The organism is Undibacterium sp. Jales W-56 (genome assembly GCF_025548535.1).
GTDB lineage: Bacteria > Pseudomonadota > Gammaproteobacteria > Burkholderiales > Burkholderiaceae_D > Undibacterium.
This window is the reverse complement of record NZ_JAJLQW010000005.1, coordinates 1-230,686: the sequence shown is the minus strand read 5'-3', so window position 1 is coordinate 230,686 and position 230,686 is coordinate 1. Positions and strand designations below refer to the sequence as shown.

Here is a 230,686-nt window from a genome sequence, read left to right as displayed (position 1 = left end):
ATAGTAATTCCGGATCCAGTGCCAGGGCACGAGCGAGCGAGGCCCGCTTCATCATGCCGCCGCTGAGTTCCGACGGATACTGGGCGCCGACTTCCGGCTGCAAACCAGTCATCGCAATTTTCCATTCCGTGATTTCGTTGATCATCCGGTCGCTGAGCTGGGTATGCTCACGCAAAGGCAAGCCGACATTTTCTGCTATCGTCAGCGAGCCGAACAAGCCGCCATGCTGGAACATCACACCCCAGCGCCGACGCAGCTCTGTCGCCGCCGCTTCGTCAATATTCTCTAAATCAGTCCCCAGTACACGGATCGATCCGGCGTCCGGCACCTGCAATAAAATCATTTCACGCAATAGCGTCGATTTACCGGAGCCGCTGCCGCCGATCAAGGCGAATATCTCAGCCTGCCTGACTTCCAGATTCAGCCCGGCGTGCACAATATGGCTACCGAAATGCGTCGCTACCTGACGGATCTCAATCACTGGCTTATTTGCCTGTGGCGCCGTATTCATGTCATAGATCCAATGCGCTAAACGCGATGGAGAACATGGCGTCCGCGACAATCACAAGAAAAATTGACTGCACCACGCTGCGGGTGGTTTGACGCCCTACACTGTCGGCACCGCCTTTAGTGCGAAAACCCTGAAAACATCCAATGACCGCGATGATCGCAGCGAACACCGGCGCTTTGCCGATACCCACCAGATAAGATGTCAGGCTGATGTTCCTGCCGAAGCGGTCGATAAATTCACCAAAGCCCACCCCGAGTTGCGCGCGCGCCATCACCATTCCACCGAGCACACCGAGCAGGTCCGAAAATACCGTGAGCAGCGGCAGCGCGACGACTAATGCCACAATTTTCGGCAACACCAGCACGTCCAGCGGCGCGATCCCTATCGTGCGCATTGCATCGATTTCCTCTGTCACCGCCATCGCACCGATCTGCGCCGCGTAGGCCGAACCTGAACGTCCGGCAATGATAATGGCGGTGATCAGGGGCGCAAATTCACGCAGCATGGATAAGCCGACCAGGTCCACCACAAAGATATTGGCACCGTATTGCTTAAGCTGATCCGCTCCCTGATAGGCAATCACAATACCCAGCAAGAACGACAACAGCCCGACGATCGGAAGCGCATCGAATCCTGCGCTACGGATGTTGCTCAAGACCGGCCGCCCGCGAATTCGTTCAGGATGGGCGATCCATCCGCCAGCAGCGACTGCTGTCTCGCCGATAAAACTAAGCAAAGCCAGGCTTTGTTTCCAGGCGGTTTGGGAAGTTATCCCCAGCCCCTCGAGGAACGAACTCGATACCTTAGACGACCAGATGGTGTCCTTTGCCTTGTCCTCCAGCCGCTGACCCGCGGTATCGAGAATTTTAGAAAATTCAGGTCGTACATTGCGTAACTCGACAGACCTCGCCGCTTTGCGCAAGCGCTCTAACAGCTTTTGCAGCACCCAGGCACCGGCGGTATCAAGAGCATGAATACGCGCGCCGTCAACTACAACGGAAGATTGAGAAGGCGCAGGAAATGCATCGAGCTTAGATTCCAGCGATCCTATCCCGCGCGCCGTCCACAATCCCGACAGCGCAATGGCTTGCGGACTCAGTTGTTCGATTGCGGCGTGGTCTGTCGAAGATGGCTTCATGATTAACTGGAAGACTAGAGCAATATCAGGCGTTAGTTTGTGCGGTAACAAACACAGCATGCGTTGAACCGGGCCAGTTTCAGTCTAATTTTGCCGTCACGCAATCAAACGTCAAAAACACCGCTGGCCTTAATCAGATAAACTCACGGTATTGCGGAAAATAATGGGCCAATCCGCTAAACCACCAAAGGAGATCCGATGTTCAAGTTATCTTCAAAATCGACACGACAATTTCTCGTTTTTATGTCATTGGTAGCAGCTGGGTCGCAGGTGTTGGCTGTGGCAGCGGCGGATAAAGAAGTCAAGGCGAGCCAGGCTCAGGTCGATACCGAGGCGGCAATCAGTACGATCAACGCTTCCGAACGCACCCGGCCGTTCCTGGTTGGGGATAAACAGGCGTACTTCACGAATATCAAGGATGGCGACAAAGTGAAATCCCCATTTCGGGTCGCGTTCTCTATTTCCGGCATGGGCGTGGCGCCGGTCAGCGCGGGCAAGATCGAGGGCACGGGACACCATCATATTTTGATCGACCGGCCTTTTCCAACCGATATCAAAGCGCCTATTCCATTTGATAAACCGGATGAACTTGAACACCAGCATTACAAGCATTTCGGCAAGGGCGAAACAGAAACGGTATTGAGCCTGCCGCCCGGAAAACATACGCTGCAATTACTTTTCGCAGATCATCAGCATGTTCCGTATTACATCAAAAGCAAGCTGATCAACATTGAAGTAGTCAAATAACCGGGCAAGCCAGCCAGGCGGACGGCTTCGAGGACACTTTCAGCGAGGATATTTTGCGTACAATTTTTTAGCTCAAAGTGTCCGCCAGTCAGATTTGACGTCATGTGCCTGTGCTGCGGAATGACCGAATTCGCTACTTTTCACTCTGACTAGCCGTCTGCCCGTCAACCACCTGGCGTTGCGCCTCAGCGGCCTTTTGCAATGTCTGCTCTACTTCTTTTGCCTTTTGCAATTGTTCGCGTTGCGGCTCTGCAATCTTGAACGGCGGCGGTTCCGACGATACTTTGGGATCGGTTTTTTTGTTGCAGGCACTGCACAAAACCAGGGTGCATAAAACGATCACAGCGCGCATGAGATATTCCCTTCTGTGGTCCAGGTTGGTCAAAAAATCCCGGTCATTCGACGCCGGTATCGCGATACGCCGCCCATGCCAGCATCGCCCATGCCAGCAACAATGCCAGGCCGCCAATTGGTGTGATCGCACCCAGCCAGCGCAGGCCCGTGACGGCCAATAAATACAAACTGCCGCTGAAAATCACGATACCGCTCAACATCGCTGCCGCTGCGCGTAGCAGCCAGACCGACGGCCAGCGCGGCAGCAGTAAGGCGATGCCAAACAAGCCGAGGGCATGGCTGGTCTGGTAGCTCGCGGCGGTTTGCCAGACCGCCAGCATTTCCGGGCTTAGGACGGTTTTTAATCCGTGCGCGCCGAACGCGCCTGCGGCTACCGCGATCAGCATATTGAGGGCGGCGATGATGATCAGTAATCGTTGAGTCATTGTTGAATTCAGTTTTCTCTTAAAAATACATCGGGTCTTGAATGCTGCCGCCATCATACGCGTTCACATCCATATTAATCAGGACTTAGGCAAAACCCAGAACCCCTCACCACAGAGAAAAGCTAAGAGAGAAAAGACTCCATGGTGTTTTGATATTCAAATGAACCCGCAAGCTGGGTGCGCCTGCTGACACGAAATGCCTCTGAAAGCCGCATCCAGCCTGCGGGTTCAATTTGAATTATGGTAAGCGGTTGCCATTTGGCGTCCGTCCTGTTAATGCTGCGTCAGCGCGTTCAGGCGATCGAGCTTGGCCGCGTACAGGGCTTGATCATTGCGGGTAGTACTGTTCTCCATCGCAATCGCCATATGCTTGCGCGCGTGCCGGACGTCGTCCAGGCGGAAATACGCCACCGCCAGCCAGAAATGGAATTCATGATAATACGGTGCCCGATCGACCTCTTTGGCGAACCAGTCGCGGGCCTGGCTGTAGTCGTTATTTTTCATCGCAGCGATGCCGCGATCGAAATAATAAAACGGCGGATAGGGTTGCATGCGATCTAGTTTGACGCGCAGCTTGTTCGCCTCATCGACCCGCCCCATCGTCTGCAACACCTGCACCAGGTTCGCCATGGCGAGCAGATTATCCGGCTCGCGTTCCAGCGCAAAATTGAATGCCTGCTCTGCTTCAGCCCAATTGTGATGCCGCCAGTAAATCACGCCCAGCATATTGTAGGACGGCAGATAGGCGGGATTCTGCACCAGCGCCTCACGCGCCCACCAGTAGGCGTCGTCCAGGCGGCCGCTGCTGAGTAATTCCGCGGCCCGGTTATTCATGTACATCGCGACTATCGTGTTCTCTTCTATCGGCCTGACATGCTGACCGCGGACTTCTTCGGGCGGCAGAAAATCGATCGTCAGGGTTTGATAATAATCATACGATTTACCGGTATCGAAACGCTTTTTGCCAAGCACTAGATTCACATGGCCGGCAGAAAAATACAGGTTGGCGCGACGACTCCAGGTCTCGTCCACCGCGACGCTCTGGTATTGCAGCGACAAGCCCATCTCCTTGGCAAACGCGGCGGTCATGATGACCAGCGACAGGCAATTGCCGGATCGCACCTTGAAGGTGTCGGCCGCATTGCGCGTTATCTCGGCATCGTATTCAAGCTTGAGCTGGTGCTTGCTATACAGGGCGTCGAATAAGCCTCTTTGCGCGCCTTTGGTACGCAGCTCGCTGGCGATATTGAAGTTCAGGTAATGGCGCATTTCGTCGCTGACCGCAAAGATCCGGGTCGCGTCAATAGGCTCGCTTGCAGGTGTAAAGCCGGCGTCATGGAAAAACCGCATGGGTTGCGGTATCGCTTGCGGTACCGTGGCCTGGCTGGCGCAGCCGGCAAATACAGCAGAAAATAACAGAATGAGCCAAGTTCTCATGATAGCGCTCCTTACCGGATTGAGCACCCTGCCATTCCAATGCGAACAATACGTTTCAGGAGAATGGTCATAGGATTCGCAGTAATGCGATAACCAGTATCCTCGGCTCTGATGCAGCTGTCAAATGGGGGCCTAAAACCCTTTCCCATAAGCGGGAGAGGGCTTTAGGCAGCAAGCAGAACTACTCCTTGGCAGGCCCGTTCGTAATCAATCGCCGCAACACAGGTATCAGCAAAATCAGCACGACGCCAACAGCAACGCTACCCCATCCAAGCATAGAAAAAATATGGTGATAGGTGGGATTGGTCGACGCTGCCATACCCTCTTTTGCCTCCGGTATCAAGGCAGAAAAATAACTCGCAAAAATCGATCCTGTCCCGGTCACCAGCATCCAGGTGCCCATCATCACGCCTTGATACTGCGTCGGCGCCAGGCGACCGATCATGGCGTAGCCTATCGGTGAAATCAGGAGTTCAGCGATACTTTGAAATATAAAACAGATGAAGATCCATTTGAACGCAACCATGCCGTCGGCCGCCGCAAACGAGATGCCAACTGGCAGTACCAGGAAGCCCAATCCTATGATGATCAGCGATGCAGAAAACTGCCGCGGGATATCGATGTTCCAGCCTTTCTTGCGCAAATGATCGAACAGCATGGCCATCAGCGGGCCGCCGAACATAATCACAAAGGTATTAATGTTTTGTATCCATTGCGGTGCGATCTCATAACCCCAGACGATCCTGTCCACATTCTTGTCGGCAAATAATTGCAAGCCGCTCGGCGCCATTTGGTACAAGGTCCAGAACACCAGAGAACCGAGTGCCAGAATTAAATACGCGGCCATATTGCGGCGCTCCCTGAGGTCTTTATGCACAAAGGTCAGATAGCTCAAAATGACCGCGATGGCGACACTGATCGCCAGCACCAGATAGCCGCTGATCTCGGCGTGATGCAGCATCACTTGAACCAGAGGTACCAGCCCGACCAGGATCAGCAAACCCGCCAGCAAGCGCCATTTGAATTCATTCGGCCCGGCTTGCAATAAAGGCGTGTTCAGGTCGGATATCCTTTTCCAGTTCCACCCGGCCAGCACAATCGCCATGAAATTACCGACCGTGGCAAAAATGAACAGGCTTTCATAATCCTGCTTCAACTGATATACGCCCGCCACGGTAAAACCGATAAAAAATCCCAGATTCATCCCGGCGTAATTCCACAAGAACGCACTTTCGCGCCGGTCGTCTTCCGGCTTGAATCGCTGGGTCAGCATCAGATTCAGGCAAGTCACGTTCAGGCCGCTACCGGTCAAAAACAGCGCCAGGCCCCAATACAATTGGGCCGAAGTACCGCCGGAAATACAAGCGCAACCCAACACTTGCAACACCATGCCGCCAACGAATAAATTGCGGTTGCTGATAAAGCGTCCGCCGAGATAACCGCCGAACAGATGCAAGCCGTAATTGAACGCGCCAAACACGCCCATGATCGCGGTTGCATCTTTGACGCTGAATCCTAGTTTTTTGGTCGAGTACAACACCAGTGTCGAATACAACACCGCAAAGCCCAGAGTCGCAAAAATCTGGATAAAGAACAAAGCGCCAGCACCTTCTGGAATCGCAGCTATTTTTTGTTTTAGTGGTGACAAAATGGTCTCCTGTTGAAATGACTTATTTTATTGTGGACGACTTTAATCAATGACGACATCGCTAAACGGCACGAACACACAACCTGTACAACTTGCAATCATTGAGATTGCCTGATATGTGTTCTCTGTCAAAGAATTGCCATTGCTTTTTCTCAGAACAAAGTTTCAATATAAAAACAACATATACTCATTACCAGTATTTATTGAAAATTCAATAAAACAAAGCGGATAAGATGCGTTTTTTAAAAATAATTGGGGAGTATATCAATAATCAATTGAATGCCAGGCGCCAGAAAATCCTCATCATCATTCAATTGCTGGCGCTTGATCTGGGAAGTTAGCAAACACAAAAAGTAAAAATGGCCGACTCTCGCCGACCATCTTGTTTGCTACTTTGCAGATGTCTTCATGTTGACCGGCTTACGCCGCCTTCTGCGCTTGCGGTCTGGCATTGAACTCCGCTAATAATTGCGCTTCTTTGGCCTTCGCCGCCGCGAGGTGGCGTTCCTTGACGTGACCGTAACCACGGATGTCTTCCGGAATGCTTGCGATCGCGACTGCTTTCGGCAAATTATCGGCGTTCAGTTGCGCTAGCAATTTGCTGAGCGTAGCCTTGTACTCGACCGGCAGAGCACGCTCCATCTTGCGTTCTGCGGTGTAGCCGAATATGTCGAGCGCACTGCCGCGCAGGGATTTGAACTTGGCGAGCAGGCCGAAGGCTTTCATCATCCATGGGCCGTATTGCTGCTTGATCAGATGGCCCTGGCTATCGGTCTTGGCGAGTAATGGCGGTGCGAGATGGAAGTTGATCTTGTAATCGCCTTCAAACATGCCAGCGATTTTTTGCTGGAACTTGCCATCGGTGTACAGGCGTGCGACTTCGTATTCGTCTTTATAGGCCATCAGCTTGAACAGATATTTGGCGACTGCTTCGGTCAGGCGCAAAGGCTTGCCGTCAGCGATGACCGCCTCTGCGGCTTTGACTTTGTTGACGAATTCGCTGTACTGCAAGGCATATGACGCATCCTGATAATCAGTCAGGAAAGCAATGCGTCTGCTGATGGTGTCGTCCAGCGTCGGCGCACGTTTGAGTTCGATGACCTGGGCCGGTGTGACCAATTTTTTCACGGCAGCCAGATCATGTGCGGCCACGCGACCCCAGTTAAACGCTTGCTTGTTGAAGTCAATTGCGACGCCGTTCAGTTCAATCGCCCGCATCAATGCGGCTTCGCTCAAAGGCACGCTGCCTTTTTGCCAGGCATAACCGAGCATGAACATATTCGATGCGATGTTATCGCCCATCAAGGCGGTCGCCATGCGTGTGGCATCGACTATATCGACCCGGCCTTCGCCGCAAGAGCGGCGGATCTCGGCTTCGGCGCTCTCGCCCGCAAACGACCAGTCGGGATTTTTGATGAAGGCAGAGGTCGGCGATATGGAGGAATTGACCATTGCGCGGGTCCGCCCTTCGCCCATCCGCGACAGTGCATCGCGGCTGGCGGTCACGACTTCGTCGCAGCCGATGACCAGATCGGCCATGCCGGTACCGACACGTGTCGAATGCAGATCGCCGGCTTTATCGGCGAGGCGCACATGCGACATGACCGCGCCGCCTTTTTGCGCCAGGCCGGTGATGTCGAGCACGGAACAGGCCTTGCCCTCCAGATGCGCGGCCATCGCCATGATCTGGCCGATCGTGATCACGCCGGTGCCGCCGATACCGGTGACCAGTACGTTCAATGGCTCCAGCGTGGTCGGCAATACCGGTGCCGGCAGGCTGGCGACGTCGAGTGCAGTGCCTTGTTCTACTTTGGCCTTGGCCGGTTTTTTCAGCTTGCCGCCTTCTACCGTGACGAAGCTCGGGCAAAAGCCGTTCACGCAAGAATAATCCTTGTTGCACGAGGATTGATTGATCTGGCGCTTGCGACCGAATTCGGTTTCCAGCGGTTCGACCGACAGGCAGTTCGATTGCACCGAGCAATCGCCGCAGCCTTCGCAGACGGCTTCATTAATCACAGCGCGTTTGGCTGGATCAGGGAAACCCGGTTTGCCATCCTTGTCAAATTTTTTCCTGCGGCGACGCTTTTCGGAGGCGCAGGTCTGGTCGTAAATCATGGCGGACACGCCCTCGATTTCACGCAGCTCGCGCTGCACCGCATCGAGTTCGCTGCGATGACGCACGGTCACGCCGGCAGCCCACGGGTAATCGGCTGCATATTTTTCCGGCTCGTCGGTCACCACGATAATCGGGGTGACGCCTTCGGCGGCGATCTGGCGCGAAATCATGCCGGGATCGAGTGGGCCGTCGAATTCCTGGCCGCCGGTCATCGCGACCGCATCGTTGAACAGAATCTTGTAGGTGATATTCACATGACCCGCCACCGCAGCGCGGATCGCCAGCAAGCCGGAATGGTAGTAGGTGCCGTCGCCGAGATTGCTGAAGACATGCTTCTCGGTCGTGAACGGTGCCTGGCCGACCCAGGTCACGCCTTCACCGCCCATGTGACTGAAGATCGTCGATTCACGATCCATCCAGGTGACCATGTAGTGGCAACCGATACCCGCCAGCGCACGGCTGCCGTCCGGTAATTTGGTCGAGGTATTGTGCGGACAGCCGGAACAGAAATGCGGGATGCGGTCTTTGTTCGGATCGGGCTTGGCGGCGATATTCAGTGCGGCTTCTTTGGCTTCGAGATATGCGACGCGTTCTTTGACGCGCTGCTCTACCGGGTGGCCGGAGAAGTATTTGGTAATACGTGAGGCAATCGCACGGGCAATCTGCGCCGGGCTTAATTCATAGGTCGCCGGCAATAGCCAGTCGCCATGACCGGCGTGATCGAGATTGCTCCATTCGCCGGTATCGTCAAACTTACCGACCACGCGCGGCCGGACATCGTCCTGCCAGTTGTAGAGTTCTTCTTTGAGTGCGTATTCGAGAATCTGGCGTTTTTCTTCGACGACCAGAATTTCATCGAGACCTTTAGCAAATTCGCGCACGCCTTGCGATTCCAGCGGCCAGGTCATACCGATTTTGTACAGGCGAATACCGATCTCGGCAGCCGCTTGTTCGTCAATGCCCAGGTCCGCCAGGGCCTGACGCGTATCGAGATATGACTTGCCGGCCGTGATGATCCCGACCTTGGCGCGCGGGCTATCCCAGATAATCTGGTTCAGTTTATTGGCGCGGACATAGGCCAGCGCGCCGTACCATTTGTAATTGATCATGCGCGCTTCTTGCGCCAGTACCGGATCCGGCGTGCGAATGCTGATGCCGTCCGCCGGCATCTCGAAATCGGTCGGGATGACGGGCTTGATACGTTCAGGATCGATATCCACCGAGGCACCGGATTCAACCACTTCGGTCACGCATTTCATCGAGACCCACAAGCCGGTGTAACGCGACAAGGCGATGCCGTGCAAGCCGTAATCGAGATATTCCTGGACCGACGATGGATACAGCACCGGAATGCCGCAGGCTTTCAGAATATGTTCGGACTGATGCGCAGCGGTAGAGGATTTTGCCGCATGATCGTCGCCGGCGATCACCAATACCCCGCCGTGCTTGGAGGTGCCTGCCAGATTCGCATGTTTGAATACGTCGCCGCAGCGATCCACGCCCGGGCCTTTGCCGTACCACATCGCGAATACGCCGTCGTATTTTGCACCCGGGAACAGATTCACTTGCTGCGTGCCCCACACCGAGGTCGCGGCCAGATCTTCGTTCACACCGGGGTGGAATTTGACGTGGGCTTTTTCCAGATGTTTTTTGGCTTTGACGGCAGTCAGATCGACATTGCCCAAAGGGGAACCGCGGTATCCTGAGATAAAGCCTGCGGTGTTGAGTCCGGCTTTTTCATCGGCCTGACGTTGCAGCATCATCAAGCGCAGCAAGGCCTGTGTGCCGGTCATGAAAGCGCGTCCGCGCTCCAGGGTAAATTTGTCGTCCAGCGTGATGTCATTGTCGATCAGCGTCTGTGACTTGATGGGTGCATTCATGGGGTCTCCGTGCTTTTTAGTGTTGGCGGGGTAACGCCTCTAACAACATAGTTCACCTTGTGAGTGAATCATATACCTCTTGCGAGCCTGCCACAGTAGCACGGTGTATTGCCGGTCTCAATGGACAGTATGCAACAAATAGACCAGTACAGTATGACTGACAGATGCGTAAAGTGTACTGGCTTTCATATGTAATCATGCTTTCCGAAACACAATTTATTTAATCTACCTGATACGCAGCAACAACGAAAAACCATACAAAATCTGCGAAAATGGGGCAGAAACCGAATTGTCTACGAAAAAATAGAGGACAGCATGACCCCCTTCCAACTATTCGTCAGTCGCATCATGTATCCATGCACGCTTGTCATGGGCAGACTGGGCTTGCGCACCAAATTACTCTGCATGGCGGCGACTTTTACGCTCCCCCTACTTTTGCTGAGTATTCATCTCGCATTCAAATACCAGCAAGATCTGGATATCGCCGCGGAAGAAGCGAATGGCGTTGTCATTTCCCGACAAATCATGGATTTGATCACCGGCATACAAAAACACCGCGGACTCGCGAATCTCAAATTCGCCGGCCAGGATGTCGATCAAGCCTTAAGCAGCGTGCGTAATAAGCTGGTAGAACAAAGCAGGCAGATCCATCAGGCCGTGACCGCATCCCCGCAACTCGGGCTTGCAACCGCCTGGCAAGCCTTATCAGCTCAGGTGCAGCAATTAGCCGACGGCAAACTCGCCGCCAGTGCGGCAGAAAGCCTGGCGCAGCATCACCAGTTAGTCGCCGAAAGCCTGCGTTTCCTGTTGCTCGAGGCGGAAAAAAGCGGACTGGTTCTGGATCCTGAAGCATCTACCTATTTCCTGATGGATGTGTCGATACAGAAAATTCCCGCATGGATAGAAAATCTGGCGCAATTACGCGGTCTAGGTGCCGGTTTTGCCAAAAAAGCAGAACTGGAATTCAATGACAAAGCCGTGTTAATTGCAAAAATAGATTCCGTCAAAGTCGCACTCGCTACGGTGATCAATACCAATCCCTCGCTTCAGCGCGCCAAAGAAGCCATTCCTGCGTCGCAAAAAATTGCCGTCGATAGCAGCGAAGCTTTTATCGCCTCTGCCACAAAAAATTTACTGGGAGACAAACCGGGCATAGATGCCAATCTGTTTTTTGAGGAAGGCACGAACGCCATCGGCAAACTCCTCAGCTTTCAGACCGAGGTATTGAATCGCCTAGATATTTTGCTGCAAGAGCGTGTCAGGGAGCACCTGTTTAAACGCAACCTGACGTTCTCGCTGATGCTCATCGGCTTCCTGTTTATCAGCTACGTGATTGTTGGCTTCTATCATGCGTTTTTGCAAGGCTTGAATGCCGTATCGCAATCGTCCAGAGCGGTGGCATCCGGCGATCTGACCGCCCATGTACAAATTGACGGTAAAGATGAACTGGCGCAAACCGGGCTGATTCTGGAGCACATGAATTTCAATTTATCGGCGCTGGTCGCGAATGTACGCACCAATGCCAGCATGGTCTCGCAACTAGGCCATCAATTAGCAACCGGCATCAGTGACCTGTCTATCCGTACCGAGCAGCAGGCATCGAGCCTGGAGCAAACCTCGGCCAGCGTGGAAGATCTCGCCGACACTGTGAAAAAAAATGCCGAGAGCGCCAGATCGGTCGACACCCTCGCCGCCAAAGTCCGGCTGATTGCCGAATCCAGCGGCACTACCATGCATGCAGCAGTCGACTCCATGCACGGCATACAAACCAGTGCGCTTAAAGTTCAGGAAATCGTCAGCCTGATCGACACGATCGCGTTTCAAACCAATATCCTGGCGCTGAATGCCGCCGTAGAAGCCGCCCGCGCCGGTGAACAGGGACGCGGCTTTGCGGTAGTCGCGGCAGAGGTACGCAATCTCGCCCAGCGCAGCGCAGGCTCGGCCAAAGAGATTAAATTATTGATCGATGATTCGGTCAGCCGCGTCAAAACCGGCGTCTCGCAAATTAATGAGGTGAGTACCACCTTGACCGATATCGTCGATGGCATCCGCAATCTGGCGGGCAATATTAATTCGATTTCCACCGCCTCAGAAGAACAAAGCAATGGCCTCGCGCAGATTTCAGAAGCGATCCGTCATCTCGATGAGATCACGCAAAGCAATGGGCAGATGGCGGAACAGGCCAAGAATTCAGCCGTCCTGCTGGAGGAGCGTGCGCTGGGCTTATCCAAGGCGGTGTCCTCATTCAAACTCAGGCAAGGCACCGCAGACGAAGCGCTGGTTTTTGTGAATAAGGCGGTCAGCCTGTATCAGAGCGCCGGCCGCAATGCGCTGTCCATCATTACAGCGGACAAAGACCGGCAATTTGCCGATCGCGACATGTACGTTTTCGCCTTTGATCGCAGCGGACAATACCGCGCATTCGCTGGCAACGCATCAAAACTGCAAGTCAACCTGCTCCATGTCAACGGGCTCGATGGCCGCAAATTAGTCGCGGATGCATTTGCGATTCCATTCAGCGGCGGCTGGGTCGATTACACCATCCTGAATCCGTCCACCCAGAAAATCGACGCAAAGATGTCGTATATCGTGCCGGTATCCGACGATCTGGTGTTGGGATGCGGGGTGTATAAAATTGTTTAGCGCCATGCAGTCACTGATGAGTATCTAAAAGATGGACGCTGAGGCAATCTGAAAAAATTCTTCCCGTGCCTTTGCGCCTGTGCGCTTCTGTATCGAGAGCTTTTCAAGCTTTTTATCAATAGACAGATCGTGAATCGACTCGGCTCGATCCCATGGTTTGCCGCCGGACCGATAAGCGCAATCCGCTGTGGTGCGCTGCGCTGGGCGCGCTATAATGTATCGATGAAACTCAAATTCACCAAAATGCACGGCGCCGGCAACGACTTCGTTGTGATCGACGCCATCAATCAAGCCGTCGCGTTCACGCCTGCGCAATGGAAACTATTGGCGGATCGCCGCTTCGGTGTCGGCGCCGACCAGATCCTGGTGGTCGAAAAGTCGCCGAGCGAAGGTATCGATTTCCGCTATCGCATCTACAACGCCGATGGCGGCGAAGTCGAACAATGCGGCAACGGTTCACGCGCTTTTGTACGTTTTGTAGTCGATAAAAAACTCAGCGACAAAACGGCGATTCGCGTCGAAACCATGTCCGGCGTCATTGAACCGCGCCTGGAAGCCGATGGCAGCATCACCGTGAATATGGGCGCGCCGGTCTTGACGCCTGCCGATGTGCCGTTTGATGCAAGCGGCCTGAACGCCACAACGCAAGGTCGCGATGCGCTCTGGCCTTTGGAGATCAATGGCAGGACGGTACTGTTCTCTACCGTATCGATGGGCAATCCGCATGCGGTGCAAGTGGTCGACGATACAAGCACAGCACCGGTCGCCATCGACGGTCCGGCGATTGAACATCATCCGCGCTTTCCGCGCCGGGTCAACGCGGGCTTCATGCAGGTCGTCACACCGCAGCACATACGCCTGCGCGTCTTTGAGCGCGGTACCGGCGAAACGCTGGCCTGCGGCACCGGTGCCTGCGCTGCCGTGGTGGCCGGCATCCGTCGCGGCTTGCTGAACTCGCCTGTGCGCGTCAGCATGCAGGGCGGCGACTTATCGATTGCCTGGCAGGGCGAAGCGCAACCCGTGTATTTAAGCGGTCCGGCTGTCAGCGTGTTTGACGGCGAAATCGACATCATCTAATTTACCGACACTGACCAAGAATGAACTCTTCTGATATCGCCGACTACCTTGCCAATCATCCGCATTTTTTTGAAGAACATGCCGAACTGTTGTCCAGCGTCAAACTGACCAGCCCCTTGATGGGACGTGCAATTTCGCTGCAAGAACGCCAGATGGAAGTGGTGCGCGAAAAGTACAAAGTGCTGGAATTGCGCATGTCCGATCTGATGCGCCTGGCGCAAGAGAATGACGGCATTACGAATAAATTCCAGAGCTGGACCCGCTCGCTGCTATTGGCGCGCAACGACGTCGATCTGCCGCATATCCTGACTCAGGGGCTGCAGGATATTTTTTCGGTGCCGCATGCGACGCTACGCCTGTGGCAGGTGGCTGCCGATTTTTCGCATACCTGGTTTGCCGAAACAGTCAGCGACGATGTGCAATTGTTCGCCAAAGGCCTGGTCACGCCTTACTGCGGCAGCAATCATGATTTTGAAGCAGCGGGCTGGATCGAATCCGATCACAGCATGCAGTCGCTGGCGATGCTGCCTTTGCGCCTGGCAGCTGGCTCCGGCACCTTTGGTTTGCTGGTGTTGGGCTCGCCCGATCCGGCCCGTTTCACCAAAGAAATGGCAACCGATTTCCTGGTAAAAATCGCCGATACCAGCAGCGCCGCCCTCAGTTGCCTGATCGACTGACGACTCACAACACGCCATGACCGCTGATGCGCCACAGACAGAAATCCATGATTATCTGGAAGTGCTGCGTACTCAGCGGCAGCTCTCGCCGCATACGATTGCAAACTATCGCCTCGATTTAATCGAATTAAAAAAATTCGCCGATCAGCACGCAGGCGGGCAAAGTCTCGCCACCTTGAGCTACCACCAGATCCGCCGCTTCGCCTCGCAACTGCATGCGCAACAGATGAACCCGCGCTCGATTGCGCGCAAGCTCTCATGCTGGCGCAGCTTTTATCGCTGGCTGGCAGAGCACGTCACGCTGCCGGCGAATCCGGTCGACGGCATCAAGCCGCCGAAAAAAAACAAGACCCTGCCGAAGGCATTGGGGACCGACGATGCGGTGCGGCTGGTCTCGCAACATCGCTCCGATACGGCCAGCCAATGTGCGAACCGGGCGATGTTTGAATTGCTGTACTCCAGCGGCTTGCGGGTATCTGAACTGGCGGCGCTCGACGTCCGGCAAGCCGCTGAAAAAGACCACACGACTTTAGGCTGGGTCGATCTCGAACAGGCCGAAGTCCATGTTACCGGTAAAGGCAATAAGCAAAGGATCGTACCGGTCGGTCGCCCGGCCCTGGAAGCACTGCTTGCCTGGCTGACAGTGCGCCCGACATTGCTCAAGGCCGATCCGCATCCCTTGTTTCTGAGCGAACGCGGGACCCGCATTTCGCAACGCCTGGTGCAATTGCGGATCAAGGCGCATGCGCAGTCGCTGGGTATCCCGGCCGACGTCACGCCGCACGTATTGCGCCACTCGTTTGCCAGCCATGTACTGCAATCCTCGGGCGACCTGCGCGCGGTGCAAGAGATGCTCGGCCACAGCTCGATTGCGGCTACCCAGATCTATACCGCACTCGACTTCCAGCATCTGTCCAAGGTCTATGACCAGGCGCATCCGAGAGCGAAAAAATAAGATACTCCCCATCGGTCTATACCAAATAGGTTGCATCCGCGCTACCATCATGCGGCATTAAAATATACCGGGTACCAGTATATTAAATTCAATGCGATTCAGGTCCAATGTGCCCGCCAGTTGTCAAGACGTTGATATAACCAATCCTGCACGATGCGGTAACGCCGGGTATCCGGCTCAAGTCCATCGTTGTTTGTCTTGGATAACCGGGGCAAAGGCGATTCTGCACCAAAATACGCATTTAATTCAGCCACTGACTGGGCATTCCATTCAGGGTGAAATTGCAGCGCAATGCGCTTTTCGCCATGCGTCACATATTGATGAGGACAAGCCCGACTGCCCGCATGCAGCACTGCGCCCGACGGCAAACTGAAATTATCTTCATGCCATTGCAGCACCTCCATCGTCGCACCACCGGCAAATTGCACCGGCGTCCAGCCGCCCTCTTTTTCAGCTGCCGGCGCCACCGCCGCCCCGAGACAAGTTGCCAGCAACTGCGCGCCCATACAAATCGCCAGCACCGGTGCATCCTGAGTTAACACGCTGTCGAGCCAGGCCTGTTCGCGTTGCAGCCAAGGCGGCGGCTGATGCACAGCATAAGGGCCACCCAGCAAAATCATGGGATCGGCACTGGCAAGCGGCAATGCGCCGAGATCGGCACGGTAGATTTGCAAGGCCACACCGCGCGCCGCAGCCCAGAGCGCGATCTCACCCGGCCCTTCGGCGGGATGATGCTGGATCAGGTGCAAGAGTGGCGAAACTGACATGGAGAGCTCTTCATCTGCGGCGGGTATTGTGATCGGAAATTAAGTGTTTAGCGCCGCTTACCAAGTATATCTTGTCGCGAGGAAGCGCCGTCTTGATAGATGAGTCCGCGGATTAACAGGAATTTGCTAGGCGTGTTTTGCGCCCCTGCGGCGAACGGTGTTCCTGATTCGGTCCTGGTCCGAATATCGTTGCCAGGGATAACAGTGATTTTGCAACTGAATTGCATTTTCAGGCATAATATGTTAACCAACAACGCAAACAGATACCGGATTTGTTTCCCCATGTCGCCATGATCACCGCCATCCACAAAAAATCAGCCCCAGCCAGACAGGCCGCCGACCAGGTCCGGTCGCTGGCGGAGCGCATGCTGTCGCAAGCGGCGATTCGGGTCACGGAAGCGCGCACCAGCGTCTTGACCACCCTGCTCAATACCAGCCGCGCCCTGTCGCATCAGGAAGTCCAGGATACGCTGCCCGGAATGGACAGAGTGACCCTGTACCGCGCGCTGGATTGCCTGACCGATGCCGGCCTGGCACATAAAATTGCGGGCGATGACAGGATTTTTCGCTACAACACCGGTAGCGACCACCAGGCGCATAGCGCGATGACGGGGATTCAGCATCAGCATGGCCATTTCAAATGTACCCGCTGCGCCAAGGTGTTTTGCCTCGACGAAGAACAGCATTGCACCGACCGCTCACATCATCATCCATCCCTCAAAGACCAGTTGCAGGCAACCTTGCAAGCCACGCTGGGCAAGGGTTTCCAGAGTCACGACATAGAGCTGACCATCAAAGGCTGGTGCGCTGAATGCGCTAAATAAATACGGAAGATAACACGGAAGATATATGGCACTAATCCCCACCACGATCCTGACGGGCTTCTTAGGCTCAGGTAAAACCACTTTGCTGAACCGGATCCTGCAAGAAAATCACGGTCATAAAATCGCGATCATCGAAAATGAATTCGGCGAAGAAAATATCGACAATGAGATTCTGGTACAGGATCGCAATGAGCAAATCATCGAGATGAACAACGGCTGTATTTGCTGCACAGTACGCGGCGATCTGATCGTGGCCCTGAGCAATCTGATACAGCAAAAAAACGAAGGCAAGATCGATTTTGACCGGGTCGTGATTGAGACTACCGGCCTCGCCAATCCCGGTCCGGTGGCGCAAACCTTTTTTGTCGATGAAGAAGTCGGCAGCTACTATATGCTGGATGCGGTCGTCACCATGGTCGATGCGCGCCACGCAATGCAACAGCTCGACGAGCATGAAGAAGCGCAACGGCAAGTCGGTTTCGCCGACAAAATTCTGCTCTCTAAAACCGACCTGGTCGATGCTGAGCACATCCGCAGCCTGCGTCAGCGCCTGAGCCGCATGAATCCGCGCACTACCGTCAGCGTTGCCGATTTTGGCAAAGTCGCGATCAGCGAAGTGCTGGACTTAAAAGGCTTCAACCTGAACGCCAAGCTGGAACTGGATCCGGAATTTTTACAAGCCGAAGAAGCGCATGAGCATGCTGATGAACATGTGCATGACGAGCATTGCGGCCATGCGCAGCACCAACCAGACCAGCATGACCATCACCACGCCCATCATTCCGACGATATCGCCGCATTTGTATTTAAAAGCACGCGGCCATTCGATACCGCGAAGCTCGACGAATTTTTAGGCGGACTGGTGAATGTGTTCGGACCGCGCATGTTGCGCTACAAGGGTGTATTGCTGATGGATGGCGCCGACCGCAAGGTGATTTTTCAGGGGGTGCATCAAATTATGGGCACCGATGTCGGGGTGAAATGGGGCGACGATGAGCTGCGCGAGAGTAAGATGGTGTTTATTGGCAAAAATCTCCCTAAAGAAGTATTTATTGATGGTTTAAAATTATGTTTGGTATAAACTAGCGGGCTACTGAATTGGGGCAACAGCATTTACGCCCCAGCAAGCTAAGGACAGACTTCATCAGGATGTCATTTACTTTGTCAGTAAGGGGAGGATAATGGCTAGCCGAATGTAGATTCAATGCAATTTAGCTATTACTTGTATGTTAATCCGTCGTATCGAAAGTCAGCGAAGTGGCAACTAAATCACCTAAATCGACTGCAACAGTCAATGCGCCCGCAGCTCTGCTCACCGAGGAAGAAATTCTGAAGATGGGCGAGAAGGATTATATGAATGCTGCACAACTGGCATTTTTTAAAGCCCGTTTGCAACAGCTAGAGAAGGATTTGCTTAAAAACGCCGACGAAACTACCGAACATCTGCGCGAAACCGTACTGGTTCCCGATCCTGCCGATCGCGCCACCATCGAAGAAGAACATGCTTTGGAATTGCGGACCCGCGATCGCGAACGCAAATTATTAAAGAAAGTTCAACAATCCATCGCCAGCATCGATGAAGGCGACTACGGCTGGTGCGAAGAAACCGGTGAACCTATCGGCGTTCCGCGTCTGTTAGCGCGTCCGACAGCGACTTTGTCTTTAGAAGCGCAGCAAAGACGCGAAATGAAACAAAAACTGTACGGCGATTAATCATTTCCAAGCAGCATGAAACAAGCGTGCGCTACCCATGCACGCTTTTTTCGACTTTAAATATGCAACCAAGTTGCATAAATCTACGGTTTTATGCGCACTCAGTAAAGGAATGTCGGTTTTTTACCACATAATCGGACGGCCTTGATGCAGATTATTTCATTGAAGAAATATTGCAAAAAGGTGCGCAAGGCTTGGCCTGAGAAATGCTGCGTGTCTGGTGTAATGCTTGTTGTACAGCAGATTCTGAAATTGCAAAAATCATCAATACGGTGATGGCGCCAGTTCGGGATATGATGCGAACTTCTATGAAGCTAGCCTGGTCATATGCAGACTATAGATGGACCGGCCAGAAGCAGCTGGCGAGAAACGATGCTTTCGTATTTTGCTGTATTTTGTTTTTACAAACAGCGTGACATTAAAATGCTTTTTACTAAATTCTTACCAAACAAAATAAGCTTTAAAAAATATCCGTAAAATCATCCTAAGCATGCGACTTTTTTCTCTATCCCGCCCCCATCAAACAGCCCGCCTGCTGTTGTGGTTGCTGCTGCCCGCATTATTGCTGGCGCAGTGGGTAGGTCAAAGCCACAGGATTGCGCATGCCGGCTGGATTAATGGCAAGCCCGCTTACAACCTGACTGTCAATGCCGTAGAGAATCAAGCTGCAGCAACGGCATTCGAAATTTTTAGCCCGCCTTTTGGCGACGATAAGCAATTACATTCCTGCGCGTTTCTCGATGCCCTGACGGCAGCAGACTACCTGCACACCGCAGCGCTGCCGTTGCCGGACCTGGCGGGTAACGCCGTTCTGTCCGACCTGCCTGCGCAACAAAGCTGGCTGGCACCACTACTACTGCATTTCTCCTCGCGCGCCCCACCGCTTTTACTCTCCTGATCGGGCCATTTGCCCACTGCAATGTCACGAGCCATCGATTCGATGACGCTTGTTTTTTTCCATTTTTCAGGAAGTATCATGTCTTTTCAACGTTCCCTTATCGCCGGCGCGGTGCTGTCTGCCCTGGCATCACTGAATTCTGCGGCTGTCGCCGACAGCGCTATTAATACCGTCACCGTCTCGTCCAATCCACTCGGTAATGACGAGAATATGCAAATCCTGACGCCTGCCAAAATCCTGTCCGGCCCTGAATTACGCGCCAAACTCGGCACTTCCCTGGGCGATACCCTGGGCGGTGAATTGGGGGTCGCCGCCTCCGGTTTTGGTGCCGGTGCATCGCGTCCGATTATTCGCGGACTGGAAGGGCCCCGCGTCAAAATTTTGCAAAACGGTATGGGTGTCGCCGACGTCTCCAGCCTCTCGAATGATCATGCGGTCGCCAGCGAAAGCGCGACGGCGCAGCAAATCGAAATTTTGCGCGGACCGGCGGCTTTGCTGTACGGCAGCGGCGCGATCGGCGGCCTGGTCAATGTGGTCGATGAACGTATTCCGACGGTGCTCAGCAAGCAAGTCAGCGGCGAAGCAGAAGTCCGCTACGGTAGCGTGAACCAGGAAAAAAATGCCTCATTCTCGCTGCTGGGATCGAGTGGCGATGTGGCCTATCATCTCGATGGCAATACCCGCAGCACCGCTGATTATCGTATCCCCGGCCGGACTGAGCCTGGCAATCCCAACTCGGCGAGCGGTAAATTACCGAATAGTTTCACACGTGAATCGAGCTTCGGCATCGGCGCTGCCCTGATCAAGGACTGGGGTCATGCCGGTGCCGCAGTACAGACGATGAGCGATCGTTACGGCATCCCGACTGCGGAAAAATCGTTCATCGATCTGCAGCAGAATCGCCTCGATATCGACGGCATGATCAAAGCGCCGCTGGCGGGCTTTGATTCCCTGCATTTCAAGCTGGCTGATACCGATTACAAGCATACCGAGAAGATGCAAAATGGCACGCCCATCACCGATTTCACCAACAAATCGCTGGAAACCCGCATCAGTCTTGCGCATAAAAACTGGGCTGGCTGGGAAGGTAGCTGGGGCATGCAAACAGAGCATATTCGTTTCTCTGCCCTGTCTGCCAGCACGGGCCGCTCGGATACCGTACCGACCACCAAATCCGCTTCCTTCGCCTTATTCGCGGTCGAGCAAAAAGCGTTTGGCGATGTCATGGCGAGCGCCGGTGCGCGCATAGAAAACGTCAAGCGTGATCCGGCAGCGCAATTCCAGTTACCGGGCCGCAGCTTCAATATCGGCTCGGCATCGGCCGGCGGCTTATGGCAATTCACCCCTGGCTACGGCATAGGTGCGACGCTCTCGATGGCTCAACGCGCGCCGTCCACGGAAGAATTGTATTCAAATGGCCCGCATGAATCGACGGCAACCTACGACATCGGCAGCAATGCCTTGAAAAAGGAAAGTTCGCGCAATCTGGAATTGAGCGCGCAAAAAACCACCGGCCTGGTCCGCTGGAAAATCAATGCCTTCCTGAATAAAGTCAGCAATTACGTTTACGGTCATAGCGACGGCACCAAAGTCACTGCCGAAGGCAATCCCGACATCAATGCAGAATTTACCCGTCGTTACTGGTCGCAAGCCAGTGCCACGATACGGGGCGGAGAGGCTGAACTGAGTTATAACCAGCACGGCGAAGGATGGTCGGCACGCGCTTTTGCCGATACCTCACGCGGTACCCTGGATGATGCGGGCAACCTGCCGCTGCAGCCGGCCACCCGATTCGGCGCAGATCTCAACTATAAAATGGGCCCGTGGAATGGCGGATTCAATGTATTGCGCGCCCAGAGCCAGGACAGGCTGGCGAGTTTTGAAAACTATGTGACGCCGGGTTATACCAAGCTCGATGCCAGCCTGACCTACACCCATGCCTACAACAACAGTCAGCTCACCTGGTTCTTGTTGGCGAAAAATCTGCTGAATCAGGATATTCGTCTTGCCACCTCGGTGTTAAAAGAAAGTGTGCCGCAACCAGGTCGCGGCGTCGTTGCCGGCGTCCGAGTCATGTTTTAAATACATGCCTCACCGGGTATTTAAATTACAAACTTACTAAAAATAATGGGCCAGCTGTCTGCAAATGAAAAAAAGGGGGCATTGCGCTAATGCCGTTCAGTTAAGCCGTCATCCCTGCGCAGGCAGGGATCCAGCGTCTTTCGGCGATGACGCCAAGGGATTCCGGCCTGCGCCGGAATGACGAAGCATGTGTAGAGCTGAACTGGACAGTATTAGCGCATTGCGCGCCTCTTTCTTTCCCCATGTCAGGAATCCGATGAATCGAAGGCGGATCAAATCCAGAATAAATTGAGTCTGTTACAATTTATAAGGATTTTTTTACCTTCCCAATGCGACAAAAGAGCGCGTACAGGTAACAAAAATTACGGGTTTCAGACTATACTTTAGCCTCGCCAAATTGGTCTTATACCTTTGACCAACGATATTTTTAATCAAAAGTAGCAGATAATAGTTTCAACTATTTATATTCAGGAATAACGTGGGGATTTTTTCGCTTTTCGGCAAGAAGAATAGTCAGCAGGAGAACGACTCCTCGCAGAAAACTTCTGCTAAAAAAACACGTTCAAAAAGCGGCAATACCGACATCATGGTGCCGCCTGAGGATGAGTTGGCGTCTCAATCGATCATGGCGCAACGCCATGTGGCACGCGCCACAGCCCGTAAAATCGATGCGATAGAATTTGAAATGTCGCGCGACATGGGTAAGACCAGAAGTCCGATTCCTGCCAAGACTGCACCTGATGCCGCTGGAAAAAAAGGGCCGAACCAGCCTGACGCAAGGCCAGCTGAACAGGTCGCTGATTTTCAAAGCACCCTGCCGTTGGAAATACCGGCACCTGATTCCCTGATAGGCCAGCATGTCGATGTCATGATGGCCGAACTGGCAGAGACCGAATCGGTGCCCTTGCTGGAAGAGGCAGCGATTTTATTCGCCAGCGGTCAAAACGAAGTCGCGGCGCACATGCTGCAAGCGGCGATCCATAACAATAGCCTGGGTCAGGTCGAACAGGTCGGCTGGTATATGCTGTTCGACCTGTATCAGATCACCGGCGATCAGCAACAATTTGAACATCTGTCGCTCGACTACGCCAGCAAATTTGAAACCTCCCCCCCGATCTGGCATGGTCCCGATGAAGCGGATGCAGATACAGAAATCGATGCAGATCAAACTACTGCCAGCCTGTCTTTCCCGGCAAAACTCGATGCCAATATCGTCAAGGTATTAGAGCGTTTAAAGCAGATCAGTTTAAACAGCCAAAGCCTGAAACTCGACTTCACCCGCGTAAAAGAAGTTGACCCTATCGGTTGCGGTTTGCTGCTGCGTGCGATCAAAAACCTGAAAAAAACCAAGCATGATCTGATGCTGGTCGCCGCCCAGGACCTGGCGGATAACATCCGCGCCATCTTGCAGGTTGGACGGCGTGACGAAACGGAAGCGCCCTGGCTGTTGCTGCTAGAGATACTGCAATTGCTCCACTTTGAACACGCGTTTGAAGAAGTCAGCATGGATTACTGCATTACGTTTGAAGTTTCTCCACCGTCATTTGAAGCACCGATCAATAAAGTCACGACCTCGCTCCCCGATTTGCGGATAGAAACCCTGCAGCCGTCCAATCGCTTCATGATGCCGTCGGTGATTGATGGTAAGACGGATATCCTGATCAGTCGCATTGCCGAGCATGCCAAGACTTTCCACAATCCCCTGATCCTGGATTGCTCCAAGCTGGAAAGAGTCGAATTTGGCGCTTCTGCCCAACTTTTGAATGGCCTGGTACCGATCTCTGCCGCGCGCGACACGCATATCCAGTTTGCCGAAGTGAATTACCTGGTCATGGCGCTGTTCAATGCTATGGGCCTGAAAAACGTCGCCACCATCTTTCCGCGCAAGCATTAATCCAACACCGTCTTCCGCTTCTGTTCTATCTTGTAATTTTGGGGATACGCCCCATTTCTCAGGGTAAGCTAATTCATTGCAGCGCTGATTCGCTGTTTGCCAATAGATAAACATTAAGACTTACACAAAACTGTTCACGCTTAAAAGGTAGAGTGGTGAGCGTTTTGGCGGCTATCTGTCTATAGCGAAAGCGTTTTCTGTGTTTTGGGTAAGCTCTGCAAGTAACATCATCGAGGATCACATGGAACAATTTCACGGCACGACCATCTTGTCAGTGCGACGCGGCAATCTGGTGGCACTGGGCGGCGACGGCCAGGTTACTTTAGGCAATATCGTCATGAAGGGCACCGCCCGCAAAGTGCGCAAGCTGTATCACAATAAAGTGCTGGCAGGTTTTGCCGGCGGGACTGCCGATGCGTTCACCCTGATAGAACGGTTCGAGGCGAAGCTGGAAAAACATCAAGGACATCTGATGCGCGCATCGGTAGAGCTGGCCAAAGACTGGCGCACCGACCGCATGCTGCGTCGCCTGGAGGCCATGCTGCTGGTCGCGGATAAAGAAACCACGCTGGTCATCACCGGCAATGGCGATGTATTGGAACCGACTGACGGTATCGGTGCGATCGGCTCTGGCGGAACCTTTGCGCAATCTGCGGCAAAGGCCTTGCAAGAAAATACCGATTTATCGCCAATTGAAATCGTTAAAAAATCCCTGACGATCGCCGGTGAATTGTGCATCTACACCAATTTGTCGCACACCATAGAAACCTTAGAATAAGCCCGGATTAGCCTGATGAACATGACTCCCCAAGAAATCGTTTCCGAACTCGACAAGCATGTGGTCGGCCAGGATCGCGCCAAACGTGCGGTCGCCATCGCCCTGCGCAATCGCTGGCGCAGGCAGCAGGTGCCGGAACCGCTGCGTCACGAGATCACACCGAAAAATATCCTGATGATAGGACCGACCGGTGTCGGCAAAACGGAAATCGCCCGTCGCCTGGCAAAACTGGCCGATGCGCCTTTCATCAAAATCGAAGCGACTAAATTCACCGAGGTCGGCTATGTCGGTCGTGACGTCGATACCATCATTCGCGACCTGGTCGACATCGGCATCAAGCAAACCCGCGAAGCAGCGACCCGCAAGGTACGCGCCCGCGCCGAAGACGCAGCCGAAGACCGTATCCTCGACATCCTGCTGCCGCCGTCGCGTGATTTTGGATTTACTCCCAACAGCGATGCAACGGCTGGCGATGCTGAACATAAAACCGGTGATAAGGGCGGAGACAATCCGACCCGTCAAACCTTCCGCAAGCGCCTGCGCGAAGGCGCTCTGGACGATAAAGAGATTGAGATCGATCTCGCAGAACCCGCGCCGCAGATGGAAATCATGGCACCGCCCGGCATGGAAGAAATGACCGAGCAGATCAAATCCATGTTTTCCGGCGTCGGTAGCGGCCGCAAAAAATCGCGTAAATTAAAGATCAAAGATGCGCTGAAACTGCTGATCGAAGAAGAGGCCGGCAAGCTGGTCAATGAAGACGATCTGAAACAACAGGCGATCCGGAATGTCGAACAAAACGGTATCGTGTTTCTCGATGAGATCGACAAGATCGCTTCGCGCGCGGAGACCGGCGGTGCCGAAGTGTCGCGCGCCGGTGTGCAGCGCGACCTGTTGCCTTTAGTCGAAGGCACGACCGTGAATACCAAATACGGCATGATCAAAACCGATCATATTTTATTCATCGCCTCCGGTGCTTTCCACCTGGCCAAGCCTTCGGACCTGATCCCTGAATTACAAGGCCGTTTTCCGATCCGCGTGGAACTGGAATCCTTGTCGATCGCCGATTTTGAACGTATCCTGACCGGTACCGATGCCTGCCTGACGCGCCAATACCAGGCGCTGCTGGCAACCGAAGGCGTGACAGTAGAATTCAGCAGCGAAGGGGTGCAAAGACTTGCGGGGATTGCGTTTTCCGTCAATGAAACGACCGAGAACATCGGCGCACGCCGGCTCTACACGGTGATGGAAAAGCTGCTGGAAGAAATTTCTTTCGATGCGCATCAAAACACCGGCAGTACGGTAGTCATCGACGCGGCCTATGTGGAGAACAAATTAGCCGCCTTATCGGTGAATGAAGATTTATCCCGTTATGTTTTGTAATTTGCCTGGGCCAGTAAAAGTAAACTTCTGGGATCAGGATGATAGGAAAGGAAAGCAGCGATGGCTAATAAAACGTCAGGAACGCGCCAGAAACTGACTTTCCGTCTCGATCCTTCACAGACCAAGCCGCGCAATCCGGTCGCGGTCGCCGCTAAACAAAGGAACGCCGGCAGTCATCAAAAATCGCCATCGGCAGTGCGGCAAGCACAAAAACTGATCGTTAAAAAGATACCGCTGGATGGCGAGCAAGATTGATTTCAAGGAAAAATCAGTTACAGTGAGAACCTCGGGACGAGCGGCGTCTATACGCATGCCCGTCGACTCAGCAAAGGTGCCACCATGTCAGGAAGCAGGCGCAGGAAACAGCTAGTGCAACATCATATTTTCTTACGGCGTAAGGACGTTCTGCTGCGCTTTATGGTGGATCTGGGGAGGCTGTACCTGTCGACTCTGGGTCTGAAAAAGACCCGCGAGCTATTGAGGCAACAGCATGTGCCTGAAACCGTCATCATCCGGATATTAAGTTTCCCGGGCTTCCGGAACATCAATCGCCGCAGCTGATTGTCTGGTCTTGTTATTGACCTTCCTGTTTGGCATCGCGTGCCAATAAGCGCGCAATCATTTGCTGTGCAGGTACCGCATCGAACAATACGCCCGCCACGGCATTGGTAATCGGCATCTCGATCTGCAAACTTTCGGCCAGGGTTCTGACCGCCTTGGCACAACGTACGCCTTCCGCGACGTGACCCAGTTCTTGCACAATCAGGTCCAGCGATTTACCTTGCGCCAGTGCCAGTCCAACTTGACGGTTACGCGACAGGTCGCCGGTACAAGTCAGGATCAGATCGCCGACACCGGTCAAACCCATCAAGGTTTCTACCCGTCCACCGAGTGCGGCGCCGAGCCGGCTGATTTCGGCCAGGCCGCGCGTCATCAAGGCGGCGCGCGCGTTTAAACCCAGACCCAGGCCATCGGCAATACCGGTCGCAATCGCCAGAATATTTTTCACGGCGCCACCGACTTCAACGCCGACGACATCGTCGCTGGAATACACGCGGATCGCGTTGCCATGCACCGCGCTCACGACCTGCCGGCATAGTTCGGCAGAATTCGATGCAATCGTCAATGCGCATGGCAAGCCTCGGGCGACTTCCTGCGCGAATGAGGGGCCAGACAGCGCGCCTGCCAGCACACCGTCGCCCAGCACCTGGCGTACCACCTGATGCGGCAATAATTGCGATCCATCTTCAAAACCCTTGCACAGCCACACCACCTGCCTTGGTTGGTACGGCAGGCATTTCTCCAATAAAGGCCGCAGGCCGGCAACCGAGGTCGCAATGATCAGCAAACCATCATCGTCTGCGCTGGCATGCGTCATCGCTTGCTGAAAATCGGCGGTAGCCTGCAATTGCGGCGGCAAGGTAAAGCCGGCGAGATAGGTTTTGTTGTCGCGCTCGGCCTGCATGGCGCGCATGACTTCAGCGTTGCGCCCCCAAAGGAGCACCGGATGTCTGGCAGCCAGGGAAATCGCCAGGGCGGTGCCCCAGGCACCGGCACCAAGTACGCTGATATTCATAGTCCGACCTTCACAGGAAGTTGTTTCATATTACGTCGATCATGCCGTAATCGCTCATTGTTGGCGCACCGATGTTGAACTTGCATATCGATATTAAATAGATACTCCATAGAGTATTTTTTAATGCGTTAATAAACACTTGCGGATAGAGGCGATTTATTTCAATATAATGGGGAGTATATGAAAAAAGGACAGCTTCCTGTCCTTTTTTCTGGCATACACTCTACTCTGCGCAAGGGATGCCCGGTTCGCCTTGTGAGTTTTGCGGCTTACACACCCCAGACTTCAGTCACTTTGACATAACCGATCTGGCCATCGCGATGCTTGACCTTGATCCAGCCGGCATTGACCGGCTCAGCCATCTCCAGCAACACATTTTTATCGGCGCTGAAAACCAGCGCCGACGACTCGTCGGCCGCGGCACGTATTTTGGCATTTGCCACACGCACTACGACATTCCGGCGCGCCACCAGTTCCTTGGACTCGACCCAGCTCAGATCGCCGCCCATGTCGCGCACTTTACTCCAGGTGCCATAAGTCAGAATCACTTCGACCGGCATCCCGCGCGGCGCAACATACACCTTGCCCCCCTTGGCAGACGGTGCGTCATACAAAATGACGGCCGAAGCGCCGATCGACTTGAAGTCCAGAGCCTGAGCCAGGCCGGACCAGGAGGCGATGCCAAGTACGACAGATAAAACCAGAGAACGACGCATAGTAGTTTCCACTTAAGTCCCGGCTGGCAGACAAGCCGGCCAGGACATCGTCAAGAACGACAATTAGTGCGTGGTTGCCGGCGCTTCAGTACCGGCATCCGCTGCCAATTTGGCTTGTTGTTCAGCCAAAGCCTGCAGACGTTGCTGGTAGAAGGCTTCGAAATTGATTTCTGACAAATGCACAGGCGGGAAACCGGCACGGGAAATCAGATCGGCGATATTGGAACGCAGGTAAGGGTAGATGATATTTGGGCAGCCGATACCGAGCAAAGGGTCCAATTGATCTGCGGGGATATTGCGTGCTTCGAAGATGCCGGCTTGTTTGCCTTCAACCAGGAAAGCAACTTTGTCTTTGACTTTGGCAGTCACGGTCACGGTCACTGTGGATTCGACAATACCGTCAGCCAGCGGCTCGGCGGTAACGTCCAGTGCGACTTCGATCGTCGGGGCTTCTTGTTCCAGAAAAATCGCTGGAGAGTTTGGCTGTTCAAGCGACAAATCTTTCAGATAAACGCGTTGAATTTGAAATACGGGCTGCAGATTTTCGTCAGACATGTGAGACTTTCTAAAAATTCTAAAAGATTAATAATGAACAGCGAGATGGCAAGATGTGGCTGTTTTCAGCCATTTCAAGATCACGGCGCATTATTCTATCAAGTGAAAGACAAAATCAGCAAAAATCCTCAAATTAATGGGATTTTTGCTGATTTTATTTGATTTCCGGCAAGTAAACCGGGTTTAAGGGCTGTGACTTACGCTGGATTGAGCAAGGCAGCGAGTTTGCCGGCCCGGTCCAGCGCCGACAAATCATCGAAACCGCCGACATGGGTGTCACCGATATAAATTTGCGGCACGGTACGACGACCCGTCTTTTGCATCATATTTTCACGCACCACCGGATCCAGATCGACGCGAATTTTTTCAATTTCCTCGACACCCTTGGATTTCAACAGGCGTTCTGCCATGGTGCAATACGGACAAACTGCGGTGCTATACATTACGACATGCGCTGTCATGCTGTTCTCCTGCGCTGATTATTACTGGATCTTACTGAATTACTTGACTGATTGCTTCACTGTAGGCAGGCCTTGCGACTTCCAGGCCGCAACGCCGCCTTCCAGACTGACTACCTGCTCAAAACCCGCCTTGTTCAAGATACCCGCGGCAGTAGCAGAACGGATACCACGTTCGCATACGGTGATGATGGTAGCGTTTTTCGATTTTTCCAGTTCTTTCAGGCGCGTTGGCAATTCAGCTAAAGGAATATTTTTTGCGTTTTGCAAATGGCCGGTCGCAAATTCTGCAGCGTCACGCACATCCAGCACGACGGTCTTGCCTTGATTGATCAATTGAGTGGCCTGCAATTGCGAGACCTTGGCGCCACGTCTTTGCAGCGCAGGGAACAGCAAAGCACCGCCAGAAATCAGGGCAAGGCCAATAATCCAGATGTTATCAATAAAGAATTTCACAGTGTTCCAATGGTGAGTTAATTGTTATAAACGGTAATAAGTGGCAGTAAAGTCTCTGTAACGAACGCCGCCATTATAAAATAGATGCTGCAATAGCGACTGACTCTCTCAAATTCTCAACAATTTCACGTAAATCATGTACAAAATCGTTTTGATGCGCCACGGCGAATCCACCTGGAATCTTGATAACCGCTTCACCGGCTGGACCGATGTCGACCTGACCGACAAAGGCGTCGCAGAAGCGCGCCAGGCCGGCCAGGTCCTGAAAGAAGCAGGCTTCACTTTTGATCTGGCATTCACGTCCGTATTAAAACGTGCGATCCGCACGCTGTGGGGCACGCTGGATGAAATGGATTTGATGTGGCTGCCGGTGGTTCATGATTGGCGTCTGAATGAGCGTCACTACGGCGCATTGCAAGGCTTGAATAAAGCGGAAACCGCTGCCCAGTATGGCGATGAGCAAGTGCTGGTATGGCGTCGCAGCTACGATACGCCTCCCAATGCGCTGGCAGAAAACGACCCGCGCGCGTCCTTCAATGATCCACGCTATGCGAGTCTGTCCCGCTCGCAAATTCCTTTGACCGAATGCCTGAAAGACACTGTAGAGCGCGTCATGCCAGCCTGGGAAGACACGATTGCGCCAGCGATCCGTTCCGGCAAACGCATCATCATCAGCGCTCACGGCAATAGTCTGCGGGCCCTGATTAAAATGTTGGACGGCATCAGCGACGCTGATATCGTGAGCCTGAACATACCTAACGGCCAGCCTTTAGTGTATGAACTAGACGCCGATTTGAAACCCATCAAGCATTACTACCTCGGCGATCAATCCGCCATTGAAGCGGCATTGCAGGCAGTGGCCAGCCAAGGGAAAGCCAAATAAGTATCTTGATGCACAAAGCCGTAGTGGTCACATTTCAGCCGAGCGGCCAGGGCAAGGAGTCGCGCGCAAACTCATTGCTGCGTGCGATTTTCTGCTCTGCGGCTTGCGCTGTATTGATCAGCGCGATCGCGGCGCAGGCGGCGCAGGCCGCCAATAGCGCGCGCGCCACGCAAAAAAATCAGGCCGAAGCGCAGCGCGCCGAGCTTCAGCAAAAACTGAAAGCGCTCAAGAACGACATCAATAAAACAGAGACGGCCAAAGACAAAGCCAGCGATGCGCTGGCAGTCTCCGAGCAGGCGATTTCAGAAACGAATCGCTCCTTACGCGATCTGAAAATCGAGCAAAGCGAAACCGAAGCACGCTTACAAAAACTGCTCGATGAGCAAAAGCGGCTCAGCGCTAAAGTCGAGCAGCAAAAGAAGCAGTTATCCGATTTTCTGCGCCATCAATACATGCGCGGCGACAGTGACCGCATCAAATTATTACTGTCCGGCGACAATCCGAATCGCATCAATCGCGACTTGCAGTACATGGGCTATGTCTCGCAAACCCAGGCCAAAATGATAGAAAGCTTGCGCGTCAGTCTGGCGGCAGTCGAAAAAAATGCCGGGGACGAGCAAGAAGCCAAAGACGAATTAGATGAGATTGCGCAAGAAGAACTCACGCACAAAAATGCGCTCGAATCGGAGAAGAAAAAACGCAGCGCCCTGCTCGCCCAACTGGCCGACAAACTGCATGCGCAAAGAAAAGAAGCCGACAGCCTGCAAAAAGATGAGCAGCGACTTGGCAATCTGGTGTCGCGCCTGAACAAACTCATCGAAGAGCAAATCAAGGCAGAACAGGCGCGCGCGGCTCAACTCGAAAAACAACGCCAGGAAAAACTCGCTTTAGAAAAAGAACAGCGGGACAAAGCGGCGAAGGACAAGACGCTGGCGAATCAAGCTAAAAAAGCGGGCAAAATCACCAACCCCAACGCGATTGATGCCGATGAAGCCCCGTCAAAGTCCTTGGCAAAAAATGAACAAACTCCAGTACCCAGTCATTTCGAGGGCGAATTCAGCAAGCTCAAAGGCCAGTTACGGCTGCCCGTCAAAGGCGAGTTGATCGCCAGATTCGGCAGCAAACGCGGCGATGGTCCCAGCTGGAAAGGTCTTTTTATCAAGACCACTGAAGGTGCTGAAATCAAGGCGATTGCCGCAGGCCGGGTGATTTTTGCCGAATGGCTGCGCGGCTTCGGCAATATGATCATCGTCGATCACGGCAGCCGTTACTGGAGCCTTTATGGCAATAATCAATCGGTTTTCAAGCATGTCGGCGATCTCGTCAAAGCCGGCGACACGATCGCCAGCGCCGGCAATAGCGGCGGTAATGAAGAATCGGGTTTATACTTTGAGCTCAGATACCAAGAGCGCGTATTCGACCCACTAACCTGGGTAACAATCAAGTGAGATGTGAGTTATAAAATATGGGCAGCAAAATTAAGAATTTCGGTTTAATCAGTTTGGGCATGGTCGCCGGCGTCGCTGCGTCCATACAGTTCTCTGCATTAGCACAAAAAAGCGCCGGCACGCCTTTGCCGGTTGAAGAACTGCGTCAGTTGGCCGATGTGTTCGGCCTGATCAAATCCGATTATGTCGAACCTGTCGAAGACAACAAACTGCTGACCGAAGCCATCACCGGCATGGTGGCGTCACTGGACCCGCACTCAGCCTATCTCGATAAAAAAGCCTACGCAGAATTGCGCGAAGGTACCCAGGGCAAGTTTGTCGGCCTCGGTATCGAAGTCGGTATGGAAGACGGCTATGTCAAAATCATTGCGCCGATCGAAGACTCTCCGGCGTATCGCGCCGGCGTCAAAGCCGGTGACCTGATTACCCGTCTGGATTCGCAACCGGTCAAAGGCCTGTCACTGGACGAAGCGGTTAAAAAAATGCGCGGCGAACCGAATACCAAGATCACCTTGACGCTGGCGCGTAAAACCGAAGACAAGCCTATCGTCGTCACGATCACCCGCGAATTGATCAAGCAGCAAAGCGTCAAAGCCAAGCTGATCGAACCCGGTTATGCCTGGCTGCGGATTGCCCAGTTCCAGGAACCGACGGTCGAGGATATGGCAAAAAAAATCCAGACCCTGTATGCGCAGGATCCCAACATCAAAGGCCTGGTATTAGATTTACGGAATGATCCGGGCGGTGTTTTGCCAGGTGCGATCGGCGTGTCAGCCGCCTTCTTGCCAAAAGATGTGGTGGTGGTATCGACCAATGGTCAACTGCCGGATTCCAAAGCGACTTATTACGCCAAGCGCGAGAATTATGCGAACCGTGCGGTCGGCGACCCGCTCAGTAAATTGCCGGAAGCCGTCAAGAATGTGCCCATGGTAGTCCTGATCAATACCGGCTCGGCCTCGGCATCCGAGATCGTAGCCGGTGCTCTGCAAGACTACAAACGTGCCACGATCATCGGCACCCAGAGTTTCGGTAAGGGTTCGGTCCAGACCATACGCCAGCTCTCTGCCGATACCGCCGTCAAACTGACCACGGCGCGCTATTACACGCCGAACGGCCGCTCCATCCAGGCCAAAGGCATCGTGCCCGATCTGAATGTGGAAGAAACAGCGGACGGCGACGGCTTCAATAGCCTGCGCACCCGTGAAGCCGATTTGCAAAAACACCTGACCAATGACAAAGAAACCGAGCAAGCCAACAAAGGCAAAGTCGACGAACTCGAAGAGGAACAACGTCTGCTTGCCATGGCGAAGAAAAGCAAGCCGCTGGAATACGGCAGCAAAGACGACTTCCAGTTAGCGCAGGCCTTGAATCATTTGAAAGGCTTGCCAGTCAAAGTCGCCAAAGCCGACATCAAAGAAGAAACGAAGAGCAGCGCTGATGCCAAATCAGATACTAAGTCAGATGCTAAGCCAGATAGTAAGCCAGACCCTAAGCCGGATCCCAAGGCTGACGGCAAATCGGACAGCAAGAAAAAATAAATCCGTTTCAGTTTGAAAGGTTGACAGAAAGGCCGCACCAGATGCGGTCTTTTTTTACGCCTTCATTGCGTTCTGATTACGCTTACAATACACGCAAGCACACACTCCAAGCCAGAGAGTCTCACATGGACGACCAACAGCTATTACGCTACTCGCGGCATATCCTGCTCGATCAGATCGGTATCGAAGGGCAAGAGAAAATCCAGTCGGCGCATGCGCTGATCATCGGTGCCGGCGGTCTCGGCTCGCCCGCGGCCTTGTATCTGGCGAGTGCCGGCGTCGGCACCATCACACTGGTCGATCACGACACGGTAGACCTGACTAACCTGCAACGCCAGATCGTGCATAACACGGCGCGCATCGGTCATTCCAAAGTCAGCTCTGCCAGGCAAGCCCTGCAAGAAATCAATCCCGAGATCAAGATCGTCGCGCTGCAAGAAAAAGCCGGCGATGCGCGTCTGCGCGAATTGGTCCAGGCAGCCAGCATCGTGCTCGATTGCTGCGACAACTTCGGCACCCGTCATGCCGTCAATCAAGTCTGTGTGGAATTTGCGGTGCCGCTGATTTCCGGTGCAGCAATTCGCTTTGACGGCCAGATCAGTGTGTTCGATCCGCGCGATGCCGCATCGCCTTGCTACGCATGCCTGTTCCCGCCCGATCAGGAGTTGGAAGAAGTCTTGTGCTCGACCATGGGCGTATTCGCACCGCTGGTCGGCATCATAGGCAGCATGCAAGCAGCCGAGGCGCTGAAGGTCATCATGGGGATTGGACAGCCGCTGACCGGGCGTTTGCTGCTGCTGGATGCGCAGAACATGGAATGGACCCAGATCCGCATTGCACGCAATCCTGTATGCCCAGTCTGCGCGCAACGCCATCTGGTCTGATGTAGTGATTGCTATCGCCGGAAAGCCATTGAAAACAGTAGATCAGCAGACACTGGCAGCAGTATTTGCACTCAAGGTTTGCACCTGTTATTATTTGCTTTTAGACAATTAATATTTTGCTAGTGCCTGTCATAGCTTGATGACGACCAATCACTGCCCAAACTAGCCAATTCCCCCATGCTGAATATCGTCAAAAACGAGATCCGATCCTTGCTCAATATCCGCCAGGAACGTGCACTACCCCCAGCGGGAGGCATGCCGACTTTCGGCAGCACCATCGTGCTCAATCGTTTGAAAATCCAGTTGCGCATGACCCTGGAACCGGAGCAATGGGAGTGGCTGACCTTAAAAGGCTGGCGCACTCAAGATATGCGTAAAAATCGCCGTAAATATTTTAAAGTTCCAAGCAGGGCAGTGGCCCGCCTGTTACACGCCACCCCAGAAGATCGCGAAGAAATTTATCAGCGGATAGTTACTTATGCCTACGACGATAGCCAGTTAAGCTGAACAAATTTTCGACCAGTCCCGGCGACAGCCGGCAACGCAAGCGCGAAATCGCAGCCCAATCGGCACCTGCCGGTCAGCTCACCGTATAGCCAGGATAAGCAGGAGGCAAACTCCCCCGGAATCTGGCTGCCAAAACGGCTGTCAACAAGATTGATACGGTAAAAATTTCTACTCAGCATTACCTTCATGCGGTCACCTTTGGAATCGGCTTCGCGCTGGATCTCCCTGGAAAAATCAATCGCGCTCATGCCGGCACATAAAATCATCTCAAACATAGACTGGATATATGTTTGACAACGTACGGACCGAACCGGCATTTCAAGACAACCTGCATCTGCTCGATTCAATTTGTCATCATGCGCCGTCTTTCAGCATGCTTTTATTTTTACAAGCTTGAATCCGAAGCGACATCCCCTGCGTATTACCTATACGGACTCCACTAAAAAGGTAGTGATAGCCGTTTTCCCTCAACTTTAGGAGTTGGCCATGAGACAGATAACATCGAAGTTTAGCAATAAGATCCTACTATCCCTGCTTGCGGCGGGGAGTTTGAGCGGCATCACCAGCGTGCCTGCACAAGCCTCCAGTCACAGAGAAGCACCGTTCATTACGCGTCATCCTAAAGTCGACGGTACCGACTTTTATATGTTCCGCAGCTATGAAGCCAATCGTTCAGCTTTCACTACCTTGATTGCGAACTACGCCCCTTTACAAGAAGCCTACGGCGGTCCCAACTATTATTCCATGGATCCAGATGCTCTGTATGAAATCCATATTGACAACGTCGGTGATGGCAAAGAGCATCTGACCTTCCAATTTCGTTTCAGCAATACCAATAAAGATGCGCAATTTACTGTCGGCGGCAAACAGGTATCCATTCCGCTGGTGATCAACGGAGGCGCGATTGATGGCGTCAATCCGGCCGGCCTGAATGTACGTGAAACCTATACCATCACCATGGTCACGGGCGATCGCCGTAGCGGCAAAAGCCAGGCCGTCACCAACGCCAACGGCGGCGCGACTGTGTTTGATAAGCCAGTAGATAACATCGGTAACAAATCGATTCCTGATTACGCCGGTTATGCCGCCAAGCATGTATTCAGCGTCAATATCCCAGGCTGCGCTACGCCGGGTAAAGTATTCGTTGGACAGCGTAAGGATCCGTTTGTGGTGAACCTCGGCGAAACCTTTGACTTGATCAATATCAAAGCGCCAGCCACCGCATTTGACCCTAACGCAGAAAAAGCAGGACATGATGATCTGGCGGATAAAAACGTGACTTCTATCGAAATGGAAGTGCCGACCGCCTGCCTGACCGCCGGCAGCGAAACCGTGATCGGCGGCTGGACCACAGCCAGCCTGCGTCAAGGCCGCCTCATCAACCCGACGCCGAATAGCAGCAAAACATCGAAAGAGGGCGGCGCATGGACCCAGGTATCGCGTTTAGGCATGCCGCTGGTGAATGAAGTCGTTATCGGCCTGAAGGACAAAGATCAGTTCAACCACAGCAAGCCAAGCGGCGATGGCCAGTTCCTGACCTATGTAACCAACCCGACTCTGCCTGCTCTGGTAGAAGTCCTGTTCGGCAGCGCCGGCGTAAAAGCACCGACCAATTTCCCACGTAACGATCTGGTCGCTGCCTTCCTGACCGGTATCAAAGGCGTCAACCAGCCAGCTAATGTGGTCGCATCCGAAATGCTGCGTCTGAATACGGCAACGCCGGTCAGCGCGACGCAAAATCGTCTGGGTGTGATTGGCGGCGACAGCGCCGGTTTCCCTAACGGCCGTCGCCCAGGTGACGACGTGGTCGATATCGCCCTGCGTGTGGTCATGGGTCGCCTGTGCAAACTCAGTATCGGTTGCGTACCGGCCGATGCTCCTGCCGGTAGTATCGATTTCACCGATGGCGCGTATCTCGATAGCAGCTTCTTCGATAATTCGTTTCCTTACCTGAAAACACCGATCGCTGGCTCTTTAAAGCATTAAGACTACTGAGTTAGTAACTTTCAAGGAAAAATCATGAAAGCAAGACATTATTTAATCATAGCAACTACCGCGCTAGTGCTGTCCGCCTGCGGAGGCAGCGATTCCGGTTACGGCTCCAGCACGCCACCGCCACCTGCACCGCCACCTCCTTCCTTCATGGATACGTTCACGAATTTTGTGGCTAGCCTGCTGGGGAAAACTTCGGAAGATCAGGAGCCGCAGGCAATCGATGCGGTGACTGTCACAACGCCGGAAGATAGCGAACCGGCAGCGCCGATTTAAGGCAAAACTGGCTCGATATGGCTTGAGAGCATCTCTGCTCTGATCATCTCAAGCCTTGTCAGGGTCTGTTAGCATGGTGATCGAGATTTCGATACACATGTAGGCAGACCCTGTTTCATTATGGATAGGATTGGCGAAAAAGGGTAAGCCACTTACCATTATTCGCATGCAACTCGCAGGCTGGATGCGGCTTCCAGGGATATTTCGTGCCAACAGGCGCATCCAGCTTGCGGATTCGTTTGTATACTCACACGCTATGGAGTCGGTTACTTTGCTTTTTGTCCGCGTCTCGGTGTCTCCGTGGCGAGAGTTTTTGGTTTTTTGCATAAATCCAAATGCAAATTAATGGTGCCGGGATCGTCGGGACGAAGTTGATCTGATGACCGGTGGTGACGCTGCACGCTTTGCGAAGATCGCAGCAGCAGCCCTTGAATGATGTTAACCCCTCTTTTTTTACGCCATGCGCCTGACATGCCTGCTATTTGCACTGCTTAGTTCAGTGACTTGCAATTTACATGCGACACCGTACCTCCCCGGCGACGGTAAGCAAGTATTGGAGCAACTGCCGCTACGCACCGATCCGGCCCAGCGGGAATTTGCCCGTTTGCGCAAACTGCTGGTGGCCCAACCCAACGATCTGCGCACCGCTACCGAGTTGGCGCAACGTTATATCGATGCCGCCCGCAACGACGGCGATCCGCGTTATCTGGGTTATGCGCAGGCCGTATTGAAACCGTGGTGGTCGCTACCCCAGCCACCGAGTGCCGTGCTGGTCTTGCGCGCCACATTAAAACAAAGCACGCATCAATTTCCGGCGGCATTGGAAGACCTGAATGCCGTGTTAAAACAAGACAGAGACAATGCTCAAGCCTGGCTGACACGTGCCACCGTGCTGCAAGTGCAGGGGCAGTTTGCCCAGGCCAAAGCCAGTTGCATGCACCTGTATCCGCTGGCGCCGGAACTGGTCACCCTGACCTGCATCAGCAATATCGGCAGCCTGAATGGCGAGGCCGCGGCAAGCTACGCAACACTCAGCAAAGCCTATAGCAAGAACCGCGATGCCGATGCCGGCATCCGCATCTGGGTGTTAACTTTGCTGGCTGAAATCTCGGCACGCCGCGGCGATGCCAAAGCAGCCGACGCCTGGTACCGGGACGCGCTGGCACTGGACACGCCGGACAGCTACCTGCTCGGCTCGTATGCCGACTTTTTACTCGACCAGCAAAGACCAGCCGAGGTGGTCGCCCTGCTCAAAAGCAAAATCAAGGTTGATGCGCTGCTGTTGCGTTATGCCCTCGCCCTGCAAGCACAACATGCGCCTGCAGCAGCCAAGCAAATTCAGTTGCTCGATCAACGCTTCGAGGCAGCCATGCTGCGCGGCGACACGGTACATCAACGCGAACAGGCGCGGTATGAATTGCAACTAAAAAATCGCCCCGATGCAGCATTAAAACTGGCGCAACTGAACTGGGCGATCCAGAAAGAAGCCGCCGACCTGCGCATCTATCTGGAAGCCGCAGCCGCCGGCAAGAATAAAGAGGCGGCAGCGCCCGCCATAGAATGGCTCAAGCAAAATCGGCTGGAAGATGTCGCCCTCGCCCCCGCGCTGAGCAAGCTCGGAGTGTTGCTATGAGTGACCTGCGCTGCTTAGGCTGGATGCGGAACCTGCGCCTGCTCTTGCTGACGCTAGGCTTGTTGAGTGCTGCGATGTGCAATCCGGCCTGGGCGCACAAGCCCAGCGATAGCTATCTGACGCTACGGCAGGATCAGGACGGTCTGCACGGTCAATGGGATATCGCCCTGCGCGATCTGGATTTTGCGATCGGACTGGATCAGGACGGCAACGGCGAATTGAATTGGGATGAAGTCCGCAGCAAACACCAGGACATTGCCGCCTACGCCTTATCGCGTCTGAGCCTCACGGTGGACGGCAAAGCTTGCCCCTTAAAACCAGGTCAGCAACTGATCGATCAGCATAGCGACGGCACGTACACCGTGTTGATGTTCGAGGCCGCCTGCAAGGGTGAAAAAATTGCGCTGCACTACCAACTGTTCTTCGATATCGATCCGCAGCACAAGGGTCTGCTGAATTTAATCAACAAGGAGGGCGTGACAGCCACCGCGATCTTCAGCCCGGATAACGCCGCCCAGCAATTCACACTGGCCGAAGTCAGCAAGCTGCAGCAATTCACCGATTATGTACAACATGGGGTCTGGCATATCTGGATCGGTTTTGACCATATCCTGTTCTTGCTGTCGCTGCTGCTACCAGCGGTGCTGGTGTTGCGCCAAGGCGCATGGGAAGCCGCCGGCGACTTCAGATCGGCACTACTGGAGGTGGTCAAAATCGTCACCGCTTTCACGCTGGCGCACTCGATCACCCTAAGCCTGGCGGCGCTGCAGATCATCGCCCTGCCCTCGCGCTGGGTAGAGTCGGCGATCGCCGCCTCGGTGATCCTGGCGGCCCTGAATAACCTGTTCCCGCTGTTTCAGGGTAAGCGCTGGCTAGTCGCCTTTGCCTTCGGACTGATTCACGGTTTTGGCTTTGCCAGCGTGCTGGCCGATCTCGGTTTGCCGCAAACGGCCTTGGTATTAGCACTGGTAGGCTTCAATGTCGGGGTCGAGCTGGGACAGCTGACGATCGTTGCTGCCTTCTTGCCAGTCGCGTATCTGCTGCGCCGGCAGCGGGTATACCGCCAGGGGATATTCCAGTTGGGCTCCGTGCTGATCGTATTGATCGCGGCAATCTGGCTGGTGGAACGGGTTTTCGACGTTAAACTGATTTCGGCTTGAATAATGATCAATTAATGCTAGATTACGAAGGCCTGCTCACCGCAGTCTCGATAGAAACTGTTTATTTTTAAAAATAGTTTAAACAGGTGTAAGTAATCCCGATTGGCGTACGACTGATGCTCAAGTTCAAGTAAAGAATCAGAAAAAACTCTTTGCGATGGACTTCTTAAACCGGTATTTCACTTCTATACAACTTATTTTTTCGGAGAACACATCATGAAACAAACTATCCAAACTGGCGCCCTGATCGCTGCTGCCGCTGCTGCTATGGCCTTGTCCGGCGCCGCTTTCGCTGGAACAGCAACCATCAGCGCCGGCGACAAAGTCCATTGCGCCGGCATCAATAGCTGCAAAGGTACCAGCGACTGCAAAACTGCGGAGAATGCCTGCAAAGGTCAAAATTCTTGCAAAGGCCATGGTTTCGTCGCAACGAAAGCAGGCGAATGCCTGGCGAAAAACGGCAAGATCATTGATCTGGATAAATAATCCCGTCACCGGTCTGTAATGCGCTTGTTCCAATTACTCCGGGACAAGCGCAATTTTTTTAGTGATGGAAAAATGAGCATGCCAATCGCCTCGCCAGGTTTCGGTCTCGGACTACGCACCGATCATTATCATGAGATTCTGGCTGCGCCATCGGCGCTAGACTGGTTTGAAATTCTTTCCGAGAATTACCTGGTGCCGGGCGGCAAGCCGCTCGCGATGCTGGATGCGATACGCCGCGATTATCCTATGGTGATGCATGGCGTATCGATGTCGATAGGCTCGGCGCAAGGTCCGGATATCGCCTATCTGCATGACTTAAAAAAATTGATCCGGCGCGTTCAACCTTTATGGGTTTCGGATCATATCTGCTGGACCGGCGTGCATGGAAAAAATCTGCACGATCTGCTTCCCCTACCCTACAACGAAGAGACGATCCGGCTCCTGGTACAGAATATCCGCCGCGTACAGGAGGTGCTGGAACGTCCGCTGGTATTGGAAAACGTCTCCAGTTATTTATCCTTCGCCAGCGATACCATGAGCGAGTGGGAATTCGTGGCAGCGATCGCTGAGGAATCGGATAGCCTGATCCTGCTCGATGTGAACAATATCTATGTCAGCAGCGTCAATCACGGCTTTGACCCTGTGACTTATCTGAACGCGATTCCGGTCAATCGGGTGCAGCAAATCCATCTGGCGGGACACCATGACCATGGCACGCATATCATCGATACCCACGATCATCCGGTAGCCGATCCGGTCTGGCGTTTGTACGAACATGCGCTGCGTCGTTTCGGCAATGTCGCCAGCATGATAGAACGCGACGACCATATTCCACCGCTAGCCGATCTGGTTGCCGAGCTGGATATTGCGCGCCAGATTGCGCAATGCGTCGCGGCAGAACAATGTCTGTTGTCGCACAAGGAACAAGCCTTGGAGGAATGGGCATGACGCCAGCTTCCGCACTCGCTCAGCTGCAGCACGAGTTTCAGGATTTCATGCTTGGACAAAATCCGCCGGCGAGTGTATTGCCTTACATAGGCAATCAGTCGGGACTGGCAGCGGACGCGCGGCTGGCGATTTATTTCGATGGGTATCGCTTGCGTTTATGCGAGGCCTTGTCGAGTGCGTTTGAACAAACGCATGCGTATCTCGGCGATGAATTATTTGACAGTGTTTGCCGCACATATATTCAAGAGCAGCCGTCCCGATCACGCAATTTACGCTGGTACGGCGCGCACTTCCCCGTGTTTTGCCAGACATTTTTTCCCGACTATCCGCTGGTCGCAGAACTCGCACAATTTGAATGGTGTCTGGGCCTGGCTTTTGATGCCGAGGATCAACCGGTACTAGGCGCCGGCAGCTTAGCTGCGATAGCGCCGCATCAGTGGGCAAACCTGGGATTTACCTGCCAGGCATCGCAGCATTTTTTATCCAGCCAATGGAATTGTGTCGCGACCTGGCTGGCCTTGAGCGAACAGCAAACTCCGCCAGCGCCGGAACACACGGAGGCCCCTGTCATCTGGCTGATCTGGCGCAAAGATTTGCAAGCGCATTTCCGTTCGATCTCGACCGCAGAACATCAGGCCCTCTTGGCGCTGCAAGCAGGCCAGAGCTTTGCCGAGGTGTGCGCCGCTGCGGCAGAACAAAACCCCGATAGCACTGCGCAAATTGCAGGATGGTTACATACCTGGCTGAATGAGGGATTGCTGTCGACGGTCACGCAAACCAGCTAGCGCTCAAACAAAGGGGCCAGATGCTACAATCTGGCCTCTGCTGCTTCCTCCCTGCCCCATGCCTTTCTCAGATCTGATCAAACTTGTTCTCCTCGCTGCAATTTGGGGAGGATCATTTATTTTCATGCGTGTCGCCGTACCGGAATTAGGTGTCGTGGTGACCGCGAGTTTGCGGGTGACCATCGCCGGTCTGGCCTTGTTGGGATTTGCGCGGCTGCAAGCTGTACCTATGCTGTGGCGTGCCAATGTGAGGTCGTATGCGATCGTCGGCTTTTTTTCTGCGGCATTCCCGTTTTCCTGCTTCTCGTATGCATCGCAATTTTTGCCGACGGCGTACTCGGCTGTTCTGAATGCGACCGCTCCCTTATTCGGGGCTTTGTTTTCGATTGTCTGGCTGGCGGATCGCCTGACTGTGCGTAAGCTGAGCGGCTTATTATTGGGCATTATCGGCGTGGCTATTTTAGTTGGCGCCGGCGCCCTGGATCTGAATCCGCAGACCCTGAGCGGCGCGCTGGCTTGCCTGGCCGCAGCCGCCTCGTATGCGATTTCGAGTATCTTGATGAAGAAAGTCGGTCAGAATAAACCCGTGGGAGACGCAGCACCAACCGGTATTCATCCGTATGCGATGGCATGTGGATCGATGCTGTTGGGTGGCGTCATGCTGGCGCCGGCAGTGCCGTTCTCGCTGCCGCACCACATTCCCTCGCCGACCGCCGTCGCATGCATGATCGCGCTGGCGTTGCTGGCGACCGGCGTTGCGCAAGCGATTTTTATCCCACTGATCAGTCGCATCGGTCCGACCAAGGCGATGACGGTGACCTTCCTGATTCCTATGTTCAGTATGCTGTGGGGTTACCTGTTTTTACACGAGACGGTCAGTATCTCTACGATAGTCGGCGCGGCCATTATATTAAGTGCGATGGGGCTGATCCTGAATGCTGCCGCAGCCCCAAAACCAGCGCTTAAATAACTTAGATAGGACTTACGCAAAAACCAAAACCTCTCACCACAGAGACACGGGGACACAGAGAAAAGGCCAGAGAAAAGACTCCATGGTGTGTCGGTATGAAAGTGAACCCGCAAGCTGGGTGCGCTTGTTGGCACGAAATGTCTCTGAAAGCCGCATCCAGACTGCGGGCGTGATGTCAATGGTGTTAAGAGTTTTCTGTTTTGCGTAAGTCCTATTAGATAATCCGCTCTCTCAACGCGCGACGTAAATTCTTCTCGACGAAGTCTTGGCATTGCGGCGCAGGTAAAGGCTTGCTGAATAAGAAGCCTTGGCCGTAAGTGCAATCCAGTCCATACAAAAATTCCGCCTGTTCCCTGGTCTCGATGCCTTCTGCGACAACCCGCATGTCCATGTGATCCGACAGGGAGATGATCGCCTGGGCAATCGCAGCATCATCTTTATCGCCTGGCAAATCCGAGACAAAGCTGCGGTCGATTTTTAATTTGTGGATCGGGAAGCGTTTCAGATAGGCCAGCGACGAATAACCGGTGCCAAAGTCATCGAGCGACAATTTAAATCCACGGCTCGATAAATCGGTCAGAATCGCCAGCGTTTCAGAGGTCTGCGACATCAGCATGGTCTCAGTTAATTCCAGCTCCAGCAAATGCGCAGGACATGCGTTTTCTCTGACGATACGCTCGACGCTATCGGCAAAACCGGGTTGACGGAACTGCCTGGCCGAGACGTTGACGGCAACGAATAAGGGGCCGAATTGCTGCTCCCACAATTTGATCTGGCTACAGGCTTGTTGTAGCACCCATTCACCGATCAGCACAATCAATTGACTCTCTTCGGCGATAGGGATGAATTCGGCAGGCGAGACAAACCCCAAGGTCGGGTGCTTCCAGCGCAACAAAGCCTCCATGCCTGCGACCCTGAGGGTGGCCAGCTCCATGATGGGCTGGTAGTACACTTCGAGTTCAGCGTTCTCGATGGCCTTGCGCAAGCCGGATTCAATCGTGAAGCGCTGTGCCGTGCGCCGCGACATGGCCGGCTTCCAGAGCTGGACATTATTTTTACCGAATGCCTTTGCCTCATACATTGCGGCATCCGCCGAACTCAGCAAGTCTTCAAAAGTGCCGACATGATCCGGCATCATCGCTACACCGATAGAGGCGCCGATATTGAATTCATGCGCTTCGCACGAGAACGACTGACTCAATAATGCCAATAATTTTTCTGCCAGACGCAAGGCATCGTCGGTACTCTTGGGATTATCGAGCAGCACTGCAAACTCATCGCCGCCCAAGCGGACTACCAGATCATTCGACCGCAAGGTTTTTTGCAGGCGATCGGCTACGGCAATCAGCAGCAGATCGCCGATACGATGACCAAAGGTATCGTTCACATATTTAAAATTATCGAGATCGATAAACAGCAAGCCGAATCTGGCAAAATTTTTGACACGGTATTCGAGTTCTTTGATGCGGCGATTAAAAAAATGCCGGTTCGGTAATCCTGTGACGCTGTCGTAATGGGCAATGTGGTCAAGCTGAACTTCTGCGCGTTTGCGCTCGACCAATTCTTTGCCGATCGCCATATCGCGGCGCTGGATTTGTTCAATCATGAAATTGAAACTCTCGCCCAGGGTACCGATTTCATCATCGGTCGGAATCAGGGCCCGCTGATTATAATCATCGTTGCCGGATACCTCCTGCATCAGCATGACCAATTGCTGAATAGGATTAAGGATGCGGCGCAAATAACGTTTGAGCAGCCGTCCGGCAAGCAGTACGGCTGCCAGCGTTGCCAATACGATGACGGCAATCAATCCGGCTATCCGTTGATAGGTGGACGTCAAGTCCACATGCATTTGCAGACTTCCCACTTGCTGCTCTTCCGCCATCACCGGGGTAGTCACGACCAGATAGCGCGAATAAAAATGTGACCCTGGCGTTTGTAAATAAGGGGTTTGCGATACTTCGCCGATCTGCCATGCTTGACCGGCATTCACGGGACGCTGATAGACGGCGAACAAGCTACCGTCGGGGTAACGCAGCTCTCCGGCCAGTACATTGGTGTCCTGAGCCAATGCGCGCACTGCTTCTTGTGCCGCCTTTTGGTCTTTAAACAAAAGCGCTGGCGCACTGTTTTGTGCAATGACTTGCGCGACGATCTCGGCATTGCGCAACAAATCGCTACGCGCAGTCATCCACAGATAAGAGACTATCAGCAGCACTGCAAAAGAAGACGCCAGGCTGAATGCCAGCAGGTTAACCAGCAGCAGCTTTTTTTCCAGCGTTTTTTTGACAAGCTGTTCGGTCGTCATACCATTTTATCCATGTTATTTCACGTTGCGCGCGAGGCGCAAAAGCTTGGAACTGAAGCTCAATCCAGCAGTTTTAGCGACGCTTTGATTGACATCAAACATGACATTGCTGCCCTCTTGCACAATCACGATCATGACGTTAGGGTACTTCTCCCCGACCTGCGCCGTTTCTGTCACAGTGAGGATGGCCTGCTGACTGATGGACGGGGCGATCCGGCTAAAATTCTCTTTTTCCAGGGCCGGTATAAACAGCAGATGACAGCTTTTCAGGTCGGCGCCCTGCACCGCACGACGAAGATGTATCGCTTTGCCACGGATTTTTTTTTGTGCTGCGTTTTCTAGAAAACGCCCGAAAGGGTCTTTGCCGAATACGCAGAATTCCAGAACCTCGTTCGTCTCATCCGGCCACTCGGTGAATAGCGCAAAATTATTCAGATAGACCGCTTTCAGCGCATATTCGGGTGCATCCGCAATTTCCTCTGCCAGGACAAGTGAGGCAGTCAGCGCCGGCAGCAATAGGGCAAAGAAGATTGTTGTGAAAAATTGCCTGCGCAAATTAAAACGCATAGCTCAATCCCAATTGCCATTGCCGTCCATCGCCTGGCAAAGTGCTGGTCGGCGCTTCATTCGAAGCCGGATATACGATACGGCGATCCAGTGCATTCACGACGCGCAGTTGCAGATCCAAGCCCGGCAATACTTTAACAATGTTGAGTGTCAGATTCAGCACAGCCTGGCTCCCCATAGGTGCCCGCGTACCGCGCCAATCCAGGGTTCTCGGTCCCAGCGCATTGAATTCAAGAGCGGCGATCCAGTTAGCCGTCCAGAGCGAGCGACTGCCACGTAACTTGGCGATCCAGCGCGGACTATTGCCTAAGGTCATTCCGGTCGCATCGCGGCTGCGATTGAAGGCGACACTGGAATTGACCGTGATGTCGCCTCGGGATCGCAGACGATGAAATAACTCCAGCCCCTGGGCTCTCACACTAGGATGATTTTGATACTGGAACAAACCACCGCCAAGATCGATCTGACTGATCAGATTGGACAATTGATAATCGAAGACCGACAGTCCCAGTTCCTGACGCGAGTCAATCCGGTATTCCGCAATCGCTTCTAAGGTCCGTATCGTCTCCGGTGCAAGTGTTGGATTGGCCAGATACACCTGATCACGGGCATACGCGGATTCGTAGGCATTCGCTGCGCGATATGCGCGGCCGCCCAGCAATTTTAAAGTCAGATCGGGACTGGCATTCCAGATCAATGCCAGCCTCGGGCTCATACGTAATTGGCTGTAACTATTGCGATCCGCACGAATACCGGCATTGAGACGCCACTCCGGTAAAAAATTCCATTCATCCTGCAAATACACACCATAGCGCTTGTGCGGCGTGCTGATCGACAAAGGCGGATTCACTGCAACATTCAGATCAGCATTTTTTTGGATCGCATCCAGGTCACTTTGAAAATCAAGGCCGGCAATCCATTTATGATCGGCCAATCCGGTATACATCACTCTGGCCTCGCCAGACAGCCAGCTACCTTTGGCCGTATCGCGATTCACATAACTTCCTACCGCAGGATTGGTATAAGGTGCATCGCCCTGATAGGTGATTTTTTGGTAGGCAAAGCGTGCATCGAGTTGCAGCGTGCTGGCCAGCTCTTTCTGGTAAGAAGCGGTCACGCCATAACTGCTATCGATCAGATGCAATCTGCCGTCATCGAAATTGCTGCCATACAGCGCCGAAGACGGATGGACGTCGCGCCGGGCGGCCCAGGCTGACATGGCAAAGTTATCTTGCCTGAGCCCGACAAACAAGCGTGTCACCGCAAGCACATCGAGGCCATGGGTCATGCCATCAACTGAAGGCCGACCGTTCGCAGTCAGTAATCCAACTGCGCCTGGATATTGCAAATCGCGTCCCTGCTGGTCGGCGCGGCTGACTGAAAGAATTAACTCAGGCAAATCGGTATCGGCGTTCCGGCTGGCGGTCGCATACAATTCGCGCCAGCCATGGCTTTGCCATTGCATCCCGGCGCTGTATCCCGGCATCTGTCTGGCGCTGCGGGTCAGGACATTGATCACACCGAACATCGCATTCGCACCATAGATCGATGAGCCGGGACCTGGCACGTATTCGATCCGGTCGATCAAACGCATGTCGATACGAAACTCGTGACCCAGGTTGGCCTGGTCGTATAAATTATCGTTAAGCGGCTGACCGTCCAGCAATAATAAAAACCGCATATTGTAATCACCCGGCACCATAAAGCCGCGCGCCCCGACAAAGGCATAGGCGCGGTCCGAACTGGCATACATGCCGGGCAGGCTATCCAGGGCTTCGGCCAACGTGCGCCAACCGTGGCGACGGATATCTTCTGCGCTGATGATTTGTACCGCAGAGGGTGCATGGCTCGTGCTTTGCGCATATTTGGATGCACTGCGCACTTGCACCTTCAGCAAGTCTTCCAGCGAGAGTTTATTGAGGTTGTCAATCGTGGCACCGGCTACGTCACTAGCTTGCGCCCACACCTGTGTTGAGGGAAAAACAGAGACCATTCCCGCCAGGAGGAAAAGAAGGGGTAAGCGGGAGATGCAAGAATCCGTAAGATTCATGGTGTTGTTCTCTGCCAGATAATGGAATCATATTACTCTAACAACTTGATTTTTGCCAATTGAACAACATCAATTTCATATGCGAACTGAATTTTTGTTGCAATACAGATCACAGCGAACGCTAAACCAATATACAACATTTTTGTGAATAAAATGCAAGAATCGTCATTCCCACTTATTTAGCGGCAATTTAAAACACCAGGTCTGCGTGCATTACGCCACGTAAGGAATTGCACAGAATAATCGCCTCGGCAGCACGCACATCGTCGAAGCGCAATTGCGCCTCGCTCGCCCGCCATTGCGGATCGTCGAGTAGCACGGCGCGCATGATGCCCGGCAATACGCCGTCAGTTAAGGGTGGCGTCAGCCACCGGCCTTGTTTCAGGATAAATACATTCGTGCGAGCGCCCTCGGTCAGATAACCATGCTGATTGCAAAACAGCATGTCGAATGCGCCTTGCTGTTCAGCGGCCTGCCAGGCTTGATCGTAGCGCTGACGCACGGTCGTTTTGTGGCGTAAGAACAGATCGTCGCTATGGGTGGAAATGCTTGCCAGCAAGACCTTGACCCGCGCCGCCAAGGGGTGCATCGCCGCGCTCTGGATCAGCACCTGGCCATCGACCCGAAGTGCCAGGCGCAAGCGGTGAGCGCCTTGCGGCGGCAAATCAGCCTGAAAGGCGCGTAAAGACTGCGCAATCGCTTCTTCATCGAAGACGAAGCCGAAATACCTGGCGGAGTGCCGCAGACGCTGCAAATGCCGCTGCAAGTGACGACAACCGTGCTCGCGCGTGGCATGCATGGTCTCGAACAAGTCGAATTCGGGGCCCAATCCGGTCAGGAATTGCGCTTTTAACCGGCACTCTGCAAATTCGTCTGCGGCCACGCTATCGTGCACGATACCGGCGCCGACCCCCATCACCGCAGGACGCACCGGCAATCCCTCCGATGCCGGCAAATGCAGAGTCCGGATCGGTACCGACAGGCAAAAATCGCCGATTGCCTGCGCGTCTTGCGGCGGATCAAACCAGCCGATTGCGCCGGTGTACAAGCCGCGTGGCTCAGACTCCAATTCACGCACGATTTGCATAGTGCGCCGCTTCGGCGCTCCGGTGATGGAGCCGCACGGATACAGCGCCGATAAAATCGAAGCAAGCCCAAGACCGGCGCGCAACTCGGCAGTGATGCTGGACGTCATTTGCAAGACGCTGGAAAAACGCCTGACTTCAAATAAAGCAGGCACCTTGACCGAACCCGGCACGGCAAGCCGTCCCAGATCATTGCGCAGCAAATCCACTATCATCAAATTCTCTGCGCGATTTTTTACGTCAGCCGCTAGAGAGCGCGCTAGCTCTGCATCCATGCGCTGATCGCCAGTGGCTGCCGCCGTGCCTTTCATCGGTTTGGCATGCAGATGTCCGGCCTGATGACGGACAAATAATTCGGGCGACAGCGACAGCACCGCTTCGCCATCCGGTAGGCAAATCAAGGCGCCGTAAGGTACCGGCTGGCGTTGGCGCAAGCGGCGATACAGATGCAGCGGCGAGCCATACACATCGAAATGCAGACGGTAGGTGTAATTCACCTGATAAGTATCGCCGGCAGCGATATATGCACGCACCTGAGCGATGGCCTGAGTAAATGCCGCTTCATCCACGCTGTTGCGCAGACCCGCAATACCGGCAATTCCCGCCGCATCAGCGCCCATGCTGCCTGGCGCTGATGCGGCCTGCTCCAGCGCGTTGGCCGACGTGTCCAGCCAGAGATTGACCTGTTCGCGATCCAGGACTTCGCAATGCGAGAACAACAGCACTCTGGACGGTAACTGTTGAGCGTCCCAAGACGCGATGTCTTGCAGTAAAGCGCCCGTCTCATACGATAGCAAGGCAACCGCGTATTGCCCGCCCTGTAACGCCGCCTCAAGCGCCTGCCATAGCCGGGGCCAGGCTGGCGCATCGTCACATTGCAAGACTTTGACCAGACCGGTATATAAACGCGACGCCGCCTGGCCATCCGGCGATTGCGCATCGTCGAGCAGGGCAAAACTATCCGGGAGCTTGTGGGGCAAAAAAGACACTAAAATTTCCAGACGAACAAAGATGCGCGAGAGTTTACTCGCAGACGCTATTCCCTGCATGGGAAAGCGGATTATTGAATTATAATAAACACAATAAAATGGATTCAAACATCAGCAAGAACAACACTGACGACGCTTATTGGTCGATAATGTTGTTCAAAATAACGCACAATAATAGACGCCATAATGCAAACCGCATTTCTCCGATTACCTCTCGCCAAAAAACTGCTACGCGATAACTTGACCGCTATCGTGATCGTGTTGTCATCCGTACTGGTTTTATTCCTGCTATTCTCGACTTACATGATGCAGAAAAATCTGCGGGCAGAGACGCTGTACAAAGCCAATGTACTGGCCGCCAACCTGGATGACAGCCCGGCTAGCGAGTATCAAAAACAAGCACAAAAATTAATCCTGAATGCAGGCGCGGCAAGCAATGTCTTGAACATTACGGTGTTTGACAATAAAGGCGTGCCGCAGATCAGCTGGAATCGCACGACGCATTTTGTCAAACCCGATCCTGCAGAGAAGATTGCACCAGTCAGCCAGCCTCAGACCCGTTTGCAATCGTCTTATTTATCCGCCACCGTGCCGGTCATGGCCGGCGCCGAAGTGATCGGCCTGGTCCAGATGAACGTCAGTCTGGATTCGATTTATAAAGATTTCTGGCTGCATCTGGCGGTCGGTACCTTGCTCCTGATTGTGAGTACGGTGGCGAGCGTCTACCTGCTGACAGAGCGTCAGATAGTGCGGCTGGCCCCCATCATAGAATTATCCAGAGTGGCGGAACAAGTCGCCAACTCGGAAGATTACACCCTGCGCGTGCAACACCCCGAGAGCAAGCAGCTCGGCAGCCTGAGCCAGCACTTCAATAAAATTATGGCGCAGATTGAAGTCTGGGAATCGGATATTCAGAGCGAGGCCCACCAGCGTCGCGAAGCGGAACAGCGCATGTCGATACTGGAAAATCACGACAGCCTGACCAAGCTGCCGAACCGGCATTTCTTTCATCGCTTGCTGACGAATTGCGTTGAAGATGCGATTGAGTCGAATCAGCTAGCGGCCCTGGCCTTCATCGATATCGATCATTTTAAAGCCTTGAACGACGCCTACGGCTATGATGCAGGCGACCTGATCATGACCACCATGGCGAACCGCCTGTGCCAGGTATTACGCAATACCGATACCCTGTGCCGGGTCGACGGCGATGAGTTCGCGGCGATCCTGCCGAATATCGGTAGCGTGGAAATGGCACAGACCCTGTCCGAACGCCTGGTCCAGGCCGTGCGCGAGCCGCTCATCGTGCGCGGTAAAAAACTCGTGATTACCGCCAGCGTCGGTGTCGCCTGCTGTCCTTTACATGGCAAAGAGCAGCGCTTGTTCTTGCACAACACGGATCTGGCTTTGAAAGAAGCGAAATTCTCAGGCACCAATACCTGGCGGATTTTTACAGCACCGGCGGCCAGCCTGGGAACGTTTAACCCAGCAACACGCTTAACTGCAAAGTAGCCTGGTCACCCGGCAGGTGTTTAAAGCCGGTTTTCGCATAACGGTGCCAACGTCCCATCACGAAACAGACCAGCAGGTTGGCACGCGGCGCGACTTCTGACTCCAGCGCACTACCCTGGGTGCTGGCGAGGCGCAGCGATTGTTTGAACGCGAGTTCAATGCGCTCGACAAACTGGTTCATGCGCAACTGCAGGCGCTCGTCTTCATTCACCAGTGCATCGCCGATCAGGACCCGCGTCATGCCGGGGTTGCGCTCGGCGAAATTCAGCAACATCAACGCAATCGCCTGCGCCTGCAATACGCCGTCTTCCTGCTGCTGACTGATTTGATTGATCAGGCCGAACACCGAACTCTCAATAAACTCAATCAATCCTTCGAACATCTGTGCCTTGCTGGCGAAGTGCCGGTACAAAGCCGCCTCGGATACCTCGATCCTGGCTGCCAGTGCGGCTGTCGTAATTTTTTCGCCTTTGGGATTCTCCAGCATCGCTGCCAGAGTTTGCAAGATCTGCAGCTTACGCTCGCCGGGTTTCGTAGTTGCCATATTATTGATTTTTTAGAAATGCGCTGAACATAAACGATGAACATGATCGGGTAGATCGAGCACTGATTTTACTTTGACATCGACGCAGGCATGAATTTTTTTCTGCACCGCTTGATCTGCCTGCACATATCCGGTGACCAGCACCGTGCGCATCCCGACCTGCTTGGCGGCACGGAGATTACTGAGGGTATCTTCAACCAGCACGCAGTGGCGCGGATGCACGCCCTGCCTGGCTAGCAGCTTGAGCAAATACGGCACCGACGGTTTGGGACGCAGACGGCCATGCACGCGCATCGCTTCGATCGGTATATGTTCGGCAAAATGCCGGTGCAAACCCAGATGCCGCATGACCTCGTGTGAGTAGCTGCGCGGCGCATTCGTCAACAAAATTTTTCGCCCCGGTAAACGCTCCAGCAAACGTCCCAGGCCGCGTTCGGCGCGGATCATATCGGTTAAATCTTCAAAACGGTGCGCCTCATGTAAAAAATGATCGGCTTTCACACCGTGATGACGTACCAGACCCAGCAGGGTTGCCCCATAGCGCTTCCAATAGAGCTGCCGCGCGGCATTCACCGTCCCGGCATCGGCCGGTGTAGTGCCGTCTCCCAGCAGGTCCGCCATAAACACGTTCATGTTATGGGTAATCGCAGGGAAAATCGCATGGCTGGCGTTATGCAGGGTGTTATCGAGATCAAACAACCAGAGCGGGGAGCGTTGCTTCATGTCGCTTTACAAAAGAAAGGGCGGAAGACCGCCCTGTAGGGATTTTCTAGACAAGGCAGCGCTGGCTAAATGAGCGGACGCCGTTTTAGCCTCCTTTTTTGCTGCTTTTTTGTGCTCTTAATGACTGCGTATCATCGTGCCGAAAGCCTGTTCGGTCAGCACTTCCAGCAGCAAGGAATGTTCGATCCGGCCATCGATAATATGTACGGTATTCACGCCGGATTTCGCCGCATCCAGCGCCGAAGAAATCTTCGGTAACATGCCGCCGGAGATGGTACCGTCGGCGAACATTTCATCAATTTCACGCGCCGACAGATCCGTGACCAGATTGCCTAGCTTATCTTGCACCCCGGCGATATTGGTCATCATGATCAGCTTTTCAGCCTTCAGGATTTCTGCAATTTTACCCGCCACCACGTCTGCATTGATGTTATACGCCTGACCGTCGTCGCCAAAACCGATCGGTGAAATGATAGGAATAAATGCGTCATCCTGCAAAGCTTTGACCACCGCCGGATTGATCGCATCAATCTCGCCGACAAAGCCGATATCCAGGAATTGACCCGGCTTTTCACGATCTGGCATCATCATTTTTCTGGCACGGATCAAACCGCCATCCTTGCCGGTCAGGCCAACCGCCTGGCCGCCGTAATGATTGATCAGCATGACGATATCCTGCTGGACCTCACCGCCGAGCACCCATTCCACGACTTCCATGGTTTCTTCGTCGGTGATACGCATGCCCTGTACGAAAGTACCTTGCTTGCCCATTTTTTTGAGCGCATTATCAATTTGCGGACCGCCGCCATGCACCACGACTGGATTCATCCCGACCAGTTTCAGCAGAATCACATCGCGCGCAAAGCCGTGCTTCAGGCGTTCTTCCGTCATGGCGTTGCCGCCGTATTTGACGACGATGGTTTTTCCGTGGAATTTACGGATATAAGGCAAGGCTTCGGCCAGGATTTCTGCTTTAATCTCAGGCGCAACACCCGCCAATTTATCGTCGGCAGGCGCTGCTGTGTCGGTTACACTACTCATAATAAAAGTATCCTATATGCATGGAAGTTTCTCGAATTTTACAGGGAAAACTCCTTACTCAGGCACTGAGGGGAGGATTTACTCGGTCTCTATTGTGAATACCATCGATAAATTTAAAAAATGACATCACTATCGTCTTTGCACCAGCAACTGGAGACCATGCGTCCCGTTTTGTTTCGCTTCGCGATGCTACAGCTACGCAATGATTTTCAAGCCGAAGACGCGGTACAGGAAGCCTTGCTCGCGGTACTGGAAAAGCCCGATAGTTTTGCCGGTCAATCGTCTTTGCGCACCTATGTCACCGGCATCTTGAAATATAAAATCATCGATTGTCTGCGCGCGGGTAACAAAGAAGTCGCGTTGCACATCGACGATGACGAATCGGAAGCCGATTTAATCGATAGTCTTTTCGCCAAAAATGGGCACCCGCATGAGATCCCCAGAGCCTGGGGTAATCCCGATGCGAGTCTGGAGCAAAAAGATTTTTTTCGCGTGCTCGAAGTCTGCCTTGAGAAACTACCCGCGAATACGGCCCGGGTCTTCATGATGCGTGAATGGCTGGAACTGGAAACCGAAGAAATTTGTAAGGAATTGACGCTGACCACGTCTAATCTATGGGTGTTGCTGTATCGCGCCCGTCTGCGCTTACGTGAATGTCTGGATTTGAACTGGTTTGCCAATAAGACTTAGCGTTTAATAATTAAGAACCGAGCAATCATGCGACTACTCATTAGCTGTAAACAAGCGCACCAGATGGTATCGGAAGGACTGGACCGGCACCTGAGTCTGGGAGAACGTGCGCGCCTGAAAATGCACTTATCCATGTGCCACGGCTGTACCAACTTCAATGGCCAGATGCAGTTGTTGCGTCGCGCGATGCGCAAGTTGCCGCTCAGGGATGACACTGGCGACCAGGATCACTCATCATGAGCGTTTGTCCACGTTGTCAAAGCGTCTTCACCTGTGCGATGGCGGACAATACCGGCCAGGAATGCTGGTGCGCAGCGCTAGCGCCTATCGCCTTCGCTCAATTACCGGACGGCAAGCTGGATATGGATGCGCGCTGCTTCTGTCCTAAGTGCCTGCCGGAATGGAAGGCAGAACGCGCCGCGCAACAAAACCCGACATCCGCAATTCAGTTACCATAGCGTTTTGATGACGCCCTGCAGCGCCATTTGCATCTCAGGCAATCAAGCAGTAAGGCACGACACGCCGTACGCATATTGCCTGGGCCAGACACCACCCCGGATATCCACTATGCCATCTGACCAGAATACTGAACTCAAGCCCGTTAGCATCCCCATCTCGCAGCGCATACGCGAGCGCATCATTGCGAGCAAAACCCGCTATCATGCGAACGACAATATCGCCGCCTTTATCGAGCCTGGCGAGTTGGATCAACTGCTGGACGAAGTCGAGGAAAAACTCAAAGACGTGTTGCAAAGCCTGGTGATTGACACCGACAGTGATCACAACACCCAGGATACCGGTCGCCGCGTCGCCAAGATGTATCTGCAGGAAATTTTTAAAGGCCGCTATGTGAACATGCCGTCGGTCACTGAATTCCCGAATGCCTCGCATCTGAACGAATTGATGATCATCGGCCCGGTCACCGTGCGCAGTGCCTGCTCGCATCACTTGTGCCCGATTATCGGCAAGGTCTGGATCGGTGTAATGCCGAACGAGCATTCGAATTTGATCGGCTTATCCAAATACGCCCGCATTGCCGAATGGATCATGAGCCGTCCGCAAATTCAGGAAGAAGCGGTGGTCCAGTTAGCCGATACCTTGCAAGAAAAAATGCAGCCCGATGGTCTGGCGGTAGTCATGGAAGCCGATCATTACTGCATGCACTGGCGCGGCGTCAAGGACATGGATGCCAAGATGATCAATAGCGTCATGCACGGCTCTTTCCTGAAAGATCCGAATCTGCGTCGTGAATTTTTATCCCTGATTAAGCGATGATCGGCAGCATATTACCGTCGATCTATTTTTCCCGATACGCTCATACCACCACAAAGAGAACATCATGCTAGTCCGACTTTTATATGCCAGCCGCGCTGTTGATAATCAGATGTGCGACATGATCCAGGCCATCATGCAGCAATCACGCACGCACAATCCGGCCAATGGGATTACCGGCATTTTGTGCCATAGCGACCATGTATTTATGCAGGTATTGGAAGGCGGGCGAGATGCGGTCAACACGCTGTACGCCCACATCTTGCGCGACCCGCGGCATACCGATGTGACCTTGCTGCATTATGAAGAAATCAATGAGCGCCGTTATGCAGGCTGGACGATGGGACAAGCGAATCTGGGGAAAATCAATCCTTCGATTTTATTGAAATATTCTGCGCTGCCAGAACTCAATCCTCACCGCATGTCAGGCAAAAACTCTCTGGCGTTGATTGATGATCTGATGGCGACGGCGGCGATCGTCGGGCGTACCTGAGAGCGTCGCACGTTTTTTGCAAAACTTTAAAACGCTGAATAACTGGCAGCGACTTTATCAGGCACGGGCGCATCAAGCGCAGCGCAAATACAGCGCAGTATGTCGGCTGAGTCGATGCTCAATTGCTCGCCGCCAGCGGCCAGCAGCAAGCGTATCAAGAATGGCTTGGCCAGCGGCGCCAGCTGGTTCAATTTATCCAGCGCCTGTTTGATTTCAAAATAATCAGGCGCACCCGCCACCGCAATCGCCGTCATCATCTGCATGTCGCTGGCGCCCAGACCCAACTCCGGCATGCTATTGGCCGCTCGCAAGAAAATATCTCTGGCGGCAAAATCAGATGCGTTTTTCCCGGAAGCGGTTTGTGCCACCAGCGACAGCAATAAAGCCGCCTCTTTCTTTAATTCGCCAAGCTGTGTATAGCGAATCGGTACGGCGCGCCCAGCCAGCGGACCGAGCCGGCGCTCCAGCACGGTTTGCAAAACGAATTCCGCCTGCGTCATTTTCTGGTCGGCGGCGATTAGCTTGTGCACAATCGATAAGAGCGTGCTCCTCTGTGCAGGCGACAATAATTTCAAGGCGGGCATCGCCAGATCCAGCAAAGGTAAGCGAACGCTGCGCGGCAAACCTTCTATGTGATCCAGCAACATGGTAGACAGTGCGCATTGCGCCTGCGCCGCTTGTTGCAGTATCTGTATTTGCGCTGCATAAGCTTGCGGTTCGCTACGATCCAGCAATAATGCATAGACCAGCGCACCGGCCCCCATTGGTTCACGCAAGCTGCTCAATAATTCGGCAGGCAAGGCTTTTTGCGGCTGGCTGTGACGATCAAAAGCCGTGCCTGTACCTGCGGCGTCCAGGCTGGGGCTACTGGCTTCCATCGCGCGGGCAGCTTGTGCCGATAATACATTGCGCGCGCCGAAACCGTACATACCTTCGGGCAAACCGGCATGCGCATCCGGCTCAACAATTTCACTGGCGTCTAAAAATTCAACACTCTTGCCATACACACGGCGCAGGCGCTCCTGCAAAGGCGGATGCGTCGCAAATAATCCAGCCAGTAAATTCGGCCTGGCAGCGCCGAGGAACATGTGCGAGAACTGCTCTGCACGCGGATTGTCTATGCGCGAGCCGCAGTCATTGGTGCGGGTCAGCCCGCCTATCTTGCGCAAGGCGCCGCCGATACCATCGGGGTTGCGGGTAAACTGCACGGCGCTGGCATCGGCCAAAAACTCGCGCTGGCGGGATACCGCCGATTTAATCAGCCGGCCGAAAAAAATACCTACGTAACCGACCACGAACAACACGCCGCCAACGACCAGCAACACAATTTGTGACGAGGGGCCTTTTTCATCGCGGCTGCGCAGTGAACCAAAACGGGCGCCCCAGTACATCAGCTGCTGACCGAAACCAGCGATCATCTGTATTCCGAACAGCACGCCGATCAGCTTGATATTCATCCGCATGTCGCCGTTCAGGATATGGCTGAATTCATGCCCGATCACACCTTGCAGTTCGTCACGGTTGAGACGCGCCAGAGTGCCGCGGGTCACCGCGACGACCGCCTCGTTTTGATGGTATCCGGCGGCAAATGCATTGATGGCATCTTCACGATCCATGATATACACGCGGGGGCAGGCAATACCGGAAGCCAGCGCCATCTCTTCGACGATATTGAGTAAGCGGCGCTCCTGGATATCCTGCGAGGAAGGCATCACCAGGCGACCGCCAGCCATCTCGGCTACCGCATCACCGCCATCGCGCAGGCGAAACGTTTCGACCAGCGTGCCGCCGCCGATAAACAGCAAGGTGAGGCCGGTATTTAAAAAGAAAAACCCGCGGGGATAATAATGCAGTCCGCCAAAGTGCTGACCGCTGGCCCAGATCCAGACCAGCGCCAGGCTGGTATTGACTGCCAGCACAATCGCAAGCACCGCCAGAAAAAACAAAAATAGCAGTTTTTTACTCTGGCGGTGCGCCTGGTCTTGCTGCTCGAAAAAATCCATGAGGATTCAGGCAACGGCTAAAACGAGACCTTGACCGCTTTACGCTCTTCCGGTGATTCGGTCGCCTGCAGCAATTCGCCCGGCTTAAAGCCGCACATATTGGCGATCACAGAACCCGGGAATTGCTCTATCGAGGTGTTGTATTGCATGACGCTGTCGTTATAGGCCTGGCGTGAAAAGGCAATTTTGTTTTCTGTGCCGGTCAACTCTTCCGTCAACTGCATCATGTTTTCATTCGCCTTCAGATCGGGATAAGCCTCTGACAAGGCAAACATCTTGCCTAGTGACGCAGTGAGAGTGCCTTCGGCAGCGGCCAGTTGCTGTACTGCCGCGGCATCCGACGGATCGCTGCCGGCCTTGGTATTGGCGGTCACTGCCTGGTTACGGGCAGCGATCACGGCTTCCAGAGTCTCGCGCTCATGCTTCATATAGCCTTTTGCAGTCTCGACCAGATTCGGGATCAGGTCGTAACGGCGCTTCAGTTGCACATCGATTTGCGCGAATGAATTTTTAAAGCGATTCCGCAAGCTCACCAGGCGGTTATATGCGCCGACTGCCCAGAAAGCGACCACTGCGATGATGACCAATAAGACGATAAGTGCTGACATACGTTCTCCCGATAAAAAAGAGAGGCTGAATGATCAGCCTCATGCTTAGCTACTCTGACGACCCTTTATTGCGCTGGCTCTTGCTTCTTCGGTGCAGACTGCATCTCTTTGAGTTCGGTTTCGCTGATATATTCAAATACCTTGACCACCTTGCGTACGCCGCTGACGCCGCGGGCCACCTCGCCGGCCAGATTACCTTCGCGCTGGGTGACGCGGCCCATCAGGTACACCGTACCGGCTTCTGTCACAACCTTGAATGCACTCGCATACAAATCCTTGGTATCGACGAATGAGGCCTTGACCTTGGTCGTAATCAAGGCATCGCTGGAACGCGCCGAATAATTCGATAAGCCGGCGATCTGCAATTCATTCTGAACCGCTTGCACGCCTTCGATGGCACGCATTTCACGTTCGGCATTTTCCCTGGTCTGTTCGTCGGCAACCTCACCGGTCAACAAGGCACGGCGGTTGAAACTGCTGACGTTGATGTGCGCAGCATCGCCAAAGGTACGCGACATGCGGATCTCCCCTTTGAGGGTGATCGACTTATCTTCAGTCTGGGCACCGAAAGTACGTCTGTCGGTAGCGGCAAAGGTACCGACTACCGCACTGCCGACCATCATCTCCACGCAACCCTGCAAACTGGCTGCAGCGCCGCAGCATAAACTGATCGCCAGTAACGGTCGCGCTGATTTCTGGAATAAATTTTTAATCATCTGCATCACCTCCGAATAAAGCGGCATCGATGCCGTCACACAAACAATGTATGGTTAATAAATGCACTTCTTGTATCCTGGCGGTACGGTCATGCGGTACACAGATATGCACGTCGGCATCGGTTAAAATTTTACCGATCCGTCCGCCGCCCTTACCGGTCAGCGCAATCACGCGCATATCGCGCTCTATGGCGGCGTTGACGGCATTGACGATACTCGCTGAATTCCCCGATGTGGATAAAGCCAGCAAAATATCGCCAGCCTGACCGAAAGCCTGTACCTGCTTGGAAAACACTTCCTGAAAGCTGTAATCGTTCGCCACCGCCGTCAGGATCGAAGTGTCGGTAGTCAGTGCCAGTGCGGGCAAAGGCAAGCGTTCCCGTTCAAATCGCCCGACCAGTTCCGCCGCAAAATGCTGGCAATCGGCAGCGGAGCCGCCATTGCCGCAGGCCAATATCTTGTTGCCGTTAGACAGTGCTGCGAACATGAGTTCCACTGCTTGTTCAATAGGACGAGCCAATACACTGGCCGCTTGGATTTTGAGTTCGGCACTCTCTTGGAAGTGCGCAAGGATGCGTTGATTTGTCATGGTGCGCTGATTATAAAGCAGGTTAGGCTACGATCACATTTTTCAGCCAGCGAATCTGAGCGTCGTCAATGGCAACGACGTCAAACCGGCAGGCCGGCTCTGCGGACTGTTGTTGTAAATAGACTTGTGCTGCATGCGTCATACGACGTTGCTTGGCAGGCGTGATGCTGGCGACAGCACCGCCGAATTGCCGGCTACTGCGTTTCCTGACCTCGACAAACACCAGCGTAGCGCGATCCAGCATGATGAGGTCAAGTTCCCCGCCTTTGCAGGAAAAACTCCTTTGCACCAGCGTCAATCCTGCCTTGAGTAAATACGCGAGCGCCTGCTCCTCGCCCTCATCGCCCGTCCGTTGACGGCTGGTCCTGACCGCTGCCAGGCGCTGTGACAACCAACTCTGCTCCGCCATTGTCGTACAATCCTCATTTGATCAAACTCAAGTGATATCGCATGCATCCCTCCGAACCTTATCTGCTAGCCGCCTCGCCCGTGATGGATGCGGTGGCACGTCAGACTTATCCTGTCGGCACATTATATGTAGTTGCCACACCGATAGGAAATGTTTGCGATATTTCGCTCAGGGCTTTGCATTTACTGGGATTGGCAGATGCAATCGCCTGTGAAGATACCCGGAACACCGCGCAACTGCTGAGCCGCTACGGTATCACCAAACCTTTGATCGCTGCCCATCAGCATAATGAGCGCGAAGTGGCAGAAAAAATCCTGGCACGTCTGCAAGCAGGTGAGCGCATCGCGCTGGTTTCGGACGCCGGCACGCCGGGCGTCTCGGATCCGGGCGCGAAGATTGTAGATGCGGTGCGCCTGGGCGGCATGCAAGTCATGCCTTTGCCTGGGGCGTCCGCCGCGATCAGCGCGCTGTCTGCCAGTGGTCTGATCAATGATCAGTTTTATTTCGTCGGTTTTTTACCCGCCAAAGCAGGCCAGCGCGAGAGCAGCTTGCGCACTTTACTCAATGTGCCCGCGACACTGATTTTTTATGAAGCGCCGCATCGCATTACCGATTGCGTGCAGGCCTTGCAAACGGTGTTTCAGGCGGATCGGCAAATCGTGTTCGCGCGCGAGTTGACCAAATTGTTTGAAGAAATTCATCGCTGCACTCTGGCGCAGGCAGCCGCTTGGCTCAGTGCAGATCCGCATCGCGAAAAAGGCGAATACGTTATTTTGCTGGAAGCTGCGCCGCAAGCCAGGGATGACGAACAGGCCGAAGCGCGTCACATGCTGAGTATTTTGCTGGAAGAATGCTCCGTTAAACAGGCTGCGTCGCTGGCGTCCAAAATTACCGGGCAAAAGAAGAACGCCCTATACCAGCTTGCGCTGGAGATGAAGCAGGCCGACGACAGCGCAGACGAATAATTTTGCCGGACAGGATGGGCTGCTTAAGCGACGGTTAGCACTACTTTAGCGTTGCACCACAATCGGCTTGGCAATCCCTAAATCGGCGGTCTGGATAATCGCTGCAGAAGCGTCTGAGCGGTTAGTGAACGGGCCGCTGACCAGGCGATATAAGCTCCCCTGCTGCACAATATCAAAGCCCGGCAAACGGCTCTCCGCCTGCGTCTTCAAGCGTGCCATCACAGCCTCTGCATTCGCGCGTATGGCAAAAGCGCCGAACTGAATATAAAAACCGGCAATGCCAGAATTGTCTGCCGCCCAGCTATTGTTCTTCTCTTTCGCGTCGGACAGCGTGCTATTGACTTTGGCGAATTGTTCCACGGGCTTGCTGCTTTGCTGCGCCAGCAATTGCTCTATGCTGATTTGCACAGCGGATTGCTCACCAGGACTGGCGGAAATTGGCATGGCCGATAGGGATGCAGGAAGGGTTTTGGCGATGAGCGACGGGTTCTGATTTTTTCGGTTTTCGGCCATGCGCTCAATATCTTCCGGCAGTAAACGTTCGACTTCCAGCTGACTGCTACCCTTGCTCAAATAGTCCAGTTTAAGTGCCGCGGTATAAGATAAATCGATGATGCGGTTGGCATGGAACGGACCTCTGTCATTGATCCTGACAATGATCTGCTTGCCATTCGATAAATTCGTCACCCGCGCATAAGAAGGGATAGGCAATATCGGGTGTGCCGCAGTGATCTTATACATATCGTATAACTCACCGGATGAGGTTTTGTGTCCGTGAAATTTTTTGCCGTACCAGCTACCGACGCCACGCTGAATAAACGGCGTCGCCGTATCCGTCAGCGGCGTATACGTTTTGCCGAACACGGCATACGGCTTATTCCCTGAACGCGAATAAGCCTCAACGCTTGGAATCGGTTCAACCGTATTTTCCAATCCCTCTGGCAGAGTGTCGCCTGGCCCATCGTCTTGGTAATAGGCACCCTTACCGGAATTCGCTTTAGGCAGTTGAGGAATGTTGGTCATGCCGCTGGCCGGCTTGTTGGCAGTTGATGTGGACGGCCGCTGCTCATTGACCGGCACTTGTTTAGGCGCGCTGCCACATGCCGCCAGCAGCGTCGCCATTACCAGCAGAAGACTACGACGGATTAGTGGCAAGCGGCGATACCTCATGTTTGCACCAGCTTACGGTTTCTTTGTATGCTCATCAAAATACCTGCCCCCATACCCAAGGTCATCAGCGCGGTTCCGCCATAACTCATAAACGGCAGAGGTACACCGACCACCGGCACAATACCGCTGACCATGCCCATATTGACGAAGGCATAGGTGAAAAACATCATCGTCACGGAACCGGCCATCAGACGGGCAAACAGAGTCGGTGCATTCGCCGCAATCATCAGGCCCCGAATGACCAGCAACAGATACAAAATCACTAAGATGCTGTTACCAATGAAGCCGAATTCCTCGGAGAATACCGCAAAAATAAAATCGGTCGTCCTTTCCGGAATAAATTCCAGGTGGGCTTGCGTACCCTTCAACCATCCCTTGCCGGTGGTGCCGCCAGAGCCGACCGCAATGGTCGCCTGAATGATATGAAAACCCTTACCCAGCGGATCGCGGCTCGGATCGAGCATGGTCAATACCCGATCACGCTGATAGTCATGCAGCATGTAGGGCCAAATCACGGTAGGGATGGTGACCACCGCAAACAAAGCGATAGCAATCAGAATTTTCCAGGATAAACCCGCCAAAAAAATTACCGCAAAACCGGCTGCGACAACCAGCAATGCGGTTCCGAGATCAGGCTGCTTCGCGATCAGGCCGACGGGTATCGCGAGTATCAGGGTCGCGACGATAAAATCCTGAAAACGCAGCGCCCCCTCACGTTTTTGAAAATACCAGGCCAGCATCAATGGCACGGCGATCTTCATCATTTCGGATGGTTGAACCGGAGTGCCGATATTGATCCAGCGGCGCGCCCCTTTTTTCACCATACCGAAAGCGGCAACCGCAATCAGTAAGGCGACGCCGAAGGCGTAAATCGGTATGGCAAAACGCATCAGGGTCTGAGGAGGGATATTCGCGACGATCCACATCACGACAAAACAGATCAGGATATTTCGCAACTGATCTTCTACCCGCCCCGGGAAATCGATGCCGGCAGAATACAGGGTCACGATACCGATCGACATAATCAGAAAAATGATGATCGCCAGCGCCGCATCAAACACCATGAAGCGGGATTTCAGCGATTCCCAGTTAACTCGGTAATTATTCATCGCTAGTCCTTATTCCCTTGAGTCTGTCCGCCAGGCTGCGGGCCGCCCTCCGATTCGGCATCGGCTTTCAGCTCCGATTCGGCACGGGTAGTCAGGGCATCGTCTTTGATCACCGGAGTTTTGTCTTTATCTGCCGGTCGCTTACCGAGCAGATAATAGTCAAGCGCCTTGCGCACGATCGGCGCCGCGGCGGCCGAACCGAATCCACCGTTTTCCACAATCACGGCAATCGCAATGCGCGGCTTGTCGAGCGGTGCAAATGCGATAAATAGCGAGTGATCGCGTTGACGCTCAGAAGTGCGCTTGGCGTCATATTTTTCCCCTTTTTTCAAACCGACCACCTGCGCCGTGCCGGTCTTGCCGCCGGCCTGATAGGCCGCATCATGAAATACCGCATAGCCCGTGCCGCTGGGATCGATCATGACACCGGCCATGGCCTTCTTGATGACATCGATATTTTCCTGCTTCAGCGGAATACGGGCGCTTTCCTTCGCTACCGTCAGGGTTCTGGCATGCGACTGCGGATCCTCTGTCATCTTCACCAGATGCGGCTTCATGACCACCCCATCATTTGCCAGGGTTGCTATGGCGTGCGCCAATTGCAAGGGGGTAAAGGTGTTATAGCCTTGTCCGATTCCGAGAGAAATCGTCTCGCCGGCATACCATTTCTGTTGCGCCGGTTTTTTATACACACTGCGCTTCCAGGCGGTCGATGGCAGCACGCCTTGCTTTTCATGTTCCAGATCGATACCGGTCTTTTGTCCGAAACCAAACGGCGCCATGAAGTCGTGGATAGCATCAACGCCCAGATCATTGGCCAGCATGTAGTAATAGGGATCGCAGGACGCCACAATCGAACGGTACATATCGACATAGCCGTGACCGCCAGGTTTATCGTCATTAAAACGATGCCCGCCGAACATAAAATAACCGATGTCGTTGATACCCTGGCTCGGCGTGCGTTTACCCAATTCGAGCGCCGCCAGCGCCATATACGGTTTGTAGGTCGATCCGGGCGGATAAGCGCCGGTCAGCGGGCGGTTCAGCAAGGGCCGGTCTTCCGAGGTATTCAACTCATTCCAGCTTTGCTGGTCAATCCCCTCAACAAATAAATTCGGATCGTAGGTCGGCTTGGAAACAAACGCCAGCACGTCGCCGGTCGCCGGCTCGATCGCCACCAGAGCGCCGCGACGGTCGCCAAAGGCTTCTTCAATGATTTTTTGCAGCTCGATATCCACCGATAAAATCAGATTCTTACCCGAGGTCGGTGCGGTGCGCGACAAGGTCCGGACCGCACGTCCTCCGGCGGAAACTTCGACCTCTTCAAAGCCGGTCGAGCCATGCAAGAGCTTCTCGTAGCTTTTTTCCAGCCCCTCTTTGCCGATATAGCTGGTGCCGTTGTAATTCGCGCCATCTTCGCTGTCGTCGATGATCTCGGCATCTTTTTGACTGATCCTGCCGATATAGCCAATCACATGCGAAGCCACATCGCCCAGGGGATACTGACGGAACAAGCGGGCCTGGATATCCACGCCGGGAAAGCGAAACCGCTGCGCGGTAAAACGCGCCACTTCTTCGTCCGTGAGTTTGGTGCGGATAGGCAGGCTTTCAAAGCTCTTGGACTCTTCCATCAGCTTACGGAATTGCTTGCGATGCTTGGGTTGAATATCGATCAGCATTGCCAGCTCATCGATGACGATATCCAGGTCTTTGGAAATTTTCGATGGCGTGATTTCCAAAGTATAAGCGGAGAAATTACGCGCCAGGATGGTGCCGTTCCGGTCCAGGATCAAGCCGCGATTGGGAACCACAGGAACGATCGAAATCCGGTTCTCATCGGCTTGCAGCGCATACACGTCATGCTTGACGATTTGCAGCCAGACAAAGCGCGAGATTAAAGCGATGAAGCAGATAAACGCGAAGGCACCGATAAAAAACAGGCGCATTCTGAACAGATAGAGTTCACGTTCGGTATTCTTGAGTTCGGTCATATCTGCTTCTATCCAGGACAAAAGCCTGAATCAAATGGGGCGGGTGTCGTCTTTATCAACCGCACGGCGCTGCGGCGCCAGCAATAGCCAGGTCGCAACCGGCCATAGCAGGGTAGTGACAAAGCTCTCTAAGAAATACAGGATGCCTGGAAACTGCGCATCCGGCGCCACCAGCATGCGCACCACTACCTGGGTGGCTTGCACAAATAAAAACAGGGGCAATACATGCAGAGACTGCGTCAATGGATTAAACCAGAGCACGCGCCGGTGGATGGTGATCGCAAAATACGAGAGCAAGGTGTACGCCAGGGCATTTTCCCCAAGATGGATTGCATCGTGCACATCCATCAGCAAACCCATCGCAAACGCGACGCCGATCCCGACCTTGCGTGGCTGATGGATACTCCAGAACACCAATACCAGGGCGACGAAATCCGGAACCCCGATCCAGGCCCCCCAGGGAAGAAAATTTAAGAAAAAAGCACAGGCCAGACTGAGCGCAATAAAAGCCGAACTCACCGGCAACAGAATATAGTGCGGGCTGTTCATCAGGGCGTCTCCTTACGTGTTTCTTTGCCAGCGTCCTTGGCGGCATCCTTGCTATCTTTGAGCGGCAATTTCGGTATTTCAGCCGCAGTTGATCTTGGACCGTCGACTGGTTTTTGCGCCGTAGCATCCTGCGGCTCGGCCGCCACTTCTCTGGCGGCGTCACGGGTTACCTTGCGATTGATTTTTTCTTTTTTTACGCGGATCTCTTCGGTATCCGGACGAGATAATTTATTGGTCGAAACCAGCAGTATCAATAACTGCCGGTTTTTTTCTATGCCCGCAGATGGAATACAAATAATGCTTTCAAATGGCGTTGCGGCCTTATTCTCGACCTGCGCCACTTTAGCAACGGCCAAGCCGGCCGGATATACGCCATCGATACCTGAGGTGACTAAGACATCGCCTTTCTGGATATCCGCATTGGTCGTCATGCGCATGTCGAGCTGACCGGGCTGACCGCGTCCATATACGACGCTGCGCAAGCCGTTACGGGCAATCTGTACCGGGATCGCCTGATTTTTATCGGTCAGCAAAGTCACCTCTGCCGTCATCGGAAAAACTCGTGTCACTTGCCCCACCACACCGAGATCGTCAATCACCGGCTGACTCAGGGCCACGCCGTGCTGAATACCGCGATCAACGATGATCTTGCGCGTGAACGGATCGCGTGCATCGTAAATGATTTCACTGAGTATGGATTTGACTGGCAAGCGTTCACGGGCATCCAGCATTTTGCGCAAATGTGCGTTCTCGGCGCCGAGCTGTCCGTTTTGCTGCAATGCTTCGGCATTCAGTATTTGTTGACGCTTGAGCGCCGCGTTTTCTTTCTCCAGCGTCGAGGTCGAAGTAAAAAACTCAGCGACCCTGAGCACCGCGTCGCGCGGCATCACGGCAACTGCCTGGACAGGGTACAAAACGGTAGCCAGGACCTGGCGGGCAAATACCAAGGTCTTGAGGCGGGAATCGACGATTAACAGGAAGATGGCCAAAATTGTGAAGAACACCACTTTGGCGCGGGCAGATGCGCCTTGCTTGAACAGAGGTGGTGGGCTGTATTGCATAGATTAAGCAAAACTTCGGCTAAAAACTCATCGATATAACAGCACGGCGAATACTGTCGGCACCGTCATTGCGTGCAATACGCCATGATGGACTGATGGTATTCGCCGCACCGGGAACTGTTTTTTTAAATCGGCCTGCGTTTATATTTTTATTCGTAGGAAAAAATTGAGCCCAATTTATCCATACGCTCCAATGCCATACCGGAGCCGCGCACCACGCATGTCAGCGGATCTTCTGCGACGATTACCGGCAAACCAGTTTCTTCCATCAACAGACGGTCCAGGTCGCGCAGCAGAGCGCCGCCACCGGTCAGCATCATGCCTTTTTCTGCGATATCCGCACCGAGTTCCGGTGGCGTCTGTTCCAGCGCATTCTTCACTGCAGAGACGATGTTATTCAAAGGATCGGTCAGGGCTTCGAGAATCTCGTTGCTTGAAATCGTGAAGGAACGTGGGATGCCTTCGGACAGATTGCGGCCCTTGACTTCCATTTCCTTGACTTCGGAACCGGGGAAAGCCGAGCCGATATTTTTCTTGATCGCTTCCGCCGTTTGCTCGCCGATCAGCATGCCGTAGTTGCGGCGGATGTAATTAACGATGGCTTCATCGAACTTGTCGCCGCCGACGCGTACCGAACCTTTATAGACCATGCCGCCCAAAGAAATAATGCCGACTTCGGTGGTGCCGCCGCCGATATCGACCACCATGGAACCGGTCGCTTCGGACACTGGCAAGCCGGCGCCGATCGCAGCGGCCATCGGCTCCTCGATCAGGTACACCTGGGAAGCGCCGGCACCGAGAGCGGACTCACGAATCGCACGGCGCTCTACCTGGGTGGAACCGCAAGGTACGCAAATGATGATGCGCGGCGACGGTTTGAAGAATTTGGTGTCATGCACCATGCGGATAAATTGCTTGAGCATCTGCTCAGTCACGGTAAAGTCGGCAATCACGCCGTCTTTCATCGGGCGTATCGCCTCGATGTTGCCGGGTACTTTGCCGAGCATCTGCTTGGCTTCTTTACCGACTGCCTGAATGGTTTTTTTACCGTTAGGCCCACCCTCCTGGCGGATCGCTACAACAGAAGGCTCATCCAGCACGATACCTTGGTTGCGCACATAAATCAGGGTGTTCGCGGTACCTAAGTCAATAGCCAGGTCATTAGAAAAATAACTACGAAAAAAACCAAACATGAAAAAATCCTGTGTATTGTGTTGTTGTCATGCGCAATCATGCTGCGCGAATCTGCTTTACCCGCTCTTTACCGCCTACCCAGCGCTTATACTAGCGATGCAACATCAAACATTAAGTTGCATTTAAGTCGCATATAGCACCGGACAAATCATAAGCAAAGAAGCCCTCAAAACCCTCGCAAGCGTTTCAATTCTGGCTGAGAAGCCGCAATATCCAAAATCACCAGATAGGGCAGGCCTCAGAAACGCAATATTGTGCTGCGCAGCAGGTTTTCAGAGCTTCAACAGGCATTAACCCTGCATTCTACCTTATAATCCAAGGAATAATAGGCTATCTGCAACGTCGGTAAAAAACGGTTTTTTACCGACGTTGGCGACCGGTGTTGACAACTTTTACCGGCTTTTAATCTTGTTGCTTTTAGTTTTGCTTTCATTTTGTCATTAGCAGGTTTTTACTTACTTTTCTCACACGCGATTTGCGCGTTTTTGCCATGTCATTAGACCTATCCGACGTAAAACGTATTGCCAATCTGGCACGACTTGAGCTTTCCGAATCTGAAACTGTCAGCACTTTAGACAAGCTGAACGGTATTTTCTCTCTGGTTGAGCAATTGAAAGCCGTCGACACCACCGGCATTACACCCTTGAGCCACCCGATTGCAGCGCTCATGCCTGAATTAGCGCTACGCCTGAGAGAAGACGTCGTCAGCGAAACCAATCATCGTGACGAGTACCAGAAAGTCGCACCGGCGACGCAAGACGGCTTGTATCTGGTACCGAAGGTATTAGAGTAAACGGCCTGGTTTCCGCCTAACGAACTAGCAGATAACAAGCACCCCGTCACTCGTAACACTTGACCGCTTCGTCAAATAGCATCCTCAGAGCTATTGTACGAAATGTCGTCAGACACCACGGATAGTAGAACATGCATAAGCACACTCTCAAACAACTTTCTGCCATGCTGCATAGCAAGCAGGTTTCTGCCACCGAGCTGGCACAACATTATCTGCAGCGCATTCAGGCCAGCGAACTAAATGCGTTTTTGCACGTTGATCCCGCCCTGACCTTGCAACAGGCAGCAGCGGCAGATGCGCGCCTGTCCAATGGTGACGCCACTGTATTGACCGGCATCCCGATTGCGCATAAAGATATTTTTGTGACGCGCGGCTGGCGCTCTACTGCCGGCTCCAACATGCTGGCGAACTACACCAGCCCTTTTGATGCGACGGTGGTCGAGCATTTCAAGCAAGCTGGCATGGTCACATTAGGCAAACTCAATTGCGACGAATTCGCGATGGGTTCCAGTAACGAAAATTCAGCTTTTGGCGCCGTCAAAAATCCCTGGGATCTGCGTGCGGTGCCTGGCGGTTCATCGGGCGGTTCAGCCGCCGCGATCGCGGCACGTCTGGCACCCGCAGCGACTGCAACGGATACGGGCGGATCGATACGTCAACCCGCATCCTTTTGCGGCGTCACCGGCATCAAGCCAACGTATGGCAGCGTATCGCGCTACGGCATGATCGCTTTTGCCTCATCGTTAGATCAGGGCGGCCCGATTGCACAAAGCGCAGAAGATTGCGGCCTGCTGTTAAACGCCATGACAGGGTTTGACGCCAGGGACTCGACCAGTCTGGAAAGAGCCAAAGAAGATTTCAACCGCGACCTGAACAAAGACCTGAAAGGCTTGCGCATCGGCGTGCCGCGCGAGTTTTTCAGCGACGGACTCGCTAAGGATGTCGAACAGGCGGTACGTGCTGCGCTGGCTGAATATGAAAAACTTGGCGCGGTGCTGGTCGATATTTCGCTGCCAAAAACCGAGTTGTCGATTCCCGTATACTACGTCATCGCACCGGCCGAAGCCTCATCGAATCTGAGTCGTTTTGACGGCGTCCGTTATGGTCATCGCGCAGCGAATTACAAAGACCTGAACGACATGTATAAAAAGTCGCGCGCCGAAGGCTTTGGCGACGAAGTCAAACGCCGCATCCTGGTTGGCGCCTATGTACTATCGCATGGCTATTACGATGCTTATTATTTGCAAGCGCAAAAAATCCGTCGCCTGATCGCACAAGATTTCCAGGCTGCGTTTGAAAAATGCGATGTGATCATGGGGCCTGTTGCGCCAACCGTTGCCTGGGATCTGGGTGCCAAAACCGATGATCCTGTCGCCAATTATCTGGCCGATATTTTCACCTTGTCGACCAGCCTGGCAGGCTTGCCCGGAATGTCGATTCCTTGCGGTTTTGGACAAGGCGAAAAGAATGCGCAGCGCCCGGTCGGCCTGCAATTGATCGGCAATTATTTTGCAGAAGCGAAATTGCTGAACGTCGCTCATCAATTCCAGCAGGCGACCGACTGGCATAGTAAAACGCCGGCATGAAGCGACTCTGCGCACTCTCGCTGCTATTGCTAAGTTCGCTTGGCCTGGCGCAGTCATCGACCGATGTCCTGAATGCAAAGTTCTCTTGCAACCTGGTGCGTCAGGAAGGCGGCGATGGAGAACGCCTGAATTATGCAGACCAGGGCGTGATTCAGTTGCGAGGCAATGTGATCAAAAACCTGCAATGGGAATCGAGTTTATTCCGCAGCACCAATGGTCACGAATGCAGTATCGATAGCAGCGACGAACCGCAAGCAGAGTTGACGCCGAAAGGCTGGCGCATCAGCCTCAAAAATGCAGCAGAGGCGCGCAGCAGACGTGGTTACGATTTCGAGCGCGGACTCAATTGCAGTATCCGCTTGGAACGCAGCGGCGATGAGCTGGCGATCAGGCCAAGTTGCCCTGCCCTGTGCGGCTCGCGCCTCAACTTTACAACGCTGACAGTCAACCTGAAAAACGGTCAATGTCAGTATGATGAATAAACAATAGATCTCGCATCTATTCGTACACGAAGGAAAAGGACACATCATGCAATGGGAAGTCGTCATCGGTTTTGAGACACATGCGCAACTCAAAACACAATCAAAAATTTTCAGCGGCTCCTCGATCCAATTTGGCGCGGAGCCAAATACCCAAGCCAGCCCGGTAGATCTGGCCTTGCCTGGCGTGCTGCCGGTGATGAATAAAGTTGCGGTCGAAAAAGCGATTCAATTCGGCCTGGCGGTTGGGGCAACCATCGCACCGGAATCGATTTTTGCGCGTAAAAACTATTTCTATCCCGACCTGCCAAAAGGCTATCAGATCAGCCAATTCGAAATCCCGGTCGTGCAGGGCGGCAGCGTTACCTGCGTAGTCGAAAAAGACGGCAAGTCTGAAGTCAAAGTGATTGAGCTGACGCGCGCGCACCTGGAAGAAGATGCGGGCAAATCGCTGCATGAAGACTATCAAGGCATGACAGGCATCGACCTGAATCGCGCCGGCACGCCGCTGCTGGAAATCGTGACCGAGCCTTGCATGCGCAGCGCGGCAGAAGCGGTCGCCTACGCCAAGGCCTTGCATTCACTGGTGGTCTGGCTCGATATCTGTGACGGCAATATGCAAGAAGGCTCCTTCCGTTGCGATGCCAACGTCTCGGTGCGCCCGGTCGGGCAAAAAGAATTTGGCACACGTGCTGAAATCAAAAACCTGAACTCATTTCGCTTCCTCGAAGAAGCGATCAATATCGAAGTCCGCCGCCAGATTGAATTGATTGAAGATGGCGGTACCGTCGTGCAAGAAACGCGTCTATACGATCCGGACCGCAAAGAAACGCGCTCCATGCGCAGCAAAGAAGATTCGCAAGACTACCGCTATTTCCCCGACCCGGATTTGCCGCCATTGAAGATTGATGCCGCATGGATAGAGCGCGTCAAAGCAACGATGCCGGAACTGCCGGCCGCAATGCGCGTACGCTTCATCGAGCAATACGGCATCTCCGAATACGACGCCATGATCGTGACGCAAACGAAAGCCACCGCAGCTTATTTTGAAGCCGCCATCAACGCTTCCGCTCATGGCGACAAAGCGACGCAAGCCAAACAAGTCGCCAACTGGATCATGGGCGACGTCTCTTCCACATTGAATCGCGAAGGCATGGATATCAGCGCCATACCGGTCAGCGCAGCGCAATTGGCGGTGTTGTTGCAACGTATTGCGGACGGTACGATTTCTAACAAGATTGCCAAGGAAGTTTTCGCGGCGATGTGGCAAACCCCAGGTACAGAGAGCGACCTGGCCGATCAGGTGATCGAAGCCAAAGGTCTGAAACAAATCTCCGATGTCGGCGCACTGGAAAAAATCATCGACGAAGTCATGGCAGCGAATCAGCAATCAGTGGACGAATATCGCGCCGGCAAAGAAAAAGCATTTAACTCGCTGGTCGGCCAGGCGATGAAAGCGACCAAAGGCAAAGGCAATCCGGCCCAAGTGAATGAATTGTTGAAGAAAAAATTGGCGGGCTGACTCGATTCACGGCTTAAATAAATATAGAGGTTACAGTGGCAAATCTAAGACAAGAATTCATTGCGTTCTCAGTGAATGCGGGAGTCATCAAATTCGGCAGCTTTATCACAAAAGCGGGTCGCAACTCGCCTTACTTTTTTAATGCCGGCCTGTTCAACGATGGCGCAAATCTGGGCAAGCTTGCTGCCTTCTATGCAGATACCTTGATCAACTCAGGCATAGAGTTCAATATGCTGTTTGGCCCGGCATACAAAGGCATTACCCTGGCTTCCGCCACGGCAGTCGCGCTGGCCGCAAGGGGACGCAATGTCCCCTTCGCTTACAACAGGAAAGAAGCCAAGGATCATGGCGAAGGCGGCACCATTGTCGGTGCCAAGTTAGAAGGCAAGGTAGTGATCATCGATGACGTTATTTCTGCCGGCACCTCGGTGCGCGAATCGGTTGATATGATCCGCGCTGCCGGTGCCACGCCGTGTGCCGTATTGATCGCATTGGATCGCATGGAGCACTCAGGAAAAGATGACGCTTTATCAGAGCATTCTGCCGTTCAGGAAGTGAGCCAATCATACGGTATACCTGTGGTCTCGATCGGCAACCTGAATGACTTGTTTGATTACCTGTCCTCTGCAGGCGCCGATACGCCTCTGGCTGAGCATCAAACGGCAGTTGCTGCTTATCGTTCGAAGTATGGTGCCGTATCAAACTAGACGTAATTAAATCAGCTTAAGTTGACGCAAATTTTGCAATTCACTCGGACGTAGTGCCGCACAAATATAAAATCAAGTCGTATTAAAACAAAAAAGGTTTGCTGACCAAGCAAACCTTTTTAATTATCGCTTCTCTACAGCTCGCCGTAATTCTTCCAATAAATCCGTATTTTCAACTGGCTTGGTTCCCGGTAATACCGGAGCGGTTTTCGCGCCTGCAGTATTCCCCTTAGTCTTTTTGTTGTCGCCTGCTTTACCGGTAGAGGATGGAGTTGATGTAGATTCCGTCACTGGCTTGCTCATGATCACTTCAGACGGCATTAACGACTCTTTACTGTTCAATGATTCTGCGGTGCTGGCCTTTAATGGAGTTTGACCTTCATTACGCTCACCCGGTGCAAGGTCTTCACTCATCGTCTCTTTGGAAACAGGTTCAGCAGGCGATTGACTGACGCTTTCTTTCGGATTTGCAGCGGGGGCATCTACTTTGACAGGAGCGACTACTGAAGGAGGCATGCGCTTCAAAGCTCTAAGATCGGTGCGTTCCTTCAAGTCCTTAGCCCAGTCACCAAGTGAACTCTGAAAAGCATTACTGATGGATTCAGCCTCAAAGTCGTCATTGATAATGTAAGGTGTAATCAGAATAATCAGCTCTTTTTTGTTTTTGTTGGTGGTTTCTGTTTTGAACAAACTGCCAATGCCTGGGATATCCTTCAATAGAGGAACGCCTGCATCGGATGAACTATTATCATTGGAAATTAAACCTGCCAGCATGACTGTACTACCGTCCCGCAAAGTCAATTTTGTATCAACTTTGCGTGTACCAATAGTCGGTGATGTGATTGCGCCGCTGCTCAAAGATTTGACATTGCTCACTTCCTGAGAAATATCGAGATCGATCCTGTTGCCAGAGTTGATGACGGGTCTCACCTTCAAAATCATACCGGCTGTACGATATTGAATGGTGTTAGTAGTAGTACTGCCAGAAATAAATCCTGGCGTAGTTGTCGTACTCGTCAGAATTGGTACTTCGTCAGCAACTTGGATTGTCGCAGTCTCGCCATTGCGCGCCATCAACTTAGGGCTAGACAGAATTTGCGCATCGTTTTTAGAAGCGAGGGCAGAAATATCTGCACGTAATAGACCAGCAGAATTCAAAAAACTAAATGTTAAGCCGCCGGAGCTAGATCCAGCATTCGATGAAGTAACGGTACCAGGACTGCCGCCAGCGGATGCACTTCCCGCAGTTTTAGAATTACGGAAATTCCAATCAACACCAAAAGTGTTAGCAGTCCCAACAGTGACTTCGGCGACCATCACATCGATCAAGGCTGATTTTGTTGGTTTATCCAACTCTGCAAGTAACGCCATCCAATTGCGATATTCATCAGGCCCCCCGCCTTGGATAATTAAACTATTCGTCGCATTATTAACTACTATTTTCGAACCGCCTTTAGAGGTAGCAACCGCTGGTACAGGAGAACTTTGACCTGGTACGGATGCAGGAGTCATTGAAGCATTCGTACTACCACCAATTAAATCAGAAAGCGTTTTCGCTAAAGCTTGTGCATCAGCGTATTTAACGGGATACGTAAAAAATGTGCCTCCGGCCTGACTATTCGAGGGCTTATCTAAGTCTCTAGCCCAGGTTAATGTGTGGTTCAAAACTTTTTCAGAGGATGCGAAAACAATTACGCTATTTAATGGGGCAATTGGCAAAATCAGTATTGGAGAACCAGATACCAGGGAAGTACTGGCTGCATAACCTTCGGCGGATAGGACTTCAACAAGTCGCTTACTAAATTCGTCAGCAGTCCAAAAAACCGGACTAATGCGCTTAGCGCGCTGACCACGCATAAGCGGCTGATCAAAGACCTGAATAACTTCCATTACCGCAGAAATATCCTCTGACTGACCGCTAAGGAGCACCGCATTTCTTGCTAAATCGTCTTGCATTTGGATTTTGGTGCCAAACATCGTTTTTAAGAAATTATTGAAATCCGTCACTCGAACCGATTCTAATTCAACGTAGTAAAAAATCGGGCGCAAGCTTTGCGGTGTATCAGGTTGAGCACGGCCACGTCGAATAGCCGGGGAATAACTACTGGTGGCGGTATCAGGCACCATACGTATTACGCCACCAAAATCTTGCACTGCAATACCGTAACTCTTTAAAAGCATTCGAGCCAAATTTGCCATTTGACTTGCGGATTGAGGTTTTGGTGTATGAAAAGTAATCAGGTCGGTTCGCGCAGCAACCGCACCATCCATCGAGTAATTCGTTTTCAATACGCTACCGTAAACCGCTTGAATAAACGTTGGTAACGGCATTTGATCAAATGACACCGTCAAATCGGAGCGCTCGCCAGCAGATGTGGCGACTGGCTGACCTTGATTGCTATCGGTATTGCCAGAATTAATAACTGGCAATTTAGGTGTATCTGATTCGCTATATTTGCGCTGCAATTGTTGCTCGCCCAACAAGGAGACATTACCTGTTTGTTGACTCCGTTCAAATTCAATTTTTTTAGGAACGACCAATTTTGTGTCGGCACAACCGTTCACGGCAAGCAAGACCACCACTCCAGATAATGAAACAATATGGTTAATCAAGATTTTGCCGCTTCGTTGGAATGAGGATATTTTCATTGCTTACGTAAATTCAGTTTCATAGATTGCCCATTCAAAGAGATTTTTAAATGGTCTTGTGCGATTTCAATAATTTTGGCTCCGCCCGGTAATTTGTCACCAATTTTTTTCGCTTCAGTCGCTGGCTGATTTTCGAAAAGTAGCAGTACACTCTTTTCAACTCCAACTGAGGTAACACCAACAATTCTCCAGCGAGGCGGAGTAAGTGGATCTTTTCTCGGAGGAAGAGGCTGCCTCACCGCGATCTCCCAAATTCTAAGCGCAGTTAAATCTACTATGTCTTTAGGTGCATCTTTTGGATCTTTGTTCAATCGTATTTCGGAATTCGATTTATCTGACTTAATCGATACATCTTTTTCGAGAGGAACTATAGGTAATGCAAATACCAAATCCGACTGGGGGAGTTTTTCTGCGTTCTCGCGCTGCATTTCATTTAAGGATTCAATCACGGCATATCGTCCCAAAAAGATACTTGCCCCGCAACACACTAAAACAAAAACTATTGCACCCCATTGTCGACGAGAAAGTTTATTTAAATTTAACATATTCATAGGTAATTACAGCGCCTTTGCTGTCGGCTTATTTGCTGTATTTTCTTTATCCAATCCATTACCTTTGTGCCAGTAGCAACGAATACCAATTTCAAGTTGAGTACCGCGTACCACCACACGCTCAATCACAGTAAACCGCTGCACCTCTTCCAAACTTCTCAACAGCTTGGTAAATGGAGCTGGATCAAATCGTCCAGTAACGGTCAATTTAATTACTTGCACGCCAGACGGTAACACATCAAGCTTGCTTTTATCGCTACCGGATTGATTACTTGTCTGAGCTCCATAATGACCATAGGCCGCATCGGTCTTCTCCCCACCCTCTGCATCAGTCGCAGTCACTGCTATATTTACAATCCCGGCATCTTTGGCTAAATCTCGTACATCGCTTAATAGGCGAGCTTTAGCAAATGTCGAGGATTTCTCAACAGGTAAATAAGTCATCCAAGCGCTTTGCACTTTTTGAACAGCAAGTAAATTAGCTGCCCAATGATTGTTTTTTAGCAGACTCTCTTGGCGCAGCAATAACTGCCTTTGACTTTCTAGCTGTTTTTGTTGAGCAACATTCACGTCATACAGTTCTGCCAACCCATAGGCAACCAGTATTAATAGCACCATGCCCACCAGTTGCCAAAAACGCTCGCCTGTCTTCATTTCACTCGCCCTTTTCTCTCTTGCCGCTCCGGTTAATCAAAGAAGGCTGATCAACTTTTGCAGAATCTGCAGGTTTCTGTAATTGCCCTAAGACACGCAACTCCCCCGTTGGCTTCCCAAAACGCTGTATTTTCGCGGATATTCTCATTACACGGGCGTCACTATCAGGCAACAATCGCAGATTACTCAATTTCGGAACTGCCTCCAAATCCTGGGTAAGCGATGCAATATTCAATTCCGTATTCACCGGCACAAGCATTAAGCGAATCTCACCGTCAAGATATTCAAACTCACGTAAAGCAGCCTCTTGCTGCTGCAATACTGACTGCAGACCTTTTAGCAACTCCTGAATGCTATCTTCGTTGCGCAAAGAGACTAATTTATTGACCCACTGTTGCCGTAAAAGCGCCTGGCTACGCATTTCGTTTAAAGGATCGACTCTTATCGATAACGATGCTATTTTCTTTTCTGTTTCGACTTGCAAAGATTGCAAAGTCCACCATTGAGTAGTCAGATAGGCTGCGAACCCTGCCAATAATCCTCCCGCCACCGCAAGTAACATATCCATTCGAAAATCTTTAAGCACATGCCACCACTGGACACCGAGCAGATTACGTCCCCATGGTTCACTCAATCGGGCATGCTCAACTGGAGGGATGCTTTCAACAGGTGTCACGTAAGACGGCATCATTTCAGACCAAGAGGCGACCTGAGACCGGGCTCCCGTTCCCGCAGCAGACGTCGGCCGCCATGCTTGCCACGCATCCGCATTTATGCGGTCGGGCCACCATGCGCTGTCAATCAAAAGACCGTTATGCCACAACTGGGCCTCAATACCTTGCTGGCATTGATAAAGTACAGTTCCCTCCTGGCGCTTTGGAAAACAGACACTCTCAGGGGCTAACTGAAGCGTCGCAAAGTCCAAGCCGTGCTTTGCGCATAATTCGCGAACCCTGCGGTTCTCCCAAAACCAAAGGTGAACCCAATCGCCGGAACGGCAAGCATAGACACCACAATCTGCGAAAGGGGCTAAACGATTTAAGTGCAATCGCACTAACGCCGCAGTTTTATGATGCGGAACTCCTTTTGCTTGTATTGACGTCGTAACGCACCAGGCACGAGGCAATATCCATAAAGGTTTGATCCAACCTGTACTTGCGGTCAGCCTCTCGATGCGACTATCGCCCTCGGCCCCCGCAATATCAGAAAGGTAAAATCGGTTGCGTAATTGCATTCTTGTCCGTTTCAGAAATTTGGTCGATCTTTGGCCATTCGGCACGACCAGCCGGCATAATAACCGATGCCAGAGGCAATCGGCGCGGTGAAGATATTTCCCAGGGCAATCCCTCCGCATTAGATCGCAGTTTCAATTCATAGCGAAATACCCAGGACATATCTGGCATTGAATGCGTTACTCTGAAGGTACGAGCCGGGAAACGTCCATCAGGTAGGCCTAAAAAATTATTAGCCTGATTACTTTGTTGCAAAGCATTAATAGTAGTTGACCCACCGGATGCACGCTCCCTTCCTACCATTGCAACTTGTTCGGAAGTCAGGCCATATGCAGCCAAAGCCTTTGGTGTTGCGGTACCAGGATTAAAATTACTATCCCCTGCTACTGTCACGTCTTCAGAGCAGCGCTGTGAATTCCATTTTTCCTGCAACTTTTGCCATCCATATACCCGCCAGATTTCAGGTTCAGCCACTAAAGGTGCGCCGCGTGGTGGCGACATACCTGCCATGGAATATTCAAATTCTTTAGCCCCGTTTAAACGCTTTAATTTTCCGGGCTCAGCATAATCCTCCAAAGCATCCATTAACGCATCTGCTTGAGATTCATCCGCTCCACAAACGATAAGAAAACGCGCCAGTAAAGCACGTTTTGGGTGGTTTAAGCTCAGCATTCCACGCACATCCTGTAATTGAATAGTGCTGCGATCTATGCCTGCATATCCGCGACCATCAACCCGTAAATATTGTCCAGACAACCCAAAGCCACTTTCAGTTGCTTTTGTGGTTGATAGCCAATACAACGCCTCGCTACGACTAGATAAAAATACTTGCTCGGCATCAGCACGCTGCTTCAATTTAGCCTGACGCTCCGCTAAAATCTGATTTGACTGGCTAATCATCGCCGCCAAAATTGTTAAACCAGCTAACAACCAGAGCACTGCCGCCAAGGCAAAGCCATTGGTCGCTTTATTAGGTCGGGAAGAAAACACTAGCTTCATTTCACATCTACACCAAACAACTTACCCATATCGCTTTTGGTATTAGGCTCTACTTTACGTACGCCATCATAAACGGCAATCATCTGCACCAAGCGCTCACCGGAACTCGCACGAATAACAACACCTCTTGGCATGACATCAACAACTGTACCCATAGGAGGCCATATCGACTCCGTGCTGCCATCCACCATCAAATATTCAAATTGAATTGGCATGTCCCAAGAGCCTGCTACGAACGGTTTTGCATCACCAGCGGTGACCAATAACTCCGTCTTCCCCTGATTTTTAGTTTCCAATTTAACTTTGAATTGTTGCACAGTTCCCCAATCACTTTGAGGCAATGACAACGAATACGCCTCAAAACCCATAGCGTCTCCTTGGAACGGCTTTTCTACATTTTCGAGTACGACAAGATTGCCAACCAAATCCTTTAATGAATGTAAGCGAATCCATTGAGGTTGAAATTGACCATTTACATTCTCAGCAATTCGCACTACTTGCGCGACTTGAAAAAAAGCGCCTGACATGATGGTTACCACAAATCCAAGAATGACCAAGCTGACAAGCAACTCAATCAGCGTCAATCCAGTCTGGTGCATGCCTGGAGCTTTATTTGGTGTCGATAATTTGCATTTGAATGCAATTCTCTGATTCATTCGTGACATATTAAAATGGTGTAGCTTTCGCAGGCTGTCTTACCTGTTTATAGCCAACCAATCTCACTGGAAATTCAAACCAGGATTTACCTGCCTTATCATATGCGACCACTTGAACCGTATACAAACTCATTTGATATAAACCCAAACCGCCATTAGGTGAAACGGTCTCTCTCACCTCAGAAATCGGTTTACTTTTCCACTCCATACTAAAAGAATCAAAAACCTGCTTACCATCGGGGGTCAGAAAGGGATTTTGAGTAGACAGAAAATCGATTGCCTGCAAGCGGGCTAAGGATTCCTTTTCTTGCAACTGAAAGCGGTTCAGTTGCCCCATGGTCTGCCCCAACCAACTAAATAGCACGACCGATCCTATAGTCAAAATCGTTAACGCAGCGATCATCTCCAGCAAGCTAAAACCACGCTGCCGCTGCTGCTTACCACCAGCCTGAATGCGAGCGCTACTATCCCGGATAATTTTTATCAATTGCATGCTCATGGCCTGATAACGCTCACATCACAACTCACCGAAGCGATATTCAATTTCACTTTACGCGCCTGCGGTCCGGCCAAATCGACGACGCCACCTTCGCAGATGCCGCTATGAAAAAACACAACCGGTTTTTCATTAGTAATTGACCAGCCGTCCGGCAAAGCCAAAGCCGCATTCCCGTCGCCCAATTTGTTGGCCCAACTCGCTTTATTCAATTTAACGGTTTCAGATAAAAGCGCAGCGCGCGATGCCAGACGCTGGAACTGGATCGAAATTTCAGCCAACTGCGCTCGCTCAGAAATAGAATCAAACCAGCGCTGCATCGCCGGAATCGCAACCCCTGCCATTAACGCAGCCAGAGTCAACACCGCCATCATTTCTATCAACGTAAAACCATGTGCACATCCCCGCGCAGTCAAGGGACGCCGAGCGACTAAGTCACGATAATTTTGAGAAAAGATTGGCTTCACAAAAACCATCTTATAAAAATCTGGCTACGCACTTGTATCGATTATTTGGCTGGTGCACCCAAACCGATATCGGCATTCAATCCTTCTCCACCCGGCTTGCCATCGGCGCCGAATGAGTACACCGAATAAGGTTTATTATCGACCCCAGGGACTTTGTATTGATACGGATTGCTCCACGGGTCAAGGGGGATGGCACCCTCGATGTATGGGCCTTTCCACAACGGCTGCAAGTTTGGATCTAAGGGAGGCGTCAACAGCCATTGCAAACCTTGCTCGGGGGGCGGCACTTGCCCCACATCGAGTCGCATGATATTCAGCGCACTCTCCAGCATCTTGATCTGCGTTTGCGCCGTTTGCACTTTGGAAGAATCAACCTTGCCAAAAATACGCGGCCCAACCAGGCCGGCCAGCAAACCAATAATCACCATCACCACCAACATCTCCAACAAGGTAAAACCCGCAGATCGTCTGGCTACACTTTGCTTCCACAATTGATTACGCATAACATCCTTTCAAAACTGAATTCTGTACTATCGATTTAAATTACATTCGTCAAACTGGTAATCGCCAGCATGACGGAAATCATGATGCCACCCAACACCACCGACACCAGCAAGATTGTCACTGGTTCCAACAAAATCAAAAACTGGCGCATCTGCTGCTGGCTATGCAAGCGATGCATATTCGCCAGCGATGCGGTTGTTTTGCCTAGCGCACCGGAGCGCTCGCCGACCCGGACCAGATTCACGCCGGTTGCATCGATAAACTGATGCAGCTGCAACGATTCCGCCAAGGTTTTACCGCCCCTGACATCACCTAAAATCAGTGCCGCCTTTTGCCGCCATACATCGCCTCGCAATGCGTTTTGCGCATGCGCCAGAGCCTCCAGAATAGACACATGATTTTGCAGCAGCACACTGAACATCGAGCTCCAGCGCGCCATCTCTGTATGCATAATCCAACTGCCAATAAGCGGCAAACCGGCGGCCCAGTTCCATAGATTTTGCTGGACTTTTTCCTGGCGCAGCAACAAATACCCGGTCACACCGGCACCGGCAACAACTGCGCTCAATAACAGCTTGTTTTTTGTCAGCCACATACCGGTCGCCAGCACCCATACCGACAAAAGCGGAATATCCGCTTTGGGATTGCTCAAGATATTCGCAAACTTCGGCACAACGAAGACAAATACCAGTAGCGTCGCCAAAAAGCCGCTGATCACCAGCACCATCGGATAGATCAAAGCGTTACGCGCTTCCCGTTGAAAATTCTGCTCCAATTCCAGTTGCTCCGCCGCAGAGCGCAAAGATCCCGCCAACTTACCAGTAGACTCGCCGGCCTTGCAAAGTTCAATCACATAATTCGGCAAACGCAAATCCGCCTCAATCAAGGCCTTGGAAAACGCGACGCCACCACGTAACTGCCCATAAATCTTATTGAAAGCGATGCCCAATGGCGAATCTACATAGCCGCGCGCCACATTCTCCACCGCATCTGCCAGTGTCACGCCGGCATCCAGCAAGGTTGCCAACTCCTGCAATACCACTAGCAAGGCATCGCGACCGGCGCGCTTCGGCTGCGACAGTCGAATCGACTTCGGTGCAGCAGCCTGCTGCATCTCAAATGCCATCAAACCGCGACGTTGCAATTGAGACATCGCCTCAACTTCGGTCTCTACCGTCAAAACGCCTTTGACAATACCACCTTGAGGATCAGTTGCTTGATAACGATATTCAGGCATAAGTATTTTGACAATTTTATGAGTATTAAAAAAACCGGCGGCAAGCCATCATCGATAAAAATCAGCGAAATCGGCTCGATTATGACCCGCAAAATCTGCTTCAACATATATGTATACACATACGTAAAAATTAGAGCAAATCTTAAACAATGCAGGATTGTATTTCATCAGGCAAGGACCAACTAGTAACAATGCGTAAATAACCTAAATTAGACAAGAAACCAGGCGAAAAAGTGCAATCCCAATAAATACGACCAAGGACAAGAAGAGCGCCAGCAAACCTAAAAAATGTTGCCGAGGCAGAAATGCGAAAAAAAATCTACTGCTTTCCATCAAATACCCATCAATTTAGACACAATATGTACCTGAGCAACAACAAATAACTGTACAAACCTGAAGAATGACGTGCAGAATGCGGCAACTACGCCTAATATGAGTCTGTCGATCTAACCGATATGACTTATAAGAGGAGGAATGTTGCCAAAAATTACGTTTCCTATTTATTTGCACAAGGTAACTTGCTGTAAATGTAAAAACATGATTTAATCACCTCCGGCTAGTCATATGAGTACTCGTATGACAAGTACTTGTATCAAACGTACGTTGTACATTTTAATTAAGTAACAACTAAATGTCTTTTCTAGAGAGGCTATTCAAATGAAACAAAAACAACTAAGTATCCTGGCGGCTAGCCTGGTTGCAGCTTTCGCTGCTAACGTAGCTTCAGCGGGTCAAATTCAATCTTCTTCCGTGACACTGGCACGCGAAGTTATTGAAACAAATTCCCAAATCCTTCGCGCGCCATCCAAGAGCTACAACTTTGCTGGCGATCTGGATGCACGTTTCAATGGACAACGTCTGCAAGTTCAATTGTCTTTGCCAGGCACTGCTAAATGGGGCGGCCCAGCAGCAGGCGGCGCAATCGGCGCAGGTACAGTTAAAATCACTAATGCTGACGGTTCAGCATTGTCGGCAGGTATAGCTGCTGCGATCACTGTAACAGCCTTCGTTAGTGCAGATCACAAAACGATTTATGCAAACATCGACTTCGCTCAAGGCGCAGCGAACATCGTTAGCCGTCCTATCATCACTTTCAACCCAGGCTCAGTAATTGGTACGGATAACTCCGGCTTGACTAACCTGCGTACAGTTGCTGGCGATACAGGTTGCGTTAATCCTGATACGAACATGGACGTCACGTTCAAGCATTACACAACGTACACTAGCCCAGCGCTGATGACTGGTGCTAACTCTGACTCTGAAGATCAACGCCCAGGCGCGGTCAACACAGGTCGTTTGTTGAACTTCACAGAAAACGTCAAGATCAGTATCGCTCCTACAGCAGGCTCATTGACAGTTGACAATGCAACCCTGAAGACTTTCCTGGGTACTGGCGCTGCATTCGTCAGCCCAACTCTGGCTAATCTGGGTACCGTTCAAGTATCATTGGTTGGTTCAGGCCTGGATCTGGATTACACAACAGTGTATGGCGTTCCCGCTACTACAACACCGGCTACAGCCGTAAGTAAAGCTGGTTCAATCGAAGCGAAATCTTTGAACGTCAACGTCAACCTGCCAGGCTCCTATGCTGATGGTACTGTGTTCTTGTCAGCTACACCAAACTGTGCGGCAGTATTGGGCGCAACGACTGCAACTGCAACGGCATTTGGTGACGTAACTGCGCTGATCAAAGTAACAGCAGCTGCAGATATCGATGCAGTTAAGGCAGCTAAAGCATATGTTTGCTACAGCGTTGCTAGTACATCTTTGTTGTCACAGACATCGACTTCCGGCGCGGTTGATTTGTTGAAAGCGGCTCCATCTTCCAACAGCACTACAGTTGACTCATTGACTGATGGCGTACAAGAGCAAAAGAACTCTTGCTCTGGCGCCCTGACACCAATCGGTGGCGGCGTGAAGATCGATGTACGTAACTACGCAACATCGAAAATCGCTGGCGGCTGGTTGAGTGTTATCCGTCTGATCAACCCAAGTGAAACACGTACAGCAACAGTGTACGGTCAGTTGATCCACTCTGATGGTTCATACGGTGGCTGGGGCCAGATCGCAACATTGGTACCACGCCAAGCAATGAACATGACATCTTCTCAGATCGATGCACTGCTGGTTAATGCTCCGGTAAGCAACGGTACAGGCTTTGTTGCTGGTGCTACTGCTCCAACAGCCAACGCTGCAATCGGTGAGCGTCTGCGCGTTACAGCTGATGGCGTAGGTTCATTGCGCGTACAAAACTACCTGTACAATCCAGATAGCAAGAACTTCATCGAAGCATCCTCAACACAAGGTGTAGATTTCGATGCTACTACTGGTCGTGCTCCATCTGATGCACAAACAGTTGTTCAAGATGCACAACGCGGTTTGGCTAAGTAATTTGCAAGTATAAAAACTTGTAATAGCTAACAAGCTAAGAAGGGAGGCGAAAGCCTCCCTTTTTTTATGCGCTCTTCAAATCAAAACCCGCAACAAATCAGTCTCTTAGCCGTGCGGTGTACAATATCAACTTACATGAGCTTGTGTTAATTTACCTTTTTCTGGATTACACCTCCCCTGCTATGCGTCTTCTGTCTATCTCAAATGTAATTCTTCGCTATAAACTAATGTATGTGCTCATCGTGATCGCCTTTGGTTTCAGTATGGTGTTAATCTCTGCGCCAGCCAAGGCACAAGCCGGCGCCTTTATAGGCAGTACTCCTCCGCCGACTTTAGATAGCCTGTTACCAGAATTAATGAAAGCGGAGAGTGTAGATAAAGCACTTTCACTGTTTAAGCCCGCACCGAACAAAACACAAATTGTCAAATCCGATTATCTTTTGCTTGACTCTCCACCAATCGCTCTTGCAGGCGTTATCCCTGTGCATTTAATGAGTGAAATTCCTGGAACCGAGTTTTTCCTGCTGTTAAATACCAATCCACCTCAAGGCGAGTCGTCATTCTTAGCAGCGCAAAGTATCGCAAATCTGGCCAAAGCAGATATTAAAGTCAAAATAAAATTAGCCAAGAATACGGAAATTCTTTTGTTAGTACGTGCCGGTGGTAAATGGTATAGCGTGACAAACGATGTGAAAGTTGTAACCAAATAATTCGTTCTGCTTTAATTTTTTACAAACAACTATGATCTGGTAATGAGCACCTTTCTCTCGTTTGAACAATTTCTCGAAAACAATGCCATCGTCCCAGCCGAGACCTTGGTCAACGCACGATTATTGCAGCGAGAACAATTTACACCCCTGCCCGCTTTGCTGGTGAGGATGGGTGCGCTGTCAGAGGATGTGCTGTATCAGCAAATGGCGCTGCATAGCGGCATGCCGCTCGTCAGCGACGATGAATTGCATCATGCACAGATTGCTTTTCAGCCTACGATCGCACAATGGGGCATTCTTGCGCACTGGTGCCAGGCCCAAGGCATGATTATCTGGCAGCAAGAAGATAGCGACATTACCCACTGCGCAGCGAAAGAGGCGATCAGCGCCAACGTTCAGGAAGTCTTGCGACTGAAGGCACCGCCAGCGTCCCGGATTGAATATTCGTTGATACGCCCTTCGGCATTTGAAGCATTTTATGCGGCTCTGGAGCGACGCGAACCGAAGATGGCGGCCACCGGTGATGTCATGCATCTGCGTGAGCTGGCCGAAGAAGGCCCGATCATCGAACTGGTCAATACGGTGCTCTCGCAAGCCGTAACGCGCCGCGCATCGGACATCCATGTAGAGCCCGGCGAATACGAATTTGCGATTCGCTTGCGTGTAGATGGCGTGATGCAAGAGCTCAGCCGCATGCCGCTCGATAAATTCGACGCCACAGTATGTCGCATCAAAATTCTGTCGCAATTGGATATTGCCGAGCGTCGCTTGCCGCAAGATGGACGCATGACGGCGCGTGTCAACAGCGAAGTATTCGATGTCCGCGTCTCTGTGTTGCCGGGGGCGATGGGTGAATCGGTCGTGATGCGTCTGTTGCGTCAGGATCGCAAACCCTATCATCTGGAAGACCTTGGTATGATGCCCGATCACGCCGCCTTGTTTAAGCGCTGGATACAGATGCCGAACGGCATCGTCCTGGTGACCGGGCCGACCGGTTCCGGCAAAACCACAACACTGTATACCGCACTAGATATCGGCAATGACGGACTCAACAAAATCATTACCGTTGAAGATCCTGTCGAATACCGGCTCAAAGACATTACCCAAATCCAGGTGAATGCCGATATCGGCTTCACTTTTGCTGCTGCTTTGCGCTCCATTTTGCGGCATGATCCGGATGTGGTCCTGATCGGTGAAATCCGCGACCAGGAGACGGCTGCGATCGCCGTACAGTCGGCGCTGACGGGACATCTGGTATTCTCAACTCTGCACACGAATAGCGCTGCCGGGGCAGTGACACGGTTGGTCGACATGGGCATAGAAGCATTTTTGCTTGGCTCCAGTCTCAAAGGCGTGATGGCACAACGCCTGGTGCGTTGTTTATGCGAACACTGCGCCCAGCCTGCAGAAATCGATCAAGAAACGCATCGGGTCTTGCTCGAGGGTGTGAAGCAATGGCGCGACGAACTGGTGAGCGAGCCCCAATTGCGCCGTCCGGTGGGTTGCCGTAATTGCAATCAGACCGGATTTTCCGGCCGTGTCGCGATCTATGAACTATTCGAGGTCGATGCCACTTTACAGCACCAGATTCTGACCCATGCGAGTGAGGCGGACATCGTGCGTTATTTACGCGAAAGCAAAGTACGTTCGCTGCGGGATGACGGCATGCTTAAAGTATGGCAAGGCATTACCACCGTGGATGAAGTGCTCAGCCTGGCAGGTGCGTAAGTTTTATTTATTCAGATTTTTTACCCTAATTTAGTATACGGTATGAATTATCCTGACCTGGCCCGACTCTGACCACAATGAAACAGGACGGAGAAGCAATGTTAAAACATGGTGTCGATCACGTTTTAATTCGAGAAAATCAGATTTTTGCTTATGGCTGGGGATTCGTGCCAGGACTCAGCATACGCAAAGTTATATTGATCCTTCACTTTGTCGAGACTGCGCCATGCGTTGAACTCAACGCTAATTATGGCCAGCGCAGAGACGATGTCAGTAAAAAATTCAACGCCATACCTGAAGCGAACAACGCCGGTTTTTTGCTGCTGGCCGACACTGGCGAGCAAAAAATTGCCCGCATAGAGCTACGTTGGGAATTATCTGACGGCAAGATCGTCACTACGCCTGTCCATTTTACTCGACGCGATGAGCACGAAAGCGCGCTCAGCAAGATGGCTCACTATGCCGTTCTGGCAAAAAAATCCCTGATTCTGTTAAGAAGCTCGGGCCCTAAGGCATTACTGCACAAGGTTTTGCGCTACAACACGGGGCGGCCGCAAGCGCTTGATTCAAGTATCTGGAAGAAACTGATCCAGCAACTTCAGATACGCCCATGTGCCATTGTCATCGATCAGGATATGGGCGGCGGGGCCAGCATCTATCGTCACAAACATATTGCGGAACGCATAGCGCAAGGTGAAAACGTATTGATGCTGGGCTTTCATATAGCAAGCCTGCAATACTTTGTTGAATTTTACGATGGCGTCTCGTCAGTACGTTATTCCATTGCGTCTGTTGAGGCATTTGTCTATTTGCTCGGTCATGCAAAAATCCAGCATATTTTGTACAACTGCGCGGTCTCATTCAGACAGCCGTTGAACGTGGTAAGGATGCTGGTCACATTACGCAAACATGTGCATTGCGAATTGCAAGTTGTTGTGCACGATTATTTTGCTATTTGTCCCAGCCATTTTCTTATTAATGACAAGGGTACATTTTGCGGTGTGCCGGATGAAACCGAGTGCGCTCGCTGCCTGAATGCGCATACTGACGGATTCGTTTCTGTCAGCAGTGTCAGAGATATTCGACAATGGCGTAGTACCTGGTCGGAATTACTTTGTGCAGCAGACGATGTAAGATTGTTTTCTGAAGCGTCCCAACGCTTACTTCAGCGCGCTTATCCCGATCTGGATCAAAGTAAATGGCGCGTACAACCGCACACTCTCCACACGGCCGTCAGTAAGGTTTCAGTTACGCCCACGGAGGAATTGCACATCGGTGTGGTTGGCTTGATCGGCAAACATAAAGGCGCTGAAATCATCAACGCTTTAGCACGCGAAATTCAAAAACGTCATTCCAGCATAAAAATCACCGTCATTGGCACGCTTGAGGCAAGAGTACCGGGCCATATCGTCAACGTAACCGGGCCCTATCAGCCGAAACAATTGAGTAGCATCATCCAGGGCTCTGGCGCCAATGTGTTTTTGTTGCCATCGATTTGGGCAGAAACATTTTCCTATGTATCCCATGAACTGGTGGACATGGGCGTCCCATTTGCCTGCTTTAATTTTGGAGCGCCCGCGGATCTGGCAAAAACTTACGAAAAGGGTTTGGTGCTTAGTTCGATGCAGCCGGCGGCAGTATTAGATGAGTTAGAACGATTCTGGCATCAAACAGTTTTACAAAAGAAGGAAGTTATATGGATGAGCGCGGTTGCATGAAGAAAGTACACGTCTTTACCAGCGCTGCATGTAATTACATTCCGAAAGTAAGGGTATTGATTCAATCGATTAAGCACTGGCATCCAGAATGGGCAATCCACCTCGCATTGTCCGATCAAATCCCAGCCGGAATAGATTTATCGCAAGAACCATTTGATGAAATTCATCCTGCCGACAGCTTGGGTATACCCGATTTTTCAGGATGGTCGTTTTGCCACAATATAGTTGAATTATCGACGGCAATTAAGCCGTTCATGTTGAAAAAGCTGCTGGATCGCGATGATTGCGCCAGTGTTATTTACCTCGATCCGGACACGGTTTTATTCTCGCGACTGGATGAAGTCATGACCGCTCTTGAAGAATCGAACTTAGCCCTGACTCCGCATCAGCTTCACCCCGAATCCTCTGTCGCTGCGGTGATAGACAATGAAATCTGCAGCCTTAAACATGGCATCTATAACTTAGGATTTTTTGCGGTTAATTCTACTGATATTGGCCGGGCCTTCGCGGCCTGGTGGGCAGAACGCTTGTATTATTTTTGCCGCGCCGATATTCCCAATGGATTATTCACCGATCAACGCTGGATCGATCTGGCACCGGCATTTTTTGAAGGCGTCTGCATTTTACGATCCCCAAGACTGAACGTCGCCCCCTGGAATCTGACGACCCGGGAATTGAGCGGCACGGCGCCAGACCAGGTATTGGTCAATGGTGATCCGTTGGGGTTTTACCATTTCACCGGATTTGATAGTGGCGCACATATTATTATGTCCAAGAGAAACGCTACCGGAAACAAAACCGTTGCCGAACTGGTTGATTGGTATAGCGCCGCTACAGCAAATGTGGATGCGGATCCGCTAAGTCAGGTGTCATGGCGTTTCGGCAGTTATTCAGACGGGACCAAGATTAGTCCAGAAGCACGGCTGATCTACCGCGAGCGGATAGATTTGCAAAAAAAATTTCCCGATCCGTATGCCCCCGGATTAGATAATTTTAAGACTTGGCTGGAAGTTCAGGGCAAATCAGAATACCCCAAATTGTTTGATCAAACTACCGCGAAAATGGAAACCTTCAGATTGAATCAAATCCTTACACCAGGTTTTCAAGCGGGCGTCAGTCAATCTAAATTGAGCCTGGGATTAATGACGGCACATATGCTGCAAGCCTTGCTCAACGCCGACCATCGCAGGCGGGTCGGCAAACGCGCCTGGGAAATTTTAAGCAATGAAGGCATGGCTGGCGTAATCAAACGAATATCTAAATGACGATCAGCTTTTGCCGATATTAAACGAACCCGCAAGCTGGATGCGCCTGTTGGCGCGAAATGGCCTGGAAAGCCGCATCTAGATTGCGGGTTCAATGCAGAGCATGGCAAGCAGTTTGCTGTTTTGCCCAAGTCCTATATCAAATCGAATCAATGTAATAAGTCGTCATTCGCTTGTGAATCAAAATGAAAAAAAAATCTTTCCCTTTATTTTTTGTTATCGCCCTTAGTTCTCTATTCTTGCTTGGATGTGGGGGGAAAAATGGCGCTCAAATTGAGAGAATTGATACTGCAAGTACAAAATCTGATTCGCCCATTCACGCTGACGAAATACGATCAATGCCACCGGCACCGGTATTGAGTACAGTGCCAGAAAAATCGGCATTGCTTAATACGTTGAAATTACCTCTCACCCCAGGCATCACAAAAATTTCCTTAGGTCGTCCAAGTCAGGCAGAGGCTGCCACGATGAAAACATCTGCTTTGGGAATACGCGAACGCCAGCATCAAATAGGTTTTAGCCGTGCTTTAACGAATCATCTGGATCAATCCTCCAACTCATGGCAATTGCGCTGGACACCCCTGCCAAATGGCGGGCAGGTTGCAAGTCTCAGTGTGACCTCGACCAATGCAGCCGCAGTCCGCATTGGGATGGTGGTGACACAGATGCCAAATGGAATGGAAATTCGGTTTGTCGGTTCGGACGACCCAAACAAAGTCGTTGGCCCGATTGTGGCAGGTCAAATTCAGATCAATCAAACTTATTGGTCGCCTGCTTTGGATGGTGACACTGCGACGCTGGAAATATTTTTGCCTGCTGGGGCACGCTCCGCGGATCTGGATTTTCATATCGCCAACATATCGCACCTGGTCAGCACCCCATCCAGTCAGCGCAGTGTCAGCGCTGCTGAAAAAGGCGCATCGTATTGCGAAGTAGACTTGGCCTGCGTCAGCTCGCCCTCCCCGGCATTATCGGCCGCGGGCAATAGTATCGCAAAAATGATCTACACAAAGATCGATGGCAGTTCTTACCTGTGCACTGGCACCTTGCTCAATAATACGGCAAAAGATCCACTTTTTTTCTCGGCGAATCACTGCATATCCGATCAGCAAACTGCCAGTACGCTTAATACTTATTGGTTCTACGAAGCTGCCAGTTGTGGCGGTGGATTAAAGCAGGTAGTCCAGCTTTTTAATGGGGCAACTCTGCTCTATAACAGCGTGCAAGACGATTTCTTATTATTGAAATTAAATGATGCCCCTCCCGCAAATGCGAACTACGCTGGCTGGGATGCGAACACCATTACACCGCAGAATGTGATTGGCATTCACCATCCTCGTGGAGACATAAAAAAAATAAGCACGGGAACTACTGATGCGAATTTCACCATTGTCAATGACAAAGGCCTGTATATACCGGTCAAGTGGCAAACAGGTATCACCGAGCCCGGCAGCAGCGGCTCCGGACTATTCACGTTCAGCGCAGGATATTACGTTTTGCGCGGCGCTTTATACGCAGGATCATCTGCGTGCGAAACGCCGACTAACGCGGATTATTTTTCTCGTTTGGATCTGGCCTATCCAAGTATCAAACAATACCTGACAACAAAACCCATACCGCAGACCGGCTGGTGGTGGAATCCCACTGAAGGTGGCAGAGGATTTACGATTGAAATAGCCAATAACAAGATGTTCTTTGCCGGATATCTTTATGATCAGACAGGGAGGGCTACCTGGTATGCATCTGGTCCAACGGCAATGACATCAGATTCGGTGTATATCGGAAATCTGATTGCATATCAGGGCGGCCAAACCCTGACTGGCAATTACAAAACGGCAAGTCTTATTAATGGTAGTCAAGGTAATCTGACTATCACTTTTTCTGACAACACTCACGGCACTTTAATGTGGCCAGGGGGAACTATTTCAATCGAACGATTTAACATAGTACCAGGTGGCGTTAATGCAGAAGTGCCGGCAAACACACCAGAGGCAGGGTGGTGGTGGAATCCTGATGAGGGCGGCAGAGGATTCTCCGTTGAAATCCAAAATGGAAATATGTTCTTAGCGGGCTATATGTATGACAATTTAGGAAATCCAATCTGGTATGCATCAGGTCCAATGAAAATGACGGATGCAGCGACTTATGAAGGTGTTTGGCAGCAATATGGCAATGGTCAAACACTGACCGGGAGCTATAAACCTGCTATTGTTGTTGCTGCAAATGCCGGGCGAGTCATCATCCGCTTCTCTGATAAACGTAATGCAGTGCTAACTCTGCCAAATAACAAAAATATTCCAATCACAAGATTCACGTTTTAATTGAAATATCACTCCTTGATTGAGGCGGCTCAAATGGCATTTGAGCCGGTCTTTGTCATGTCAATTCTTCATAATTTTTTCAATGAAATCAGGGAATGTGTGTGGATTGTCCACAGAGTATAAATGTCCTCTGAAAGACGGAGTGCCTTTAGGCATGGCCAATGCTAATTCAATACTATCCAACAAGTTATCTTTTACGGGATCATAAGGCACAATATTGTCAGAAATTTGCTTCAATAAATCTGCGTCACGATTATCAAAAGTATTGGTAACCGTAGGAATTCCGGAGGCCGCTGTCTGAAATGCGATCACCCCAGGATGCGCAGAATAAATCATAGAAATTGCCACATCGCAAGTCGACAAAAGTTTTGAGTATTCGTCTTTCGGTAATTTTGATATTACAAATATCGAATTCCCATTAATGGCATATGAGTAACAAGTATCAACGGAACCTAGTAAATACAATTCATAACCGGAATATTTTTTACAAAATTGCTCTGCAGCCTCCATCAATAGTTCAGGCAAGTTTCTGCTGTTAAAACTCTCTGGGCGGAAGTAAAAAAATAACCGTTTACTCTTTCCCGGTAAAACATGCACGAGTTCTATTTTTGGAGTCGTAATGTAAACATTTTGCCTCGGGTCAAGAAGATTGTATTTTTTAAAATAATTAACAAGAATATTGCTCGAAATAATAATGTTCTTAGAATGAGTAATTGCCATTTCTGCTCGAACATAGGTAGTACCTAGAGGAAAAAATCCTGCTTCAAAGTCCTGGCAATAATAAATTGTTCGATCGAGATCGTTAAAAATATTCTTTGCTTTAAAAAATAATTCACTGTTAAAACAAACGATCAAATCTGGCTTATTTTCTAGTTTCTTTAATTCGTTATCGTTAATTACCTCGATATGCTCGGCATATCGGTTCGCTAATTTTTTATTAAAATTCGGAGCAGCTACAGAAATTACAACACGTGGAAATTGATCAATAATGGGTTTGAAATCCTTGAAAAATTCTGTGTAGCCAGCAAAAAATAAGTCGTCCTGAAGATGAGAAAAGAAAATTAATAAAAAGGGTTTACTACCCATCGGCAAATACGTTAAATCAGGCTGATATGCTGGAATAGCTCGTAAATTTACCGGACTTATGAATCCCTCTGCAAGCTTTGGTGCCATAAAAAAACGACGCTCAAGCTGGCAATCACTCCATATGATATTTCTATCAAATTGTCCCGTCACACAAAAGTGTATATAACCAGATGGGATCATGCCCAGATTTACTTGTTGGGCAACTTCCTGATTGGCCTTAAGATAGAATTTTTCGTTAAAATCAATGCTACTTTTTTTGCCTTCAGTCAAATAATTAATCTCTTTGACAAATGTCGTGAAATCCATCATGCCTTTATAGGATGAGCGCTCATATGCTCTTTGATAAATCCGCTCTCTCTTATTGAGTTTTTTCGTGTTTTGTTGTGTCGCTGTTTTTGGTCTCTTATATGGATTCACTATGTTTTGAGAGTCCAATAAAAAATCTAAATCATTCTCTAAAAAATCTCGCAAATCTTGCTGGTTTTCAATCCTCGTTATCCGCTCTAATCCATTCTCATGAGTCGATGGTAGTGCTATCTTCAGCCAGCTAAATCCTGCTTTCTCGGTTACGAGAAAATACATTCTTTCAATTACATGACCCAACGTCCCATCTATTTGGCCCGATTCCTCAGGAAAGTCACGGAAATTCAACTGGAGATCTAACAATGGACGTAATGCTGCCGTTCGCGCCCAAAACATTGAGCCTGAAGGGAAATCGACAACACCATCTAGGGATATGCTGATTCCCATACGATGTGCGAAATTCTGCGCATGTTCAAAATTCCATCCCCAGCCAACGTAAGGGCGAACATCGTCCAAATGCTGAGGAGCAATCATCCCCAGCAGAGGATTCAGACTGAACGCCTCAAAAACGCTTTCGACAATTTGGGAGCTGCCAAGTAAAGTATTGAGCAGAAATTCTCTCCAACCATTGTCGTTTCCCCGATGTGGAGATTTCTTCGTATGTACGTGTAAAACAAATTCGTACTGCGAGTAGAGATCGTTACACGTTATAAGTTTAGGAGCAATATCACGCCCTCTATTTTTTGCTAACCTAACTTCCAATTTGCCTTTATTCCAGTCAGCAAATGCAGTCTCAATTTCTTGTTTTTTCTGATCAGAGTCTGTCGTAATGTATAAATCGAATTGGTAGGGTATATTTAAAAAATATTCTTTAAACTCCTGTGCCAGATCCGTGTAATACATGTGGCAGATGACCATCAGACTAGGTTGTAAATGTTTTCCTGTATCATAGAAAAATGGTACTTCAACACAAAAGTCATCGGTTGGAGGGGCAAAATGAGGGCTTGGTACGATAGGTGGGGGCGAAACGTTTTTGGAAATTGCCTTAAATACTTCTGCCCACCCTTTGATAGGGTGTGCAGCAATCAGTTTTCCCGCAATATAAAAACGATGAATCAAGAGATGTAATATTTTTTTCAATCGTGCTGGTAATAGGCCTGACAGTTTACGCACTGGTGCCATTAACTTCCAACTAGAAGAATTATAAATTTGTTGAATGACTTGCTGAGCTTGTTGGATCTCGTTTTCTCTCTGAGCTATAACATGAGATTTAAGCGCCAAACTTTCTAGCTGTAATGCTTGAACTCTTTCTAATTCGGCAATTTGTGACTCATTCGCGTGACGCTCTGATGCTTGAACTCTTTCTAATTCGGCAATTTGTAATTCATTCGCGTGACGCTGTGCCTCTAAGAACTTTACAGCACCCGTCAATTCTTCAACATGCTGACGCAAATGAGAAATATGATGCGCAGCCTCATTCTCAATCGTCTGTATTGACGACTTCACACGTTCAAGCTGACGATGTGTCTCGCGCAATTCCTGCGCACTAATACTATTATTTACTTTACTGGCCGTGACGATGAACTGGAATGCCATCGCGTCTGGGAGCCGTCGAACCAGCTCTCTGACAGAAGACGGCAGCATTGCCCATTGTTCAGAGAACTCAAGATGATCAACACCGGCTTCGACACTATCAAAATGATTGATTGCAAACCCTTCTTCTTCAAGAGCCTCACGCAAACTATTCTTTGTAAAAAAATGAATATGTGTCCGGTCTAGCAAACCTGTCTCACGGTATTGGAAATTACCTTGCATTAATCCAGCAATGACTCCTCCATGAGCGATATTCGGAGTCGAAATAATGACAATTCCATCGTCAGTCAGCAAGCGCCTTACGTTTGCAATGCAAGCGCGCGGATTACGTAAATGTTCTAAAACATCTGCAACTACTACCACATCAAATTTTTCTTGACCAGATAATACCTGGACCCAATCTCGGTCATCAAGATTCACCTCATATACTGCCAGGCAGACTTTGCGTGCTTGCTCGGCAGCGTCCGCATCCATTTCGATACCAATTACTTGGCATCCGTTGGCAGCAAATACTTGAGCCATATGGCCTGAAGCACATCCCAGTTCCAATACGCGCTTGTCATATCCAACCAGGCGCACTATCCGTGCCGCAATACTGTCGGATTTAGCATCAAATTCATATTGATATCGATTCATTTTTTATTAATTTAATTAAATTATTGAGCGCACCGTCATGCGGCAAACTGATATTGGTCGACCATTTTCATATCAGAGCAATAAATTGATAAATTCATTGCATGTAGACTGACTGAAAACAAACGCTCTATTGCATGAGCTAGAGTGCCATCCACTTGACCATGTTCTGTCTCGAAATCATCCGACTGAAGTGACAAAGTGAGAAGGGGAAGCATCGCATCAACCCTAGCCACAAACATACTACCAGCCACGAAATTCATATTATTAATATCTCGGGGAGAAACACCCATTCTGGCTCCCAACGCAACGACTCGGACAACGTTATTTCCCCAATACTGATGCATAGGGAGCAAGTGTCCATCCGGTGCAACCAAACCAGTTTCTATATGTCCCTGCATCCATGTAATTGCATTATTAATAGCGCTGGCGGACAATGTTTTTTCAAATAAATCACGACGCCATTTTATTCCGTCAAGTCTATGTAACGATTTCTTTGTATGCGTTTTCACAAAGAATCTATGGCCTGCAGCGATAACCTCTGGCATGATTTTCAAGAACGGGAGAATATCTCGCCCCCTATTTTCATATACGCGTAAAACATAAGGATATTCATTTCTTATTAATATATTTTTTATAGTTGCTTCATTCTCTGGAACAGTTGTCACATAAAGCTTTACGTCATACGACTTAATATTTTCTATATACGTCAATATTTCGAGCAGTACATCTGGATAAAACGCGTGAATAACAATGGCCAATCTTCCAGCATCACTCTGACCAATATTTAGTAACGTTGATTGTGCACGGACATTCGCCATACGTATTGTTTCTGGAAAAATCTTCGATGATATGACGTTAAAATTTTCATCATCACAATTAATTAGTTGCGGAATCTTGACGAAATTAAGATGTTTTTTTGTTTGCAATTGTTCGCGCTCAATAGAAATTGCTAACGCTGACAAATGCGCCTGCAATATAAAGGTGCTCAATAATTGTTGTTCTAGTGGCTGAAGACTGTCAGGCAATTTGATTTCAGACATGTCTATGCATAAATTTGAATCCATTGCCCCATCTAACAAAAAATCCAAAGGCAGGTCGAAGTGTCGAGCATCGTATATCGTGTCAAAAAAAGGATCTATCTCTTTTTTTAAAGGATCAATATTGCTTTCTATCTTACGTTGAGTAAGCAAAGCATTAAACCCGTGCTCTCGATCAAAAGTAAATGTCAGATTTTGATGCCCGATTAAGAATAATTCCCTCAGATTATTTTGCCCCCCCCACTTCCGCCAACTATCTATCAATTCCGATGTAAATTCTTTATTAACGTCATGACCAATTATCAGCAACGGCTTATCATCCACGCAAACATACCGTTTACTTTTTAAATGGCTAATCAAGAGAATTTGTGCTCGGGATAGACACGTATCCGACGTGTCAAGAATCTGCCGGATATTAGAAAAAGCAAAACAAAAATTAAACTCAGCGCCAGAAAATTTGCATAAATAATCGCTCAATGCATTCAAAAAATCTTCGACACCTTGGTCTGGAATACAAAAACAAAAGCTATCGATTCCATTTTGTGTAAGCGTTGAAATTTTTTCCCAGAATCTAATTAGATTACTCACATTATCATCATTATTTATATTGCCAAATGTGCAAACATCTATCCAAATAATGGTGGAATTAATTTTCGTTTTTTTTACGTCGAATACAATATTTGTAGACGAATTATTTACCCATAATTGTTGAGAACCTGTTCTCAATGCCTCAACATATTGTTCAAAGTGATTAATGGCAAGTGCAGGAACTACGCTATCTCGATAGTTATTAAAAAACTGAGGCATGCAGATTGCTAGCTCGTCGCGAATCCGGTCTTTAGTCAATCTGGCAAGTGGAAAAATTCGCCATACGAGCTGAATTCCCTCCATAATTTTTTTAACAATCAGATTATGCAATCTTTTCCTCAAACTTTTGGTGACTTCATATCATTTAAAACTTTTCCTAATGCTATAAAACTGTAGATTTATATCGATCAAATAGGAAATAGTACGAAACCTGCTATTAGGACTAATGGTTAAGACAAATGGGCCGTCTCTCTAGAAGTAAATTCACTCTTTGCACCCCATAGAATCAAGGGCTTTTCTATGTACCTAAAAGAGAGAAATGCCGCCAAAAATGTCAGACCGGATCCTGCTAAAACGACAGAAGTCTGACCATAACCCATCGTCCGTAAAAATGCGTAAACAGGGTAATGCCACAGGTATAGGCCATAAGAAATACTGCCGATCCAAACTAGTACAGGGTTGGTAAGGATTTTTCTTAGCAGTTCACTTTTCTGCAAAAAGATAGCCACGATCAATATTGCCACCGATATTTCAATAAGGAGCATGTGGTAATAATATAGCGATAAATCCATCCAACTTAATAAGATGCAAGCAGAGGTAAGATAGAGAACGCTAACTGGTAACAATATATTCATGAGTTCATATATGCGCATCTTAGTTTTTTCGAACTGTTGGCTAGAAAGATGGGCAGAAAGACAGCACCCTACTAACAAAGCATCTGCTCGCGTATCAAGCCCATTGTAGAGGCGATCAACCGTCGCACCACTTACAATGAAGTACACCCGAATCGCATAAATACACAATACAAATAACAAAATAATTTTTGCCAAGTTACGAGACGGTTTCGCAATGTTCGCAATCAATCCGAGTAAGATTGGCCAAATAAAATAAAATTGTGCCTCTACAGACAATGACCATGTATGCCCAAGATAAGATGGAGGGTGTACTCCAAATGCACGTGCCCAATTAGAAAGCCAGGCTAAACTGATTGCTGCATCTATCACATGCGATCTGCGTTCGTCTCCAGTGAAATAAAATTGATTTACAAGCACATAGATCAGCAATAACAACAAATATCCTGGAACTAATCGTAAAAATCGACGGAAATAGAATAATTGCAAATTATTTCCGGATGACTCAGAGCGTTCTTTGAGTAATAAACTAGTGATCAAAAATCCACTCAACACAAAAAATATATCCACTCCAATAAATCCCCCATTAAATATTCCGATGTCCATGTGAAATAACATTACCAACAAAATGGCAATACCACGCAAACCATCCAGCTCTGGCACGCGCGTAATACGATATGGAAGTGTTAGAGAATTAGTCATTTATCCGCTGAAACAACGGCTCCTCATCTAGAGGTAACGTTAAATTCAATTTTTTGCATAGGAACACCAACAAGACCTGTAACCACAGAGCTAGACTCTGATTTCAAAATAACAGCTTCGTTGATCCAATCTAAAGGTATGTGATCTTGATTACTCCCAGCAGCAATGGCTACGCATACCGAATAATCACCTTTCAACAAGATCGGCATAAGAAACTGAAACTCAGCAACTACTTTTTGCCCTGCAGAGACCGACAAAGGCCGATCGTGATAAGTTAAATAAGTATTGTCGCCAAATAAAACTTGTCCCAGTCGGTCTTTAACGTAAAAACCAATGATAGGCGAATAAATATCTCTGTGAAATACGGCATCAACTTTTAATCTGATATCCTCTCCCCCTATAATCCAAGTCAACGGAGTCCCTGAGGTATCGAGGAAATTGATTGTCTCGATTTGTGCTTCTTTTGATCCATAGCGATCAACGTTCTGATCAAACTCAAATGCCTTAATATCGTTCCTCAAGTTACTAAGATTGAGCCATTCAAGCCTCGCATCTTTCCTGGGTAATTTGGCTGATGGATTTAGGGCGGTGATATTTGTATTTTGAGCGACTGATTCGTATGGAGTTGCCTCATAAAAATTTTGCAAATATTTATCGGAAGCCTCTTTAGCACTGCCGTCAAATAACATTGATCCTTTGTCAAGCCAAATTACTCTCTCACAAAGACTTTTGACTGCTACCGTATCATGGCTTACGAACAGAATTGAACCTTGCTTCATGAATTTTCTGAGAAAACGCATACACTTCTGAGTAAAGAATGCATCGCCGACAGCCAGCGCCTCATCAATGACCAAAATATCCGCGTCAACGTGCGCAATGACGGCAAACGCCACTCGCACAAACATACCGCTAGAATATGTTTTGACGGGTTGCTCAATGAAATCACCGATATCGGCAAACGCAATGATGTCCTCAATACGCTCATCTACCTGATTTTTACTCAAGCCAAGTAACTGGCCATTCATATAGATATTTTCACGGCCGGTATATTCCGGATTAAAACCAGAGCCAAGCTCTAACAATGCGGCGACACGCCCGTTGACAATAACCTCACCTTTGGTTTGATTTAATGTGCCGCATAAAATCTGAAGCAAAGTACTTTTACCCGAACCGTTACGCCCGATAATGCCGAAGGTTTCTCCCTTTTTTAATTCAAAACTAATGTCATGCAATGCCCAATATTGTTTAGCACAATTTTGAGCACGCAAACGCAGATAGTCCCTTACTTTACCAAACGGACATAAGCGTGCGGCGAGGGAGAACAAACCTTGTTTTAATCTATCATTTGGTCTTTCATAGATTTGATAGCATTTACTGACGTTCCTGACGCTAATTGCAAATTCAGAGGACATCTGCAAATCCCCTGCGCGTTTTTTGAAAACAAATAAATCCTGCCCAGGCAACCAGTAATGCCGCGGCAGTATATTGGGCCAGCTCTTGCCAATCGGGTAGTTTCCCCCAGACAATCACTCGTCTAGCCATCTCTATTGGAAACACCATAGGATTCAATTTGGCAAAAACTTGCCAGCGTGCAGGAATAGCCGATAACGGAAAAAATACGGGCGATAGAAACATCAAGCCTGTCACCAAAATTCCAATTGTTTGCCCTACGTCTCTTAAAAAAACCCCGATTGCGGATAGAAACCAGCTAATACCGAGGCAAATCAGGGCGAGAGGTAGCACAATCAGGGGCAATAATAATAATGTGAGAGGTATATAACCCGTAATTACAAACTGAAAAACGAGCAGAACCAGTATGCTAATCACCATGTGAAACATAGCCGACATCAAATTGACGCAAGCCAAGACTTCAAGCGGAAATACTATTTTTTTGACAAAATTCACGTTACCAATAATCAACCCAGGAGCGCGATTGACATTTTCTGCAAATAAATTAAACATGATCATGCCCGCGAATAAAACGATTGCGAATTCCGATTTTGAACTACTGGTAGCAGTCCACCGTGCTTGGAATATTTCACTAAAGACAAAAGTGTATATCGCGAGCATAAAGATGGGCGTCAGCAATGACCACAATACCCCCAAGCTGGATCCTTTATATTTACCTAAAGCATCGCGCTTGGCCATATCAAGAATCAGGCGCCTGTGCATCCACAAAGAATGAATTGCATAAAAAGGAGAAATTGGGGTTTTCGTCATTAGCTATGATGATCATGACCGGGAGCATGAAACAGTAAATATAAAGTCTGTCATTGTAAGTCCAAATCGATTGAACATTAACAAATGCGGGATGGTGCCTGTCATAGCAGATCATTACAAGAAAAGTTACATTCAGTTAATAACAAACAGTTAACCTCGCTTTATCTCCGGCCCCAATACCGCCCAGATTACCCATTAATGAGCGCGACATCAGTCTCTCCGTTCCCCCACGGTGTTCCTGACGCTGCAAGAAGGAAGTTTGGTTAATTTGTGAACAATTCATCATGGCCATTCCCAAACGCAATCCAACAACACAGTCAACTACGATCCAATGCTGCGCAAGATGATAATGTGTTACTTAAATTGCTCACAGTTATCACTCAAGTCGCAATGTGCCCCCACCATAATGTTTGCGCCGATGCGTCTTGCCGGAACACTTTTACGTAAATCGGATACATATTGTCGTGTTGCTAGAAGTAAAAAAAACGCCACATCTGTGGCGTTTTTTGACGAACATCGCTGCAGTGCTATCTTTTGCTTACTGGATCTGGATAGCGCTGCATTTGCAGCCAGATTTATTCTGTCGCGCTGCTGGATTTTGCTTTTGGTGCTTTTGCAGTTTCAGTTTTCGGTTCTGTCGCTGTTTTAGCAATAACTGCTTGTGGCGTTGCGAACCAGGCGAACTCTTCGCCGCCGACTTGTTCGCCAGCAGCGCGTGCTTGCGCCAATTCGGCAACGACTTCAGCACGGGTTTTTGTGGATGTGGGTGCAGTGTCCGCAGCAAAAGCAGTACCAACAGTCAAAGCGATCAGGCTAGCGGCAGCGAAAAGTTGTTTAGTGTTCATGGTCATTCTCCAAAAATATCAATAAGGGTCGGTTGCCGGCGTCCATATTGTGTAAGCAATTTGCATGAGAAGTGAGATGCCATCACTTCCGATGCCTACTGCCATACGCTTTTGGATTCGGCTTCGATGAGCAGTTTATGTTGCACTGCACACCGATGAAGGCAGTGTAGGCTTTTCAGATTGAACAAAAAAGGGGGTAATCAGGAATATACTATTGCTAAATACGGAACAATAAAGGGCTTGAAATATGGACAGATTGCAATCAATGCGGATCTTTTCTAAAGTCGTCGAGCAAGGGAGCTTTGCCCGGGCGGCAATTGCGATGGAAATGTCGAATGCAGTTGTCACCCGCTATATGGCAGATCTGGAGGCGCATCTCGGTACGCGGCTCTTAAATCGGACTACTCGCAAACTATCTCTGACCGAGACCGGGCAGATTTATCTGGAGCGTGTTCGACAAATTCTGGCCGATATCGACGATGCCGATGCCGTGGCCTCCTATTCTGCCAAAAAGCCTAGTGGGACCTTGCGTATTTATTCTCATCCGAGTTTTAGCCGCACACAATTAGCGCCTTTGTTACCCAAGTTTGCAAAAGAATTTCCAGATATTGTGCTTGACGTGAGGGTAACCGACCGGAATGTGGATCTGGTAGAAGAAGGCTTTGATATCGGATTTTTCCTGGATTTACAAAAAATCGATGCAAGTATGATCGCTCGCAAATTAGCGACTTCAGAAATTTTATTGTGCGCGTCACCAGACTATATCAAGCAATATGGCGTGCCAAAAAACGCTGACGATGTATCGAATCATAAGTGCTTAAACTTTGGTTATGATTTTTTGCGCGATAACTGGATAGTCCAAGGTAAGCGCGGAGAGCCACCGTCCCCCAGGCAGATTCCGATACATAGCTGCGTGATTTCCAATAATGCCGACGTCCTCAGGGAATGCGCGCTAGCCGGCATGGGCTTGGTATTGCGCGCTTCCGTTATGCTGGGCGATGATCTGAGCAGCGGGCGCTTGGTTCGCCTTTTTCCCGAATTTCTTCTGGGCGACATTTCTATCTCTATGGTGTATCCGAGCCGTCGTCTTCTATCCGCCAAAGTCAGGAATTTTGTGAATTTTGTAGCAACGCAATTTCCGCATCCGGAAATTGATAAGTGGCTAGGTTAAACAATATGGGTTGCCGCAGCATTGGATACCTGCCGAAGAAGACAGCGATGCAACAACTTAAATACAGCTCCCGGTGCATTCTCCTTAAAAATACATAGGCTATCGATTTCTAAGGGAGCCGCAATATCGAAGTGTCGTTCTGCCGATTCACTCAGGCGGGACAGCGTATCCGCGTCGACCTGCGCAAGTGAATCCGTCAGCGTCATGTGAAAACGATAGGCGTCTTCCGTGTAAGGGTAGCCCCAGCGCCGCAACAATTCCTCTTGCCTGTGGCTTAAATTATGTTGCCGACGCCGCTGCAATTCAGCAGCGCTCATCGGTGCACGCATAGGCTCAAAGCAGGCGACGCAAGCTTGTGCCAGAGTCGCTATTTCCGTGTGCTTCTCATCAACCTGCAATGCTAAAAAATCGCCCAGCATACGCACTTGTGGCTTGGCGATTTTGATGGGAGCTCTATTTTCACAAAACTGCGCAAGCTGCGCCAACAAATCACCCTCCCCACAACCGCCGGACAGCCGGAATGGCGCTTTCATCGTGGCATGAAATCCATAGCGCCGGGCACTGGCAGTAAGTTCGCTGAATCTATCTGCGTGAATGTGCTCTACTTTAGCTTGCAAAACCGTTGCGCCAGTTTCCGAATCACGGCCAAGCCAGACATTACCTGCCGTCCGCCAAGGAGATGTAGTGGCGGGAGCAAAATATACGGCGTAGCGGGAAGCTGATTCGGGTGTCATGAGCGCATGCTATGCTTTTGATCAAATTATTTATTGATAAAATTTACGCAGGCAGTAAAAGCCCTGTCATTTTTTCACCTGGCTGTTATACCGCCTCGTAAGTCGATCACCAGAACAATATGATACACACCATACGCAATGCCAGAATCGTTACTGCCGATGCTGAATTCTTGGGCAGCATGTCCTACCAGGGCGACCACATCAAAGATGTTTCATCGAATCATCAGGGACTGGCGGGCACAGATTGGGGCGGTGATTACCTCTTGCCCGGCCTGATTGAGATTCATACTGATAATCTGGAAAAACATCTGATGCCGCGCCCCAAAGTGAGTTGGCCGATTTTGCCCGCAATCGCGGCGCATGATGCACAAATCGCCGCATCCGGCATCACCACCGTCCTCGATGCGATCGCTGTCGGCGATATTGACACTGACAGCATGCGCATGAAGTCCCTGCATGCCAGCATCGCTGGCTTGCGCACTGCGGCTGATGCCGGCATGCTGCGCGCCGATCATTTTTTACATTTGCGACTCGAACTGGCCGAACCCAATTTGATTTCTCTGTTTAGCCCGTTCTTAGACGATGAACGTTTGAAGCTGGTGTCATTGATGGACCACACGCCAGGCCAGCGGCAATGGACGGATATGCATCATTACCGTGTCTACGTCACCGGGAAACGCGGCTGGAGCAATGAAAAAGTCGATGGCATGCTCGATCACTTGCTGGAACGGCAGCAGACACATGCCACCGCGAACCGGCGCGAGGTCGTCCGTCTATGTCGTGCATCAGCACGCCCCATTCCTCTGGCAACTCATGATGACACCACCATAGAGCACGTGACCGAAGGAGTCGATGAGGGCGTCACCATGTCGGAATTCCCTACCACGATGGACGCCGCCAGTGCCGCCCGTGAACACAAGCTGAAGATCATCATGGGCGCGCCCAACGTCGTGCGCGGCGGATCGCACTCAGGCAATGTATCCGCACTCGCACTCGCAAAACGCGATTTGCTGGACGTTCTGTCATCAGATTATGTCCCCGCCAGTCTTTTACACGCCGCATTCTTGCTGCAAAGCCAAGGGTACTCGCTGCCCAAAGCAGTTGCAACGGTAACAGGCAATCCAGCGAATTTATTGGGTTTACATGATCGCGGCGCTATCGCAACTGGCTTGCGAGCGGATTTTATCCGGGTTCGCATGTTGGAGAATTTTCCGATAATTTTAGGTGTTTGGAAGGCGGGGCGGCAGATTGCGTAAATGCCTTTATCGATGAAAAAAACGTTTCATTTTTAGCCGAAAAGACACTATTTTTTAACGAATCAAAAATAAATAATTGCACCAAAACAATGCGCGAAAATATTTTTTTCGATCGCGGTGTTTTTAGATAAACAAATCAGAGAGTAAAAACAAAAACTTACATTTCTTTATAGAATTAATGTTTTGCCCTTATAAAAATATAAGGGTACTTACATTCAATTAATAAAAATTAAATGTAGTATTTTCCCCAGAAAAAGAATTAAATATTTTTTGTATCAAAAAATATAACTCTTAGATTATCTTTTTTTGCACAGCACAAGAATAATGCAGGTATTTTAATCTCCCCAATTTGTCATATTCCAACCTGTTGTTTTTGAGTATAAGAAAAGTGGGCCTTTATTGACAGTCGTATTGCAGAAATGGTTCCATGTTCCATCAAGATTTTTTTGGTACATAAATTTTCATATGTCATCAAAAACCTTGGGACCATTTGCAAATCTTTACTCAACAAAGAATATGCGTTTGATAGATCAGTCTCCATATCTAATTCGGGAGTAACACAATGATAAAAGAAAAAATTCTGTCTCGATCAGTCAGAATAATGTTTTCCAGTGGAATCGCAATGGGGTTGGGCATTATTGCTCAGCCAGTATTGGCGCAAGACGCTGTACAGCGTATTGAAATCACAGGTTCGTCGATCAAACGTGTCGAATCAGAAACTGCATTGCCAGTCACTGTGATGAAGCGCGAAGACATCGAGCGTACAGGTGCAACTACCGCACAAGACTTGGTAAATTTAATTCCGGGCAACTTCGGCGGCGGCGTGGTAGCAAATAACGTTGGTGCGACGGGTAACCCGTCCACAGCAAACCTGCGTTCTCTTGGCTCCAAATACACTTTGGTACTGTTGAATGGTCGTCGCGTCGCTAACTATGCGATCGGCAACAGCCCAGTCGATCTGAACTCCATCCCACTCTCTGCCATCGAGCGTATTGAAGTGTTGCGTGATGGTGCTTCTGCGGTGTATGGCGCTGATGCGATTGCAGGTGTAATTAATTTTATCTTGAAAAAAGATTACCAAGGCCTGGAAGCATCTGTATACGGAACTAAAGTTGTTCAAAAAGGGGGGGACACAAGAAGCTTTAATGTTACTGGTGGTTACGGCGATTTGAATAAACAAGGTTTCAATATCTTGTTGAGCGCAAATCATGAAAATGATGATGTCTTGAAAGCGCGTGATCGTTCTTTCGCGGCAACAGCAAACCGTCCTGATCTAGGTATCAACAAAGCATCGCCACGTAACGGCGTGCCTAACTTCAATTTCACTGATAGTTTGGGTAACAAATATACAGGGGTTAACCCATACCGTTTTAACGGCTGTAACAACACGGAATTTTCATTAGTCATCCGTAATGAAAAAGCATGTGGTACTGACTATGTTAAGTACATTGATCTGATTCCAAAACAAACGCATGATAACTTCGTTGCACGCGCTGTTTTCAAAATCAATGATGATCATGAAGTGTTTGCAGAAGCTGCTCACACTAAGGACAACACACTCGCAACCTATTCTCCTGCGCCATATACGATCAATATGACGTATCCAACAGGAGGTAAATTCTATCCAACCAGCTTCACTATTCCTAAAGGTTATGTTGTTCCATCAGGCACTACATATAAATTGGCGAATGGCTCCACACTGGCAGCTGGTAGTGTGTTAGCCAACGACGTAGTCGTAACGCCTGTTGGGCCAATGTCTGGCACATGGCGTACCGTTGCCGGCGGTGGACGTCAGGATAATACTGATGCGACGAATGATCGCTTCCTGGTCGGTTCTAAAGGTGTCATCGCTGGATGGGATTACGAAACAGCATTGACATATGCAAAAAACAAAGTTGAAATCACTTTTGGCGAAGGTCAGTTCAGCTACGCAAAGCTGACTCCGCTTGTCAGATCTGGTGCAATCAACGTTTTTGGTTCACAAGATGCGACAAGTCTAGCAGCGCTGAGGACCGCATTGTTGACAGGTCAACTTGAGAACAACGGCACGTCGATCTCCAAAGAATTTGATTTCCGTATTTCCAAGGAAATCGCGCAAACTAGTTATGGCCCAGTTGGTTTGGCTTTGGGTACCAGCTATCGCCAAGAATCTTTAGATCAATTCTCCGCACCAGTGTTGGCAAGTGGCGATCAAGTTGGCGGTGCAGGTCCGATTCCTGGCGTAACTGGTGACAGAAAAGTATTGGGTTTATTTGCTGAATCGAATATCCCTCTTTACAAAGATCTGGAAGCCGATATCGCCGCTCGCTACGATAGCTACAAAAATGGTTTTGGCACGTCTTTCAATAAGCTGAGTCCAAAAATTGGTTTTACATACAAGCCAACCAAAACACTGCTGGCTCGTGCGTCCTACGGTGTAGGCTTCCGTGCGCCGACTCTGTATGAAAATCTGCGTCCATTCACCACTGGCAATAACACTAATAGTAATTTCAGTGATCCAGTTCGCTGTCCAAACGGTGTGCCAGTTAATAGTGTGAACCCAGTTGGCGCTATCCAGGATGAATGTAACGTTCAGTTGCCTACGGCCAACTCAGGTAACACAGACGTGAAACCGGAGAAATCCAAGCAATATTCTCTGGGTCTGGTATTCCAGCCAACAGCAAGCTTCAGCGGTTCTATCGATTACTGGAACATCCGTATTAATGACGCTATTTTGAGTGTGTCTGAAAATACGGTATTTGGTAACCCAGCTGCTAACGTCAATAACTTTTACCGTTATGATCCAGCCCTATTTCCAGATGGATGGGTCGATGATGGTAAGCAAACTGGCGCAATTAAAGGTAGTACTAACAAAGATTTCCCATTGGCCTACGTGAATCTGCCTTTGGTAAATGCAGGTGCTTACTTTGCTGCAGGTATCGATCTCAATTTGAACTACAAGGCTAAAGTTGAGAATGTTGGTAACTTCACAATGAACTTCGATAGCACCTACTACACAAAGCATGGTTATCAATATCAAGGTTCGCCAGAAGTTAGTGATGCCGGTACCTACAAGGATCTCGGACCTACACCAAGATGGCGTCATGCGCTGACAGTCACATATAACCGCGGCCCATGGTCTGCATCTGTAACGCAGAACTATACAAGTGGTTATCATGACTTTACTGACCCAGAAGCAGTTGGTGCTAACTACCCGGCTGACCGCAGTGTTTCTCCATACGAAACATATGATGCAACATTGGGTTGGAAAGGTATTAAGAACGTAGATTTGTCATTCGGCATCAAGAATTTGCTGGATAGAGATCCACCTTCTTCACGTACTGCTGCCAATTTCCAAACTGGTTACGATGCTAGCTTTACCAACCCGTTGGGTCGCGTCTACTATGTTCGCGCTAAATATAAATTCTGGTAATACAGAAATTGTTTGACTGGATATAGTTTCATCCACTTAAATTAAAAGCCCCGGAAGTTCCGGGGCTTTTTTTATTTGGCATGACAGATCGAAGAGTTTTACTAATAATCAGATTGAATACATCATATCTAAATAGCAACTAAAGAAAATAAATTTCGCACCAAAAGAGAACATCGACTGACTAGTGGTGTTATCAACCTCACGGTTAAATGCATTGCCAATTTGGCAAAATTAACAATGATTAATAAGTGAGTCAAATTAATTTCAAATTTTTCAGTAATTTCAAAAATATAATTTTGCTATATCAGGAATAAAAAGAATTCATGCACAAAACAATGATTTGTTTCGCCGTACAAAAATAATGCCAAATAAAGATTTGGTCATTTTTTAGTTCCGAAATGAGTGTTGTTTTTTTGAGAATCTGCAAAAAGCTAATGTTGACACTAATACACTCGAGATGTTTCCATGTGAGATGAGTATTTTTTGACAGAATAATTTACATAAACAAGGTCAAAAAAACGATCTTATTTACATTAAATTACAAAAGAAACACTTATTGCAAGTGTTATAAATCGATTCTGGAAGAGGTATTCGTAAGGAAGGTGTTCGCTTGAAAGCGGGTTCGCCCGTCATGCAAGTTGCAATGACGACCAGTTTTATCGGCACGATGTTGTGCAACGTCTTATTGATTTACATAATTAGGAAATCACATGTCCAAGAAAAATCTTGTGTTTAAAAAAACGATAGTCGCGCATGCGCTGACCGTCGCATTTGGTGTTGGTGTGTTGTCTATAGGTGTTGTGCCATCGGTAATGGCGCAATCCAATGCGGCAGGTACTGTTTATGGTAAGGTTGTTGCTGGATCAGCTACAACAGTTGTCTTGAAAAATACAGACACGAACTTGACACGTACCGTCACAGTTGATGCAACTGGTAAATACCAAGCAACCGCATTACCTATCGGTCATTACAAGGCAACATTGTTGAAAGATTCAACAATTTTAGCTAATGCAGAGTTAGAGGTACTTGCTGGACAAGGTGTCGAGCCTGATTTTGGTGCAGCTGCTAATGCAGGTGTTCAGTCAATTGAGGTTAGTGCGCGTCGCAGCCGTATCGACGTATCAAATGCTACGAACGGAGCGACGTTCACCGCAAAAGAATTGGATAAGTTACCAATCGCAAAAAACGTTAATGCGATTATCCAATTGGCGCCAAATACTACTCGTGGCGATCCTACTTACGCAGGTGGTGCGGCATTCGCTGGTGGTGGAGCATCTGAAAATGCTTACTATATTAACGGTATGGTGGTCACCAATCCTTTATCCCAACTAGGTGCATCAGAACTGCCTTTTGGCGCAATTTCACAAGCACAAGTATTAGTTGGCGGCTTCGGTGCTGAATTTGGTCGCTCTGTTGGTGGCGTGGTCAATATAACGACAAAGAGTGGCACAAATAATTGGGAAACTGGTGCATCCGTTTCTATTACGCCATCGGCTATGCGTTCCAAACCGATAGATTATTATTATCCAGTGATCGGGGCTGCTAACACAAAGGCAACTGACGGTACATTGCGAGTCCGCCGCGAAGATAATACTTTGGAAGAAAAAGTCTATGGTGGGTATGTAGGTGGTCCGATAATTAAAGACAAACTTTTCATGTTTGTCGCCGCAGAAACAACACGGAATGATAGTGATAGAGTATTCCAAGGTAGAACCTCTACTACTTTGGCTCAAAACGGCTTTATCAAACAGAAAAACCAAACTGATCGTTACCTAGGTAAATTCGATTGGAATATCACAGATGATCATCGCCTAGAACTTTCCGTATTCGGTGATAAAACTAAGCATGATAATAACTATTATTCTTACAACTACACCACCCGCGCAGTTGGCTCCACTGTAAAATCCTCTGAGCACATAGAATCAGATCCAGATGCCAATGTCGGTGATAACGGTGCAGATGTTCAGTCTTTGCGTTATGTTGGCAATTTGACTGAAAACCTTACTTTGACTGCATTGTATGGACAAAGTAAAGTGAAGCATGTCTACCAACCCGTTGGCTACAATGCAAATTTGTTTGCGGTAACTGCAGACGCCAATAATCAGGTTCCAGGCTTTAATTATAATTCTCCACAATCGTTCAGCGGCCCTCTGAATTTTGATGGCTCTACTGACACAGTCAAATCTCTGCGCCTTGATTTAGAGTATAAATTGGGTAGCCACTTGCTACGTGCAGGTTTAGACAATAATAAATCTTCAGCCTTGAATGCCGGTCAAGCTTCTGCAGGCGGTGGTACCTGGATCTATCAAAAAACAACGACCCCAAATCTGCCTACAGACGTAACTGGCGGTGTGGTACCTGCTTTGACTCCATTCGGTGGCTTGGCAGCACAGGGTTATTATGTGCAGAAGAATTTGAGTTCTACTGTCTCAAACGCCTATGCCGATCAATCTGCGCAATACATCGAAGATAAATACCAAATTACTAAAGATATCTTGATTACGGCCGGTTTGAGAAATGAGCAGTTCTCAAACTCAAACCAAGATAAAGTCAAGTTCATTGAGATGAAAAATCAGATTGCGCCACGTTTTTCTGCTGCGTGGGACGTAAATGGTGATTCTTCTTTGAAAGTATTTGGTAGTGCGGGTCGTTACGCTATTCAGTTACCGTCTGTTGTCGCGTTGCGCCAAGCCAATGGTTCTTTGAATACCGACCAGTACTATACATACACTGGAACTGATGCCAACGGATTGCCGACCGGATTGACACAAATCACTGGCGTATTGTCTGGTAATAACGAGCGTGGGCAAGCTAAAGATCCTCTGACACTGTCATCTACTAATTTGAAGCCTAGTTTTCAAGACGAACTTACTCTCGGATTTGAAAAAGCATTTTCACCAGATCTGAACTTTGGGGCCAAGTTTACCTATCGGACATTAAAATCAGCTATTGATGACTATAGCGATTCGCGTCCGTTCTTAGATTGGGCTAAACGAAATAATGTTACCGTTCCAGATGATTGGGCATTTACCGGTGCTGCATTTAATCCAGGTGAAGATAACGATTTCTTGGTTGATTTCAATGGCAATAAAAAATACTCCCGAGTGCATTTAACCGCTGCGGATATGGGCTTTGAAAAAGTTAAACGTACTTACACCGCAATTGATTTATTTGCGGAACATCCGTATCGCAAAGGATGGTATGGCCGTGTGAACTATACTCTGTCAAGAAGTGAGGGAAACACAGAGGGTCAAACGCTTTCAGACACAGCAACAGGGCAAGCTGACGTAGCTACCACGCAAACCTGGGACTACAAAGAGATCATGTACTACGCAAATGGTAAATTACCAAATGATCGTACCCATCAAATTAAGGCTTTTGGATATTTTGATTTGACAAAAGAAATCACGATTGGTGGTAATTTATTGCTCGCAGCCGGCCGCCCTCGCTCTTGTAAAGGTGCCTTCCCTAACCCTGATCCACGTGCTGTAGCGTATGGTGTGAATTACAACTCCGCCCATTTTTATTGCTTTGGAGCCACAGGGAATGCCAATATACCGTCACCCCGCGGAACTGTTGGTAATTTAGAATGGGATCGCCGTTTGGATCTAAACTTTGCTTACAAACCAGCACAACTTGATGGTTTAGTATTTAGATTAGATATTTTTAATGTATTTAATGCTCAAACGGTACAAAAGGTAGAGGAGCGTTTTAATAATCGTAATGTTCTGCGCGCTACTTACGGCCAGGTTATAAGTGTTACATCGCCAAGGACTGCGAAGATAACAGCTGAATATAACCATAAGTTTTAAATGGAAATTCATTGCTTAATTGAAAGCATATTGTTGTAATTTTTTAATTACAACAACAAGCCCCGGAAATTCCGGGGCTTTTTTTATATCGACTACAGATTACTTCTTCGCTTTATCACGGCCACAAAACTCTGACGGGCGTGGCGTTTCTCCGTGTGATGGTCTTGAAATAATTGATGCCTTATTTTCGCACATGCACTTGTTTACCCGCTGCGTACGTGGCGGCGATGCTGCGGTCGTCGCCCAGCAGCGCTAAGGCGAACAGGAGTTCTTCCAGTGAATTGCACTGCGATGTGCGGCGTGCCATCAATGGTGTTGCTTGCGGGTCGAGCAGAATGAAATCCGCTTCCGTGTCTTTCGCAAAATTACCTATGCAGCCTTCCAGTTGCATGCTGCGGGCACTGCCGAGTGTCGCCAGGTAAAACAGTCGTGTCGCCGGTAAATGACACCCTCCCATGCGCGCGACCTTGTAGGTTTCATTCATGGTTTGCAGCATCGAGAACGAGGTGCCGCCGCCGACATCCGTGGCTAGCGACAAATGCATTCCTGCTGCCTCGGCACTTTTAAAATCAAACAGGCCGCTACCCAAAAATAAATTCGATGTGGGACACAGCGCAACGGCGGATCGGGTGTCTGCCATGCGCGCCCGGTCTTCATCGTCAAGCCAGATGCAATGCCCGTACATCGCACGTTGCCGCATTAAGCCGTAACCGTCATAGATGTCGAGATAGCTGCGTGCCTGCGGGAACAGGCTGCGCGCCCAGGCACATTCATCGCGGTTTTCTGCGACATGCGTTTGTATGAAAGTGTCTGGATAAGCGCGTGCGAGTTCGCCGGCGAGCTGCAGTTGCGCTGCGCTGGACGTCGGTGCGAAGCGCGGTGTGATGGCGTACAACTGGCGTCCCTTGTTATGCCATTTTTTGATCAGGGTTTCGCTATCGCGGATGCCGCCTTCAGCGGTGTCGCGCAGGAATTCCGGGCAATTTCTGTCCATCAGCACCTTACCGGCGATCATACGTAAATTGCGTGAGGAACTTGCCTCAAAAAAGGCATCGACCGATGCCGGATGCACGGTGCAATACACCATCGCTGTGGTGGTGCCGCAGCGGAGCAATTCATCGAGGAAAAATGCAGCGACTTCGCTCGCATGATGCGGATCCTGAAATTGCCGTTCGGCAGGAAACGTATACTGCTCCAACCAGGGCAGCAGGCCTGGTGCAGGCGATCCTATGATGTCGGTTTGCGGATAATGGATATGGCTGTCGATAAAGCCGGGCGCAATGATCTTGCCTGGAAAATGTTGAACCTCGACAGCATCATCCAAGGTCCGCTTTAAGCTGGCATAATCCCCCGCCGCCTGAACCCGGCCATCGCGAACGATTAACAGACCGTCCTCATGCCACTGCGTCGCCTGCTCATTGAGTCGCGGATCGTCGATGAAATGCAACAGGCTGGCGCGATAGGCTTGGGTTGGTACTTGTTTCGGAGCATGCATGGTGTACTTTACAGTCCGCAGTATTCATGCGCTTTTCAAGGCCATTTTGACCTGGAAGGCGCATGAATACTGCGGAATTGTTGGAAAAAATTTATAAAAAATATCAAGCTATCTTAAAACCGAATGGCGTCGATTGCGCGCAAAATTGCTTCGCTGGTGGCCGGTGCCTGCAAAGGCGGATTGCGCTGGTAATCAGCGACGCTGGCGATGGCATCGCGGATCGCAAAAAAAACCGAGAATGGCAGCAATAAAGGCGGCTCGCCGGTCGCCTTGGAGCGATGGATGCTATCGGCAACGTTCTGGTTATCAAACAGCTTGACCCGAAAATCCTCAGGACAGTCCGAGATTGCCGGGATTTTATAGGTCGATGGCGCATGCGTCGTCAGTTTGCCTTGCGCATCCCAACATAATTCTTCGGTCGTCAACCAGCCCATGCCTTGAATAAAAGCCCCCTCTACCTGGCCGATGTCGATGGCGGGATTGAGCGCATTACCGGCATCGTAGAGCAGATCGGCACGCAATAATTTCCATTCGCCGGTCAGCGTATCGACGATCACTTCGGACACCGCCGCACCGTAGGCATAATACGAGAACGGGCTACCGGTCATGGTCTTGCTATCCCAATGCAAATGCGGCGTCGCATAGAATCCGTCGGACCATAATTGGACGCGGGCGAGATAGGCTTTTTGCACCAGATCGGCGAAGCGAATACTGTGGCCGTCACTCAGAATTTGTCCGGCAAAAAATTGCACCTCTTGCGCATCGCCGCCCAGGACGCTGGCCGCGAATGTCGCCAAACGGTCGCGGATCTGGCGCGCTGCATGCTGTGCCGCTTTGCCGTTCAGATCGGCGCCCGTGGAGGCTGCCGTTGCTGAGGTATTCGCAATTTTGCTGGTATCGGTTGCGGTGATTTTTACCTGCGCTAAAGGGATACCTAGTTCATGCGCAACCACTTGCGCAACCTTGGTGTGCAGGCCCTGTCCCATTTCGGTGCCGCCGTGATTCACCAGCACGGAGCCATCGGTGTAGACGTGTACCAGGGCACCGGCCTGATTCAGATGGGTGACGTTGAACGCGATGCCGAATTTATGCGGCGTCAGCGCCAGGCCTTTTTTCAGAACAGGGCTGGCCCGGTTGAAGGCCAGGATAGCCGCACGCCGCTCTTGATACCCGCTGCTTTGCTCCAGCTCCGCGACTAATTCGTGGATCACATTGTCGACTATTTTTTGACCGTAATGCGCGACGTTGCGGCCTTCGTTATCGTCACGTCCATAAAAATTCAACTTACGGATTGTTAAGGCGTCTTTGCCCAGATTGCGCGCAATATCATCGATCACATATTCCATCGCGATCGCACCTTGCGGACCGCCAAATCCGCGAAAAGCGGTATTCGACTGGGTATTGGTTTTACCGCACAGCGCCTTGATCTCGACATCGGACAGATAATAGGCGTTGTCGAAATGGCAGACCGCGCGCGTTGCTACCGGTCCGGATAAATCGGCGGAAAAACCCGCCCGCAACACCATCTCGATTTTTGCGGCGAGAATCAAGCCCTGTGCATCGTAGCCGATCTCGTATTCGTAATAAAACTCATGGCGTTTGCCGGACACCATCATGTCGTCGTCGCGATCGGCGCGCAGTTTGACTGGCCGCTGCAAATGCATCGCACAGAGCGCCGCGCTGGCGGCCCACAAGGCGGACTGCGATTCTTTACCGCCGAAGCCGCCGCCCATACGCCGGCATTCGACTTGCACCTGGTGCGAAGGAATCGCCAAGGCATGCGCCACCACATGCTGCATCTCGCTCGGGTGCTGGGTCGAGCAATACACATGCATTGCCCTGCCCTCTTTTGGCAAGGCATAGGCAATTTGACCTTCGAGATAAAACTGCTCCTGGCCTCCGACCTGCAATTGTCCTTGCAAGCGATGCGCAGCGCCGGCCATCGCTTGTGCGACATTGCCCCGTTGCAGCAACATCGGCGGCAGCACAAAGGATTGCGCGGCTCTTGCGGCTTGCGGAGTGAGGATGGCGGGCAAATCCTCATACACGATGTGCGCCTTGCGCGCGGCTCGTCTGGCCAGGTCATGGGTGCTTGCCGCCACCACAAAAATCGGCTGCCCCACATACTCGACGACACCGTCCGCCAGAATCGGATCGTCATGCAAGATCGGTCCGCAATCATTGATGCCGGGAAAATCCTTGGCAGTAAAAACAGCGACTACGCCCTCGGCTGCGCTGACCGCATCCAGATTCAGCGTCACGATCCTGGCATGCGCTCTTTGCGATAAACCCAGTGCAGCATGCAAGGTGCCCTGGACTTCCGGTATGTCATCGGTGTAAGTCGCACTGCCGCAGACATGCAAGACCGCGGATTCGTGCGGATGCGCCTGCCCCACCTCCTTCCATGTCCCAGCCTGCGTCACCGCTCCGATCTCAGTGAAGGAATTCATGCTTGCACTCCATCAGCCGTGATGGTGGATCTGGCAAACACATCCACAGCGGTTTTGGGTAATGGGGCGTCAGGACGGGTCTCCAGCCAGAACCTGCGCAAGAGATTTTGGGCAGTTTTCATGCGGTAGTCGCTCGAAGCGCGCATGTCGGACAGCGGCGCATAATCTTGTGCCAGTGCCGCCATCGCTTTGACCAGATTCGCCTCGTCCCAGACCTGGTTTTCCAGACAGGCCTCGGCCATCGTCGCCCGTTTCGGCGTCGCTGCCATGCCGCCAAACGCCATGCGCACATTGCTTAACCGGTCGCCCGTCAATTGGGCCGAGAACGCGGCGCAGACTGCCGAGATATCCTGATCGAAACGTTTCGCCAGCTTATATGTGCGGAAAATCTGGCGGGCTGCGGGTAACGGTAATTGCACCGCGGTGAGCACTTCATCCGGCCGCAAATCTTTCTTTTGGTAGCCCAGATAAAAATCTTCCAGCGGCATACTGCGTTGTTCTGCTAGGCTGCTCAAGACGATTTGTGCGCCGAGCACGATCAGCCACGGCATGGAATCCCCGATGGGCGAACCATTCGCGACATTCCCGCCTAGCGTACCGATATGCCGTATAGGTAACGAGGCAAAGCGTTGCCACAGATCGTTCAATTCGGGATAGTAGTTTGCCGCCGCTTGATAGGCGTCTTCAAGCGGGACTGTTGCGCCGATACTCAACATGCCATCTTGTAGCGCTACCTGCTGCAGTTCTGCTACTTCACCAAGATAAATAATCTCGCCGAGATCGCGTAATTGCTTGGTCACCCACAGGCCCACATCCGTCGCCCCCGCCAGCAGGACGGCAGCGGGTTTTGCCGCCCGCAATGAGAGCAATGCCGCTAAGGTATGCGGCGCATCAAAACGCTGATCGCGAAGCTGATATGACAGAGCCTGCGTTCTTTGCATGCCGCGCAAAGCCTGGCGTAAAGCCTCGCGGTCGAATTGCTGTCTGGGTAAGGCGCACATCTGCTGCGCTGCATCGATGATGGGGCGATAGCCGGTGCAGCGACATAAGTTACCGCTTAAAGCGATATCGATCTGTTTGCGTTCTAATGAAGTTTTAGGACAACCGGAATCCGTATCGACTTCCCTTAAATACAAATCCCACAAAGACATCACAAAACCAGGAGTGCAAAAGCCGCATTGCGATCCGTGGCATGCAACCATGGCTTGCTGAACCGGATGCAGGTGTCCGTTTGCATTCAAGTCCTCTACCGTGAAAATAGCTTTGCCATCCAGTGTCGGCAAAAACTGCAAACAGGCATTCACCGATGTCATCTGCAATTGATCTTGTTTTAATTCACCGATAACGACCGTGCAGGCACCACAATCACCCTCGGCGCAACCTTCTTTGGTGCCGCTGCAATGCAGGTCTTCGCGTAAATATTGCAGTAAAGTCCGGGTAGGCGCTGCATCGCTGACCTGATGCTTTTTGCCGCGAAAATAAAAGTGAATTGGGTCCGGCATGATTACTCCAACAATATTTTTTCCAGAGTGTTGCTTCGCTGCGAAAATTGGCACAAAATTGCCAACAATCTCAGCGGCATTGTGTCATTTAAGAGATTATCACTCATGCATCACCTTGCCATATCAGAACGATGATGCACGATATCAATTGATCTGCATCAGCGCACTGAAAGAAAACAAAATTTTGCCGCACCGCTTTATCGAACACGATAATTCCATTGCTTAACTTAATAGCAAACGAATTACCTGCAAGCCGTTTATTTTGGCAATAACTAAAAGTAAATATTTTTTAGTTTCACTGCCAAAGATCGCCATTTTTCTCTGTATTTGAATTACAGAAAAAACCTTGCTACAGAGAAAAAATAGCGTATATTTCTTTTCTTCGGATACGCTATTTATCACTGTGGAGCGTTTTATGCTTACACTTAACGGCAGTCATTTATTTGTTTCAAAAAGTCGCAAAGCATCACTTGTCACAATGTATGTGTCACTCAATTATTCAATTACAAATCACTTGTTTATTGGCTGAATAAGTTAATCAAATTTTGAATACTGATGTGAATTTTTATTCCTTACTTCACTAAGACTGAATTATGAACTTTGCAAAAATGAAGGTGGGCAAGCGTTTGGGATTGGGTTTTGCTTTAGTGCTGACCTTGTTGATCGTTGTGACGGCACTTGGCATCCGGGGCATGTCGCAAATCGAGGACCGGCTTGAGCGTATCGTCAACGTCAATAATGTGGAAACGCGCCTGGTGATCGATATGCGCGCGATTGTCTATGACCGCATGGTCTCGCTGCGCAACCTGACCTTGTTGAACGACGCTGGCGATATGGAACCAGAGTTGGCCAAGATCAAGGAGCAGTCGAAGAAATACACCGAAGCCGAAGCGAAGCTGGCATCGATGTTCGCCTCGGAAGCCGCGACTTCTGCCGAAGAAAAAGCACTCCTGGCCAAATTAAAAGAACAGGAAAGCGCCTCTGCTGCGCTGCCGGCCAAAGCGCAGGAACTGGGTTTGGCGAATAACCCGGAAGTAGCAACAATCACGCTGATCAAAAAAATCCGCCCGGTGCAAAAGAAATGGCTGGATGCATTGGATGAAATGCTGACCTTAAAAGATAAGGTCAATGAGCAAGGTTCGGAGGACGCAAGGTCGGCCTTCGGTACCGCGCGTAATCTGATGCTGGTGCTCGGCAGTCTGGCGTTGTTGGCAGGTATCTTTGCTGGCGTCGTGATCACGCGCAGCTTGTTGAAGCAACTCGGCGGCGAGCCGGATTATGCAGCGCACATCGCCAACCGTATTGCGGCTGGCGATCTGGCCGTAGCGATCAATACCAGTTCCGGCGACGATAGCAGTCTGCTCGCGCAAATGAAAACCATGCGCGACAGCCTGGTGAATATCGTGGGACAAGTACGCCAGGGTACCGACACGATCGCCACGGCGTCCAGCGAAATCGCCAGCGGCAACCTCGATTTATCTTCTCGTACCGAGCAGCAGGCCAGTTCCCTGGAAAAAACCACCTCGTCCATGAAAGAACTGACGACCACGGTGAAGCAAAATGCGGATAATGCCCGCGAAGCCAATCAATTGGCGGCTTCCGCCTCGGAAGTAGCGCGCCAGGGCGGCGTTGTGGTGGCACAAGTAGTTGATACGATGGGGGCGATTAACGAATCATCGAAGAAGATTGTCGATATCATCAGCGTGATTGATGGCATCGCTTTCCAGACCAATATCCTGGCGCTGAATGCCGCGGTTGAAGCGGCGCGTGCCGGCGAGCAGGGCCGCGGCTTTGCCGTGGTCGCTGCCGAAGTGCGTAACCTGGCACAGCGTAGTGCCGCGGCAGCCAAAGAAATTAAAACCTTAATCGGTACCTCGGTAGAAAAGGTCGATATCGGCACGAAATTGGTCGGGCAGGCAGGCGTCACTATCGATCAGGTGGTTTCCAGTGTCAAACATGTGACCGATATCATTGCCGAAATCAGTGCCGCCAGCCAGGAGCAAAGCGTCGGTATCGAACATGTCAACCGGGCGATTATCGAGATGGATGGCATGACGCAACAAAATGCAGCCTTAGTTGAAGAAGCGGCCGCGGCAGCGCAAAGCCTGCAGGATCAGGCAGCGGAATTGGCGAAAGTGGTCAGCATTTTCAAACTCAATGCCGTTGAGCATGCGATGGGAAAAGCCGCAGCGCCAGCCCCGGCACCCACACCGGCACCAGTGCGTCGGGTAGAAGCTGCCGCACCGAACACACCCAAACCCAAAGCATCGAATATTAAATCCTTGCCTGCCGCCAGAGCGAGCGCAAAAAGAGCGCCGTCGGCGACACCTAAAGCAAGTCCCTCCAACGCCACCAGTGCAGCTAGCCGTAACAATGCACCGAGTGCGGATGAGTGGGAAGAGTTTTAGACGGGCCGGCGAAGGTAGCTAGTGCGCCGGTTGGGGTTTAGTCTGGTTTGTGGCACAATTTTGATATTAATTTGAAAAAGAAGAGTCAACTTATGAAAGCACGTTTATCTTCCATCGCCTGTGCATTTTTACTCGCGGCGGCTGCCGGTTCCGCGCTGGCGGCAGAGGTCGCGCCTGTGATTGATAATAAGTCTTGTGATCCACCGAAGTACCCGAAGGCGGCCCTGATGAATGAAGAGACGGGTACGGTTTCTCTGGGTTTTCTGGTGTCTGCCGACGGTAAAGTATCGGAGTCTAAAGTCGAGAAATCGAGCGGTTCGAAGAGTCTGGATAAAGCAGCGCTGACTGCACTCAGCTTGTGTAAATTTAAACCCGGTACCAAAGATGGTAAACCAGAACAACTCTGGACCAAAGTCGATTTCGTCTGGAAGCTGGAGTAATCGGTCCGGATCTGGTTAAGATAATAAAAAAGGAGCCGATGGCTCCTTTTTTATCGGCCTGGCAGGCACCGTAAGCGTGGGTAACTGCCATGCAGCCACTCAGTTTATTTCGCTCCCGTATCGGCCTTTAAGCCGCGACGTAGCAACAAAGGCTCAATCTGCGCATCGCGACCGCGGAAGCTGCGGAACGATTCCATCGCATCCATGCTCCCGCCGCGTGACAGCAATTGCTGGCGGAACCAGTCGCCATTCTTGCGGCTCAGTCCGCCATTCTCTTTAAACCAGTCGACCGTGTCAGCATCCAGCACCTCACTCCACAGATACGCGTAATAACCAGCCGAGTAGCCGCCCGCAAAAATATGGGAGAAATAGGTGGTGCGGTAACGCGGCGGTACCGGTGCAAAATCGACCCCCGCCTGCTTCAATGCGGTCGCTTCAAAGGCCAGCGCATCCGTCGGTATCTGCTGCGGCGTCAGCTGGTGCCAACGCTGATCCAATAAAGAGGCCGCCAGATATTCCGTGGTCGTAAAACCTTGATTGAATTTGGCCGTCGCGGATAGTTTTGCCAATAATTCTGGCGGCATTTCCTGACCGGTCTGGTAATGATGCGCATAGTTCTTCAAAATCTCCGGCCAGACTGCCCACATCTCATTAACTTGCGAAGGATATTCGACGAAATCGCGCGGCACGCTGGTGCCCGAGAAACGCGGATAGCGGACATTCGAAAACATGCCATGCAAAGCGTGGCCGAATTCATGGAACGCCGTCCTGACTTCATCATAAGTCAGCAGGGTCGGCTGACCGGCCGACGGCTGCGGAATGTTCAGGTGATTGGCGACAACCGGGCGCTGCGCGAATAAGCCGGACTGCTGTACATAGGCATTCATCCAGGCCCCGCCGCGCTTGTTATCGCGGGCATACATATCGGCCAGGAATAAGGCCAGGGGCTTGCCATCGGCATCAAACACTTCGAATACGCGCACTGTCGGGTTGTAGACCGGCAGATCCTTGCGCTCTTTGAAGGTGATGCCGTAGAGCTGAGTCGCGGCGAAGAACACCCCTTTTTGCAGCACATTATCCAACTCAAAATACGGACGCAACTGGCTGTCATCGAAGCTGTATTGCGCCTTGCGGACTTGCTCGCTGTAAAACGACCAGTCCCAGGCCGCGAGTTTAAAGCCGCCTTTTTTCGCATCGATCAGCTTCTGAATTTCAGCCGCTTCTTTTTTTGCATTGGCAACGGCAGCCGGAGCGAGCTCGCGCAGCATTTTATTCACTGCCTCGGTCGTCTTGGCGGTCGCATCTTCCAGCTGATAAGCCGCATGATTGGCATAACCCAATAAGGCAGCGCGCTCGGCGCGTAACCTGGCCAGATCAATCGCGACCTCACGATTGTCAAATTCACCGCCATGGTTGCTCCGCTCTATCGAGGCTTCATGCAGGCGCTGGCGCAATGCGCGATTGCTGAGACGGGCCTCGTAAGGCTGACCGGTGGTGTTCATCAGGGCGATCAGATATTTGCCCGGCAGACCGCGCGCTTTGGCGGCGTCTGCGGTACTGGCGATCTCGCTCTCGGACAAACCTTTTAGCTCTGCCTTGGTATCGACGATCAGGGCGGATGCATTGGTTTCTTTCAAGACGTTCTGGCTGAAGGTGGTTCCCAGACTAGCAAGTTGCGCATTCAGCGATTTGAGTTTGCTCTTATCGGCGTCCGATAAATTCGCTCCGGCACGCACGAAGTCGGTGTAATAGCGTTCCAGCAAGTGACGCGACTCGGCATCCAGAGCGAGCTGCATGCGCTGGCTGTAGACCTCATTCACCCGTGCAAACAATTTGCTATTCAGATTGATGGCATCGCGATGCGCCGCTAATTTAGGCGCCAGATCACGGGATAGCGCTTCGATGGCGGGATTGGTATTCGCGCTCGCCATGTTGAAAAATACCGTCGATACCCGGCCTAGCAACTGGCCGGAACGCTCCATTGCCACGATCGTATTATCAAACGTCGGCTTGGCCGGATTATCGGCAATCGCATTGATCTCTGCGGCATGCTGGCGCATGCCCTCGGCAAATGCCGGTGCGTAATGCGCATCCTGGATCTTGTCGAAGGCCGGCATTTCATAAGACAGCGTGCTGGGTGTGTAAAAGGGATTGCCGGCGAAGGCACTGCGGATCAGCGGACTATCTATTTTTGCGGGATTGGCGGGCGGTGTATCTGCTGCCAGGCTGGTATGGATAGCCAGACTGGAACAGAGCAACATGAACAGGGATTTGGACATGGTGGCCTTTTCTAAGTTGGTGATGGGGGAAGAGCAGGAAGGCCATCATAGCATTAGGGCCTGTTAACATGGAAATCGGAAGATGGCGACTTATGCTGCGTCGCACCGATCTATCGGATCAACGAACATGCCGTTAATTTATTGCGATGCCAGATAGGTTTTTAAACGGCTTACCCCAAGTTCCAGGTTCTCCACCGAGCTGGCAAAACACCAGCGTATATAGCCTTCGCCTTCAGCGCCAAACGCGCTGCCCGGCGCCAGTCCAAGCCCTGCCTCCCTGACCAGACGCTTGCACAGATCCAGCGTGTTGTTCTCGCCATCGACCCGGAAAAACAGATACATCGCGCCCTTAGGTAAAGGTGCCGTGATACCCGGCAGGGCATTCAAATGGGTATACAAAAAATCGCGCGCGGCCTGATAGCGGCTCAGGGTATGGTGCAGCACGCCCTCACCTTGCTCCAGCGCCGTAATTCCGGCTCTCTGGATAAAGCCCGGCGCGCACGAGGTATTAAATTCAATCAACTTGCCGAGATCATCCATCACGCTCGCAGGCGCCACTATCCAGCCCAAGCGCCAGCCCGTCATGAGCCAGGCTTTAGAAAAACTATTGGTCGAAATCAGGCGGTCCTCAGGCACCGCAATGTCCAGGAACGAAGGCGCGCAGCCCGCTTGCATTGACGGCTCCGGGTACACCAGCCTTTCATACACATCATCGGACAAAATCCAGATGCCGTGCCGGCGGCAATGCGCGAGTACCAGCTCTTGCTGCGCACGCGGCATGAGCCAGCCGGTAGGATTGTTCGGCGAATTCAACATCAGCATTTTGGTGCCCGGCGTTAAGGCATCCAATAATTTTTGCAGATCAAGTTCCCAGCTATGCCCAAATTCCAGAACGACTTTAACGACCTCTGCGCCAAGGATCTTGGGGATTTCAATCAGGTTCGGCCATAGCGGCGTCACCGCGACCACGCGATCACCGGGATTTAACAGCGTCTGCGCCACCAGCATCAATGCCGAGACCCCGGACGACGTCACCGCGACGCGCTCTGGCGTAATTGCTTGATGTAGTCGCGACAGATAGCTCGCAATCGCTTCACGCAGCGGCGCAATGCCGTAGTTATGCGTATAAAAAGTATCGCCCGCATCCAACGCCTGTTTGGCGGCCTCGCGGATAAAGGGCGGCGTGACCTGATCAGGTTCACCAAACCAGAACGGCAACACATCGGTCAGGCCGATGCCGGCATTGGCGACTTCACGAATTTGCGACGCGCCTAGTTGTTGAACGATCGGACGAGCTTGGGGGAATCTCATGAAGAACCTTAACCTTAATCAACGTCTTAACAAAGTATGAAACGATTGGCCAGATCCAGAATAAATGCAGGCTGCAGATACGCCATAAACGCGAGCAACAACACTGCCGCCAATGCGATGGCGAGCAGGATGTTTAACCAGGTCAGACGCGCGTTCATCTCAGATGGCAACAGCTTGGCTTGGCATGCGGGCGATGGGTTTTTCATTGATGGGCAAATTCACCAGCGCGGCAAATACACCGAGCGCCAGGGTAATCATCCAGACCACATCGTAGTTGCCCATACGGGTATAGATATAGCCGCCCAGCCAGACCCCGAGGAAGCTGCCCACCTGGTGCGAGAAGAACACGAAGCCAGACAGCATCGATAAATACTTGAGGCCAAAAATCCCGGCAATCACACCATTCGTCAGCGGTACGGTGGACAGCCACAATACCCCCATCGCTGCGGCAAAAATATACACGGAATACGGCGATAGAGGCGCCAGCAAGAACAAGCCTATGACCACGCTGCGACTGATGTAAATCGACGACAGCAAATAACGTTTAGGGAACATCCCGCCCAGTTTGCCGGCGTAGTAAGAGCCGAAAATATTGAACAGACCGATCAGCGCCAGGGCAATCACGGCGACATTCGGGTCCATGATGCCTTTGTCCTTCAGATAGGCCGGCATGTGCACGCCGATGAAGACCACCTGGAAGCCGCAGACGAAATAACCCGCGACCAATAACAGAAAAGGCTTGTAGGCAAAGGCTTCGCGGATCGCTTCCATGATGCTTTGTTGCGGGCCGCTGGCATGTACCAGCGGCGGTTCGCGCAGCTTATACGCCATCGGCAGCATGACTGCCAGCAGCATGGCGGCCAGTACATAAAAAGCGTTTTGCCAGCCCACATGGTTAATCAATTGCTGCTCAACCGGCATCATCACAAACTGCCCGAAAGAACTGGCTGCGGACGACATGCCAAATGCCCATGAACGCTTGGCCTCCGGCGCGCTGCGGCCGATGATGCCGCTGACTGCGCCAAACGACGTGCAGGCCAGCGCGGCGCCAATCAAGATACCCGAACCCATGATGAATAAAGTCGGCTGGTCTATCAGCGCCATCCATAACAAACCGGCGACATATAAAAAGGCGCCGAACACGATGACCTTCGCCGTGCCGAACTTATCGATCACCATCCCGGCGAAGGGGCCGAACACGCCCCACATCAGGTTTTGCATGGCGTTGGCAAGCGAATAGGTTTCACGCGTCCAGCCATGCGCTTGCGAGATCGGTTGCAGCCAGAAACCAAAACCATGCCGCACTCCCATCGCTAAAGTCAGGATGAACCCGCTCGCGAGTAATACGGTTTTCAGGTCGGGTGCACTCAGCTTAGTCGCGGAATTGGAGGAGGCAGAAGAAGTCATAGTAGAGGTCACAGAAAGGCGTATAAGCAATACCGAAAATCGAGTGTAGCGCAAACCAGGCTTTCATGTGGACTGCTGGTTTGACCATGACGCCTGGGCGACTTACATCGGTATTATCCCGCATTTGCAATACGCAGCGTAACGCTTGATCTGTCCGAAAACGGCTAGATCAGCGTGCAGTAATGGCGTATAAAGATACCTATCAGGACTTACGAAAACAGCAGGCTGTTGACTAGCATGTACCTTGAAACCGCATACTAGACGCGGCTTCCAGAGGCATTTCGTGCCAACAGGCGCACCCAGCTTGCGGGTTCATTTTAGAAGTTATCTTGAATTTCAAAACGCCATGAAGCCAGTTCCTCTCCTATCTATGGATACCTTAGCTTTTCCCTCGCATTTTCAGGATGACGCCGAACGCGACCATTATTACTACCGGGCGCTGAGCGCCAAAGACAGTCGTTTCGACGGCGTATTTTTTACCGGCGTCAGCACCACGGGCATTTACTGCCGGCCTATCTGTTCGGTCAGAACGCCGCGTGCATCGTCCTGCACCTTTTATAACTCTGCGGCAGCGGCAGAAGCGGCGGGCTTTCGCCCTTGCCTGCGTTGCCGCCCTGAATTGGCGCCGTATGCTCTGCAACAAAACCTGGCGTATGCGGTCTGGCAGCGCATTGCTGCGGGGGCCTTGAATGAAGACGGGATAGAAAGCCTGGCGGAACAAGTCGGTTTGTCCTCGCGTCAATTACGGCGGGTACTGCTGCAACAATTTGGCGTCACGCCGGTTGAACTGGCGCAAACGCAGCGTTTGCTATTCGCGAAAAAATTATTGCAAGAGACGCATTTGCCGATGACCGAAGTGGCGTATGCGGCTGGTTTTGGCAGCGTGCGCCGCTTCAATGCCTTATTTGCCGAACGCTACAAAATGGCGCCCGGATCGATACGCCGTAGCGCAGCGGAAGAAAGCGATGGACTCGTGCTGCGGCTCGCCTACCGGCCGCCATTCGCCTGGGATGCCTTGCTCGCGTATCTGCGCGGTCGCGCCATGCCGGGCCTGGAAGCCGTGATTGAGCAGGACGGCCAAGCCTCGTATGTACGCAGTGTGCAACTCGAAGGCAAAACCGGCTGGCTACAGATCAGCCATCTTCCCGACAAGCAGCAGATCGCCTTGCAAGTCGCGCCCAGCCTGTCTTCTGTGCTGATGCCCCTGATTGCCAAGGTAAGGCAGCTATGTGATCTGGAGGCCAATCCGGTCGTGATTCAATCGCATCTGGCGACGGATTCCCTGTTGGCCGCGCAGATAGAGCGTACGCCGGGCTTGCGGGTGCCCGGCGCCTTTCATGTATTCGAACTGGCAATCCGTGCCGTGCTGGGGCAGCAAGTCAGCGTAGCAGGCGCTACCACGGTCTCCGGACGCTTGGTGCAGCGTTTTGGCGAGCCGGTCAGCACGCCGTTTGCCGCGATCGGTTTTCATTTCCCCAGTCCGGCGCGGCTGGCGGCATTATCGGTAGAAGAGATCGCGCAGATCGGCGTTCCCAGAACCCGCGCGGCGACGATACAGAACGTCGCCCGTTTTGCATTGGACGGCGGTTTGCAAAGGCAACTGAGACTCAGTTTTGACGAAGTCGTCACAGAGTTAAAAACCATCGGCGGCATCGGTGAATGGACTGCGCAATACATCGCCTTGCGCGCGCTGCGTTATCCCGATGCATTTCCGGCAGGCGATCTGGCCTTGCAAAAAGCCGCCGCGATTGCGCCGGCAACCCGTCTCACCGAAAAACAATTGCTGTTGCGGGCAGCCCCCTGGTCACCGTGGCGCGCTTATGCGGCGCTTGTGTTGTGGCAGTCGCTGAACAAAGAGCAAGCATAGCCTGGCAATGCATTTCCATATCAACGAACGAGGATACGATCATGTTTTATCTGAATTACGCAAGTCCGGTCGGTACGCTTTTATTAGCAGCCAGCGAGCGCGGATTGGCCGGTGTCTATTTTGAAGACCACAAACATTTCAAAGGCAGTCAAGGCTGGCATGAGCAAGCCGATCATCCTGTCCTGCAGCAAGCGCGACAGCAGCTGGCCGATTATTTCGCAGGCCAGCGGCAAGACTTTGATCTGCCGCTCGATTGCTCCGCAGGCACTGCCTTCCAGCAGACGGTCTGGCAAGCGCTACGCCGCATTCCCTATGGCAGCACGATGAGTTACGGCGAACTGGCAACGCACATCAAGCATCCTGCTGCCGTGCGTGCGGTCGGCGCCGCCAATGGGCGCAATCCCATTTCTATCATCATCCCATGCCACCGTGTGATAGCAGGCAATGGCGCATTGACGGGTTATGCCGGCGGTGTGCAAAACAAGCAGCGCTTGCTGGCCCTGGAAGGCGCATGCCTGTTTGCCTGATGCGCCAGTCCTTGCGCAACTGCGCGAGTAATCGCCTTGTGCCTGGCGGGAATTGATTTTTTATCGTCCATCTCAATATCCGCAACATTTTTTTGGCATCCCGGCCTATTTTTTTATTTGCACCAAACCAGATAAAAAAGCGCGTCAACCGTGCCGGATAGCGTGTATTTGCACTGTCTTGGCGAAAAACCATCGTGTTCAAGCAGGCATTCGCGCACCGCATTGATGCGCGTCAACTATTATGGTTTTTAAGAATATCTCCTATTCGAATAATCAATTTTTACAGAGATGAATCGCACTTTATATTGAGGCCACCTGCCGTTTTTTTTAACGCCAGACGAAACACTGCGCAGCTGCCATCCGGTTCACACTCTATTCAAATTTTCGGAGGATTTATGTTGATTGCCACACGCCGCCTATACGCCATCGTTAGCCTTTTACTGTCCGCAGTTTCCATACAAGTCTGCGCTAGTGAAAGCAAAAATCCGTTTGAGACAAAGAACTGCAATGTCCCGGCCTATCCCGATAAATCGCTCAGTCTGAGTGAAGAAGGTCTGGTCAAATTGCAGTTCATGACGAATGAAGAAGGTAAAGTAGTCGATGCGAAAGTGATTAAGTCCAGCGGCTACCGCAGCCTGGATAATGCGTCTTTGACGGCATTGAAAGAATGCAATTTCAAATCGATCTCTCACAACAGTACGCCGGGAAAATCCTGGGACAATATTTCGTTCGCATGGGTCATGCAATGACAGTCATCGACGGCGGAAAAAAGGAAGACCTGCTCGCGTCTTCCTTTTTTCGACATGATGTCTGAAGCCATGAATCTTGATGCGCACTGCAACCGATTTCAGTGCTGATTTTAAGACTCAGTATCGCCCTGCCGTTACAAGAAAATACATAGGAAGCACTCTCCCGAAAACGAATTAAGGTTAAGCTAGCAGGCCATACGAGCTTATCGGCATCACTTATTTGTTGGGAAATTTCTATGAAACAAGGCATATTCGGCCTGCGATCGACTGGTCCAGGCATCACCGTATGCATGAGTCTGCTAGTCAGCGCCTGCACCACGATCCTGGCGCCAACACCGCCCTCCTCGACAAACCAGAAAGCCGACACGCCCATAAGTTGGGTGGTGCTCGGTGAGCAAGGACAAGCGGTTGTACGCAGCATCACCGGGGCGGTAACTTGCCCCTTGTTGACGCAAGATGGCAACAGCCAGATCATGCGTGTCCGCGCCGCTCCTGGCACCAATGCGCAACGTAAGACAGCCAGCAGCGCCGATGATTCCAAGGCGTCGGACTTTCCTGTATTGACTTGTGAGGCGGTGCTGGATCCGGGCACAGCATCGGCCAGTATTGCAGGTCAAGATTTGCCTTTGCCTAAACCAGTGCCACAAAAAATCCTGGTGATCGGCGACAGCGGCTGCCGTCTGAAGAAGGCGGATAATTATTTTCAGCCCTGCAATGATGCGAGCAAGTGGGCCTTTTATGATGTGATTAAAACGGCGGCGGAATTTAAACCCGACCTCGTAATACACGTAGGCGACTATCACTACCGCGAGAACCGCTGCCCTGATGGCAATGCTGAATGCGCGGGCAGTCCGTGGGGTTACGGCTGGGATACCTGGCGGGCGGATTTTTTCACTCCGGCGACGCCTTTGTTACGCGTCGCGCCCTGGGTCGTGGTGCGCGGCAATCACGAGTCTTGTACCCGCGCCGGGCAAGGCTGGTGGCGCTTGATGGATCCCCGTCCCCTGCTGACGGGACGCGATTGCAATCTGCAGCAAGATGATATGCGCGGCGATTTCAGTCCGCCGTATGCCGTACCTTTGGGTAAATCCGGCGAGCAAAGCGCGCAACTGATCGTATTTGATTCAGCAAAAGTTCCCAGCAAAGCCTTGGCAAAAACCGATCCGGTCTATGCGATTTATCTGCAGCAATTTCAGATTGTGGACCAGCTTGCGGAACAGGCAGACTTCAATATTTTCATCAATCATCATCCTGTCCTGGGTTTTATGTCAGAGCGCAAAAAAGGGGACGCGATCGAATTCAAACCTGGCAATGCCGCGCTGCAAGACCTGATGCAGAACTATCATGCGAAGCGTTTATTCCCAGGCAAAGTGCAGGTCGCTTTATCGGGCCATGTGCATTTATTCGAGGCCATCAGTTTTAAGTCTGATCATCCGACTCAATTTATTTCGGGTAACGGCGGTTCGTCTTTAGATCAGGCTTTACCGAATCAGGTACCGGCGGGCATCACCCCGTTTGCCGGCGCAGAGCTTGCCGAATTCAATAATTCAAATGAGGTCGGATTCATGACCATGGAACGTCAAGCCGACGGCTGGAAGATGCAATCCTGGGACAAGACCGGCAAACTCATGATCGCCTGCCTGATGGCGAATGGCAAAACCACCTGTCAGCCCATTGCACCGTAGTCCTGTGTATATCTCCGTGCATTCTGTAGAAAATAGGACTTACACAAAACGGCAAGCTGCTTGCCAGTGTTCACATTGAACCCGCAGCCTGGATGCGGCTTTCCGAGGCATTTCGCGCCAGCAGGCGCACCGAGCTTGCGGTTTCGTTTTGATATCCGCATGCCATAGAAGCGCTGCCTCTTGCTGATCTCGGTGCTGAGTGCTTTGGTTGTTGCGTAAGCTCCAGAAAAATACGGAGTAAAAAAAGCGCAGTCAAGCTCTCCGTTTTATTGTTGTAATGTCATCAAATTGTCACGTGTTGTTCATCAACCCGTCATAGCGCCTTCCTACACTCGTGGAATTTTACCCACCGAAAAATAATCAGGAAGGTCTACGATGGATCACCAGCAGCAACTTACTCGTCGCGTTATTTCGGCGCACGTGTTGATCGCCCTCAGCGCGATGGCAGCACAAGGCCACGCACAAAGCAGCATGCCCGCACAAGATACGGCGCTGGAATCAAGCTCCGCGCTGGATGCCAACGCGATTAAAGACAAGGTCGTCATTACCGGTTCCAGCGCGGCGAATCGTGCGCCGGTTCAGGCATCGTTAAAAGCCACGCAGCCGCAATCCATCATCACGGCAACTTTCATCGAGCAGGCAGTCACGCCGCTGGCCGACTACAATGCGGTGGCCCGCATCGCTCCCAGTGTGGGCGGCGGTCTTTCTGCGAACGGTCCTGGGCTGGCAGAAACCAAAGTCACGCTGCGGGGCTTCCAGGATGGCGAATACAATATGACGTACGACGGTATTCCTTTTGGCGATACCAATAATCCTACGCACCATTCCACCTCTTATTTCCCGGCACGCATCATCGGCGGCATGGTGATAGAACGCGGTCCGGGCAATGCCAGCAATTTAGGGCAGGCGACCTTCGGCGGCTCGATCAATTTATTTTCTAAAGAATTATCGCCAGACTTTCATTTCACGCCGTACGCAACTTTTGCCTCCTGGAATACCAAGATGCTGGGGGTGCAAATTGATAGCGGACAACTCGCCAATTTCGCCGACATGAGCTTCATGTTCAATGCATCGCGCCTGACCACGGACGGCTATTTGTCGTATAGCGGCGTGACGGAAGATAACTACCAGTTCAAGGCGCAACGTAATTTTGGCCGGGATACCCTGGTCACCGTATTCTCGACCTATAACAAAATCCATAGTTATGTGCCGGATAAAGGGCCGGCGACGCTGAAGCAAGTCGCGCAATTTGGCAAAAATTACGCACTGAATAATGATCCTGCCAGTCAGAACTATTTCGGCTACAACTACAACAACAAGACAACGGATTTTGAATATATCCGCCTGCAATCCAGCTTGGCGGGCTGGGGCATCGACAATGTCTTGTACACCTATGCCTACAACAACGACACCTACTCAGGTCAGGATGCCAGCGGGGCGACAGCGAACGGCACCAAGGCAGGTCCGGCCGGTAACAAGAATGTGCCGGGGTATAACAAGCTGAATTCGTTTCGCGTGAACGGCGATATTTTCAAGGCCACCAATCAGCTTGCAGCAGGTTTGTTGCGCTTAGGCGTATGGCTGGAAAGTTCGAACACCAACCGCCACACTTATGATCTGGACTGGACACTCGGCGTGCCCAATCCGAAAGAAGCCAGCGCACCCAAGTCCATCTCTTACGAGCAACGTTCTTCCTGGAAGCAATACCAGCCTTTCATCGAATTTGAATGGGCTGTCGCGCCGCAATGGACAGTGACGCCAGGCGTGAAGTATGTGAATTTCCAACGTTCGCTCGATGCAACGGTGAACCAGGGAACGCGTATTCCTACCCAGGCAGATCAGACCTACACCACGACCTTGCCTTTCCTGACGGCGCATTACAGCATCAATAAAGAATGGTCGACGTATGCACAGCTCGCCAAGGGTTTTCTGGCGCCGGAATTATCCATGTTCTATGTGAACAACCCGAACCTCAGCACACCGAAGCCGCAGACTTCGACTAATTATCAATTGGGTACAGTGCATCAGTCGCATAATCTGACATTCGATGCAGATATCTACTACATCGATTTCAATAACAAGATCGCATCCAGCGGCACAGGCAATGATCTGGTGTATTACAACCAGGGCGGTGTGGTTTACAAAGGCGTGGAAGCTGCTGCGACCTACTACGTCGGCCGCGGATTCTCGCTGCATGTCAACGGCTCCCTGAATAGCGCAAAAGCCAAGGACAGCAAGCTACAAGTTGCCAAAGCACCTGAATCTACTTCGGCGCTCGGCGTGCTGTACAAGGCGAATGGTCTGTACGGCTCCTTGATAGCAAAAACTGTCGGCGCCCAATACGGTAAAGATGGCGAACCCGCCGCCTACAAAATCCCCGCCTACACGACCGCAGATCTGAGCCTAGGCTATCGCTGGAAAGAATTAGGTTCGATGGTAAAGAATCTAAAGACTCAGGTCGGTATCAACAACCTGTTCAACAAACAGGATGTGACATCCGTTTCTGCAAACAGCAAAGGCGTGGCATTCGATCAGTATGCATTCCAGCCGGAGCGCAGCTGGAGCGTTTCGGTAAGTGCCGATTTTTAAATCTGAGTATCCAGCATTTTTTAATAAACGCTTTCGTGCAGGCTCGCCGCTCTATTCAAGGAGGTGCGCCTGCTTGAATGCTCAAACGCCCCGATCTTGATCGGGGCGTTTTTTAAGCAAAGATTCGAAAAAGCCGCACATCCCCGGGAATCGCTGAAGCGGCTGTCGACATGCTGTCGGATTTTTGCAGCAATTCCCATTGCACGAATCATGGCTGCGCCCCGACGTCACCCCATTCATCAGCAGCTGGCAAGCGCCGACTCGGCATCTCTCTTCTCAACCCGGGAAAATAATCTTGTAAGACTGGACTGACAAGGGAATGCGGTGTCGGAGTACAAACACGCTTGAAGTGATCTGATAGTGCTTATCCAGGCGACATCATAAAGTACGCCGTACGTCGTTATCTTTAAGTAGGGAGATGCAATTTACTCAGTCGGGCGGATGTCGCAAGATGCAGCGATTTTTCGCGCTCTAAAACGAATTGAAAAGAGGTTTGAAATGAATCAAGCTATCCGTAAAGAAACTTCCATCACTACTCGCAATGTCGTCGGTTTAAAGCAAGCATATGCCAGCCATTCTTCGCTGACGCTAAGTTCTATCGGTTTGCGTCAAAACGAAATTTTGAAAAATCTCGATAACGAAGATTTGTCTTTGCTATTGCCCCACCTCGAATTCGTCCAGCTCTCGTTTGATCAATGTCTGTACGAATATGGCAGCAGCTTATCGTATGTCTATTTTCCTACGACGGCGATCGTGTCGCTGTTGTATGTACTGTCGGATGGCGGCGTTACAGAAATTTCTGTGATCGGTCATGAAGGGATGGTGGGCATGTCCGCGTTAATGGGTGAGACCGCATTAGGCAATGCGGTGGTGCAATGTGCCGGCAACGCCTACCGCTTAACAACATCCGCGTTGAAACAAGCATACAACCGTGGAGGAAGCTTACAACAAGCAATGATGCGCTACACACAAGCCTTATTCTCACAGATGGCCCAGAATTGTGTTTGCGGCAGACATTACTCAATCGAACAACAATTATCCCGTTGGATTCTAGATAGATTAGACCGCTTGCCGACGAACGAATTAAAAGTAACGCACGAATTGATCGCCCATATGTTAGGGGTGCGTCGCGAGAGCATTACTGAAGCCGCCAGTAAATTGCAGCATGCAGGTTTGCTGCAATGTCGGCGCGGCTGCATCACTATATTGGATAGAAAAAAGCTGGAAGAACACGCTGGCGAGTGTTACAAAGTTGCCAAGCATGAATTGGATATGTTGTGCTGTAGTTCTGACTTGAACTGACAAAGGCTGTCTGGCGTGACGTGTGCAGACACCCATAGGTGACCTTAAAGAGGCTGAGAAGCGGACACCTCAAAGTTCGCTTCAGGAGTAGATTCAGTCGGAGTTTCGCCTCCAAGGGCTTTAAGCAAAGTGGGTGCGTCATAGTCACGAGATGGCCAACCGCGGCGGGAGTAGTCGGAGAATTTTCCGACGTAACCAATCTTCAAAAAGGTGAGCTTGTAGATGAATGTGACCAAACAATAGACTTGATCCAGCAATTCCTGGAATTTGTCCTCGTCGATTTCGAGGCCGCCATGTGCAGAAGGATTTCGTAGAAACTTCCAGGAGGCGACGTCTGCCTCATCGAGCGCACCAGCCGTGACCAGCGCGTACATCTTGTCAACGGCGCGATTGGACTTCATGGACCCCATGGAAGACAAGGCGCGGTTTTGGAGGCCCTGCTCCACCGGAGCCTTCTTGACCCAATCGAAAAGTTCCTTGATTAGACCCATCAAAGTCGCGTTAGGTTTGCCCAAAGGCTTGAAAAGTGGATCGTCGAGAATGCCCTCGGTAGCCACGCACAGCAGCAGGGCGATGGTCTCAAGCCAAACGCCCTTCAATGTAAACAGGCCCTCCAGCTTCGTCGATAACTGCGCACCGCCGTTCCCCTTGGCGTTCTGGCACGCATAGTCAAAGTAGCAGCCCATCAATCGGTAAAAATCCTGTGAGGCGCCGAGGTCGGATAGCGGTGGGGGTATTAGGCCGTTGTTAAGGGGAGCGGCCTTGGCAAGTCGAACAATTCGCTGGCCAGCCTGTGAGACTTCGCTCATTACGGGCAACGCCCTCGTCGCCGAACAGAAGCGAATCGCTTCGAGAAGACGCTCATCGAATCTCTCAGGCACTTGCCCGTTGTCCTTGGCCAAGGCAACCAACTCAAATGAATCTCCGGCCGTGTCGATCAAGCATTTGTGATATTGAACCTGAATCCCGGAGACAGTGCCAGAGGAATGCGTTCGCTTGATCGATAGGCGCTCCTGACCGCGAACTAGCTCCGTCTGATTTGTCGATTTGTTCAGCGGGAACTTCAAGTCTTCGGGGAAGACGAAATGGACAAAATCAGCCTTGGTATCCGTTGAAATCTGGGTCTCAATATGGTCGCAGGTAAAAGTAAGAATCTCAGCACTGGCCCGAGCCTCGAACTTAGGCATCACTGCGGGATTGATCCACACGTTTCCCACTACGTCGGTGGCCTCCAGGCGGTAGTAGTGGCTTTCCGAATATAGCTCGCCAGAGCGCATAGAAGACATCTCCATCAAGCTGGCGAATGGGTCATACGGATTGCTGGGATCGCGCTTGAATACCAGTCGCGCCTCCGCACCAAACTCAGGGTCAACCCGGATGAACCCCGCCGACGAATACACGCGCGGATCGGGCGATCCTTTCTGGGTGAGCTTTATTTCGACGCAATCGATAGAAAGCTTGCCTTCGAGAAATGAGCTCTTGAATACGTCATCGGCAAGACTGACACTCTCGATAGACACGCTTTTCTCCTTGACTAGTAATCTGCGCTGATTAGTCACATGCGGGATCCGATGTCAGGCCCGCTAATTCTCTCTGTGTTCCTGAAGTTGATTCGCAGCGACAAGTGCAATCCTTAGTTGATGGGCCACTTTTGACGAAGTCCGACTTCCAGAACTGTAACCCATCTGACAACCGCTGTCAGGTCAAAGCTGAGTCGGAACAGTTATGCACTGGTTAGCGAGGAAATCGCGCCTCAATCACGGTACCTTTGTTACCCTGTCCTCGAGCCGCGCTAAAGACGCCGCCCAGCAATAAGGTACGCTCGCGCATTCCCAATAGCCCGTATGAACGGGTAGTAGTGATCGCGTCGGCCGGAATACCGATTCCATCATCTTCAATTTTCAAACACAGTTCGGATGGATTGTTTTTTAAACTGACTTTGACGTGAGTTGCGCGAGAATATTTAATCACGTTTGTCAGAGATTCTTGCGCGATCCTAAATAAGGCGATTGACCAGGAAGGATCCTTCAGCACAATATCCTCATCAATCTCGGTCGCCAACTTCAGGCCAGCTATGCGCGCTACTTCTTCGCTGTAGGTTTGTAAAGACATGGACAATCCCAGAGTGTCCAACATGCTCGGCCGCAGATTTTCTATAATTTTTCGCTTGAAATCGACCACCTGCAACAGCGTTGTTTTTACCCGATGCAATTGTGCAAGCAGCTCTGGTTCAATTGAGTGCAATTTATCTGCAAGCATGGAAATGTCCATGTTGATTGCGGTTAAACTTGCCCCCATTTCGTCGTGTAACTCCCTTGCCAGTTTGGCTTTTTCTTCCTCTGAAACACTCAGCAAGTGTCGCGACAACACCGATAGCTGCTTGGTACGTGTCGATACGATCGCTTCTAAATTATCGTTTGTCTGTTGCAATGCAGCCTCTGCCTTGCCCTGTTTGACAAAGCTATCCTGAATCAACCGATAAAATAACATCAGCACTAAAACAGCAATCGCGTTAATCATATTGCCGATCCATAGCGCATGATGGTGCTGCTCGTAAAATAATGTGCGTCGATTATTTAAAAGTTCTAATTCTTCTTTTTCCATAATCACGTCCATCAACCGAATTTCATCCATAATGGATTTACCCTCATCGGTTTGAATTATTTTAACGACCTCCGCAAGCCCACCGGTCTTATAGATTTCAATTTCTTGTGAAAATTTTTGTAGCTTGCGATCAAACAACATGCGTAGCTGCGTCAAATTTTTAACTTGATTTGGATTATCTTTTGTCAGTTTTTCCAGTAATTTGAATTCCTCTCCCAGATCAGCCAAAGCAGTTTTTTGGGGACCCAAAAATATTTCGTCTCCCGACAAATAATACCCACGCAAACTGTTCTCGGCATCCATGATGAGTAAATTCACATTTTTTAAATGGTCTTTGACAGTCCAGGTGTGATCCATCCAATCATTTTCATTTTTTAACTTCCGCATATTTTGATAGTTTGAAAATGCATTGCCGATCAGGGTAACTATGCAAATAATGAATAAAATCGTAATGTATTTCGGCAATAGGCGAATCTTTTCCACTTTAACTCCTAACGATTAGTCAGCTTTGCGGGTTAACTCAGTGACTGCTTAAAACCAAGTAAATTGAGTAATCAGGATTTTTAACGGATGCTATGGTTTTTTTAACTAAAAATAAAGCTCTATTGCTCCATTGCGTCCATAAACACACAACCGTAGGTGGCGTCCTACACGAAGTTCAGTGATTTGCGACTGTTGATCGATTTTTCTATCGCTACAATAAAGTAATGAATATGTCTGAATTTTTATTCTCCTACCGCCAGATAAAAATTTGGACACTGGATCTGATCTACTAAAACATGATTGAGGCAAGTTGAATGCAACGGCGCCATTTAAAGGTATATCTCATTGAGGACTCCGCGCAAGTCCGCAGTCTATTGACGGAGATGTTTAACAGATTCAGTGGCGTAGAAGTAATTGGCTTTGCAGAAACCGAGAGGGAGGCATTAAAGCAACTCAGGGAAGTACTATGGGATGTCGCAATTATTGATATTAGTCTGAGCGAAGGGAATGGACTGGCTGTGCTGGCCGGTTTACAACACGACGCTCGTCATTATGGCAAACGTTTTGTATTTACCAGCTACCCGACAGAAGTCTTGCGCAGGCATAGCGTAAAGTTAGGTGCCGATGAATTTTTCGATAAATCCAGAGAAATGGAGTTGCTGGTCAATCGAGTGCGTGAGTTAGTGCCTGTGGAATGAAACGCTCTCTTCAACATGCGATTATCGGCATAAGCATCGATCTGCGTTTGAATTAAAGTCGCATCACCAGCAGCCTTCATATCGCGAACAGGCCCTAGGTGCTTTATTCCAGCAAATTATTTTTCAGTGCGTAATAGGTCAAATCGCTATTCGACTGTAGATGCATTTTCTCCATGACTCTGCTGCGGTAAGTACTAATTGTTTTTACGCTGAGAGATAAGATGTGAGCAATATCTGAAACTGACTCTCCCTTAGCTAAACGCAAAAAGACTTGAAATTCACGATCTGACAGCTCGGTGTGACGTGCAACCAGAGCATCATGATCAAATCCCTGAGCCAAAATCTCACCCACCTCAACGCTGACATAGCGTCTTCCGGCGGCTGCAGTGCGAATTGCTTTGGCTAATTCGTCGCTGGAGCATTCCTTGTTTAAATATCCGTTGGCCCCCATTCTGAATAAATTAATCGCATATTGCTGGGCGGGGTAGCCAGTAACTATCAACACCGGCAAATCGGGCTGACCTTGTTTTATTGAACGTAATATATCTACTCCGCTCTGATCCGGCATACCAATGTCAAGCAGTACGACATCGCACATATTTTTGCGTGCTATATCAAGAGCTTCCCTGCCATTACTCGCTTCTGCGACGATTTGCATATCGTCAAACCCAGAGAATATTTGTTTAAACCCCGCACGAATAATTTCGTGATCGTCACAGATGGCAACGCGTATCATTTTTTCCTCAGCTTATAGCGGAAACAACGCAGCATAGACGCTGTATAAAATCATCACGGCAGCGACTCTGCCAATTTGATCATTGCAATAAATTCTACACTAGAGAGCAATAGTCAAGAATAAAGCTGGTAGTTCATTGCTTAAATTCAATTAAATTTCCTATTGACATCATTGAGAAATAATCTATTGTTAACTTTAGTTAAATTATATGAAACTAATTAACATGAAATAAAGACTAGAGGCTGTTTCTCGCCACATCCTGACTGATTATTGACATATAGAACAATATTGCCTTTAGGAAATATTGTTCTATATTGGAATATCTGCTTTGCTCATCAAGGGGAAATCATGAACTTTGGAAATATGAAAGTCTCAACGCGCTTGACAATCGGTTTTGGATTAGTTTTATCGCTACTGTTGACTGTGTTGCTGCTTGGTGTCAATCGTATGGCGCAAATGCAAAATCGCATGGAAGAAATCGCCAATGTGAACAATGTAGAGTCCAAACTGGCGTCCACCATGTATCTGACAATTACGGAACGCGCATTGGCATTACGTAACCTGATACTTCTAAGTGAAGAAGCTGAAATTCAAATTGAAGTAAATCGCATCAAGGCGCAGGCAAAAAAGTATGCGGAGGCAGAGGAAAAACTGGAAAAAATGATCGCTGCCGATCCGAATAATCCGCCCGACCAGCTGGCACTACTAAACAAGATCAAGGAGCAATCGAAACTGTCCGAGCCCTATATCGCCAAGGGGACTGAACTCGGATTACGAAAACTTGGCGATGACGCGTATAAATTATTGCGGTTTGAGTTTCGCCCCGTGCAAAAAAAATGGTGGGAGATGCTGAATGAATTTATCAGCACAAAAGAAAAACAGACTACCCAGGCAATTACAGATGCGGAAAAATCCTACGAGAGCGCGCGATCATTGATGTTTGTATTTGGCGGCGCAGCTTTATTGATCGGTGTGACCGCTGCTTATTTAATCGTTCGGAGCTTGCTTAAACAGTTGGGGGGCGAGCCGCAATATGCTGCGCAAATTGCGGAAAAAATTGCACACGGTGATTTGACAATTCCCATCAAATTGGCAGCGAATGATCAATCCAGCTTATTACATGAAATGCGGGAAATGCAGCAAAGCCTGGCCAATATTGTTGGGCAGGTACGCTCCGGAACCGTTACCATCGCGACCGCCTCCAGGCAAATCGCCGCCGGCAATATGGACTTATCCTCTCGTACCGAGATGCAAGCCGGATCATTAGAAGAAACCGCTTCTTCCATGGAGGAACTGACCTCCACGGTCAAACAAAATGCGGACAATGCCAGACAAGCCAATCAGTTAGCCGTATCGGCCTCCGATGTTGCCGTCAAAGGTGGTGTTGTCGTATCGGAAGTGGTACAAACCATGGGTTCCATTAATACATCCTCGCGCAAAATTGTCGACATTATTGCGGTCATAGACGGGATTGCTTTTCAAACCAATATTCTTGCATTGAACGCGGCGGTAGAGGCGGCCCGGGCCGGCGAGCAGGGACGCGGGTTTGCGGTTGTTGCCAGCGAAGTACGGAGCCTGGCACAAAGATCGGCAGATGCCGCAAAAGAAATTAAAAAACTGATTGATGATTCAGTGCAAAAAGTCGATGAAGGCGCGAGGCTGGTGGATCTGGCCGGACATACCATGGAAGAAATCGTCGCGAGCATCAAACGCGTGACCGATATTATGGGTGAGATCATGTTAGCCAGTCAGGAGCAAACCACAGGGATCGAGCAAATCAATGAAGCCATCATGCACATGGATGATGTTACCCAACAAAATGCCGCGTTAGTGGAGGAAGCCGCCGCCGCAGGATCATTGCAACATCAAGCCGATGATCTGGAGAGTGTGGTCAGCACTTTTACATTGGATGAGCAAAAAGTTTTACATTCGGAACAAAAATCGCCGCTTGCAAAAGAAAAAAGAAATGTCATTCCCATGTCCCACAGGGTGACTAAGACCATACACTCCTCTGCGTCTGGCGAGATGAAGCGCATTGCCAACTTAGATAAAGGATGACGCAATCCCCCGATAGTCAGTACGCATACATGTTGAAATTTTTAGGTGTCAAATTTGATCGGGTGATCTTTAATTTTTGGAATTAGCATGCGCACTAATTTAGCTTCGGACAAACTCAGTCCTGATGATCTTGAGCAGATGGATGTAAAAAATCAGTTCGGTCGATTTGCGATAGCGCCGCAGGCGAGAGGCCTTGATGTGACCTGGCATGACGGGGAAGTTTCTTTGGCAGTCAGGCAAAAATTGCTGCGTCAACGTGCTGCCACCTTGTGGTTGACGGGCTTAAGCGGATCGGGGAAATCAACGATTGCGTTTTCTCTTGAAAAATTCCTTTTAGAAAAAGGGCATGCTTGCTTCGCGCTGGACGGCGACAATTTGCGCCATCACTTGAATAGCGATCTGGGCTTCTCTCCTGCCAACAGAAGGGAAAACATACGGCGTGCGGCAGAGGTGGCGCATCTGATGAATGAGGCTGGCATGATAGTCATCACCGCATTCATTTCTCCATTTCAGGCCGATCGGGCGATGGCGCGGGAAATTATCCAGCATCAGCGCTTCATTGAGGTGCATATCAGCACTTCTGTACCCGTCTGTGAACAACGCGATCCCAAGGGCTTATATCAAAGGGCGCGTTCGGGTGAGATTCCCGAATTTACCGGCGTTTCCTCTCCGTATGAAAAACCATTGACGCCAGAAATGACGCTGGATGCTGAATTCCTGTCGATAGAATCTGCCACGCGAAAACTCTACGATTATCTGATCCATCACAATTTCATTGAATGACGCAATATGTCTCCAGCAGATAAGTCCAGCGTTGCGGCATTCGATGTTTTTAATGGTGATGCAGATGGTATCTGTGCGCTGCATCAGTTGCGTCTTGCCATGCCAGCCGACGCCACTCTCATTACGGGAGTCAAGCGTGACATTCAATTGTTGCAGCGCTTCCACTCATCGGCAGGTGACCAGATTACCGTGCTGGATATTTCTCTGGATGCGAATGTGGAGGCCCTCAAACAGCATCTGAACAACGGTGCCAGAGTTGTCTATTTTGATCACCACAGCGCGGATCGGGCATTTGCGCATCCGCTGCTGGATTTATATTGGGATGACGCCTGCGATACCTGTACCAGCCTTCTGGTGAATCGCTATTTAAACGGAAAGTATGTGTTGTGGGCGATGGTCGCCGCATTTGGCGATAACCTGATGGCGACCGCGCATGCTATGGCTGCGCAAAGAAGATTGACTACCGCACAAGAGCTGCTGTTGTCGAAACTAGGGACCTTGCTTAACTATAATTCTTATGGCGAAAAACCGGAGGACTTAGCCATCTTGCCGGTCGAACTATATCGAAATCTGCACAATTATCCAGACCCGTTCGAATTTGCGGCGAATTCGTTTTGCTACTCTCTATTGCAGCACTCATACACACAAGATATGTCCTTACTGCAAGCCTTGCAGCCGTCCTGGCAGCAAAGCAATGGGGCAATTTATTTACTGCCAAACCAGACCTGGGCAAAACGTATCTCAGGCTTGCTGGCCAATCGATTGGCGGAACAGGACAAGTGCTTATCTTTCGCGGTGCTTAGCGAAAAAACAGATGGCTCCTTTTTGGTTAGCGTCCGTGCCGCGAATCCTCGTTTAAAACCTGCCAGTGAATTTTGCGCATGTTTCCCCGGCGGTGGCGGCAGACGCGCGGCGGCCGGTGTGAATAGCCTTCCCGCATCAGAACTTTCCGCGTTCACAACACGTTTCTTTTCATATTTTTAGCCTTTTCTTTTTAGAACATCTGGAGAAAAAAATGACGACTGCTACCCTACTCGCGTTCAGGCCAAAACCCGTATTGATGATTCCCTTGCGTCGCTGCGGTAGTCATGCTTTGCGATTACGGTTAAATAATAGTAAGGAATTTTATTCGCCCTATCCCTTGCATATTGTTGACTTCATTCCATTAGTGCCCCGGTATGGCGACTTATCCGATGATCGGGCTTATTTTCAATTAATCGTCGATGTCATTGGTTTGCAATCGGCCAGTATGGTGAAATGGAAAAATATTGTTTTTGATCCGGTAGAGATTTTTGAAGCGCTGCGAAATCAAAAGCGTAGCGTGCATAAAATTTTATGGGAATTATTATTGCGCGCCGGCGAACAACATCAAGCGACCGTCGTCATGGACAAATCTCTGGATAGCGTGCATTACGCAGAAGAACTGTTTGAGCTGTTTCCCGATATGCTGCTACTGAATGTAGTACGCGACCCCAGAGCGCAGGTCGCTTCGATGAACCGGGCCATTATTCACGACTACGATTCCGCCTTAAATGCACTGAGCTGGCTTGAGGCGCATCAAGTAGCGCGATCATTGATCTCGGACTATCCGGAGAAAGTGCTGACGATACGCTACGAAGATTTTTTATCGAACCAGGAATCCGTTTTAAAAAGTATTTGCCATTTTTTTGGCATTGCATTTTTGCCGGAAATGCTAGACATCGGACAATCGAATGAGGCGCAGAAAATTTCTCGACTTTCGGCCTTATGGGAGAGCAATTGCTTCCCTCCGGTGATGGCCAATATTGACAAGTTTAAACAGCAATTGACGATCGATGAAATCAAAATAATTGAGACCTTGACCAAGGATTTCATGAAATTATATGGCTATGAATTGATGACCGACGCCAACCTTGATATATCCAATCATAGCTGGATGCAAGCGCGTGAAAATTCAGCAAAGGCAAAAGATCAGGCTTGGAATACGTTGAAAAACGATAATTATAAAGATTATGTTTTGCGCCGGTTTCGGGTCGACTATCTGAGCGGCCTGAGTAACAGGTTGCCGGACCATTCAACGACCAATGCCATTCGATAGAAAATGCTTGAGAGCCATAAACAGAATAGACCCAAAGTCGATGGGTCTGTGGGTCTATTAATAATGATCAAAGTTAACGCACTACTCTAAACCAAACCAATCTGAAAATTGGATGAATACACGAAAAGTCACAATTCTGTTGTGAAATCGTACGGAACGCAGGCGTTAACTTGATTTATGTCCCCGATCGGCTAATCTAGGTTGGAAATGATAACAAATGTCAACTTTGCCACTCAGCATCATTTCCTTGTGGCAATATTCGGCTTCGTTCGAAATGTGCCATGCAATCCGCACATTTCTGCTTGTCACCTCATTGCTGCGCATCTTCCACTGGCAAATGATTGCAGTCGTTCAAGAAAAAAATCGCGTGAACAAAAAAACTCAAGGAGAGAAAATGAAATTAATACCTTATCTGGCTCTGCTGGCATTGCCTCTGGCAATCTCAAGCGCCTACGCCGCCGACCCGACTGACGGACCGACCGTCACTATCAGCGGTTTTGGTACTGCCGCGCTGACACGCTCCAATACCGATGATGCCGAATTTGCGCGTGTAGGGCAATTGGCAGGTGTCAAGTCCAGCGCAAAAACCGGTGTGGATTCGAATTTCGGCATCCAGGCAACTGCCAAGATGAACGACTGGCTGTCGTTGACCGGGCAAGGCCTGGTCAGCAAGCATATTACCGATGAATACGGTGCGGAGTTAAGCTGGGCGTTTGCGAAATTCAAAGCCTCCGACAAGTTAAGCATACGTGTTGGACGCATGGGACTGCCGGTCTACATGATTTCCGACTACCTCAATGTTGGTTATTCGAATACCTACTTGCGTCCGCCGGTAGAAATGTACAGCCAGGTCAATTTGCAAAATGTTGACGGGATTGATGCGATCTACCAGACTTCATTTGGCGAAAGCACGCTGACTAGCCAGGTGGCTTTCGGCAAATCCGAAACCAAAGGTAACGGCAATGCCTATACCGTCAAATTCACCACCATTGCAGGGATCAATCTGGTCCTGGAAAATGGTCCGTTCACTGCGCGTTTTGGTCACATAACGACCAAATTCAATGTGGATGATTCGGCTTCGTTAAATGCGGTTGTCGGTGGCCTGCGAAAATATGGCTTCCAGTCTGCTGCGGATAGCCTCAAGATTCACGATAACAAGGCGAGCTTCACTTCGCTTGGCCTGGGCGTTGATTGGAAAAACTGGATTGTGCAATCGGAATATGGCGTGCGTAAATCCGAGAGTTTGTCGCTGCCGGATACCACCTCCTGGTACACCATGCTGGGCTATCGCGTAGGCAAGTTCACACCTTACTACCATCATGCCTCGGTTAAACAGGATAGCCCGAGAACAGTCGCAGGTTTGCCAACCACCGGCCCTCTGGCTGCTCTCACTGCGGGGGCGAATACCTTCGCTTCGCTGGCATCGATACAAACCAGTAACAGCATAGGATTGCGTTGGGATTTCAGTAAATCGGCTGACCTGAAATTGCAATTGGACCGTTTCTCTCCAGAGAGCGGGCCAGGAACTTTTATCAATGCAAAACCCGGCTTCAAAGGTCCTGTGACCGTGTTTGCGGCTGCCGTTGATTTTGTATTTTAAGGAAAGAGCCGATTATGAAAACAATTCAAACATTACTGTTGGCGGTAACTTGCGCTGTCGCGACTATTTCTGCCATGGCCGAAGTTGTGGTCGTCGTGAGTCCCAAAAATCCTGCGCCGCAAATGAGTTCAGAACAAGCAGCGCAATATTTTCTGGGTAAATCGACCGCATTGACACCGATAGATCAGCCCGAAAGTTCACCAATCCGCGGTGAGTTTTATAAAAAACTGGCCGACAAGGAAGCCTCTCAGGTTAAAGCGATCTGGTCTAAATTAGTCTTTACAGGCAAAGGAACGCTGCCGAAAGAATATGGTTCCAGCGCGGACGTGAAGAAAGCAATTGCTGCCGACGCTAATCTTATCGGCTATATTGAGAAGTCCGCTGTGGATTCCTCGGTAAAAGTTGTAGCCACCTTGCCTTGATGAGGTGTTGTGCATGGTATTTGTAATTGACTAGTTGGGGATCGGAGACACTTTGCCCGACCGCCGCTTACATAAGCAGCAATGAAATCCGCCACATCCCGGTGTGGCGGATTTTGATCATTCTTTGATCGCCTTTCAACAAAAAATTTTAATAATAAATTTTAATAATAAACATACCTACAGAGACAATTAAAAGGCGCACGCTATGAGTATCAAACGCAGAATTTGGGCATTGCCAATCATCGCGACCGTTATCTTCGGCGTAGGACTTGCGGTCAGCGTGTATTTTTCAACGACAGCGATTTCATCGATCAAGACTACCGAGACGGTCGATTACCCGGTGCTGGATCGGGCGAAGGTACTGTCTGCCGATGTGCGCGGCTTGACCGATGCACTCAAAGATGCGGTATCCGAGGGCGATAAAAAACGTATCGATGTGGTTGCTGAGAGCGCCAAAAAAGTCAAAGAAAAATTACAAAAACTCGGTGAAGTGCCGGGACAAAAAGCCTTGGCAGATAAGTTGACGACCGAGTTCGATGCTTACTATGCGCCAGCCATTAAAGTCGCCAAAATCATGATGGAGATCGAGCAAGGCGATCCCCAGGCAGAGATAGGCAAGATGCAAAGTGCATTAAAAACCCTGGAAGCCGATTTGGCGAAAACGGTCGAAGGCGCGCAAAAGCAATTTGCCTCAGGCGTCGAAAAAAGCGGCGATAACGTGCGCAATGTGCTGTACACCAGCATCCTGGTCGCTTTAATTGTGACGATTTCGCTGGGTATCGTCTCGTTTTTTGTCGTGCGCACCATCTGGCAACAACTGGGCGGTGAGCCGGAATATGCGCGTGAGATCGCAGCGGCGGTCGCTGCCGGCGATCTGAGTATGAGCATCGAGATGGAAGCCGGCGACAGCACGAGTTTATTAGCCGCGCTGAAAGAGATGCAGGAGCGCTTGCAGCACATGGTGGCGGATATCAAGATATCGGCAGAAACCATCAAGCTTGCCAGCTCTGAAATCGCCTCCGGCAATGCGGATTTATCCAGCCGTACCGAGTCTCAGGCCAGCAGCCTGGAAGAAACCTCGAGTTCGATGGAGACGCTGACCGACACGGTCAAGCAAAATGCGGATAATGCCCGCCAGGCCAATCAATTGGTCGAAAGCGCCTCCGATGTCGCGGTCAAAGGCGGCCACGTGGTAAGCCAGGTCGTCACGACCATGGCGGACATCAATCATTCATCGAAAAAAATCGTCGATATCATTGGTGTCATCGACGGCATCGCTTTCCAGACCAATATCCTGGCGTTGAATGCGGCAGTAGAAGCGGCCCGCGCCGGCGAGCAGGGCCGCGGTTTTGCGGTAGTCGCCGCCGAGGTGCGCAATCTCGCGCAACGCAGTGCGGCGGCAGCCAAAGAAATTAAGACCCTGATCGGCGACTCGGTCGACAAGGTGAATGTCGGCTCGCAATTAGTCGATCAGGCGGGCAATACCATGGATGAGATCGTCGCCTCGGTCAAGCGGGTCAGCGACATCATGTCCGAGATCACTTCCGCAAGCCAGGAGCAAAGTGCGGGCATACAAGAAGTCAGCATTGCGATAGGCCAGATGGATGAAATGACGCAACAAAACTCGGCGCTGGTTGAACAGGCCGCTGCGGCAGCCGAATCATTGGAAGAACAGGCAGATCACCTGACCAGCGCGCTCGATGTGTTTAAATTGTCCACGACTGGCTCGAATCGCGGTACGACTGCGCGCGCAACCAATCAGGCATTGAAAACGCAAGCCTATCAGGCCAAGGCGATTGGCATGGATTAAGTCTGCCAAGCTGACCTCAGACTAGCGAAGTTATATTTTTCTCAAGCCCGCTTGACATGGGTCAGGCGGGCTTTTTTATATCGACACGCTTTGCTCACCATACTTTTATATGGCCCGGCAAAAGTATATTTTCCCGTTGGTCGCGCGTATATTGTTTAGTCAGGGCATGTGTTTTCAGCGGCTTGCCCGGCGGTGTCATCTTGTCACTATCTGTTGGGAGCACTTATCATGAAATTATTTTATAACTTGCGGATTTCAGCAAAACTCTATGTGGGTTTTATAACGCTGCTGCTGCTCACCGGCTTCCTCGGGATTTTTTCGGTTTATCAATTGGCGCAAGTCAATCAAACCGCGAATGACCTGGGCACCAACTGGATGCCCAGCGTTGATGCGGCAATGGGCATCAAAGAACGGGTATCGCGTATCCGCTCGCAAGAAGCGCAGGTGGTCTCTGCCGAGAGTCCCGAAGAAGCCGATAAATATGCCGGGCGTGTCAAAGAAGCGGTGGTCGGCCTGCGTGAGAATGAAAAGAAATATCAGGCGCTCATCAGCAGTGCGGCCGAAAAAGCGGAATTCGACGATTACCTGAAAATGATGGGCAATTATCTCGTGCTGTCGGACAAGATGACGGCATTGGCGCGTGAAGGCAATAACAAAGAGGCCACGGCAATTTTACGCAATGAATCCTCTAAGCTGAACACGCAAATTCGTAGCATCGTGGATAAGCTAGTCAAAATCAATAGCGACGGCGGCACTGCGGCTTACAAACGCGGCGAAGAGGTCTACCGGAGTTCGCGGCTGTGGATCATGGGCGTATTGGCTGCGAGTATTTTGCTGGGTTTGACGCTCGCCTATTGGATTGCCCATGTGGTGGCCAGCCCTCTGCAGCATGCGGTCAAGGTGGCCCAGACCGTGGCCTCAGGTGATTTAACCAGTCACATTGAAGTACGCAGCCTGGATGAAACCGGCCTGCTGTTGCAGGCCTTAAAGGAAATGAATGCCAGCCTGTTAAAAGTCGTCACGGAAGTGCGCAGCGGCACCGACCAGATTGCCGAAGCATCGGCGCAAATTGCCGAAGGCAACCTGGACTTGTCTAACCGGACCGAAACCCAGGCCAGCTCGCTGGCCGAAACCGCCTCCTCGATGGAGGAGCTCACCTCCACGGTCAGACATAATAGCGACAACGCGCACCAGGCGAATCAACTATCGATTTCAGCCACCGCAGTCGCACTCAAAGGCGGTAATGTGGTGTCGCAGGTGGTCGATACCATGGGCTCGATCAATGCATCATCCAAGAAAATTGTCGATATTATTGCAGTCATCGACGGCATCGCTTTTCAAACCAATATCCTGGCGCTGAATGCCGCAGTCGAAGCCGCCCGAGCCGGTGAGCAAGGGCGCGGATTTGCCGTGGTGGCATCCGAGGTGCGCAACCTGGCACAACGTTCCGCCAGCGCCGCCAAAGAGATCAAGGAGCTGATCAACGATTCGGTAGAAAAAGTCGATCAGGGCTCGCGTCTGGTGGACCAGGCCGGCAGCACCATGCACGAAGTGGTCGAAAGCGTGAAGCGTGTCAGCGACATCATCAGCGAAATCACGGCAGCAGGTGCGGAGCAAAGTTCAGGGATCGACCAGATTAACACCGCCATCGCGCAGATGGATCAGGTCACCCAGCAAAATGCAGCACTGGTGGAAGAAGCAGCGGCCGCAGCCAGCGCATTGCAAGACCAGGCCGCCAATCTCAGCGAGGTCGTCAGCGTGTTCAAGCTTGATCAAAGCAGCATGCGCCGCACACCACCAGCCAATGTGAGCCGCCCTGCTGCCACCTCAGGCAAACCCAAAGCGCTTACCGGTGCCTTGCCCAAACCGGCGGTCGCGGCCAAACGCCAGGACACCAAGAGCACCGCCAGACCGAAAGCTACTACGGCTGAAACCGGCGACTGGGAAGAGTTTTAATTCAGTTCAGCAGACCTGCGCTCATCTAGGTAAAAGCACAGGCAAAAAAAATAGCAGGAAGGATACTCCCCCTGCTATTGATCAAAATATACCTTGATCCGCATATTTTATCTGCGGTCTAAAAATATACTACTGCCCAGTATTTAAAAATACGATCGTCTAACGGATTCAGGCAGTCAATTCCGTTTGCTTGACGATGATGCTGGACACCAGGCCGTAATCTTGTGCTTCGGTCGCGCTCATCCAGTAATCGCGGTCGATATCGGCGGTGACTTTCTCCAGGGTTTGCCCGGATTCACGGGCGATCAAGCCTGCAATCCGTTCGCGGACTTTAACGATTTCACGTGCCTGGATCGCGATGTCGCTCGCTTGTCCGCCCGCGCCGCCGCTGGGTTGATGGATCAGGAAGCGGGTATTGGTCAAGCAATAGCGGCGCTCTTTGGGCACCGATAAAAAGACATTGACCGCCGCACTGCCGACCCAGCCTGTGCCGACCATATTCACCGGCGCATCGATGAAGCGCACCATGTCATGGATCACATCGCCGGATTCGACATGGCCGCCGGGAGACGAGACCAGCATCGTAATCGGCTCTTTGGATTCGGCAGCCAGCGCGATCAGGCGCTGGCTGACTTCGGAAGCGAGCTTGTCGTTAATCGTGCCAAACACCAGTACGGTACGCGATTTAAAGGCTTTTTCTTCGAGAAAAGGGCTGCGTGCCGTGCCGTTATTGTCTTTGTCGTCTGCCATGAGTATGCCCTTGCTGTATAGGTTGTATCGATTGTAGAAAGTACGTCCGGATAACGGATTGATCAGAGTCGCGATTTATGCAACTCGTAGAGACCCCAGATGGCTATTAAACGGCTTTTTTCAAGTAGGCTTCCGCCAGCCTGACCCAATAGGTTGCGCCAATCGGCAGCAAATCATCATTAAAGTCATAGCTGGGATTGTGCAGATTGCACGGTCCCAGTCCATGCCCCATTTCGCGATGCTCGCCATCGCCGTTGCCGAGGAAGACATAGCAACCCGGCTTGGCTTGCAGCATAAACGCAAAATCTTCAGCGCCCATGGTGGGCTCGACCTGGTCATTGACTTGCGCATCGCCGACGATGGCGCGCATCACTCCGGCCGCGAACGCCGTTTCCTTGGCATGGTTAATCAGCGGCGGGTAATTGCGTTTGAATTTGAAATCCACCTGTGCATCGAAGGCCGCAGCCGTATGTTCGGCAATCGTCTGCATGCGGCTTTCGATCAGGTCGATCATCGCTGTGCTGAAGGCGCGCACCGTGCCGATCAGGGTCGCCTCATCGGGGATCACATTGGTCGCGCTGCCTGAATGGATTTGCGTCACCGACAGCACCGCCGCTTCCAGCGGGCTGGCGTTGCGACTGACGATGGTTTGCCAGCTTTGCGCAATCTGGATCGCGACGATAATCGGATCGATGCCTTTGTGCGGCTGTGCCGCATGCGCGCCCTTGCCTTTGACGATGACTTCAAATTCATTCGAGGACGCCATCATCGGCCCCGCGGTCACGCCAAAACTGCCGACCGCCGCACCAGGCCAGTTGTGCATGCCGAATACCGCTTCCATCGGGCATTGCTGAAACAAGCCATCGTCCATCATGCGCCTGGCACCGCCGCCGCCTTCTTCGGCCGGCTGGAAAATCACATACACCGTGCCGTCAAATGTACTGTGGCGCGATAAATAATGGGCGGCGCCGAGCAGCATCGCCGTGTGCCCATCATGGCCGCAGGCATGCATTTTGCCTTCGTGTTTGGATGCATGCGCGAAGCTATTGATTTCCTGCATGGGCAGCGCATCGATGTCGGCGCGCAAGCCGATCGCGCGTGAGCTGCTGCCGTGTTTGATGATGCCGACCACGCCGGTTGTACCTAGCCCGCGGATCACGGGGATGCCCCATTCCTGCAGCTTGCCGGCAACCACGTCGGAGGTGCGATGTTCTTCAAAGCAGAGTTCGGGATGGGCGTGGATATCACGGCGTATCTGTTGCAGTTCGCTGTGGAACTGGATGATGGGGTCTATTAATTGCATGTCGGTCTCCGTGCAACAACGATCATATCTTGCGCCAAAATAGGGCGCAGTGTATGTTGTAATTGCGTAAATTTTCTATGGTCAGGCTGATTAGTCAGCGCGCGTCATGTTTTAGTGTAAAGCATTTTTTGTTGAGATGAAGGGCGCCGGTCCGGTCGCCCGTATTTTTCTGAACCTCTAGGGAGTTGTCTATGTCGATGTTACTCGCAATTCGCATTAAACCCCGTGCCGCTTTGCTGGCCGCCAGTATGAGTGCCTTGTTTGCCCTGACGCCGGCGAGTTTCGCACAAGAATTCAAACTTGCGATGAGTTCGCCGCCGACTTCGCTTGATCCGCATTTTTATAATTTATTCCCTAACCTGAATGTCTCTGACCATATGTTTGAGACCCTAGTCGCAATGGATGCCGACAGCCGCATCATTCCCGGCCTGGCTGAGTCCTGGACCCTGATCAATAACCTGACCTGGGAAATCAAGCTGCGCAAGGGCGTCAAGTTTCACGACGGCGCCGACTTGACGGCGGAGGATGTGATCTGGTCGCTGGAGCGGCCTGCGACCATCGTCAATAGTCCGGGTAAATTCGACGTCTATACCCGCGCCATCATCAATAAAAAAGTCATTGATCCCTACACCCTGCGCCTAACCACCAAAGAACCTTATCCGCTCTTGCTGTCTGATCTGACCGCGGTATATATCGTGTCGAAAAAAGCCACGCAAGGACTCAGCAGCGATGACTTCGGCTCGGGCAAGGGCATGGTCGGTACCGGGCCGTATAAGTTCGCCAAATTCCTGCGCGACGATCGCATAGAGATGGACCGCTTCGACGGCTATTGGGGTAAAAAACCAGCGACCTGGAGCAAGGTGACCTTGCGCTTCATCCCGAATGGCGCCACCCGCATCGCAGCATTGCTGGCCGGTGATGTGCAGGCGCTGGAGAATGTGCCGACACCGGATATTGCACGGGTGCGTAGCGATAACAACCTGAGCATGACGTCCAAAGTCTCGCACCGCCTGATCTACTTATATCCGGATACCTCACGCGACAAATCGCCGTACGTGACGGATAAGGACGGCAAGCCGCTCGATAAAAATCCGTTGAAAGATATCCGCGTGCGTAAGGCGATCTCGATGGCGATCAATCGCGAAGCGATTAAAGACCGCGTGATGGAAGGCTTATCGCAACCGACCAATAATCTGGTGCCCCTGACTTTATTCGGCCACAATCCCGATCTCAAAGTCGTCAAATACGACCCCGAAGCGGCGAAAAAATTAATGGCGGAAGCCGGCTATGCGAATGGTTTTGGCATCACGATTCATACACCGAACAATCGCTATATCAATGACGAGAAAATCACCCAGACCATCGCCCAGATGCTGTCAAAAATCGGCATCGTCGCCAAGGTGGAAGGGGCGCCGATGTCCGTCTATGCCGCGCGCGGCGTCAAGCGTGAATACTCGCTGGGCTTGCTGGGCTGGGGCGCGCAAACCGGCGAAGCATCGTCGCCGTTGCGTGCAATCGCTGCCTGCGATGAGCCGGAAAAAGGTTTTGGCGGGAATAACTATCTCAAGTATTGCAATCCCAAAGTCAATGAATTGCTGAGCCTGGCCTTGAACACGGTCGATGACAAAGCGCGCCTGAAATTATTGCAGGATGCAACCGCGATTGTGATCAATGACGCCGGCATTATTCCGATTCATCAGCAGGTCACGACCTGGGCAATGAAAAAGAATATCAGTTATATTCCGCGCACCGACGAGCGCACCCATGCGTATGAATTCAGCGCCAACAGCGGCAAATGAGGCGGCAATCCGCCTTGACTCGACCGGATAGCAAAGCGTAAACAAGACGGCGGTCGCTCCGCAGATCCGGAGCGGCCATTTATTTACTGACAGGGATATTGCATGCTGGTTTTTATTATTCGGCGCCTGATACAAAGTGTCATGGTGTTGCTGGTGATGTCCTTACTGGTGTTTGCCGGTGTGTATGCGATCGGCAATCCTATCGATGTACTGATCAGTCCGGACGCCGACCAGCTCGAAAGAGCCCGCACCATAGCCGCGTTTGGCCTGGATAAATCCTTGCCCGAGCAGTACTGGATCTTTTTAAGGAATGCCTTGAGCGGCGACATGGGACGTTCATTTGCCTTCTCGACACCGGCCCTGGCGCTGATTTTTGAACGCATGCCCGCAACCCTGGAATTGGCAGTCTGTGCCATCGTGATGGCGATAGTCTTGGGGGTTCCGCTCGGTTTGTGGGCCGGTCTGCGCCCTGATGGCATCGCCGGAAAATCGATCATGGCGGTCTCGATACTCGGCTTCTCTTTACCGACTTTTTGGGTCGGCCTGATGCTGATCATGGTGTTTGCCGTCCAGCTAGGCTGGCTGCCGTCAAGCGGCCGGGGCGAAACCAGTTTGCTGTTCGGGATACCGGTCAGTTTTTTAAGCTGGGATGGTGTGCGTCATATCCTGATGCCGGCCATGAACCTGGCGCTGTTCAACGTCGCGCTGGTGATTCGCCTGACGCGCGCCGGCGCCCAGGAAGCCTTGTTGCAGGACTATGTCAAATTCGCCCGCGCCAAAGGCTTGCGCAACCGCCGCATCATCGGCGTGCATGTACTGAAAAATATCCTGATCCCTATCGTCACCGTGATTGCATTGCAGTTCGGCTCTATCATCGCATTCGCGATTGTGACTGAATCGGTGTTCGCCTGGCCGGGCATGGGCAAGCTGATCATCGATTCCATCCGCGTACTCGATCGCCCGGTGATCGTGGCCTACCTGTTACTCATCGTGACCCTGTTTATCCTGATCAATTTAGCGGTGGATGTCTTGTACTCGCTGCTCGATCCACGGGTCCGGCTCTCAGAAGCGAAGGCTTGATATGACAACGATTCCTCCAGATCAGACCGCAAGACAGTCCCTGCCCGAAGATACGCCGTTGCGCCGCTTTGTCCGGCAATTTTTTGAAAGCAAAATCGCGACTATGGGTTTAGTGATTCTGGTGCTGATTCTGTGCGCAGCGATATTCGCACCTTTTATCTCGCCGCAAAATCCCTATGATCTCGGTAATCTCGATGTCATGGATTCGCGACTGGAGCCCGGCCAGTTGTCGGCAGATGGCAAGCTACGTTTTTTGATGGGTACCGATGAGCAGGGACGCGACATGCTGTCGGCGATTATTTATGGTTTGCGGATTTCGGTGGCGGTTGGCGTGATCAGTACCGTGATCGCTTTGCTGATCGGTTTGTCGCTGGGCTTATTCGCGGGCTATGCCGGCGGTAAAACCGAAACCCTGATCATGCGCATCGCCGATATCCAGTTATCGTTTCCGCCTATCCTGATCGCCCTGATTTTGCTGGCGCTGACCGGACAAGGCGTCGGCAAAATCATCATCGCCTTGGTCGCGGTCCAATGGGCCTATTATGCACGCACCGCCAGAAGTGCGGCACTGGTCGAGCGCAAGAAGGAATACATCGAAGCCGCAGCAGGTCTGGGCCTGTCGCCAGCGCGCATTATCCTGCGCCATCTCTTACCCAATTGTCTGCCGCCATTAATCGTGATCGCGGCCTTGCAAGTCGCATCGGCAATTTCGCTGGAAGCGACGCTGTCTTTCCTCGGCCTGGGTTTACCGGTGACCGAACCTTCGCTCGGCTTATTGATCGCGAATGGATTTCAATACCTGTTATCGGGAAAATACTGGATCAGTTTTTTCCCGGGCATTGCGCTGCTGGTGACGGTAGTCGCGATCAATCTGGTGGCGGATCAATTGCGCGATGTCTTGAATCCGCGTTTGCAGACGCAATAAGGAAGGCTCTATGTTACCTACCTCATCCGCGTCACCCACTTCATCTACGCCGGACGCAACACTGGTGGTCGAGCACCTGACCACCGAATTCCATACCCGTGCCGGTGTGGCGACGGCAGTCAATGATGTCTCTTTTGCCGTGATGCCGGGACAAATCATGGGACTGGTCGGCGAATCCGGTTCGGGTAAATCGATGACCGGCTATTCCATCATGGGATTGATTGACGCGCCGGGCAAAGTCGCTGGCGGGAAAATTCTGCTCAAGGGCCGTGATCTGCGTACCATGTCGGCCGAGCAGATGCGCCAGGTACGCGGCGACCGCATCGCCATGATTTTCCAGGATCCGATGATGACCCTGAATCCGGTGCTACGGATTGATACCCAGATGACCGAGGCGATTTATGCGCATCATCAAGTCGGCCCGGCGACCGCCCGCGCGATGGCGCGCGATGCGCTGGTGCGCGTCGGTATTCCTGCGCCGGATGAACGCCTGCTGGCGTATCCGCATCAATTCTCGGGCGGGATGCGGCAAAGGGTGGCGATTGCGATTGCCTTGCTGAATAAGCCAGACCTGATCATTTGCGACGAACCGACCACCGCACTCGACGTCACGATACAGGGGCAGATCCTGTTTGAAATGCAAAAGCTGTGTCGCGAATCAGGCACCTCATTGATCTGGATTACCCATGACCTGTCGGTGATCGCCGGTCTGGCAGATACCATCAGCGTGATGTATGCGGGACGCATCGTCGAAAGCGGGACGGTCGAACAGGTCCTCAATCGACCACGCCATCCCTACACCCACGGCCTGATCGCGTCGGCGCCATCGCGCAATCCTGTAGGCCAGCCGCTGCGCCAGATTGCGGGCATGACGCCATCGCTTTTACAGCTGCCTGGCGGCTGTGCATTTCGCGAACGCTGCGATCGTGCCGATGCGGCCTGCGCGGAAGATCCGGCGACACGCGAATTCGATGAGCGCCTGCTGCGGTGCTTTCATCCTGTGCTGAATGTGATTGGTGTGACCGATGTGACTGACTGCAGCGGGCAAGCGGCATGACTCATCTTGCAGCAACCACCTCTGCCGGAGCCGTTTTCCCGACACCAACCAAGACCTTAGCGGACTCAATGACAACATCCACTTCCTCACCCCCTATCTTGGAGCTGCGCCAGGTCAGTAAACGTTTTGTGAAGCCGCTGGATACGGCGGCAAAATTGGCGAATCTGCTGGGTGCCGATCTGCAGCCGCAGGTTGTGCATGCAGTTGATCATGCGACGCTGCTGATACCAGCAGGCGAAGTCGTTGGTCTGGTCGGTGAATCCGGTTGCGGGAAATCCACCCTGGGCCGGATGGCGGTCGGCTTGCATAGCCTGACTGAAGGTTCGCGCTGGTGGCGCGGACGCGAAGTTGCGGGCCTGGATAAGCAGGCGCAGCGCGATATCCGCCTGGCGATCCAGATGATTTTTCAAGACCCGTATGCATCATTGAATCCAAGGATGCGGATCCGGCATATCGTCGGCGAAGCGCCGCTGGTGCATGGCCTGATCAATGCGTCCGAACAACAAGACTATGTCGAGCAGTTACTGCAAAAAGTCGGACTGGATCCGGCGGTCGCGACACGCTTTCCGCATCAATTCTCGGGCGGCCAGCGCGCCCGTATCGGCATTGCCCGCGCGCTGGCCGTCAAACCCGAATTTTTGGTCTGCGATGAGGCGGTGGCTGCGCTTGACGTGTCGATACAGGCGCAGGTCCTGAATCTGTTTATCCGCTTGCGCGATGAGTTAAACCTGACGTATTTATTCATCAGCCATGACCTCGGCGTGGTACGCCATTTATCCGACCGTGTGGTGATCATGTATCTCGGCCGCATAGTCGAATCTGCTCCCACTGCCGAGATTTTTAGCCGGGCGAACCATCCCTATACGCAGGCGCTGCTGGCATCCGCACCGAAACTCGAAGTCAGGAAAACGACTTTTATCGCCATCAAAGGCGAAATTCCATCCCCGTTGCATCCGCCGGGCGGCTGCCATTTTCATCCGCGCTGCCCGCATGCGATGCCGCGCTGCGCGCTTGAACAGCCGGCGCTGACTGAGATCGCCCCGCGGCATTTTTCTGCCTGTCATTTGAATGGGGCATGATGAAATGTTGACTCAGATTTGAATGCAATTTGCCGGGCAAGCAGTCAAACGAATGAAGCAATGCAAGTTATTTCTTTTGGTGATGTCTGGTATACAAAAAATAAAGAAGCATTATTTGCTGCACTGCGATATATTGGACTCGTCTCCTCCAACACCGTAAAAGGTTTGGATTTCAGCCCGCTCCGTTAAGGTAGCGGGCTTTTTTTTGACTGTGGCACTGACAGAGCTAAAAACGGGAGGATGCCGGAATTAAATTTCCATAAGGCTATAAATCATCGGATTTGATATGCGATTTATGAATGAATGATATGCAAAAATAGTGTTTGGCTTATTTGTTGCGCTGCGATATAGTTACACCTGTCTCCTCCAACACCTCCTAAGGTTTGGATTTCAGCCCGCACACTCTGCGGGCTTTTTTTTTTGCTCAGTCAAAAAGGCGCATGGATTGATGCAATTGCAAAGCGTTTCGTAATGAGGATTATTATTCATCAAAACAATAACCGATATGTGAATAATAAAGCAGATATATTTGCTGCATCGCGATAAAGTAACTCTGTCTCCTCCAACACCGCAAAGGTTTGGATTTCAGCCCGCTCCGTTAAGGTAGCGGGCTTTTTTTTGAAATTTTCCGGTACTGACAGCGATGCTGGGGTGTTTAAGGGCTGACGGGATCAACCTGGTTTTTCCTGGCGGCTTTTAAAGCTGCCTCAGTCAGCCACAGATCCGTGGCTAAACTCAGCTCATCGCAATTATGTCCTTGCCCGATTCTGTCCATGACAATGAAATCGCTGAGCTTGTGCAAAGCGATCAGTGGATGATGCCAGACACCTTTTGCATAATTCACGCCTTGAAAGCCCCGGCACAAAAACGCACGTAGTCCTTCGGGCCGGAAGTCGCCTGCTGGCGCCACCACCACCAGGTATTCGTCCAAAGGATCGTGCGTCATCGGTACAAAGGCCTGGCTACCGAGAGGATGGCGTTCCATCACGCGGATTTCCAGCGGCATGGCGCGTGGCTGCGCACGAAACAGGCTGAGTATGGTTTGCCCGTTCCCGTCGCCGGTATCGGCGGATGTCAGCGCATGATAGCGCTCCGTCGTCCCCTCGTTGATGGGATAGTGGCGCGCGCCGTCAAGCATGATGACGTCGCCAAACGGCGCGAAGGCGGCACGGCTGAGGGTTTCAATGTGGATGGCGGGCATAAATTTACATTCAGGCTAGGCGGCTCCACAGACGCAGGCGAGACACGCCGCCATCCGGGAAAATGTTGAAGCGGATATGCGTAATTGGTCCCAGCGCGCTGATCTCATTCGCATAATCATGCTGACGATCCATTTGCAGTGGCTGTTCCGGCAGCAGCACGGGCCAAAACATCGATTGCGTGATTAAAGACGTCTCTGTCCCGCCTTGCATCGATGCCGCCTGTATCATGCAGCGATCAGGATAATTGCCTTTGAAATGGCAGGTATCGACTTCAATTTTTTCAACGATGCCAGGATGTGCCAGCGCGATGATGCACCAGTCATTGCCAGGTTCACGGCGACGGCGGGTTTCCCAGCCATCGCCCATATTCACGCCGCGACCGGGCATCAGCAAGCTGGATGCCAAGCCGAAATGCTGATTATTCGTGCCAACGATATGGCCGCCGTTTTCCATGGCAATCAGGTCGAACAATTGCTGGCGGTCGGCAGCGGCCCAATCCGTTTGTGGCTGGGCATACACGCGCAGACGCGCGACGCCGCCGTCGGGATAAATGTTCAGGCGCAAATGGGTGTACGCCCTGCTGCTCTGGATCGCATGATAGTGATGGCTATTGCCCTGCAAATTCACTGAAGGCAGCACTTCTTCCCATTGCGTTTGTGCATCAGGCTCGCCTTGCGCCAGCATCGCGCCCTCGATCGACGCAGCGGGCGGGTAATTGCCGGTGAAATGGCTGGTATCGAGATCGACGCCCTGAATGATGCCGGCGCGCGCCAGTTTCAGGATGCACCAGTCATGACCATTCACGCGCTTGCGACGCGATTCCCAGCCGTCCATCCATTTGCCATTGGTATCGTATTTGCCGGGAATGAAAACTGCCGGCTCGGGATTCAGCATACGTGCCATGTCAGCGAAAAAATCGTCGCTGCAGGCGAGCGTGCTGGCGCCCAGGCGCGGGTCTGCCAGGTTCGGGTAGCGCCGCGTGAATTCCGGTGCGTTAGGATCGGTAGTGATGATGGCCATGTTGTTTCCGTTCTCGATTTATTTGCTCACTGATTTATCCGCTGGTTTGCCGGTTTTAATGCCTTGGCCGGCACTGCGCTCAAACCATTGTGCAATCAACGCACGTTCTTCTTCCGTGATATGCGTCAGATTTCCTAAAGGCATCAGCCGCGTTTGCACGACTTGCTGATAAATCAGTTGCGCTTTGGTTTGGATCAATTCCGGCTGATCCAGCAGCAGGCCTTTGGCCGGTGCGTCCATCAGGGTCGGATGGGCCGCATGACATTGTATGCAGCGCGTATTGATGATGGCCTGCACCTGAGCGAAGTGATCGCCGGCGGCCTGTCCGGTCAGTACAGTAGTGGGTTTGGGCATGATCCAGGCAGCCACGCCCGCCAGTATCAGGATAGCGAGCAGCGGATAGCCGGCTTGCGTTGTTCCCTTGTGTCGCAGAATAAAAAACTGCCGTATCAACACCCCGGTCAGCATGACCAGCACCAGCACCAGCCAGTTCGCTTCATGCGTGTAGGTCATGCTGTAATGGTTCGACATCATCGCGAACAGCACCGGCAGAGTGAAGTACGTATTGTGCACGCTGCGCTGCTTGCCGCGCTGACCGTGGATAGGATCGACAGCTTGGCCCGCCTTCATGGATGCCACGATTTTGCGCTGACCCGGAATAATCCAGAAAAATACATTCGCACTCATGATCGTCGCAATCATCGCACCGACAATCAGAAACGCTGCGCGACCGGCAAACACATGGCATGCGGCCCATGCCGCCGCAATCACAAAGCTGACGATCGACAGGGATAACAGTTTTTCATTCTTGCTCACAAACCGGCACAGCAGGTCATACACGATCCAGCCCACTGCCAGAAACCCCAAGGCCAGCAAGACCGCCTCAGCGGACGACAGACGCATGACATCCGGATCGACCAGATAGGTTTTCGCATTGAATAAATACAGTACCGTGAACAAGCCAAAACCGGACAGCCAGGTGCTGTACGATTCCCAATAAAACCAATGCAGATCCTGCGGTAACTTTGGCGGTGCGCCCATGTATTTTTGCGGATTATAAAAACCGCCGCCATGCACTGCCCATAATTCACCGGCGACGCCTTTGTCTTTGAGCTGCGCATCTTCCGGCGGAGTCAGGTGATTATCCAGCCAGACAAAATAAAAAGAAGAGCCTATCCAGGCAATCGCGACGATCACATGCAGCCAGCGCAATAGCAGATTGGCCCAGTCCAAAAAATAAGCTTCCATCAATCTTCCTAAATCTTAAAAATACGCTTGACCCGGTGCGACTCAAGCCTGGCAGGAACTATGTCAGCTACCGCGGTAAGTCGAGTAGCTCCAGGGCGTAACCAGTAGCGGCACGTGATAATGCTGTTCGGGATGGGCGACGCCGAACCGTAATGTCACCACGCCGAGAAAAGCGGGACCGGCTGTGCCGGCAGCCTGTGCAAAATAATGGCCGACATCAAAGTCCAATTCATAAATGCCCGCAAGCAGCGCATCGGCTTCGAGTAAAGGACGATCGCAACGCCCGTCGGCATTGGTACTGGTGCTGCTTAAAAGGGTGCGTCGACCGTCTTCAATCCGGTGCAATTGCACGCTGATACCCTGCCCCGGCCTGCCATTCGCGGTATCCAGCACATGCGTCGTGATTCGTCCCATAGCAATTTTTAAACTCACTTTCCAATTAAACTTGAAATCAATATTGTCGACAATCTTAATGATGAAATTTTGTTTGTGTCAAATAAATACTTGATATTCAATGATATTTATGAGGTTACTGATTGTGGGAATGTTACAACATTATTTGCAATTGTCGACAATCTAGATTTAAATGTTAGGCATCACGACTTTACATAGCAAGCAGATCGCCCTCTTTATGACCACTGTAACTGACACCGCTCTGATCGATTCAGAAGAGCGCATGTACCGCGAGATTTATGATGCCATCATGGAACATCGCTTACCGGCGCGCACCAAATTGACAGAGCAATCTTTGAGCCAGATCTATGGCCTGGCCCGCCATGGTGTGCGCAAAGTGCTGGGACGCCTGTCGGCCGATGGACTGGTCGATCTGGAAGCGAACCGCGGCGCCTTCATTGCCAGTCCCGGTGTGCAGGAGGCGAACGATATGTTTGAGCTGCGCCAGACCCTGGAACAGATGGCGATCGAAAAAGCCTTGGCCGCTGCCAAGCCAGCGGATATCCGTGCCTTGCGCAGCCTAGTCGAGCGTGAACGTGATGCGTATCAAAGCGGTGACCGGCCGCAATGGATACGTTTATCGGCGGATTTTCATATCGCGCTGGCGCAGTTGAGCGGCAATCAATTGCTGGTCGGGATGTTGCGGCGTCTGGTATCGCGCACCACACTGCTAATCTCGAACCAAGCTACGTCAGCCAACGTCGGCAGCCAGGCCTGTTCATTTGACGAGCACTTGAACGTGGTCAATGCGCTGGAACGTAAAGATAAAAAACTCGCCTTGCAGGAAATGAGCCTGCACCTGAATCGCTGCGCCTGCCGCACACCCAAGGCCGCAGAAAAAAACTTCGACCTGCGTGCCGCTCTCGCTAAAACCTCAGCCAAATCATCATGACGATCAACCCAGCAAACCAAGCCGCGAATCAACACTACCCGCGCGACCTGATCGGCTATGGACGCCACGTCCCGCATGCCCGGTGGCCGCAGCAGGCAAGAATCGCGCTGCAATTCGTGTTGAATTATGAAGAGGGCGGCGAAAATTGCGTCTTGCACGGCGATCCGGCGTCCGAACAATTCTTGTCCGAGATCGTTGGTGCGGCAGCCTACGAGGCCCGTCATATGTCGATGGAATCGATATATGAATACGGCTCGCGCGCCGGGGTCTGGCGCATCTTGCGCGAGTTCGAGCGGCGTCAACTGCCTCTGACGGTATTCGGTGTCGCGATGGCCTTGCAGCGTCATCCCGAACTGACCCAGGCCTTTGGTGAACTGGGGCATGAGATTGCCTGCCACGGATTGCGCTGGATTCATTATCAGCATATGGATACAGCGACCGAGCGCGCCCATATGCAAGAAGCGGTGCAAATCCTGCGCGAACTGACGGGGCAGGCACCTTTGGGCTGGTACACCGGGCGTGATTCGCCGCATACCCGCCAGCTCGTGGTAGAGCATGGCGGCTTCGTATATGACGCCGATTATTACGGCGACGACCTGCCCTTCTGGACCGCAGTGGCGTTGCCGGACGGCAGCCACCGTTCTCATCTGGTGGTGCCGTATACCCTCGACAGCAACGATATGCGCTTCGCCACGCCGCAAGGCTTCAATAGCGGCGAGCAGTTCTATCAATATCTTAAAGACAGTTTCGATGTGCTGTATGCCGAAGGCGATCCTGCGGGACAAAACGCGCCGAAGATGCTGTCGGTCGGCATGCATTGCCGCTTGCTCGGACGGCCGGGCCGGTTCCGTGCGCTGCAGCGCTTTCTGGACTATGTGCAAGCGCATGAGCAGGTCTGGATTTGTCGCCGCATCGATATCGCCAGGCACTGGATCGCGACGCATCCAGCGCCGTCTGTCTGAACAAAAACCAAATCACGATATGAACCAGCAACGATCAATACAAGCAATCAATCAACTGAGCCAGGCGCAATTTGTTCAACTGCTGGGCGGCATCTTTGAACACTCGCCCTGGGTAGCGGAACGCGCCTTTGCACGGCATCCATTTGCGCGGGTACAGGACCTGCATAAAGCCATGGCAGATGCCGTACTGGAGGCGCCGCTCGCGATGCAACTTGCCTTGATCCGCGCCCATCCCGAGCTGGCAGGCAAGGCGGCCGTGCGTGGTGAGCTGACGGCAGAATCGACGCGTGAGCAAAGCGCTGCGGGTTTGAGCGAATGCAGTGCAGAAGAATTTGCGACTTTGCAACAACTGAATGCCGATTACAACGCCAAATTCGGCTTCCCTTTCGTGATCGCCGTCCGTGGGCATGACCGTCACAGCATCATTGCGCATTTTTCGCGCCGTCTGGCATCGACCCAAGCAGTGGAAATACAGGAATGTCTGGAGCAGATTATCAAGATAGGCGGGTTTCGTTTAGCGGATGCGGTGCGTGACTAAGGCACTGACCGCTTTCCTATGAATCTGGCAGTGCGTATTTTGCACTTATTCTTCCTTGCGTGTATCGCTACGCCTCAGTTACTCACTCCCTTGCGCCTCCTTTGCCCAAGCGGGCGTTTCAATCAGGTAGCGTAATATCGGCCTTGGTACGGCCTGGCTCATTGCCTCGGGAACACCGGGCAATGCGCTGCTTTGCGGGTACATTCAATCCGGAGGTGGTCAATGTCGTTTGTTTCATGGACAATATCCTGCATTGGTCGGTCGATCTAGCCGGGCGCCTCAACGTAGCCGGGCGCTTATTTACTCAATCAGAAATTCATTATTAATCACTATGACCCAAACCACTAAATTCAACGCGCCGCTATGGGCATCCTATGTCTTGGCGGTGCTGGCTTTGTTGCTGGTCTTGAAAGCGGGTTTACTGACGGCTTTGTTTTCTGGCCTGCTGGTGTACTCGTTGATCCACTTGCTGGCACCGGCGATAGAAAAGAAATTCAGCAGTCAGCGCTCGCGCATGCTTGCCGTGATTTTCTTGTCCGTGCTGATTGTGACTGCGATCACCGTCATGATCTGGGCGCTGTACGCCTATCTGCGCAGCGACGGCGGCAATCTGCATGCCTTGCTGCAAAAACTCGCCGATATCATCGAGGCATCGCGCAATCAAATGCCGGAATGGCTCAGCGCCAACTTGCCGGGAGATGTGGACGATCTGAGGGCGATGCTGAGCAGTTCCTTGCGTGATCATGCCGGCGAAGCCAAGACACTGGGGCAAGAGGCTTTGCATGTGATCGTGCATCTGTTGCTCGGCATGGTGATCGGCAGCATGGTGGCCTTGCAGGATACGCTACAGCCCGCCAACTACCGGCCGTTTGCGGCAGCTTTGCATCAGCGGGTCGCAACACTGGGTCTGATGTTTCAAAAAATCGTTTTTGCCCAGGTCCGCATCTCGCTGATCAATACCGCGTTCACGGCGACTTATCTGATGATCGTGTTGCCGCTGGCCGGCATCCATTTGCCGCTGACCAAGAGCATGGTCGCGATCACGTTTATCGCCGGCCTGATCCCGGTGGCCGGCAATATCGTGTCGAACGCGGTAATTGTGATCGTCAGCCTGTCGCATTCCCTGCATGTCGCCGGTACATCGCTGATCTTCATGGTCGTGATCCATAAACTCGAATACTTCTTAAACGCCCGCATCATCGGCGCCCAGATCAATGCCCGCTCATGGGAATTGCTGACGGCGATTCTGGTCATGGAAACCCTATTTGGCTTACCTGGCGTGGTCGCGGCACCGGTGTTTTATGCGTATCTCAAGAAAGAACTGACCGACCAGGGACTGGTATGAAGCATTGATGCACAGAACTCATTACTCAATTTAGAAAGGACGCACCATGATTTTAGAACTCGCCGACATCCGGATTCAGCCCGGCAAACAAGCGGAATTCGATCTGGCCATTCAACGCGGCTTGACCGAAGTGATCTCGCAGGCCAAGGGGTTTTGTGGCTATAAAGTAAATAAAGGCATCGAATCGCCAGAGCGTTATGTGCTGATGATTTTTTGGGAAACGCTGGAAAATCATACGATTGATTTCCGCGAATCGCCTGCGTTTTTGCAATGGCGCGGCATCGTCGGCTCGTTTTTTGCCGTAGCGCCGACGGTCGAGCATTTCAAGCTGCTGGCCAAATCAGCCTGACTGCAGGGCTGCGGACCTGTAAATAATTCAATTAACAATAGGACTTGCGCAATACGACAAGCTGCTTATCACAATTCAGATTGAATCCGCAGGCGGGATGCGGCTTCCAGCGGCATTTCGCGCCAGCAGGCGCATCCAGCTTGCGGGTTCATTTTAGGAAACTGCTAAAAACCCTTTAATCGAGGTGCAGCGCTAGGCACAAAACGCACAGCAATACGTCGGTATTGCGAGGCTTTGTAACGACGCGATGCGCTCGAGTAGGGGGTTTTTAGAAGTTCCCTTTAATATCAGCACCCTATGAAGTCCGTTCCTCTCCTGCCTTTTCTCTGTGTCTCTGTGGTGAGAGGTTTTGGTTTTTATATAAATCCTGATCATTTAAGTCCAGACACCCCAGACGCAGAAGTGTGGCATATCTTGATAATTGCCATTTCATCCCAAGCTAGCAAGACCAGACACCCGATTGCTGATTCCCGTTAAAATCGGCTTTTAAGTGTCCGCTCTTAGTCTCCGCTATCAATAAGGTCAATATGGTTCCGCATCTCGTCACTGCCCTCAACGGCCCCTTGCATGATCTAGAAAAGAAAATTCTCGAAGCCACGCCGGCGATTGAACGCTGGTTCCGGCTCGAATGGCAAGAGCACACGCCGCCGTTCTATTGCTCGGTCGATCTGCGCAATTCGGGCTTTAAGCTGGCGCCGGTGGATACCAATCTGTTCCCGGGCGGCTTCAATAATCTTTCGCAAGAAATGTTGCCGCTCGCCGTGCAGGCGGCAATGGCGGCAATCGAGAAATATTGTCCCGATGCGAAGAACCTGCTGCTGATCCCCGAGCGCCACACCCGCAATGCGTTTTATTTGCAAAACGTGGCGCGCCAGATGCAGATTTATCGCCAGACCGGCCTCAATGTGCGCCTCGGCTCCCTGTCCGACGAGATTAAAGAACCGACCCCGATTGACCTGCCCGACGGCACTCAACTGATCCTGGAACCGCTGGAGCGTTCAGCCAACGGACGCCGTCTCGGCTTGAAAAATTTCGACCCTTGCACGATCGTCCTGAACAATGATTTATCGGCCGGGATTCCCGCGATCCTGGAAAATCTCAACGAACAAACCCTGTTGCCGCCATTGCATGCAGGCTGGGCCGTGCGTCGCAAGACCAACCATTTTTCTGCGTATGACGAAGTGGTCAAAAAATTCGCGAAGCTGGTCGATATCGATCCGTGGATGCTGAATCCCTATTTTGCGAAATGCAATGGCATCAATTTCCAGGAGGATACCGGGATTGATGCACTGGCGGCGACGGTCGATACGGTATTGGCGAAGATACGCAAAAAATACAAAGAATACGGCATTAAAGAAAAACCCTTCGTGATCGTCAAGGCGGATGCCGGGACTTACGGCATGGGTGTGATGACGGTGCACGATTCCACCGAACTGCGCGATCTGAATCGCAAGCAACGCAATAAAATGGCGGTCGTCAAAGACGGTCTGGAAGTGTCCGATGTGATCGTGCAAGAAGGCGTGCACACCTTTGAACAGATCAATGAATCGGTCGCGGAACCGGTCGTGTATATGATAGACCGTTACGTGGTCGGCGGTTTTTACCGGGTCCATGAAGATCGCGGCGTCGATGAAAACCTGAACGCGCCTGGCATGCATTTCGTCCCGCTGGCATTTGCCCAGCAACATGCGGTGCCGGACATGAAAGCCAAGCCGGGCACGGCTGCGCCGAACCGGTTTTATATGTATGGCGTGGTGGCGCGACTGGCTTTGCTGGCAGCATCGCTGGAGTTGGAAAGAACCGATCCGAATCCTGAAGTGTATTGATGTGGTCTCATTAATTCCGGCATGACATGCTCCCCTCTCCCGCTTGCGGGAGAGGGGTTGGGGGTGAGGGCGTTTGAGCGATACAGGCATCAAATTTTCTAAAATGCTTCAATTTGCTAAATACACAGATTGCGCCAACTAGAATCACCCTCACCACGCAGAAACGAGGGAGTTATCTTGAACGGTTTAAATAGATGCACGGCGTCTCGCGCTTAAGCGTCAAAAAATAGTGCGGACGATGCGCCGGTTTTTTGACCGATTATTTTTTGCAATTCATTTAAAGAATCAACATGAAAATCGCCTTCCTGACCGATCCCCTGGATCAATTCAAAACCTACAAGGACTCCACCTTTGCGATGATGCGGGAGGCGGCGCGGCGTGGCCATGCGTTGTACGCTTTCGGCCCCGAGGACATGGCGCTGGAGGGCGGCGCGGTGCTGGCGAATATCCGCCGCATTACCCTGACCGGCGAGGCTGACGACTGGTATCGTGCAGAGACAGCGCAAGCGATGCGCCTGAGTGAATTTGATGCGGTGCTGCAGCGCAAGGATCCGCCCTTCGACATGGAATACATTTACGCGACCTATTTACTGGAGCTGGCCGAGCAACAGGGCGCACGGGTATTCAACAAGCCTGCGGCGATTCGCAATCACAATGAAAAGCTCAGCATCGCGCAATTCAGCCAGTTCACCGCACCGACGCTGGTGACGCGCGATGAACAGAGGATTCGCGCTTTTCACCAGACCCATCAAGAAATTATCCTGAAACCGCTGGACGGCATGGGCGGCGCGGGCGTATTCCGCATCCGTGCAGACGGCATGAACCTCGGTTCGGTGATCGAGACCCTGACCGTGAACGGTAGCCGGACCATCATGGTGCAGCGTTATATCCCTGAGATCGCGCAGGGCGATAAACGCATCCTGCTGATCGGCGGCAAGGTCGTGCCTTTTGCCCTGGCGCGGATTCCGCAGAACGGCGAAGTGCGCGGCAATCTGGCGGCCGGCGGGGTCGGCGTGGCGCAGGAACTGACGGCGCGCGATCTTGAGATTGCACAGACTTTGGCGCCGGTGCTGTACCAGCGTGGCCTGTTGCTGGTAGGATTAGATGTCATTGGGAATTATTTGACGGAAGTCAATGTCACCAGTCCGACTTGTTTCCAGGAGATTACGCAACAAAAAGGCTTCAATGTGGCAGGCATGCTGATCGATGCATTGGAGGCGGCAGCCTGATACCAATCAATATACTCGGATAGGGTATATTTTAATATCTAGATAAATAGTGCGGAGTAAGCATGGTTTTTAAGCATACTCCCAAGGAATGTGAATATGGTCGGGATCCTTTTATTAACCCATACACCGTTAGGTTCGGCTTTTATTCAGGCGGCATCGCATGTGTTTCGCGGCAGGCCAGAGCGGCTGGAAGCCATCGATGTGATTGCCGATCAGAGCATCGATGAAGTCAATCATCTGGCCCGGGAAGCGGTCAAACGCCTCGATGACGGTTCCGGTGTCTTGGTCATGACCGACATCCTGGGCGGCACGCCGTCGAATTGTTGCCGTCAGCTCGGCGAGCCGGACCGGGTCGCGACGATTGCCGGCATCAGCATGCCGATGCTGCTGCGGGCGATCACCTATCGTCACGATAATCTCGACGTGGTGGTCGAGATGGCGTTGGCCGGCGGGCAAAACGGCGCCCTGCGCGTCGATAGCCGGGTCCGGCTTTCCCCCCATTAGTTCTCCTTAATGTTGTTCGTTCTGTTCAAAAAAGTGAAAGCATAATGATCCAGCAAGAAATCGAAATCGTAAATAAGCTAGGCCTGCATGCGCGTGCTTCGGCCAAATTCACCCAGTTAGCGAGCAAATATAAAAGCGAGGTCTGGCTCACCCGTAACAGTCGTCGCGTGAATGGAAAATCCATCATGGGCGTGATGATGCTGGCAGCCGGCAAGGGCAGCAAGGTCATGCTGGAAACCGAAGGTGAAGACGAACAAACCTGTTTCGACGCCATCCTCACGCTGGTCAACGATAAATTTGGCGAAGGTGAGTAGCCAGGATTTGACAGGCTTATTTTGTATGGCTTGGCAGTAGCAGGTAAGTCGCAGCACGATCAATCAGCGAAATAAAAGAATAACGAGGGTACAAAGCGTGGCGTCATTTACATTGCAAGGCATCCCCGTATCACGCGGTATCGCGATAGGCCGCGCCCATTTACTGCGTCCCGCTGCGCTGGATGTGCAGCACTATCTGATCGCGCAAGAACAAATCGAGGCCGAAGTAGCGCGTCTGCGGGAGGCTATCACGCAAGTCCACCGGGAACTGCAGGCGATTTGGGCCGATTTGCCGCAGGACGCGCCGACTGAGCTGGGCGCCTTCCTTGACGTGCATGCCCTGATCCTGTCCGATCCGGTGATTTCCGAAGCACCGCTGGATATCATCCGGACCCGCCATTACAACGCCGAATGGGCGCTGGTCACACAGATCGATGCCTTGTCAGCCCAGTTCGACGAGATTGAAGACGACTACCTGCGCGAGCGCAAAGCCGACATCCAGCAAGTCGCCGAACGGGTACTCAAAGTCCTGACCGGCAGCGCCCATGACCTGCCGCGCGAAGCCGGCATCGATGAACGCAACGCCAATATGATCGTAGTCGCGCGCGATATTTCGCCGGCCGACATGATGCAATTCCGGGATGTGGCGTTCGCCGGATTTGTGACCGACGAAGGCGGCCAGAACTCGCATACGGCCATCGTCTCGCGCAGTCTCGGCATCCCCGCCGTAGTCGGTCTGGGGAACGCCTCGCGCCTGATCCAGCAAGACGACTGGTTGATTATCGACAGCGATGCGGGCGTGGTGATCGTGGCACCCACGCCGCTGGCGGTTGAGGAATATCGTCACCGGCTGGCGGCCCTGTTAAAGGCGCGTAAAAAATTAGCCAAGCTGAAAAAAACGCCGGCGGTTACCCAGGATGGGATAGAGATTACCCTGCTGGCGAATATCGAATTGCCGCAAGATGCGATCAGCGCGATGGAAGCCGGCGCCAGCGGCGTTGGCTTATTCCGCTCCGAATTTTTATTCATGGGACGCACGGGACAAGAACATCAGTTGCCGAGCGAAGAAGAGCAATTCATCGCCTATCGCGATGCGGTATTAGCGATGAAAGGCAAGCCTGTCACGATACGTACGCTGGACGTCGGCGCCGACAAGCCGCTTGATACCAGCGACCATAATATTCTGAATCCCGCATTGGGTTTGCGGGCAATCCGCTATTGCCTCGCCGAGCCGCAATTATTTTTAACGCAATTGCGGGCGATCTTGCGCGCCTCGGCATTCGGCCCGGTGCATATTCTGATCCCGATGATGGCGCATGCATTTGAGATCGATCAGTCCCTGGACTTGATTGAGCAAGCCAAGGAATCGCTGCGCCGCGAATCGCAAAATTTCGATGAAACCATCCTCGTCGGCGCCATGATTGAAGTCCCGGCAGCGGCCTTGAGCTTGCCGATGTTCGTCAAGAAGCTCGACTTTCTTTCGGTGGGTACGAATGACCTGATTCAATACACCTTGGCGATCGACCGCGCCGATCATGAAGTCGCGCATTTGTACAGCGATATTCATCCGGCCATTTTGCAATTGCTGGCGATGACCGTGACCGCCGGGCAGAGAGCCGAAATCCCGGTGGCGATTTGCGGCGGTATGGCAGGCGATCTGCGCCTGACGCGCTTGCTGATTGGCATGGGCTTCCGCGAATTATCGATGCCCGCTGCCTTGCTGCCGGAGATTAAGCAAGAGATCCTGAATACCAATGTCGGCAATCTGCAGGCGCTAATCAAAAAAATCCTGCACTCGTACGATCCCGAAGTGATTCAGGAATATCTGACCCAATTGGTTTCCATCTGACGGCTGTGCTGGTTCCGGTTATACAGGGGACGGTTTGACGCCCGCCCCAGACTTCGCTATCCTTGTTGCATTGCGCCGATTTGAAATCAGCTTGCGGGCGCAGTCTGGAATAACTCCAAGACAATAAATACGGCTAAAGCGAGCTTGAATGCACGCAGCATCCCTCCCATTCAGCCCCCCTTTTAGCCTTCCTGTATTGCAGTAAATCAGTAACCGAGATTCTATCTCTAGGAAGACGCATGACTATAAGTTCGTCCACAACCGATCATAGCGCGGATGCCAATACCAACAGTAGCGTAGGCATCGTTGCGCCACAGGCTTTCCATTTTGCCGATGCATTGACTTTGCAAAGCGGCGCGACGATCACCGGCTACACCCTGATGGTGGAAACCTATGGCACCCTGAATGCCGATAAATCGAATGCAGTGTTGATTTGCCATGCGCTGAACGCCTCGCACCATGTAGCCGGCGTGTACGCCGATCAGCCCAAGAATGTGGGCTGGTGGGACAATATGATAGGTCCGGGCAAACCGGTGGATACCGATCGTTTTTTTGTGATCGGGATTAACAATTTAGGCTCGTGCTTTGGTTCCACCGGACCTATGCATCAGAACCCCAATACCGGCAAACCTTATGGCGCCGATTTCCCGGTCGTCACGGTTGAGGACTGGGTGCAGGCACAAGCGCTGGTCGCCGATCGTCTCGGCATCCGGCAATTTGCCGCAGTCATGGGCGGCTCGCTCGGCGGCATGCAGGCCCTGGCCTGGAGTATGCTGTTTCCCGAGCGCCTGCGTCACTGCGTGGTGATTGCCTCGACCTCCAAATTATCGGCACAGAATATTGCGTTCAACGATGTGGCGCGCCAGGCGATCCTGACCGATCCGGATTTTCATGGCGGCGATTTTTATGCGCATAACGTGGTGCCGCGCCGCGGCTTGCGCGTGGCGCGCATGATCGGCCATATCACCTATCTGTCGAATGACGACATGGCAGAAAAATTCGGACGCGATCTGAAGTCGGGAGAATACCAGTTCGGCTTCGGCGTCGATTTTGAAATCGAATCTTATCTGCGCTACCAGGGTGATAAATTCTCCGATTATTTTGATGCGAATACCTATTTGCTGATCACCAAGGCGCTCGATTATTTTGACCCCGCCAGACAATTCGACGGCGACCTGAGTAAAGCCCTGGCGCGCACCAAGGCAAAATTTTTACTCGCGTCCTTTACGACCGACTGGCGTTTTTCTCCGCAATGTAGCCGCGATATTGTGCAGGCGCTGGTCAGCAACCAACGCACTGTCAGCTACGCCGAAATCGATGCGCCGCACGGCCATGACGCCTTCCTGCTCGACGATGCGCGTTACCTGAATCTGGTGGCGGCTTACTTCAACAATATCGCCCGGGAGCTGCAATGAATTTTTCTGAACTCAGCGAACTGCGTCCCGACCTAGCTTTTATTGCGCACTGGATCAAACCACAGACGCGCATTTTAGACGTCGGTTGCGGCGACGGCGTCATGCTCGATTATCTGCAAAGCGATAAACAATGCGCCGCTTACGGGATTGAAATCGCCGATGATAAAGTGCTGGCCTGTACCCAGCGCCGCGTGAACGTGATCCAGCAAGACATGGAAAACGGCCTCAGCATGTTCCAGGATAATGGTTTCGATACCGTGCTGTGCTTATCCTCGTTGCAGATGATGAAGCATGTCGAAGCGCTGCTGCGCGACATTGCCAGAGTGGGCCAGGAAGCGATTGTGTCGTTTCCTAACTTCGGTTACTGGCCGCACCGCACGGCGCTGTTGCGCGGCAAAATGCCGGTGTCGAAATCCTTGCCGTATGAATGGTATGACACCCCGAACCTGCGCTGCGCGACCATCTACGATTTCGCCGATCTGGCGACCGAAGTAGGCCTGGACGTATTGGAATGTGTGGCCTTGCATGAAGGTCGGCCAGTCACGTTTTTACCGAATTTGCGTGGTAGTCTGGCGGTGTTTCGTTTGAGGAAAAAATGATGATTTCATGGAGTAATCACCTGAGTAGACGCATGCTGATACGCGTCTTTCCCGACTTCCGTTCGGGTTTGTCCCCGTTCATTCCGGCGCCCGGCATATTCAGTGGCTTGCTGCGGCTCGGCGCATTGCTGCACTGGCAGGTCAGTGCTGTGATCGCCTCTGTACCGTGGTTCGCACGCACGCCAGTAATACGATAGCGGCGGGCGATGTCCAACGTTTCCACCGCCCCAGCCCGCCGCAAACGCTCCACGCTCGAAATGCTGCGCGAATTGCAGCAGCCGAAGGTCGCGGTGATGCTCGCGCTTGGCTTCTCGTCGGGCCTGCCGTTCCTGCTCACCGCCAACACCTTCGGTTACTGGCTGCGCGATGCGGGCACCAGTCTGCTCGCCATTGGCTTCATTTCCTGGGTAGGCTTCGCGTACGCATTCAAGGTCTACTGGTCGCCTCTGGTGGATCGGCTTGACCTACCGCTGCTTGGGCGCCTTGGCCGGCGTCGTGGCTGGATGTTGCTGTGCCAGCTGCTGGTGGCGATCGGGCTCGTCGGCATGGCGATTGTCGGCACCAACGGCGGTCTCGTTGCGATCGGCGCGTTTGCATTGCTCACCGCGTTCGCGTCGGCGACGCAGGACATCGCGATCGATGCCTGGCGCATCGAGGCTGCGAGTGATTCGGATGAAGTCGGCCTGATGACGTCGGCCGCGCAACTGGGCTATCGCATCGCGCTGCTGGTGACAGACGCACTCGTGATCGCGATGGCCGCCCGCATCGGCTGGTCGCTGTCGTACCTCGCGATGGCGGTGCTGATGGTGATCGGCGTGGCGGCGACGCTCTTCGCTTTTGAGCCCATCCGGGCAGACGTCGTGCTGGCCAGCAAGCCGTCGCTATGGACGCCACGCGGCATAGCAGACGCGGCGGTCGGCCCCTTCGTCGATTTCTTCGCCAAGCATAAAACCGCGGGCCTCGTGATGCTGCTGATGGTCGCGCTTTACCGCCTGCCCGATTTCGTGATGGGGCCGATGTACAACCCGTATTACCACGACCTTGGACTTACAAAGGATACGGTTGCATTTGTGCGCGGCACCTTTGGACTGGTCGCGGTGTTCGCGGGCATCGCGGCGGGTGGCCTGAGTGCCGTGCGGCTCGGTATGATGCCGACCCTGATCGTCGGGCTCGTACTGGAAGGGGTCGGGACCGCAGCTTTCGCCCTGCTGAGCCTGCATCCCGAACCGATCTTGTTTTCCGCCGTGATGACGCTCGATAGTTTCGCGCAAGCCTACGCTGGCGTCGCGCTGGTCACGTACATGTCGAGCCTCACGAGCCTCGGCTATACGGCCACGCAGTACGCTTTGCTTTCGTCCACTTATGCCTTGCTGGGCAAGTTTCTTAAGGGTTTTTCCGGCGCGGCGGTCGAGGCTCTAACACCCACGCATGGACTGCTCGGCGCGTACGCCACTGCATTCATCGCTACCGGCCTAACGGCAATCCCGCCGCTCGTCTTGCTGGCACTACTGTGGCATATGCAGATGCGCACCACGCGTAGCGGATAGGAAGGAGTCAGCCGCTATACACATGGCGATCTGGCCAATGTGCCTGGCCGTTCCTGCTGGCTGGGATTCTCACATCCCAACACGAACCTGGACAATGTAGAATGGTGGACTCGATGTTTACGGCTAGCCCATGAAATACCTCGTACTCCTAACTTTCTGCATCCTGGCAGCACACTGCCAGGCGCAAAATAAGCGCGACGAAGACGGCGTCAAAGTCGGCGAGATGTCGATTTTTCGTAAACTGGGCGGCGGCCTGGAGCCGCAGGCTGCCATGCAGTACCAGCAAACTTTGCAGAAGGCACAAGACCAGCATGCATTGGGGCCGGATAACCATCCGCAGGTGATACGGCTGCGCGCCATTGCGGAGAAATTAAAACCCTTTGCAATGCGCTGGAATCCCAAAGCGCCGGAATGGAAATGGGAAGTTAACCTGATCGGCTCGAAACAGATTAACGCCTACTGCATGCCGGGCGGGAAAATCGCTTTTTACACCGGCATTCTCGACACCCTCAAATTAACCGACGACGAGGTCGCGATCGTGATGGGGCATGAGATTGCGCATGCCTTGCGTGAACACGGCGCTGAACGTGCCGGCAAAGCCATGGCAGCTAATTTTGGCGTCAAGCTGGCGGAGATTATCGCGGGCGCGAAAGGCTATGACCCGAACCTGGCCGGCTCGGTGGCCGGCGGCGCGGCAAATTTAACCATGCTGAAATTCTCGCGTGATGATGAAACCGAGGCCGATGTGGTCGGCCTGGATATTGCCGCTCGTGCCGGTTATGATCCGCGCGCTGGCATAGCGCTCTGGCAAAAAATGGGCATGATAAATAAAAAAGCACCGCCACAATGGCTCTCAACCCATCCCGCAGGCAAAGACAGGATCGCAGAGATCCAGCATCACCTGCCGGAAGTGATGCCTTTGTATGCGCACGCAAAAGGACTTAATTCAGGTGCACTGCCACCTTATCGCAGCAATGTCAAAGAGATCCCCGCGATCGATTAAATCCCAATTCATTCCGCAAAAACTTTTCCACCCCAATCAATTTGCACGAAAATGGTGCAAAATACCTTAAAATGTCTCATTTATGACGCTTTTTTGCAGGGATTTATTCCATGTCACGAAGCCTTCATAATTGAAAGGCAAACTTTGCGTTTGTAAAAATTTGTTGTTAGACTTTACTTTGACGCCGATTTATTGGTTAAAAAAGCGAAAACTACGCTGTTTTTTTCATGCAAACATACGTCAAGAAGACTTTTTTGAAAATGGCATGTTTCCCGTCATTTTGCTTAATAAGTAATTTTTCAGCCTTTATCAGCCTTACCGTACTCTGAAAAAATAGCGCACTAACAGAAAAGCTAGATTTTCCTGTTTTTTTTAAAAAATGAAGCAATCGTTTGCGTAGCCTCCGGCAAATCATTCTTTTTAAGAGAGCAATCGTTTGCGCAATGGCCAAAATCTGCTAGCTTCCTCTCGTTTTGCATGCCCCAAAATGAGGATTTGTTGTGCAGCTACAACGCTCCAAAGCGAGTTGGAAGTCATTTTCAAATTTATTTGCAGCATGTTTTTGTTTTGAACTGAAATCGATCGGCAGTATTTAAAGCAGTAAAGAAATTGGCATCTGATTTGTCATTTTGCAATGAATTCTAAAAACCCTTGATCCTGGAGTAGTAAATGAAACAATCAAGAAATTCCTCCGCATTTCCATCGCGTTTGTCGATGCTTGCTGTCGCTTGCCAATTAGTCTGCTTGAGTGCCTATGCACAAACAACGCCACCAGCAGAAACCAACGAACCAAGCGATCCTAACCGCGTGACCATCACCGGCAAAAAAGTCGGTATGGGTTTGATGGTGCAAGAAACCGCGCCAAAGGCACGCAGCACGATCACTGCTGAAGAATTGGCAAAACAACGCCCAACCGGTAATGCCTATGAAGCCCTGGAATTGATGCCAGCGGTGAATAGCTATAACTACGATGCAACCGGCTTGTTCGGCGGCGGTTTGACACTGCGCGGCTTCAATAGCGATCAGATCGGTGCAACGATTAACGGCGTGCCAGTGAACGACTCCGGCAGTTTTTCCGTTTACCCGCAAGAATTCGTCGATCAGGAAAACACTTGTACACAATTTGTGACGCAAGGTTCCACCGACGTTGACTCTCCCCAGATTGGTGCGACCGGCGGTAACTTCGGTATCACGACTTGCGATCCATCCAAGACCAAGAACATTCGCCTGATGCAAACGGTTGGCGGTTTGAACCTGTCTAAAACCTATGTGCGTTACGATACGGGTATGCTGGATGAACGCTCACGCTTCTTCATCTCGGTATCGCATGCACAGGCTGACAAATGGAAGGGCTTGGGCGGCGCCAACCGTGATCACGTCGATATGGGATTCCGCGTTGATTTCGATCGCTTCAATTCGATCAACGGTACGATTTTGTATAACAAGGCCATCAACCAGAATATCAGTACCTTCAATTTGGCTGATTTGGCAAAAAATGGCTATTACTACGATTACGCCACAACCTTCTCTGGTCACGTAGCGCCAACACCGGGCAAACCTGGTAGCGATGCTAACCCCGCATTTGCTGATGCTTACTACCAATTGACTAAAAATCCATTTGAAAATGTGATTGCGTCTGCCGTAGGTAAGTTCCGCTTAGGTGAAAACACCGATATCAAAGTGGTTCCTTATTTTTGGTATGGTTACGGGACAGGTGGCAACCAACAGCGTTTGCAAACTGAATCTGCGTTCTTAAATCGCGCTACAGGAAAAAATACCGCTGGCGTTGACTTGAATGGTGACGGGGATACGTTAGATAAAGTAATCGTTGCAAATAGTAGTGTAACGCGCACGAATCGTCCTGGTATCACCGCATCTGTTACGCATTCAATCGGAAACAATCAGTTATTAGCCGGTTTCTGGTTTGAACGGGCAATTCACGAGCAATTCGGTCCTATGGTCGCAGTGGATGCCAATGGTAATGCCAGCGACATCTGGTTACGTCAGGGACGTATTTTGCGTCCAGACGGCACGCCATTCCAGAGCCGTGATTGGAAAACAATCAGTACTGCTTACCAGTTCTTTGCGCAAGATACCATCAGCATGATGGACGATAAGTTGACGGTCAACGTAGGCGTACGCGCGCCAACAATGAAGCGCGACTTCACCAACTACCCTAGCGAGGGCTATGGCATTGGCTACAATATTCAAAAGCGCTACTCCGAATTGTTGCCGCAATTAGGCGCTCGTTACCAAATCGATTACAACAACTCGTTGTTCGCAAGTTTGGCAAAAAATATGAAAGTTCCGCCAAATTTTGTGTATTCTAATTTGCCAGTTGTTAATGGTGTAGCGACATTACCGGTAGATGTTAAGGCCGAAACCTCATATAACCTGGACATCGGTTATCGCTTGCAAAGTGAAAAGCTGACTGGCCAAGCCACGGTATATTCAGTTGACTTTAGAGATCGCCAGGCAACCGCCTATGACCCTATTTCCAATACCAGCAGCTTAAGCAACGTTGGCAAAGTAAAGACGCAAGGTTTCGAATTGGAACTAGGCAACACACCAGTCAACGGTTGGTCTTTTTATAGCTCTTTGGGCTATGCAAAAAGCGAAATCAAAGATAATTTGGTCGTCAGCAAAATACTCACCCAACCTACAGCGGGTAAGCAAATGCCTTTGACTCCAGAGTGGAAAGCCGGTCTGAGCGCGCAGTATGAAACCGGCGTTTGGTATGCTCGACTCAAAGCAAAATATACCAGCACGCAACAAGCCACATTGGTGAACGATGAAGAAATTCCTGCCTATACTGTCGTTGGATTTGATGCAGGCTATCAATTTCCAAATACAACTTACCTCAAAAAGCCAACGTTGCGTTTGAGTATCAGCAATCTGTTTGATGAAAAATATCGTAACTCAAATTCACAATCTAAAGTGAGCGCGGCTGCCGGTGTCTTCTATTACATGGGCGCGCCACGTTTAACGTCGGTCACCTTCTCGGTCGACTATTGATTGACGACAGAAAAATGGGGGTTACTACGCTGAATTAAATAAGCAATTCAGCGCATAACAATCCGAACTGTACTAGCCTGCAATATCGCAATGCGTTATTGCAGGTTTTATTTTTTCAGGAACCGCTATGTTCAACATAAAATCAGCCGCCTCCCTACTCACGGTCTTGCTAATGACCGCTTGTGCGATGCCGAAACAGCAGCTAGCCGGCACGACCGAAATCACGATTTTCAGCATCAACGATTTTCACGGCAATCTGCAATCGGATAAGCCTATCCCCTACCTGGCACCGGTCGAAGGGCTGATAACGAATGGCAAAGCAGCGACCAAGCCCGCCGGTGGCTATGCCTATTTAGCCAGCATCTTAAAAGACCGCAGAAAAGCAACGTCGGCCAGCATACTGGTCGGTGCGGGCGATCTGATCGGCGCGTCGCCGATAGGTTCATCGATCTTGAAGGATGAACCGGTGATTGAAGGCCTGAACCAGCTCGGGCTGGATGTGAGCGCGGTCGGGAATCATGAATTTGACGGTGGCCGTCAGGATTTGCAACGCAAGATGAATGGCGACTGTCCGGCCAGTGGCTGTGAGTTTCCTGGATTCAAGGGCGCCCGATTCGACTACATAGCCGCCAATGTCATCGATAAGGCCAGCGCGCGGCCTTGGCTGAAACCGTATGTGATTCGCCAGGTAGGCGATATCAAAGTGGCGTTTATCGGCGCTGTGACATCGGACACCCCTAATTTGGTATCCGCCGAAGGCATCAAGACTTTACAGTTCGATGAAGAAGCCAATGCGATCAATCGCTTTGTGCCGGAGATCAAGGCCCAGGGAGTCGCTGTGATCGTCGTGCTGATCCATGAGGGAGCGTATTATGCCGGTGCTGCCAATGATCCGACCTATCGTTGCGAAGGTTTGAAAGGCCCGATTATCGACATTACCCGCAGGCTGGATAAAGCCGTCACGATGGTGGTCTCAGGCCACACACATCAGGGTTATACCTGCAAAATCGACGGTCGCTTGCTGGTGCAGGCCCGCAGCTACGGCGCCTATCTGACCGAGACCAAACTCACCATAGATCGCCAGAGCAATCAAGTGCTGTCCGCCGATGCCAGGAATTACCTAGTAGATCAAGGTGCCCTGGTGGCCGATCCGATCGCGCAGCAACTGGTCGATCAAGTCGCCGCCCTGACCACAGAAATACGTCAGCGTGTCGTCACCAAATTGAATGCGCCTTTGACGCGCTCCATTGATGCGGGCGGATTCGACAGCGCTTTAGGCAATGTAATTGCGGATGCGCAATTACAGTTCGGATTGCGTTTCGGTGCGGCGGATGTGTCTTTCATGAACGCCGGCGGGATTCGCAGCGACCTGCCTTCTGTCACCGACAGCAAAGCGGTGGAAATCACCTTTGGCGATATCTATGCAGTGCAACCTTTTGGCAATGAATTGGTGAGCATGAGCCTGACGGGCGAACAGATCCATGCTTTGCTGCAACAGCAGTGGTCCGGGCGCGCAGCGGACGATCCAAAAATACTGTTCGTCTCGAACGGCTTCAGTTATCGCTGGAATCCGGCACTGGCTATCTCGCAGCGCATTCAAGACCTGCGCTTGCATGGTCAACCGATACAAGCGACGCGCTCATACAAAGTCATCGTGAATAAATTTTTGGCGGATGGCGGCGACGGTTTCAGCGTATTCAAACAGGGCCAGCAACGGCAAATCATAGGCCACGATCTGGAAGCTCTGGAGGTGCATGTCCAGCAGCAAGGCAGTACATTGTCGGGCGTTAAAAAAGACCGGGTGATGCGTAGCGATGCGGCGAAATAAGCATCGCCAATTTGCTTGGCAAAGTTTCTTGATTATGCCGGTTTTTATACCGATTTAATGAGAGTATGCAGTTTCATTTCCTGATTGCGCAATGTATATAAGCGCAATCAGGCACATTATGCCGATACTATATCGGAGTATATGAAGGTTTAAGCGTATTCAATAATCAAGGGCGCATGATCTGAGAAGCGTTCCTCTTTGTAGATCGATGCGCGCTTTGCTTTCGCGGCGATACCCGAAGTCGCTACGTGATAATCGATGCGCCACCCTACGTTGTTGGCCCAGGCCTGACCGCGATTGCTCCACCAAGTATAGGCATCGCCAGTGGTCTCCGGATGCAAGCGACGGTACACATCGACCCATCCCAATTCCTCAAACAGCTTGGTCATCCAGCTACGCTCTTCCGGCAAAAAGCCGGAATTTTTTTGATTGCTTTTCCAGTTTTTCAGGTCGATTTCTTTATGCGCGATATTCCAGTCGCCGCAGATGACCAGTTCCCGGCCTTCTGCAATCAATGCTGCCAGATGCGGCATGAACAAATCCATAAAACGGAATTTGGCTTCCTGGCGTTCAGGCGAGGAAGACCCCGAAGGGCAATACACAGAAATCACCGATAAATTACCGAAATCGCAGCGCACATAGCGTCCTTCGGCATCAAACTCAGGGCTGCCGAAACCGATTTCCACCGCATCCGGCTTGGTCTTGCTATACACCCCGGCACCGGAATAGCCTTTTTTCTCCGCATAATGAAAATGCCCGTGATAGCCATACGGCGTCAAGAAGTCGTCCGTCATATCGTCTGCCTGCGCCTTCAATTCCTGCACACAGACAAAATCGGCCTGCTGCTTATTCATCCACTCAAAAAAGCCTTTTTTCGCCGCAGAGCGTATGCCGTTCAAGTTGGCTGAGATAATTTTTGTCATGATGTTGAATTCAAAATCTTAAGGTGAAATGGATAAAAAAATACGCGTCAAAATTAAAGGCAACTTACGCAAACCGGGCACACCGCACAGTGTCTCTGCGCTTATTTTTACCTAAGTCCGGTTGCAATTGATCCGGCTATAGATAATAAACTATGTCAAATCCCGTTCAATCCGCATCAACCATGCGACTCCCAATAACAGGATGACGAGCGCAAGCGGCATCAGCCCGACCCAGCCGAACCGCATGCTGACGTACACCGTGGCAGCCCAGCAGATGGGACTGAACGCTTCGAACAAACCGGCCACCCACTTGCCTTGTCTGTGTCAGGTTCATTTTTATTTGCATTTTTGAAAATAGTGCAGTCATTATATTTTCCAAAAGAACATTTTTGGCTGTCCCTGGTTTTTATTTTTCATCGCGGTATTCATCTTGCGTTCTTGAGGTGACTCCACTAGCATGGCTGGGTTTCTATACTCCCCCGACCTCACCATGCCCGCCTTACCAGAATTGCAAGAGCTGGAACGTATACTGGAATTGGGTCGCGGCCATCTTGAAGCGGAGATCGTCTGCGAAGTCAGTACGTCGCATCAACGTTTTCCGGTCTATCAAATCTGCCTCGGCAATCCTGATCCCACCTTGCCGGCGATCGGTTTTTTTGGCGGCATCCATGGCCTGGAGCGGATCGGTACGCAAGTCCTGTTGAGCTTTTTACGCGGATTATTGACGCGCCTGGCATGGGATAAAAGCTTGCATTATTTGTTGCAGGACGTGCGCCTGGTGTTTATGCCGCTGATCAATCCGGGCGGGATGTGGCAATCGACACGCTGTAATCCGCAAGGTGTCGATCTGATGCGCAATGCACCGGTCGATGCCGCGGGCAAAGTTCCCTTTTTAATCGGCGGCCATCGCATCAGCCGGCATCTGCCCTGGTATCGCGGCCTAGCGGATGCCGAGATGGAAATCGAGAATCAGGCGCTATGCCGCGTCGTGCAAAAGGAATTGTTAAACCGCTCTTTCAGCATGGCGATCGATTGCCATTCCGGTTTCGGCCTGCGCGACCGGGTCTGGTTCCCTCATGCGCACGATGTGCATCCGATACCGCACCTGGCAGACATCTTGTCGCTGGAAGAATTATTCGAGCAAACCCACCCGAATCATCATTACCTGTTTGAACCGCAAAGCCTGCAATACCGGACGCATGGCGATATCTGGGATTACCTGTATCTGCAATCGCAGCAACATCATGGCAACACCTTTTTGCCGCTGACCCTGGAAATGGGGTCATGGTTATGGGTGAAGAAAAATCCGCGCCAGCTGTTCTCGCGTCACGGCATGTTCAATCCGATTGCCGAGCATCGCCTGCAAAGAGTATTGCGACGGCATACTTCCTGGCTGGATTTTTTGATGCGCGCCACCTGCGGACATCAGCAATGGCTGGCACAGGGGCCGAGTCGCCTGCGCCTGCAAGAGCGTGCCGTCGCCCGCTGGTATCGCCCATGACCTGGGTACTGCTGCGCGGCCTGATGCGGGAATCGCGCCACTGGGGTGACTTCGTTACACAGCTTAAAGAAGCCTGTAGCGACGAAGTCATCGTGACGCTGGACTTTCCGGGAAATGGCAATTTGCATCAGCAAGACAGTGCGCGCAGCGTCATGGAAATGGCCGAATTTTGCCGCCATGAATTGCAAGAGCGCGGCTACGCGCCGCCTTACAAGATTCTGTCAGTTTCCCTGGGTGCCATGGTTGCGGTCGCATGGGCCGAGGCGTATCCGGACGAACTCAGCAGACTGGTGCTGATCAACACCAGTCTGGCGCCGCATAATGCATTCTACCAACGCCTGCGTCCCAAGAATTATGCTGCCTTGCTGTACGCACTGTTATTTGGCAGTGCGGCAGATCGTGAAAAATTGATTTTGCGTATCACCAGCAAACAAAGCGGCACGGCACACGCAGCACCGCTCTTGAAACAATGGGGTGATTATGCGCAGACCTGTCCGATTTCCACCGGAAATATCCTGCGCCAATTACTCGCCGCATTACGCTACCGCGCACCCGCGCAAAAACCGCCGGTAGCGCTGCTGCTGCTGGCGGGGGAACGAGACGATCTGGTCAATCCGGTGTGCTCCCGCACTTTGGCAAAAAAATGGCAATGCGAACTACGCCTGCACCCGACAGCCGGACATGATTTGCCGCTCGATGACGCTGCCTGGGTCATACGACAAGTGCGTGAGTCATCGACGCCGGTCCGATAAAAAACCCACATCGATCAGTCACGCACCGGCTACCCGATATCCCGCATCAAGGGAATGCAGGTATATGCGGCTCTACTCCGCCGAAACGGACTTCGGGATGACGCTTGGCAATCATATCCTCGACTTGGGCAATGCGATGATAAGGTACATCGACCATCAGCAAAACCTGGCCGCGTTCAATGTCATCGCTAAACTGTTTGAGCCGGGAATTCGGAATAGCTGCCGCAGCCATACCCGATGCCCAAGAACCAAAAATCGCGCCGCCAATGGTCGCAACGAGCAAGGCTACCGTGCGCAATTCTATGCCTTCAGGAGGGAAAATCAGGATCAAGCTACCCGCCAGCAATCCGGAAAATGCGCCGATTACCATGCCCACCTCGGCCCCATGGATCAAGTCGGTTTTTTGGAAAAAATTCGCTTCCGGCATGTCACGCGGCAGGGTGCCTTCTTTTGCGTGAAAATGCAAACAACGTTCTTCTATACGCGCCAGTAATAACTCATCCAGCATCGCCCTGGCACTAGCTACATCGGGGAGCAAGAAATACAGTCGGCGTTTCATAATAGCCTCCATTTTTTTGCAAAAAGGTCTCCTGGAGGCTTTGCGTCGAGCGCCGCTATTGGCAAATAGTGTTCATCAAGCTTGCCAAGAAGGTGATCAGAAGCAAAAAATTGCGCAAAGCCTCTTATTTAGTTATAGCAAATTTGTAGCAAAGCGCAAAAATATTACATCGATGGTTAACAATCCCCCGCAACATGTCGGATGGCAACAGAAAAGCGTCGATGCGGCGATGTCAAACGCTGGTCATTGATTCAAGTTATTATCAAACAATCATAAAGTTCGTGAATCAATCTGATCACCGTCAGATCAGATGTACTGCCCGCCATCCAGGCGGATGAACGTTCTTGTCACCCATCCAATTTTGGTCCTGGCTGAAGTTTTTACAGAAGGTGGTTTATGTCTGACATTGATAACGAAAATAATTGCGGCACACCGGCCGTCGCACCATCGCCAATCCAGCAAGAACTTGCCGCGGGACTGTTAGCGGACAAGGCAACGACCTCGCCTAAATATTTTTACGATGCGGTTGGCTCGGTCCTGTTCGAGGCCATCTGCGTGCTGCCCGAGTATTATCCGACCCGCACCGAAGCCAGTATTATTTCCGAATACTTAAGCGATATCGCCCATGCGATAGGCCCCGGCGGCACCCTGATCGATCTGGGTGCCGGCAATTGCGCAAAAGCGGCGCGCCTGTTTCCGCAATTGCATCCCGATCAGTATGTGCCCATCGATATTTCTGTCGATCATTTACGTGAAGCGGTCGGACGCCTGCAACAACGTTTTCCGCACATAGAAATGACGGCGCTCGGTATCGATTTTTCGCAGGACTGGAGTTTGCCGAGCGAGGTGCGCAACGAACGTCGCCTGTTCTTTTATCCCGGCTCGTCGATCGGCAATTTTGAGCCTGAAATGGCGCTCGCGTTTCTCAAGCAATTGCGCGTTCTGTGCGGAAACGGCGGCGGCATCCTGATCGGAATTGACCTGATCAAGGAGCATGCGGTATTGAATGCCGCCTACGATGATGATCTGGGCGTCACAGCCGCCTTTAACCTGAACGTACTGCGGCATATTAACCAGCAGTTGGGAACGGATTTTGACGTGCACCAATGGCAGCACCGCGCTTTCTTCAATGCCGACAAATCGCGGATAGAAATGCATCTGGAGGCGCGTAGCGAGATGACGATACGCTGGCCCGGCGAGCACCGGCACTTTATCCGCGGCGAGCGGATTCATACCGAAAACAGCTACAAATACAGCCTGGACTCATTCCTGGCCTTGCTGAATGCCGCCGGTTTTGGACAATCCCGCCACTGGACCGACGATGCCGGCTGGTTTGCGGTGGTCTATGCTAAAGCTATTTGATCTGGCTGACATCGCTATGCCCTCACCCAACTTACCGAATAAACTGAGCAGGCTGCAACAAGTCCGGGAGCGTTCGCTCAGCATCGCGGCGTACTTGTCGGCCGAAGACGCCGCAGCGCAATCGATGCCCGATGCCAGTCCGGTTAAATGGCATCTGGCGCATACCACCTGGTTTTACGAGACCTTCATCCTGGCTGAATTCGAGCCGGATTTTGCGCCCTTCCATCCGGCCTTCCGCCTGCTGTTTAACTCTTACTACAATGGGATAGGCGAAAAGCATCCGCGCCCGCAGCGCGGCCTGCTGACCCGTCCCGGCCTCGATGAGGTGCTGGCATACCGGCATGCCATAGATCAGCGCCTGCACCATTTGTTAGACAAAGCGCCTTCTGCAAATCTATCCGACCTGGTCGAACTCGGGATCCAGCACGAACAACAGCATCAGGAGCTGATGCTGACCGATCTCAAACATTTATTGTCGTGCAACCCCATGTATCCGGCGATGCTCACGAGTGCAGAGCCGCATCCTGTTTCTGACATCGACGCCAGTGCTGAAGCGCCGCTGCAATGGCTGCAATTTACAGAAGATTTATTTTATATAGGACATGCGGAGCAAGGCTTTTGCTTCGACAATGAGATGCCCAGACACCGGCAATTTATCGAGCCGTTCCAGCTGGCCTCAAGACTGGTCAGCAATGCCGACTATCTGGCTTTTATTGAGGACGGCGGCTATCAGAATCCCCTTCACTGGCTGGCCGAAGGCTGGGATTGGATACGCCAGCAGCAGATACTGCATCCGCTGTATTGGCGCCCAGCATCAAGCTGGCAAGAGTTCAGCCTGCACGGCTTGCGCCAGCTCGATCCGCAGCAAGCGGTTTGCCACCTGTCGTATTTTGAAGCGGCGGCCTATGCGAGCTGGGCAGGCGCGCGGTTGCCGACCGAAGCGGAATGGGAATATGCGGCGCGTAAGGACGGTCAAGATTGCGCGATAGCGCAACTCTTTGATTGTTGCTGGCAATGGACCAGCAGCAGTTATGCGCCGTATCCCGGCTACGTAACTGCGGCAGGGGCGATCGGCGAATACAACGGTAAATTCATGGCAAATCAATATGTGCTGCGCGGCTCGTCGTGCTTCACGCCGAAAGCACATTCCAGCGTCAGCTACCGGAATTTTTTCCCGTCCACGGCCAGATGGCAAAGAACCGGCATCCGTCTCGCCCGCAGCATTCTCCATCACACCGCCGCTACCGGCTGACCGTAGAAAGGAATCGTATGCCAACTGCCATCTGGAATAATCAAGTCATCGCCGAAGCCTCGGAATCGGAGGCCGTCGTGGTCGAAGGGAATATTTATTTTCCGCGACATTGCGTTCAGCAAACGTATTTGCGCCGTACCGGGAAAGAAACGGTCTGCGGCTGGAAAGGCGTGGCAAATTACTTCGACGTAGTAGTCGGCGATCAGGTCAATCCGAATGCCGCCTGGACTTATGAACATCCGAAAGATGCAGCCCGACAAATCAGCAGCTTCGTGGCTTTCTGGAAGGGTGTCACGGTGGTTGCCTGAAGCGAAAAACGCGACCCGATATCGGTGGCGCGCTGCGGTCCACGCTCACCATCGATACCGAATCGCCTCTGAGCAAAAATTATTTTTTCAGTGTGTCGAGAAAGCCGATGCGATCCGTAGTCGCATTGCGCGCATCTTCCAGGCTGATTTTTTTCTCGCTCAATAGCTGCTTCAAAGCAGCGTTCATCGAGAAGCAACCGGGGTGCTGTTTGCCCGCGTCGGCATCCATCAAGGCGCGCAAACCTGAGATGCCGCCGGTTTCTATCATCCTGGCCACCGCTGGACTGGACGTCAGGCATTCAGTCGCCAGGTAGTAGCGCTCCCCTTCCACAGACGGCAATAAAGCCTGGCACAAGACGCCGCGTAAAGCCTGCGCCAGCGCCTGTGCTTGCGGCTCGCCATTCCCCAATAGGCGCAGCATTTTTTGCAGACCCAGCTCGGTCGAACGGGCATGCAGAGACGCCAGTACCAGCGGTCCCGATTCCGCCAGCGCCAGCGCTTCTTGCGCGGTCTGGGCATCGCGAATCTCGCCGATCACGATCACATCGGGACGCTCGCGCAAGGCATCCAGCGCGCCGAGATAATAGCTCTCAACGTCGCCGTCAAAACCGACCTCGCGTTGCGTGATGATGCATTTGCGTTGCGGGATCAGGGTCTCGACCGGATCTTCGATGGTGATGATATGGCCGGAGCGCGTCTTGTTGATCTGATCCAGCATCGAGGCAATCGTGGTCGACTTACCCTGGCAGGTATCGCCAATGATCAAGATCAGGCCGCTGGTCAGCTTGGCAAAATCCTGTTCGCACTGACGCAAACCCAGTTGACTCAACGCCATCGGCTCGCGCGGGAAGCGGCGGATCACGCAACCGAGACGCTTCTTGCCCTGAAACGTAAAACAGTTGGCCCGAATCCTTGCCGTATTCAGGTCGATCGAACGGTCAAAAGCGCGATCCTGTATCCGCGCTGACCAGTTCGGCTCAATCACTTCAAAAAACTCTTCGAGTTCTTCCTTGGTAATCGGCGAATCCGTGACCGCCACCAAACCCTTGGGCTGGCGCAGCATGATCGGACTATTTTGATGAATCAGAATATCGCTAAAACTCAGCCGGGAATTCAGCAAATGCAAAATCTGCTCAACCAGGGTACCGAATACCGGATGGTCTTCATTCTCGATATACGACAGGGTACGGATCTGCGAGGACATATGGGCTTCCATCATTTTTTTCATCTCTGTTTGGAAAATATGCCTGATTATAAACTCAGTATTTTGCAATCGGGAAAGATTATGCGTTTTATTGTTTTCGGTTGGAAATCGAATAAAAAATTGTCAAGCACCTCCGCCAATCCGCACTATTGACGCGGGTTTCCAGCCGATTGCGCCGGAAAGGCGCACCGGGATTGCGGTTGCGGCCAGGTGCCTTGGGATTTTGTTTCAGGCTTGATGTATCGATGCCAGATTATTGAGCAACTTTCCCTGCTTCTGCTAATATCAAATCAGGTTGGCCTCCATCCGACCTGTTCGCTACCGCTATTCAACACCATAGGAGTTAACATGAATCGTCCATCCCTGATCATCAATTCCGTGCTGTGGGCCGGCGCCATCATCGCCTCAGCCATCGTCGGTGCGCCAAGCTTGCTGTCAACCGTGTTATTGCCTGCGCTGGCGATCATGTCGCTGGTACTGACCGAACAGAAACCAAAGACAGTGAAGTGCGTTCAAAAATGAGAGTGAACTGAAATCGGCGGATTTGCTATCCGTCGATCTATTCAGCCTTGCACTTTACTGCGCCTTGTTTTGAATTTTGACGTTGGATAACGTCACAGTAAATACGCATTGATCGCGGCAAGCTTGGTCCGCAAGCCCGACAAAGGCAGATTCTTATCCGGCGAAATCTCGCCATCCGCCATCAGCGAGGCATAGCGCAGGCAGCACACCCGCAAGAACGAGGCAAAATTATCGATCTCGCCGCTATCACCACGATAAGCGATCAGTTCGTCGTAAAGCTTGGTAATCAGCTGATTGATATTCATCCCATCGCGTTCGGCGATTTCGCTCAATACCTGCCAAAATAATTTTTCCAAACGGATCGACGTCACCACACCATGCAGGCGGATCGAGCGCGCCTTGGCTGCATATAAATTGGGATCTGCCTTGACGAAAATTTCGCACATACAAACTCCTTCAGAACATCGTTGGATACCTGATCAATCATGATCGGGTATCCAACGATTATAGTCCCGATGCCAGATGCTACAAGGCGATTCGCGTACCGAGCAAAGCCAGATACTGCGACAACCACGCCGGATGCGCAGGCCAGGCCGGTGCAGTCACAAAATTGCCGTCCGTTACCGCCTCGGTCACCGCGATATCGGCATAATGCCCGCCCGCCAACTCCACCTCGGGACGACAAGCCGGATACGCCGAACAACGCACCCCCTCCAGCACCTTGGCCGCCGCCAAAATCTGCGCACCGTGACACACCGCCGCAATCGGTTTCTTGTGTTGCGCGAAGTGCTGCACCAAGGCAATCACCTGCGGATTCAAGCGCAAATACTCCGGCGCCCGGCCACCCGGAATCACTAACCCGTCATAGCTAGCCGCATCGACCGCCGCAAAATCATGCGTGATGGTAAACCGATGCCCCGGCTTCTCAGTATAAGTCTGCTGCCCCTCAAAATCATGAATCGCGGTAGCCACAAAATCCCCCGCCTTCTTATCAGGACACACCGCATGCACCTGATGCCCGACTGCCAGCAAAGCCTGAAAAGGCACCATCACCTCATAATCCTCAACAAAATCCCCGACCAGCATCAACAATTTTTTCGTAGCCATGATGTCTCCTCATTGTTTGAAATTGCGGAACATTATTGTTGGCGCGTTTTGAAAGCAGTAGGTAATTGCCGGTTACTACATAGCGAAGAATTACGCTGCGCCGTTGATGTGTTTTTGAAGTTGAAGTTGAAGTTACTTTTGAATTTGCAGTTGACCTGCAACCCGCTGTGGTGCTGCCGTTTGTGCAGGGCAGAAAATGGAAAAAGAAGTGTCCATGTCTGAGCGCAGCGAGTTGTGGACACTTCCCATTTTTTGACCTGCACAAGCGGGAACCCGAAGGGCAGCGACTGTGCGGTCGCCTTCTTTTGCTTACTTTTCTTGGCGAAGCAAGAAAAGTGAGTAGCCGCCGGTCTACCACCGGCCGGCAATCTCAGCAGACGACATCAGCGATTCAACGACCAAACGGTACGCGCGGCGCACCCTACAACTGAAGCTAAGCGTGCGCTTTCGGAAAGCTTGCTCCTAATACTGAAGCAGGTCTGCAAATTGCACGCTAATTCACATGTTCAGCTCTGCGTCGAAATTCAGGATATCGAACGAGAATCTTACAAAAAGGCGAGCGTCGACACCTAATCGGTGCGGACATCGGTGGCGTACCTCGCTACCATAGTTAGAACACATTCACCGTGTGAGCTAGTTGTACTTTGGCCGTTAATTTTATAAAAACAGGTAAGCTTCGGTAAGATTTACGCGGTAATATTTATGGATTGAAGCTAATCCATTTGTTAAACAGTCAATCACTCTCTCGCCATGAATATACGAATCGCCCAGTCTCAGGATGCAGAAAAACTTACGGGTCTATTTAACCAGCTTGGTTATGTTAGCGTTTCTTCTGAAATTGCTACTCGTATTGTGACTCGAACCGATACCGCTAGCAGCATTATGTTTGTAGCAGAAGAAGGTTCTACTATCGTTGGTATGATTGCTTTGCACATCAATTTCCCCTTTCACGAGTCTGGAAAGTGGGGTGTGATTTCAGCTTTCGTAGTAAGTGATTCGGCTCGGAGTAAAGGAATTGGGGCGATGCTACTTCGACATGCAGAATTTCACGCTAAATCGGCAGGTTGTACTCAAATTGAGCTGTCCAGTAGCGAGGCCAGAATTCGGGCTCATGAATTTTATGAGAAAAATGGATACTCTGAAAAGAGAAAGCGATTTGTGAAATTGTATGTGAACTAAGCAGCCAGTCAACCCGACGTCCTTCAGTAAATCGCTAACTCAACTATAAGGTTGTTACTAACTACGCCGCCCTCGTAGCCGCAATAGCATTCCCAGCCCGACTAACGGCCTTCCTACCCAGATGCCCGGAAATAAACTGCCCGGCATCCACCACCGCGTTTAAATCAATCCCGGTAGCAATCCCCAGGCCCTGCAGCATAAACAGCACATCTTCCGTCGCCACATTACCGGTCGCGCCCTTCGCATACGGACAGCCGCCCAGACCGGCCACCGACGAATGGAAAATCGAGATACCGACTTCCAGACTGGCATAAATATTCGCCAGCGCCTGACCATAGGTATCGTGAAAATGGCCCGATAAACTGTTCAGCGGAAAGTCCTGCGCGACCAGTTGCATCACGTGCTGTACCTGGCGTGCGGTGCCGACGCCGATGGTGTCGGCGATATCGATTTCGTCGCAACCCAGATCGCGTAGGCGCTTGACCACGTCGGCGACGCTGGCCGGATCGACTTCGCCTTGGTACGGGCAACCGAAAGCGCAGCTGATGCTGCCGCGCAGGCGGATCTGGTTTTGCCTGGCGGCCAGTGCGACATCGCGGAAGCGTTCTATCGATTCGGCAATCGAGCAATTGATGTTCTTTTGCGCGAAGGCTTCGGAGGCAGAGCTGAAGATCACGACTTCATCGGCACCGGCGGCGAGCGCGGCTTCAAAGCCTTTCATGTTCGGGGTGAGCACCGAATAGAGTACGCCGGGCTTGCGCCGGATGCCTGCCATGACTTCGGCTGAGGTTGCCATCTGCGGCACCCATTTGGGCGAGACGAAAGACGCCGCTTCGATATTGCTGAAACCGGCATCAGTCAGGCGATTGACCAGCTCGATCTTGACGTCGGCAGGAATGCTTTCTTTTTCATTCTGCAAGCCATCGCGTGGGCCGACTTCGACGATTTTGACTTGTTTGGGTAAGCTGGCAGCCATATTAATATCCTCTCGAAAAATTAACCACTCCGGTAATCGGCATGCCTTGTTCTAAGGCTTGCATCTTCGCCGCAATTTGTACTACGCTTTCTTCTATCATAGTCATCGCAGCAATATGGGGGGTCAGCGTGATCCGAGGTTCTTGCCAAAATGGGTGAAGTGCTGGCAATGGTTCTTCAGAAAAAACATCAAGGGTTGCGCCAGCAATACGACCTTGCTGTATGAGTGGAAGCAAATCTGCTTCTACTAAATGCCCGCCACGCCCCACATTGATCAAATAAGCAGATTGCGGTAGATGTGATAAGTTTTCGCGATTAAGCAAGCCTTTAGTTTCTTCGGTCAACGGCAAAATACATACGAGGACTTTTGACGCCTGCATAAACGCCGCTAAGTTTTCGCGTCCTGAAAAACATGACACACCCGGCAAATCTTTTGGACTTCGGCTCCAACCGTTAACGGTGAAATCAAAATGCTGCAAGGCTTGAATTACCCTCTGACCCAAAACACCCAAACCAAGCACACCGATAGAGAATGCAGCGCGCATATTCGGCCTTAAAAAACGCCAATCAGCGGTCCGCGCTAAGGTTTGATAGGAATCGAATTGACGGAAATAACGCAATACTGCATGGGTCACATACTCTGCCATTTGTATGCCCATGCCGGCATCGCTGAGACGAACCACCGGTACACCTTGGGGTAAATTAGCTGCTAACTGCAATATCCCATCTACACCTGCACCTCTGCTGAAAATAGCCTTTAAACCAACCTGTTCACGCAGCATGGCAACTGGCGGCTTCCAGACTATTGCATAGTCAGCCGGAGCAGTATCGCCCTCTTGCCAAACACGTACATTCGCCTGCGGAAGAGTTTTCTTAAGAGCATTCAACCAATCATCCAGATGGTTACCATTGTCTTGGAAAATAATATTCACTTTTATTTTTTTGTGTTCACGTTAAACAAAGCAGCCTTACCTAATTTTGTCAGCACTATCTACACATTGAGCTAATTTGTCTCCAAGAAAAACTCTACTTATTCGCCAATTTCAGCATCAACTTCTTGCCATATGCAGATGCGCTGCTACGAAAGCGCGATCTTGAGGTCGGCAGGAATGCTTTCTTTTTCATTCTGCAAACCGTCGCGTGGGCCGACTTCGACGATTTTGGCTTGTTTGGGTAAGCTGGCAGTCATATTAATATCCTCTCGATGCGTCAACGATACCGCTGATCGCCTGACCTTGTTGCAGTGCCTGAATCTTGCCGGCAATCTGTCGGGCGCTCTCATCACGCAAGGTGAGTGCGGCGATATGCGGGGTGATACTGATGCGCGGTTCGGACCAAAAGGGGTGTCCGGCAGGCAGTGGCTCTTGCTGGAACACATCGAGCGTCGCGCCTGCGATGTGTTCTTCCTGCACCAGCGCGAGCAAGTCTTCTTCGACCACATGGGCACCGCGTGCGACGTTGATCAGGTAAGCACCCTTGGGTAATTTTTGCAGGTTCTCGCGATTTAAAATACCGCTGGTGTCGTCGGTGAGCGGCAGGATGCATACCAATACTTTCGATGCCTGTAAAAACGCCGTCAGACCTTGCTGACCTGCATAACAGCTGACGCCCTCGATATTTTTGGGGGTACGGCTCCAGCCGTGAATCGGGAAGTCAAAATGCGCGATCGCATGCGCAATCCGCTGCCCTAACACGCCCAGACCCAATATCCCGACAGGGAAATCCTGTTTATCGAAGGGCTTCAAGAAGCGCCAATGCTGCGCCTGCCGCTGCTGCTCGTAGCTGTCAAAGCGCCGGAAATAGCGCAGCAAAGCGTGACTCACATATTCCGCCATCTGTATGCCCATGCCCGCATCATCGAGGCGGATCACCGGCACGCCAGCGGGCAAGGCATCGCCCAATTGCAAAATCGCATCGACACCGGCCCCGAGATTGAAGATCGCTTTTAAAGCGCTGCGTCCTGCCAGCATCGCTGCGGGCGGTTTCCAGACGATCGCGTAATCGGCGGGCGCGGTATCGCCCTCCTGCCAGACCCGGATGTCGTGTTGCGGGAGTGCGAGATTGAGGCTATGCAGCCAGTGATCGGGATTGCCGCCGGTGGCGTGGAAGATGATTTTCATATTAATTGCGGTTAACTTCCTTCTCTCGCTGGCGACGATGTTGACCACCACGCTGGGGTTGGGGATGAGGGTGTTGGCAAGTAGCGCAACGATTGCGAACTGATCAACATTTACATTTTATGTTCTAGAATTTTAGGAAAGCGCATTTATTCCACCGCCCTCATCCCTGCCCTTCTCCCGCTTGCGGGAGAAGGGTTCTATTTAGCCATTTTTTTCGAGTTTATCAGTGCATCATAAATCACTTCAAGTACACTTTCCGTTTCCCTCAACATCTGATTATTCCAAAAACGTAACACGCGGATTCCTTGACTAGCCAAAAATTCATCGCGCCTTTGATCATATGCAATTGCCTCTGCGTGTTGACCTCCATCGAGTTCAATCGCCAGTTTCGTTTCTACGGAATAAAAATCGAGGATGTAGCGACCGACAGGATGCTGGCGTCGGAACTTTGCGTTTGCCAGACGACGGTTGCGTATCAATTGCCACAACAAAGCTTCCGCATCCGGCATTTGCCTGCGCATTTCTCTGGCCCAGGTTTTTAGGTCTTCCGGGAGTTTGGCCGGTTGATGTGGAAAGAACACATCCATATTTAATTGCCGTTAACTCCCTTCTCCCGCTTGCGGGAGAAGGTTCGGGATGAGGGTGCTAGCAAGTAGGCTAATGATATAAACATTTGAATGCTTCTGCCAATTTCAGTCTTGCTTGAAGCTCAGTAGTGGCGCACCCTCTGCCACCTGATCGGCGATGGCGTATAGCACTTCATCGACCACGCCGTCATGCGGTGCGGCGATGGTGTGTTCCATTTTCATCGCTTCCATGATCAGCAGGGCATCGCCCTTTTTGACTTCCTGCCCTTTGCTGACCAGTACCGCGACGATCTTGCCTGGCATCGGGGCGGTCAGGCGGCCGCCTTCGCTCTCGGCTTCTCCGGCATGCGCCATCGGATCGGCATAATGCAATTGGGTGTGTTGTCCCTGGCTGAATACATGGACCATTTCTGCATTGCGCACCACCGTACCGGTCACGGTCTGATCGCCTAGCTTGAGATTGAAATGATGTGCCGGATTTCCTGAGCGGTGGGTCAGGCTGGCTTTGGCGGACATGCCATTGACACCGATCTCCCAGCCGTCCGCCAGATAACTCACGATGACTTCATGCATGCCGTGCTCTTCTTCTAGCTTGAAGCTGCGCTGCAAAATACTGTTCATGCGCCAACCGTGGCTGCTCTGCCACGGATCGCTAGCGCCACTTTGTTCTGCCTGCAGCAACGCGACCGTCGCCAATGCCAGTACCGGCAGGCTGGCAGGCACTACGGCCGGGAACAGCACGTCTTGATTGCGCTCAATCAAGCCGGTATCCAGATCGGCAGTGGCAAAAGCCGGGCTGGCGATCAGGCGTTGCAGGAAGGCGATATTCGATGAGAGACCGACGATCTGGTATTGCGCCAGGGCTTGCGCCATGTTGGCCAGCGCCTCGGTGCGGTCTTTGCCCCAGACGATCAGCTTGGCAATCATCGGGTCGTAGAACGGCGAAATGCTGTCGCCTTCACGCACACCGCTATCGATGCGGCAAGAAGCAGGAGCATTCACGCCGCCGCCGAGCTTGAAATTGACGGCGGTCGGCGTGTGGTTATGCTGCAAGGTACCGATCGACGGCAGGAAGCCTTTTTCCGGATTCTCGGCATACACGCGTGCTTCGATGGAGTGTCCGTTGATGCTGAGTTCAGCCTGGCTCTTAGGCAGAGGCTGGCCGGCAGCGACGCGCAATTGCCATTCGACCAGATCGGTGCCGGTGATCATCTCGGTGACCGGATGCTCCACCTGCAAGCGGGTATTCATTTCCATGAAATAGAAAGAGCCGTCCTGGTTTGCAATGAACTCGACCGTGCCTGCGCCGACGTAGCCGACCGCCTTGGCCGCCGCCACTGCCGCTTCGCCCATCGCCGCACGACGCGCGGCGGTCATGCCCGGTGCTGGCGCTTCTTCGAGAACTTTTTGATGGCGACGCTGCACCGAGCAATCGCGCTCGAACAGATATACGCAATTGCCTTTTGTGTCGGCAAAGACCTGGATCTCGATGTGGCGCGGACGTTGCAGATATTTTTCGGCCAGGACTTTATCGTCGCCAAAGGAATTGATCGCTTCGCGTTTGCAGGAGGCTAGTGCATCTTTAAAGTCGGCGGATTTTTCAATCACGCGCATGCCTTTACCGCCGCCGCCGGCACTGGCTTTGAGCAATACCGGATAACCGATGCGGTCGGCCTCGTTCTGCAAGAAATCGGCGTCCTGATTGTCGCCGTGATAGCCGGGCACCAGCGGCACCCCGGCTTTTTCCATCAGGGATTTGGCGGCTGACTTGCTGCCCATGGCACGGATCGCCGATGCCGGCGGTCCGATGAATACCAATCCAGCCTTGGCGCAAGCATCGGCAAACTCGCTATTCTCAGACAAGAAACCATAACCTGGATGGATCGCCTGGGCGCCCGTCGCCAGCGCAACTGCAATGATTTTGTCAGCGCGCAGATAGCTCTCTTTGGCGGGAGCCGGTCCGATCAAGACGGCTTCGTCGCAGACGGCAACATGCTTCGCATTGGCGTCCGCTTCGGAGTATACAGCGACGGTTTTAATGCCCATGCGGCGTGCGGTAGCAGCGACACGGCAAGCGATTTCGCCACGGTTGGCGATCAGGATTTTGCTAAACATGGATAAATCTTTCCAGTAAAAATTCTTTAAAACCTCTCAACACAGAGACATCGAGACACAGAGGAAAAACGGAGGAAATTGATCGTCTTTTTGCTGCTCTCGGTGTCTCGGTGCCTCTATGGCAAGGGGCTTTGAACTACGGATTTTGAATTACTTTTAGTTGCAGCTACCGGCTTTGGCTTCGACCTTGCCGCGAGTTTTCAGGCCGAGTTTGTCTAACAGGACGCGGTCGTCTTCTGCCTCCGGGTTTTGCGTGGTCAGCAATTTATCGCCGTAAAAAATCGAATTCGCCCCCGCCAGGAAACACATCGCCTGTACCGCTTCGCCCATCTGACGGCGGCCGGCGGACAAACGTACGCGCGCCTTCGGCATGGTGATGCGGGCGATCGCAATGGTACGGACAAACTCGAATGGGTCGAGCGGATCAAGACCGTGCAGCGGCGTGCCTTCGACTTGGACCAGGTGATTGACCGGCACCGATTCCGGGTAAGGATTGAGGTTCGCCAGTTGTGCTATCAGGCCGGCGCGTTGCCGGCGCGATTCACCCATGCCGACGATGCCGCCGCAGCAGACTTTAAGTCCGGCGCTGCGCACATGGCCCAGCGTGTCCAAGCGGTCCTGATAATCGCGGGTCGAGATCACATTGCTGTAAAACTCCGGTGCGGTGTCCAGATTGTGATTGTAGTAATCGAGACCGGCATCGGCCAGGCGCTGCGCCTGTTCTTCCTTGAGCATGCCCAAAGTGGCGCAGGTTTCCAGTCCCATGGCCTTGACTTCGCGCACCATGGTCTCTACTTTTTCCATGTCGCGGTCTTTCGGCGAGCGCCACGCCGCGCCCATGCAGAAACGGGTTGCACCGTTTTCGCGGGCGGCTTTGGCGGCGTCCAGCACTTCGCGCACATCGAGCATTTTTTGGGCTACCACACCGGTGTCGTAGCGCGCTGCCTGCGGGCAGTAACTGCAATCTTCTTCGCAACCACCGGTCTTGATGGACAGCAGTGTGGCGAGTTCGATATCGGCATTCGGGAAGTTGGCACGATGCGCGGTCTGGGCCTGGAACATCAGGTCGTTAAACGGTAAGTCAAACAGCGCCAGCACGTCGTCCACTGGCCAGGTGTCGGCTTCGATTTTTTTGACAGTCGGCTGAAATTGTACCGCTTGTGGTGTTTGTTCTTTGGCTTGCATGAGTCTTCCTTCACTTCAATAAATTCAAATCTAAATACGCGGCGGCACGCTGTGCCAGCCTTGCTTCTGCACCCACCGTATCGGTGGATAAGTCTAATCGCGGAATCTGCCCTATTAACGGCGCGGCTAATCGTGCCTGCAACGCCGCTATGTTATCAGCAGGGTACAGCATGCCAGGATCGACCGTGTTGGCGACCCAGCCGGCCAGCCGCAAGCCGCGGGCGGCAATCGCTGCGGCGCTTAACAGGGCGTGGTTGATGCAACCCAGCCGCAAACCGACCACCAGGATCACCGGCAAGCCCAGTTGCTGCGCCATATCGGCGGTGTCGTGTTCGGCATTCAGCGGCACGCAAAAGCCGCCTACGCCTTCCACCACCACCGCATCGGCCAGTTGGGTCAACTGCCGGTAGCAAGCACTGACATGCGGCAGCGAAATCGTGACCTGCTCACGTTGTGCCACGATATGCGGCGCGGCAGGCGTCTGCATCAGATACGGACAAACCCATTCCAGCGGCGCGTTTACTGAGGACGCGGCGATCAAGGCATCGACATCCTCATTGTGCAATACGCCATCACGTAAGTCGGCTCCGGCTGCGACGGGCTTCATGCCGACACTGCGCCACTCACGCTGCGCCATTGCATGCAGCAGCGCAGCGCTGACCAGGGTCTTGCCGATCTCGGTATCGGTACCGGTCACGAAATAGTCGTGCGGCCGCAAATGAAGGTTCTTATTCACGGTGCCTCCGCCAGACCGTTTGATGTTGCTTCATCTTTTGCTGCTTCATTTGATGCGGCTTCCAATTCATTCAAGGCATGCACCAGCTGCGTGACCTGTTCCCGGGTATGCGATGCCGACAAGGTGATACGCAATCGCGCTGAACCGGCTGGCACGGTGGGTGGACGAATCGCACCGACCCAGATACCCTGTTCCAGCAGATTCGCGGCAACCTGCAACATCACCGCGTTATCGCCGATCACCACCGGTTGTATCGCGGTATCCGAAGGCATCAACTCCCAGCTCGGCAGGCGTAAGCCTTGGCGGAAACTGGCGATCAACTGCTGCAAATTATTACGTCGCTGCTGGCCCTCTGCGCCGCTGATGATGTCGAGACTGGTCAGCAGCGCATGCGCCAGCGCCGGCGGTGCGGCAGTCGTATAAATATACGGCCTGGCCTTTTGCACCAGCCATTCGATCACGGTGGTGTGCGCTGCGACGAAGGCACCGCCTACCCCGGCCGCTTTGCCCAGCGTGCCCATGTAGACCAGATTCGGCGAGCGCAGGTTGAAGTGTTCCAGCACGCCGCGTCCGTTTGTTCCTAGCACGCCGAAGCCATGCGCATCATCGACCATCAGCCAGGCATCATGGCGCTCGCATAAGGCCAGCAGCGCAGGCAGGTCGGCGATATTGCCATCCATGCTGAAGACGCTGTCGGTGACCACGACTTTGGTGTTGGCATTTGACTCTTGCAACATCTGCTCGAGCGCAGCGTAATCGCGATGCGGAAATACCTTGACCGCGGCCCGCGATAAACGGACACCGTCAATCAGCGAGGCATGATTTAAAGCTTCTGAGAACACTGCCGCATCTTTACCGGCCAGTGCCGTGATGACGGCCAGATTCGCCATATAGCCGGTGCAAAAATACAGGGCACGGGCGTGTTCCATATACGGCGACATGAATTCAGCCAGCCGTTCTTCCAGCACGGCATGCGCGCGGCTATGCCCGCTGATCAGATGCGAGGCGCCGCTGCCTACGCCGTACAGACTTGCGCCCTCTTGCAAAGCAGCGATGATTGCCGGATGGGCCGCCAGGCCCAGATAATCGTTACTGCAGAAGGCCAGCAAGTCCCTGCCATCGACGCGCAAGGCCGGTGCAGATGGCGTCTCCACCGTACGGCGGCGGCGTATCAGGTGTTTGGCATCGAGTACATCGAGCTCATCACGCAATTGGCCTAACAGGTGCTGACTCATGCCATCACCTCATGCATTACGGCATTAAATACCTGCAAGGTTTTGCTGGTCAACAAGGCGATTTCCTGCGGATCGAGAATATACGGCGGCATCAGGTACACGGTGCGACCAATCGGGCGCAATAACAATTCCTGCTTCAATGCCGCCGCAAAAAAGCGCCGTGAAAAAGTCGCGGCCCGCTCAGCATCATCGATCACCGCATCGAACGCGAAGATCATGCCCTGCTGCCGCACATGGCGCACCCGCGGGTCGTTCCTTAAGCTGGCGAAGGCGTCATTGATGGCCTGTGCCGTGAGCCGGTTTTTTTCCAGCACCTGCTCGTCTTCAAAAATCGCCAGGGTCGCCAAGGCGGCGCGACAGGCCAGCGGATTGCCGGTGTACGAATGCGAATGCAAAAATCCGCGCCGTACATCGGCATCGTAAAACGCCTGGTACACCGTATCGGTAGTCATCACCAGAGACAGAGGCAGATAGCCGCCGCTGATGCCTTTCGACAGGCATAAAAAGTCGGGCCAGATGCTGGCCGATTCGCAGGCAAAGAAAGTGCCGGTACGACCGCAACCGACCGCGATTTCATCGGCGATCAGGTGCACCTGATATTGGTCGCACAGTTCGCGCAGGCGGCGCAGATACACGGGGTCGTGCATCGCCATGCCGGTTGCGCATTGCACTAGCGGCTCGATGATCACCGCGGCAATTTTGCCGTCGCGCTGTTGCAGGACGCGTTCCAGGTCGGCCGCCGCGCGCAGCGCGACATCGGCAGCGGTTTCGCCGGCTTGCGCCTGCCGCGCATCGGGCGAGGCGACCACATGCGCCCGTTGCAGCATCGGCCCATAGGCTTCGCGGAACAGGCTGACATCAGTGACCGCTAATGCACCAACGGTTTCACCGTGATAACTGCCCTTGATGCAAATGAATTCCTGTTTATCGGTCTGACCGCCATTGCGCCAGGCATGGAAGCTCATCTTCAGTGCGATCTCGACCGCCGATGCGCCATCGGACGCGTAGAAGCAATGACCTAAGGCATGCTTGCTGAGCGCCGCTAATTTTTCCGATAACTGGATCACCGGCTCATGCGTGAAGCCGGCCAGCATCGCATGCTCCAGCTTGTCGAGCTGGTCCTTGAGTTCGGCATTGATGCGCGGATTGGCGTGCCCGAACAAGTTCACCCACCAGGAACTGATGGCGTCGAGGTAGCGTTTGCCGTCCATATCGTAGAGCCAGGCACCGCGACCGTGGCTGACCGGAATCAGCGGCACCGGGTTGGCACCGGAATGATGCTGCATCTGGGTACATGGATGCCATACATGCTGCAGGCTACGTGCGACCCAATCGCTGTGATTTACTTGTTCCAAAACTGCTCCAAAACTTGTAGGGTGCGCTATGCGCACCGGTTTTACGGTTGGTTCAACCAACTCGGCTTACGCTTTTCCAAAAACGAACGCACGCCTTCGCGTCCCTCGTCCGAGGCGCGGATGCCGGCGATGCCCTCCACGGTGGCGGCGATCAACGCCGGCGTGACTTCACGTCCGGCCACCTCCTGCACCAGGCGCTTGCCCTGCCTGACTGCGTTCGGGCTGTTCGCAGTCAGCGCCTTGACGATCTCAGCCACTTTCGCATCGAGCGCATCGGCGGCCACCACTTCATGCACGAAACCGATACGATACGCTTCGGCGGCGCTGAAACGTTCCGCCGTGATGAAGTAGCGGCGTGCGGCGCTCTCTCCCATCGCCTTGATCACATACGGCGAAATGGTGGCCGGGATCAGTCCCAGCTTGACTTCGCTCAAACAAAAATTGGCCGCGTCCACCGTCAACGCGATATCGCAAGCCGCCACCAAACCCATGCCGCCGGCATAGCAATCGCCCTGTACCTTGGCAACCACCGGTTTGCTGCAGGTATAAATCGTGCGCAGCATCTCGGCCAGTTGACCCGCATCGGCGATATTTTCCGCATGCGTGTAGTCGGCCATCTTCTTCATCCAGTTGAGGTCGGCACCGGCGCAAAACGCCGTACCGTTCGCCGCCAGCACGACAGCGCGAATGCTGCCGTCGGCATCCAGTTCGCGGAACACCTGCGTGATCTCGGCAATCGTCGTTTCGTTAAAGGCGTTGCGGACCTCGGGGCGGTTCAGTGTGACAGTGGCAACTGTCTTCTCAACCACCTTAGTTAATGTTTGATAACTCATTTACTCGTCTCTCTTCCACACCATTTTGTCATCGACCACATACAATTGGCACGGAACATTCGCCCTATTCTGACAAATCGATAGTGCTTTCTGTACGGCACCTATTGCTGATGCATAACCAAACTCACCTTTAGGGCCAATCGCGAAAGCACGCGGCACATCCATTTTCAAGAACTGCGCATATTTTTCCCTTGCTTCTTGGCTATTTAAAGGCGGACTATCCACATCTTCCATCTTCGCAAAATGCGAAATTGAATATTCACCCTCGCTTTTTGGTATGGCAATACCCTGGCGACTCAAAAATTCGTCGACCAGCGGACGCCATATCTGAAAGCCTCTAGAGAAAAAAAGATGTCCGTTATCGCCATATGCTGGCAAAGCTTTGTATTCACCAAGCGCGGCATCACCGCCTTGTTTTTGGAATTCTGCAAACCATTGTTTAGGATAGACAGGACCGAAGTATTTATCATTTTCAGTGTATATCCACAACGTCGGCGTACGCGCCGTTTTACCATACCCACCAAATAATTCTTTGAGCAAGTCTGGCCTACAGGGCTTTTCAGGCTGCGTCTCAGGATTTCCACCGCCACCTCCCGCAAAATTCACAGTAGCGATCACCCCCGGAATATTTTTTGCAGCGAGCGAAATGGCGGTAGTACCTCCATAAGACTGCCCCACGACGACGATGCGTTGTGGGTCTACATAGTTCTGCTTTTTAGCATATTCGATCACGTCCAAAGTACTGACTGCTGCAGCTTCATAACCGGGAGAATAATTTTTACCAGAGCAAGATCCTGTGTATTCTGGATCCGGCTCAATGCCGGAATCACCATATCCCAAGCGTGTAGGTACCCATACAGCAAAGCCTCGCCGAAGAAAATACCGCGAGGCCTCCAACAACCGAAATCGTTCCGGCTTAGAACGATCACGATAGCTACGCCCATGCAAAATCACAGCTATTGGAAACCGTCCTTCACCAGCTGGCTTAAATTGGGTCACGACCATTTCTTTATTAACGACGGTATGAAAGATCGTCTTTACTGTCGTCGGAATCCGAACAATTGATTCGTTCATGGCGACAGATAACGTCTCATCTGCATATCCACTGGCAGAAAATAGCCCTGCAGAAAACAGGAAGGCAATTGTTTTCATCGCCGCTTACATCCTGAACAAACCAAATTTCACTTCAGGAATCGGCGCGTTCAAGGCCGCCGACAAGCCCAGGCCCAATACCATACGCGTATCGGCAGGATCAATGACGCCGTCATCCCACAGGCGCGCACTGGCGTAGTAAGGGTGACCTTGGTGTTCGTACTGGTCCTTGATCGGTTGCTTGAACGCGGCTTCTTCTTCCGCGCTCCAGCTACCGCCCTTGCCTTCGATACCGTCGCGCTTGACGGTGGCCAATACGCTGGCGGCCTGCTCGCCGCCCATCACGGAAATACGCGCATTCGGCCACATCCACATGAAGCGCGGCGAGAACGCACGGCCGCACATGCCGTAATTACCGGCACCGAAACTCCCGCCGATGATGACGGTGAACTTCGGCACATTGGCGGTGGCGACCGCAGTCACCATCTTGGCGCCGTTACGGGCGATACCTTCGTTTTCGTATTTGCGACCGACCATGAAACCGGTGATATTTTGCAGGAATACCAACGGGATCTTGCGCTGGCAGCACAGTTCGATAAAGTGCGTGCCTTTCAATGCCGATTCAGAAAACAAGATGCCGTTATTCGCAATGATACCGACCGGCATGCCATGGATATGCGCGAAGCCGCAAACTAAAGTCGTACCATAGCGCGCCTTGAATTCATCGAAATGACTGCCATCGACCACGCGCGCAATCACTTCGCGCACATCGAAAGGTTTGCGGGTATCGAGCGGGATCACGCCATACAATTCTTGCGCAGGGAATTTCGGCTCTTCAACGTCTTTCAACACCACGCTGACGGGTTTCTGGCGATTCAGGTTCGACACGATAGTGCGTGCCATCGACAGCGCATGGGTATCGTTTTGCGCCAGATGATCGACCACGCCGGACAGACGCGTATGCACGTCGCCGCCACCGAGGTCTTCGGCGCTGACGACTTCGCCGGTAGCGGCTTTGACCAGCGGCGGGCCGCCGAGGAAAATCGTGCCCTGATTCTTAACGATGATCGACTCATCGCTCATTGCCGGGACATACGCGCCGCCCGCAGTACATGAGCCCATGACGACCGCGATCTGCGGGATGCCTTTGGCCGACATGGTGGCCTGGTTAAAGAAGATGCGGCCGAAGTGATCACGATCCGGGAATACGTCGTCCTGATTCGGCAAGTTTGCGCCGCCGCTATCCACCAGATAAATACACGGCAAATTATTTTGCTCGGCGATCTCTTGCGCACGCAAATGCTTCTTCACCGTCATCGGGTAATAAGTGCCGCCTTTGACCGTCGCGTCGTTGCACACGATCAGACATTCCTGCCCCGATACGCGACCGATACCGGTGATCACGCCGGCTGATGGCGCGGCATCGGCGCCGCTCTTTTCCTTGTACATATCGTAGGCGGCGAGTTGTGAGAACTCTAAAAACGGCGTGCCGGGATCCAGCAGCATCTGCACGCGGTCGCGCGGCAGCAGCTTGCCGCGTGCCAGATGTTTTTTGCGCGCCTCGTCACCGCCGCCCAGCGCAATCTTGGCGATTTTTTCTTTCAGGTCATCGACTACGCGCTGCATCGCAGCGGCATTCGCCTTGAAATCTTCGGAGCGGCTATTCAATTTGGAATCTAGGGTCGTCATTTGTATTTTCTCTTCTTATCGTCTTTGGTCGGAAAACTGCCATCCACATAAAACCATTTGCCGTCTTCGCGTAAAAAACGGCTTACTTCATGCAGGCGATGTGCTCGCCCGGCTATTTTGTAACGCGCTACGAATTCCACGGTGGCGTTGTCTGTGTTGCCTGCATCCAGCATATATTGTTTCACTTCCAGTCCCAGCCACTGCGTCGGCTCGTCATGCACGATGCGTTCTACCGGACAGGTGCGCGCATCCCAGGTGGCGCGCAGATAGGCTTCGTCACTCAAGGCATAAGCGGTGTAGCGTGAGCGCATCAATGCCTCGGCATCGGGTGCGATTTCACCTCCATTTAAAAATGGTGCACAACATTGCCCGAATTCTTTGCCCGAACCGCAGGGGCACAAGGTAGTCATACTGATTTATTTACCTTCGTTCTTACTGGTTTTGATTGCCACCGGCGCACCTGCCGCTTTCCATGCGCTGAAGCCGCCATCGATATGCGCGACGTTTTCCAATCCCATGTCTTGCACTGTCTTGGTGGTCAGGGCGCTGCGCCAGCCTGCGGCGCAAAACAGGATGAATTCTTTATGCTCGCCAAACACCGGTTTGAAATACGGCGAATCGGGATCGACCCAGAACTCGATCATGCCGCGCGGTGCGTGGAATGCGCCGGGAATCACGCCTTCACGCTCCAGCTCCCGCACATCGCGGACATCGATGAACTGCACTCGCGGATCGCTCAACCTGGCCTGTGCTTCGGCCACGCTATAGGTCTTGATCTGTGCGCTGGCTTCATCGACTAATTGCTTGTAACCTTTTTTCATCTATTCCTCCGTAGGGTATGCCATGCGCACCAAGCAACGCCATCGGTGCGCGTGGCGCACCCTACCCTGGCGTTACGCCAATGCCCGTGCTATCAGGATTTTCTGGATATCCGAGGTGCCTTCGTAAATCTGGCAAACCCGCACGTCGCGGTAAATCCGTTCGACCGGGAAATCGCTGACATAGCCATAACCGCCGTGAATCTGGATCGCAGCGGAGCAGACTTTTTCTGCCATCTCAGACGCAAACAATTTCGCCATCGCCGCTTCTTTCAGGCAAGGCTTGCCTGCATCTTTCAGGCTGGCAGCATGCCAGATCAATTGCCGCGCAGCTTCGATCCGGGTCGCCATGTCGGCGAGTTTGAATTGCACCGATTGATGGTCAAAAATCGCTTTGCCAAAACTGCGGCGGTCTTTGGCATACGCCAGGGCAGCGTCAAACGCCGCACGCGCCATGCCGACCGATTGCGAGGCGATGCCGATGCGGCCGCCTTCTAAACCGGACAAGGCAATCTTGTAACCCATGCCTTCTTCACCGATCAGGTTTTCGACCGGAATGCGGCAATTCTCAAACAGGATTTGCGCGGTGTCGGATGAGTGCTGCCCCATCTTTTGTTCCAGGCTGGCGACGATATAGCCTGGCGTGTTAGTCGGCACCCAGAAGGCGCTGATACCTTTTTTGCCGGCAGCTTTATCCGTGACCGCCATTACGATTGCGACATCCGCATACTTGCCGCTGGTGATGAATTGCTTGACGCCGTTCAACACATATTCATTGCCTTCGCGCCGTGCCGTGGTGCGCAATTCGGAGGCATCGCTACCGGCGTGCGGCTCCGTCAGGCAAAATGCCCCTAGCATCTCGCCGCTGGCCAATGGCCGCAGCCATTGCTGTTTTTGTGCGTCATTCGCATACATCATGGCGATACTGCACACCGGGCAATTATTCACCGAAATCACGGTGGAAGTACCGCCGTCGCCGGCGGCGACTTCTTCCAATACCAGTGCCAGCGACAGGTAATCCATGCCGGCGCCGCCGAGCTCTTCCGGCACCGCCACGCCATAGGCGCCCATCTGCGCCAGCTCTTTTAATTCGGCGGCGGGGAAGTGATGTTCCCGGTCCCAGCGCGCCGCATTCGGCACGAGTTTTTCCTGGGCAAATGCGCGGATGGCATCGCGTATCATTTCGTGTTCTGGCGTTAATAACATCTCAGTCTCGTATTTCTATGCTTGCTTACCAGCTCAGGCTGGCGCCGTTGTAATTAAAAAATTGCCCGTTGTCTTCGGCATGCAAAGCGGCGAGCGTCTTGCGTATGCCTTGCGCACTGTCTTCCACGGAAATTTCGGCACCGACGCCGCCCATTTCCGTTTTCACCCAACCCGGATGCAGGGCTACGCAAATCGCCTGCTGCGTCTGCAACGACACATCCTTGAGTACCGAATTCAATGCGGCCTTGCTGGCCCGATATAACCAGCCGTGACTACCGGCACGCTCCGCGATGGAACCCATCACCGACGAGATCACCGCCAGGCGACCGCCGGCGTTTTCGACCAGCGGCAACACCATCGGCAATATCCGCATCGCCGCCAGCACGTTGGTATGCATGACTTCATCGAACTGGCTGTCATGCGGGGTCTGCAATCCTGTGGTGCGCGGACCATACACTCCGGCATTCAAGATAGCGACATCGATTTTTTCATCATCGAGCCGCCAGCCAAGAGCGCCGCAGTCATTGATATTGGTCACATCCAAAGGCAAAGCCTCGCAGCCCAGGGCTTGCAAAGACGCCAGGTCGGCAGCCTTGCGCGCAGTCGCAATCACACGCCAGCCGGCGGCTTTGTATTGCAACGCCAGTTCATGACCGATGCCGCGTGAGGCACCGAGGATCAGGGCTGTGGGCATGTATTTACCTTTGGATCAGGTAGCGGTAATTTCGGCAAAATCAGACCAGCTCGATTGCCATCGCCGTGCCTTCGCCGCCGCCTATGCATAAGGAAGCGACGCCGCGTTTTTTACCTTGCTTCTTCAAGGCACCGATCAGTGTGATGACGATACGTGCCCCCGATGCGCCGATAGGATGGCCGAGCGCGCAGGCGCCGCCGTGGACATTGATCTTGTCGTGAGCAATGCCGAGATCTTTCATCGCTGCCATCGGGACCGCGGCGAATGCTTCGTTGATCTCGAACAGGTCGACGTCGGCCGTCGTCCAGCCGACCTTTTTATACAGCTTTTCAATCGCGCCTATCGGTGCGGTGGTGAACCAGCCCGGTTCTTGCGCATGGCTGGCATGACCGAGGATCTTGGCGATCGGCGTCAGGCCGAGCTGCTTGGCTTTGGACTCGCGCATCAGCACCAGCGCAGCGGCACCGTCGTTGATCGATGAGGAAGACGCGGCGGTGATGGTGCCGTCTTTTTTAAACGCGGGCTTCAATGCCGGAATCTTGTCGAGCTTGGCTTTCAGCGGGCCTTCGTCTTTGTCGATGACGACATCGCCGCTGCGGCCGGAGACGGTGACCGGTGCGATCTCCCAGGCGAAAGAACCGTCGGCGGTTGCCGCCTGGGCGCGCTTGACTGAGGCGATCGCAAATGCATCCTGATCTTCGCGGCTGAACTGATATTTGGCCGAGCAATCTTCGGCGAAGGTGCCCATGGACCTACCTTTATCGTACGCATCTTCCAGACCATCGAGCATCATGTGATCAAAAATCTGACCGTGGCCGATACGATAGCCGCCGCGTGCTTTTGGAATCAGGTAAGGCGCATTGGTCATGGATTCCATGCCGCCGCTGACCATCACTTCATTGCTGCCTGCGCTGATGGAGTCGTATGCCATCATGGTGGCCTTCATCGCGGAACCGCACATCTTGGACAAGGTGACGGCCCCGGTCGACATAGGCAAACCCGCTGCCAGTGCGGCCTGACGGGCCGGAGCCTGGCCCTGGCCTGCCATCAGGCAGTTACCGAACAAGACTTCTTCCACCAATTCCGGCTTGACGCCGGCGCGCGCGACTGCGGCCTTGATCGCGACTGCGCCCAATTGACTGGCGCTCAGGGAAGAAAAGTCGCCCTGAAATGCGCCCATAGGAGTACGTGCGGCACCGACGATAACGATAGGATCATTCATGTTTGTCTCCGATAAAAAATGGTGAAAAATAATGTGAAAATTCAGGCTGGTTTTGGTCCGTTGAGTATATTCGCCTGGCTGCTGGCGTAACTAAAACGTACTTCTTGCGGATACGGAAAAACGTCATCGATCTTGCCTTCGATGATGCGTTTTTTGCGGGTCTGCCAGTACTCGGCAGTCAGCAGATCGGCATGGTGTTTCATAAAATACTGGCGCACCTTGGTGTTGCCGAGCAGGAAGGTGCCGAATTGCTCCGGAAATACATCATTCCTGGCGACCGGATACCAGGGTTCGGCGGACATTTCGTCTTCTTCATTGCGCGGTTGCGGGATCACGCGGAAATTGCAATCGCTGATATATTCAATCTCGTCGTAATCGTAAAACACGACACGGCTGTGACGCGTTACACCGAAGTTTTTATACAGCATATCACCGGGGAAAATATTCGCGGCGACCAGCTCTTTGATCGCATTGCCGTACTCGAAAATACCGTGCTCGATAGCGGCATCGTCACCCCGTTTTTCCGCCTCAGTCAGGAAGATATTCAAAGGTACCATGCGTCGTTCGATATACAGATGCTTGATGATAATTTCATCGTCATCTTCTTCCAGAATCGACGGTGCGAATTGCTTGATCTCGGCCAGCAATTCGTCGGAAAAACGCGCGCGCGGAAACGCCACATCCGAATATTCGAGCGTATCTGCCATGCGCCCGACGCGGTCATGGTTTTTCACTAGCTGGTACTTTTCTTTGATCAGTGCTTTGGTGGTTTCTTTCGGCGGCGGAAAACTGTCCTTGATCAGCTTGAACACATACGGAAACGACGGCAGCGCGAACACCAGCATCACCAGGCCGCGGATGCCGGGCGCGGCTTCGATACGGTCCGACGAGTATTTGAGATGGTGTAAAAAATCGCGGTAAAACAAATTCTTGCCGTGCTTTTGCAAACCCAGAATCGTATAAATCTCGCTACGCGGCTTCTTCGGCAAAATGCTGCGGATGAATTGCACATACGCCGACGGCACCAGCATATCGACCATGAAATAAGCGCGGGTGAACGAGAACAAGACCGTGATCTGGATATTGTCGAACAGCACGGTATCGAGCACCAGTTCGCCTTTGCGATTGTGCAGAATGGGCACGACAAAAGGATATTCCTTATTGCCGTTGATGCCCTTGCCGACGATGTAGGCCCCTTTATTGCGGAAGAATAAATTCGCCAGTACCTGGATCTGGTGATTCGGTTCGATTTTATCGCTGCCGAATACGGCGCTTAAACGCGCGGCGACAAAGCCGATGTCGCGATCGAGATCGGCGAAATTGGCTTTTAACTGAAAATTCGTGACGATGCGTTTCAGCGTGTAATGCAGGCCATCGGTGGCCGGGTAATACACGCGGTAGGTCGGCGGCGTCTCTTTATTCTCGATGTATTCGGTCGATACTGCGGGACGTACGAAAATGAAGTCATTGTGGAAGTAATTCCTGTGCAGCATTTTGGTACAGACCGTGTTGTAGAAAGTCTCGGCCAATTCGGGTTGCAAGTGATCGATCAGCAAACCCATGTAATGCAATTTGACTTCACGCCAGACTTCGTCGCTCAGGTCGTCTTCGTCATACTCATCTTCCAGGCTTTGTACGCACTCTTTAACGCGCTGATCGTAATAACCGATGCGCTCGCGAGCGGCATTCTGGGCAAGCTTCCAGTCACCGCTCTCAAAATTCCGCTTCGCCCCCTGACTTGAGGCGCGGAACAAGCGGTAATGCTTGTCGAAGCCGTCCATGATCATGCGCGCGATATCGAACGCAATCTGGGATGACAGCAATTTAGGGAAGGCGACTTGGGGCATGGCGGTTCGGCTGGCAGATTAAATGGGATAGCGGACAAAACGCACTATAAGCTAGCCTGTAGTGTACCTAGCTTCGCCAAAATCGCCAGATCCACTCCCATGCCGCCGCAGACAACGATCAAAGGCCGTTGGTATGGCGCCAACACCGCTAAGTTCTGATACGCGACGGCCAAGGCAGCGCCGCAAGCCGGCTCGACCAGGACGCGCATATCGTCGGCAAAGCGCAGGCAAGCCTGGATCGCCTGCGCATCGGTTACCGTCACGGTCTTGATGTCATGTTCTCTGGTGTACTGAAATGCCTGCTGCGCCACGCGACTCGCTCCCAGCGTGCTGGCAATCGAGGTAATCGCAGGCAAAGTCACCAGTTCCCCCGCCTGTACCGCTGCATGCAAAGAGGCGGCGCCTTCGGTCTCGACCGCGATTACCGGGGTCTGTGACAAGCCATTGCGCTGCAAGCCTTGCACCACGCCGCTCAGCAAACCGCCGCCGCCGACCGAGCAAATCACGACATCAAACCGGTGAGCGGCCTTGACGACTTCATCTATCAAGGTCGCATTGCCATCCCAGATATCCGGATGATCGAAGGGCGGGATATACATCGCCGCCGGGTCCTGGCACAGGCGCAGCGCAAGCTGATTCGCTTCATCCCACTGCTTGCCTTCGACAATCAATTCGGCACCGATAGCGCGAATGGCCTGACGCACATTCTCGGGAGTCGTCTGCGGCACGATGATGGTGGTACGCACACCCAAAGCCGCACCCGCTACCGCAGCAGCAAAGCCGGCATTCCCACCCGACGGGCAAACCAGATGCGTCGCACCGGCAGCGACGGCGCGCTGGCACAGCAGCCCGATGCCGCGCAGCTTGAAAGAACCGGATGGCTGCGTGTTTTCCATCTTCAGCCAGACTTGTTTGTCTAATTGCGCAGAAAGAGCACGGTGCTGTAGCAAAGGTGTTGGTATGTGCAGATGCGTCATTTAATCGGCAATGAGTTGATTTTTACTGTTCTATGTTCCGCTAGAGAAGTGCTGTCGCAGGCGATCCTGTTTCGTATCCCCTTTGCACTCCCCCTTCATATCCCCTCTCCCGCAAGCGGGCGAGGGGTTCAAAATTACCTGGTTTCTGCAAACAATTCACGACCGATCAGCATACGGCGGATTTCGCTGGTGCCGGCGCCGATTTCATACAATTTAGCATCGCGCCACAGGCGGCCGACCGGGTATTCGTTGATGTAACCGTTGCCGCCCAGGGTCTGGATCGCTTCGCCGGCCATCCAGGTGGCTTTTTCAGCCGAGTACAAAATCGCCCCGGCGGCGTCTTTACGTAAGGCGCGGATTTGCTCAGGATTGGTGGCGCGATCGCAGGCCTGGCCGACGGCGTACACATAGGCCTTGCACGCCATCATGGTCGAATACATGTCGGCCAGTTTGCCTTGCATCAGCTGGAATTCGCCGATAGGCTGGCCGAATTGCTTGCGGTCATGCACATACGGGACGACTGCATCCATACAGGCTTGCATGATACCGAGCGGACCGCCGGATAATACGGTGCGTTCGAAATCGAGACCCGACATCAGGACATTCACGCCCTTGCCCAAGCCGCCCAGCACGTTTTCGGCCGGTACTTCGCAATCCTGGAACACCAGTTCGCCGGTGTGCGAGCCGCGCATGCCGAGTTTGTCGAGTTTTTGCGCGATCGAAAAACCTTTAAAGCCTTTTTCGATCAGGAAAGCCGTCATGCCGCGCGGACCGGCTTCCAGGTCATTCTTGGCGTACACCACCAGCACATCGGCGTCCGGGCCGTTGGTGATCCACATCTTGGAGCCGTTCAACACCCAGCGGTCGCCTTTCCAGTCGGCGCGCAGCTTCATGCTGACCACGTCGGAACCGGCGTTCGGCTCGGACATCGCGAGCGCACCGATATGTTCGCCGGAAATCAGCTTAGGCAGGTACTTCTGCTTTTGCTCTTCGGTGCCGTTGCGCTTGATCTGGTTCACGCACAGGTTCGAATGCGCGCCGTAGGACAAGCCGACCGAAGCCGAGGCGCGCGAGATTTCTTCCATGGCGATGATATGCGCCAGGTAACCCATGTCGGCACCGCCGTATTCTTCGCTGACCGTGATGCCGAGGATGCCCAACTCGCCCATTTTGCGCCACAAGTCCATCGGGAACTGGTCGCTGCGGTCGATCTCGGCGGCGCGCGGGGCGATTTCGGCGGCAGCGAATTGCTGGATGGTTTCACGCAGGGCGGCGATGTCTTCGCCATGATCAAAGGTCAAACCGGGTAAATGCAACATGTCGTCCTCACTTAAATAATTAAATTTTCACTACTTTTTTGATGGATTTTCGAGTCAGCCCCAAGCGTGGACTAATTAAGCGCTGCCTTCATTCGTTTACACCACTTATAAAAATTCCATTTTACGCCTCAGGAAACTTCTGAAATCACATTCTCGGAATGCAGACCAAGGCGCAAACCGGAGCAATACGTCGGTATTGCGAGGATTTGCAACGCAGGTATGCGCCCGAACATGGCCATGCGCACCCAAACTCACCTGGCCTGGACGTAGGTGCGCACGGCGCCCCCTACATCACTAATCTCTCGTTAATTCAATGGCAATTTAAAAATAATGCGTGTAAATGCCATTAAAAAGCATACGTCAAATTGACGTTTACGTAAACGTCAATTAGCCCAATGTAACGGATACCGTAGTTTTACTTATTCCCCAGTTGTTCAGCCAATAAACGCTGGCTTTCCTCTTCGTGGGCGCTGATTTCCGCCAGCATGATTTCTATGTCTTCACGCTGTTGCTCAAGCGCCGCCCTATGCCGCGCCAGCACCAGCAGGAAGCTTTGCAACTGCGCCTCGGTATCTTTGGGCGAGCCGTACATGTCGACCAGACTCTTGATATCGGACAGGCTCAGACCGAGCCGCTTGCCGCGCAAGGTCAGCTTCAGGTGGGTGCGCTCACGCGCCGTGTAGACGCGGTTGCGTCCGGTCGGACCGTCGCGGGTCGGGCTCAGCAAGCCCTGATCCTCGTAAAAGCGAATCGCCCGCGGGGTGATGTCAAACTCTCTTGCGAGCTCGGTAATCGTATAGGTGGCCATAGGTGAAAACACTCAGCGTAACAAGGGCAAAAAACAAGGAAGTCAATTTTGATTACAATCTGGGGCTGACGACAGCTTATTGCCTCCGTTCAATACTCGCGTATCGATGATGCCTGCATAGCGCAGGAAATGCCGTTTACGTAAACGTCAAATGAGGCAAAATCGCATTGTAGGACATTCTGCGGCGACTGTGTGCGCCCTCAACCTAGCGAAGCACAACCTACTGAAAGCGCAACGATGAATCCATTGGAATTGCAACTCGATTACCCGCTCGGCGAGCACTTGCCTGAAACCGGGCAAACCACGGAAATCGCGCCGGGTGTGCTGTGGGTCAGAATGGGCTTGCCGTTTGCGCTGAATCACATCAACTTGTGGCTGATCGAAGACGATTTTGAAAGCGCACAGGGCTTGCTGCATGGCTGGACCCTGGTCGATTGCGGGATTTCCAGCGACGCCACGCGGGACGCATGGGAAAGCTTGTTCAGCCATCCCGAGGCCGGTTTGCGCGGCTTGCCGATTGTCCGGGTGATCGCCACCCACTGCCATCCCGATCATGTCGGGCTGGCGGACTGGCTATGCGCACGCTGGCAGGCGCCATTGTGGATGACGGCCGGTGAATATGCGTTTGCCCGCATGATGTCGGCCAGTTTGCCGGGCGCCGACGGCAGTGCCATGTTTCCGCATTTTAAAAAGCATGGCATGCCCAGCGACATGCAGGAAAAAATCCAGGAGCGCAAAAGCTATTACACCACGCTGGTGCCAGCGGTGCCGACCGCCTATCACCGCATGCAGGAAGGCCGCCCGCTACGCATCGGTCAGCGCGACTGGCAGGTAATTACCGGTTTTGGTCATTCGCCGGAACACGCCTCATTGTATTGCGCGGACCTGGGTCTGCTGATTGCCGGCGACATGCTGCTGCCGCGAATTTCGACGAATGTCTCGGTATTCGCGATCGAACCGGAAGCCAATCCGGTCCAGCAATACCTGGATTCGCTGGCGAAATATGCGGCGCTGCCGGACGACGTGCTGATCCTGCCCTCGCATGGCAAACCCTTCCGCGGTTTATCTACGCGGATTCAGCAACTCAACGACCATCACCGCGATCGCCTGGCCGAAGTGGTAGATGCCTGCGCCAGCCTGCAATCGGCTGCCGATATCGTGCCGGTCATGTTCCGCCGCCCGCTCGATGCGCACCAGATCACCTTTGCCATGGGCGAAGCGCTCGCGCATCTGCACAAGCTCTGGTTCGACGGCATATTGCGGCGCGAACTCGGGGACGACGGCATCATACGGTTTATCGCCATTTAATATACTGGGCCAGAGTATCTATATCACATAGCTAAATCCGCTTATCTGGTATGCGGAATTTGCAAAATAATTCATATACTCCCATTAATTTCAACCCAACGATGACAGAACCTGTGGCCAAACCCGTGCAGCAAAAGTTTTTCGCAAGGAATGTAAATCCCGACCATATCAACCGGCATCCCTCCACCCACCCATGACGAACACCGCCAAAGCACCACTCAGCACCTATCTCAAATTAATCTGCGTCGCCTTATTCTGGGGCGGCACTTTTATCGCAGGCAAGATGGTGGCCCTGCAAATCCCGCACCTGATTGCCGCCACCGGACGTTTTCTGGTCGCCAGCGGCTTGCTGCTGTTGCTGGCCTGGCGTGTCGAAGGCGGCTTGCCGAAACTCAGCAGAGCACAATTGCATGCCACCTTTGCGCTCGGTGCGACCGGCATTTTTCTATATAACATCTGCTTTTTCTCCGCCCTGGCGCGTATGCCGGCAGGCCGCAGCGCGCTGTTCGTAGCACTCAACCCCATCGTCACGGCCCTGGCACTGGCGCTGCTGTTTGGCGAGCGACTCGGCGCGCGCAAATGGCTGGGAATTGCGATTGCCTTTGTCGGTGCGGCAATCGTGATTACCCGCGGTGATCTGGCCGGAGCGCTGCATGATGTGTCGCAGTCGGTCGGCGCCGGTGAATTGTTTATGCTGTGCGCAGTGTGCGCCTGGGCCGCGTACACGATCATCGGTCGCCATGCGCTGAAGGGACTGAGTCCGATCGCGGCCACCACCTATGCGTCGCTCTGGGGTTTGATGTTGCTGACTGGCGGATCGCTGGCTGAAATCCGCGAAGTCGACTGGAACCAGTTCACCTGGCAGGTGCTGGCGGCAATTGCCTATCTCGGCGCGTTCGGCACCGTGATCGGCTTCGTCTGGTATTACGAAGGCGTCAAAGCCATCGGTCCGGCGCGTACCGCTGTCTTCAATAATCTGGTGCCGGTCTTCGGCATCAGCCTGGGTTCGCTGGTGCTGGGCGAGCCGATATTGATCTCGATGGTGATCGGCGGCTTGCTGGTCATCACTGGCGTGTCGCTGACCAACAAATAATCGCAGGCTGAACGACCACATGGGGTGATCAGGGCATAAATTTTTTCTATTTTTCGCTACCGATTTATACTATTCTGAGAGCTTAAAATAAAAAATAGGAGGCCGCATGGGGCATGCCGTACGGAAAGCGATCCTGGCTGAGCAATGTCTTCTTGCTGCCTTTGTTTTGCGTATTGGTGGCTTAACATGACAGCGCCTGGCAATCTGTCCTCATCCATGTTTGGCGCTCCGAGTATTTCCAGGGAAGCGATCTACAAAGCCATGGTGGAGCAATCGATGGACGCCATGCTGGTGCTGGAAGGAACGCGCTTTGTGGATTGCAATCCGAGCGCCGAACGTTTGTACGGGACAACCCGTGAGCAGTTTATCAAGGTGTCGCCGATAGAATTTTCACCCGAGTTTCAGCCCGATGGCAGGCTATCGCTGCCAACAGCGCGCGAATATGTCCGCCTGGCCAATATCGGTTTTCCTCAACGCTTTGAATGGGTAGCGCGGCGCCTCGACGGCAGCGTCTTCCCTGCGGAAGTCGGACTCAGCCGACTCGTCGATGGCGGCATGACCAGAACCATCGTGGTGATTCGCGATCTGAGCAGCCAGAAATTGGCGGAACAGGCGGCCCGCGAACAAAACTCCACGCTTCAGGTATTGCTGGATAACTTCCCCGGCGGTGTCGCCTTAATCGACGAGTCATGGCATGTCGTGACCTGGAACCAGGCGGTCTTAAAAATATTGGACTTGCCTGAGTCTCTGTTTGAGCAGGGTCCGCCGCATATCGACACGATTATTTCTTTCAATATCCAGCGCGGCGAATTTGGTCAGACCGTAGAGGAAAAATTCAAGCGCCTGCTGCAACCGCTGGAACAAGGCCAGGTTTACGCCTTCGAACGCACCCGCTCCGATGGCAAAATCGTCGAGATACGCAGCGCGCCGGTCAGCACCGGCGGCTTCGTCATGACCGTTGTGGATGCCACGAATAAACGCACTATACAGAGAGAATACAAACGCCAGTCTTTGTTACTGAAAACCGTATTGAATAGCATGCCGCAAGGGATCAGCGTGTTCGATAAGGACATGAAACTACAACTCTGGAACCAGAGTTTTATCGATGTACTGAACTACGATCCGGCAACGATCGCTCAGGGCACGCCGTTTTCCGGCCTGCTCAGGATTATGGCGGAGCGTGGCGAATACGGCGAAGGCGAGGTCGATGCTTTAATACAGGAAAGACTGGCGCTGGCCATGCGTTTTGAAGCGCACCGGTTTGAGCGCAGGCGCCCGAACGGCCATACGCATTTGGTACAGGGTACCCCCTATTATGATGAAGGCGAATTAGGCGGTTTTATCACGACTTACACCGACATAACGGATTTAAAAAATACCCAATTGGCGCTCTCGAATGCGAATGCGATGCTGGAGAAAAATGTCGCCGACCGGACCAATGAACTACGCAGTGCTTTGGACGATTTAATCCGCAGTGAAAAACTCGCCGCACTCGGTTCGCTGGTAGCAGGCGTCGCCCATGAACTGAATACCCCGATCGGCAATAGCCTGTTGATTTCGAGCACGCTAAGAGAACGAACCGATGATTTCAATCAATTACTGGAGCAAGGCCAGCTGCGCCGCTCCGACTTGCAGCATTACCTGGAAGAGGCCCGTCATGCATCCACCTTGCTTGAGCGCGGACTCAATCATGCCGCCGATCTGATCAGCAGTTTTAAACAGGTTGCGGTCGATCAGGCCAGCTCTAAACGGCGACGGTTTAATCTGGCCAAAGTCGGCAATGACATCATCGCGACCGTCATGATGAAGATCCGTCAATCAGGCATCAAGGTGCATCTTGATATCGCGGCGAATATCGAGATGGACAGCTATCCCGGCCCGCTGGAGCAGGTCATCAGCAACCTGATCGACAACGCGATCCTGCACGGCTTTGAGTCGAAAATCCAAGGCGAAGTCACGCTCTCGGCGCAATTGCTCGGCGAGGCGATGGTGGAAATCCGCTTTCAGGACGACGGTGTCGGAATACGGCAAGACGATGTGCCGCGTATCTTCGATCCATTTTTCACCACCAAACTTGGCCAGGGCGGCAGCGGTCTCGGGCTGAATATTGTGTACAACATCGTGACCTCACTGCTCGGCGGTAAAATCCATGTAGAGAGCAATCCCGGCGAGGGCGCCTGCTTCATCCTGCAACTGCCTTTATGCGCGCCTTCAGAACAAAATTAATCATGCCGCTTCAGTTTCCTCCATCGATGTATTCATTAAAAACCAGGTAACAACGCCATGAACAACAAAGCCACAGGTAACTTTGAAGTCACACTCCCGACGCTCAGCCTGCATCACGGCGACGCGCATGCGCTGATGGGCAGACGAGCGATTGAGAAGCAATTTCACGGCGATCTGCAAGGCAGTAGCCAAGGTGAAATGTTAAGTGCAGGCACAGAAGTAAAAGGCTCGGCGGCTTATGTCGCGATTGAATTCGTGACCGCCAGCCTGCACGGCCGCAACGGCAGTTTTGCCTTGTTACATAGCGGTATTCTGACGCGCGGCGCGGCGCAATTGTCAGTCACGGTGGTCCCCGATTCGGGCACCGGCGAGTTGCGCGGACTAAGCGGTACACTGGCGATCAATATTGCTGACGGCAAGCATTACTATGATTTCGATTACCGCATCGATCCGGAATAACGGCGACGAGTATTCGCCCACCCAAATAAAAATGGCAGCAACCGAAGCTGCTGCCATGCTGTTTACACCGATACGCCGTTTAGCTTAGAACTTCTTCCACAGTCTGGCGAAATACGAGGCCCCGTTCAAGCCGAACTGCACGCTGTCGTAGTAGAAACCGTTATCGGTTTCATCCGGATTTTGCCGGCTTGGCTTGACGTTGAAGACGTTATTCGCGCCTATCGTCAGCTTGGTCGTGTCGTTAAACGCATAGGTCAGGCTCAAATCAGCGGAGGTCTTTGGTGCGTAATAGGCATTTGGCACACCAGCGGCCGTACCGGAAAAAGTACCCAGAGTCTGCGCGCCAAAATGGATGATCTTGATATCGCTTTCCCATGGACCACGGGTGTAATCGAAACCTAAAGTCGCTTTCAGGCGTGGGCCGCCATTTTCGATGAACAACCGCTCACGCTCGGACAATACGACATCTTCAAATCCCCGCAGTGAAGCAGGCGGATGTACCTTGGTGACCTCGGTCTTGCTGTAGTTAAGCCCGAAGTAGGTAGCGAGCTTGGCGCCTGGCAAATCCATTTTATGGGTTGCCGTCAAATCGATCCCCTGCGTTTTCGTATCGATCGAATTGACGAAGAACTGCGCCTGACCCACACCTAAAGTCGACAGCGTAGCGGCCAGCGCCGGGTAATTGCTTGAATCAAAACGACCGGATAATACGATCCTGTCCTTGATGTCGATACGATACAAGTCGGCCGTGATCGACAAAGCTTTTGCCGGTGTTAAAGTCACGCCCAAAGTGTAATTCTTGGATTTCTCTTCTGTCAGCTTAGGAATGCCGGCCGCATTCGCCGCCGCACTGCCATTGGGGGCCAACACAACATCTTTTGGTACGCCACCGATGAAGTCAGTGAAGGTCGAGGAAAAATACACTTGTTGCAGCGACGGTGCACGGAAACCTGTGCTCAGCGAGCCGCGCAGCAAAGCAACATTATTCAGCTTGTAGCTACCCGCCAATTTGCCCGTCAGGGTAGAGCCGAAATCGCTGTAGCGCTCACCGCGAACCGCAGTCTGGACTTTAAAACGGTCGCTGACATCGGTCTCGATATCGACATATGCAGCAATACTGTTACGGCTCTTGTCAGTTCGATCGCCGGGCTGGAAACCGGGGAAACCCTGGCTACCGGCATTGCCGCCGACACCGACGCCATCGGCGTCGATATAAGAACCAGGCTCACCAGCGTTGATTTTATAATTTTCACGACGGTATTCGCCGCCAAACGCGACGTTGACACCATTCATGATGCCATCGAAGAAGCGGCTGAAATCCAGATTGGTGGTCGCTTGGGAAAACGAGAAGCCGCCCGCATTAAAACTCGTTGGACTGATGCCTTTGCCGCCTGCCAGCAAATCCTTGTTGGCAATCGAGGCATTCAAGGTATTCGTGATGTTGTACTTCAGTTCGTTGTACCCATAGGTCTGCGACAGATCCGCACGCCATTCGCCGAGCTGCCACTTGTAACCCGCAATACCGTAGATGTCGTTGATATCGCCGTTAATAAACGGGACGAATCCATTTGGATACATCGCCGCAGAATTGCGCGATGGGATGTCGTCAGAACCAATGCCGCCGCGGGCAAAAGCGGCAGATGAGGCCTTGCGTTGCTGAGTACCGAGCGTGAAATAGAATTTGTCTGTACCGCCGTTCGGCAATTCGCCATTCACATACACGCTAGGACCTTGTACCTTGGTGTCGCCGATGGTACGTGGATTACCCGGGTCGGCGCGATTCGAGCGACCGCGATCGGTGTACTCGGCAGTGATGCCAATCACTCCCTTTTCGCCGACTCTAATACCGCAATACGCCGATGGCAAAAAGCTCTTGCCGTCGCCTGCAGAGTATTGGCTGTAGCCGAACACCGCTTCGCAACCCAGGCTCTTTTTCAGGGTGATGTCCATCACGCCGGCAATCGCGTCGGAGCCGTATTGGGCGGCGGCGCCATCACGCAAGATCTGTACGTTGTTAACCGCCATCATAGGGATCGCATTCAGATCGGTACCGGTGTTGCCACGGTTACGTGCACCAAAAAGATTCACCAGCGATACGGTATGGCGACGCTTGCCATTCACCAGAACCAGGGTCTGATCCGATCCCAAACCGCGCAGTGCTGCGGAATCGATTAAATCGGCACCATCGGCACCGGTCTGACGAGTCGAGTTAAATGAGGGCGACAGGTATTGTAAAGTCTGGGCCAGATCAAACTGCCCGCCTTGCTCGGCCACTTTGGTCAGTGAAATGAAGTCGATAGGCAACGGTGTGTCTGTCGCAGAATTGTTGGTGCGGCGTGATCCGACAATCGTCATGGTCTGGATAGCGGGATCTGCCTTGTCTGCCGCAGGAGCGGTCTGGGCAAATACAACAGGACTAACACTGGCAGTAGCTGCGCCGTAGAGAGCCAGCAGTACAGCTCTTCGCAAAATCGTCATAACAGGATTCCCCAAAAAATGAATACAAAACGGATACGTCCATCCTCTTTAATCGGGATCAAGAGGCAGCGTCATTTAATTATATGAAAGCAAGATGTAAGCCTGCCACCTGCATCCTTGTTGTACCTAGTCGTGCCCGCGATATCGACGATTCAGCATGGAACGCCAAAACCAGAATCAAGCTGAGAACGCAACTGCAGTACATTGCAAGAATGCTACTTTCAATAATCTTCGATATCGATTACGACCGCAGATTATGGATTGCAGTATCTGCGCGGCCTTCGAGATGTGTCAACAAGGACGCAATTGACTGTGTCTTTTATGAGTGATTTTTCAGGGAGGAAAGATAAAAATGCATGAAAGTCGCTAAACAAAATAAAAAATTTCTCGTTTTGTGATAGCGCGTGGATTGTTGTCCGAAACGGCGACTGGACTTGCCAGCGCCAGCCATGATTCTTATGTCTGGCTTAATGTCGCCAAGTAGCGCAACCCCTGGATAGCCCGGCTGCCATACCAGGACAGCATTTCGCCATCGACCAATTGGACCGGTTTGCCCAATTGTTTTTCCAATGCATCGACATGCGTTTCGGTGAAGCGATAAGGCTCGCTGGATAGCAGGACGCGATCAATTCCGTACAGCAGCTCCTCATTCCAGTTAAACGAGGGATAACGTTGTTGCGATGTCGTGATGGCCGTTTGTTGCCAACCGATCAGGCTCAGCATATTGGCGATATAGGTGTCTTGGGCCACCGTCATCCAGGGGTCTTGCCAAATGCAATATAGCACTCGCTCTGGCTTGATTTGAGCAGGCAATTCACGGTAGGCATGTTCAAACTCCGCACACAATTTTTCGGCTGCTGACGTGACGCCAAATATGCCGCCCAGCAAGCGATACAAAGACAGATTGTCGCGCGCTGCGGTCGGATGCGTCACGATCACATGAGGAATCAACCCGGCAAGCCGATCGACAGTCGGTTTTTCGTTTTCATCGATATTGACGATCAGATGCGTGGGTGCCAGGCGCCGGATTTTCTCTATGTTGACGTCTTTGGTGCCGCCGATCTTGGGGATATCTTTTACCGTGGTTGCCGGGTGTATGCAAAATCCGGTGCGCCCGACCAGGTAAGATGCCAGACCCAAATCGCACACTAATTCTGTGATCGACGGCACCAGGCTGACAATACGGGGAGCGCCACCCGTTTGCTGGCAGGCGATATGTGTCTGCCCCAGGGCATCGGTTAAAAGCGAGGACGATGGCATTGCGATTGTGTGATGATTACTCAGGTTTCGTTAGCACGCGGCTTGCGACGCGCCTTGGCAAACAGCGCGTCGTAGAGCCAATTCGGCAAGACCCGCAGAATCTTGGCGACGATGCCCATCTGCCACGGAATCACGCAGTAAGAATCCCCGCGCTCAATGGTCGCGAGCGCCGCCACAGAAAACGCCTTGACTGGCATCAAAAAGGGCATGGGATAGGGATTATGCCGGGTCATCGGCGTATCGATATAGCCGGGTGCAATCGTGACGACCTGGATGCCGCTGGCCCTGAGTTCCACTCGCAACGATTCGCAATAACTGATGACCGCAGCCTTCGATGCGCTGTAGGCCCCGGCACCCGGGAGGCCGCGAATACCGGCCACGCTCCCAATCCCCACCAGACGGCAATCATGTTGCTTGGCATAGCCTTGCATGCTCTGGATAAACGGTGAAAAAGTCGCCACTGTGGCGATCAGATTGGTCTCTATCACCCGGGCAAAAACCGGTATATCTTCGGCATGCTCCGTCAAGGTACCGACCGACACGCCCGCATTGGCAATCACGACATTTACCTTACCTACCTTGCTGATAAAATCATGCGCGGCATTGGTCAGCGCAAGGTGATCGGTCACATCCAGCGCATAAATGTGATGTTTGTCAGGATACGGCAGGCTCTGGCGTAGTTGCGCCAAGACGTCCGGACGGCGCGCGACCAAGCCCAATGTCGCTCCTTGTTCCGCATAAAGCTGCGCAAGCGCAGCGCCAATGCCTGATGATGCGCCAGTGATAAAAACGGTTTTCATATAAAAAAAGTCCGCCATTGACTGGCGGACTTCCTCAAGTTCAGGGCGAGCCCAGAATCCATCATCTTACTTCTTTTTGGATGCGGCTTTTGTGGTCGATACTGAACTTGCCGTCGTTGCAGGCGCATTTTTATCGTGCTGGACTTTAGCCACCAGCCAATCCAGCACCTGGATCTCAGCGACATTCTGCGCTTCTTCTGTAATGCCGCGCCCCAGACCGGTAGCCGACATCACTGGCGATGTCACATAACGCCCGTCGATTGCCAGCTTAGGCCATGAATCGACCTGGTAGGCCGACATCAACTGCGTCGCGCGACTTAGTTTGCTTTGCACCGAGAAAGAATTATAAACATCGAGGAATTTTTGCTTGTCGATACCTGACTTCACTGCAAATTCCAGCACATCGCTATCTGTCATTAAGCGGTTATTACGCTCAACGTGGAAAGTATGGAATACCTTGGCATGCAACTCGTCGAGCTTACCTAAGGCTTCCAATGCATAGAATAATTTTTGCTGAGGCAGAACACGAGAGTCAGAAACGTGAACGCGCTTGAACACGATATTGTCGCCCTGTTTTTTTACCCAGTCCGCCAGCAGTGGCTCGAGCGCATTGCAATGCGGGCAGTAGTAGGCGAAGAATTCGATGACTTCGATTTTCTTGCCGCTATCGACCGGTTGCGGTCTTTCCAGGGTGGCGTATTCCTTGCCATTCTCTGGACTGGCAGGCGTCGCACTTACCGACAGTGCGCATAAACCCAGACCAGCTGCCAACAACAATTTCTGTGTAATTTGACGGATAAAACGCATCATATTTCCTTTAGATTAATCACTTGTTTATGTTATCTGGCAGTCCGGACAACTGCCACATCGACACTATTTTCAGACAACTTGGCGCGCATCCGGTTCATTGTTTCGATCTGATTGAAAGGGCCGATACGTACCCGATACAAATTACCGGTATCGGATGGCTTTTCGCTGATACGCGCTTCAAAACCGATCAAAGCCAATTTCGCACGGGCGCTTTCTGCATCTGCCTGATCGCGAAAAGCGCCGGCTTGCAGATAATAAATGTATTTGTCGTCTACTACGTCTGCTGGCTTGGCATCGGCCTTATCCTGAGCTGCGCTTTTATCGACTAAGACTGCTTTAGAGTCGGCTTTAGTGTCTTTAGTTTCCGACTTCGCTTCTGATTTATTTTCATGGGCTTTGTTCGCAGCGGCTTCAGCGGCCTTGGCCGCATCATCCTTGACAAAATCTTTAGCAGCGTCTTTTACCGCATCTTTGTTGCCATAGAGCGGCTTATTCGGATCTTGTATTTGCGTCACCGGCGTATCGGCTGCTTTATTCCCTTTATTGGTAAACGGCGTCGACGATTTTGTGATCAATAAGGCGACCGCAACGGCAAGTGCCAGGCCGATCACCAGGCCAATGATCAGGCCTAATAAAGTGCCGCCGTATTGCTTTTGCTGCGAATGATAATTATGTGATTTCATGCGTCTCCGATACACCTGTCTGTTTTACATTTTATTCGGTGCCGATACACCGATTAGGGCGAGGCCGTTACGTAATACCTGACGCGTCGCCAGCATCAGCGCAAGCCTTGCCATTTTAGTGGCTTCGTCATCGACCAATACCCGTTCGGCATTGTAGTAGCTATGCAGCTCACCCGCCAGATCGCGCAAATAAAACGCCACTTGATGCGGCCCGAGCTCGTCCAGCGCTTTTTGCAAGGCTTCGGGATATTCAGCGAGCTTGGCCAGCAAAGATGCTTCGCGCGGTGCCGTCAGAGGCGAGAGATCCACGTTTTTCAGTTGGCTCAGCAGCTCTTCATCGGTGCTGTATTGCGCCAGCACTGAGCAAATACGCGCGTGCGCATATTGCACGTAATACACCGGATTTTCATCCGACTGCGCCAGCGCGACATCGACGTCAAAGACAAACTCGGTATCGGCCTTGCGTGAAATCAGAAAGAAGCGCACGGCATCCCGGCCTTTTACGATATCGCCATTGCCCGACCATTCGATCAGGTCGCGCACGGTGACATAGGAACCTGCGCGTTTAGAAATTTTGACTTCGGCGCCGTCCTTCATGACGGTGACCATTTTATGCAGGATGTAATCCGGGTAACCTTGCGGTATCCCTTGATTAGCTGCCTGCAAACCAGCACGCACCCGGGCAATCGTACCGTGATGGTCGCTGCCCATGATATTGATGGCTTTCTGAAATCCCCTTTGCCATTTGACGACATGGTAGGCGACGTCGGGAACAAAGTAGGTGTAAGTCCCATCCGATTTTTTCATGACGCGATCTTTATCATCGCCATAGTCGGTGGTGCGCAACCACAGCGCGCCATCTTGCTCATAGGTTTTACCGGCGGCCTTGAGTGCCGCGACTGCGGACTCGACCTTGCCGTCGCGGTACAGCGAAGTCTCGAGATAATAATTATTGAACTTGACGCCAAATGCCAGCAAGTCGATGTCTTGCTCACGCCGCAGATAAGTCACGCTGAACTGCCGGATAGAATCAAGGTCGTCAACATTGCCGCTGGCCGTCACAGGCGCACCATCGCTGGCTGAGACGGTTTTTTGAGTTAAAAAATCTTGCGCGATTTCCGCAATGTAGTCGCCGTTATAAGCGGATTCTGGCCAGCCTGCCTCACCTGGCTTTACTCCCTTGGCGCGCGCCTGCACCGACAAGGCCAGGTTGGCGATCTGCACGCCGGCATCGTTGTAATAGAACTCGCGCGTGACATCGTAGCCTTGCGACTCCAATAGCGCAGACAAGGCATCGCCCAGCGCGCCTTGTCTGCCGTGGCCCACGTGCAAAGGGCCGGTAGGATTGGCCGAGACAAATTCAACTATGACTTTTTTTCCATTGCCTTGCGTGCCTTTGCCAAAATCGGCAGCCAGTTGCAGCACCTCCTTGACAACCGCTTGTTTCGCAGCCGCAGTCAGGCGAATGTTGATAAATCCGGGGCCTGCGATTTCGGCGCTGGCAATCAGATCGCCAGCAGCCGATTCCAGCGCTGCCACTATTGCCTGAGCAAGGTCGCGTGGATTTTTTTTCAGCGGCTTGGCTATTTGCATCGCAATATTGCAGGCGACGTCGCCGTGGGAGGCATCACGCGGGCGCTCCAAGACAATATTCGGCTTGAGTTCGCTACCGACCAATAAAGGTTCGACGGCTTGGCGAAAGAGTTCCAGTATTTTTTGTTTTTGTTGAGCAAGCATAATAATGTGCGTCCGCCTCCTGCACTGGCAGAGATGCGTCAGATGTAAAGACAGCACACATTATACTGTCTTGCACACTCAAAGTCCGGTTTGGCTCTGACTTGCCAGCTTGCTTCGGGCGATCAAGGCGGAGGCACGTGGCTTACTTTGTTTGTACATAAAAATAATACGCAACATCTTGCCCAGCAAAAGACCGTTGAGGAATCCGTAGATCAAACAGGTTGCCGCAATGAATGAGGCCTCATTTTGCCATTGAGGTTGTATCGACAGCATCACATTGACTGCGTACTTGATGATAAAAATAGTCAGCATCAGACCCATTGGTGCCCAACTGCCCCGCAAGAATATCTGTGCCTGATCAACTTCAATCTTCACCATATGCGTTGAAACCGATTTCCATGCAAAGTAAGCACTCAGAATACAAGCGGTTCCCCAAGAGGTCAGCGTCAGCAGAGTGATGCCGAATCCACTGACAATGCCCTGCAATGACAGCAACAACATGACCAGCGGCAGTATGACTACGGCTGGCAATTTGACGTTTCTATCGCGACTTGCCATTACGCCACGATAAATGAGAAAGCTGAGTAATGCCCAGACCCAGACTGGTGTATGTGCGATGATTTGACTAAACATGTTTTTCTCCTTATTTAAGATTTGATAAGGCATGATGTCAATTTGATTGCGCTATGAGTAGCGGATTGCGATGAACGGTTTGCGGATGTCGCAAGCACCTCATTTTATGGCGCGAACTGCTTTGGCTAACGTGTAAAATGATTCGTTTTTCTTCTTGGGTATATTATGTGGTTTAAGAATTTACAGGTTTTCCGTCTTCCCAGTGCCTTGCAAATCGATGTGGAAGAGTTAAATGCCCAACTTGCCAAACAAGCTTTTTCGCAATGCTCGTCCAGTGAAATGCAAAGTCAGGGTTGGGCGTCGCCGCGCGACAATGATCAACTAGTACATAGCGTTGGCCGCCAGTTGTTCTTGCTCCTCTCGACGGAAAAAAAGCTCCTGCCTTCCTCAGTTATCAATCAGGTGACCAAGGCACGTGCGATCGAATTAGAAGAGCAGCAAGGCTTTGCGCCAGGCCGCAAGGCGATGAAGGATTTGAAAGAGCGCGTCACTGAAGAACTGCTGCCACGCGCTTTCGGGGTTAAACGCTCGACCTGGGTTTGGATTGATCCGGAGCACGGTTGGTTGATGATCGATTCATCGAGTCCAGGTAAGGCAGACGAAGTCATCAAGCTTTTATTGAAATGCACCAGCAAGCTTGCGTTGGAAAGTTTGCGAGTGAATATGTCACCCCAGGCAGCCATGACCGACTGGTTGGCCGGCAATGAAGCGCCCAAGGGCTTCATTATCGATCAAGACACAGAACTGCGGTCGCATACCGAAGATAAAGCGACCGTACGCTACGTGCGCCACACAATAGATCCTGACGATGTGCAACGGCATATTGCGGCGGGCAAGCAATGTACGAAGTTAGCCTTGACTTGGAATGATCGCATTTCATTTGTGCTGACAGAAACTTTGACCATCAAGCGCATTAAGCCTCTGGATATTTTGGATGAAGATACCGATAAACGCACCAGCAACGAAGATGAGCGCTTTGATGCGGATTTTGCTTTGATGAGTGCGGAGTTATCCGGTTTGATGGATGATCTGGTATTTGCGCTTGGCGGTGAGATGCCTGCCGCAATCGCCGCTTGAGCCGTATTGCTGGCTAGAACTACTGTTGATTGCCAGAGCTTGTGATGCAAGTTTTGGCAATGGAGTTTTCAGGCTACGATCTACATAGCTCCAAATTCAATACTGTCCGCACAAAGATTTGAAGACGAAAAAAAGACGAGAAAATTTCTCGTCTTTTTTAATTCTGGCGGAGCGGACGGGGCTCGAACCCGCGACCCCCGGCGTGACAGGCCGGTATTCTAACCAACTGAACTACCACTCCGAAACTACTTAACCTTGGTACTACAAGCTTATCTGATGGTGGGTGCTGAGAGGCTCGAACTCCCGACCTACGCCTTGTAAGGGCGCCGCTCTACCAACTGAGCTAAGCACCCCATGTTTTTGCTTAGTTCAGATAAACTTCATCGTCTGTCACCGACGACTACAGAAGCGAGATTATACTGCTTTTCTCTACCCCATGTCCAGATGTATTTTACCTAGTATCCCACTATTCCCTGGGAACGTCTGGCATTTTCACCTGTTCTCACT

The 230,686-nt window shown here is 51.9% G+C and carries 201 protein-coding genes, 2 tRNA genes and 1 pseudogene (1 of these 204 cut by a window edge); 102 read left to right on the top strand and 102 right to left on the bottom strand.

Annotation, left to right across the window (positions count from 1 at the left end):
* Window positions 1-511, bottom strand: the 5' portion of a protein-coding gene (locus LPB67_RS14660) for an ABC transporter ATP-binding protein (RefSeq protein WP_262838023.1). It extends 320 nt beyond the left edge of the window; the window shows 511 of its 831 coding nt (coding positions 1-511); the start codon lies at window positions 509-511; its stop codon lies off the left edge, out of view.
* 1 nt (window position 512) lies between these two features.
* Window positions 513-1,649, bottom strand: a complete 1,137-nt coding sequence (locus tag LPB67_RS14655; protein ID WP_262838022.1) for an ABC transporter permease — start codon at window positions 1,647-1,649, stop codon at window positions 513-515.
* Between the two features lie 198 nt (window positions 1,650-1,847).
* On the opposite strand from LPB67_RS14655, the gene LPB67_RS14650 reads away from it, so the two are divergent.
* Window positions 1,848-2,396 (top strand): DUF4399 domain-containing protein, encoded by a 549-nt coding sequence (locus LPB67_RS14650; RefSeq protein WP_262838021.1) that lies wholly within the window; start codon window positions 1,848-1,850, stop codon window positions 2,394-2,396.
* 133 nt (window positions 2,397-2,529) lie between these two features.
* On the opposite strand, the gene LPB67_RS14645 is transcribed toward LPB67_RS14650, so the two are convergent.
* From LPB67_RS14645 to LPB67_RS14625, 5 genes are all read right to left on the bottom strand, one after another.
* Window positions 2,530-2,748: a hypothetical protein gene (locus LPB67_RS14645; protein ID WP_262838020.1), complete on the bottom strand. Its 219-nt coding sequence runs from the start codon at window positions 2,746-2,748 to the stop codon at window positions 2,530-2,532.
* A gap of 43 nt (window positions 2,749-2,791) precedes the next feature.
* Entirely contained in the window at window positions 2,792-3,175 is a 384-nt protein-coding gene (locus tag LPB67_RS14640; RefSeq protein WP_262838019.1) for a DUF423 domain-containing protein, read from the bottom strand.
* 273 nt (window positions 3,176-3,448) lie between these two features.
* Complete coding sequence (locus LPB67_RS14635) at window positions 3,449-4,612, bottom strand: tetratricopeptide repeat protein (RefSeq protein ID WP_262838018.1); 1,164 nt, start codon at window positions 4,610-4,612, stop codon at window positions 3,449-3,451.
* 181 nt (window positions 4,613-4,793) lie between these two features.
* On the bottom strand, window positions 4,794-6,260 hold the full coding sequence (locus tag LPB67_RS14630; RefSeq protein ID WP_262838017.1) for a peptide MFS transporter: 1,467 nt from the start codon (window positions 6,258-6,260) through the stop codon (window positions 4,794-4,796).
* Window positions 6,261-6,680: 420 nt separating this feature from the next.
* Window positions 6,681-10,256 (bottom strand): indolepyruvate ferredoxin oxidoreductase family protein, encoded by a 3,576-nt coding sequence (locus LPB67_RS14625; RefSeq protein WP_262838016.1) that lies wholly within the window; start codon window positions 10,254-10,256, stop codon window positions 6,681-6,683.
* Window positions 10,257-10,571: 315 nt separating this feature from the next.
* Between LPB67_RS14625 and LPB67_RS14620 the strand changes: the two genes are divergently transcribed.
* The 4 genes from LPB67_RS14620 (at window position 10,572) to xerC (ending at window position 15,608) form a co-directional block, all read left to right on the top strand.
* Complete coding sequence (locus LPB67_RS14620) at window positions 10,572-12,899, top strand: methyl-accepting chemotaxis protein (RefSeq protein WP_262838015.1); 2,328 nt, start codon at window positions 10,572-10,574, stop codon at window positions 12,897-12,899.
* Window positions 12,900-13,121: 222 nt separating this feature from the next.
* Window positions 13,122-13,976 (top strand): diaminopimelate epimerase, encoded by an 855-nt coding sequence (dapF, locus tag LPB67_RS14615; protein ID WP_262838174.1) that lies wholly within the window; start codon window positions 13,122-13,124, stop codon window positions 13,974-13,976.
* A gap of 20 nt (window positions 13,977-13,996) precedes the next feature.
* On the top strand, window positions 13,997-14,653 hold the full coding sequence (locus tag LPB67_RS14610) for a DUF484 family protein (RefSeq protein ID WP_262838014.1): 657 nt from the start codon (window positions 13,997-13,999) through the stop codon (window positions 14,651-14,653).
* A gap of 16 nt (window positions 14,654-14,669) precedes the next feature.
* Window positions 14,670-15,608, top strand: coding sequence for a tyrosine recombinase XerC (gene xerC, locus LPB67_RS14605; RefSeq protein ID WP_262838013.1), 939 nt, complete (start codon window positions 14,670-14,672; stop codon window positions 15,606-15,608).
* Between the two features lie 98 nt (window positions 15,609-15,706).
* Here the strand turns inward: xerC and LPB67_RS14600 are convergent, their stop codons facing one another.
* Window positions 15,707-16,375: a type 1 glutamine amidotransferase gene (locus LPB67_RS14600; protein WP_262838012.1), complete on the bottom strand. Its 669-nt coding sequence runs from the start codon at window positions 16,373-16,375 to the stop codon at window positions 15,707-15,709.
* A gap of 290 nt (window positions 16,376-16,665) precedes the next feature.
* Between LPB67_RS14600 and LPB67_RS14595 the strand changes: the two genes are divergently transcribed.
* The 10 genes from LPB67_RS14595 to LPB67_RS14550 all read left to right on the top strand — a co-directional run bounded on the left by LPB67_RS14595 (window position 16,666) and on the right by LPB67_RS14550 (window position 26,508).
* Complete coding sequence (locus LPB67_RS14595) at window positions 16,666-17,199, top strand: Fur family transcriptional regulator (protein ID WP_262838011.1); 534 nt, start codon at window positions 16,666-16,668, stop codon at window positions 17,197-17,199.
* A gap of 25 nt (window positions 17,200-17,224) precedes the next feature.
* The gene (locus LPB67_RS14590) at window positions 17,225-18,280 is read left to right on the top strand and encodes a CobW family GTP-binding protein (RefSeq protein WP_262838010.1); all 1,056 of its coding nucleotides are present in this window, start codon (window positions 17,225-17,227) and stop codon (window positions 18,278-18,280) included.
* Between the two features lie 227 nt (window positions 18,281-18,507).
* Window positions 18,508-18,912: an RNA polymerase-binding protein DksA gene (gene dksA, locus LPB67_RS14585; RefSeq protein WP_262838172.1), complete on the top strand. Its 405-nt coding sequence runs from the start codon at window positions 18,508-18,510 to the stop codon at window positions 18,910-18,912.
* A 490-nt stretch (window positions 18,913-19,402) separates the two neighbouring features.
* Window positions 19,403-19,810, top strand: coding sequence for a hypothetical protein (locus tag LPB67_RS14580; RefSeq protein ID WP_262838009.1), 408 nt, complete (start codon window positions 19,403-19,405; stop codon window positions 19,808-19,810).
* Between the two features lie 78 nt (window positions 19,811-19,888).
* The gene (locus LPB67_RS14575; RefSeq protein ID WP_262838008.1) at window positions 19,889-21,892 is read left to right on the top strand and encodes a TonB-dependent receptor; all 2,004 of its coding nucleotides are present in this window, start codon (window positions 19,889-19,891) and stop codon (window positions 21,890-21,892) included.
* A 478-nt stretch (window positions 21,893-22,370) separates the two neighbouring features.
* On the top strand, window positions 22,371-23,786 hold the full coding sequence (locus tag LPB67_RS14570) for an STAS domain-containing protein (RefSeq protein WP_262838007.1): 1,416 nt from the start codon (window positions 22,371-22,373) through the stop codon (window positions 23,784-23,786).
* 241 nt (window positions 23,787-24,027) lie between these two features.
* On the top strand, window positions 24,028-24,564 hold the full coding sequence (hslV, locus tag LPB67_RS14565; protein WP_262838006.1) for an ATP-dependent protease subunit HslV: 537 nt from the start codon (window positions 24,028-24,030) through the stop codon (window positions 24,562-24,564).
* Between the two features lie 15 nt (window positions 24,565-24,579).
* The gene (gene hslU, locus LPB67_RS14560) at window positions 24,580-25,947 is read left to right on the top strand and encodes an ATP-dependent protease ATPase subunit HslU (protein ID WP_262838005.1); all 1,368 of its coding nucleotides are present in this window, start codon (window positions 24,580-24,582) and stop codon (window positions 25,945-25,947) included.
* A gap of 60 nt (window positions 25,948-26,007) precedes the next feature.
* The gene (locus tag LPB67_RS14555; RefSeq protein WP_262838004.1) at window positions 26,008-26,202 is read left to right on the top strand and encodes a hypothetical protein; all 195 of its coding nucleotides are present in this window, start codon (window positions 26,008-26,010) and stop codon (window positions 26,200-26,202) included.
* A gap of 114 nt (window positions 26,203-26,316) precedes the next feature.
* Window positions 26,317-26,508 carry a hypothetical protein gene (locus tag LPB67_RS14550; protein WP_262838003.1) on the top strand — a complete coding sequence of 64 codons (192 nt, stop codon included), beginning with the start codon at window positions 26,317-26,319 and terminating at the stop codon, window positions 26,506-26,508.
* A 13-nt stretch (window positions 26,509-26,521) separates the two neighbouring features.
* Here the strand turns inward: LPB67_RS14550 and LPB67_RS14545 are convergent, their stop codons facing one another.
* The 3 genes from LPB67_RS14545 to secB form a co-directional block, all read right to left on the bottom strand.
* Window positions 26,522-27,523, bottom strand: coding sequence for an NAD(P)H-dependent glycerol-3-phosphate dehydrogenase (locus LPB67_RS14545; protein ID WP_262838002.1), 1,002 nt, complete (start codon window positions 27,521-27,523; stop codon window positions 26,522-26,524).
* A gap of 269 nt (window positions 27,524-27,792) precedes the next feature.
* Window positions 27,793-28,239, bottom strand: a complete 447-nt coding sequence (locus LPB67_RS14540; protein WP_262838001.1) for an SH3 domain-containing protein — start codon at window positions 28,237-28,239, stop codon at window positions 27,793-27,795.
* A 63-nt stretch (window positions 28,240-28,302) separates the two neighbouring features.
* A complete protein-coding gene (gene secB, locus LPB67_RS14535) occupies window positions 28,303-28,794 on the bottom strand; it encodes a protein-export chaperone SecB (RefSeq protein ID WP_262837999.1) in 492 nt (163 codons plus the stop codon).
* A gap of 33 nt (window positions 28,795-28,827) precedes the next feature.
* Here secB and LPB67_RS14530 point away from each other — a divergent pair, with 33 nt between their 5' ends.
* Window positions 28,828-28,956: a hypothetical protein gene (locus LPB67_RS14530; protein ID WP_262837998.1), complete on the top strand. Its 129-nt coding sequence runs from the start codon at window positions 28,828-28,830 to the stop codon at window positions 28,954-28,956.
* Between the two features lie 35 nt (window positions 28,957-28,991).
* Here the strand turns inward: LPB67_RS14530 and grxC are convergent, their stop codons facing one another.
* Both grxC and LPB67_RS14520 read right to left on the bottom strand, forming a co-directional pair.
* Window positions 28,992-29,255 carry a glutaredoxin 3 gene (gene grxC, locus LPB67_RS14525; RefSeq protein ID WP_262837997.1) on the bottom strand — a complete coding sequence of 88 codons (264 nt, stop codon included), beginning with the start codon at window positions 29,253-29,255 and terminating at the stop codon, window positions 28,992-28,994.
* Between the two features lie 39 nt (window positions 29,256-29,294).
* A complete protein-coding gene (locus LPB67_RS14520) occupies window positions 29,295-29,708 on the bottom strand; it encodes a rhodanese-like domain-containing protein (protein WP_262837996.1) in 414 nt (137 codons plus the stop codon).
* 136 nt (window positions 29,709-29,844) lie between these two features.
* On the opposite strand from LPB67_RS14520, the gene gpmA reads away from it, so the two are divergent.
* The 5 genes from gpmA (at window position 29,845) to LPB67_RS14495 (ending at window position 34,968) form a co-directional block, all read left to right on the top strand.
* A complete protein-coding gene (gene gpmA / locus LPB67_RS14515; protein ID WP_262837995.1) occupies window positions 29,845-30,591 on the top strand; it encodes a 2,3-diphosphoglycerate-dependent phosphoglycerate mutase in 747 nt (248 codons plus the stop codon).
* A gap of 8 nt (window positions 30,592-30,599) precedes the next feature.
* A complete protein-coding gene (locus LPB67_RS14510) occupies window positions 30,600-32,039 on the top strand; it encodes a murein hydrolase activator EnvC family protein (protein WP_262837994.1) in 1,440 nt (479 codons plus the stop codon).
* Between the two features lie 17 nt (window positions 32,040-32,056).
* Entirely contained in the window at window positions 32,057-33,577 is a 1,521-nt protein-coding gene (locus tag LPB67_RS14505; RefSeq protein ID WP_262837993.1) for a S41 family peptidase, read from the top strand.
* A gap of 125 nt (window positions 33,578-33,702) precedes the next feature.
* Window positions 33,703-34,461: a HesA/MoeB/ThiF family protein gene (locus LPB67_RS14500; RefSeq protein WP_262837992.1), complete on the top strand. Its 759-nt coding sequence runs from the start codon at window positions 33,703-33,705 to the stop codon at window positions 34,459-34,461.
* A gap of 177 nt (window positions 34,462-34,638) precedes the next feature.
* On the top strand, window positions 34,639-34,968 hold the full coding sequence (locus LPB67_RS14495) for a hypothetical protein (protein WP_262837991.1): 330 nt from the start codon (window positions 34,639-34,641) through the stop codon (window positions 34,966-34,968).
* On the opposite strand, the gene LPB67_RS19200 is transcribed toward LPB67_RS14495, so the two are convergent.
* Window positions 34,944-35,243 carry a hypothetical protein gene (locus LPB67_RS19200; protein WP_410482745.1) on the bottom strand — a complete coding sequence of 100 codons (300 nt, stop codon included), beginning with the start codon at window positions 35,241-35,243 and terminating at the stop codon, window positions 34,944-34,946. The genes LPB67_RS14495 and LPB67_RS19200 overlap by 25 nt on opposite strands.
* Window positions 35,244-35,454: 211 nt before the next feature.
* Here LPB67_RS19200 and LPB67_RS14485 point away from each other — a divergent pair, with 211 nt between their 5' ends.
* The 8 genes from LPB67_RS14485 to LPB67_RS14450 all read left to right on the top strand — a co-directional run bounded on the left by LPB67_RS14485 (window position 35,455) and on the right by LPB67_RS14450 (window position 43,218).
* Complete coding sequence (locus LPB67_RS14485) at window positions 35,455-36,954, top strand: DUF4331 domain-containing protein (RefSeq protein WP_262837990.1); 1,500 nt, start codon at window positions 35,455-35,457, stop codon at window positions 36,952-36,954.
* Between the two features lie 33 nt (window positions 36,955-36,987).
* Complete coding sequence (locus LPB67_RS14480; RefSeq protein ID WP_262837989.1) at window positions 36,988-37,236, top strand: hypothetical protein; 249 nt, start codon at window positions 36,988-36,990, stop codon at window positions 37,234-37,236.
* 460 nt (window positions 37,237-37,696) lie between these two features.
* Window positions 37,697-38,869 (top strand): tetratricopeptide repeat protein, encoded by a 1,173-nt coding sequence (locus LPB67_RS14475; protein ID WP_262837988.1) that lies wholly within the window; start codon window positions 37,697-37,699, stop codon window positions 38,867-38,869.
* Complete coding sequence (locus LPB67_RS14470; RefSeq protein ID WP_262837987.1) at window positions 38,866-40,029, top strand: HupE/UreJ family protein; 1,164 nt, start codon at window positions 38,866-38,868, stop codon at window positions 40,027-40,029. Before LPB67_RS14475 ends, LPB67_RS14470 begins: the two co-directional genes overlap by 4 nt.
* Window positions 40,030-40,245: 216 nt before the next feature.
* Window positions 40,246-40,515: a hypothetical protein gene (locus LPB67_RS14465; RefSeq protein WP_262837986.1), complete on the top strand. Its 270-nt coding sequence runs from the start codon at window positions 40,246-40,248 to the stop codon at window positions 40,513-40,515.
* 78 nt (window positions 40,516-40,593) lie between these two features.
* Window positions 40,594-41,463: a DUF692 domain-containing protein gene (locus LPB67_RS14460; RefSeq protein ID WP_316685239.1), complete on the top strand. Its 870-nt coding sequence runs from the start codon at window positions 40,594-40,596 to the stop codon at window positions 41,461-41,463.
* Window positions 41,460-42,248, top strand: coding sequence for a DUF2063 domain-containing protein (locus tag LPB67_RS14455; RefSeq protein ID WP_262837984.1), 789 nt, complete (start codon window positions 41,460-41,462; stop codon window positions 42,246-42,248). The genes LPB67_RS14460 and LPB67_RS14455 overlap by 4 nt, the downstream gene beginning before the upstream one ends.
* A 58-nt stretch (window positions 42,249-42,306) precedes the next feature.
* Window positions 42,307-43,218 (top strand): DMT family transporter, encoded by a 912-nt coding sequence (locus tag LPB67_RS14450; protein WP_262837983.1) that lies wholly within the window; start codon window positions 42,307-42,309, stop codon window positions 43,216-43,218.
* Window positions 43,219-43,432: 214 nt separating this feature from the next.
* Here LPB67_RS14450 and LPB67_RS14445 read toward each other — a convergent pair whose 3' ends face one another.
* The 4 genes from LPB67_RS14445 to LPB67_RS14430 form a co-directional block, all read right to left on the bottom strand.
* The gene (locus tag LPB67_RS14445; RefSeq protein WP_262837982.1) at window positions 43,433-45,526 is read right to left on the bottom strand and encodes a putative bifunctional diguanylate cyclase/phosphodiesterase; all 2,094 of its coding nucleotides are present in this window, start codon (window positions 45,524-45,526) and stop codon (window positions 43,433-43,435) included.
* A 15-nt stretch (window positions 45,527-45,541) separates the two neighbouring features.
* On the bottom strand, window positions 45,542-46,093 hold the full coding sequence (locus LPB67_RS14440) for a YfiR family protein (protein ID WP_262837981.1): 552 nt from the start codon (window positions 46,091-46,093) through the stop codon (window positions 45,542-45,544).
* The gene (locus tag LPB67_RS14435; protein WP_262837980.1) at window positions 46,083-48,143 is read right to left on the bottom strand and encodes a TonB-dependent receptor plug domain-containing protein; all 2,061 of its coding nucleotides are present in this window, start codon (window positions 48,141-48,143) and stop codon (window positions 46,083-46,085) included. The genes LPB67_RS14440 and LPB67_RS14435 overlap by 11 nt, the downstream gene beginning before the upstream one ends.
* 190 nt (window positions 48,144-48,333) lie before the next feature.
* Window positions 48,334-50,217, bottom strand: a complete 1,884-nt coding sequence (locus LPB67_RS14430; RefSeq protein ID WP_262837979.1) for a bifunctional anthranilate synthase component I family protein/class IV aminotransferase — start codon at window positions 50,215-50,217, stop codon at window positions 48,334-48,336.
* Between the two features lie 186 nt (window positions 50,218-50,403).
* On the opposite strand from LPB67_RS14430, the gene LPB67_RS14425 reads away from it, so the two are divergent.
* Window positions 50,404-51,726 carry a diguanylate cyclase domain-containing protein gene (locus tag LPB67_RS14425; protein ID WP_262837978.1) on the top strand — a complete coding sequence of 441 codons (1,323 nt, stop codon included), beginning with the start codon at window positions 50,404-50,406 and terminating at the stop codon, window positions 51,724-51,726.
* Here LPB67_RS14425 and slmA read toward each other — a convergent pair.
* The 3 genes from slmA to argB all read right to left on the bottom strand — a co-directional run bounded on the left by slmA (window position 51,695) and on the right by argB (window position 54,034).
* Window positions 51,695-52,270: a nucleoid occlusion factor SlmA gene (gene slmA / locus LPB67_RS14420; protein WP_262837977.1), complete on the bottom strand. Its 576-nt coding sequence runs from the start codon at window positions 52,268-52,270 to the stop codon at window positions 51,695-51,697. The two genes, LPB67_RS14425 and slmA, sit on opposite strands and share 32 nt — an antisense overlap.
* Before the next feature lie 12 nt (window positions 52,271-52,282).
* Window positions 52,283-52,993: a pyrimidine 5'-nucleotidase gene (locus LPB67_RS14415; RefSeq protein WP_262837976.1), complete on the bottom strand. Its 711-nt coding sequence runs from the start codon at window positions 52,991-52,993 to the stop codon at window positions 52,283-52,285.
* Window positions 52,994-53,110: 117 nt separating this feature from the next.
* On the bottom strand, window positions 53,111-54,034 hold the full coding sequence (gene argB, locus LPB67_RS14410) for an acetylglutamate kinase (protein ID WP_262837975.1): 924 nt from the start codon (window positions 54,032-54,034) through the stop codon (window positions 53,111-53,113).
* A 120-nt stretch (window positions 54,035-54,154) separates the two neighbouring features.
* Between argB and LPB67_RS14405 the strand changes: the two genes are divergently transcribed.
* The 5 genes from LPB67_RS14405 to LPB67_RS14385 all read left to right on the top strand — a co-directional run bounded on the left by LPB67_RS14405 (window position 54,155) and on the right by LPB67_RS14385 (window position 56,489).
* Window positions 54,155-54,724 carry a sigma-70 family RNA polymerase sigma factor gene (locus tag LPB67_RS14405; protein ID WP_262837974.1) on the top strand — a complete coding sequence of 190 codons (570 nt, stop codon included), beginning with the start codon at window positions 54,155-54,157 and terminating at the stop codon, window positions 54,722-54,724.
* 27 nt (window positions 54,725-54,751) lie between these two features.
* Window positions 54,752-54,964, top strand: coding sequence for a zf-HC2 domain-containing protein (locus tag LPB67_RS14400; RefSeq protein ID WP_262837973.1), 213 nt, complete (start codon window positions 54,752-54,754; stop codon window positions 54,962-54,964).
* Complete coding sequence (locus LPB67_RS14395) at window positions 54,961-55,182, top strand: cysteine-rich CWC family protein (protein ID WP_262837972.1); 222 nt, start codon at window positions 54,961-54,963, stop codon at window positions 55,180-55,182. Before LPB67_RS14400 ends, LPB67_RS14395 begins: the two co-directional genes overlap by 4 nt.
* A 109-nt stretch (window positions 55,183-55,291) precedes the next feature.
* Window positions 55,292-55,999, top strand: coding sequence for a GTP cyclohydrolase I (folE, locus tag LPB67_RS14390; RefSeq protein WP_262837971.1), 708 nt, complete (start codon window positions 55,292-55,294; stop codon window positions 55,997-55,999).
* 64 nt (window positions 56,000-56,063) lie between these two features.
* Window positions 56,064-56,489 carry a BLUF domain-containing protein gene (locus tag LPB67_RS14385; RefSeq protein ID WP_262837970.1) on the top strand — a complete coding sequence of 142 codons (426 nt, stop codon included), beginning with the start codon at window positions 56,064-56,066 and terminating at the stop codon, window positions 56,487-56,489.
* 26 nt (window positions 56,490-56,515) lie between these two features.
* Here LPB67_RS14385 and LPB67_RS14380 read toward each other — a convergent pair whose 3' ends face one another.
* The 5 genes from LPB67_RS14380 to LPB67_RS14360 all read right to left on the bottom strand — a co-directional run bounded on the left by LPB67_RS14380 (window position 56,516) and on the right by LPB67_RS14360 (window position 60,814).
* A complete protein-coding gene (locus LPB67_RS14380; RefSeq protein ID WP_262837969.1) occupies window positions 56,516-58,492 on the bottom strand; it encodes a M48 family metallopeptidase in 1,977 nt (658 codons plus the stop codon).
* A 17-nt stretch (window positions 58,493-58,509) separates the two neighbouring features.
* Window positions 58,510-59,100, bottom strand: a complete 591-nt coding sequence (locus tag LPB67_RS14375) for a LemA family protein (RefSeq protein ID WP_262837968.1) — start codon at window positions 59,098-59,100, stop codon at window positions 58,510-58,512.
* A gap of 65 nt (window positions 59,101-59,165) precedes the next feature.
* The gene (locus LPB67_RS14370; RefSeq protein WP_410482744.1) at window positions 59,166-59,822 is read right to left on the bottom strand and encodes a BON domain-containing protein; all 657 of its coding nucleotides are present in this window, start codon (window positions 59,820-59,822) and stop codon (window positions 59,166-59,168) included.
* Complete coding sequence (locus tag LPB67_RS14365) at window positions 59,809-60,405, bottom strand: phosphoheptose isomerase (RefSeq protein WP_262837966.1); 597 nt, start codon at window positions 60,403-60,405, stop codon at window positions 59,809-59,811. The genes LPB67_RS14370 and LPB67_RS14365 overlap by 14 nt, the downstream gene beginning before the upstream one ends.
* Before the next feature lie 22 nt (window positions 60,406-60,427).
* Window positions 60,428-60,814: a YraN family protein gene (locus tag LPB67_RS14360; RefSeq protein ID WP_262837965.1), complete on the bottom strand. Its 387-nt coding sequence runs from the start codon at window positions 60,812-60,814 to the stop codon at window positions 60,428-60,430.
* A 41-nt stretch (window positions 60,815-60,855) separates the two neighbouring features.
* Between LPB67_RS14360 and rsmI the strand changes: the two genes are divergently transcribed.
* A complete protein-coding gene (gene rsmI / locus LPB67_RS14355; protein WP_262837964.1) occupies window positions 60,856-61,779 on the top strand; it encodes a 16S rRNA (cytidine(1402)-2'-O)-methyltransferase in 924 nt (307 codons plus the stop codon).
* A gap of 45 nt (window positions 61,780-61,824) precedes the next feature.
* Here the strand turns inward: rsmI and LPB67_RS14350 are convergent, their stop codons facing one another.
* The 6 genes from LPB67_RS14350 to LPB67_RS14325 form a co-directional block, all read right to left on the bottom strand.
* A complete protein-coding gene (locus LPB67_RS14350) occupies window positions 61,825-62,949 on the bottom strand; it encodes a septal ring lytic transglycosylase RlpA family protein (protein WP_262837962.1) in 1,125 nt (374 codons plus the stop codon).
* Complete coding sequence (gene rodA / locus LPB67_RS14345; protein ID WP_262837961.1) at window positions 62,946-64,058, bottom strand: rod shape-determining protein RodA; 1,113 nt, start codon at window positions 64,056-64,058, stop codon at window positions 62,946-62,948. The genes LPB67_RS14350 and rodA overlap by 4 nt, the downstream gene beginning before the upstream one ends.
* 2 nt (window positions 64,059-64,060) lie before the next feature.
* On the bottom strand, window positions 64,061-66,049 hold the full coding sequence (gene mrdA / locus LPB67_RS14340) for a penicillin-binding protein 2 (protein ID WP_262837960.1): 1,989 nt from the start codon (window positions 66,047-66,049) through the stop codon (window positions 64,061-64,063).
* 30 nt (window positions 66,050-66,079) lie between these two features.
* Window positions 66,080-66,598, bottom strand: coding sequence for a rod shape-determining protein MreD (gene mreD / locus LPB67_RS14335; protein WP_262837959.1), 519 nt, complete (start codon window positions 66,596-66,598; stop codon window positions 66,080-66,082).
* Window positions 66,598-67,659 carry a rod shape-determining protein MreC gene (gene mreC, locus LPB67_RS14330; protein WP_262837958.1) on the bottom strand — a complete coding sequence of 354 codons (1,062 nt, stop codon included), beginning with the start codon at window positions 67,657-67,659 and terminating at the stop codon, window positions 66,598-66,600. Before mreC ends, mreD begins: the two co-directional genes overlap by 1 nt.
* 149 nt (window positions 67,660-67,808) lie before the next feature.
* Entirely contained in the window at window positions 67,809-68,852 is a 1,044-nt protein-coding gene (locus LPB67_RS14325) for a rod shape-determining protein (RefSeq protein WP_262837957.1), read from the bottom strand.
* A 491-nt stretch (window positions 68,853-69,343) separates the two neighbouring features.
* Between LPB67_RS14325 and gatC the strand changes: the two genes are divergently transcribed.
* From gatC to pyrE, 5 genes are all read left to right on the top strand, one after another.
* Complete coding sequence (gatC, locus tag LPB67_RS14320; RefSeq protein ID WP_262837956.1) at window positions 69,344-69,646, top strand: Asp-tRNA(Asn)/Glu-tRNA(Gln) amidotransferase subunit GatC; 303 nt, start codon at window positions 69,344-69,346, stop codon at window positions 69,644-69,646.
* Window positions 69,647-69,777: 131 nt separating this feature from the next.
* The gene (gene gatA, locus LPB67_RS14315) at window positions 69,778-71,232 is read left to right on the top strand and encodes an Asp-tRNA(Asn)/Glu-tRNA(Gln) amidotransferase subunit GatA (RefSeq protein WP_262837955.1); all 1,455 of its coding nucleotides are present in this window, start codon (window positions 69,778-69,780) and stop codon (window positions 71,230-71,232) included.
* The gene (locus LPB67_RS14310) at window positions 71,229-71,714 is read left to right on the top strand and encodes a hypothetical protein (protein ID WP_262837954.1); all 486 of its coding nucleotides are present in this window, start codon (window positions 71,229-71,231) and stop codon (window positions 71,712-71,714) included. The genes gatA and LPB67_RS14310 overlap by 4 nt, the downstream gene beginning before the upstream one ends.
* 46 nt (window positions 71,715-71,760) lie before the next feature.
* Window positions 71,761-73,233 (top strand): Asp-tRNA(Asn)/Glu-tRNA(Gln) amidotransferase subunit GatB, encoded by a 1,473-nt coding sequence (gene gatB, locus LPB67_RS14305; RefSeq protein WP_262837953.1) that lies wholly within the window; start codon window positions 71,761-71,763, stop codon window positions 73,231-73,233.
* A 35-nt stretch (window positions 73,234-73,268) separates the two neighbouring features.
* The gene (gene pyrE / locus LPB67_RS14300; protein ID WP_262837952.1) at window positions 73,269-73,940 is read left to right on the top strand and encodes an orotate phosphoribosyltransferase; all 672 of its coding nucleotides are present in this window, start codon (window positions 73,269-73,271) and stop codon (window positions 73,938-73,940) included.
* A 123-nt stretch (window positions 73,941-74,063) separates the two neighbouring features.
* Here the strand turns inward: pyrE and LPB67_RS14295 are convergent, their stop codons facing one another.
* The 10 genes from LPB67_RS14295 to LPB67_RS14250 are packed head-to-tail and all read right to left on the bottom strand — an operon-like array spanning window position 74,064 to window position 83,385.
* On the bottom strand, window positions 74,064-76,589 hold the full coding sequence (locus tag LPB67_RS14295; RefSeq protein WP_262837951.1) for a secretin N-terminal domain-containing protein: 2,526 nt from the start codon (window positions 76,587-76,589) through the stop codon (window positions 74,064-74,066).
* Window positions 76,586-77,140, bottom strand: a complete 555-nt coding sequence (locus tag LPB67_RS14290) for a hypothetical protein (RefSeq protein WP_262837950.1) — start codon at window positions 77,138-77,140, stop codon at window positions 76,586-76,588. The genes LPB67_RS14295 and LPB67_RS14290 overlap by 4 nt, the downstream gene beginning before the upstream one ends.
* A 6-nt stretch (window positions 77,141-77,146) precedes the next feature.
* A complete protein-coding gene (locus LPB67_RS14285) occupies window positions 77,147-77,794 on the bottom strand; it encodes a hypothetical protein (RefSeq protein ID WP_262837949.1) in 648 nt (215 codons plus the stop codon).
* 1 nt (window position 77,795) lies between these two features.
* Window positions 77,796-79,028: a hypothetical protein gene (locus tag LPB67_RS14280; RefSeq protein ID WP_262837948.1), complete on the bottom strand. Its 1,233-nt coding sequence runs from the start codon at window positions 79,026-79,028 to the stop codon at window positions 77,796-77,798.
* Window positions 78,997-80,025, bottom strand: coding sequence for a hypothetical protein (locus tag LPB67_RS14275; protein ID WP_262837947.1), 1,029 nt, complete (start codon window positions 80,023-80,025; stop codon window positions 78,997-78,999). Before LPB67_RS14275 ends, LPB67_RS14280 begins: the two co-directional genes overlap by 32 nt.
* A complete protein-coding gene (locus LPB67_RS14270; protein ID WP_262837946.1) occupies window positions 80,022-80,681 on the bottom strand; it encodes a type II secretion system protein in 660 nt (219 codons plus the stop codon). The genes LPB67_RS14275 and LPB67_RS14270 overlap by 4 nt, the downstream gene beginning before the upstream one ends.
* Before the next feature lie 10 nt (window positions 80,682-80,691).
* On the bottom strand, window positions 80,692-81,174 hold the full coding sequence (locus LPB67_RS14265; RefSeq protein WP_262837945.1) for a type II secretion system protein J: 483 nt from the start codon (window positions 81,172-81,174) through the stop codon (window positions 80,692-80,694).
* 2 nt (window positions 81,175-81,176) lie between these two features.
* Entirely contained in the window at window positions 81,177-81,653 is a 477-nt protein-coding gene (locus LPB67_RS14260; RefSeq protein WP_262837944.1) for a Tfp pilus assembly protein FimT/FimU, read from the bottom strand.
* Between the two features lie 32 nt (window positions 81,654-81,685).
* A complete protein-coding gene (gene gspG, locus LPB67_RS14255; RefSeq protein WP_262837943.1) occupies window positions 81,686-82,147 on the bottom strand; it encodes a type II secretion system major pseudopilin GspG in 462 nt (153 codons plus the stop codon).
* A gap of 35 nt (window positions 82,148-82,182) precedes the next feature.
* Complete coding sequence (locus LPB67_RS14250) at window positions 82,183-83,385, bottom strand: type II secretion system F family protein (RefSeq protein WP_262837942.1); 1,203 nt, start codon at window positions 83,383-83,385, stop codon at window positions 82,183-82,185.
* 657 nt (window positions 83,386-84,042) lie between these two features.
* On the opposite strand from LPB67_RS14250, the gene LPB67_RS14245 reads away from it, so the two are divergent.
* The 3 genes from LPB67_RS14245 to LPB67_RS14235 all read left to right on the top strand — a co-directional run bounded on the left by LPB67_RS14245 (window position 84,043) and on the right by LPB67_RS14235 (window position 88,214).
* Complete coding sequence (locus LPB67_RS14245; RefSeq protein ID WP_262837941.1) at window positions 84,043-85,776, top strand: hypothetical protein; 1,734 nt, start codon at window positions 84,043-84,045, stop codon at window positions 85,774-85,776.
* Window positions 85,777-85,958: 182 nt separating this feature from the next.
* A complete protein-coding gene (locus LPB67_RS14240; protein ID WP_262837940.1) occupies window positions 85,959-86,486 on the top strand; it encodes a thiosulfate oxidation carrier protein SoxY in 528 nt (175 codons plus the stop codon).
* Between the two features lie 42 nt (window positions 86,487-86,528).
* Window positions 86,529-88,214 (top strand): GspE/PulE family protein, encoded by a 1,686-nt coding sequence (locus tag LPB67_RS14235; RefSeq protein ID WP_262837939.1) that lies wholly within the window; start codon window positions 86,529-86,531, stop codon window positions 88,212-88,214.
* A gap of 125 nt (window positions 88,215-88,339) precedes the next feature.
* Here the strand turns inward: LPB67_RS14235 and LPB67_RS14230 are convergent, their stop codons facing one another.
* Complete coding sequence (locus tag LPB67_RS14230) at window positions 88,340-88,558, bottom strand: hypothetical protein (RefSeq protein WP_262837938.1); 219 nt, start codon at window positions 88,556-88,558, stop codon at window positions 88,340-88,342.
* A gap of 186 nt (window positions 88,559-88,744) precedes the next feature.
* Between LPB67_RS14230 and LPB67_RS14225 the strand changes: the two genes are divergently transcribed.
* The 3 genes from LPB67_RS14225 to LPB67_RS14215 all read left to right on the top strand — a co-directional run bounded on the left by LPB67_RS14225 (window position 88,745) and on the right by LPB67_RS14215 (window position 93,518).
* On the top strand, window positions 88,745-89,932 hold the full coding sequence (locus tag LPB67_RS14225) for a glycosyltransferase (protein ID WP_262837937.1): 1,188 nt from the start codon (window positions 88,745-88,747) through the stop codon (window positions 89,930-89,932).
* Window positions 89,911-91,197: a glycosyl transferase gene (locus LPB67_RS14220; protein ID WP_262837936.1), complete on the top strand. Its 1,287-nt coding sequence runs from the start codon at window positions 89,911-89,913 to the stop codon at window positions 91,195-91,197. Before LPB67_RS14225 ends, LPB67_RS14220 begins: the two co-directional genes overlap by 22 nt.
* Before the next feature lie 185 nt (window positions 91,198-91,382).
* Entirely contained in the window at window positions 91,383-93,518 is a 2,136-nt protein-coding gene (locus tag LPB67_RS14215; protein ID WP_262837935.1) for a trypsin-like serine peptidase, read from the top strand.
* A 60-nt stretch (window positions 93,519-93,578) separates the two neighbouring features.
* Here LPB67_RS14215 and LPB67_RS14210 read toward each other — a convergent pair whose 3' ends face one another.
* From LPB67_RS14210 to LPB67_RS14185, 6 genes are all read right to left on the bottom strand, one after another.
* The gene (locus LPB67_RS14210) at window positions 93,579-97,136 is read right to left on the bottom strand and encodes a rhamnan synthesis F family protein (RefSeq protein WP_262837934.1); all 3,558 of its coding nucleotides are present in this window, start codon (window positions 97,134-97,136) and stop codon (window positions 93,579-93,581) included.
* A gap of 35 nt (window positions 97,137-97,171) precedes the next feature.
* The gene (locus LPB67_RS14205) at window positions 97,172-99,091 is read right to left on the bottom strand and encodes a rhamnan synthesis F family protein (RefSeq protein ID WP_262837933.1); all 1,920 of its coding nucleotides are present in this window, start codon (window positions 99,089-99,091) and stop codon (window positions 97,172-97,174) included.
* A gap of 119 nt (window positions 99,092-99,210) precedes the next feature.
* Window positions 99,211-100,314, bottom strand: a complete 1,104-nt coding sequence (locus tag LPB67_RS14200; RefSeq protein WP_262837932.1) for an acyltransferase family protein — start codon at window positions 100,312-100,314, stop codon at window positions 99,211-99,213.
* 23 nt (window positions 100,315-100,337) lie between these two features.
* A complete protein-coding gene (locus tag LPB67_RS14195) occupies window positions 100,338-101,726 on the bottom strand; it encodes an ABC transporter ATP-binding protein (RefSeq protein WP_262837931.1) in 1,389 nt (462 codons plus the stop codon).
* On the bottom strand, window positions 101,716-102,534 hold the full coding sequence (locus LPB67_RS14190; protein WP_262837930.1) for an ABC transporter permease: 819 nt from the start codon (window positions 102,532-102,534) through the stop codon (window positions 101,716-101,718). Before LPB67_RS14190 ends, LPB67_RS14195 begins: the two co-directional genes overlap by 11 nt.
* A 575-nt stretch (window positions 102,535-103,109) precedes the next feature.
* A complete protein-coding gene (locus LPB67_RS14185; protein ID WP_262837929.1) occupies window positions 103,110-103,379 on the bottom strand; it encodes a DUF4148 domain-containing protein in 270 nt (89 codons plus the stop codon).
* A 247-nt stretch (window positions 103,380-103,626) separates the two neighbouring features.
* Between LPB67_RS14185 and LPB67_RS14180 the strand changes: the two genes are divergently transcribed.
* On the top strand, window positions 103,627-104,550 hold the full coding sequence (locus LPB67_RS14180) for a LysR family transcriptional regulator (protein ID WP_262837928.1): 924 nt from the start codon (window positions 103,627-103,629) through the stop codon (window positions 104,548-104,550).
* On the opposite strand, the gene LPB67_RS14175 is transcribed toward LPB67_RS14180, so the two are convergent.
* Window positions 104,547-105,284, bottom strand: a complete 738-nt coding sequence (locus LPB67_RS14175; protein WP_262837927.1) for a DUF1045 domain-containing protein — start codon at window positions 105,282-105,284, stop codon at window positions 104,547-104,549. The two genes, LPB67_RS14180 and LPB67_RS14175, sit on opposite strands and share 4 nt — an antisense overlap.
* Before the next feature lie 119 nt (window positions 105,285-105,403).
* Between LPB67_RS14175 and LPB67_RS14170 the strand changes: the two genes are divergently transcribed.
* The 3 genes from LPB67_RS14170 to LPB67_RS14160 all read left to right on the top strand — a co-directional run bounded on the left by LPB67_RS14170 (window position 105,404) and on the right by LPB67_RS14160 (window position 113,764).
* The gene (locus tag LPB67_RS14170) at window positions 105,404-106,540 is read left to right on the top strand and encodes an alpha-D-ribose 1-methylphosphonate 5-triphosphate diphosphatase (protein WP_262837926.1); all 1,137 of its coding nucleotides are present in this window, start codon (window positions 105,404-105,406) and stop codon (window positions 106,538-106,540) included.
* Window positions 106,541-107,102: 562 nt separating this feature from the next.
* On the top strand, window positions 107,103-109,952 hold the full coding sequence (locus tag LPB67_RS14165; protein WP_262837925.1) for a TonB-dependent receptor plug domain-containing protein: 2,850 nt from the start codon (window positions 107,103-107,105) through the stop codon (window positions 109,950-109,952).
* Window positions 109,953-110,662: 710 nt separating this feature from the next.
* Window positions 110,663-113,764, top strand: coding sequence for a TonB-dependent receptor (locus LPB67_RS14160; protein WP_262837924.1), 3,102 nt, complete (start codon window positions 110,663-110,665; stop codon window positions 113,762-113,764).
* Between the two features lie 181 nt (window positions 113,765-113,945).
* Here LPB67_RS14160 and guaD read toward each other — a convergent pair whose 3' ends face one another.
* From guaD to xdhA, 3 genes are all read right to left on the bottom strand, one after another.
* Entirely contained in the window at window positions 113,946-115,259 is a 1,314-nt protein-coding gene (guaD, locus tag LPB67_RS14155) for a guanine deaminase (protein ID WP_262837923.1), read from the bottom strand.
* 113 nt (window positions 115,260-115,372) lie between these two features.
* Window positions 115,373-117,709: a xanthine dehydrogenase molybdopterin binding subunit gene (gene xdhB / locus LPB67_RS14150; protein WP_262837922.1), complete on the bottom strand. Its 2,337-nt coding sequence runs from the start codon at window positions 117,707-117,709 to the stop codon at window positions 115,373-115,375.
* Entirely contained in the window at window positions 117,706-119,211 is a 1,506-nt protein-coding gene (gene xdhA / locus LPB67_RS14145) for a xanthine dehydrogenase small subunit (RefSeq protein WP_262837921.1), read from the bottom strand. The genes xdhB and xdhA overlap by 4 nt, the downstream gene beginning before the upstream one ends.
* 593 nt (window positions 119,212-119,804) lie before the next feature.
* On the opposite strand from xdhA, the gene LPB67_RS14140 reads away from it, so the two are divergent.
* On the top strand, window positions 119,805-121,619 hold the full coding sequence (locus LPB67_RS14140; RefSeq protein WP_262837920.1) for a methyl-accepting chemotaxis protein: 1,815 nt from the start codon (window positions 119,805-119,807) through the stop codon (window positions 121,617-121,619).
* A gap of 92 nt (window positions 121,620-121,711) precedes the next feature.
* Complete coding sequence (locus LPB67_RS14135) at window positions 121,712-122,059, top strand: energy transducer TonB (protein ID WP_262837919.1); 348 nt, start codon at window positions 121,712-121,714, stop codon at window positions 122,057-122,059.
* Between the two features lie 104 nt (window positions 122,060-122,163).
* On the opposite strand, the gene LPB67_RS14130 is transcribed toward LPB67_RS14135, so the two are convergent.
* The 4 genes from LPB67_RS14130 to LPB67_RS14115 form a co-directional block, all read right to left on the bottom strand.
* On the bottom strand, window positions 122,164-124,338 hold the full coding sequence (locus tag LPB67_RS14130) for a M3 family metallopeptidase (RefSeq protein WP_410482743.1): 2,175 nt from the start codon (window positions 124,336-124,338) through the stop codon (window positions 122,164-122,166).
* Window positions 124,339-124,476: 138 nt separating this feature from the next.
* Window positions 124,477-125,649 carry a pyridoxal phosphate-dependent aminotransferase gene (locus LPB67_RS14125; protein ID WP_262837918.1) on the bottom strand — a complete coding sequence of 391 codons (1,173 nt, stop codon included), beginning with the start codon at window positions 125,647-125,649 and terminating at the stop codon, window positions 124,477-124,479.
* Between the two features lie 26 nt (window positions 125,650-125,675).
* The gene (locus LPB67_RS14120; RefSeq protein WP_262837917.1) at window positions 125,676-125,807 is read right to left on the bottom strand and encodes a hypothetical protein; all 132 of its coding nucleotides are present in this window, start codon (window positions 125,805-125,807) and stop codon (window positions 125,676-125,678) included.
* A gap of 1 nt (window position 125,808) precedes the next feature.
* On the bottom strand, window positions 125,809-127,056 hold the full coding sequence (locus LPB67_RS14115; protein WP_262837916.1) for an MFS transporter: 1,248 nt from the start codon (window positions 127,054-127,056) through the stop codon (window positions 125,809-125,811).
* Window positions 127,057-127,426: 370 nt separating this feature from the next.
* On the opposite strand from LPB67_RS14115, the gene LPB67_RS14110 reads away from it, so the two are divergent.
* The 6 genes from LPB67_RS14110 (at window position 127,427) to LPB67_RS14085 (ending at window position 135,775) form a co-directional block, all read left to right on the top strand.
* Window positions 127,427-128,923 (top strand): DNA-3-methyladenine glycosylase 2, encoded by a 1,497-nt coding sequence (locus LPB67_RS14110; protein WP_262837915.1) that lies wholly within the window; start codon window positions 127,427-127,429, stop codon window positions 128,921-128,923.
* 41 nt (window positions 128,924-128,964) lie between these two features.
* Window positions 128,965-129,450, top strand: coding sequence for a methylated-DNA--[protein]-cysteine S-methyltransferase (locus LPB67_RS14105; protein WP_262837914.1), 486 nt, complete (start codon window positions 128,965-128,967; stop codon window positions 129,448-129,450).
* 395 nt (window positions 129,451-129,845) lie between these two features.
* On the top strand, window positions 129,846-130,199 hold the full coding sequence (locus tag LPB67_RS14100) for an energy transducer TonB (RefSeq protein WP_262837913.1): 354 nt from the start codon (window positions 129,846-129,848) through the stop codon (window positions 130,197-130,199).
* 236 nt (window positions 130,200-130,435) lie between these two features.
* Entirely contained in the window at window positions 130,436-131,884 is a 1,449-nt protein-coding gene (locus LPB67_RS14095; RefSeq protein WP_262837912.1) for a metallophosphoesterase, read from the top strand.
* Window positions 131,885-132,259: 375 nt separating this feature from the next.
* Complete coding sequence (locus tag LPB67_RS14090; RefSeq protein ID WP_262837911.1) at window positions 132,260-134,473, top strand: TonB-dependent receptor; 2,214 nt, start codon at window positions 132,260-132,262, stop codon at window positions 134,471-134,473.
* 498 nt (window positions 134,474-134,971) lie between these two features.
* The gene (locus LPB67_RS14085) at window positions 134,972-135,775 is read left to right on the top strand and encodes a Crp/Fnr family transcriptional regulator (RefSeq protein ID WP_262837910.1); all 804 of its coding nucleotides are present in this window, start codon (window positions 134,972-134,974) and stop codon (window positions 135,773-135,775) included.
* A 44-nt stretch (window positions 135,776-135,819) separates the two neighbouring features.
* On the opposite strand, the gene LPB67_RS14080 is transcribed toward LPB67_RS14085, so the two are convergent.
* Window positions 135,820-137,295 carry a hypothetical protein gene (locus tag LPB67_RS14080; protein WP_262837909.1) on the bottom strand — a complete coding sequence of 492 codons (1,476 nt, stop codon included), beginning with the start codon at window positions 137,293-137,295 and terminating at the stop codon, window positions 135,820-135,822.
* A gap of 214 nt (window positions 137,296-137,509) precedes the next feature.
* A complete protein-coding gene (locus LPB67_RS14075; protein ID WP_262837908.1) occupies window positions 137,510-138,862 on the bottom strand; it encodes a CHASE3 domain-containing protein in 1,353 nt (450 codons plus the stop codon).
* Between the two features lie 314 nt (window positions 138,863-139,176).
* On the opposite strand from LPB67_RS14075, the gene LPB67_RS14070 reads away from it, so the two are divergent.
* Window positions 139,177-139,560 carry a response regulator gene (locus tag LPB67_RS14070; RefSeq protein ID WP_262837907.1) on the top strand — a complete coding sequence of 128 codons (384 nt, stop codon included), beginning with the start codon at window positions 139,177-139,179 and terminating at the stop codon, window positions 139,558-139,560.
* Between the two features lie 103 nt (window positions 139,561-139,663).
* On the opposite strand, the gene LPB67_RS14065 is transcribed toward LPB67_RS14070, so the two are convergent.
* A complete protein-coding gene (locus LPB67_RS14065) occupies window positions 139,664-140,296 on the bottom strand; it encodes a response regulator transcription factor (protein WP_262837906.1) in 633 nt (210 codons plus the stop codon).
* 348 nt (window positions 140,297-140,644) lie between these two features.
* Between LPB67_RS14065 and LPB67_RS14060 the strand changes: the two genes are divergently transcribed.
* The 8 genes from LPB67_RS14060 (at window position 140,645) to LPB67_RS14025 (ending at window position 151,002) form a co-directional block, all read left to right on the top strand.
* Window positions 140,645-142,354, top strand: coding sequence for a methyl-accepting chemotaxis protein (locus LPB67_RS14060; protein WP_262837905.1), 1,710 nt, complete (start codon window positions 140,645-140,647; stop codon window positions 142,352-142,354).
* Window positions 142,355-142,441: 87 nt separating this feature from the next.
* Window positions 142,442-143,137: an adenylyl-sulfate kinase gene (gene cysC / locus LPB67_RS14055; RefSeq protein ID WP_262837904.1), complete on the top strand. Its 696-nt coding sequence runs from the start codon at window positions 142,442-142,444 to the stop codon at window positions 143,135-143,137.
* Window positions 143,138-143,143: 6 nt separating this feature from the next.
* Entirely contained in the window at window positions 143,144-144,121 is a 978-nt protein-coding gene (locus tag LPB67_RS14050) for a hypothetical protein (RefSeq protein WP_262837903.1), read from the top strand.
* A gap of 31 nt (window positions 144,122-144,152) precedes the next feature.
* On the top strand, window positions 144,153-145,214 hold the full coding sequence (locus LPB67_RS14045) for a sulfotransferase family protein (protein ID WP_262837902.1): 1,062 nt from the start codon (window positions 144,153-144,155) through the stop codon (window positions 145,212-145,214).
* A 394-nt stretch (window positions 145,215-145,608) separates the two neighbouring features.
* Window positions 145,609-146,814 carry a porin gene (locus LPB67_RS14040; RefSeq protein WP_262837901.1) on the top strand — a complete coding sequence of 402 codons (1,206 nt, stop codon included), beginning with the start codon at window positions 145,609-145,611 and terminating at the stop codon, window positions 146,812-146,814.
* A gap of 14 nt (window positions 146,815-146,828) precedes the next feature.
* Complete coding sequence (locus LPB67_RS14035) at window positions 146,829-147,236, top strand: hypothetical protein (protein WP_262837900.1); 408 nt, start codon at window positions 146,829-146,831, stop codon at window positions 147,234-147,236.
* Window positions 147,237-147,441: 205 nt separating this feature from the next.
* Entirely contained in the window at window positions 147,442-149,046 is a 1,605-nt protein-coding gene (locus LPB67_RS14030; protein ID WP_262837899.1) for a methyl-accepting chemotaxis protein, read from the top strand.
* Window positions 149,047-149,274: 228 nt separating this feature from the next.
* On the top strand, window positions 149,275-151,002 hold the full coding sequence (locus LPB67_RS14025) for a methyl-accepting chemotaxis protein (RefSeq protein WP_262837898.1): 1,728 nt from the start codon (window positions 149,275-149,277) through the stop codon (window positions 151,000-151,002).
* Window positions 151,003-151,170: 168 nt separating this feature from the next.
* Here the strand turns inward: LPB67_RS14025 and LPB67_RS14020 are convergent, their stop codons facing one another.
* The gene (locus tag LPB67_RS14020) at window positions 151,171-151,752 is read right to left on the bottom strand and encodes an ATP-dependent Clp protease proteolytic subunit (RefSeq protein WP_262837897.1); all 582 of its coding nucleotides are present in this window, start codon (window positions 151,750-151,752) and stop codon (window positions 151,171-151,173) included.
* 106 nt (window positions 151,753-151,858) lie between these two features.
* Entirely contained in the window at window positions 151,859-153,055 is a 1,197-nt protein-coding gene (locus LPB67_RS14015) for a M20 aminoacylase family protein (protein ID WP_262837896.1), read from the bottom strand.
* 197 nt (window positions 153,056-153,252) lie between these two features.
* Here LPB67_RS14015 and LPB67_RS14010 point away from each other — a divergent pair, with 197 nt between their 5' ends.
* The 5 genes from LPB67_RS14010 to LPB67_RS13990 all read left to right on the top strand — a co-directional run bounded on the left by LPB67_RS14010 (window position 153,253) and on the right by LPB67_RS13990 (window position 158,995).
* Window positions 153,253-154,854 (top strand): ABC transporter substrate-binding protein, encoded by a 1,602-nt coding sequence (locus LPB67_RS14010; RefSeq protein ID WP_410482750.1) that lies wholly within the window; start codon window positions 153,253-153,255, stop codon window positions 154,852-154,854.
* A gap of 102 nt (window positions 154,855-154,956) precedes the next feature.
* The gene (locus tag LPB67_RS14005; RefSeq protein WP_262837895.1) at window positions 154,957-155,934 is read left to right on the top strand and encodes an ABC transporter permease; all 978 of its coding nucleotides are present in this window, start codon (window positions 154,957-154,959) and stop codon (window positions 155,932-155,934) included.
* 1 nt (window position 155,935) lies between these two features.
* Window positions 155,936-156,859: an ABC transporter permease gene (locus LPB67_RS14000; RefSeq protein WP_262837894.1), complete on the top strand. Its 924-nt coding sequence runs from the start codon at window positions 155,936-155,938 to the stop codon at window positions 156,857-156,859.
* Window positions 156,860-156,869: 10 nt separating this feature from the next.
* On the top strand, window positions 156,870-157,916 hold the full coding sequence (locus tag LPB67_RS13995; RefSeq protein ID WP_262837893.1) for an ABC transporter ATP-binding protein: 1,047 nt from the start codon (window positions 156,870-156,872) through the stop codon (window positions 157,914-157,916).
* A gap of 68 nt (window positions 157,917-157,984) precedes the next feature.
* Window positions 157,985-158,995: an ABC transporter ATP-binding protein gene (locus LPB67_RS13990; RefSeq protein WP_262837892.1), complete on the top strand. Its 1,011-nt coding sequence runs from the start codon at window positions 157,985-157,987 to the stop codon at window positions 158,993-158,995.
* 655 nt (window positions 158,996-159,650) lie between these two features.
* On the opposite strand, the gene LPB67_RS13985 is transcribed toward LPB67_RS13990, so the two are convergent.
* The 4 genes from LPB67_RS13985 to uraH all read right to left on the bottom strand — a co-directional run bounded on the left by LPB67_RS13985 (window position 159,651) and on the right by uraH (window position 162,879).
* Window positions 159,651-160,196, bottom strand: a complete 546-nt coding sequence (locus LPB67_RS13985; protein WP_262837891.1) for an ureidoglycolate lyase — start codon at window positions 160,194-160,196, stop codon at window positions 159,651-159,653.
* Between the two features lie 10 nt (window positions 160,197-160,206).
* Window positions 160,207-161,217 carry an allantoicase gene (alc, locus tag LPB67_RS13980; protein WP_262837890.1) on the bottom strand — a complete coding sequence of 337 codons (1,011 nt, stop codon included), beginning with the start codon at window positions 161,215-161,217 and terminating at the stop codon, window positions 160,207-160,209.
* Between the two features lie 18 nt (window positions 161,218-161,235).
* The gene (locus LPB67_RS13975; protein ID WP_262837889.1) at window positions 161,236-162,465 is read right to left on the bottom strand and encodes a urate hydroxylase PuuD; all 1,230 of its coding nucleotides are present in this window, start codon (window positions 162,463-162,465) and stop codon (window positions 161,236-161,238) included.
* Window positions 162,466-162,528: 63 nt separating this feature from the next.
* Complete coding sequence (gene uraH, locus LPB67_RS13970) at window positions 162,529-162,879, bottom strand: hydroxyisourate hydrolase (RefSeq protein WP_262837888.1); 351 nt, start codon at window positions 162,877-162,879, stop codon at window positions 162,529-162,531.
* Window positions 162,880-163,096: 217 nt separating this feature from the next.
* Here uraH and LPB67_RS13965 point away from each other — a divergent pair, with 217 nt between their 5' ends.
* From LPB67_RS13965 to LPB67_RS13885, 17 genes are all read left to right on the top strand, one after another.
* A complete protein-coding gene (locus LPB67_RS13965; RefSeq protein WP_262837887.1) occupies window positions 163,097-163,810 on the top strand; it encodes a GntR family transcriptional regulator in 714 nt (237 codons plus the stop codon).
* Window positions 163,807-164,772, top strand: coding sequence for an allantoinase PuuE (gene puuE / locus LPB67_RS13960; RefSeq protein WP_262837886.1), 966 nt, complete (start codon window positions 163,807-163,809; stop codon window positions 164,770-164,772). Before LPB67_RS13965 ends, puuE begins: the two co-directional genes overlap by 4 nt.
* Before the next feature lie 19 nt (window positions 164,773-164,791).
* Complete coding sequence (gene uraD, locus LPB67_RS13955) at window positions 164,792-165,310, top strand: 2-oxo-4-hydroxy-4-carboxy-5-ureidoimidazoline decarboxylase (RefSeq protein WP_262837885.1); 519 nt, start codon at window positions 164,792-164,794, stop codon at window positions 165,308-165,310.
* Window positions 165,311-165,641: 331 nt separating this feature from the next.
* Window positions 165,642-166,655, top strand: a complete 1,014-nt coding sequence (locus tag LPB67_RS13950; RefSeq protein ID WP_262837884.1) for an AI-2E family transporter — start codon at window positions 165,642-165,644, stop codon at window positions 166,653-166,655.
* A 46-nt stretch (window positions 166,656-166,701) separates the two neighbouring features.
* Window positions 166,702-167,004, top strand: a complete 303-nt coding sequence (locus tag LPB67_RS13945) for an antibiotic biosynthesis monooxygenase family protein (protein WP_262837883.1) — start codon at window positions 166,702-166,704, stop codon at window positions 167,002-167,004.
* Window positions 167,005-167,531: 527 nt separating this feature from the next.
* A complete protein-coding gene (gshA, locus tag LPB67_RS13940; protein ID WP_262837882.1) occupies window positions 167,532-168,830 on the top strand; it encodes a glutamate--cysteine ligase in 1,299 nt (432 codons plus the stop codon).
* Between the two features lie 290 nt (window positions 168,831-169,120).
* Complete coding sequence (gene gshB, locus LPB67_RS13935; protein WP_262837881.1) at window positions 169,121-170,059, top strand: glutathione synthase; 939 nt, start codon at window positions 169,121-169,123, stop codon at window positions 170,057-170,059.
* A 96-nt stretch (window positions 170,060-170,155) separates the two neighbouring features.
* On the top strand, window positions 170,156-170,563 hold the full coding sequence (locus LPB67_RS13930; protein WP_262837880.1) for a PTS sugar transporter subunit IIA: 408 nt from the start codon (window positions 170,156-170,158) through the stop codon (window positions 170,561-170,563).
* 44 nt (window positions 170,564-170,607) lie between these two features.
* Entirely contained in the window at window positions 170,608-170,877 is a 270-nt protein-coding gene (locus tag LPB67_RS13925; protein ID WP_262837879.1) for an HPr family phosphocarrier protein, read from the top strand.
* Between the two features lie 97 nt (window positions 170,878-170,974).
* Entirely contained in the window at window positions 170,975-172,726 is a 1,752-nt protein-coding gene (gene ptsP, locus LPB67_RS13920; RefSeq protein ID WP_262837878.1) for a phosphoenolpyruvate--protein phosphotransferase, read from the top strand.
* Window positions 172,727-172,965: 239 nt separating this feature from the next.
* Window positions 172,966-174,141: a homoserine O-succinyltransferase MetX gene (locus LPB67_RS13915; RefSeq protein WP_262837877.1), complete on the top strand. Its 1,176-nt coding sequence runs from the start codon at window positions 172,966-172,968 to the stop codon at window positions 174,139-174,141.
* Entirely contained in the window at window positions 174,138-174,740 is a 603-nt protein-coding gene (metW, locus tag LPB67_RS13910) for a methionine biosynthesis protein MetW (protein ID WP_262837876.1), read from the top strand. Before LPB67_RS13915 ends, metW begins: the two co-directional genes overlap by 4 nt.
* A gap of 32 nt (window positions 174,741-174,772) precedes the next feature.
* Window positions 174,773-174,937, top strand: coding sequence for a hypothetical protein (locus tag LPB67_RS13905; protein ID WP_262837875.1), 165 nt, complete (start codon window positions 174,773-174,775; stop codon window positions 174,935-174,937).
* A gap of 9 nt (window positions 174,938-174,946) precedes the next feature.
* Window positions 174,947-176,287 (top strand): AmpG family muropeptide MFS transporter, encoded by a 1,341-nt coding sequence (locus LPB67_RS13900; protein WP_262837874.1) that lies wholly within the window; start codon window positions 174,947-174,949, stop codon window positions 176,285-176,287.
* A 130-nt stretch (window positions 176,288-176,417) separates the two neighbouring features.
* Window positions 176,418-177,290: a M48 family metallopeptidase gene (locus LPB67_RS13895; RefSeq protein WP_262837873.1), complete on the top strand. Its 873-nt coding sequence runs from the start codon at window positions 176,418-176,420 to the stop codon at window positions 177,288-177,290.
* Between the two features lie 669 nt (window positions 177,291-177,959).
* Entirely contained in the window at window positions 177,960-180,305 is a 2,346-nt protein-coding gene (locus tag LPB67_RS13890; protein ID WP_262837872.1) for a TonB-dependent receptor, read from the top strand.
* A 127-nt stretch (window positions 180,306-180,432) separates the two neighbouring features.
* Window positions 180,433-182,133, top strand: a complete 1,701-nt coding sequence (locus tag LPB67_RS13885; RefSeq protein WP_262837871.1) for a bifunctional metallophosphatase/5'-nucleotidase — start codon at window positions 180,433-180,435, stop codon at window positions 182,131-182,133.
* Window positions 182,134-182,282: 149 nt separating this feature from the next.
* On the opposite strand, the gene LPB67_RS13880 is transcribed toward LPB67_RS13885, so the two are convergent.
* Window positions 182,283-183,056 carry an exodeoxyribonuclease III gene (locus tag LPB67_RS13880; protein WP_262837870.1) on the bottom strand — a complete coding sequence of 258 codons (774 nt, stop codon included), beginning with the start codon at window positions 183,054-183,056 and terminating at the stop codon, window positions 182,283-182,285.
* Window positions 183,057-183,546: 490 nt separating this feature from the next.
* Between LPB67_RS13880 and LPB67_RS13875 the strand changes: the two genes are divergently transcribed.
* Both LPB67_RS13875 and LPB67_RS13870 read left to right on the top strand, forming a co-directional pair.
* Window positions 183,547-184,557 (top strand): M14 family zinc carboxypeptidase, encoded by a 1,011-nt coding sequence (locus LPB67_RS13875; protein ID WP_262837869.1) that lies wholly within the window; start codon window positions 183,547-183,549, stop codon window positions 184,555-184,557.
* Entirely contained in the window at window positions 184,554-185,309 is a 756-nt protein-coding gene (locus LPB67_RS13870) for an alpha/beta fold hydrolase (protein ID WP_262837868.1), read from the top strand. The genes LPB67_RS13875 and LPB67_RS13870 overlap by 4 nt, the downstream gene beginning before the upstream one ends.
* Window positions 185,310-185,355: 46 nt before the next feature.
* Here LPB67_RS13870 and LPB67_RS13865 read toward each other — a convergent pair whose 3' ends face one another.
* Window positions 185,356-185,868 (bottom strand): DUF1269 domain-containing protein, encoded by a 513-nt coding sequence (locus LPB67_RS13865; RefSeq protein ID WP_262837867.1) that lies wholly within the window; start codon window positions 185,866-185,868, stop codon window positions 185,356-185,358.
* Window positions 185,869-186,264: 396 nt separating this feature from the next.
* Between LPB67_RS13865 and egtD the strand changes: the two genes are divergently transcribed.
* The 3 genes from egtD to LPB67_RS13850 are packed head-to-tail and all read left to right on the top strand — an operon-like array spanning window position 186,265 to window position 188,790.
* Window positions 186,265-187,230 carry an L-histidine N(alpha)-methyltransferase gene (egtD, locus tag LPB67_RS13860; protein WP_262837866.1) on the top strand — a complete coding sequence of 322 codons (966 nt, stop codon included), beginning with the start codon at window positions 186,265-186,267 and terminating at the stop codon, window positions 187,228-187,230.
* A gap of 16 nt (window positions 187,231-187,246) precedes the next feature.
* Entirely contained in the window at window positions 187,247-188,482 is a 1,236-nt protein-coding gene (egtB, locus tag LPB67_RS13855) for an ergothioneine biosynthesis protein EgtB (RefSeq protein WP_262837865.1), read from the top strand.
* A 17-nt stretch (window positions 188,483-188,499) separates the two neighbouring features.
* Window positions 188,500-188,790, top strand: coding sequence for a DUF427 domain-containing protein (locus LPB67_RS13850; protein WP_262837864.1), 291 nt, complete (start codon window positions 188,500-188,502; stop codon window positions 188,788-188,790).
* Window positions 188,791-188,869: 79 nt separating this feature from the next.
* Here the strand turns inward: LPB67_RS13850 and LPB67_RS13845 are convergent, their stop codons facing one another.
* Window positions 188,870-190,006, bottom strand: coding sequence for a type IV pilus twitching motility protein PilT (locus LPB67_RS13845; protein WP_262838169.1), 1,137 nt, complete (start codon window positions 190,004-190,006; stop codon window positions 188,870-188,872).
* A 336-nt stretch (window positions 190,007-190,342) separates the two neighbouring features.
* Here LPB67_RS13845 and LPB67_RS13840 point away from each other — a divergent pair, with 336 nt between their 5' ends.
* A complete protein-coding gene (locus LPB67_RS13840) occupies window positions 190,343-190,516 on the top strand; it encodes a hypothetical protein (RefSeq protein ID WP_262837863.1) in 174 nt (57 codons plus the stop codon).
* Between the two features lie 92 nt (window positions 190,517-190,608).
* Here LPB67_RS13840 and LPB67_RS13835 read toward each other — a convergent pair whose 3' ends face one another.
* Window positions 190,609-190,962: a ribbon-helix-helix domain-containing protein gene (locus tag LPB67_RS13835; RefSeq protein WP_262837862.1), complete on the bottom strand. Its 354-nt coding sequence runs from the start codon at window positions 190,960-190,962 to the stop codon at window positions 190,609-190,611.
* A gap of 79 nt (window positions 190,963-191,041) precedes the next feature.
* Complete coding sequence (locus tag LPB67_RS13830; protein WP_262837861.1) at window positions 191,042-191,623, bottom strand: DJ-1/PfpI family protein; 582 nt, start codon at window positions 191,621-191,623, stop codon at window positions 191,042-191,044.
* A 750-nt stretch (window positions 191,624-192,373) separates the two neighbouring features.
* On the opposite strand from LPB67_RS13830, the gene LPB67_RS13825 reads away from it, so the two are divergent.
* Complete coding sequence (locus LPB67_RS13825; protein WP_262837860.1) at window positions 192,374-192,802, top strand: GNAT family N-acetyltransferase; 429 nt, start codon at window positions 192,374-192,376, stop codon at window positions 192,800-192,802.
* Window positions 192,803-192,863: 61 nt separating this feature from the next.
* Here the strand turns inward: LPB67_RS13825 and LPB67_RS13820 are convergent, their stop codons facing one another.
* From LPB67_RS13820 to LPB67_RS13715, 22 genes and pseudogenes are all read right to left on the bottom strand, one after another.
* Complete coding sequence (locus LPB67_RS13820; protein ID WP_262837859.1) at window positions 192,864-193,778, bottom strand: hydroxymethylglutaryl-CoA lyase; 915 nt, start codon at window positions 193,776-193,778, stop codon at window positions 192,864-192,866.
* 1 nt (window position 193,779) lies between these two features.
* Window positions 193,780-194,709, bottom strand: a complete 930-nt coding sequence (locus LPB67_RS13815; RefSeq protein ID WP_262837858.1) for a 2-hydroxyacid dehydrogenase — start codon at window positions 194,707-194,709, stop codon at window positions 193,780-193,782.
* A gap of 152 nt (window positions 194,710-194,861) precedes the next feature.
* Window positions 194,862-194,966: pseudogene (locus tag LPB67_RS13810) on the bottom strand (hydroxymethylglutaryl-CoA lyase); the annotation flags it as partial.
* A 1-nt stretch (window position 194,967) separates the two neighbouring features.
* Window positions 194,968-195,897 carry a 2-hydroxyacid dehydrogenase gene (locus LPB67_RS13805; protein WP_262837857.1) on the bottom strand — a complete coding sequence of 310 codons (930 nt, stop codon included), beginning with the start codon at window positions 195,895-195,897 and terminating at the stop codon, window positions 194,968-194,970.
* Between the two features lie 197 nt (window positions 195,898-196,094).
* Window positions 196,095-196,484 (bottom strand): endonuclease domain-containing protein, encoded by a 390-nt coding sequence (locus tag LPB67_RS13800; protein ID WP_262837856.1) that lies wholly within the window; start codon window positions 196,482-196,484, stop codon window positions 196,095-196,097.
* A gap of 105 nt (window positions 196,485-196,589) precedes the next feature.
* Window positions 196,590-198,599 carry an acetyl/propionyl/methylcrotonyl-CoA carboxylase subunit alpha gene (locus LPB67_RS13795; RefSeq protein ID WP_262837855.1) on the bottom strand — a complete coding sequence of 670 codons (2,010 nt, stop codon included), beginning with the start codon at window positions 198,597-198,599 and terminating at the stop codon, window positions 196,590-196,592.
* Window positions 198,600-198,755: 156 nt separating this feature from the next.
* Entirely contained in the window at window positions 198,756-199,784 is a 1,029-nt protein-coding gene (gene bioB / locus LPB67_RS13790; protein WP_262837854.1) for a biotin synthase BioB, read from the bottom strand.
* Between the two features lie 10 nt (window positions 199,785-199,794).
* Window positions 199,795-200,520: a dethiobiotin synthase gene (gene bioD / locus LPB67_RS13785; RefSeq protein WP_262837853.1), complete on the bottom strand. Its 726-nt coding sequence runs from the start codon at window positions 200,518-200,520 to the stop codon at window positions 199,795-199,797.
* The gene (gene bioF, locus LPB67_RS13780; RefSeq protein ID WP_262837852.1) at window positions 200,517-201,755 is read right to left on the bottom strand and encodes an 8-amino-7-oxononanoate synthase; all 1,239 of its coding nucleotides are present in this window, start codon (window positions 201,753-201,755) and stop codon (window positions 200,517-200,519) included. Before bioF ends, bioD begins: the two co-directional genes overlap by 4 nt.
* Complete coding sequence (gene bioA, locus LPB67_RS13775) at window positions 201,752-203,110, bottom strand: adenosylmethionine--8-amino-7-oxononanoate transaminase (RefSeq protein ID WP_262837851.1); 1,359 nt, start codon at window positions 203,108-203,110, stop codon at window positions 201,752-201,754. The genes bioF and bioA overlap by 4 nt, the downstream gene beginning before the upstream one ends.
* Before the next feature lie 41 nt (window positions 203,111-203,151).
* Window positions 203,152-203,943, bottom strand: coding sequence for an enoyl-CoA hydratase/isomerase family protein (locus LPB67_RS13770; protein WP_262837850.1), 792 nt, complete (start codon window positions 203,941-203,943; stop codon window positions 203,152-203,154).
* Window positions 203,944-205,095 (bottom strand): dienelactone hydrolase family protein, encoded by a 1,152-nt coding sequence (locus LPB67_RS13765; protein WP_262837849.1) that lies wholly within the window; start codon window positions 205,093-205,095, stop codon window positions 203,944-203,946. It lies immediately after the preceding gene.
* 6 nt (window positions 205,096-205,101) lie between these two features.
* On the bottom strand, window positions 205,102-206,724 hold the full coding sequence (locus tag LPB67_RS13760) for a carboxyl transferase domain-containing protein (RefSeq protein WP_262837848.1): 1,623 nt from the start codon (window positions 206,722-206,724) through the stop codon (window positions 205,102-205,104).
* A complete protein-coding gene (locus LPB67_RS13755) occupies window positions 206,721-207,134 on the bottom strand; it encodes a YchJ family protein (protein WP_262837847.1) in 414 nt (137 codons plus the stop codon). Before LPB67_RS13755 ends, LPB67_RS13760 begins: the two co-directional genes overlap by 4 nt.
* Window positions 207,135-207,140: 6 nt before the next feature.
* Entirely contained in the window at window positions 207,141-207,545 is a 405-nt protein-coding gene (locus LPB67_RS13750; protein ID WP_262837846.1) for a rhodanese-like domain-containing protein, read from the bottom strand.
* A 72-nt stretch (window positions 207,546-207,617) separates the two neighbouring features.
* On the bottom strand, window positions 207,618-208,748 hold the full coding sequence (locus LPB67_RS13745) for an acyl-CoA dehydrogenase family protein (RefSeq protein WP_262837845.1): 1,131 nt from the start codon (window positions 208,746-208,748) through the stop codon (window positions 207,618-207,620).
* Between the two features lie 25 nt (window positions 208,749-208,773).
* Window positions 208,774-209,442 carry an SDR family oxidoreductase gene (locus LPB67_RS13740; protein WP_262837844.1) on the bottom strand — a complete coding sequence of 223 codons (669 nt, stop codon included), beginning with the start codon at window positions 209,440-209,442 and terminating at the stop codon, window positions 208,774-208,776.
* Window positions 209,443-209,482: 40 nt separating this feature from the next.
* The gene (locus LPB67_RS13735) at window positions 209,483-210,664 is read right to left on the bottom strand and encodes an acetyl-CoA C-acetyltransferase (protein ID WP_262837843.1); all 1,182 of its coding nucleotides are present in this window, start codon (window positions 210,662-210,664) and stop codon (window positions 209,483-209,485) included.
* Window positions 210,665-210,705: 41 nt separating this feature from the next.
* Window positions 210,706-212,511 carry a bifunctional isocitrate dehydrogenase kinase/phosphatase gene (gene aceK / locus LPB67_RS13730; RefSeq protein ID WP_262837842.1) on the bottom strand — a complete coding sequence of 602 codons (1,806 nt, stop codon included), beginning with the start codon at window positions 212,509-212,511 and terminating at the stop codon, window positions 210,706-210,708.
* 44 nt (window positions 212,512-212,555) lie between these two features.
* Complete coding sequence (locus LPB67_RS13725; protein WP_262837841.1) at window positions 212,556-213,488, bottom strand: pyridoxal-phosphate dependent enzyme; 933 nt, start codon at window positions 213,486-213,488, stop codon at window positions 212,556-212,558.
* A gap of 134 nt (window positions 213,489-213,622) precedes the next feature.
* Window positions 213,623-214,807: an isovaleryl-CoA dehydrogenase gene (locus tag LPB67_RS13720; RefSeq protein WP_262837840.1), complete on the bottom strand. Its 1,185-nt coding sequence runs from the start codon at window positions 214,805-214,807 to the stop codon at window positions 213,623-213,625.
* Between the two features lie 415 nt (window positions 214,808-215,222).
* Window positions 215,223-215,615 carry a MerR family transcriptional regulator gene (locus LPB67_RS13715; protein ID WP_262837839.1) on the bottom strand — a complete coding sequence of 131 codons (393 nt, stop codon included), beginning with the start codon at window positions 215,613-215,615 and terminating at the stop codon, window positions 215,223-215,225.
* Between the two features lie 237 nt (window positions 215,616-215,852).
* On the opposite strand from LPB67_RS13715, the gene LPB67_RS13710 reads away from it, so the two are divergent.
* The 4 genes from LPB67_RS13710 to LPB67_RS13695 all read left to right on the top strand — a co-directional run bounded on the left by LPB67_RS13710 (window position 215,853) and on the right by LPB67_RS13695 (window position 220,701).
* Window positions 215,853-216,923, top strand: coding sequence for an MBL fold metallo-hydrolase (locus LPB67_RS13710; protein WP_262837838.1), 1,071 nt, complete (start codon window positions 215,853-215,855; stop codon window positions 216,921-216,923).
* 193 nt (window positions 216,924-217,116) lie between these two features.
* On the top strand, window positions 217,117-218,016 hold the full coding sequence (locus LPB67_RS13705) for a DMT family transporter (RefSeq protein ID WP_262837837.1): 900 nt from the start codon (window positions 217,117-217,119) through the stop codon (window positions 218,014-218,016).
* A gap of 186 nt (window positions 218,017-218,202) precedes the next feature.
* Entirely contained in the window at window positions 218,203-220,242 is a 2,040-nt protein-coding gene (locus LPB67_RS13700) for a PAS-domain containing protein (RefSeq protein WP_262837836.1), read from the top strand.
* Between the two features lie 57 nt (window positions 220,243-220,299).
* Entirely contained in the window at window positions 220,300-220,701 is a 402-nt protein-coding gene (locus LPB67_RS13695; RefSeq protein ID WP_262837835.1) for a DUF3224 domain-containing protein, read from the top strand.
* Window positions 220,702-220,785: 84 nt separating this feature from the next.
* On the opposite strand, the gene LPB67_RS13690 is transcribed toward LPB67_RS13695, so the two are convergent.
* From LPB67_RS13690 to LPB67_RS13660, 7 genes are all read right to left on the bottom strand, one after another.
* Window positions 220,786-223,179: a TonB-dependent receptor plug domain-containing protein gene (locus tag LPB67_RS13690; RefSeq protein ID WP_262837834.1), complete on the bottom strand. Its 2,394-nt coding sequence runs from the start codon at window positions 223,177-223,179 to the stop codon at window positions 220,786-220,788.
* A gap of 456 nt (window positions 223,180-223,635) precedes the next feature.
* On the bottom strand, window positions 223,636-224,439 hold the full coding sequence (locus tag LPB67_RS13685; protein ID WP_262837833.1) for a helical backbone metal receptor: 804 nt from the start codon (window positions 224,437-224,439) through the stop codon (window positions 223,636-223,638).
* Between the two features lie 20 nt (window positions 224,440-224,459).
* Window positions 224,460-225,239 (bottom strand): SDR family oxidoreductase, encoded by a 780-nt coding sequence (locus LPB67_RS13680; RefSeq protein ID WP_262837832.1) that lies wholly within the window; start codon window positions 225,237-225,239, stop codon window positions 224,460-224,462.
* Between the two features lie 66 nt (window positions 225,240-225,305).
* Entirely contained in the window at window positions 225,306-226,046 is a 741-nt protein-coding gene (locus tag LPB67_RS13675) for a thiol:disulfide interchange protein DsbA/DsbL (RefSeq protein ID WP_262837831.1), read from the bottom strand.
* Between the two features lie 32 nt (window positions 226,047-226,078).
* A complete protein-coding gene (locus LPB67_RS13670) occupies window positions 226,079-226,732 on the bottom strand; it encodes an SPOR domain-containing protein (RefSeq protein WP_262837830.1) in 654 nt (217 codons plus the stop codon).
* Window positions 226,733-226,756: 24 nt separating this feature from the next.
* Window positions 226,757-228,469: an arginine--tRNA ligase gene (argS, locus tag LPB67_RS13665; protein WP_262837829.1), complete on the bottom strand. Its 1,713-nt coding sequence runs from the start codon at window positions 228,467-228,469 to the stop codon at window positions 226,757-226,759.
* 78 nt (window positions 228,470-228,547) lie between these two features.
* A complete protein-coding gene (locus LPB67_RS13660; RefSeq protein WP_262837828.1) occupies window positions 228,548-229,102 on the bottom strand; it encodes a DUF6622 family protein in 555 nt (184 codons plus the stop codon).
* A gap of 165 nt (window positions 229,103-229,267) precedes the next feature.
* Here LPB67_RS13660 and LPB67_RS13655 point away from each other — a divergent pair, with 165 nt between their 5' ends.
* Window positions 229,268-230,179, top strand: a complete 912-nt coding sequence (locus LPB67_RS13655; RefSeq protein WP_262837827.1) for a recombination-associated protein RdgC — start codon at window positions 229,268-229,270, stop codon at window positions 230,177-230,179.
* A gap of 164 nt (window positions 230,180-230,343) precedes the next feature.
* On the opposite strand, the gene LPB67_RS13650 is transcribed toward LPB67_RS13655, so the two are convergent.
* Together LPB67_RS13650 and LPB67_RS13645 are read right to left on the bottom strand one after the other, a co-directional pair.
* Window positions 230,344-230,420: transfer RNA gene (locus LPB67_RS13650), tRNA-Asp, on the bottom strand.
* Between the two features lie 36 nt (window positions 230,421-230,456).
* Window positions 230,457-230,532, bottom strand: a tRNA-Val gene (locus tag LPB67_RS13645).
* Window positions 230,533-230,686 lie beyond the last annotated feature (154 nt).

Coding starts and splice junctions, on each gene's coding strand:
- LPB67_RS14190 (WP_262837930.1), bottom strand. CDS start 102,534: ATGACGAAAACCCCAATTTCTCCTTTTTATGCAATTCATTCTTTGTGG.
- LPB67_RS14455 (WP_262837984.1), top strand. CDS start 41,460: ATGACGCCAGCTTCCGCACTCGCTCAGCTGCAGCACGAGTTTCAGGAT.
- LPB67_RS14485 (WP_262837990.1), top strand. CDS start 35,455: ATGAGACAGATAACATCGAAGTTTAGCAATAAGATCCTACTATCCCTG.
- LPB67_RS14640 (WP_262838019.1), bottom strand. CDS start 3,175: ATGACTCAACGATTACTGATCATCATCGCCGCCCTCAATATGCTGATC.
- LPB67_RS14160 (WP_262837924.1), top strand. CDS start 110,663: ATGTCCAAGAAAAATCTTGTGTTTAAAAAAACGATAGTCGCGCATGCG.
- LPB67_RS14290 (WP_262837950.1), bottom strand. CDS start 77,140: ATGAATATGTTAAATTTAAATAAACTTTCTCGTCGACAATGGGGTGCA.
- LPB67_RS14460 (WP_316685239.1), top strand. CDS start 40,594: ATGCCAATCGCCTCGCCAGGTTTCGGTCTCGGACTACGCACCGATCAT.
- LPB67_RS14000 (WP_262837894.1), top strand. CDS start 155,936: ATGACAACGATTCCTCCAGATCAGACCGCAAGACAGTCCCTGCCCGAA.
- LPB67_RS13695 (WP_262837835.1), top strand. CDS start 220,300: ATGAACAACAAAGCCACAGGTAACTTTGAAGTCACACTCCCGACGCTC.
- LPB67_RS14065 (WP_262837906.1), bottom strand. CDS start 140,296: ATGATACGCGTTGCCATCTGTGACGATCACGAAATTATTCGTGCGGGG.
- LPB67_RS14380 (WP_262837969.1), bottom strand. CDS start 58,492: ATGGATTTTTTCGAGCAGCAAGACCAGGCGCACCGCCAGAGTAAAAAA.
- LPB67_RS14215 (WP_262837935.1), top strand. CDS start 91,383: ATGAAAAAAAAATCTTTCCCTTTATTTTTTGTTATCGCCCTTAGTTCT.
- LPB67_RS13825 (WP_262837860.1), top strand. CDS start 192,374: ATGAATATACGAATCGCCCAGTCTCAGGATGCAGAAAAACTTACGGGT.
- LPB67_RS14040 (WP_262837901.1), top strand. CDS start 145,609: ATGAAATTAATACCTTATCTGGCTCTGCTGGCATTGCCTCTGGCAATC.
- LPB67_RS14250 (WP_262837942.1), bottom strand. CDS start 83,385: ATGCCTGAATATCGTTATCAAGCAACTGATCCTCAAGGTGGTATTGTC.
- LPB67_RS13735 (WP_262837843.1), bottom strand. CDS start 210,664: ATGAATGATCCTATCGTTATCGTCGGTGCCGCACGTACTCCTATGGGC.
- LPB67_RS13700 (WP_262837836.1), top strand. CDS start 218,203: ATGACAGCGCCTGGCAATCTGTCCTCATCCATGTTTGGCGCTCCGAGT.
- LPB67_RS13880 (WP_262837870.1), bottom strand. CDS start 183,056: ATGACAAAAATTATCTCAGCCAACTTGAACGGCATACGCTCTGCGGCG.
- LPB67_RS14210 (WP_262837934.1), bottom strand. CDS start 97,136: ATGAATCGATATCAATATGAATTTGATGCTAAATCCGACAGTATTGCG.
- LPB67_RS14185 (WP_262837929.1), bottom strand. CDS start 103,379: ATGAACACTAAACAACTTTTCGCTGCCGCTAGCCTGATCGCTTTGACT.
- LPB67_RS14510 (WP_262837994.1), top strand. CDS start 30,600: ATGCACAAAGCCGTAGTGGTCACATTTCAGCCGAGCGGCCAGGGCAAG.
- LPB67_RS13985 (WP_262837891.1), bottom strand. CDS start 160,196: ATGCCCGCCATCCACATTGAAACCCTCAGCCGTGCCGCCTTCGCGCCG.
- LPB67_RS14240 (WP_262837940.1), top strand. CDS start 85,959: ATGCGTCTTCTGTCTATCTCAAATGTAATTCTTCGCTATAAACTAATG.
- LPB67_RS14415 (WP_262837976.1), bottom strand. CDS start 52,993: ATGAAGCAACGCTCCCCGCTCTGGTTGTTTGATCTCGATAACACCCTG.
- LPB67_RS13845 (WP_262838169.1), bottom strand. CDS start 190,006: ATGGAAGCCCATATGTCCTCGCAGATCCGTACCCTGTCGTATATCGAG.
- LPB67_RS13835 (WP_262837862.1), bottom strand. CDS start 190,962: ATGTGCGAAATTTTCGTCAAGGCAGATCCCAATTTATATGCAGCCAAG.
- LPB67_RS14350 (WP_262837962.1), bottom strand. CDS start 62,949: ATGAGGTATCGCCGCTTGCCACTAATCCGTCGTAGTCTTCTGCTGGTA.
- LPB67_RS14265 (WP_262837945.1), bottom strand. CDS start 81,174: ATGCAATTGATAAAAATTATCCGGGATAGTAGCGCTCGCATTCAGGCT.
- LPB67_RS13715 (WP_262837839.1), bottom strand. CDS start 215,615: ATGGCCACCTATACGATTACCGAGCTCGCAAGAGAGTTTGACATCACC.
- LPB67_RS13865 (WP_262837867.1), bottom strand. CDS start 185,868: ATGAAACGCCGACTGTATTTCTTGCTCCCCGATGTAGCTAGTGCCAGG.
- gatC (WP_262837956.1), top strand. CDS start 69,344: ATGTCATTAGACCTATCCGACGTAAAACGTATTGCCAATCTGGCACGA.
- LPB67_RS14545 (WP_262838002.1), bottom strand. CDS start 27,523: ATGAATATCAGCGTACTTGGTGCCGGTGCCTGGGGCACCGCCCTGGCG.
- metW (WP_262837876.1), top strand. CDS start 174,138: ATGAATTTTTCTGAACTCAGCGAACTGCGTCCCGACCTAGCTTTTATT.
- LPB67_RS14070 (WP_262837907.1), top strand. CDS start 139,177: ATGCAACGGCGCCATTTAAAGGTATATCTCATTGAGGACTCCGCGCAA.
- LPB67_RS14465 (WP_262837986.1), top strand. CDS start 40,246: ATGAAACAAACTATCCAAACTGGCGCCCTGATCGCTGCTGCCGCTGCT.
- secB (WP_262837999.1), bottom strand. CDS start 28,794: ATGTCTGACGAAAATCTGCAGCCCGTATTTCAAATTCAACGCGTTTAT.
- hslV (WP_262838006.1), top strand. CDS start 24,028: ATGGAACAATTTCACGGCACGACCATCTTGTCAGTGCGACGCGGCAAT.
- argB (WP_262837975.1), bottom strand. CDS start 54,034: ATGAGTAGTGTAACCGACACAGCAGCGCCTGCCGACGATAAATTGGCG.
- LPB67_RS14575 (WP_262838008.1), top strand. CDS start 19,889: ATGTCTTTTCAACGTTCCCTTATCGCCGGCGCGGTGCTGTCTGCCCTG.
- gshB (WP_262837881.1), top strand. CDS start 169,121: ATGAAAATCGCCTTCCTGACCGATCCCCTGGATCAATTCAAAACCTAC.
- LPB67_RS14450 (WP_262837983.1), top strand. CDS start 42,307: ATGCCTTTCTCAGATCTGATCAAACTTGTTCTCCTCGCTGCAATTTGG.
- LPB67_RS14015 (WP_262837896.1), bottom strand. CDS start 153,055: ATGCAATTAATAGACCCCATCATCCAGTTCCACAGCGAACTGCAACAG.
- LPB67_RS14295 (WP_262837951.1), bottom strand. CDS start 76,589: ATGAAAATATCCTCATTCCAACGAAGCGGCAAAATCTTGATTAACCAT.
- LPB67_RS14120 (WP_262837917.1), bottom strand. CDS start 125,807: ATGAACGCGCGTCTGACCTGGTTAAACATCCTGCTCGCCATCGCATTG.
- folE (WP_262837971.1), top strand. CDS start 55,292: ATGCCATCTGACCAGAATACTGAACTCAAGCCCGTTAGCATCCCCATC.
- egtD (WP_262837866.1), top strand. CDS start 186,265: ATGTCTGACATTGATAACGAAAATAATTGCGGCACACCGGCCGTCGCA.
- uraD (WP_262837885.1), top strand. CDS start 164,792: ATGAACCAGCAACGATCAATACAAGCAATCAATCAACTGAGCCAGGCG.
- LPB67_RS13915 (WP_262837877.1), top strand. CDS start 172,966: ATGACTATAAGTTCGTCCACAACCGATCATAGCGCGGATGCCAATACC.
- LPB67_RS14050 (WP_262837903.1), top strand. CDS start 143,144: ATGTCTCCAGCAGATAAGTCCAGCGTTGCGGCATTCGATGTTTTTAAT.
- LPB67_RS14010 (WP_410482750.1), top strand. CDS start 153,253: ATGTTACTCGCAATTCGCATTAAACCCCGTGCCGCTTTGCTGGCCGCC.
- LPB67_RS14470 (WP_262837987.1), top strand. CDS start 38,866: ATGAGTGACCTGCGCTGCTTAGGCTGGATGCGGAACCTGCGCCTGCTC.
- LPB67_RS13710 (WP_262837838.1), top strand. CDS start 215,853: ATGAATCCATTGGAATTGCAACTCGATTACCCGCTCGGCGAGCACTTG.
- LPB67_RS14095 (WP_262837912.1), top strand. CDS start 130,436: ATGAAACAAGGCATATTCGGCCTGCGATCGACTGGTCCAGGCATCACC.
- LPB67_RS13870 (WP_262837868.1), top strand. CDS start 184,554: ATGACCTGGGTACTGCTGCGCGGCCTGATGCGGGAATCGCGCCACTGG.
- LPB67_RS14135 (WP_262837919.1), top strand. CDS start 121,712: ATGAAAGCACGTTTATCTTCCATCGCCTGTGCATTTTTACTCGCGGCG.
- LPB67_RS14505 (WP_262837993.1), top strand. CDS start 32,057: ATGGGCAGCAAAATTAAGAATTTCGGTTTAATCAGTTTGGGCATGGTC.
- LPB67_RS13995 (WP_262837893.1), top strand. CDS start 156,870: ATGTTACCTACCTCATCCGCGTCACCCACTTCATCTACGCCGGACGCA.
- LPB67_RS14540 (WP_262838001.1), bottom strand. CDS start 28,239: ATGCGTCGTTCTCTGGTTTTATCTGTCGTACTTGGCATCGCCTCCTGG.
- LPB67_RS14310 (WP_262837954.1), top strand. CDS start 71,229: ATGAAGCGACTCTGCGCACTCTCGCTGCTATTGCTAAGTTCGCTTGGC.
- LPB67_RS14115 (WP_262837916.1), bottom strand. CDS start 127,056: ATGACTTCTTCTGCCTCCTCCAATTCCGCGACTAAGCTGAGTGCACCC.
- LPB67_RS14270 (WP_262837946.1), bottom strand. CDS start 80,681: ATGAATCAGAGAATTGCATTCAAATGCAAATTATCGACACCAAATAAA.
- LPB67_RS13975 (WP_262837889.1), bottom strand. CDS start 162,465: ATGGAAGCTTATTTTTTGGACTGGGCCAATCTGCTATTGCGCTGGCTG.
- LPB67_RS14195 (WP_262837931.1), bottom strand. CDS start 101,726: ATGTCCTCTGAATTTGCAATTAGCGTCAGGAACGTCAGTAAATGCTAT.
- grxC (WP_262837997.1), bottom strand. CDS start 29,255: ATGACAGCGCATGTCGTAATGTATAGCACCGCAGTTTGTCCGTATTGC.
- LPB67_RS14610 (WP_262838014.1), top strand. CDS start 13,997: ATGAACTCTTCTGATATCGCCGACTACCTTGCCAATCATCCGCATTTT.
- LPB67_RS14625 (WP_262838016.1), bottom strand. CDS start 10,256: ATGAATGCACCCATCAAGTCACAGACGCTGATCGACAATGACATCACG.
- xdhA (WP_262837921.1), bottom strand. CDS start 119,211: ATGCCGGACCCAATTCACTTTTATTTTCGCGGCAAAAAGCATCAGGTC.
- LPB67_RS13820 (WP_262837859.1), bottom strand. CDS start 193,778: ATGGCTGCCAGCTTACCCAAACAAGTCAAAATCGTCGAAGTCGGCCCA.
- LPB67_RS13795 (WP_262837855.1), bottom strand. CDS start 198,599: ATGTTTAGCAAAATCCTGATCGCCAACCGTGGCGAAATCGCTTGCCGT.
- LPB67_RS14030 (WP_262837899.1), top strand. CDS start 147,442: ATGAGTATCAAACGCAGAATTTGGGCATTGCCAATCATCGCGACCGTT.
- LPB67_RS13720 (WP_262837840.1), bottom strand. CDS start 214,807: ATGTTGCATTTACCCGGTTTGACCTTTGATCATGGCGAAGACATCGCC.
- LPB67_RS14020 (WP_262837897.1), bottom strand. CDS start 151,752: ATGGCAGACGACAAAGACAATAACGGCACGGCACGCAGCCCTTTTCTC.
- LPB67_RS14090 (WP_262837911.1), top strand. CDS start 132,260: ATGGATCACCAGCAGCAACTTACTCGTCGCGTTATTTCGGCGCACGTG.
- LPB67_RS14280 (WP_262837948.1), bottom strand. CDS start 79,028: ATGCAATTACGCAACCGATTTTACCTTTCTGATATTGCGGGGGCCGAG.
- LPB67_RS13945 (WP_262837883.1), top strand. CDS start 166,702: ATGATTTTAGAACTCGCCGACATCCGGATTCAGCCCGGCAAACAAGCG.
- LPB67_RS13850 (WP_262837864.1), top strand. CDS start 188,500: ATGCCAACTGCCATCTGGAATAATCAAGTCATCGCCGAAGCCTCGGAA.
- LPB67_RS14555 (WP_262838004.1), top strand. CDS start 26,008: ATGGCTAATAAAACGTCAGGAACGCGCCAGAAACTGACTTTCCGTCTC.
- LPB67_RS14395 (WP_262837972.1), top strand. CDS start 54,961: ATGAGCGTTTGTCCACGTTGTCAAAGCGTCTTCACCTGTGCGATGGCG.
- LPB67_RS14530 (WP_262837998.1), top strand. CDS start 28,828: ATGAACAGCGAGATGGCAAGATGTGGCTGTTTTCAGCCATTTCAAGAT.
- LPB67_RS14165 (WP_262837925.1), top strand. CDS start 107,103: ATGATAAAAGAAAAAATTCTGTCTCGATCAGTCAGAATAATGTTTTCC.
- LPB67_RS13890 (WP_262837872.1), top strand. CDS start 177,960: ATGAAACAATCAAGAAATTCCTCCGCATTTCCATCGCGTTTGTCGATG.
- LPB67_RS14650 (WP_262838021.1), top strand. CDS start 1,848: ATGTTCAAGTTATCTTCAAAATCGACACGACAATTTCTCGTTTTTATG.
- gatA (WP_262837955.1), top strand. CDS start 69,778: ATGCATAAGCACACTCTCAAACAACTTTCTGCCATGCTGCATAGCAAG.
- LPB67_RS13805 (WP_262837857.1), bottom strand. CDS start 195,897: ATGAAAATCATCTTCCACGCCACCGGCGGCAATCCCGATCACTGGCTG.
- LPB67_RS13670 (WP_262837830.1), bottom strand. CDS start 226,732: ATGAAATCACATAATTATCATTCGCAGCAAAAGCAATACGGCGGCACT.
- LPB67_RS13830 (WP_262837861.1), bottom strand. CDS start 191,623: ATGGCTACGAAAAAATTGTTGATGCTGGTCGGGGATTTTGTTGAGGAT.
- cysC (WP_262837904.1), top strand. CDS start 142,442: ATGCGCACTAATTTAGCTTCGGACAAACTCAGTCCTGATGATCTTGAG.
- LPB67_RS14100 (WP_262837913.1), top strand. CDS start 129,846: ATGTTGATTGCCACACGCCGCCTATACGCCATCGTTAGCCTTTTACTG.
- LPB67_RS13885 (WP_262837871.1), top strand. CDS start 180,433: ATGTTCAACATAAAATCAGCCGCCTCCCTACTCACGGTCTTGCTAATG.
- LPB67_RS13895 (WP_262837873.1), top strand. CDS start 176,418: ATGAAATACCTCGTACTCCTAACTTTCTGCATCCTGGCAGCACACTGC.
- LPB67_RS14130 (WP_410482743.1), bottom strand. CDS start 124,338: ATGTCCAAATCCCTGTTCATGTTGCTCTGTTCCAGTCTGGCTATCCAT.
- egtB (WP_262837865.1), top strand. CDS start 187,247: ATGCCCTCACCCAACTTACCGAATAAACTGAGCAGGCTGCAACAAGTC.
- aceK (WP_262837842.1), bottom strand. CDS start 212,511: ATGCCCCAAGTCGCCTTCCCTAAATTGCTGTCATCCCAGATTGCGTTC.
- LPB67_RS13900 (WP_262837874.1), top strand. CDS start 174,947: ATGTCCAACGTTTCCACCGCCCCAGCCCGCCGCAAACGCTCCACGCTC.
- LPB67_RS14125 (WP_262837918.1), bottom strand. CDS start 125,649: ATGAGATTCCCCCAAGCTCGTCCGATCGTTCAACAACTAGGCGCGTCG.
- argS (WP_262837829.1), bottom strand. CDS start 228,469: ATGCTTGCTCAACAAAAACAAAAAATACTGGAACTCTTTCGCCAAGCC.
- LPB67_RS13740 (WP_262837844.1), bottom strand. CDS start 209,442: ATGCCCACAGCCCTGATCCTCGGTGCCTCACGCGGCATCGGTCATGAA.
- LPB67_RS14645 (WP_262838020.1), bottom strand. CDS start 2,748: ATGCGCGCTGTGATCGTTTTATGCACCCTGGTTTTGTGCAGTGCCTGC.
- LPB67_RS13925 (WP_262837879.1), top strand. CDS start 170,608: ATGATCCAGCAAGAAATCGAAATCGTAAATAAGCTAGGCCTGCATGCG.
- LPB67_RS13765 (WP_262837849.1), bottom strand. CDS start 205,095: ATGAAAACAATTGCCTTCCTGTTTTCTGCAGGGCTATTTTCTGCCAGT.
- alc (WP_262837890.1), bottom strand. CDS start 161,217: ATGGCCATCATCACTACCGATCCTAACGCACCGGAATTCACGCGGCGC.
- LPB67_RS13950 (WP_262837884.1), top strand. CDS start 165,642: ATGACCCAAACCACTAAATTCAACGCGCCGCTATGGGCATCCTATGTC.
- rodA (WP_262837961.1), bottom strand. CDS start 64,058: ATGAATAATTACCGAGTTAACTGGGAATCGCTGAAATCCCGCTTCATG.
- gatB (WP_262837953.1), top strand. CDS start 71,761: ATGCAATGGGAAGTCGTCATCGGTTTTGAGACACATGCGCAACTCAAA.
- rsmI (WP_262837964.1), top strand. CDS start 60,856: ATGCATCCCTCCGAACCTTATCTGCTAGCCGCCTCGCCCGTGATGGAT.
- LPB67_RS14110 (WP_262837915.1), top strand. CDS start 127,427: ATGGATACCTTAGCTTTTCCCTCGCATTTTCAGGATGACGCCGAACGC.
- LPB67_RS14200 (WP_262837932.1), bottom strand. CDS start 100,314: ATGACTAATTCTCTAACACTTCCATATCGTATTACGCGCGTGCCAGAG.
- LPB67_RS13680 (WP_262837832.1), bottom strand. CDS start 225,239: ATGAAAACCGTTTTTATCACTGGCGCATCATCAGGCATTGGCGCTGCG.
- LPB67_RS13685 (WP_262837833.1), bottom strand. CDS start 224,439: ATGCCATCGTCCTCGCTTTTAACCGATGCCCTGGGGCAGACACATATC.
- LPB67_RS13755 (WP_262837847.1), bottom strand. CDS start 207,134: ATGACTACCTTGTGCCCCTGCGGTTCGGGCAAAGAATTCGGGCAATGT.
- LPB67_RS13705 (WP_262837837.1), top strand. CDS start 217,117: ATGACGAACACCGCCAAAGCACCACTCAGCACCTATCTCAAATTAATC.
- LPB67_RS13725 (WP_262837841.1), bottom strand. CDS start 213,488: ATGACGCATCTGCACATACCAACACCTTTGCTACAGCACCGTGCTCTT.
- LPB67_RS13750 (WP_262837846.1), bottom strand. CDS start 207,545: ATGAAAAAAGGTTACAAGCAATTAGTCGATGAAGCCAGCGCACAGATC.
- LPB67_RS13990 (WP_262837892.1), top strand. CDS start 157,985: ATGACAACATCCACTTCCTCACCCCCTATCTTGGAGCTGCGCCAGGTC.
- LPB67_RS13875 (WP_262837869.1), top strand. CDS start 183,547: ATGCCCGCCTTACCAGAATTGCAAGAGCTGGAACGTATACTGGAATTG.
- LPB67_RS13930 (WP_262837880.1), top strand. CDS start 170,156: ATGGTCGGGATCCTTTTATTAACCCATACACCGTTAGGTTCGGCTTTT.
- LPB67_RS13965 (WP_262837887.1), top strand. CDS start 163,097: ATGACCACTGTAACTGACACCGCTCTGATCGATTCAGAAGAGCGCATG.
- LPB67_RS14400 (WP_262837973.1), top strand. CDS start 54,752: ATGCGACTACTCATTAGCTGTAAACAAGCGCACCAGATGGTATCGGAA.
- LPB67_RS13800 (WP_262837856.1), bottom strand. CDS start 196,484: ATGGATGTGTTCTTTCCACATCAACCGGCCAAACTCCCGGAAGACCTA.
- LPB67_RS14500 (WP_262837992.1), top strand. CDS start 33,703: ATGGACGACCAACAGCTATTACGCTACTCGCGGCATATCCTGCTCGAT.
- LPB67_RS14260 (WP_262837944.1), bottom strand. CDS start 81,653: ATGGTTTTTGTGAAGCCAATCTTTTCTCAAAATTATCGTGACTTAGTC.
- LPB67_RS14435 (WP_262837980.1), bottom strand. CDS start 48,143: ATGAATCTTACGGATTCTTGCATCTCCCGCTTACCCCTTCTTTTCCTC.
- slmA (WP_262837977.1), bottom strand. CDS start 52,270: ATGGCAACTACGAAACCCGGCGAGCGTAAGCTGCAGATCTTGCAAACT.
- LPB67_RS14445 (WP_262837982.1), bottom strand. CDS start 45,526: ATGACGACCGAACAGCTTGTCAAAAAAACGCTGGAAAAAAAGCTGCTG.
- LPB67_RS14365 (WP_262837966.1), bottom strand. CDS start 60,405: ATGACAAATCAACGCATCCTTGCGCACTTCCAAGAGAGTGCCGAACTC.
- LPB67_RS14235 (WP_262837939.1), top strand. CDS start 86,529: ATGAGCACCTTTCTCTCGTTTGAACAATTTCTCGAAAACAATGCCATC.
- LPB67_RS14590 (WP_262838010.1), top strand. CDS start 17,225: ATGGCACTAATCCCCACCACGATCCTGACGGGCTTCTTAGGCTCAGGT.
- LPB67_RS14170 (WP_262837926.1), top strand. CDS start 105,404: ATGATACACACCATACGCAATGCCAGAATCGTTACTGCCGATGCTGAA.
- LPB67_RS13690 (WP_262837834.1), bottom strand. CDS start 223,179: ATGACGATTTTGCGAAGAGCTGTACTGCTGGCTCTCTACGGCGCAGCT.
- LPB67_RS14655 (WP_262838022.1), bottom strand. CDS start 1,649: ATGAAGCCATCTTCGACAGACCACGCCGCAATCGAACAACTGAGTCCG.
- LPB67_RS14495 (WP_262837991.1), top strand. CDS start 34,639: ATGCTGAATATCGTCAAAAACGAGATCCGATCCTTGCTCAATATCCGC.
- LPB67_RS13660 (WP_262837828.1), bottom strand. CDS start 229,102: ATGTTTAGTCAAATCATCGCACATACACCAGTCTGGGTCTGGGCATTA.
- gpmA (WP_262837995.1), top strand. CDS start 29,845: ATGTACAAAATCGTTTTGATGCGCCACGGCGAATCCACCTGGAATCTT.
- LPB67_RS13770 (WP_262837850.1), bottom strand. CDS start 203,943: ATGAGTTATCAAACATTAACTAAGGTGGTTGAGAAGACAGTTGCCACT.
- mreD (WP_262837959.1), bottom strand. CDS start 66,598: ATGAACAGCCCGCACTATATTCTGTTGCCGGTGAGTTCGGCTTTTATT.
- LPB67_RS14275 (WP_262837947.1), bottom strand. CDS start 80,025: ATGAAGCTAGTGTTTTCTTCCCGACCTAATAAAGCGACCAATGGCTTT.
- LPB67_RS14595 (WP_262838011.1), top strand. CDS start 16,666: ATGATCACCGCCATCCACAAAAAATCAGCCCCAGCCAGACAGGCCGCC.
- LPB67_RS14325 (WP_262837957.1), bottom strand. CDS start 68,852: ATGTTTGGTTTTTTTCGTAGTTATTTTTCTAATGACCTGGCTATTGAC.
- LPB67_RS14405 (WP_262837974.1), top strand. CDS start 54,155: ATGACATCACTATCGTCTTTGCACCAGCAACTGGAGACCATGCGTCCC.
- LPB67_RS14285 (WP_262837949.1), bottom strand. CDS start 77,794: ATGAAGACAGGCGAGCGTTTTTGGCAACTGGTGGGCATGGTGCTATTA.
- LPB67_RS13745 (WP_262837845.1), bottom strand. CDS start 208,748: ATGTTATTAACGCCAGAACACGAAATGATACGCGATGCCATCCGCGCA.
- mreC (WP_262837958.1), bottom strand. CDS start 67,659: ATGCAATACAGCCCACCACCTCTGTTCAAGCAAGGCGCATCTGCCCGC.
- LPB67_RS14375 (WP_262837968.1), bottom strand. CDS start 59,100: ATGTCAGCACTTATCGTCTTATTGGTCATCATCGCAGTGGTCGCTTTC.
- LPB67_RS14005 (WP_262837895.1), top strand. CDS start 154,957: ATGCTGGTTTTTATTATTCGGCGCCTGATACAAAGTGTCATGGTGTTG.
- LPB67_RS14060 (WP_262837905.1), top strand. CDS start 140,645: ATGAACTTTGGAAATATGAAAGTCTCAACGCGCTTGACAATCGGTTTT.
- LPB67_RS14045 (WP_262837902.1), top strand. CDS start 144,153: ATGACGACTGCTACCCTACTCGCGTTCAGGCCAAAACCCGTATTGATG.
- LPB67_RS14580 (WP_262838009.1), top strand. CDS start 19,403: ATGCGACTTTTTTCTCTATCCCGCCCCCATCAAACAGCCCGCCTGCTG.
- mrdA (WP_262837960.1), bottom strand. CDS start 66,049: ATGACCGAACTCAAGAATACCGAACGTGAACTCTATCTGTTCAGAATG.
- LPB67_RS14620 (WP_262838015.1), top strand. CDS start 10,572: ATGACCCCCTTCCAACTATTCGTCAGTCGCATCATGTATCCATGCACG.
- LPB67_RS13675 (WP_262837831.1), bottom strand. CDS start 226,046: ATGCGTTTTATCCGTCAAATTACACAGAAATTGTTGTTGGCAGCTGGT.
- uraH (WP_262837888.1), bottom strand. CDS start 162,879: ATGGGACGAATCACGACGCATGTGCTGGATACCGCGAATGGCAGGCCG.
- LPB67_RS14140 (WP_262837920.1), top strand. CDS start 119,805: ATGAACTTTGCAAAAATGAAGGTGGGCAAGCGTTTGGGATTGGGTTTT.
- LPB67_RS14385 (WP_262837970.1), top strand. CDS start 56,064: ATGCTAGTCCGACTTTTATATGCCAGCCGCGCTGTTGATAATCAGATG.
- LPB67_RS14175 (WP_262837927.1), bottom strand. CDS start 105,284: ATGACACCCGAATCAGCTTCCCGCTACGCCGTATATTTTGCTCCCGCC.
- LPB67_RS14600 (WP_262838012.1), bottom strand. CDS start 16,375: ATGTCAGTTTCGCCACTCTTGCACCTGATCCAGCATCATCCCGCCGAA.
- LPB67_RS14360 (WP_262837965.1), bottom strand. CDS start 60,814: ATGGCGGAGCAGAGTTGGTTGTCACAGCGCCTGGCAGCGGTCAGGACC.
- dapF (WP_262838174.1), top strand. CDS start 13,122: ATGAAACTCAAATTCACCAAAATGCACGGCGCCGGCAACGACTTCGTT.
- LPB67_RS13840 (WP_262837863.1), top strand. CDS start 190,343: ATGAATCGTCCATCCCTGATCATCAATTCCGTGCTGTGGGCCGGCGCC.
- LPB67_RS14245 (WP_262837941.1), top strand. CDS start 84,043: ATGAAACAAAAACAACTAAGTATCCTGGCGGCTAGCCTGGTTGCAGCT.
- guaD (WP_262837923.1), bottom strand. CDS start 115,259: ATGCATGCTCCGAAACAAGTACCAACCCAAGCCTATCGCGCCAGCCTG.
- LPB67_RS14480 (WP_262837989.1), top strand. CDS start 36,988: ATGAAAGCAAGACATTATTTAATCATAGCAACTACCGCGCTAGTGCTG.
- puuE (WP_262837886.1), top strand. CDS start 163,807: ATGACGATCAACCCAGCAAACCAAGCCGCGAATCAACACTACCCGCGC.
- LPB67_RS14035 (WP_262837900.1), top strand. CDS start 146,829: ATGAAAACAATTCAAACATTACTGTTGGCGGTAACTTGCGCTGTCGCG.
- hslU (WP_262838005.1), top strand. CDS start 24,580: ATGAACATGACTCCCCAAGAAATCGTTTCCGAACTCGACAAGCATGTG.
- bioB (WP_262837854.1), bottom strand. CDS start 199,784: ATGCAAGCCAAAGAACAAACACCACAAGCGGTACAATTTCAGCCGACT.
- LPB67_RS14440 (WP_262837981.1), bottom strand. CDS start 46,093: ATGCGTTTTAATTTGCGCAGGCAATTTTTCACAACAATCTTCTTTGCC.
- LPB67_RS14425 (WP_262837978.1), top strand. CDS start 50,404: ATGCAAACCGCATTTCTCCGATTACCTCTCGCCAAAAAACTGCTACGC.
- LPB67_RS13760 (WP_262837848.1), bottom strand. CDS start 206,724: ATGACGACCCTAGATTCCAAATTGAATAGCCGCTCCGAAGATTTCAAG.
- LPB67_RS14105 (WP_262837914.1), top strand. CDS start 128,965: ATGTTTTATCTGAATTACGCAAGTCCGGTCGGTACGCTTTTATTAGCA.
- gspG (WP_262837943.1), bottom strand. CDS start 82,147: ATGCGTAATCAATTGTGGAAGCAAAGTGTAGCCAGACGATCTGCGGGT.
- LPB67_RS14085 (WP_262837910.1), top strand. CDS start 134,972: ATGAATCAAGCTATCCGTAAAGAAACTTCCATCACTACTCGCAATGTC.
- gshA (WP_262837882.1), top strand. CDS start 167,532: ATGGTTCCGCATCTCGTCACTGCCCTCAACGGCCCCTTGCATGATCTA.
- LPB67_RS13655 (WP_262837827.1), top strand. CDS start 229,268: ATGTGGTTTAAGAATTTACAGGTTTTCCGTCTTCCCAGTGCCTTGCAA.
- bioF (WP_262837852.1), bottom strand. CDS start 201,755: ATGAGTCAGCACCTGTTAGGCCAATTGCGTGATGAGCTCGATGTACTC.
- LPB67_RS14635 (WP_262838018.1), bottom strand. CDS start 4,612: ATGAGAACTTGGCTCATTCTGTTATTTTCTGCTGTATTTGCCGGCTGC.
- LPB67_RS14180 (WP_262837928.1), top strand. CDS start 103,627: ATGGACAGATTGCAATCAATGCGGATCTTTTCTAAAGTCGTCGAGCAA.
- xerC (WP_262838013.1), top strand. CDS start 14,670: ATGACCGCTGATGCGCCACAGACAGAAATCCATGATTATCTGGAAGTG.
- LPB67_RS14475 (WP_262837988.1), top strand. CDS start 37,697: ATGCGCCTGACATGCCTGCTATTTGCACTGCTTAGTTCAGTGACTTGC.
- LPB67_RS19200 (WP_410482745.1), bottom strand. CDS start 35,243: ATGTTTGAGATGATTTTATGTGCCGGCATGAGCGCGATTGATTTTTCC.
- LPB67_RS14220 (WP_262837936.1), top strand. CDS start 89,911: ATGGATGAGCGCGGTTGCATGAAGAAAGTACACGTCTTTACCAGCGCT.
- LPB67_RS14370 (WP_410482744.1), bottom strand. CDS start 59,822: ATGCAGATGATTAAAAATTTATTCCAGAAATCAGCGCGACCGTTACTG.
- LPB67_RS14025 (WP_262837898.1), top strand. CDS start 149,275: ATGAAATTATTTTATAACTTGCGGATTTCAGCAAAACTCTATGTGGGT.
- xdhB (WP_262837922.1), bottom strand. CDS start 117,709: ATGAATTCCTTCACTGAGATCGGAGCGGTGACGCAGGCTGGGACATGG.
- LPB67_RS13905 (WP_262837875.1), top strand. CDS start 174,773: ATGCTGATACGCGTCTTTCCCGACTTCCGTTCGGGTTTGTCCCCGTTC.